General features: G+C 65.4%; 179 protein-coding genes, 1 pseudogene and 1 riboswitch (1 of these 181 running past the window's edge). Of the genes and pseudogenes, 73 read left to right on the top strand and 107 right to left on the bottom strand.

The genetic code is table 11. The annotated features are described in order from the left end of the window. Positions 1 to 281 precede the first annotated feature (281 nt). Genes msrQ through KAK09_RS06020 form a run of 3 tightly spaced genes read right to left on the bottom strand, consistent with a single transcriptional unit; the run spans position 282 to position 3,332 of the window. Entirely contained in the window at positions 282 to 881 is a 600-nt protein-coding gene (msrQ, locus tag KAK09_RS06030) for a protein-methionine-sulfoxide reductase heme-binding subunit MsrQ (protein WP_210878019.1), read from the bottom strand. A gap of 2 nt (positions 882 to 883) precedes the next feature. Continuing rightward, positions 884 to 1,780, bottom strand: a complete 897-nt coding sequence (gene msrP / locus KAK09_RS06025) for a protein-methionine-sulfoxide reductase catalytic subunit MsrP (RefSeq protein ID WP_210878018.1) — start codon at positions 1,778 to 1,780, stop codon at positions 884 to 886. A gap of 55 nt (positions 1,781 to 1,835) precedes the next feature. After that, positions 1,836 to 3,332, bottom strand: a complete 1,497-nt coding sequence (locus KAK09_RS06020) for an FMN-binding glutamate synthase family protein (protein ID WP_210878017.1) — start codon at positions 3,330 to 3,332, stop codon at positions 1,836 to 1,838. A 367-nt stretch (positions 3,333 to 3,699) separates the two neighbouring features. On the opposite strand from KAK09_RS06020, the gene KAK09_RS06015 reads away from it, so the two are divergent. Next, a complete protein-coding gene (locus KAK09_RS06015) occupies positions 3,700 to 4,185 on the top strand; it encodes a fasciclin domain-containing protein (protein ID WP_210878016.1) in 486 nt (161 codons plus the stop codon). Between the two features lie 43 nt (positions 4,186 to 4,228). Here KAK09_RS06015 and KAK09_RS06010 read toward each other — a convergent pair whose 3' ends face one another. Both KAK09_RS06010 and sseA read right to left on the bottom strand, forming a co-directional pair. Next, positions 4,229 to 5,413, bottom strand: a complete 1,185-nt coding sequence (locus KAK09_RS06010; RefSeq protein WP_210878015.1) for an amino acid aminotransferase — start codon at positions 5,411 to 5,413, stop codon at positions 4,229 to 4,231. After that, on the bottom strand, positions 5,413 to 6,267 hold the full coding sequence (gene sseA, locus KAK09_RS06005; protein WP_210878014.1) for a 3-mercaptopyruvate sulfurtransferase: 855 nt from the start codon (positions 6,265 to 6,267) through the stop codon (positions 5,413 to 5,415). The genes KAK09_RS06010 and sseA overlap by 1 nt, the downstream gene beginning before the upstream one ends. 157 nt (positions 6,268 to 6,424) lie before the next feature. Between sseA and KAK09_RS06000 the strand changes: the two genes are divergently transcribed. The 3 genes from KAK09_RS06000 to KAK09_RS05990 all read left to right on the top strand — a co-directional run bounded on the left by KAK09_RS06000 (position 6,425) and on the right by KAK09_RS05990 (position 8,244). Further along, the gene (locus KAK09_RS06000) at positions 6,425 to 6,898 is read left to right on the top strand and encodes a hypothetical protein (protein ID WP_210878013.1); all 474 of its coding nucleotides are present in this window, start codon (positions 6,425 to 6,427) and stop codon (positions 6,896 to 6,898) included. Positions 6,899 to 6,967: 69 nt separating this feature from the next. Continuing rightward, complete coding sequence (locus KAK09_RS05995) at positions 6,968 to 7,546, top strand: nitroreductase family protein (RefSeq protein WP_210878012.1); 579 nt, start codon at positions 6,968 to 6,970, stop codon at positions 7,544 to 7,546. After that, positions 7,543 to 8,244, top strand: a complete 702-nt coding sequence (locus KAK09_RS05990; RefSeq protein ID WP_210878011.1) for an EI24 domain-containing protein — start codon at positions 7,543 to 7,545, stop codon at positions 8,242 to 8,244. The genes KAK09_RS05995 and KAK09_RS05990 overlap by 4 nt, the downstream gene beginning before the upstream one ends. On the opposite strand, the gene KAK09_RS05985 is transcribed toward KAK09_RS05990, so the two are convergent. Continuing rightward, on the bottom strand, positions 8,216 to 8,494 hold the full coding sequence (locus KAK09_RS05985; protein WP_210878010.1) for a DUF1467 family protein: 279 nt from the start codon (positions 8,492 to 8,494) through the stop codon (positions 8,216 to 8,218). The genes KAK09_RS05990 and KAK09_RS05985 overlap by 29 nt on opposite strands. After that, positions 8,494 to 8,898: a methylmalonyl-CoA epimerase gene (mce, locus tag KAK09_RS05980; protein WP_210878009.1), complete on the bottom strand. Its 405-nt coding sequence runs from the start codon at positions 8,896 to 8,898 to the stop codon at positions 8,494 to 8,496. The genes KAK09_RS05985 and mce overlap by 1 nt, the downstream gene beginning before the upstream one ends. Positions 8,899 to 9,045: 147 nt before the next feature. Here mce and KAK09_RS05975 point away from each other — a divergent pair, with 147 nt between their 5' ends. Then, positions 9,046 to 9,747 carry a response regulator gene (locus KAK09_RS05975; protein ID WP_210878008.1) on the top strand — a complete coding sequence of 234 codons (702 nt, stop codon included), beginning with the start codon at positions 9,046 to 9,048 and terminating at the stop codon, positions 9,745 to 9,747. A gap of 4 nt (positions 9,748 to 9,751) precedes the next feature. On the opposite strand, the gene aspS is transcribed toward KAK09_RS05975, so the two are convergent. Then, positions 9,752 to 11,533: an aspartate--tRNA ligase gene (gene aspS, locus KAK09_RS05970; RefSeq protein WP_210878007.1), complete on the bottom strand. Its 1,782-nt coding sequence runs from the start codon at positions 11,531 to 11,533 to the stop codon at positions 9,752 to 9,754. A gap of 241 nt (positions 11,534 to 11,774) precedes the next feature. Here aspS and KAK09_RS05965 point away from each other — a divergent pair, with 241 nt between their 5' ends. Next, on the top strand, positions 11,775 to 13,004 hold the full coding sequence (locus KAK09_RS05965; RefSeq protein WP_210878006.1) for an SAM-dependent methyltransferase: 1,230 nt from the start codon (positions 11,775 to 11,777) through the stop codon (positions 13,002 to 13,004). 69 nt (positions 13,005 to 13,073) lie between these two features. Here KAK09_RS05965 and KAK09_RS05960 read toward each other — a convergent pair whose 3' ends face one another. Continuing rightward, positions 13,074 to 14,195 (bottom strand): aminodeoxychorismate synthase component I, encoded by a 1,122-nt coding sequence (locus tag KAK09_RS05960; RefSeq protein ID WP_210878005.1) that lies wholly within the window; start codon positions 14,193 to 14,195, stop codon positions 13,074 to 13,076. A gap of 187 nt (positions 14,196 to 14,382) precedes the next feature. Between KAK09_RS05960 and carB the strand changes: the two genes are divergently transcribed. After that, positions 14,383 to 17,682, top strand: coding sequence for a carbamoyl-phosphate synthase large subunit (gene carB / locus KAK09_RS05955; RefSeq protein WP_210878004.1), 3,300 nt, complete (start codon positions 14,383 to 14,385; stop codon positions 17,680 to 17,682). Positions 17,683 to 18,033: 351 nt separating this feature from the next. On the opposite strand, the gene KAK09_RS05950 is transcribed toward carB, so the two are convergent. From KAK09_RS05950 to pyk, 15 genes are all read right to left on the bottom strand, one after another. After that, positions 18,034 to 19,725, bottom strand: coding sequence for an ABC transporter ATP-binding protein (locus KAK09_RS05950; RefSeq protein ID WP_210878003.1), 1,692 nt, complete (start codon positions 19,723 to 19,725; stop codon positions 18,034 to 18,036). Positions 19,726 to 19,729: 4 nt separating this feature from the next. Then, entirely contained in the window at positions 19,730 to 20,968 is a 1,239-nt protein-coding gene (locus KAK09_RS05945; protein WP_210878002.1) for an ABC transporter permease, read from the bottom strand. A gap of 13 nt (positions 20,969 to 20,981) precedes the next feature. Continuing rightward, the gene (locus tag KAK09_RS05940) at positions 20,982 to 21,938 is read right to left on the bottom strand and encodes an ABC transporter permease (RefSeq protein WP_210878001.1); all 957 of its coding nucleotides are present in this window, start codon (positions 21,936 to 21,938) and stop codon (positions 20,982 to 20,984) included. A gap of 162 nt (positions 21,939 to 22,100) precedes the next feature. Continuing rightward, the gene (locus KAK09_RS05935) at positions 22,101 to 23,711 is read right to left on the bottom strand and encodes an ABC transporter substrate-binding protein (protein ID WP_210878000.1); all 1,611 of its coding nucleotides are present in this window, start codon (positions 23,709 to 23,711) and stop codon (positions 22,101 to 22,103) included. A gap of 216 nt (positions 23,712 to 23,927) precedes the next feature. Continuing rightward, on the bottom strand, positions 23,928 to 25,235 hold the full coding sequence (locus tag KAK09_RS05930; protein ID WP_210877999.1) for an AAA family ATPase: 1,308 nt from the start codon (positions 25,233 to 25,235) through the stop codon (positions 23,928 to 23,930). A 3-nt stretch (positions 25,236 to 25,238) separates the two neighbouring features. Further along, on the bottom strand, positions 25,239 to 26,612 hold the full coding sequence (locus tag KAK09_RS05925) for a trypsin-like peptidase domain-containing protein (RefSeq protein ID WP_210877998.1): 1,374 nt from the start codon (positions 26,610 to 26,612) through the stop codon (positions 25,239 to 25,241). 136 nt (positions 26,613 to 26,748) lie between these two features. After that, a complete protein-coding gene (gene rplQ, locus KAK09_RS05920; RefSeq protein ID WP_210877997.1) occupies positions 26,749 to 27,168 on the bottom strand; it encodes a 50S ribosomal protein L17 in 420 nt (139 codons plus the stop codon). Between the two features lie 95 nt (positions 27,169 to 27,263). Then, on the bottom strand, positions 27,264 to 28,280 hold the full coding sequence (locus KAK09_RS05915) for a DNA-directed RNA polymerase subunit alpha (RefSeq protein WP_210877996.1): 1,017 nt from the start codon (positions 28,278 to 28,280) through the stop codon (positions 27,264 to 27,266). Between the two features lie 112 nt (positions 28,281 to 28,392). Continuing rightward, positions 28,393 to 28,782 (bottom strand): 30S ribosomal protein S11, encoded by a 390-nt coding sequence (gene rpsK, locus KAK09_RS05910; RefSeq protein ID WP_210877995.1) that lies wholly within the window; start codon positions 28,780 to 28,782, stop codon positions 28,393 to 28,395. Positions 28,783 to 28,797: 15 nt separating this feature from the next. Next, on the bottom strand, positions 28,798 to 29,166 hold the full coding sequence (rpsM, locus tag KAK09_RS05905; protein ID WP_210877994.1) for a 30S ribosomal protein S13: 369 nt from the start codon (positions 29,164 to 29,166) through the stop codon (positions 28,798 to 28,800). A gap of 194 nt (positions 29,167 to 29,360) precedes the next feature. After that, positions 29,361 to 29,939 carry an adenylate kinase gene (locus tag KAK09_RS05900; RefSeq protein ID WP_210877993.1) on the bottom strand — a complete coding sequence of 193 codons (579 nt, stop codon included), beginning with the start codon at positions 29,937 to 29,939 and terminating at the stop codon, positions 29,361 to 29,363. Continuing rightward, positions 29,936 to 31,300: a preprotein translocase subunit SecY gene (gene secY, locus KAK09_RS05895; RefSeq protein WP_210877992.1), complete on the bottom strand. Its 1,365-nt coding sequence runs from the start codon at positions 31,298 to 31,300 to the stop codon at positions 29,936 to 29,938. Before secY ends, KAK09_RS05900 begins: the two co-directional genes overlap by 4 nt. A gap of 110 nt (positions 31,301 to 31,410) precedes the next feature. Then, the gene (gene rplO, locus KAK09_RS05890; RefSeq protein WP_210877991.1) at positions 31,411 to 31,884 is read right to left on the bottom strand and encodes a 50S ribosomal protein L15; all 474 of its coding nucleotides are present in this window, start codon (positions 31,882 to 31,884) and stop codon (positions 31,411 to 31,413) included. Positions 31,885 to 32,035: 151 nt separating this feature from the next. Then, positions 32,036 to 32,260, bottom strand: coding sequence for a hypothetical protein (locus KAK09_RS05885; protein ID WP_210877990.1), 225 nt, complete (start codon positions 32,258 to 32,260; stop codon positions 32,036 to 32,038). A gap of 38 nt (positions 32,261 to 32,298) precedes the next feature. Beyond that, positions 32,299 to 33,744, bottom strand: coding sequence for a pyruvate kinase (gene pyk, locus KAK09_RS05880; protein ID WP_210877989.1), 1,446 nt, complete (start codon positions 33,742 to 33,744; stop codon positions 32,299 to 32,301). Positions 33,745 to 33,869: 125 nt separating this feature from the next. Between pyk and KAK09_RS05875 the strand changes: the two genes are divergently transcribed. The 4 genes from KAK09_RS05875 (at position 33,870) to KAK09_RS05860 (ending at position 37,143) form a co-directional block, all read left to right on the top strand. Further along, positions 33,870 to 34,601, top strand: a complete 732-nt coding sequence (locus KAK09_RS05875; protein WP_210877988.1) for an N-formylglutamate amidohydrolase — start codon at positions 33,870 to 33,872, stop codon at positions 34,599 to 34,601. A gap of 56 nt (positions 34,602 to 34,657) precedes the next feature. Continuing rightward, the gene (locus KAK09_RS05870) at positions 34,658 to 34,972 is read left to right on the top strand and encodes a DUF1244 domain-containing protein (RefSeq protein WP_210877987.1); all 315 of its coding nucleotides are present in this window, start codon (positions 34,658 to 34,660) and stop codon (positions 34,970 to 34,972) included. A gap of 18 nt (positions 34,973 to 34,990) precedes the next feature. Further along, the gene (locus tag KAK09_RS05865; protein WP_210877986.1) at positions 34,991 to 35,671 is read left to right on the top strand and encodes a glutathione S-transferase family protein; all 681 of its coding nucleotides are present in this window, start codon (positions 34,991 to 34,993) and stop codon (positions 35,669 to 35,671) included. 98 nt (positions 35,672 to 35,769) lie between these two features. Beyond that, positions 35,770 to 37,143 carry an L-serine ammonia-lyase gene (locus KAK09_RS05860; RefSeq protein ID WP_210877985.1) on the top strand — a complete coding sequence of 458 codons (1,374 nt, stop codon included), beginning with the start codon at positions 35,770 to 35,772 and terminating at the stop codon, positions 37,141 to 37,143. 6 nt (positions 37,144 to 37,149) lie between these two features. Here the strand turns inward: KAK09_RS05860 and KAK09_RS05855 are convergent, their stop codons facing one another. Together KAK09_RS05855 and KAK09_RS05850 are read right to left on the bottom strand one after the other, a co-directional pair. Then, the gene (locus KAK09_RS05855; RefSeq protein ID WP_210877984.1) at positions 37,150 to 37,530 is read right to left on the bottom strand and encodes a hypothetical protein; all 381 of its coding nucleotides are present in this window, start codon (positions 37,528 to 37,530) and stop codon (positions 37,150 to 37,152) included. A gap of 78 nt (positions 37,531 to 37,608) precedes the next feature. Beyond that, on the bottom strand, positions 37,609 to 38,868 hold the full coding sequence (locus KAK09_RS05850) for a DUF4147 domain-containing protein (protein ID WP_210877983.1): 1,260 nt from the start codon (positions 38,866 to 38,868) through the stop codon (positions 37,609 to 37,611). 121 nt (positions 38,869 to 38,989) lie between these two features. Beyond that, positions 38,990 to 39,191: riboswitch (cobalamin riboswitch) on the top strand. A 75-nt stretch (positions 39,192 to 39,266) separates the two neighbouring features. Here KAK09_RS05850 and KAK09_RS05845 point away from each other — a divergent pair. Then, positions 39,267 to 39,533 carry a hypothetical protein gene (locus tag KAK09_RS05845; protein ID WP_210877982.1) on the top strand — a complete coding sequence of 89 codons (267 nt, stop codon included), beginning with the start codon at positions 39,267 to 39,269 and terminating at the stop codon, positions 39,531 to 39,533. Between the two features lie 221 nt (positions 39,534 to 39,754). Here the strand turns inward: KAK09_RS05845 and KAK09_RS05840 are convergent, their stop codons facing one another. Beyond that, complete coding sequence (locus KAK09_RS05840) at positions 39,755 to 39,979, bottom strand: DUF1127 domain-containing protein (RefSeq protein WP_210877981.1); 225 nt, start codon at positions 39,977 to 39,979, stop codon at positions 39,755 to 39,757. 298 nt (positions 39,980 to 40,277) lie between these two features. Here KAK09_RS05840 and KAK09_RS05835 point away from each other — a divergent pair, with 298 nt between their 5' ends. Next, on the top strand, positions 40,278 to 40,778 hold the full coding sequence (locus KAK09_RS05835) for a L,D-transpeptidase family protein (protein WP_210877980.1): 501 nt from the start codon (positions 40,278 to 40,280) through the stop codon (positions 40,776 to 40,778). Here the strand turns inward: KAK09_RS05835 and KAK09_RS05830 are convergent. After that, positions 40,775 to 41,428: a YggS family pyridoxal phosphate-dependent enzyme gene (locus KAK09_RS05830; RefSeq protein WP_210877979.1), complete on the bottom strand. Its 654-nt coding sequence runs from the start codon at positions 41,426 to 41,428 to the stop codon at positions 40,775 to 40,777. The two genes, KAK09_RS05835 and KAK09_RS05830, sit on opposite strands and share 4 nt — an antisense overlap. Positions 41,429 to 41,560: 132 nt before the next feature. Here KAK09_RS05830 and KAK09_RS05825 point away from each other — a divergent pair, with 132 nt between their 5' ends. Further along, positions 41,561 to 42,040, top strand: coding sequence for a DUF3576 domain-containing protein (locus tag KAK09_RS05825; RefSeq protein WP_210877978.1), 480 nt, complete (start codon positions 41,561 to 41,563; stop codon positions 42,038 to 42,040). Between the two features lie 6 nt (positions 42,041 to 42,046). Here KAK09_RS05825 and KAK09_RS05820 read toward each other — a convergent pair whose 3' ends face one another. Further along, complete coding sequence (locus KAK09_RS05820) at positions 42,047 to 43,285, bottom strand: glycosyltransferase (protein WP_210877977.1); 1,239 nt, start codon at positions 43,283 to 43,285, stop codon at positions 42,047 to 42,049. Between the two features lie 146 nt (positions 43,286 to 43,431). Here KAK09_RS05820 and leuS point away from each other — a divergent pair, with 146 nt between their 5' ends. The 3 genes from leuS to holA are packed head-to-tail and all read left to right on the top strand — an operon-like array spanning position 43,432 to position 47,583. Then, positions 43,432 to 46,080 carry a leucine--tRNA ligase gene (gene leuS, locus KAK09_RS05815; protein WP_210877976.1) on the top strand — a complete coding sequence of 883 codons (2,649 nt, stop codon included), beginning with the start codon at positions 43,432 to 43,434 and terminating at the stop codon, positions 46,078 to 46,080. After that, a complete protein-coding gene (gene lptE / locus KAK09_RS05810) occupies positions 46,067 to 46,558 on the top strand; it encodes an LPS assembly lipoprotein LptE (protein WP_210877975.1) in 492 nt (163 codons plus the stop codon). The genes leuS and lptE overlap by 14 nt, the downstream gene beginning before the upstream one ends. After that, complete coding sequence (gene holA / locus KAK09_RS05805; protein WP_210877974.1) at positions 46,555 to 47,583, top strand: DNA polymerase III subunit delta; 1,029 nt, start codon at positions 46,555 to 46,557, stop codon at positions 47,581 to 47,583. Before lptE ends, holA begins: the two co-directional genes overlap by 4 nt. Positions 47,584 to 47,805: 222 nt before the next feature. Here the strand turns inward: holA and rsmD are convergent, their stop codons facing one another. Together rsmD and KAK09_RS05795 are read right to left on the bottom strand one after the other, a co-directional pair. Then, positions 47,806 to 48,363 carry a 16S rRNA (guanine(966)-N(2))-methyltransferase RsmD gene (gene rsmD, locus KAK09_RS05800; RefSeq protein ID WP_210877973.1) on the bottom strand — a complete coding sequence of 186 codons (558 nt, stop codon included), beginning with the start codon at positions 48,361 to 48,363 and terminating at the stop codon, positions 47,806 to 47,808. Beyond that, positions 48,360 to 49,562, bottom strand: a complete 1,203-nt coding sequence (locus KAK09_RS05795) for an NAD(P)/FAD-dependent oxidoreductase (RefSeq protein WP_210877972.1) — start codon at positions 49,560 to 49,562, stop codon at positions 48,360 to 48,362. Before KAK09_RS05795 ends, rsmD begins: the two co-directional genes overlap by 4 nt. 90 nt (positions 49,563 to 49,652) lie before the next feature. On the opposite strand from KAK09_RS05795, the gene KAK09_RS05790 reads away from it, so the two are divergent. Next, positions 49,653 to 50,141 (top strand): peroxiredoxin, encoded by a 489-nt coding sequence (locus KAK09_RS05790; protein ID WP_210877971.1) that lies wholly within the window; start codon positions 49,653 to 49,655, stop codon positions 50,139 to 50,141. Positions 50,142 to 50,254: 113 nt separating this feature from the next. On the opposite strand, the gene KAK09_RS05785 is transcribed toward KAK09_RS05790, so the two are convergent. From KAK09_RS05785 to KAK09_RS05770, 4 genes are read right to left on the bottom strand one after another with little or no spacing between them, the layout of a single operon-like run. After that, positions 50,255 to 50,551, bottom strand: a complete 297-nt coding sequence (locus tag KAK09_RS05785; protein ID WP_210877970.1) for a 4a-hydroxytetrahydrobiopterin dehydratase — start codon at positions 50,549 to 50,551, stop codon at positions 50,255 to 50,257. Then, positions 50,548 to 51,735, bottom strand: a complete 1,188-nt coding sequence (locus KAK09_RS05780) for a GNAT family N-acetyltransferase (protein WP_210877969.1) — start codon at positions 51,733 to 51,735, stop codon at positions 50,548 to 50,550. The genes KAK09_RS05785 and KAK09_RS05780 overlap by 4 nt, the downstream gene beginning before the upstream one ends. Before the next feature lie 35 nt (positions 51,736 to 51,770). Then, positions 51,771 to 52,538: a glycerophosphodiester phosphodiesterase family protein gene (locus KAK09_RS05775; RefSeq protein ID WP_210877968.1), complete on the bottom strand. Its 768-nt coding sequence runs from the start codon at positions 52,536 to 52,538 to the stop codon at positions 51,771 to 51,773. After that, entirely contained in the window at positions 52,535 to 52,996 is a 462-nt protein-coding gene (locus KAK09_RS05770; RefSeq protein ID WP_210877967.1) for a RidA family protein, read from the bottom strand. The genes KAK09_RS05775 and KAK09_RS05770 overlap by 4 nt, the downstream gene beginning before the upstream one ends. Before the next feature lie 325 nt (positions 52,997 to 53,321). Here KAK09_RS05770 and KAK09_RS05765 point away from each other — a divergent pair, with 325 nt between their 5' ends. Together KAK09_RS05765 and KAK09_RS05760 are read left to right on the top strand one after the other, a co-directional pair. After that, positions 53,322 to 54,128 carry an MlaA family lipoprotein gene (locus tag KAK09_RS05765; RefSeq protein WP_210877966.1) on the top strand — a complete coding sequence of 269 codons (807 nt, stop codon included), beginning with the start codon at positions 53,322 to 53,324 and terminating at the stop codon, positions 54,126 to 54,128. Further along, entirely contained in the window at positions 54,118 to 54,723 is a 606-nt protein-coding gene (locus tag KAK09_RS05760; RefSeq protein ID WP_210877965.1) for an MlaC/ttg2D family ABC transporter substrate-binding protein, read from the top strand. Before KAK09_RS05765 ends, KAK09_RS05760 begins: the two co-directional genes overlap by 11 nt. A 44-nt stretch (positions 54,724 to 54,767) precedes the next feature. Here KAK09_RS05760 and KAK09_RS05755 read toward each other — a convergent pair whose 3' ends face one another. Then, positions 54,768 to 56,903 (bottom strand): transglycosylase domain-containing protein, encoded by a 2,136-nt coding sequence (locus KAK09_RS05755; RefSeq protein WP_210877964.1) that lies wholly within the window; start codon positions 56,901 to 56,903, stop codon positions 54,768 to 54,770. 251 nt (positions 56,904 to 57,154) lie between these two features. Between KAK09_RS05755 and KAK09_RS05750 the strand changes: the two genes are divergently transcribed. The 4 genes from KAK09_RS05750 to KAK09_RS05735 all read left to right on the top strand — a co-directional run bounded on the left by KAK09_RS05750 (position 57,155) and on the right by KAK09_RS05735 (position 61,969). Further along, a complete protein-coding gene (locus KAK09_RS05750; protein ID WP_210877963.1) occupies positions 57,155 to 57,493 on the top strand; it encodes a P-II family nitrogen regulator in 339 nt (112 codons plus the stop codon). Between the two features lie 25 nt (positions 57,494 to 57,518). Continuing rightward, complete coding sequence (locus tag KAK09_RS05745) at positions 57,519 to 58,853, top strand: ammonium transporter (RefSeq protein ID WP_210877962.1); 1,335 nt, start codon at positions 57,519 to 57,521, stop codon at positions 58,851 to 58,853. Between the two features lie 111 nt (positions 58,854 to 58,964). Beyond that, positions 58,965 to 60,797, top strand: a complete 1,833-nt coding sequence (mutL, locus tag KAK09_RS05740; RefSeq protein ID WP_210877961.1) for a DNA mismatch repair endonuclease MutL — start codon at positions 58,965 to 58,967, stop codon at positions 60,795 to 60,797. Next, on the top strand, positions 60,794 to 61,969 hold the full coding sequence (locus KAK09_RS05735; RefSeq protein WP_210877960.1) for a DNA recombination protein RmuC: 1,176 nt from the start codon (positions 60,794 to 60,796) through the stop codon (positions 61,967 to 61,969). Before mutL ends, KAK09_RS05735 begins: the two co-directional genes overlap by 4 nt. Before the next feature lie 488 nt (positions 61,970 to 62,457). Here KAK09_RS05735 and KAK09_RS05730 read toward each other — a convergent pair whose 3' ends face one another. From KAK09_RS05730 to KAK09_RS05705, 6 genes are all read right to left on the bottom strand, one after another. Further along, positions 62,458 to 63,252, bottom strand: coding sequence for a DUF1217 domain-containing protein (locus tag KAK09_RS05730; protein ID WP_210877959.1), 795 nt, complete (start codon positions 63,250 to 63,252; stop codon positions 62,458 to 62,460). Further along, positions 63,249 to 63,656, bottom strand: a complete 408-nt coding sequence (gene flbT / locus KAK09_RS05725) for a flagellar biosynthesis repressor FlbT (protein WP_210877958.1) — start codon at positions 63,654 to 63,656, stop codon at positions 63,249 to 63,251. Before flbT ends, KAK09_RS05730 begins: the two co-directional genes overlap by 4 nt. Beyond that, positions 63,653 to 64,030, bottom strand: a complete 378-nt coding sequence (gene flaF / locus KAK09_RS05720; RefSeq protein ID WP_210877957.1) for a flagellar biosynthesis regulator FlaF — start codon at positions 64,028 to 64,030, stop codon at positions 63,653 to 63,655. Before flaF ends, flbT begins: the two co-directional genes overlap by 4 nt. Positions 64,031 to 64,108: 78 nt before the next feature. Beyond that, positions 64,109 to 64,969, bottom strand: a complete 861-nt coding sequence (locus KAK09_RS05715) for a flagellin N-terminal helical domain-containing protein (RefSeq protein WP_210877956.1) — start codon at positions 64,967 to 64,969, stop codon at positions 64,109 to 64,111. A gap of 209 nt (positions 64,970 to 65,178) precedes the next feature. After that, positions 65,179 to 65,538 (bottom strand): flagellar protein FlgN, encoded by a 360-nt coding sequence (locus KAK09_RS05710; protein ID WP_210877955.1) that lies wholly within the window; start codon positions 65,536 to 65,538, stop codon positions 65,179 to 65,181. Next, the gene (locus KAK09_RS05705) at positions 65,528 to 65,812 is read right to left on the bottom strand and encodes a rod-binding protein (protein ID WP_336244426.1); all 285 of its coding nucleotides are present in this window, start codon (positions 65,810 to 65,812) and stop codon (positions 65,528 to 65,530) included. The genes KAK09_RS05710 and KAK09_RS05705 overlap by 11 nt, the downstream gene beginning before the upstream one ends. Before the next feature lie 112 nt (positions 65,813 to 65,924). Here KAK09_RS05705 and KAK09_RS05700 point away from each other — a divergent pair, with 112 nt between their 5' ends. Together KAK09_RS05700 and KAK09_RS05695 are read left to right on the top strand one after the other, a co-directional pair. Continuing rightward, entirely contained in the window at positions 65,925 to 67,196 is a 1,272-nt protein-coding gene (locus KAK09_RS05700) for a flagellar hook-length control protein FliK (RefSeq protein WP_210877953.1), read from the top strand. Positions 67,197 to 67,310: 114 nt separating this feature from the next. Further along, the gene (locus tag KAK09_RS05695) at positions 67,311 to 67,988 is read left to right on the top strand and encodes a flagellar hook capping FlgD N-terminal domain-containing protein (protein ID WP_210877952.1); all 678 of its coding nucleotides are present in this window, start codon (positions 67,311 to 67,313) and stop codon (positions 67,986 to 67,988) included. A 15-nt stretch (positions 67,989 to 68,003) separates the two neighbouring features. Here the strand turns inward: KAK09_RS05695 and ubiB are convergent, their stop codons facing one another. Further along, entirely contained in the window at positions 68,004 to 69,536 is a 1,533-nt protein-coding gene (gene ubiB, locus KAK09_RS05690) for a 2-polyprenylphenol 6-hydroxylase (protein WP_210877951.1), read from the bottom strand. Then, entirely contained in the window at positions 69,533 to 70,276 is a 744-nt protein-coding gene (gene ubiE / locus KAK09_RS05685; RefSeq protein WP_210877950.1) for a bifunctional demethylmenaquinone methyltransferase/2-methoxy-6-polyprenyl-1,4-benzoquinol methylase UbiE, read from the bottom strand. Before ubiE ends, ubiB begins: the two co-directional genes overlap by 4 nt. Positions 70,277 to 70,372: 96 nt before the next feature. On the opposite strand from ubiE, the gene mutM reads away from it, so the two are divergent. Both mutM and KAK09_RS05675 read left to right on the top strand, forming a co-directional pair. Next, complete coding sequence (gene mutM / locus KAK09_RS05680; RefSeq protein ID WP_210878032.1) at positions 70,373 to 71,224, top strand: bifunctional DNA-formamidopyrimidine glycosylase/DNA-(apurinic or apyrimidinic site) lyase; 852 nt, start codon at positions 70,373 to 70,375, stop codon at positions 71,222 to 71,224. A 63-nt stretch (positions 71,225 to 71,287) separates the two neighbouring features. After that, positions 71,288 to 72,064, top strand: coding sequence for an enoyl-CoA hydratase (locus tag KAK09_RS05675; protein ID WP_210877949.1), 777 nt, complete (start codon positions 71,288 to 71,290; stop codon positions 72,062 to 72,064). 21 nt (positions 72,065 to 72,085) lie between these two features. Here KAK09_RS05675 and KAK09_RS05670 read toward each other — a convergent pair whose 3' ends face one another. Beyond that, positions 72,086 to 73,372, bottom strand: a complete 1,287-nt coding sequence (locus KAK09_RS05670; protein WP_210877948.1) for a DUF2793 domain-containing protein — start codon at positions 73,370 to 73,372, stop codon at positions 72,086 to 72,088. A 98-nt stretch (positions 73,373 to 73,470) separates the two neighbouring features. Next, positions 73,471 to 74,256, bottom strand: coding sequence for an alpha/beta hydrolase (locus KAK09_RS05665; protein WP_210877947.1), 786 nt, complete (start codon positions 74,254 to 74,256; stop codon positions 73,471 to 73,473). Between the two features lie 86 nt (positions 74,257 to 74,342). Here KAK09_RS05665 and KAK09_RS05660 point away from each other — a divergent pair, with 86 nt between their 5' ends. Then, positions 74,343 to 75,815 (top strand): NAD-dependent succinate-semialdehyde dehydrogenase, encoded by a 1,473-nt coding sequence (locus KAK09_RS05660; RefSeq protein WP_210877946.1) that lies wholly within the window; start codon positions 74,343 to 74,345, stop codon positions 75,813 to 75,815. A gap of 111 nt (positions 75,816 to 75,926) precedes the next feature. On the opposite strand, the gene KAK09_RS05655 is transcribed toward KAK09_RS05660, so the two are convergent. Further along, positions 75,927 to 76,505, bottom strand: a complete 579-nt coding sequence (locus KAK09_RS05655) for a DUF1285 domain-containing protein (protein ID WP_210877945.1) — start codon at positions 76,503 to 76,505, stop codon at positions 75,927 to 75,929. 69 nt (positions 76,506 to 76,574) lie between these two features. Here KAK09_RS05655 and KAK09_RS05650 point away from each other — a divergent pair, with 69 nt between their 5' ends. Genes KAK09_RS05650 through KAK09_RS05635 form a run of 4 tightly spaced genes read left to right on the top strand, consistent with a single transcriptional unit; the run spans position 76,575 to position 83,260 of the window. Continuing rightward, entirely contained in the window at positions 76,575 to 77,582 is a 1,008-nt protein-coding gene (locus tag KAK09_RS05650; RefSeq protein WP_210877944.1) for an AAA family ATPase, read from the top strand. A gap of 1 nt (position 77,583) precedes the next feature. Next, positions 77,584 to 78,465 carry a DUF58 domain-containing protein gene (locus KAK09_RS05645; protein WP_210877943.1) on the top strand — a complete coding sequence of 294 codons (882 nt, stop codon included), beginning with the start codon at positions 77,584 to 77,586 and terminating at the stop codon, positions 78,463 to 78,465. Beyond that, positions 78,462 to 81,212, top strand: coding sequence for a DUF4159 domain-containing protein (locus KAK09_RS05640; protein WP_210877942.1), 2,751 nt, complete (start codon positions 78,462 to 78,464; stop codon positions 81,210 to 81,212). The genes KAK09_RS05645 and KAK09_RS05640 overlap by 4 nt, the downstream gene beginning before the upstream one ends. Further along, positions 81,209 to 83,260 (top strand): hypothetical protein, encoded by a 2,052-nt coding sequence (locus KAK09_RS05635; RefSeq protein WP_210877941.1) that lies wholly within the window; start codon positions 81,209 to 81,211, stop codon positions 83,258 to 83,260. The genes KAK09_RS05640 and KAK09_RS05635 overlap by 4 nt, the downstream gene beginning before the upstream one ends. Before the next feature lie 153 nt (positions 83,261 to 83,413). On the opposite strand, the gene groL is transcribed toward KAK09_RS05635, so the two are convergent. Together groL and groES are read right to left on the bottom strand one after the other, a co-directional pair. Continuing rightward, complete coding sequence (groL, locus tag KAK09_RS05630) at positions 83,414 to 85,054, bottom strand: chaperonin GroEL (protein WP_210877940.1); 1,641 nt, start codon at positions 85,052 to 85,054, stop codon at positions 83,414 to 83,416. Between the two features lie 57 nt (positions 85,055 to 85,111). Further along, complete coding sequence (gene groES / locus KAK09_RS05625; protein WP_210877939.1) at positions 85,112 to 85,423, bottom strand: co-chaperone GroES; 312 nt, start codon at positions 85,421 to 85,423, stop codon at positions 85,112 to 85,114. Positions 85,424 to 85,793: 370 nt separating this feature from the next. On the opposite strand from groES, the gene KAK09_RS05620 reads away from it, so the two are divergent. Continuing rightward, positions 85,794 to 86,714 (top strand): manganese-dependent inorganic pyrophosphatase, encoded by a 921-nt coding sequence (locus KAK09_RS05620; RefSeq protein ID WP_210877938.1) that lies wholly within the window; start codon positions 85,794 to 85,796, stop codon positions 86,712 to 86,714. Between the two features lie 81 nt (positions 86,715 to 86,795). On the opposite strand, the gene ccrA is transcribed toward KAK09_RS05620, so the two are convergent. Together ccrA and KAK09_RS05610 are read right to left on the bottom strand one after the other, a co-directional pair. Next, a complete protein-coding gene (ccrA, locus tag KAK09_RS05615; RefSeq protein ID WP_210877937.1) occupies positions 86,796 to 88,085 on the bottom strand; it encodes a crotonyl-CoA carboxylase/reductase in 1,290 nt (429 codons plus the stop codon). A 135-nt stretch (positions 88,086 to 88,220) separates the two neighbouring features. Beyond that, a complete protein-coding gene (locus KAK09_RS05610; protein WP_210877936.1) occupies positions 88,221 to 89,597 on the bottom strand; it encodes a 1-acyl-sn-glycerol-3-phosphate acyltransferase in 1,377 nt (458 codons plus the stop codon). 190 nt (positions 89,598 to 89,787) lie between these two features. On the opposite strand from KAK09_RS05610, the gene KAK09_RS05605 reads away from it, so the two are divergent. From KAK09_RS05605 to KAK09_RS05570, 8 genes are all read left to right on the top strand, one after another. Beyond that, complete coding sequence (locus KAK09_RS05605; protein WP_210877935.1) at positions 89,788 to 91,092, top strand: helix-turn-helix domain-containing protein; 1,305 nt, start codon at positions 89,788 to 89,790, stop codon at positions 91,090 to 91,092. Between the two features lie 71 nt (positions 91,093 to 91,163). Next, complete coding sequence (locus KAK09_RS05600; protein ID WP_210877934.1) at positions 91,164 to 91,532, top strand: response regulator transcription factor; 369 nt, start codon at positions 91,164 to 91,166, stop codon at positions 91,530 to 91,532. Further along, positions 91,529 to 91,816, top strand: coding sequence for a hypothetical protein (locus tag KAK09_RS05595; RefSeq protein WP_210877933.1), 288 nt, complete (start codon positions 91,529 to 91,531; stop codon positions 91,814 to 91,816). Before KAK09_RS05600 ends, KAK09_RS05595 begins: the two co-directional genes overlap by 4 nt. Then, positions 91,813 to 94,500: an ATP-binding protein gene (locus KAK09_RS05590; protein ID WP_210877932.1), complete on the top strand. Its 2,688-nt coding sequence runs from the start codon at positions 91,813 to 91,815 to the stop codon at positions 94,498 to 94,500. The genes KAK09_RS05595 and KAK09_RS05590 overlap by 4 nt, the downstream gene beginning before the upstream one ends. Before the next feature lie 76 nt (positions 94,501 to 94,576). Further along, positions 94,577 to 95,536, top strand: a complete 960-nt coding sequence (locus KAK09_RS05585; RefSeq protein WP_210877931.1) for a FliM/FliN family flagellar motor switch protein — start codon at positions 94,577 to 94,579, stop codon at positions 95,534 to 95,536. Positions 95,537 to 95,595: 59 nt separating this feature from the next. After that, positions 95,596 to 95,922 (top strand): TraR/DksA family transcriptional regulator, encoded by a 327-nt coding sequence (locus tag KAK09_RS05580; protein WP_210877930.1) that lies wholly within the window; start codon positions 95,596 to 95,598, stop codon positions 95,920 to 95,922. A 90-nt stretch (positions 95,923 to 96,012) separates the two neighbouring features. After that, positions 96,013 to 96,222 (top strand): hypothetical protein, encoded by a 210-nt coding sequence (locus tag KAK09_RS05575; protein ID WP_210877929.1) that lies wholly within the window; start codon positions 96,013 to 96,015, stop codon positions 96,220 to 96,222. A 78-nt stretch (positions 96,223 to 96,300) separates the two neighbouring features. After that, positions 96,301 to 98,154, top strand: coding sequence for an enoyl-CoA hydratase-related protein (locus KAK09_RS05570; protein ID WP_210877928.1), 1,854 nt, complete (start codon positions 96,301 to 96,303; stop codon positions 98,152 to 98,154). On the opposite strand, the gene KAK09_RS05565 is transcribed toward KAK09_RS05570, so the two are convergent. Beyond that, a complete protein-coding gene (locus KAK09_RS05565; RefSeq protein WP_210877927.1) occupies positions 98,141 to 98,356 on the bottom strand; it encodes a hypothetical protein in 216 nt (71 codons plus the stop codon). The genes KAK09_RS05570 and KAK09_RS05565 overlap by 14 nt on opposite strands. Positions 98,357 to 98,483: 127 nt before the next feature. Here KAK09_RS05565 and KAK09_RS05560 point away from each other — a divergent pair, with 127 nt between their 5' ends. From KAK09_RS05560 to KAK09_RS18670, 3 genes and pseudogenes are all read left to right on the top strand, one after another. Beyond that, positions 98,484 to 98,744, top strand: a complete 261-nt coding sequence (locus tag KAK09_RS05560; RefSeq protein ID WP_210877926.1) for a DUF2312 domain-containing protein — start codon at positions 98,484 to 98,486, stop codon at positions 98,742 to 98,744. 136 nt (positions 98,745 to 98,880) lie between these two features. Further along, positions 98,881 to 100,848, top strand: a complete 1,968-nt coding sequence (locus KAK09_RS05555; protein ID WP_210877925.1) for a methylmalonyl-CoA mutase family protein — start codon at positions 98,881 to 98,883, stop codon at positions 100,846 to 100,848. Between the two features lie 40 nt (positions 100,849 to 100,888). Next, positions 100,889 to 101,041 (top strand): annotated as a pseudogene (locus KAK09_RS18670) (N-acetyltransferase); the annotation flags it as partial. 74 nt (positions 101,042 to 101,115) lie between these two features. On the opposite strand, the gene KAK09_RS05550 reads toward KAK09_RS18670, so the two are convergent. The 9 genes from KAK09_RS05550 to KAK09_RS05510 form a co-directional block, all read right to left on the bottom strand. Then, positions 101,116 to 101,625 (bottom strand): CarD family transcriptional regulator, encoded by a 510-nt coding sequence (locus KAK09_RS05550; protein WP_210877924.1) that lies wholly within the window; start codon positions 101,623 to 101,625, stop codon positions 101,116 to 101,118. Positions 101,626 to 101,916: 291 nt separating this feature from the next. Further along, positions 101,917 to 102,255 carry a ferredoxin FdxA gene (gene fdxA / locus KAK09_RS05545; RefSeq protein WP_210877923.1) on the bottom strand — a complete coding sequence of 113 codons (339 nt, stop codon included), beginning with the start codon at positions 102,253 to 102,255 and terminating at the stop codon, positions 101,917 to 101,919. 54 nt (positions 102,256 to 102,309) lie between these two features. Beyond that, complete coding sequence (locus KAK09_RS05540; RefSeq protein ID WP_210877922.1) at positions 102,310 to 102,705, bottom strand: RNA-binding S4 domain-containing protein; 396 nt, start codon at positions 102,703 to 102,705, stop codon at positions 102,310 to 102,312. Between the two features lie 159 nt (positions 102,706 to 102,864). Next, positions 102,865 to 104,898, bottom strand: a complete 2,034-nt coding sequence (locus KAK09_RS05535; protein WP_210877921.1) for an ASKHA domain-containing protein — start codon at positions 104,896 to 104,898, stop codon at positions 102,865 to 102,867. 99 nt (positions 104,899 to 104,997) lie between these two features. Beyond that, a complete protein-coding gene (locus KAK09_RS05530; protein ID WP_210877920.1) occupies positions 104,998 to 105,693 on the bottom strand; it encodes a hypothetical protein in 696 nt (231 codons plus the stop codon). A 42-nt stretch (positions 105,694 to 105,735) separates the two neighbouring features. Next, positions 105,736 to 106,896 carry a CaiB/BaiF CoA transferase family protein gene (locus KAK09_RS05525; RefSeq protein ID WP_210877919.1) on the bottom strand — a complete coding sequence of 387 codons (1,161 nt, stop codon included), beginning with the start codon at positions 106,894 to 106,896 and terminating at the stop codon, positions 105,736 to 105,738. Positions 106,897 to 106,986: 90 nt separating this feature from the next. Further along, positions 106,987 to 108,252 (bottom strand): ABC transporter permease, encoded by a 1,266-nt coding sequence (locus tag KAK09_RS05520; RefSeq protein WP_210877918.1) that lies wholly within the window; start codon positions 108,250 to 108,252, stop codon positions 106,987 to 106,989. Beyond that, positions 108,249 to 109,058, bottom strand: coding sequence for a taurine ABC transporter ATP-binding protein (locus tag KAK09_RS05515; protein WP_210877917.1), 810 nt, complete (start codon positions 109,056 to 109,058; stop codon positions 108,249 to 108,251). The genes KAK09_RS05520 and KAK09_RS05515 overlap by 4 nt, the downstream gene beginning before the upstream one ends. Before the next feature lie 86 nt (positions 109,059 to 109,144). Beyond that, on the bottom strand, positions 109,145 to 110,137 hold the full coding sequence (locus tag KAK09_RS05510) for a taurine ABC transporter substrate-binding protein (protein ID WP_210877916.1): 993 nt from the start codon (positions 110,135 to 110,137) through the stop codon (positions 109,145 to 109,147). A 433-nt stretch (positions 110,138 to 110,570) separates the two neighbouring features. Here KAK09_RS05510 and KAK09_RS05505 point away from each other — a divergent pair, with 433 nt between their 5' ends. Continuing rightward, the gene (locus KAK09_RS05505) at positions 110,571 to 111,968 is read left to right on the top strand and encodes an aminotransferase family protein (protein ID WP_210877915.1); all 1,398 of its coding nucleotides are present in this window, start codon (positions 110,571 to 110,573) and stop codon (positions 111,966 to 111,968) included. A 45-nt stretch (positions 111,969 to 112,013) separates the two neighbouring features. Here the strand turns inward: KAK09_RS05505 and KAK09_RS05500 are convergent, their stop codons facing one another. The 5 genes from KAK09_RS05500 to KAK09_RS05480 all read right to left on the bottom strand — a co-directional run bounded on the left by KAK09_RS05500 (position 112,014) and on the right by KAK09_RS05480 (position 117,480). Beyond that, complete coding sequence (locus KAK09_RS05500; protein ID WP_418895515.1) at positions 112,014 to 113,192, bottom strand: type III PLP-dependent enzyme; 1,179 nt, start codon at positions 113,190 to 113,192, stop codon at positions 112,014 to 112,016. 190 nt (positions 113,193 to 113,382) lie between these two features. Beyond that, entirely contained in the window at positions 113,383 to 114,516 is a 1,134-nt protein-coding gene (locus KAK09_RS05495) for an NAD(P)/FAD-dependent oxidoreductase (protein WP_210877913.1), read from the bottom strand. Positions 114,517 to 114,633: 117 nt separating this feature from the next. Further along, positions 114,634 to 115,401 (bottom strand): DUF1013 domain-containing protein, encoded by a 768-nt coding sequence (locus KAK09_RS05490; RefSeq protein WP_210877912.1) that lies wholly within the window; start codon positions 115,399 to 115,401, stop codon positions 114,634 to 114,636. Positions 115,402 to 115,793: 392 nt separating this feature from the next. Continuing rightward, positions 115,794 to 116,777 (bottom strand): NAD(P)H-quinone oxidoreductase, encoded by a 984-nt coding sequence (locus tag KAK09_RS05485; protein WP_210877911.1) that lies wholly within the window; start codon positions 116,775 to 116,777, stop codon positions 115,794 to 115,796. A 13-nt stretch (positions 116,778 to 116,790) separates the two neighbouring features. Continuing rightward, positions 116,791 to 117,480 (bottom strand): COQ9 family protein, encoded by a 690-nt coding sequence (locus tag KAK09_RS05480; protein WP_418895514.1) that lies wholly within the window; start codon positions 117,478 to 117,480, stop codon positions 116,791 to 116,793. A gap of 105 nt (positions 117,481 to 117,585) precedes the next feature. Here KAK09_RS05480 and rpsU point away from each other — a divergent pair, with 105 nt between their 5' ends. Beyond that, positions 117,586 to 117,792, top strand: a complete 207-nt coding sequence (rpsU, locus tag KAK09_RS05475) for a 30S ribosomal protein S21 (RefSeq protein ID WP_005614280.1) — start codon at positions 117,586 to 117,588, stop codon at positions 117,790 to 117,792. Positions 117,793 to 117,927: 135 nt separating this feature from the next. On the opposite strand, the gene KAK09_RS05470 is transcribed toward rpsU, so the two are convergent. The 5 genes from KAK09_RS05470 to KAK09_RS05450 all read right to left on the bottom strand — a co-directional run bounded on the left by KAK09_RS05470 (position 117,928) and on the right by KAK09_RS05450 (position 121,766). Next, positions 117,928 to 118,107, bottom strand: coding sequence for a hypothetical protein (locus tag KAK09_RS05470; RefSeq protein WP_247651081.1), 180 nt, complete (start codon positions 118,105 to 118,107; stop codon positions 117,928 to 117,930). A 93-nt stretch (positions 118,108 to 118,200) separates the two neighbouring features. After that, positions 118,201 to 118,917: a gamma-glutamyl-gamma-aminobutyrate hydrolase family protein gene (locus KAK09_RS05465; protein WP_210877908.1), complete on the bottom strand. Its 717-nt coding sequence runs from the start codon at positions 118,915 to 118,917 to the stop codon at positions 118,201 to 118,203. After that, complete coding sequence (locus KAK09_RS05460) at positions 118,914 to 119,867, bottom strand: amidoligase family protein (RefSeq protein ID WP_210877907.1); 954 nt, start codon at positions 119,865 to 119,867, stop codon at positions 118,914 to 118,916. Before KAK09_RS05460 ends, KAK09_RS05465 begins: the two co-directional genes overlap by 4 nt. Positions 119,868 to 119,869: 2 nt before the next feature. Then, positions 119,870 to 121,048, bottom strand: a complete 1,179-nt coding sequence (gene rlmN, locus KAK09_RS05455) for a dual-specificity RNA methyltransferase RlmN (RefSeq protein WP_210877906.1) — start codon at positions 121,046 to 121,048, stop codon at positions 119,870 to 119,872. 151 nt (positions 121,049 to 121,199) lie between these two features. Further along, the gene (locus KAK09_RS05450) at positions 121,200 to 121,766 is read right to left on the bottom strand and encodes a DNA-3-methyladenine glycosylase I (RefSeq protein ID WP_210878031.1); all 567 of its coding nucleotides are present in this window, start codon (positions 121,764 to 121,766) and stop codon (positions 121,200 to 121,202) included. A 95-nt stretch (positions 121,767 to 121,861) separates the two neighbouring features. Between KAK09_RS05450 and KAK09_RS05445 the strand changes: the two genes are divergently transcribed. From KAK09_RS05445 to phbB, 3 genes are all read left to right on the top strand, one after another. Beyond that, the gene (locus KAK09_RS05445) at positions 121,862 to 122,698 is read left to right on the top strand and encodes an EAL domain-containing protein (RefSeq protein WP_210877905.1); all 837 of its coding nucleotides are present in this window, start codon (positions 121,862 to 121,864) and stop codon (positions 122,696 to 122,698) included. Between the two features lie 118 nt (positions 122,699 to 122,816). Then, positions 122,817 to 123,992 (top strand): acetyl-CoA C-acetyltransferase, encoded by a 1,176-nt coding sequence (locus KAK09_RS05440; protein WP_210877904.1) that lies wholly within the window; start codon positions 122,817 to 122,819, stop codon positions 123,990 to 123,992. Between the two features lie 160 nt (positions 123,993 to 124,152). After that, positions 124,153 to 124,875: an acetoacetyl-CoA reductase gene (phbB, locus tag KAK09_RS05435; protein WP_210877903.1), complete on the top strand. Its 723-nt coding sequence runs from the start codon at positions 124,153 to 124,155 to the stop codon at positions 124,873 to 124,875. A 57-nt stretch (positions 124,876 to 124,932) separates the two neighbouring features. On the opposite strand, the gene KAK09_RS05430 is transcribed toward phbB, so the two are convergent. The 3 genes from KAK09_RS05430 to KAK09_RS05420 form a co-directional block, all read right to left on the bottom strand. Further along, a complete protein-coding gene (locus KAK09_RS05430) occupies positions 124,933 to 125,103 on the bottom strand; it encodes a YdcH family protein (protein ID WP_210877902.1) in 171 nt (56 codons plus the stop codon). A gap of 124 nt (positions 125,104 to 125,227) precedes the next feature. Then, complete coding sequence (locus tag KAK09_RS05425) at positions 125,228 to 125,938, bottom strand: tRNA1(Val) (adenine(37)-N6)-methyltransferase (RefSeq protein WP_210878029.1); 711 nt, start codon at positions 125,936 to 125,938, stop codon at positions 125,228 to 125,230. A gap of 52 nt (positions 125,939 to 125,990) precedes the next feature. Continuing rightward, the gene (locus KAK09_RS05420; RefSeq protein ID WP_210877901.1) at positions 125,991 to 126,206 is read right to left on the bottom strand and encodes a putative signal transducing protein; all 216 of its coding nucleotides are present in this window, start codon (positions 126,204 to 126,206) and stop codon (positions 125,991 to 125,993) included. Positions 126,207 to 126,261: 55 nt separating this feature from the next. Here KAK09_RS05420 and KAK09_RS05415 point away from each other — a divergent pair, with 55 nt between their 5' ends. Then, positions 126,262 to 127,263 (top strand): polyprenyl synthetase family protein, encoded by a 1,002-nt coding sequence (locus KAK09_RS05415; protein WP_210877900.1) that lies wholly within the window; start codon positions 126,262 to 126,264, stop codon positions 127,261 to 127,263. On the opposite strand, the gene KAK09_RS05410 is transcribed toward KAK09_RS05415, so the two are convergent. The 3 genes from KAK09_RS05410 to KAK09_RS05400 form a co-directional block, all read right to left on the bottom strand. Continuing rightward, positions 127,256 to 128,074, bottom strand: a complete 819-nt coding sequence (locus KAK09_RS05410) for a 4-(cytidine 5'-diphospho)-2-C-methyl-D-erythritol kinase (RefSeq protein WP_210878030.1) — start codon at positions 128,072 to 128,074, stop codon at positions 127,256 to 127,258. The two genes, KAK09_RS05415 and KAK09_RS05410, sit on opposite strands and share 8 nt — an antisense overlap. After that, complete coding sequence (locus KAK09_RS05405; RefSeq protein WP_336244425.1) at positions 128,064 to 129,779, bottom strand: tetratricopeptide repeat protein; 1,716 nt, start codon at positions 129,777 to 129,779, stop codon at positions 128,064 to 128,066. Before KAK09_RS05405 ends, KAK09_RS05410 begins: the two co-directional genes overlap by 11 nt. A gap of 108 nt (positions 129,780 to 129,887) precedes the next feature. Further along, positions 129,888 to 131,537, bottom strand: coding sequence for an electron transfer flavoprotein-ubiquinone oxidoreductase (locus KAK09_RS05400; protein ID WP_210877899.1), 1,650 nt, complete (start codon positions 131,535 to 131,537; stop codon positions 129,888 to 129,890). Between the two features lie 263 nt (positions 131,538 to 131,800). Here KAK09_RS05400 and greA point away from each other — a divergent pair, with 263 nt between their 5' ends. After that, entirely contained in the window at positions 131,801 to 132,271 is a 471-nt protein-coding gene (gene greA, locus KAK09_RS05395) for a transcription elongation factor GreA (RefSeq protein ID WP_210877898.1), read from the top strand. A gap of 15 nt (positions 132,272 to 132,286) precedes the next feature. Continuing rightward, positions 132,287 to 133,279 carry a hypothetical protein gene (locus KAK09_RS05390; RefSeq protein ID WP_210877897.1) on the top strand — a complete coding sequence of 331 codons (993 nt, stop codon included), beginning with the start codon at positions 132,287 to 132,289 and terminating at the stop codon, positions 133,277 to 133,279. A gap of 6 nt (positions 133,280 to 133,285) precedes the next feature. On the opposite strand, the gene KAK09_RS05385 is transcribed toward KAK09_RS05390, so the two are convergent. From KAK09_RS05385 to KAK09_RS05375, 3 genes are read right to left on the bottom strand one after another with little or no spacing between them, the layout of a single operon-like run. Then, positions 133,286 to 133,906 (bottom strand): class I SAM-dependent methyltransferase, encoded by a 621-nt coding sequence (locus KAK09_RS05385; protein ID WP_210877896.1) that lies wholly within the window; start codon positions 133,904 to 133,906, stop codon positions 133,286 to 133,288. Positions 133,907 to 133,915: 9 nt separating this feature from the next. After that, complete coding sequence (locus KAK09_RS05380; protein WP_247651080.1) at positions 133,916 to 134,662, bottom strand: CDP-alcohol phosphatidyltransferase family protein; 747 nt, start codon at positions 134,660 to 134,662, stop codon at positions 133,916 to 133,918. Continuing rightward, a complete protein-coding gene (locus KAK09_RS05375; protein ID WP_210877895.1) occupies positions 134,659 to 135,321 on the bottom strand; it encodes a phosphatidylserine decarboxylase in 663 nt (220 codons plus the stop codon). Before KAK09_RS05375 ends, KAK09_RS05380 begins: the two co-directional genes overlap by 4 nt. A 128-nt stretch (positions 135,322 to 135,449) precedes the next feature. On the opposite strand from KAK09_RS05375, the gene KAK09_RS05370 reads away from it, so the two are divergent. Continuing rightward, positions 135,450 to 136,385 (top strand): aldo/keto reductase, encoded by a 936-nt coding sequence (locus KAK09_RS05370; RefSeq protein WP_210877894.1) that lies wholly within the window; start codon positions 135,450 to 135,452, stop codon positions 136,383 to 136,385. Then, positions 136,385 to 137,038: a DUF938 domain-containing protein gene (locus tag KAK09_RS05365; RefSeq protein WP_210877893.1), complete on the top strand. Its 654-nt coding sequence runs from the start codon at positions 136,385 to 136,387 to the stop codon at positions 137,036 to 137,038. Before KAK09_RS05370 ends, KAK09_RS05365 begins: the two co-directional genes overlap by 1 nt. A 62-nt stretch (positions 137,039 to 137,100) precedes the next feature. Here KAK09_RS05365 and KAK09_RS05360 read toward each other — a convergent pair whose 3' ends face one another. Beyond that, positions 137,101 to 139,608: a GcvT family protein gene (locus KAK09_RS05360; protein WP_210877892.1), complete on the bottom strand. Its 2,508-nt coding sequence runs from the start codon at positions 139,606 to 139,608 to the stop codon at positions 137,101 to 137,103. 190 nt (positions 139,609 to 139,798) lie between these two features. Here KAK09_RS05360 and panB point away from each other — a divergent pair, with 190 nt between their 5' ends. From panB to KAK09_RS05340, 4 genes are read left to right on the top strand one after another with little or no spacing between them, the layout of a single operon-like run. Continuing rightward, positions 139,799 to 140,623 (top strand): 3-methyl-2-oxobutanoate hydroxymethyltransferase, encoded by an 825-nt coding sequence (panB, locus tag KAK09_RS05355; RefSeq protein WP_210877891.1) that lies wholly within the window; start codon positions 139,799 to 139,801, stop codon positions 140,621 to 140,623. Next, on the top strand, positions 140,620 to 141,465 hold the full coding sequence (gene panC / locus KAK09_RS05350) for a pantoate--beta-alanine ligase (RefSeq protein ID WP_210877890.1): 846 nt from the start codon (positions 140,620 to 140,622) through the stop codon (positions 141,463 to 141,465). Before panB ends, panC begins: the two co-directional genes overlap by 4 nt. A 51-nt stretch (positions 141,466 to 141,516) precedes the next feature. After that, positions 141,517 to 142,140 carry a 2OG-Fe(II) oxygenase family protein gene (locus KAK09_RS05345; protein WP_210877889.1) on the top strand — a complete coding sequence of 208 codons (624 nt, stop codon included), beginning with the start codon at positions 141,517 to 141,519 and terminating at the stop codon, positions 142,138 to 142,140. 16 nt (positions 142,141 to 142,156) lie between these two features. Further along, the gene (locus KAK09_RS05340; RefSeq protein ID WP_210877888.1) at positions 142,157 to 143,026 is read left to right on the top strand and encodes a DMT family transporter; all 870 of its coding nucleotides are present in this window, start codon (positions 142,157 to 142,159) and stop codon (positions 143,024 to 143,026) included. A gap of 67 nt (positions 143,027 to 143,093) precedes the next feature. On the opposite strand, the gene aroC is transcribed toward KAK09_RS05340, so the two are convergent. After that, the gene (gene aroC, locus KAK09_RS05335) at positions 143,094 to 144,197 is read right to left on the bottom strand and encodes a chorismate synthase (RefSeq protein WP_210877887.1); all 1,104 of its coding nucleotides are present in this window, start codon (positions 144,195 to 144,197) and stop codon (positions 143,094 to 143,096) included. Positions 144,198 to 144,448: 251 nt separating this feature from the next. Here aroC and KAK09_RS05330 point away from each other — a divergent pair, with 251 nt between their 5' ends. Beyond that, complete coding sequence (locus KAK09_RS05330; protein ID WP_210877886.1) at positions 144,449 to 146,086, top strand: ABC transporter substrate-binding protein; 1,638 nt, start codon at positions 144,449 to 144,451, stop codon at positions 146,084 to 146,086. A 59-nt stretch (positions 146,087 to 146,145) separates the two neighbouring features. On the opposite strand, the gene KAK09_RS05325 is transcribed toward KAK09_RS05330, so the two are convergent. Together KAK09_RS05325 and KAK09_RS05320 are read right to left on the bottom strand one after the other, a co-directional pair. After that, complete coding sequence (locus KAK09_RS05325; protein ID WP_210877885.1) at positions 146,146 to 146,685, bottom strand: NADPH-dependent FMN reductase; 540 nt, start codon at positions 146,683 to 146,685, stop codon at positions 146,146 to 146,148. Between the two features lie 189 nt (positions 146,686 to 146,874). Then, positions 146,875 to 147,780, bottom strand: coding sequence for a LysR family transcriptional regulator (locus KAK09_RS05320; RefSeq protein WP_210877884.1), 906 nt, complete (start codon positions 147,778 to 147,780; stop codon positions 146,875 to 146,877). A gap of 105 nt (positions 147,781 to 147,885) precedes the next feature. On the opposite strand from KAK09_RS05320, the gene KAK09_RS05315 reads away from it, so the two are divergent. Beyond that, positions 147,886 to 148,134 (top strand): DUF4399 domain-containing protein, encoded by a 249-nt coding sequence (locus KAK09_RS05315; protein ID WP_247651079.1) that lies wholly within the window; start codon positions 147,886 to 147,888, stop codon positions 148,132 to 148,134. Positions 148,135 to 148,157: 23 nt separating this feature from the next. On the opposite strand, the gene KAK09_RS05310 is transcribed toward KAK09_RS05315, so the two are convergent. The 3 genes from KAK09_RS05310 to KAK09_RS05300 form a co-directional block, all read right to left on the bottom strand. Then, positions 148,158 to 150,185: an NADPH-dependent 2,4-dienoyl-CoA reductase gene (locus KAK09_RS05310; protein ID WP_210877883.1), complete on the bottom strand. Its 2,028-nt coding sequence runs from the start codon at positions 150,183 to 150,185 to the stop codon at positions 148,158 to 148,160. Between the two features lie 76 nt (positions 150,186 to 150,261). Then, entirely contained in the window at positions 150,262 to 150,981 is a 720-nt protein-coding gene (locus tag KAK09_RS05305; protein WP_210877882.1) for an SDR family oxidoreductase, read from the bottom strand. Further along, the gene (locus KAK09_RS05300) at positions 150,978 to 152,501 is read right to left on the bottom strand and encodes an AAA family ATPase (protein WP_210877881.1); all 1,524 of its coding nucleotides are present in this window, start codon (positions 152,499 to 152,501) and stop codon (positions 150,978 to 150,980) included. The genes KAK09_RS05305 and KAK09_RS05300 overlap by 4 nt, the downstream gene beginning before the upstream one ends. A 145-nt stretch (positions 152,502 to 152,646) precedes the next feature. On the opposite strand from KAK09_RS05300, the gene KAK09_RS05295 reads away from it, so the two are divergent. Continuing rightward, positions 152,647 to 153,456 (top strand): division plane positioning ATPase MipZ, encoded by an 810-nt coding sequence (locus KAK09_RS05295; RefSeq protein ID WP_210877880.1) that lies wholly within the window; start codon positions 152,647 to 152,649, stop codon positions 153,454 to 153,456. On the opposite strand, the gene KAK09_RS05290 is transcribed toward KAK09_RS05295, so the two are convergent. Genes KAK09_RS05290 through KAK09_RS05280 form a run of 3 tightly spaced genes read right to left on the bottom strand, consistent with a single transcriptional unit; the run spans position 153,425 to position 155,414 of the window. After that, entirely contained in the window at positions 153,425 to 154,090 is a 666-nt protein-coding gene (locus KAK09_RS05290) for a 5-formyltetrahydrofolate cyclo-ligase (protein ID WP_210877879.1), read from the bottom strand. The two genes, KAK09_RS05295 and KAK09_RS05290, sit on opposite strands and share 32 nt — an antisense overlap. A gap of 11 nt (positions 154,091 to 154,101) precedes the next feature. Next, complete coding sequence (locus KAK09_RS05285; protein WP_210877878.1) at positions 154,102 to 155,001, bottom strand: EamA family transporter; 900 nt, start codon at positions 154,999 to 155,001, stop codon at positions 154,102 to 154,104. Continuing rightward, on the bottom strand, positions 154,998 to 155,414 hold the full coding sequence (locus KAK09_RS05280; RefSeq protein WP_210877877.1) for a VOC family protein: 417 nt from the start codon (positions 155,412 to 155,414) through the stop codon (positions 154,998 to 155,000). Before KAK09_RS05280 ends, KAK09_RS05285 begins: the two co-directional genes overlap by 4 nt. A gap of 114 nt (positions 155,415 to 155,528) precedes the next feature. Between KAK09_RS05280 and KAK09_RS05275 the strand changes: the two genes are divergently transcribed. Beyond that, complete coding sequence (locus tag KAK09_RS05275; protein ID WP_210877876.1) at positions 155,529 to 156,299, top strand: aldolase/citrate lyase family protein; 771 nt, start codon at positions 155,529 to 155,531, stop codon at positions 156,297 to 156,299. Beyond that, positions 156,292 to 157,218, top strand: coding sequence for a glucokinase (locus tag KAK09_RS05270; protein WP_210877875.1), 927 nt, complete (start codon positions 156,292 to 156,294; stop codon positions 157,216 to 157,218). The genes KAK09_RS05275 and KAK09_RS05270 overlap by 8 nt, the downstream gene beginning before the upstream one ends. A gap of 51 nt (positions 157,219 to 157,269) precedes the next feature. Here KAK09_RS05270 and katG read toward each other — a convergent pair whose 3' ends face one another. From katG to rpe, 4 genes are all read right to left on the bottom strand, one after another. Then, the gene (gene katG / locus KAK09_RS05265) at positions 157,270 to 159,435 is read right to left on the bottom strand and encodes a catalase/peroxidase HPI (RefSeq protein ID WP_210877874.1); all 2,166 of its coding nucleotides are present in this window, start codon (positions 159,433 to 159,435) and stop codon (positions 157,270 to 157,272) included. A gap of 165 nt (positions 159,436 to 159,600) precedes the next feature. After that, the gene (locus KAK09_RS05260; protein ID WP_210877873.1) at positions 159,601 to 160,563 is read right to left on the bottom strand and encodes an NAD(P)H-dependent flavin oxidoreductase; all 963 of its coding nucleotides are present in this window, start codon (positions 160,561 to 160,563) and stop codon (positions 159,601 to 159,603) included. 27 nt (positions 160,564 to 160,590) lie between these two features. Continuing rightward, positions 160,591 to 161,247 (bottom strand): phosphoglycolate phosphatase, encoded by a 657-nt coding sequence (gph, locus tag KAK09_RS05255; RefSeq protein ID WP_210877872.1) that lies wholly within the window; start codon positions 161,245 to 161,247, stop codon positions 160,591 to 160,593. Continuing rightward, a complete protein-coding gene (gene rpe, locus KAK09_RS05250; protein ID WP_210877871.1) occupies positions 161,244 to 161,945 on the bottom strand; it encodes a ribulose-phosphate 3-epimerase in 702 nt (233 codons plus the stop codon). The genes gph and rpe overlap by 4 nt, the downstream gene beginning before the upstream one ends. Positions 161,946 to 162,159: 214 nt before the next feature. Between rpe and KAK09_RS05245 the strand changes: the two genes are divergently transcribed. The 5 genes from KAK09_RS05245 (at position 162,160) to KAK09_RS05225 (ending at position 166,701) form a co-directional block, all read left to right on the top strand. Further along, the gene (locus KAK09_RS05245) at positions 162,160 to 163,803 is read left to right on the top strand and encodes a long-chain fatty acid--CoA ligase (RefSeq protein WP_210878026.1); all 1,644 of its coding nucleotides are present in this window, start codon (positions 162,160 to 162,162) and stop codon (positions 163,801 to 163,803) included. Then, on the top strand, positions 163,800 to 164,822 hold the full coding sequence (locus KAK09_RS05240) for a phosphotransferase family protein (RefSeq protein WP_210877870.1): 1,023 nt from the start codon (positions 163,800 to 163,802) through the stop codon (positions 164,820 to 164,822). The genes KAK09_RS05245 and KAK09_RS05240 overlap by 4 nt, the downstream gene beginning before the upstream one ends. Beyond that, on the top strand, positions 164,819 to 165,232 hold the full coding sequence (locus KAK09_RS05235; protein ID WP_210877869.1) for a PaaI family thioesterase: 414 nt from the start codon (positions 164,819 to 164,821) through the stop codon (positions 165,230 to 165,232). Before KAK09_RS05240 ends, KAK09_RS05235 begins: the two co-directional genes overlap by 4 nt. A gap of 88 nt (positions 165,233 to 165,320) precedes the next feature. Continuing rightward, positions 165,321 to 166,091, top strand: coding sequence for an FkbM family methyltransferase (locus tag KAK09_RS05230; protein WP_210877868.1), 771 nt, complete (start codon positions 165,321 to 165,323; stop codon positions 166,089 to 166,091). 13 nt (positions 166,092 to 166,104) lie between these two features. Next, positions 166,105 to 166,701: a hypothetical protein gene (locus KAK09_RS05225; RefSeq protein WP_210877867.1), complete on the top strand. Its 597-nt coding sequence runs from the start codon at positions 166,105 to 166,107 to the stop codon at positions 166,699 to 166,701. A 3-nt stretch (positions 166,702 to 166,704) separates the two neighbouring features. On the opposite strand, the gene KAK09_RS05220 is transcribed toward KAK09_RS05225, so the two are convergent. The 4 genes from KAK09_RS05220 to KAK09_RS05205 are packed head-to-tail and all read right to left on the bottom strand — an operon-like array spanning position 166,705 to position 171,422. Next, a complete protein-coding gene (locus KAK09_RS05220) occupies positions 166,705 to 167,673 on the bottom strand; it encodes a glycosyltransferase family 2 protein (RefSeq protein WP_247651078.1) in 969 nt (322 codons plus the stop codon). Between the two features lie 15 nt (positions 167,674 to 167,688). Continuing rightward, complete coding sequence (locus KAK09_RS05215; protein WP_210877866.1) at positions 167,689 to 168,492, bottom strand: hypothetical protein; 804 nt, start codon at positions 168,490 to 168,492, stop codon at positions 167,689 to 167,691. A gap of 39 nt (positions 168,493 to 168,531) precedes the next feature. Further along, entirely contained in the window at positions 168,532 to 169,578 is a 1,047-nt protein-coding gene (locus tag KAK09_RS05210; protein ID WP_247651077.1) for a glycosyltransferase family 2 protein, read from the bottom strand. Then, positions 169,575 to 171,422: a hypothetical protein gene (locus KAK09_RS05205; RefSeq protein WP_210877865.1), complete on the bottom strand. Its 1,848-nt coding sequence runs from the start codon at positions 171,420 to 171,422 to the stop codon at positions 169,575 to 169,577. Before KAK09_RS05205 ends, KAK09_RS05210 begins: the two co-directional genes overlap by 4 nt. Before the next feature lie 97 nt (positions 171,423 to 171,519). On the opposite strand from KAK09_RS05205, the gene KAK09_RS05200 reads away from it, so the two are divergent. Then, positions 171,520 to 173,523: a tetratricopeptide repeat protein gene (locus KAK09_RS05200; RefSeq protein ID WP_210877864.1), complete on the top strand. Its 2,004-nt coding sequence runs from the start codon at positions 171,520 to 171,522 to the stop codon at positions 173,521 to 173,523. 21 nt (positions 173,524 to 173,544) lie between these two features. Here KAK09_RS05200 and KAK09_RS05195 read toward each other — a convergent pair whose 3' ends face one another. Continuing rightward, positions 173,545 to 174,141 (bottom strand): LysE family translocator, encoded by a 597-nt coding sequence (locus tag KAK09_RS05195; RefSeq protein WP_210877863.1) that lies wholly within the window; start codon positions 174,139 to 174,141, stop codon positions 173,545 to 173,547. 81 nt (positions 174,142 to 174,222) lie between these two features. Here KAK09_RS05195 and KAK09_RS05190 point away from each other — a divergent pair, with 81 nt between their 5' ends. After that, positions 174,223 to 174,666, top strand: coding sequence for an Lrp/AsnC family transcriptional regulator (locus KAK09_RS05190; protein ID WP_210877862.1), 444 nt, complete (start codon positions 174,223 to 174,225; stop codon positions 174,664 to 174,666). A gap of 11 nt (positions 174,667 to 174,677) precedes the next feature. On the opposite strand, the gene KAK09_RS05185 is transcribed toward KAK09_RS05190, so the two are convergent. The 7 genes from KAK09_RS05185 to KAK09_RS05155 form a co-directional block, all read right to left on the bottom strand. After that, the gene (locus KAK09_RS05185) at positions 174,678 to 174,887 is read right to left on the bottom strand and encodes a hypothetical protein (protein WP_210877861.1); all 210 of its coding nucleotides are present in this window, start codon (positions 174,885 to 174,887) and stop codon (positions 174,678 to 174,680) included. A 160-nt stretch (positions 174,888 to 175,047) separates the two neighbouring features. After that, entirely contained in the window at positions 175,048 to 177,060 is a 2,013-nt protein-coding gene (locus KAK09_RS05180) for a M3 family metallopeptidase (protein WP_210877860.1), read from the bottom strand. Next, positions 177,038 to 178,105, bottom strand: a complete 1,068-nt coding sequence (locus KAK09_RS05175; protein WP_210877859.1) for a HesA/MoeB/ThiF family protein — start codon at positions 178,103 to 178,105, stop codon at positions 177,038 to 177,040. Before KAK09_RS05175 ends, KAK09_RS05180 begins: the two co-directional genes overlap by 23 nt. After that, a complete protein-coding gene (gene dut / locus KAK09_RS05170; RefSeq protein WP_210877858.1) occupies positions 178,105 to 178,560 on the bottom strand; it encodes a dUTP diphosphatase in 456 nt (151 codons plus the stop codon). Before dut ends, KAK09_RS05175 begins: the two co-directional genes overlap by 1 nt. Before the next feature lie 36 nt (positions 178,561 to 178,596). Further along, positions 178,597 to 179,790, bottom strand: coding sequence for a bifunctional phosphopantothenoylcysteine decarboxylase/phosphopantothenate--cysteine ligase CoaBC (gene coaBC / locus KAK09_RS05165; RefSeq protein WP_210877857.1), 1,194 nt, complete (start codon positions 179,788 to 179,790; stop codon positions 178,597 to 178,599). 63 nt (positions 179,791 to 179,853) lie between these two features. Further along, positions 179,854 to 180,618, bottom strand: coding sequence for a ChaN family lipoprotein (locus tag KAK09_RS05160; RefSeq protein ID WP_210877856.1), 765 nt, complete (start codon positions 180,616 to 180,618; stop codon positions 179,854 to 179,856). Beyond that, positions 180,615 to 181,448, bottom strand: coding sequence for an RNA polymerase factor sigma-32 (locus KAK09_RS05155; RefSeq protein ID WP_247651086.1), 834 nt, complete (start codon positions 181,446 to 181,448; stop codon positions 180,615 to 180,617). Before KAK09_RS05155 ends, KAK09_RS05160 begins: the two co-directional genes overlap by 4 nt. Positions 181,449 to 181,590: 142 nt before the next feature. On the opposite strand from KAK09_RS05155, the gene cobU reads away from it, so the two are divergent. Both cobU and KAK09_RS05145 read left to right on the top strand, forming a co-directional pair. Continuing rightward, a complete protein-coding gene (cobU, locus tag KAK09_RS05150) occupies positions 181,591 to 182,112 on the top strand; it encodes a bifunctional adenosylcobinamide kinase/adenosylcobinamide-phosphate guanylyltransferase (protein ID WP_210877854.1) in 522 nt (173 codons plus the stop codon). Further along, on the top strand, positions 182,109 to 182,681 hold the full coding sequence (locus tag KAK09_RS05145; RefSeq protein WP_210877853.1) for a histidine phosphatase family protein: 573 nt from the start codon (positions 182,109 to 182,111) through the stop codon (positions 182,679 to 182,681). The genes cobU and KAK09_RS05145 overlap by 4 nt, the downstream gene beginning before the upstream one ends. A 15-nt stretch (positions 182,682 to 182,696) precedes the next feature. On the opposite strand, the gene KAK09_RS05140 is transcribed toward KAK09_RS05145, so the two are convergent. Beyond that, on the bottom strand, positions 182,697 to 183,371 hold the 3' portion of the coding sequence (locus tag KAK09_RS05140; protein ID WP_210877852.1) for a hypothetical protein. 312 nt of this gene lie beyond the right edge of the window; 675 of the gene's 987 nt are visible here — the last part of the coding sequence; its start codon lies beyond the right edge, outside the window; the stop codon is at positions 182,697 to 182,699.

Raw genomic sequence — 183,371 nt, 5'->3', positions numbered from 1 at the left:
CACAATCCCCAGACCCAACCAACCGCGCCTCAGCGCCGCCGGTGAAGGCGTATTTACGGGCGACCCCCAAAAGTCGCAAGAGCTTTTTTTCGCTTTCGTCACTTTTTCTGCATGTAAGCGGATTTTCACCGGAGATTAAGGGCTTAGGACAAGAATTTGGCGCCACGACTGCAGCCTGCGCAAGTTTGTTTCGCAGCATCCACGGCCAATCTGGCCACATCTTGTGTTATCCACAGACTTGTCCCCAAGAGGGCCTCCCAAATGTCCGGAATCGCCCCGACTCAGGCGTCGCGCCGTCGCCCCGCGGGCCGCAATCGCAGCGCCATCAGCCCCAGAATCACCGCAAGATAGGCCAGCGGCTCGATCTGAACGCCCTTCGACAGCCAGATGAAATGAACCGCCCCCAGAATCGCCACCACATAGGTCAGCCGGTGCAGTACCCGCCAGCACGCGCCCAGCCGCCGAACCGCCCGATCATTCGAGCTAAGTGCCAGCGGAATCATCAGCAGAAACGCCGTTATCCCGACGGTCACATAGGGCCGCTTGACGATATCGGCCCAGATACGGCCCGGATCGCGCACATCCAGGAACAGCCACACCGCCAGATGCAGACAGACATAGCAAAACGCCAGAAGGCCGATGGCGCGGCGAAAGCGGATCAGGTTCACACCCAGATACCGGCGCAACGGCGTCAGGCACAGCCCGATGATCAGCAACTGCAGCGCGATCTCGCCCAGCTCGCGCTCCAGCGCCTTGATCGGCTCTGGTCCCAGCCCGCCGGTCGCGCCCTGCCAGAAAAGCCACGGCGCCGCCCAGCCACAGCCCAGCCAGATAACCCAGACCGGCACACGCCGCGCCAGTGCGTTGATCCGGTCGCGCATCCTCAGAAAAACGTCTTGAGGTCCATGCCCGCGTATAGCCCCGCCACCTCCTCGGCATAGCCGTTGAACATCAGCGTGGGCTCGCGCCGCGAAAACAGCCCGCCCCCGATGCGCCGTTCGGTGGCCTGCGACCAGCGCGGGTGATCCACCTCCGGGTTCACATTGCTGTAGAAGCCGTATTCACGCGGGTTGGACTTGTTCCAGCTTGTCGGCGGCTGCTTGTCGGTCACCGTGATCCGCACAACCGACTTGATCGACTTGAACCCGTATTTCCAGGGCACCACCAGCCTGAGCGGTGCACCGTTCTGGTTGGGCAGGTCGCGGCCATAGATCCCCGTGGCCATGATTGTGAGCGGATGCAGCGCCTCATCCAGCAGCAGCCCCTCCACATAGGGCCAGTCAAGCACCGGAAAGCGCACGCCGGGCATCTCTTCGGGGCGCAGCACCGTCTCGAACGCCACATGGGTCGCCCCCGCCTGCACACCGGCCAGGGTCAGCAGGTCTGCCAGTTCGAACCCGTTCCAGGGCACCACCATCGACCAGGCTTCGACACAGCGGAACCGATAGATCCGCTCCTCGATGGTCATCTGCGCCATGATGTCGGCAAAATCATAGTCGCCGGGCCGGTCCACCAGCCCGTCGATCCGAACGGACCACGGAGATGTCGTCAGCATCCGCGCGTTGCGCGCCGGATCGCCCTTGTCGGTGCCAAACTCGTAATAGTTATTGTAGCGGGTGATGTCCTCCCAGCTGTTCGGCTCCGGCGTCTCCGCGCGCGCGCCGCGCGCGCCCAAAAGACCCGAGGCCGCCAGTCCGCCCAACACCGCACGGCGGTTGATCCAGAGCGCCTCGGGCGTGACATCCGCCGCCCTCAGCCGGTTCGTCCAACGATGGGCCATGACATCCTCCCGTTTGACCAGCAGATAGGCCGTCTCTTGCCCCAGGCCAGTCCCCTCAGGTCACGATCTCGGGCGGCTGATAGCTGGGCCTTATCTTGTTGAACGGAATCGAGGTGCCATCCGCCTGCACCAGCCGCACATGCCGCCGCCGCATCAGACGCGGCTCGGTCACGCCGACGGAATGGGCGATCATCTCCACCTCCTTGATGATGGATTGTGCATAATTGGCAACCTTCATGTACTTGTCCTCGACCACCAGCCCGCGTTGCAGCGAGGGATCGTGGGTCGTGATCCCGGTCGGACAGGTGTTGCGATTGCACTTGAGCGCCTGAATACAGCCGAGCGCGAACATGAATCCGCGCGCGGAGGCGACGAAATCCGCCCCCGCGCAGATCGCCCAGGCCACATCGCCGGGATTGATCAGCTTGCCGCTTGCCACCATGCGGATACGCTCCTTGAGGCCGTGGCGATCACGCAGATCGACCATACGCGGCAGCGCATCGCGAAGGGGCATCCCCACCAGATCCATCAGCGGCATGGGCGCGGCCCCCGTGCCACCCTCGCCGCCGTCGATGGCGATGAAATCGGGCGCACAATCAGGCCCGCGCGCGACGATGCGCTCAAAGAACGGCTCCCACGCCTCGGAAGAGCCGATCACGGTCTTGAAGCCCACGGGCCGCCCCGTCACCTGACGGATATGGCAGATCATGTCGATGAGGTCGTCGAAACCGTCCACCTCGGCGTGCCGGTTGGGCGAGATGCTGTCCTGCCCCTCGGCAATACCGCGGATGCGCGCCACCTCGGCATCCACCTTGGCACCGGGCAGGATGCCGCCCTTGCCGGGCTTGGCGCCCTGCGCCAACTTTATCTCGAACATCTTGACGCAGGGATGGTCCGAGACCTCGCGCAACTTCTCGTCCGAGAGCCGCCCCTCGGCATCACGCACCCCGTATTTCGCCGTGCCGATCTGATAGACGATATCGCAATTGCCGATAAGGTGATATGGGCTGAGTCCCCCCTCGCCGGTATTGAGCCAGACCCCCGCCTTGGCCGCCCCCCGGCTGAGCGCCTCTACGGCCGGACGCGAAATCGCGCCGTAGCTCATGCCGGAAATGTTGAAGATCGATTTCGCCTTGTAGGGGATCGCCGCCCCCGGCCCGATCTCCATCGGCGCGGTCACGGCGAACTGATCGTCGAGCGGTGGAAACACGGCCGGCACGAAGATCGGCGTTCCGGGCACACCCAGATTGCGGGTCGAGCCAAAGGCAATGGTATTGCCTTTGCCCTTGGTCGCGTGCTTCACCCAGTCGCGCTGCGCCCGGTTGAACGGCATCTCCTCACGGTCCATGGCAAAGAAATACTGCCGGAAGAACTCTCCCAATTTGGTGAACAGCCCCCGGAAACGCCCAATCACCGGGTAATTGCGCCGGATCGCGTCGCCCGTCTGCGTCCGGTCGATGATGTAGAATAACAGCACGGTCAGCGCCGCCGCCCCGAGAAGAAACACGAACACAAGCGCCAGAACCTCGAGGATCTGCGTGACATAACCCATAAGCACTCTCCGAATGATCGTTCGATCCCGGCCCCTCGCGCGGGATCTCTCGGGGCGACCCTGCCCCTTTCAGCGCAACCGGGCAAGACACGAATCTGCAGGATTTGGCGCCATCCGGTCAATTCGCCCGCCAGTTGCCAAAGCATGGTGAAACCCGCCTGAAACGCCTGTGAAACAGGGGCGGAATGCCGCCATATCACAAAATCGTGACTGGATATTTCAGAATGTCACGGCTTAGCGAGCACCCCCGTTCCGTCAAGCGGCGTCGGCGGGAATCCCCGCTGAACCGCCTTGCCCCGTCCGGCGTAACCGCTTCAGCGATACCACGAACGGTATCGTCCAAACGGTTAACCGAAGGAGACATTCCATGCTTCGCAGAACTTGCCTCGCACTTGCCGCCGCCACCCTGATGACCGGCCCCGCGCTTGCCGACGGGCACGGCTACAAGAAGGACATCGTCGATATTGCCGCGGGCAATGACAGCTTCTCGACCCTCGTCGCCGCGGTGACGGCGGCGGGCCTTGTCGATACGCTCAAGGGAGATGGCCCCTTCACAGTTTTCGCCCCCACCAACGAGGCATTCGCCGCCCTGCCCGAGGGCACGGTTGAAAACCTCCTCAAGCCCGAGAACAAGGACCAGTTGACCGCCGTGCTCACCTATCATGTGGTGCCGGGCATGGTCATGTCGGGCGATCTGTCGGACGGGATGACCGCCGGGACCGTTCAGGGTGGTGACGTGACCATCGGCACGACCGGGGGTGTCACCGTTAACGGCGCCAATGTGGTTCAGGCCGACATCGAGGCCAGCAACGGCGTAATCCACGTCATCGACGCGGTGATCCTGCCGCAATAAGCCAAACGAAGAGGGGCGGCTCCAACGAGCCGCCCCTTTGCCATCACACCCCGGTCTCGATCATGGCTTTTGCCAGCACCGGCACGGTCGCGGCATTCAGCCCGGCAATGTTGATCCGGCTGTCCCCGATCATGTAGATCGCGTGGTCCTCGCGCATCCGCGCCACCTGTTCGGGCGTCGCCCCCAGCCGCGAGAACATGCCGCGATGCTGCGCGATGAATCCGAAGCGGTCCGAGCCAGAAAGCCGCTGCAATTCGCTTGCCAGTTGCTCGCGCAGCCTGAGCATCCCCAGCCGCACCTCCTCAAGCTCGGCCTTCCAGTCCGCGCGCAAGGCGTCATCCCCCAGCACCATGCTCACCAGCCGCGTGCCATGGTCGGGCGGAAAGGAATAGTTCTGACGGTTGAGATAGGCCAGATTGCCCTGCGTGACCTTGTGAAGGCCCCGATCCTGCACCACGGCCATCAGGATGCCCGCGCGCTCTCGGTAGATGCCGAAATTCTTGGAACAGCTCGCGGCGATCAACACCTCGGGGCAATTCGCGGCCACATATCGCACCGCCGCCGCGTCCTCGTCCAATCCGTCGCCAAAGCCCTGATAGGCGATGTCGATCATCGGCAGCGCGCCCTTGGCATTGAGCAACTCCACCACCGCGCGCCATTCGGTCAGGTTGAGATTGGCCCCCGTCGGGTTGTGACAGCAGCCATGCAGCAGCACCACATCACCCGCGCGCAAGCCCTCAAGATCGGCCATCATCCCCGCGAAATCGACACCCACGGTCTCGGGGTCGAAATAGCGATACATCACCACCTCGATGCCCATATGCGCAAGAATGCTCAGGTGGTTGGGCCATGTCGGATCAGAGACAAAGACGCGCGCGCCCGGATTGACCATCTTGATAAGGTCAAACGCCTGCCGCACAGCACCCGTGCCGCCCGGCGTCGCAATCGCCGCGACCTGATCGCGCGTGACCGCCTTGCCCAGAACCAGCCCGATCATGGCATCGGCAAAGGCCGGATCGCCGGCAAGCGCGGTATAGGCCTTGGTGGTCTCGACCTCCCAGAGCTGTTTCTCGGCGGCCTTGACCGCGCGCATCACCGGTGTCACGCCCTCGGGGGTCTTGTAGACGCCCACGCCAAGGTCGATCTTCTGCGCGCGCGGATCCTCGCGATAGGCTTGCCCCAATGCCAAAATCTTGTCGGCGGGTTTTTCCTTCAATTGCTCGAACATCATGCCTCTCCAGTGGCGACGGGCAGGGTGGGAAAGGCCCCCCATTCCGCCCATGATCCGTCATAAAGCGCGTGGTCGGTCTTGCCGATCCGCTCCAGCGCCAGGTTGATGACCGACGCCGTCAACCCCGAGCCGCAGGTGGTAATCGCGGGCTTGCTCAGGTCCACCCCCGCCGCCGCAAAGGCCGCGCGCAGCCCGTCCGCATCCTTCATCGTCTTGTCAGGGTTGAGCAGGGTCATGAAGGGCACGTTCTTCGCCCCCGGAACATGGCCCGAGCGCAGGCCGGGCCGCGGTTCGGGCTCCTCGCCACGAAAGCGGGCGGGCGCGCGCGCGTCGATGATCTCGTGATCGCCCAGCTTGGCAGCCGCCGAGACCTGTGTGACGTCGCGCACCAGGTGGTTCTGCCGCCGCACCGTCATGTGCCGGTCGCGCACGATCGGGGGCATGTCCTCGATCTCGCGCCCCTCGGCCTGCCATTTCGGAAAGCCCCCGTCGAGCACGGCCACGTTCTCCTGCCCCATCAGCCGGAAAAGCCACCACACGCGCGCCGCCGAGAAAAGGCCATGCGTGTCATAGACCACCACCTGATGCCCGTCGCCCACACCCATGGCGCGCAGGCGCGACATGAATTTCTCGACCGGCGGCACCATGTGCGGCAGGGTCGAGCGCGCGTCGCTGATATCTTCGATATCGAAGAATCGCGCGCCGGGAATATGCGCCGCCTCGTATTCGGCCCGCGCATCGCGGCCCGAGCCGGGCAGAAAGGTCGTGCCATCGAGAACCCGCAGATCGGGATCCTTCAGGTGGGCGGCAAGCCACTCGGTCGAAACAAGCGTCTTGGGATCGTCGGACATCGGAACCCCCCGGAAAATGAACCTCTGTCTGCCTACAATCGGCGCGTCAAAAGGGCAAGGCCGTCCGCCCCTGTCACATCCCTCGCCGGGCTGTGATTTGCCGCAGGGTGAGGGCGCGGATAGGCATTGTTCGGGCAAGGAAAGAAAGGGCAGGCCGATGGACGGGCGCATTCTTCTTACTCCGCAGGACCGGCTCGACGGTCTGGCGCTCTTGATCCTGCGGCTGGGGCTGGCGTGGTTCATCTTCCTCTGGGCCGCACACAAGATCATCACGCCAAAACAATACCAAAGCCTCGCGCGGCATATCGACGGGGTCGATGTGAGCCTCGGCCAGGTCTACGCCATGGGCGGCGTGCAGATCGCGTTCTGTGTGCTCGCGGCGCTCGGGGTGCTGCGTTGTTTCAGCTATGGCAGCTTGCTTTTGATGCATTTTTTCACCATCACCCGCCGGTGGGAAGGATTTTTGGATCCCTTCGCACTCAATGATCGCGGCTTTCCGGTGAACCGCAATCAGGTCATCGACCTCGCGGTTCTGGGGGCCTTCATCGCGCTTGTGCTGCTCATCCGGCGCGACCATTTCAGCGTCGGCGGCTGGCTTGCCCGTCACGACCGTCCGCGCTGGTGGATGTAATCCATACCGGGGCTTGACCCCGAGCGCGCGGTTGCCGACATGGGAGACGCAACAGATGCGAGAGACCCGATGCCTGATCCCAACCCCGCCGCGCTGACATTTCTGCAAACACGCCGCTCGCGCCCGGCCAAGACGCTCGGGCTGCCGGTGCCAGACCGTACGGCGCTCATGCCGCTTCTCATATCCGCGCTGCGCGTGCCCGACCACGGCAAGCTGGAGCCGTGGCGGCTGATCGTGCTGGAGCGCGCCGCGCTCTTGCGGCTGGCAGCGCTGGTGCCCGAGACGGGTGCGCGGCTGGGGCGCGTCTCCGAGGATATCGCCAAGCAGCAGGCGCAATTCGCCGACGCGCATCTTGCCGTGGCGGTGATCGCCGCGCCGAAGCCGTCCGAGAAAATCCCCTTGATAGAACAGACTTATTCGGCCGCTTGCGTGGCCTATGGCCTGCTGAGCGCGGCGCTGGCGGCAGGCTGGGGGGCGAACTGGCTGACGGGCTGGGCAAGCCATGACCGGGGCTTTGCCGAGGCGGCGCTGGGACTGGCACCGAGCGAATCCATCGCCGGCTTCATCCATGTCGGCACCGAGACCGCCGCCCCCCCCGAACGCCCCCGACCCAACCCCGAGGCCGTGATCACCTGGATGGCGGGATGATCCTTTCGGCCTTTCTCAGGACGCTCGGCCAGATCGGCGATCGGCGCTTTCGCAAGGTGCTGTTTCTGGGGGTCGCACTGACACTCGCGCTGCTGGTGGCGGTTTACGCGTTGGTGCTCTGGCTGATCCAGACAATGGTTGGCGACACGACCGTGCTGCCGATCCTCGGCGAAGTGACCTGGGTCGGCGATCTGCTCAGCTTCGGCTCCCTCGCCCTGATGATCGCGCTCTCGGTCTTCCTGCTGGTGCCGGTCGCCTCGGCGATCACCTCGCTTTTCCTCGACGAAGTGGCGCAGGCGGTGGAGGATCGCCACTACCCCGGCCTGCCCCCCGCCCCCGCCGTGCCCTTTGGCGAGGCGCTCAGGGACACGGTGAATTTCCTTGGTGTCATTATCGGCGCGAACCTACTGGCGCTGATTCTCTACGCGATCTTCACGCCGTTTGCGCTCTTCATCTTCTGGGGTTTGAACGGCTATCTGCTGGGGATGGAGTATTTTCAGCTCGCCGCCATGCGCCGCGAGGGGCGCGAGGGGGCGCGGCTTCTGCGCCGCAAACACCGCCTGACCATCTGGGCGGCGGGGGTGCTCATGGCCATACCGCTCTCGGTGCCGATGGTGAATCTGGTTGTCCCGGTGCTGGGGGCCGCGACCTTCACCCATATCTACCACGCTATCCGGCGGCGGGCCCCATCCGGTTGAACATGTCCAGATCGCGAATCGTGACCATCCCCGAGAACATGACCCACGCCACAATGGCCCAGAGAACGGCAGCGATGCCGGTGGTGATCCAGGCCTTTTTCCTGAGATGATGATGCTCCGGCGCGCCTGCCTGCGTGCCGGGCACAATCTGCCCGAGATCGCCCTGCGTCTGGATACGGATCGGCAGCACGACAAAGAAGGTCATGAACCAGATCACCACATAGAGCACGATGGCCGAGGTGATGCCCATCAGACCTGCTCCAGCTCCACCAGGCAGCCGTTGAAATCCTTGGGGTGCAGGAACAGCACCGGCTTGCCATGGGCCCCGATCTTCGGCTCGCCCGCGCCAAGAACCCGCGCGCCGCTGGCCTTGAGATGGTCACGCGCGGCAAGGATATCCTCGACCTCATAGCAGACATGGTGAATGCCGCCCGAGGGGTTCTTGTCCAGAAACCCCTTGATCGGGCTGTCCTCGCCCAGGGGATAGAGCAGTTCGATCTTGGTATTGGGCAACTCGATGAAAACCACGGTCACGCCATGATCGGGCTCGTCCTGTGGCGCGCCGACCCGCGCGCCCAGCGCATCGCGATACTGCGCGCTCGCGGCCTCCAGGTCGGGCACGGCGATGGCGACATGGTTGAGACGTCCGATCATGGGGCGGTCCTTTCCTGCGGTTTCGGGCACGTTATGGGGGCTATGCGGGACCGAGGCAAGCGACAGGGGGACGCATCCAGCCATTAACCGGGCGTTCATCATGGCGCGGCAATCTGGGCGCATTCCAAGTGAAGAAGGAGCCCCGCGATGACCGAGCCTGAAACGCTTGTCCACCCGCGCGCAGCCTCGCCCTCCCGTCCCCTCCTCGGGCTGACGGTGCTTCTGGTGGAGGACAGCCGCTTTGCCTCCGAGATGCTGCGCCTGATGTGCCTGCGCAGCGGCGCGCGCCTGCGCCGCGCAGACAGCCTGCGCGCGGCGCGGCGGCATTTGCAGGTCTACCGCCCCTCGGTGATGATCGTCGATCCGGGGCTGCCGGATGGCTCGGGCCTCGATCTGATCGAGGCCCTGAACGCCGCGTACCCGCGCATCGGGGTGATCCTCGCAATGAGCGGCGATGCGGGACTTGAGGGTGCGGCGCGCCGCGCGGGCGCGGACGGGTTCCTGAGCAAGCCGCTGGCTGGGCTTGCGGATTTCCAGCAGGCGATGCTGCGCCACCTGCCGCCTGACCGCTGCCCGGTGGGCCTATACGCGCTGCCAGAGGCGCAGATTTCGCCCGATCCGCTCGCCTATCGCGACGATCTGGAGCATATCCGCAATCTTCTGGCGACCAGCCACGACGCGGCGGTGATGGCCTATGCGGCGCAATTCCTCTCCGGCGTGGCACGGACGGCACTTGATCCCGTGCTGGCGCGCGCCGCCAACGCTCTGGCCGGCCAAGGGGCCGAGGCGGGGCTGGCGCATGTCATGGGCCTGATAGAGGCGCGGCTGGCCGAACCGGTGGCGATCTGAGCGCTCACTCGCGGGGCAGCACCCGCAGCCCAAGCTCCATGAGTTGCTCGGACGTGGGATCGGAAGGCGCGTTCATCATCAGATCCTCGGCGCGCTGGTTCATCGGGAACATGATGACCTCGCGGATATTGGACGTGCCCGCGAGCAACATCACGATCCGGTCGATCCCCGCCGCACAGCCACCATGGGGCGGCGCGCCATACTGGAAGGCGCCGACCATGCCGCCAAAGCGCTTGCGCACCTCTTCCTCGCCATAGCCCGCCAATTCAAACGCCTTGAACATGATCTCGGGGCGATGGTTGCGGATCGCGCCCGAGACCAGTTCATAGCCGTTGCAGGCAAGGTCATACTGATAGCCCAGCACGCCCAGAGGGTCGCCGTCGAGCGCCGCGCGCCCGCCCTGTGGCATGGAAAACGGATTGTGCGAGAAATCCACGCGGCCGCTCTCCTCATCGGCCTCATACATCGGGAAATCGACGATCCAGGCAAAGGCAAAGCGGTTCTCATCCGTCAGGCCCAACTCCTCGCCAATCACCGTGCGCGCCTTGGCCGCCACCCGCTCGAACGCGCTTGGCTTGCCACCCAAGAAGAAGGCCGCATCGCCCACGCCAAGGCCAAGCTGCTGGCGGATCGCCTCGGTCCGCTCGGGGCCGATATTCTTGGCGAGGGGGCCTGCGGCTTCCAACGCGCCATCGGCCTCCCGCCAGAAGATATACCCCATCCCCGGCAGCCCCTCTTTCTGGGCAAAGGCGTTCATGCGGTCGCAGAACTTGCGGCTGCCACCCGTGGGCGCGGGAATGGCGCGCACCTCGGTGCCGTCCTGTTCCAGCAGCTTGGCGAAGATCGCAAACCCGCTGCCCCGGAAATGCTCGGACACGTCCTGCATTTCAATCGGATTGCGCAGGTCGGGCTTGTCGGTGCCGTATTTCAACAGCGCCTCGGCATAGGGGATCTGCGGCCAGGTTTCGGGCGCATCAACCACCTTGCCGCCGCCGAATTCCTCGAACACCCCCGCGATCACCGGGGCCACGGTGTCGAACACGTCCTGCTGCTCGACAAAGCTCATTTCCATGTCGAGCTGATAGAAATCGGTGGGCGAGCGGTCGGCGCGCGGGTCTTCGTCGCGGAAACAGGGGGCGATCTGGAAATACTTGTCGAAGCCCGAGACCATGATCAACTGCTTGAATTGCTGGGGGGCCTGCGGCAGGGCGTAGAACTTGCCCGGATGGAGGCGCGAGGGCACGAGAAAATCGCGCGCGCCCTCGGGGCTGCTGGCGGTGATGATCGGCGTCTGGAACTCCCGAAACCCCTTGTCCCACATGCGCTTGCGAACCGAGGCCACCACATCCGAGCGCAGCACCATGTTGCGCTGCATCACCTCACGGCGCAGGTCGAGGTAACGGTAACGCAGGCGCGTTTCCTCGGGGTATTCCTGATCGCCAAACACCTGAAGCGGCAACTCGGCCGCCGCACCAAGCACCTCCACGCCGCGGATATAGACCTCAATCTCGCCGGTGGGGATCTTGGGGTTCACAAGGCTGGCGTCGCGCGCCTTCACCGTGCCGTCGATGCGCACGCAATATTCGGCGCGCAGGGCCTCGGCGGCGGCAAAAGCCGGGCTGTCAGGGTCGCACAGCACCTGTGTCACGCCATAGTGATCGCGCAGGTCGATGAACAGCACCCCGCCGTGATCGCGGATACGGTGGACCCAGCCGGCAAGGCGGACGGTCTCTCCGACATGGGTTTTTCTCAGATCGGCGCAGGAATGGCTGCGATATGCGTGCATTTTGGCTCTCCGGGGCCGGGAACGGCGCGGTTCGGGTTTGTCTCGGGTTCGGGCCGATACACATGGGCCGGGCGGCAAAGTCAAGGCCGGTCGGGGCGGCGCGGGCCCGACAGCATTTACAGAAAAGACAATTTCGTTAAGATGTCGGGCAGCAAACAACGCGCCCGGCAAGATCGGACGCGAGGGACAGAGTCAGAACGCCGATGAGAAGCGCCAGAGGGCGCAGGATTGGAGGTGTGCGATGTGGACCAGTGCGCTTGACAGGCTGTTGCGCCATTTTTTCCGCCAGGGGCGGCTTCAAGTGACATTTCCTGACGGGACGCGGCGCAGCTACGGCCCCGGACAGGGCCCGGAAATCTCCGTGACGATAACCGACCCGAGCCTGCCGCGCCGGATCGTGCTGTCGCCCGACATGGGCGTGGGCGAAGGATACATGGACGGCACATTCACCATCGAGGGCGACGATCTTTACGGCTTTCTCAGCCTTGCCATGGCCAATATCGCGGCGCAGGGTCAACCCGCCTTTCGCCGTCCGCTCGAGGCGCTGCGCTGGCTCAAACGGCGGTGGGATCAGTTCAACCCCGTGCCGCGCGCACGAGCGAATGTCGCCCATCACTATGACCTTTCGGGCGAGCTCTACGATCTCTTCCTCGACGAGGACCGGCAATATTCCTGCGCTTATTTCGCGCGCCCCGACATGACGCTGGAAAAGGCACAGGCGGCCAAGAAGCAGCATATCGCGCGCAAGCTGCTGATCGAGCCGGGGATGCGCGTGCTTGATATCGGCTGCGGCTGGGGCGGCATGGGGCTGATGCTTGCGCGGGATTTCGGTGCCGATGTCACGGGCGTCACGCTCTCGCGCGAACAGCACGCCATGGCCAACATGCGCGCGGAAAAGGCGGGGCTGTCGGACAGGGCACGGTTCGAGTTGATGGACTACCGCGACGTGCTGGGGAAGTTCGACCGGATCGTGTCTGTGGGCATGTTCGAACATGTGGGGGTGCCGCATTACGACCAGTATTTCGCCACGGTGCGACGGCTGCTGGGCAATGAGGGCATCGCGCTCATCCACACGATCGGACGCGCCGGGCCGCCGGGCGCGACAAGCCCGTGGATCCTCAAATACATCTTCCCCGGCGGCTATTGCCCGGCCATGTCCGAGACGGTGGCGGCGGTGGAACGGCATGACCTCGTGACCACCGATGTCGAGGTCTGGCGGCTGCATTACGCCGAAACGCTGCGCGAGTGGCGCCGCCGGTTCGAGGCCAGCATCGACAAGGCCCGCGCGCTTTATGATGACCGTTTCTGCCGGATGTGGCGTTATTACCTGGTCGCGAGCGAGTTGACCTTCCGGCTCAACAATCAGGTGGTGTTCCAGTTCCAGTTGACACCGAAACAGGACGCGGTGCCGCTCACGCGCGACTATCTCTACCGCGAGGATGCGGGCGGTCTGCACCGGGCCGCCGAATAGACAATAGGCGTGTCGCGCCCCGTCCGGCCCCCCCCTGCGAGAGCGGCCCGCGAGTGGCAGAAAGGCCGGTCACGCAGTTGTCCGGGTGAGCCGCGCAAACCGCGCCTTCCACAGCGCCTCCTCGTATTCGCCCTCGGCCGTGCTGTCATGAACCACGCCGCCGCCCACATCGAGCCGCGCCTGCCGCCCCTCCAGCATCAGAGTGCGGATGGCCACGCTGAACTCGGCCCGCCCGTCCGGAGCGGCCCAGCCGATTGTGCCGCAATAGATCTCGCGGGCACGGCGCTCGGTCCCGGCCAGTATCTCCATCGCCCGGATCTTCGGCGCGCCGGTGATCGAGCCACAGGGGAAAAGCGCCGCAAGGATCGCGGCCAGTCCCGCGCCGGGCATGAGCCGCGCGGTGATGCGCGAGGTCATCTGATGCACCGTCTCGTAGCTCTCGACGGTAAAAAGCTCGGGCACGCGCACCGATCCCGGCACGCTCACCCGGCTGATATCGTTGCGCAAAAGGTCCACGATCATCAGGTTCTCGGCCCGGTTCTTTTCGTCTGATTGCAGGAAAAAGCGCCGCCGCGCATCCTCGGCGGTGTCATCGCTTCTTGGTTGCGTGCCCTTCATCGGGCGCGTCTCGATCCCGTCCTCGGCATCGGTGCGAAAGAATAGCTCGGGAGAGCGCGACAGGATCGCAGGCAGGCCGGGGGCCGTCACAAGCGCGCCATGGCGCACCGGCTGCACCGCGGCGAGAGCGGCATGGAGCGCCTCGGGCGTGCCCGACGCCTGCAGCGACAACGGAAAGGTCAGGTTCGCCTGATAGATGTCGCCCGCGCCGATCAGCGCATGAACCCGCGCGAAGGCGTGCGCATAGCGTGCGGCGTTCCATTCCGGCACGACCGGGCCAAGTGTGGCGGGACCGGCGGCCAGTGCCGCCGCCACGCGCGGTCCCTCGTAGACCCCGAATTGCAAAAGCGGCAGGCGGCGGTGCGTGGGCATAAGCGGCAACAGGCGCGGCTCGAGCGCGAACCCCATCTCGTAGCTGGCAAAGCCCGCAACCCAGGCGCCATCAGCCCGCGCCGCATCGAGTGCGGCCAGCGCGGGTGCAACCTCTGCCGCCTCATGAGCCACGATCAGCCGCGCCGCGCCCTGAAACAGCGCCGCCACCCCCTCCGGCCCGTGATCGAAACGAATCTGCACTCTGTCTCCCATGGCGTGACCGAGGCACATGTAGAGCCCTCACGACGCCTCCGCACCCCGAAAAACGCCGCATCGTCGCGGATTTGCGATCACCCTTGCGCCCCGCCGGGTGACCGCTATAACCCGCGAGAATTTGGGCGCGCGGCCCCTCTGGTCGGCGCCGGCTGCCAGACGTCAGGGGACCGACATGCCGAAAAGAACCGATATCTCATCCATCATGATCATCGGCGCGGGGCCCATCATCATCGGACAGGCCTGCGAGTTCGACTATTCCGGCGCTCAGGCATGCAAGGCATTGCGCGAGGAGGGCTATCGCGTCATCCTCGTCAATTCGAACCCCGCAACGATCATGACCGATCCCGGTCTGGCAGATGCCACCTATATCGAGCCGATCACCCCCGAAGTGGTCGCGCGCATCATCGAAAAGGAACGCCCCGACGCCCTCTTGCCCACGATGGGCGGGCAAACCGGGCTGAACACCGCCCTTGCCGTGGCCGATATGGGCGTGCTGGAGAAATTCGGCGTGGAACTGATCGGTGCCAACCGGCAAGCCATTGAAATGGCCGAAGACCGCAAGCTCTTTCGCGAGGCGATGGACCGGCTGGGGATCGAGAATCCCAAGGCCACCATCGCCAACAACATGGATGAATGTATGGCGGCGATTGATTATGTCGGCCTGCCCGCGATCATCCGCCCGGCCTTTACCCTTGGCGGCACCGGCGGCGGCGTGGCCTATAACCGCGACGATTACATCCATTTCTGCAAGACCGGCCTTGATGCCTCGCCCGTCAGCCAGATCCTGATCGACGAGAGCCTGCTTGGCTGGAAGGAATTCGAGATGGAGGTGGTCCGCGACCGCGCGGACAACGCGATCATCGTCTGTGCCATCGAAAACGTAGACCCGATGGGCGTGCATACCGGCGATTCGATCACCGTGGCCCCGGCGCTGACGCTGACCGACAAGGAATACCAGATCATGCGCAATGGCTCGATTGCCGTTCTGCGCGAGATCGGGGTCGAGACCGGCGGATCGAACGTGCAATGGGCGGTGAACCCGGCTGACGGGCGCATGGTGGTGATCGAGATGAACCCGCGCGTATCACGCTCCTCGGCGCTGGCAAGCAAAGCCACCGGCTTTCCCATAGCCAAGATCGCGGCAAAGCTGGCCGTGGGCTATACGCTCGACGAGTTGGACAATGACATCACCAAGGTCACGCCCGCCAGCTTCGAGCCGACGATTGATTATGTCGTGACCAAGATCCCGCGCTTTGCCTTCGAGAAATTCCCCGGCGCCAAGCCGCATCTGACCACCGCGATGAAATCGGTGGGCGAGGCGATGGCGATTGGCCGCACCATCCACGAGAGCCTGCAAAAGGCTCTGGCGTCGATGGAAACCGGCCTCACCGGCTTTGACGAGATCGCGATTGATGGCGCGCCCGAGAAGGCCGCGATTACCCGCGCGCTCTCGGTCGCTACGCCCGACCGGCTGCGCACCATCGCGCAGGCGATGCGCCACGGCCTCTCGGATGACGAGATCAACGCCGCCACGGCGTATGATCCGTGGTTCCTCGCCCGTATCCGCGAGATCGTCGAGACCGAGGAACAGATCCGCCGCGACGGCCTGCCGATGACCGAACACGGCTTGCGGCAACTCAAGATGATGGGCTTTACCGATGCCCGGCTCGCCGCGCTCACGGGCCGCGACGAAGGTCAGGTACGCCGCGCGCGCACCAATCTGGGCGTTCGCGCCGTGTTCAAGCGCATCGACACCTGCGCCGCCGAGTTCGAGGCGCAGACGCCTTACATGTATTCCACCTACGAGGCCCCGATGATGGGCGAGGTGGAATGCGAGGCGCGGCCCTCGGGCGCGAAAAAGGTGGTCATCCTCGGCGGCGGGCCGAACCGGATCGGTCAGGGGATCGAGTTCGATTACTGCTGCTGTCACGCCTGTTTCGCGCTGTCGGAGGCAGGCTATGAAACGATCATGATCAACTGCAACCCCGAGACGGTTTCGACCGACTATGACACGTCGGACCGCCTCTATTTCGAGCCGCTGACCTTTGAGCATGTGATGGAAATCCTGACCAAGGAACAGGAGAACGGCACGCTGCACGGCGTCATCGTGCAATTCGGCGGGCAGACGCCGCTCAAACTCGCCCGCGCGCTCGAAGCCGAAGGCATCCCCATCCTCGGCACCACGCCCGACGCCATTGACCTGGCAGAAGATCGCGAGCGGTTTCAGGCGCTGGTCACTCGCCTGGGGCTGAAACAGCCGCATAACGGCATCGCCAGCACCGATGCGCAGGCACTGGCCATTGCCGAGGATATCGGCTTTCCGCTGGTTATCCGCCCGTCTTACGTCCTGGGCGGGCGCGCCATGGAAATCGTGCGCGACATGGCCCATCTGGAACGCTACATCGCCGAGGCGGTGGTGGTCTCAGGCGACAGCCCGGTGTTGCTTGACAGCTACCTCTCGGGCGCCATCGAATGCGACGTAGACGCGCTTTGCGACGGCAGCCGCGTGCATGTGGCCGGCATCATGCAGCACATCGAGGAAGCGGGCGTGCATTCGGGCGATTCAGCCTGTTCGCTGCCGCCCTATTCGCTTTCGCGCGAAATCATCGACGAGATCACCCGCCAGACCGAGGCGCTGGCGCGCGCGCTCAATGTCGTCGGCCTGATGAACGTGCAATTTGCGGTCAAGGGCGACGATATCTACCTCATAGAGGTCAACCCGCGCGCCAGCCGCACCGTGCCCTTCGTGGCCAAGGCGACCGATTCGGCCATTGCCTCCATCGCCGCGCGGCTGATGGCGGGCGAGAGCCTGGACGCCTTTCCGCATCGCGGCCCCTATCCGCGCGACACGCGGCCCGGCACCTTGCCCATGGCCGACCAGATGACGCTGGCGGATCCGGACATGCCTTGGTTCTCGGTCAAGGAGGCGGTGCTGCCTTTCGCGCGCTTCCCCGGCGTCGATACGATTCTCGGGCCGGAAATGCGCTCTACCGGCGAGGTGATGGGCTGGGACGTGTCCTTCCCCCGCGCCTTCCTCAAGGCGCAGATGGGCGCGGGAGTGACCCTGCCCGAAGGCGGCACGGTCTTTGTCTCGGTGCGCGACAGCGACAAGACGGCGCAACTGATCGACACGGCGGAAATCCTGACGGGTCTCGGTTTTGCGATCGTCGCCACGCGCGGCACGGGGGCCTTCCTCAAGGACGCGGGGATCGCCTGCGAGGTTGTCAACAAGGTCTATGAAGGCCGCCCCAACATCGTTGACATGCTCAAGGACGGCGAAATCGTCCTGGTGATGAACACCACCGAGGGCGCGCAGGCGGTCGAGGACAGCCGCGACATCCGTTCGGTCGCTCTTTATGATCGCATCCCCTATTTCACCACGCTCGCAGGCTCCCATGCGGCGGCGCAGGCGATCCGCGCGCGCCGCGAAGGCGTGCTTGAAGTGATGCCGTTGCAGGGCGCACCGGCATAATCACCCCCTCCCCGCCATCCCCGCGACAGGACCGAGGATGGCGGGCGCGCGACGTCGCTTTCGGTCGCTGAAATTCCGTTTTTGTACGCCATGCACGCCGCGCCGCAGCACCATGCCGAAAACGCATGAATAAAGGCGTTTTCGGCCATTGCGCGGCCAAATAAATCGATTATGTGGCGGGAAGGATCGGCTTGACCCATCAGGCAAGGAGGCACGACATGACCCGCGACGAACTGAACCGCGAACTGCGCATGCATTCGGCATCCTGGCAGGCCGTGGTGATCGTCTATGCGGCGATCATCGCCACCTTCGTGCTTTCCGCGATGGCAATCCTCTGAGGGCGCCCGCGGGTTACACGCCCGCCCCCGTCACCTTGGGATCATCATGGGCGATCCGCGCCGAGGCGGCATCGCCCACATTGTCCACACCGCGTTCTTCCAGAAGGGTGGTGAGCCAGTTTGGATCCATCTCCGGCACCGAACTCAGCAGAAGGTCTGTATAAGGATGGTGGGGCGGCGTGAACATCTCGTTCTTTGGCCCCTGTTCGACCACCCTGCCATGCTGCATCACCACCACCTCATCGGCGATGGAGCGCACCGTCGCCAGATCGTGCGTGATGAACATATAGGCGAGGTTCAAGTCCTTCTGCAGCCGGTCGAGCAGCCGCAGGATGCCCTCGGCCACAAGCTGATCGAGCGCCGATGTCACCTCGTCGCAGATGATGAAGCTGGGTTCGGCGGCAAGCGCGCGGGCAATGCCGATCCGCTGTTTCTGCCCGCCCGATAGCTCGGTCGGATAGCGGTTGTAATATTGCGACGGCTCAAGCTCGATCATGTCGAGGAGCGCGTCCACCCGGTTCTTGAGCGCCACGCCTTTCAAGCCCCCATAGAACTGTGCCGGTCGGCCGATCAGCTCTGATATCCGCAGCTTGGGATTGAGCGCGGTATCAGCCATCTGATAGATCATCTGGCACTGGCGCAACTGGTCCTTGGTGCGGTCCTTGTAGCTTGGCGGGAAGGGTTCCCCCTTGAACCGAACCTCGCCCTTCATCGGCGGCAAGAGGCCGGTGATCACCCGCGCCGTCGTGGATTTGCCCGAACCGGATTCGCCCACCACGGCCACGGTCATGCCTTCGTGGATATCGAAACTCACATCGTCGAGTATCTTTTCACCGCGCGTATAGGCGGCATCGACATGCCGGACCGAGATGAGCGGCACCGCGCCCTCGGGCCGCGCTTTCTGCGGTCGTTGAAAGCTGCGGACGGCCCAGAGCGACTTGGTGTAATCCTCCTGCGGATTGTCGAGCATCTCCTTGGTGGGGGCCTCCTCCACCTCCTCGCCCTTGAGCAGCACCTTGATCGTATCGGCCATCTGCGCCACCACGGCAAGGTCATGGGTGATGTAGATCGCGGCGGTGTTGAACTGATCGACAATGTCGCGAATCGCGGCCAGAACCTCGATCTGCGTGGTCACGTCGAGCGCGGTCGTCGGCTCGTCGAAGATGATGAGATCAGGACGACACGACATCGCCATAGCCGTCATCGCCCGCTGCAACTGCCCGCCCGAAACCTGGTGCGGATAGCGAAAGCCGATTTCCTCGGGGTTGGGCAGGCGCAGCCGCCGGTAAAGCTCGACCGCGTCCTCCTGTGCTTCAAGCCGCTTCTTCAACCGGTATTGCAGCGGCGCCTCGGTATGCTGGTCGATGATCTTGTGCGCCGGATTGAACGAGGCCGCCGCCGACTGCGCCACATAGGCGATGCGCGAACCGCGCAGCGCGCGCCTGTCGGCCTCCGACGCGGTGGTCAGTTCCATGCCGTCGAACTCGATCGAGCCGCTGGAAATGCGCGTGCCGTCGCGGGCATAGCCCATGGCCGCCGCGCCGATGGTCGATTTGCCCGCACCCGATTCGCCAATGAGGCCCATCACCTCGCCCCGATGCAACGTGAGGTCCACCCCCTTGATGATCGGCACCCAGGTCTCGTCGGAATAGCCCTCGATCCTGAGATCGCGGATTTTCAGCAGAACGTCTTTCTTCTTTGTCATGGGTTCACACCTTCAGGCCGGAGGAGCGGTAGAGCATCCAGTCCACCACGAAGTTGACCGCCACCGTCAAAAGCGCGATGGCCGCCGCCGGGATGAGCGGGGTCAGTTCACCGAACGAAATCAGCGTCGCGTTCTCGCGCACCATCGACCCCCAATCCGCCGTGGGCGGCTGAATTCCGAGGCCGAGGAACGACAGGCCCGCGATAAGCAGGAAGACAAAGCAGAATTCCAGCCCGAATTCGGCCACCAGCGGCGCGGCCGAGTTGGGCAGGATCTCGCGGCGGATGAGATACCAACGCCGCTCACCGCGCAGCTTGGCCGCCTCGATATAATCCATCACCACCACGTTGCCCGCAACCGCACGCGTCAGCCGGAACACGCGCGGGCTGTAGATCACCGCGACCACGAGGATGAGGATGATCTCGGACGGGTTGAAGATCACAAGGAACCCCCCGGCAAAGGCGATCGCCGCCCCGGCCATGATCGCAAGCCCGATCACCCAGGACAGGACATTGCCCTCGGCGACCGCCGTGACGAAAAGAAGCCCCACCAGCACCGCGAACCCGCTCAGCAGCCAGAAACTTGTGGTGTCATTGGCCAACTCCCCGCCAAAGATCGACAGCATCAGCAGCGCGAAGATCAAGGACGGGATCGACATGATCACATCCGACATGCGCCCGAGGAACTGATCGAAGATCCCTCCCGTCGTCGCCGCCAGAAGCCCCGCCATCGCACCCAGCACGAAGGCCAGCACCGTCCCCGCCAGCGCCAGCGCCACGGTGTTGCGTGCGCCATAGATCATCCGGCTGAACATGTCGCGGCCAAGCTGGTCGGCGCCCAGCAGCATGGTCTCATCCGCCGGCGCGAAGGCCGAGGAAATCACCTGCGCCTCGCCAAAGGGCGCGATCCAGGGCGCAAAGATGCCCGCGATCGCATAGGTGAAGATCACGAACATCCCAAAGGCCGCTGTCAGCGGCGCTGTGCGCAATTCCTTGGCCATGTTGTGCGAGGCAATCGCGATCAGGAACTCGCGGAAGGCATAGGCGACCATCGCCGCCAGCGCCAGAAGCCCTGCCGAGATGGCCACGAAGCGCAGCGCTGCAACCCCGCCCACGATCCCCAGCACGAAGGAAACAAGTGTTAGCGAGAAGATCAGCAAAAACGCCGACCGCTTGTTGAACCAGGCGGCCAGGCAGGACGCGCCCAGAAGCAGCGTGTAGTAGAGGATAACGAAAACGCTCATGTCCCTGCCCCCCTTATTTCGGATGCCGCAGACGCGGATTGGTGAGGATCGCCCCCACATCCGCCGCGAGGTTGAGCAGGATGAACGTCGCCGCGAAGATCAGGCAAGCGGCCTGAACCACCGGGAAATCGCGTTTGCTGACCGCATCCACCAGCGCCTGTCCGATGCCCGGATAGACGAACACCACCTCTACCAGCACCACGCCGGTGATGAGATAGGCCAGATTGAGCGCGACCACGTTGATGATCGGCGCCCAGGCATTGGGCAGCGCGTGCTTGACGATCACCTTCCAGGGCGGCGTGCCCTTCAGCCGTGCCATCTCGATATAGGGAGAGGCCAGAAGGTTGATGATCGTCGCGCGCGTCATCCGCATCATATGCGCCGTGACCACCAGCACCAGCGTCAGCGCCGGCAGGAAGGTCCGGTAAAGCAGTTCACCGAAATCCATGCCCTCGCGCAGGCTGGCGATCGCCGGGAACATGCCGGTCTTGACCGCCAGATAGAGAATCAGGATGTAGCCGAGGAAGAATTCCGGGCTGGAGATCGAGGTGAGCGTGACCACATTCGCCACCCGATCGAAGATCGAGTTGCGCGCCAGCGCCACCAGAACCCCGAGGATGATCGAGACCGGCACCGCGATGGCCGCGGCGTAGGCGGCAAGGAAAAGCGTATTGGCAAAGCGGGTGCCGATAGTCTGGGACACGCTCGCGCCGGTGACGATGGAATTGCCGAAATCGAGCATCACCGCGCCCTTGAGCCATGTCAGGTAGCGCACGATGGCCGGTTGATCGAGGCCCATCTCCCTGCGCAACGCGGCAAGGTTCTCGGGCGTCGCCCCCTGCCCCAGCACCGCCTGCGCGATGTCACCGGGCAAAAGCTCGACCATGAAGAAGATGATCACGGAAATGATCAGAAGAATGACCAGTCCCAGACCGAGCCGCTTGGCCACAAGCCCAAGGATGTCCCCCATCTTTCCCTCCTGTTGTTTCTTGTGTTCCCGCGCCGCTGCACAGACTCCCTGCCCTCAGCGTAACGGCTTTTTTCGTGGGCGGTGCCGTTTTTTCCCGGCTTTCCCGCCAAAGTGAGCACCGGCCCCCGCAGCGGGGGCCGGGCCCGTCTCAATGGGCCGCGATCAGGCCGAGAACCACCAGCGGCTCGCGGCGCGAGCGCCGTCGCATTCCCAGCTTGCGGCGATATTTTCGGCGCGCTCGACGCCTTTGCCGCGCGCATAGACCCAGTTGTTGAAGAACGGCAGCAAGGTGCCCCCGTCATCGCGCATGAGCAGGCACATCTCGCGATACATCTCGCCGCGCAGATTGTCGTCAAGCTCCGCCTTGGCCTGAAGCAGCAGCTCGTTGAAGCGCGGGTTCTGCCAGCGGCTTTCGTTCCAGGCGGCATCGTCCTTGTAGGCCAACGTGAACATCACGTCCGGTGTTGGACGTGCGCCCCAGGATACGGCCGAGAACGGCTTTTTCAGCCAGACATCGGAATAGTAGCCATCATTCGGCTCGCGCACGACGTTGATGTTGATGCCCGCCGCCTTGGCCTGCTCGGCATAAAGCACGCACATGTCCACCGCGCCGGCATAAATGGTCTCGGCCACCGACATGTTGACCGAAAGCCCGTTGTGACCGGCCTCCTTCAGCAGCGATTTTGCCTGATCCGGGTCATAGTCGCGCTGCGGGATGTCGTCGGGCCAGTAGGGCTGCACCGGCGAAAGGTGGAAATCGTTGCCCTTGGTGGCCGCACCGAACGCGATCTTCTCGATGATCTCGTCACGGTCCATCGCCAGCTTGAGCGCGGTGCGCACGCGCACATCGTCGAACGGCGCCGTATCGCAGAACATCGGCATGGTGATCGCGCCGCCCGAAGGGACGTTTTCCACGTTGATGTCCGGGTTGCGCTGCAACAGCGCCATGGTCTTGAGCTCAATGAGCGAGACCGCATCCACATCGCCCGTGACAAGCGCGGTCTGCCGCGCGTTGGGGTCGTTGAGCACGATCATGTTGACGTGGTCGAACCACGCCCCCTCGCCATGCCAGCCGTCGTGGCGGCTCAGTTCCCACTGGATGCCAAAGCTGCCCGTTTCGATCTTGTAAGGCCCCGTGCCATCACCCGAGCGCCAGTCGATCGTGCCATCGCCATTGGAGGGGCAGATCGCGAAGTGATAGTCGGTCATCAGCCAGGGCAGATCGGCATTGCCGCGGGAGAGCGTTATAATGACGGTGTAATCGCCATCAGCGCGAATATCCGTCACATCGCTCAGAAGCGCCTTGGCCGCCGAGGTGCTGTCGTCGCCGCGGTGATAGTTGAGGCTGTCCACCACATCCTGCGCGGTGCATTTCTTGCCGCTATGGAACGTGGCGTTCTCGTTGAGCGAAAAGGTCCACTCGGCGGCGTCGGGGCTGGCCTCCCAGCCGGTTGCCAGATCGGGGCCAAGCGTGTTTTCCGGCGTGATCATCGTCAGATAGCTGCGATGAGTGTGCGCCAGATAGATCATCTGCCGGGTCACATAGGTGCCCGGATCATGGGAGTCAGAGGTGTTGCCGTCATGCACACCCCAGCGGAACGTTCCTCCGCGGGTGGGGTTGGCGGCGGCGGATTTGCTCCACAGCCCGGTGGCGGTCGAGGCGGTCACCCCCGCCACGGCGGCGTAATGCATGAACGAGCGCCGCGAGATGCTGCCCGTCCGGGCCGCCATCGCCAGCTTGTCCATCAGCATCTGGTCGGTTTTCCTGGTCATGAGTTTTCCCTGTTTTGTGGTTTATCCGTCGTTGCAAGGCGCGCAAGCGCGGCCTTGGATTTCAGCTTCCTGGTCAGGCGTCCTGTCTGGATGCTCAAAAACGACATGCCTTTATCAAAACACGAAATTTCCCGCGTTGCCACCCTTGATCACAAGGTTTTTTACGCCAAACGCCACGTTCAAAAGCGACATGGAGCCGAAATCCCGGCGATCCGCTCAACCCTTGCGGCTGCGTAACTTCGCGAAATATTCCAGCCGTTTCTTCAATTCTCGCTCGAACCCGCGCTCGGGCGGAGCATAGAGAACGGGCCGCTTCATGCCCTCGGGAAAATAATTCTGCCCCGAAAACCCGTCTTCCTCATCGTGGTCGTAGGCATAGCCCGCACCATAGCCCTGTTCCTTCATGAGCTTTGTGGGGGCGTTCAGGATATGCTTGGGCGGCGGCTCGCTTCCCGTGCGTTTCGCCTCGCGCAGCGCCGCCTTGAAACCCGCATAGCCCGCGTTCGACTTGGGCGCGAGCGCGAGATAGATCACCGCCTGCCCAAGCGCCAACTCCCCCTCGGGGCTGCCCAACCGCTCGTAGGCTTCCCAGGCGTGCAGGCACACCGACTGCGCCTGCGGATCGGCAAGTCCGATATCCTCGATCGCCATACGCGTGATCCGGCGGGCAAGGTAACGCGGATCCTCGCCCCCCGTCAGCATCCGCGCCAGCCAGTAGAGCGCCGCATCCGGGTCCGAGCCACGCACCGATTTGTGCAGCGCTGAAATGAGGTTGTAATGCGCGTCGCCCGATTTGTCATACTGCGCTGCCCGCTTCATCAGCCGCGCCGAGAGCGCGCCCGTATCAAGCCGCCCCTCGACGCGCCAGGCCGCCACCTGCTCGATCAGGTTCAGAAGCGCGCGCCCGTCGCCATCGGCCATCTCCAGCAGCGCCTCGCGCGCAGGGCCATCGAGCGGCAGCGCACGGCCCAATTCACGCTCGGCCCGCTGCGCCAGCCGTTCCAGATCCGCAAGCGAGAGCCGCTCCAGAACCAGCACCTGCGCCCGGCTCAGAAGCGCCGCGTTCAACTCGAATGACGGGTTTTCCGTCGTCGCCCCCACCAGAAGGATCGTGCCATCCTCCATATGCGGCAGGAACCCGTCCTGCTGTGCCTTGTTGAAGCGGTGGATTTCATCGACGAACAAAAGCGTTCCCTGCCCGTTGTCGCGCCGGTGCCGCGCCTCCTCGAACACGCGGCGCAACTCGGGCACGCCAGTGAAAATCGCGCTGATCTGCACGAAATGCAGGTCAGTCTCCGCCGCCAGAAGCCGCGCGATGGTGGTCTTGCCCACGCCCGGCGGCCCCCAGAGAACAAGCGAGCCAAGACTGCCCGAGGCCAGCATCACACCAAGCGGCGCCTCCGGCCCCAGCACCTGCTCCTGCCCGATCACCTCTGACAGCACGCGCGGGCGCAATCGGTCGGCAAGCGGGCGCGGGGGGCTGGCGCGCGGCGCGGGGGCGTCGCTGTCGAAAAGATCCGCCACCGCCTAACGCCTGAGCCGCAGCGTCACCCGCTGCCCGCGGCGCTGGACGTCAAGGACAAGACCGCGCCCGGCCTCCTCCAACGCCTGCGCCGCCTCGGCGCTGTTGCGCGTCTCAATCCCATTGACAGCGCGCAGGATATCCCCCGCCCGCAGTCCCGCCCGCGCGCCATAGGGCCCCGGATCCTCGACGATGGCCCCTTCGGCCCCAAGAGGCAGACGAAAGGTCTCGATCAGCACCGGGTTGATGGTCGCAAGCATCACCTCCGGCAGCGCCGCGCTCACCCCCGTGACAATGCGGTTGCGGGGCGGCTCATCCGGCGCGGCGATGAGGACCGCGGTGATCTCCTCAGCCGCGCCATCACGCAGTCGGGTGATCGTGGCCTCGGCCCCAACCCCCGCCAGCGACAGACGATAGACCATCTCGGCGGGGCTGTTCACGGGTTGGCCGTCTACCGCCGCGACCACGTCGCCGGGTTGCAGCACGCCCAGAAAACCGCTTTGCGGATGGACTTGCGAAATCACGATGCCGTCGGGCCGGTCAAGCCCCAGCCCCTCGGCCACATCGGGCGTGACCGGCTGGCCGCCCAACCCCGCCCAGGGCCGCTCGAACTCCGCCTTGCCGTCGCGTGCCTGCGCCACGAATTGCGCCACCAGCCCCGAGGGAATGGCAAAGCCGATCCCGTTCGAGCCACCCGTGCGCGACAGAATGGCGGTGTTGATCCCGATCAGACGCCCGTTCACATCGACCAGCGCGCCGCCGGAATTACCGGGATTGATCGGCGCATCGGTCTGGATGAAATAGCCAGGTGCATTGCTCATGGCCGCCCCCGACCGTGCCAGCCCCGACACGATGCCGCTGCTGACGGTCTGGCCGACGCCGAACGGATTGCCGATGGCCAGCACCAGTTCGCCCACCTCGACCGTGTCGCTGTCACGCAACTCCAGCGCGGGCAGCTCCGGTGCGCCCTCCACCTGAAGGATCGCCAGGTCCGCCTCCTCATCGCCCAGAAGCACGCGCGCGGCATATTCACGCCGGTCGTTGAGCACCACGCGGATATCGGTCGCCTCGCCCACGACGTGATAGTTCGACACAACGATGCCGTCTGCGGACAGGATCACGCCCGACCCAAGCGAGTTCTGAATCCGTGGGCGCACGGTGCCGAAATCCTGAAAGAACCGTTCGAAGAACGGATCTCCGCGGAAAGGGCTGGCGCGGGTGGCAACGACGCGGCTGGCGTAGATGTTGACCACCGCCGGGGCGGTGGCCTTGACCACCGGGGCGAAACCAAGAGCGATTTCCGCCTGCGAGCCGGGTACACGCGTCTCGGACAGGGCCGGGCTGGCGAGAATCAGAAGGGCGCAGAGGATGCGTAACAACGGGGGCCTCACTTTGCGATTACCCCGCCAGATATGCGCGGGCCGGTGCGCCATTGCAAGAACGCACCGGCCCCACAAGGCAAAACCCCCGCCGTTTCGGGCGGGGGCTTGAAAGCAACGGTATCGTGTTCCGTCTTCAGTCCTCGGCGGTCTCTTCGGCCTCAAGGCGCGCGCGGTCCTCGGCGCCCTTGGCGCTCGGGTCGCGGTCAACGAACTCGATGATCGCCATGGGTGCCATGTCGCCATAGCGGAACCCCGCCTTGAGCACGCGCACATAGCCGCCCTGACGTTCGGCATAACGGGGCCCGAGAACCTCGAAGAGCTTGGCCACATGCTTGTCCTGCTTGAGCTGCGCCGCCGCCTGACGGCGGGCGTGCAGGTCGCCGCGCTTGCCGAGGGTGACGAGCTTTTCCACCACGCGGCGCAATTCCTTGGCCTTGGGCAGGGTGGTCTTGATCTGCTCATGTTCAATGAGCGAGCCGGCCATGTTCGCCCACATCGCCTTGCGGTGCTCGTGGGTGCGGTTAAGGCGGCGGTATCCTCTGGCGTGACGCATTTTCTATCTCCTTAGCGTTTTGCTTTGTCCGGGGGGCTGATGCGTGTCAGCCCCCTCTCCTTGGGGCGGAAGTGCCCGGGGTGGTAGAGGACGCCCTAAAAGGCGTCCTCGAATTTCTTGGCGAGATCCTCGATATCGTCGGGCGGCCAGTCCTCGACATCCATGCCGAGATGCAGGCCCATGCCCGAGAGCACTTCCTTGATCTCGTTAAGCGACTTGCGGCCGAAGTTCGGCGTGCGCAGCATCTCTGCCTCGGTTTTCTGGATGAGATCGCCGATATAGACGATATTGTCGTTCTTGAGGCAGTTGGCGGACCGGACCGACAGTTCCAACTCGTCCACCTTTTTGAGAAGAAGCGGGTTGAACTCAAGCCCATCCTCGTCATCCTGACGGAGCGAGGATTCCGGTTCGTCGAAGTTCACGAAGATGCCAAGCTGATCCTGAAGGATACGCGCGGCATAGGCCACCGCGTCCTCGGGCGTGAGCGAGCCGTCGGTCTCGACCTTCATGGTCAGCTTGTCGTAATCAAGCACCTGCCCCTCGCGGGTGGGCTGCACGTCATAGCTCACGCGCGTGACCGGCGAATAGATCGCGTCGATCGGGATGAGCCCGATGGGGGCGTCCTCGGGCTTGTTCTTGTCGGCCGCGACATAGCCCTTTCCGGTGCTGACCGTCAGTTCCACATAAAGATCCGCGCCCTCGTCGAGGTGACAGATGATGTGGTCGCGGTTCAGGATCTCGATGCCTGCGCTGTCCGAGATATCGCCCGCGGTAACGGCGCCCGGCCCCTTGGCATTGATCGAGAGACGCTTTGGCCCTTCGACCTCCATGCGGATCGCTACACCCTTGAGGTTGAGCACGATGTCGGTGACATCCTCGCGAACGCCCGCCACCGAGGAGAACTCGTGCAGCACGTTGTCGATCTGCACTGCGGTGATGGCCGCGCCCTGAAGCGACGACAGCAGGACACGCCGCAGCGCGTTGCCAAGCGTCAAGCCAAAGCCGCGTTCAAGCGGCTCGGCCACGACCACCGCCTGACGCAGCGGATCGTTGCCCGGCTTGATCACGAGCTGCGCCGGCTTGATCAGGTCTGACCAGTTCTTGTGGATCATGCGTCCCTCCATTCCAGTCGCCGCCCCATGTCCGAAAGCCGGCGACGCCCGAGGATTTCAAATGACGTAAAGGACCGCGCGATCTGCGCGGCCCTGTTGGCAATCGCTCGGGTCAGACCCGGCGGCGTTTCGGCGGACGGCAGCCGTTATGGGCAATCGGCGTCACATCGCGGATCGAGGTGATGTTGAACCCGACAGCAGCCAGCGCGCGCAGCGCCGATTCGCGGCCCGATCCGGGGCCCTGAACCTCGACCTCGAGGGTCTTCATTCCGTGCTCCTGCGCCTTGCGGCCCGCGTCTTCGGCAGCCAGCTGCGCGGCGTAAGGCGTCGACTTGCGCGAGCCCTTGAAGCCCATCGTGCCGGCAGAGGACCACGCAATCGCGTTGCCCTGAACGTCCGAGATCAGGATCTTGGTGTTGTTGAAGGAAGAGTTCACATGCGCCACCCCGGTGGCGATGTTCTTGGAAACCTTCTTTTTCGTGCGGCGGGTATCGCGTGCCATGTTTCCAGCCCTCCCTTATTTCTTCTTGCCGGCGATGGGTTTCGCCGGGCCCTTGCGGGTGCGGGCGTTCGTATGCGTGCGCTGACCGCGAACCGGCAGGTTGCGGCGGTGACGCAGACCACGGTAGCAGCCGAGATCCATCAGGCGCTTGATGTTCATCTGCGTCTCGCGGCGCAGGTCGCCCTCGACGCTGTAATTGGCGTCGATATGCTCGCGCAGCGCCAGTGCTTCGGCATCCGAAAGCTCGTTGACGCGCCGGGAGGGGTCGATATTCACCGCCTCGCAGATGGCCTTGGCCGAAGTGTGGCCAATTCCGGTGATGTAGGTGAGGGCGATCGGGACCCGTTTGCTGGTCGGGATGTTAACGCCGGCGATACGTGCCAAGTGTCTTTTCCTTTTCGTTGCGGTTCCGTGATTCCAGAACCTTTTTTCACAACGTAAGCCCGAGGCTTGCGCTTCGGGCCGCGGCTGATCTCAGGTGATCGACTCGATGAGGGGGGCGACCCCGCAGGGAATCAACAACAGATTAGATGGTGCGTGTTAGGGATATTCAGCAGGAGCGTCAAGCCCCTCGCCTCTCATTTGTCAAGCACTGCAGCGATCGCCGCCTTCACCTCGTCGATCGCGCCCAGCCCGTCGAGCGAGGCCAACTGCCCCTTGGCATGGTAATAGCCGATGAGCGGCGCGGTCTTCTTGTAATATTCTATCAGGCGGTGGCGCACGGCCTCCTCGTTGTCATCGGCCCGGACGGGCTGACCGGCGGCGGCGGCCTCCTCGGCGCGCCCCACGATGCGCCGGATCAGCGTTTCATCGTCGACCTGCAACTCGATCACCGCATCCAGCGTCTCGCCCAGTTCTTCCAGAAGATCGGCCAGGGCATCGGCCTGGGCAAGCGTGCGCGGGAAACCGTCGAAGATGAATCCGCCCGCCTTGTCGCCCTGCAACCTTTCACGGATGAGACCGATCACGATCTCGTCGCTAACAAGATCACCGCGCGCCATCACATCGGCAACGACGCGCCCCATCTCAGAGCCGCTGTCCTTTGCCGCACGCAGCATGTCGCCGGTGGAAAGCTGGATCATGCCGCGCGTCTCGACCAGAGTCTGCGCCTGCGTGCCTTTGCCCGCGCCGGGCGGGCCAAGAAGAATGAGGTTCATCGCCGCGTCGGTCCCTTGCGCTTGCCACGTTTGCGACCCTTGCCGCTCAACTGCGATCGTTCGATCAGCCCCTCGTATTGATGGGCAAGAAGGTGGCTTTGCACCTGCTGGATCGTATCCATCGTCACCGAGACCACGATCAGGACAGACGTGCCACCAAAGTAGAACGGGATGGCGAACTGGTTGCGCAGCACCTCGGGCAGAAGACAGACCGCCGTGAGATAGACAGAGCCAAGAACCAGGATCCGGTTGAGCACATATTCCAGGAATTCCTCGGTGCGCTTGCCGGGGCGGATGCCGGGGACAAAGCCGTTCTGGTTCTTCAGGTTTTCGGCCACCTCATCGGGTTTGAACGAGACGTTGAACGTGTAGAAATAGGTGAAAAACACGATCATGACCGAAAAGAACAGCAGGTAAAGCGGCTGTCCGGGTCCGAAATAGGCCATGATGGTGGACATGACCGGATTGGTGGAATTACCCGAGAATGTGCCGATGGTCGCAGGCAGAAGCAGCAGCGAGGAGGCAAAGATCGCCGGGATCACGCCCGCCGGATTGACCTTGACCGGCAGGTGCGACGAGCCGCCGTCATAGACCTTCATCCCCACTTGCCGACGCGGATACTGGATGTGGATCTTGCGCAGGCTGCGCTCCATGAACACCACGAAGGCGATAACGGCCACCACCATCACCATCACCCCGATGATCACCGCCGGGCTGATCGCGCCCGACCGCCCCGAGGCGAAGAACTGCGCCAGTGCCGCGGGAACCTCTGCGATGATGCCGACAAAGATGATGAGCGAGATGCCGTTGCCGACGCCGCGCGCGGTGATCTGCTCACCCAGCCACATCAGGAACATGGTGCCGCCCACGAGTGTGATCATGCACGACGCGATGAAGAACAGACCCGGATTGGTCACCATGTCGCCCGATTGCAGGCTCACGGCGAGACCATAGCTTTGCAGCGTGGCAAGGCCCACGGTGCCATAGCGGGTATACTGGTTGATCTTCTTGCGGCCCTGCTCGCCCTCTTTCTTCAACTGCTGAAGCGAGGGCACCATGGCCGACAGAAGCTGCACGATGATCGAGGCCGAGATATAGGGCATGATCCCGAGGGCAAAAATGCCCATCCGGCCAAGCGCGCCGCCTGTGAACATGCTGAGCATGCCACCGATGGTGGCCTGTGCGCCCTCCATGAACTCGCGCAGCGCCGCACCGTCGATCCCCGGCACGGGAATGAACGTGCCAAGGCGGTAGACGATCAGCAGCCCGAGCGTGAACAGGATGCGTTTGCGGAGATCGGTCGCCTTGCCAAGCGCGGACCAGCTTGTATTGGCCGCCATTTGCTCTGCTGCAGATACCATGCGAGGGTCTCTTTCATGTGCGAACGCCGCCAAAGCCGGTTTCCAGCTCGGGCGGCGTCATCGGAAAACCTGAGGCCTATGTAAGCGGGCGCTGGACCGCTCACAACCTCTTATTCGGCGGCCGGAGCCGTCGTGACCGAAAGCGAACCGCCGGCCTTGGCCACCGCGTCGATGGCGGATCTGGACGCGCCGGTCACAGCGATGTCGAGCTTGCCCGTGATCTCGCCCTTGGCGAGAACGCGGATTCCGTCAAGCTTGCGCCGCACGAGGCCCGAGGCCACGAGCACGTCCTCGGTGATGGGCTGGCCCGCGTCAATCTTGCCCGCATCGACAAATTTCTGGATCAGGCCGAGGTTGACCACCGCATAGGCCTTGCGGTTGGGCTTGGTAAATCCGCGCTTGGGCAGACGCTGATAAAGCGGCATCTGGCCGCCCTCATAGCCCTTGATGGCCACGCCCGAACGGGATTTCTGGCCCTTGATACCACGGCCACCGGTCTTGCCGACGCCCGAACCGGGGCCACGGCCGATACGCTTTCTGGATTTCGTCGCGCCGGGATTGTCGCGAAGTTCATGAAGTTTCATTGTCGCTTCTCCTTGCCGGATACGGCCCCCAGCGACGGGAGTGGCCGACCACGGCGTGATTGTGGATGACTCGGGCCCTTCAGGCCACCGCTGGCGTATAGACGCCACGCGCCCGTGAATCAACCCGTGAATCAAGACGCCCGGACAGCCCTCAAGGCAGGAAACGGGCGACCGCCTCGACGATGAGGGCGGGCACTTCGATTGGCGCGTAGCCGCCGGGCTTGACCGAGATCGCCCAGATCACAAGCCCCGCCGCCGTCACCAGCACCAGCGCACCGACGCGCGGCGGCCGTCCCTCGGACATGGCCGACACCAGCGACGGCACCGACAGGACCCCCAGCACCGCTCCGATGGCCATGGCCAGATCCGGGTCCATCCTCCTCCTCAAGGCAGCCGCGACAGTGTGTCTGTATCTCAGCCCGGATCGGTGGCGTAAATCAAGCTTTCCTTGCAGGGGGCAACGCGCAGGATGTTGGTGGTGCCGGGGACGTTGAAGGGCACGCCCGCAGTCACCACGATCTGATCGTCCTCGGTCGCATAGCCCTGTGCGCGAGCGGCGCGGGCGGCATTGATCACGGCCATCTTGAAGCGGGTGAGTTCCGGCGTCATCACGCAATTCACCCCCCATGTCAGCGCCAGCCGCCGCGCCGTGGCGCGCAGGCTCGTCAGTCCGATAATCGGCACCTGCGGACGTTCGCGCGCCGTCAGGAGGGCGGTGGTGCCCGATTCGGTATAACAGCAGATGGCCTTGATATCCGTGGTCTCGGCGATCTCGCGCGCGGCCACGACGATGCCGTCGGCAACGCTCTGGCGGTTGACCTTGCGGCTGGCCTCGATCACCTCGCGATAGGTGGGGTCGCTTTCCACCTCACGCGCCACGTTGTCCATGGTCCGCACCGCTTCGACCGGGTATTGGCCTGCCGCCGATTCAGCCGACAGCATGATCGCGTCCGAGCCCTCGTAGATCGCCGTGGCCACGTCCGAAACCTCGGCGCGGGTGGGCATCGGGCTTTCGATCATTGATTCGAGCATCTGCGTCGCCACGATCACGGGCTTGGCCGCCGCGCGGCACTTGCGCACCAGCCGCTTCTGGATGGGCGGCACGTTCTGGACAGGCAGTTCCACGCCCAGATCGCCGCGCGCCACCATGATCCCGTCAGAGACCGCAAGAATGTCGTCAAAGCACTTCACCGCCGCCGGTTTCTCGATCTTCGACATGATCGCGGCGCGCCCCCGCACCAGCACGCGGGCCTCGTTCACATCCTCGGGGCGCTGCACGAAACTGAGGGCGAGCCAGTCCACGCCCAGTTCACAGACGAATTCGAGATCGGCGCGGTCCTTCTCTGAAAGCGCCGCCAGCGGCAGCACCACATCGGGCACGTTGACACCCTTGCGGTTGGAAATCGTGCCGCCCACCGTCACCTCGCACTCGGCGAAATCGGGGCCGCAGTCCTTGACCTTGAGGCGGATCTTGCCGTCATTCACCAGAAGCTGCACCCCCGGTTCAAGAGCGGCGAATATCTCGGGATGGGGCAGGCAGACACGGGTGGAATCGCCGTCGGTCTCGTCGAGATCAAGCCGGAAGTCCGCGCCCTCGATCAGTTCTTCCTCGCCGTGCGCAAAGGTGCCCACCCGCAACTTGGGCCCCTGAAGATCAGCGAGAATGGCGATGGGGCTGTCAAGCTCCTCCTCGATCCGGCGTATGATGGCATGGCGCGCGGCGATCTCGTCGTGGCTGCCATGGCTCATGTTGAGGCGAAACACATCCGCCCCCGCCTCGTGCAGCGCGCGGATGGTGTCGTAATCCGACGAGGCCGGGCCAAGCGTGGCCACGATCTTGACTTTGCGGTGACGTCTCATCTGCTCTCCTTCGTGGTCGTCATGGCCTTGTTATCGCTAACACGGTTTCATTTCGGCTTATGACCCAATTCCCTTTTCCCGGCAACTGTCCTAGACGAGTCCGGCAAAAGAAGCCAACCCGGATCATGTATCACCCTTATGACATCACGGGCGCCGCGCGCCCCTCCCGCTGGCTTGTGACCTGCGATCACGCCGCCAATACCGTGCCCGATTTCGTCAATGGCGGCACGCTCGGCATCGCGCCTGAGGACATGGCGCGCCATATTGCCTATGATGTGGGCGCGGCGGGGCTGGCGCAGGCACTGGCACGGGCGCTCGATGCGCCGCTCATAGCCACGAACTTCTCCCGCCTCGTGATCGACCCGAACCGGGGCGAAGATGACCCGACGCTGGTGATGAAGCTCTATGACGGCACGGTGATCCCCGCCAACCGCCATGTGACCGACGACGATTTCGCGCGCCGCCTCAACCGGCTCTACCGCCCCTATCACAACGCGCTGGCCGATCTCGCGGCGCGGCGCACCGATACCGCGATTCTCTCGATCCACAGCTTTACCCCGCAACTGCGCGGCCGCCCCCCGCGCCCGTGGCATATCGGCCTGCTCCATGCCGCCGACAAGCGGCTGGCGCGCCCGCTGCTGGCGCGGCTCCGCTCCGAGCCAGATCTCTGCGTGGGCGACAACGAGCCTTATGGCGGCCACCTGCCCGGCGACAGCATCGCCCGGCATGCCATCGCGCTTGAGCGGCCCAATATCCTGATCGAACTGCGCAACGACCTGATCACCACGCCGTCGCAACAACAGGCCTGGGCCGCGCGCCTCACGCCGATGTTGCGCGACGTTCTCACCCATGTCTGACCCCTTGCACCCCGCACCATGCGCCTGCATCTATGGGGAAACCGGAGGAGAGAGCCATGGACGACCAGACCCGTATCGAACTTGAGGCCGCCGCCTTTCGCACACTGCGCCATCACCTGATGGAAAAGCGCACCGATGTGCAGAACATAGACCTGATGAACCTCGCGGGGTTCTGCCGCAACTGCCTGAGCCGCTGGTATCAGGAGGCCGCTCACGAGCGGGGCCTCGAGATGAGCAAGGACGAGGCGCGAGAAGCCTATTACGGCATGCCCTATGCCGAGTGGAAGTCACGCTATCAGACCGACGCCGACGCCGAGAAACAGGCCGCGTTCGAGGCCGCCTTTGCCGCCAATGTCGGGGAAAAGACCTGATCGGGCGCGCCGCGCACCATGACCTACCGGCTGCATTACGCCCCTGACAACGCCTCGCTGGTGATCCGGCTTGCGCTGGAAGCGATCGGCGAACCCTATGAGACGGCGCTGGTGGACCGCGCCGCGCGGGCGCAAAAATCCCTCGCCTATCTGTCGCTCAACCCGGCGGGCCTCATTCCCGCGCTCGAAACCCCCGATGGGGTGCTCTTCGAGACCGGCGCCATTCTCCTGTGGCTCGCCGACCGCCACAGGCAAGGCGCCCCCGCGCCCAAGGCCGCCGACCGGGGCGATTTTCTCAAGTGGCTGTTCTACCTGTCCAATACCGCGCATCCCACGCTGCGCATGAGCTTTTACCCCGAGCAGTATCTGGCCGGGGGCGGCGATTCGTTGCGCAGGTCGGCGCAGGCGCGCTTTGGCGAATGCCTCGACATTCTGGAAACCCGCGCCGCGCTCTGGTTCAGGGCCGATCGCCCCTCGCTGCTCGACCCCTATCTTGCCTGCCTGATGCGCTGGCGCGCGCTCTATCCCGCCCGCGCCGGGGTCACGTTCGCACCACACCGCTGGCCACGCCTGTTCGCCATGCTCGGGCGGCTCGAGAACAGCCCCGCCACCCGCGCCGCCATCACAGCCGAGGGGCTGGGCGCGCACCCGTTCACAGCGCCTGACTATCCCGATCCACCCGAGGGCTGCGCGCTCTGATCATGCACATGTCAACGCGCAGCCCTTGAAGCGTCGCTTTCGGACAAGTAGCTCTGACAGGGTGCGGCGATAAGCGGCGCACGCAACGGGGGCGCGCCATGTTTCTTTCGGTTTTCGAGATGTTCAAGGTGGGGATCGGCCCATCGTCGTCGCACACGATGGGGCCTATGGTCGCCGCCGCGCGCTTTCTTGACCGGATGCGCGCCGAGCCGTTTCACTACGCCGGCTTGCGCGGCTCGCTCCATGGCTCGCTCGCCTTCACCGGGGTGGGCCATGCCAGCGACCGCGCCACGATCCTCGGCCTCGCGGGTTTTGTGCCCGAAACCTATGACCACAACCGCGCCGAGGCCACGCTGGAGACGATCCGCGAAAGCCACACGATCACGCCGCCGGGCCTGCCCACGCTCACATTCAGCCCGAAAGAGGATCTGATCTTCGATTTCGGCCCCAACCTGCCCGGCCATGCCAATGGCATGATCCTCATGGCCACCGACGCGCAGGGCGACGTGATCCTGCAAGAGACCTATTATTCCATCGGTGGCGGCTTCGTGATGACCGAGGCAGAACTGGTCGCCGGCAAGGCGAGCGACGCGGGGCCACCGGTGCCCTATCCGTTCCAATCCGCCAACGAGATGCTCGACATGGCCGAACGCTCCGGGAAAACGATCGCCGAGATGAAGCGCGCCAACGAGATTTCGCGGCGAGGGCATGACGGCTTGCGCACCGGCGTGGCGCGTATCTGGCAGGTGATGAACGACTGTATAGAGCGCGGGCTTTCCACCGATGGCACGCTGCCTGGCGGGCTTGGCGTCAAGCGCCGCGCCAAGGGCATCCGCGACGCACTTCTCGCCGAGCGCGGCACCAACCTCAGTGCGCCGCACAAGATCAACGACTGGATGAGCGCCTATGCCATGGCCGTGAACGAAGAGAACGCGGCCGGCGGACAGGTCGTCACCGCCCCCACCAATGGCGCGGCGGGCGTGGTGCCAGCGGTCATCCGCTACTGGCTCGACCATGTGCCCGGCGCGCATGCGGGTCGGGTCGAGGAGTTCCTGCTGACCGCCGCCGCCATCGGCGGGCTGGTCAAGTTCAACGCCTCGATCTCCGGGGCCGAGGCGGGCTGTCAGGCAGAGGTGGGCAGTGCCTCGGCCATGGCCGCCGCCGGGCTCTGTGCCGTGATGGGCGGCACGGCCCAGCAGATCGAGAACGCCGCCGAAATCGCGCTCGAGCATCACCTCGGCATGACCTGCGACCCGGTGCGCGGCCTCGTTCAGGTGCCCTGCATCGAGCGCAACGGGCTGGGCGCGATCAAGGCCGTGTCCGCCGCCTCGCTCGCGCTTCGTGGCGACGGCACCCATTTCGTGCCGCTTGATGCCTGCATCGAGACCATGCGCCAGACCGGTGCCGACATGAGCGCGAAATACAAGGAAACTTCGCTTGGCGGCCTTGCCGTCAACGTGCCGAATTGCTGATCGGCATCACTTGATCTGTCGTCCCGACTGCACCCGAAACGGCTCCATCCGGTCGCCATTGACCCAGGCCAGACTGCCCGCATCGGTGCGTACAAGCGCGTAGGGCGTCCAGCCCGTGCTACGCCACCAGCTCTCATAGTCGTTGGTCTGCGGATTGGTGCGCCAGCGCCCCTCGTCGGGCTTGCCGCCATCAGGAACATAAACCGTCGTCCCATCGGTGGCGAAATACTGGCGATAGGCCGTGCCGGACCAGGTGCCGACAATGGTGTTGCCGGAGAGAAGCGCCTCGATCTCGCTGGCACTCAGCCTGACATTGGCCGCCCCCGCAGGCAGCGACGCCAGCAGCAGCAGGGCAGCGAGAAGGCCGAAAAATGACCGTCGGTGCATGGGCAAACTCCGTAGATAACGATTTATTATCGCAAACTTCGGGGGGTGATGCGACTCGATTCCCGTCGCGACGCGGCGTCAGGCGGGCGCAACAAGGATGGCGCGGAAATCATTGACATTGGTCAGCGTGGGGCCGGTCACCACCTGCCCGCCAATCGCGCCAAAGAATCCGTGCGCGTCATTGCGCGCCAGCGCCGCCGCAGGATCGACGCCCGCAGCCCGCGCCTCTGCCAGAGTCTCGGGCCCGATCAGTGCCCCCGCCACCTCTGCCGCGCCATCAACCCCGTCGGTATCGCAGGCAATCGCATGAATGCCCGACGCCCCCCCAAGCGCCAGCGCCAGCGCCAGCGCATATTCCGCATTCGGCCCGCCCACGCCGTCGCCGCGCCGCGTCACCGTCAACTCGCCCCCCGACACAAGCAGCACCGGTGCATCCCCGCGCACCAGCCCCCGCTGCGCCGCCAGCGCGCGCGCGGCATGATCGCGCGCCACCTCTCGCGCCTCGCCCTCCAGATCGTCACCCAGAACCTCCACCCGCAGCCCCTCGGCCCGCGCCATCTCCGCCGCCGCCGCCAGCGATTGCGACGGGGCCGCGTAAATCACGTTCTCGACCCGCCCCAGACGCGGATCCTCTGGCGCAACCACTTCCGTCGGCCCGTTCAGAACGGCCTCGGCCGAAGGCGGCAGGGCGATGCCATACCGTGCCACGATCGCGCGCGCGTCCTCGGGCGTGCTCGCCTCGCCCACCGTGGGGCCAGAGCCGATCATCCCCGGATCATCCCCCGGCACATCCGAAATCAGCAGCGCCAGCATCCGCGCGGGCCAGGCGGCGGCGGCCATCTGCCCGCCCTTGACCCGGCTCAGATGTTTGCGCAGCACGTTCATCTGCCCAATGGGGGCGCCCGACGCCAAGAGCGCCGCGTTCACCGCCTGCTTTTCCCCCAGCGTCATTGCCCCCGCAGGCTGCACCAACAGCGCCGAGGCCCCCCCCGAGATCAGCGCCAGCACCATGTCGCCCGCGCCAAGCCCCTCGACCAGCCGCAGCATCCGCGCGGTGGCCGCCATTCCCGCCGCATCGGGCACCGGATGCGCCGCCTCGACAATCTCGATGCCCGCACAAGGACGACCGTAGCCATAGCGCGTGATCACCAGCCCCTCGCAGGGGCCCCAGACCGCCTCCACTGCCTCAGCCATGCGCGCGCTCGCCTTGCCCGCGCCGATCACCACCACCCGGCCCTCGGGGCGCGGCGGCAGATGCGCGGCGAGGCTCTGCATCGGGTCGGCCACCGCCACGGCACGCGCGAAAAGCGCGCGCAAAAGGGTCTCGGGATCGGTCACGAACGGGCTCCTTCAACGGGTCGCGCCACGCTACCCCGCACACGGCCCGACCAAAAGAGGGCACGCGCCGCTTTCCGCGCCGCGCTGCCGCATTTGCGCTTGCCGGAATCCGGTGGGCTGCTACGCTCGGGCTTGTCAGGGTGCCGCCCCTCGGGGCGGAGAATTGGGAAGCCGGTGAAACACCGGCGCTGCCCCCGCAACGGTAAGGGAGGGCGATCCGGCACGATGCCACTGGGACCAAGGGTCTCGGGAAGGCGCCGGAACGCACGGGCCAGCAGGCCCACCCCCCAAGCCCGGAAACCAGCCTTGGCATTGTCGCAATCGCGGGGGGCGATGCGGGCGCGCGCGCCCTGCCCCCTCGCCCCATCCGGTCCGGGGTGCGACCGGGGAGAACCACCATGATCCTGACCCGAATCATCGGCGCGCTCGAGGAAAGCCCGGCCATGGGCGCACAGGCGCAAGCCCTCGCCCGGCTGGGATTTCTGGAATGGGTATTTGCCGCCCCCGGCCCCGTCACCACCGACACGGCGCGCGAGGCGCTCGCCAGCCAGGCGGCCCAGGGCGCGCAAAGCGCGGCCGCCCGCGCCTTTGTCGATTTCCTGAACGCCGCCGCCCTGCCCTGCCCCACACCGATGCGGCGCGGGCGTGCACGCTGGCTCAACTGACGGGAAACCCCCGAAAACAGAAAAGCGGCGACCCCAGGGAGGAGGAGGGGGGTCGCCGCTTCCTGACACGTCCGGCCCAGGGAGGAGGAGAGGGCCATTCGCGATCTCTCGGGATCATGCGATCCCGGTCTTTCGGTCACGGACTCCAGGGAGGAGGAGAGGAAGCCCGAGACCGTTACGGCCGCACCAGGGAGGAGGAGAGGCGCGACCGATTCCTTCGCTTACGACCTGTGGCCGTAAACCGTTTCGTATGCGACTCGCCGGATCTCGCTGCGATGCAGGCCAAGATCGGCCAGATCGTGCGTGCTGAGATCTGACAACTCGCGGATCGTGCGACGATAGGCGCGGTGATCCGCGAGACGCTGCATTGCGGCATTGACGGCCCGGCGCAGCTCTTCGCCGACCGAGGCGGCGGCGCTGTCGCGCGTGACGATCGACTGTGCCATTTTCGTATCCTTGCGATTCTGTTCGTTCCGGGCAGCAAGTTCTGTCTGCCGTCCTTCGTTGAACCAAAGATAGTCGGTTTCTGCATCTGCACAATACCCGACACAAACAATTCTGCCATGCAGAAATTGCATAGGCGGAAATTGACTTAAGGTTAACCTTTTGAACGCTTTTCAGGCACATCATGCTGCCGAATCCGGCAGAGTGCAATATTTGTGCGCTCGCAGCGATAGCGCAATCAAAAACATGTTCGCCCCCGAAATCTCTGGACCGACACATGAGAGATGCTACGACAGGCTCATGACACCGAACGATCTGGTTCTCACCCCGCTTGGATTGCGCTTTCAGGGACGGCGTTACCCCTGCACCATCGGGCACGGCGGCATCAGCACGCGCAAGCATGAGGGCGACGGCGCGACGCCTTCGGGACATCATCGTATCGTGGGGATGCTCTATCGCCCCGACCGCATGACGCGCCCCGCCGATTGGGCGCGGCCCATCCGCCCCGGCGATCTGTGGTCCGACGATCCCACCCATGAGGCGTATAACCTCATGGTCCGCGCCCCCTACCCGCACAGCCACGAGGCGCTTCGCCGCGCCGATCCGCTCTATGATCTGGTGATCGTCACCGACTGGAACTGGCCCTACCCGGTGCGCGGGCGCGGCTCGTGCATCTTCATCCACCAGTGGCGGCGGCCCGGCTATCCCACCGCAGGCTGCGTCGCCCTCGACCCCCGCCACCTGCGCACCATCGCCGCCCGCCTCACCTTCGGCGCGCGGCTGATCGTGCGGGGTCGTTAATCGTAATCGCGCGCGCCGAAGATCGCCGACCCCACCCGCACATGCGTCGCCCCCTGCGCGATGGCGCGCTCGAAATCGTCGCTCATGCCCATGGACAGGCCGCTCAGCCCGTTGCGCGCCGCCAGTTTCGCCAGAAGCGCGAAATGCAGGCTCGGTTCCTCGTCCACCGGCGGGATGCACATGAGGCCCACGACCGGCAGATCGAGCGCACGACATTCGGCCACCAAGGCATCGGTCTCGCCCGGTGCGACCCCGGCCTTTTGCGCCTCCTCGCCGGTGTTCACCTGAATGAACAGCTCAGGACAGCGCCCCAATTCCTGCGCCAGCCGCGCCAGCACCTGCGCAAGCTTTGGCCGATCAACCGAATGAATGGCGTCGAACATCTCTACCGCCTGCCGCGCCTTGTTGGTCTGCAACGGCCCGATGAGATGCAGCGATACCCCCTCGAACCGCGCCTGAAACGGCGGCCAGCGCCCCGCCGCCTCCTGCACCCGGTTCTCGCCAAAAACGCGGTGCCCTTGCTGCAGGACCGCCTCGACGCGCGCCTCGGGCTGCACCTTCGAGACGGCGATCAGTGTCACACTGCCCGGCGCACGCCCGGCGGCCACCTCTGCCTGCCTGATCCGCGCGGTGATGTCGTTCAGCCCCACCTTGTGCCTCCCTCGCCCTGATCCTGTCGCCTGACTGCCACGCGCAGCGGGGCGCGTGCAAGGCCCCGCGCATCGGGCTTGCCCCTCAAGCACGGCTTGGATAGTAGGGTGGAAACAATACCGGACGGTGCCATGACCCATTCGCGTCTCAAAATGCTCGGCCTGACCATGGCTTGCCTCGCGGTTCTCGCAGGGTGCAGCGGGTTCAAGAACACCCGGCTCGACCCCGAAGCCATGCGGGTCAAGGGTGGACGCGAAGCGCGCGCCAATCCCGCTGACGGGTCGCTACTCGACGCGTTCCGGGGCGGGCGCGAAACCGTCAAGGTCAACCGGTTTCTGTGGACCGCCTCTCTTGAAGTGCTCAATTTCCTGCCGATCGAGGCCGCCGATCCGTTTACCGGCGTGATCTCCACGGGCTTCGGCGTGCCGCCGGGCGGCGGCCAGGCCTATCGCGCGACCGTGCTCATCAGCGATCCGGCGCTTGACGCGCGTTCGCTCAAGGTCGCGCTCCAGACGCAGCGCGGCCCGGTCGATGCCGCCACCACCCGCGCCGTCGAAGACGCCATCCTCAACCGCGCGCGCCAGTTGCGCATTCAGGCGGGCCGGTTCTGATCCGCCCTACCGCGCGGCGATATCCGTGACCCATTTGACCTGACGCGGCAGGCAGATGCCGCGCAGGTCATAGCGTTGCTGAATAAGCCGCCGCGCGGCCTGACCGAGCGCGCGGCGTGCCTCCGCGGCCTCAAGCAGCGCGCAGACCTCCGCCACCAGAGCCTCGGCATCGAAGAAATCCACCAGTCGCCCGGTCTTGTCCTGCGTGATCACCTCTCGCACGGGCGCGGTATCGCTGGCGACAATCGCCGCCTCGCAGGCCATCGCCTCCAACAGCGACCAACTCAGCACGAAAGGGTAGCTGAGATAGACATGCACGCGGCTTACCTGCAAAAGCCGCAGGAACCGATCATAGGGGATGCGGCCCAGAAAATGCACCCTTTCCCAGTCGGGCGTGGCGATGCGCCCGCGCACCTCGTCGATAAAGATCTGCTTCCAGGTCTGCCCCTTGGGCGGGCGCGCGCCATAGCTCACCTCGTCGCCGCCCACGATCAGCACGCGCGCGTGGGGCCGCTCGCGCAGGAGGCGCGGCAGCGCGCGCATGAAGATGTGATAGCCCCGGTAGGGCTCGAGGTTGCGATTGACGAAGGTGATGACCTCATCGGCGCGGGTGAGGGTGCCCGCCCCCTCCACCTCCAGCCGCACATCCGGCGCGGGGCAGGCGCTCAGCGTGTCGATGCCGTCATGGCTTACGGTGATGCGGTCGCGGAACGGTTCGGGGAAGGTATCGGCCTGAAACCGCGTCGGGCTGATCCCGGCATGGGCCTCGGCAAAATGCAGATGGTTGTTGATATTGCGCATGCGGATGCGCAGCGGTTCGACCTCGGGCTCGTGGCTCGGGAATTCGCGGTCGAACCCCAGATGCGGCCAGTCGGCAAGGTGGTAAAGCTCGCAATAAAGCCCAAGCCGCGCCTCAGGCCAGACATCGCGCAGAAACAGCGATTCGCCCCAGCCGGGATGGGCAAGGATGAGATCGGGCGCATAACCGCGCTCCTTCAGCGCCATTGCCGCGCGCCAGCACGCCTCGCCGCGCGTGAGCTTGCTGTCAAGGTCCACCAGCCACGGATGCAGCGCCTGCGCGTCCCGCCTGGGCAGGGCATAGGGGACCACCCGCACGCCCTGCCATGTGCTCGCCTCCTTCACCCGCAGCGTAAGCGCCACGCAATGATGCCCCTGCCGCACCAGCAACGGGGCCAGATGCTTGTATTGCCCCGGAAAATTCTGGTGGATAAAGAGGATTTTCATGCACTCGCCCGCCTGCGCCCCTCGCGGTTATAAATCCGCACCCCCGGCCCGCAAAGCCCCGGATTCTGCGCCCGCCCTCTGGACCCAGCCGGGTGAAGCGCCTATCACCCCTGCCAACACCACGAAAAGCAAGAAAGGCACGGCCAATGTCGCGCTATTCCCCCGCCGAGATCGAAGCGAAATGGCAGGCTGCCTGGGACGCAGCCGGCATTTTCCGCGCCGCCCGCGATGACGCGAAGCCCAAGTATTACGTGCTGGAAATGTTCCCCTACCCCTCGGGGCGCATCCATATGGGCCATGTGCGCAACTACACGATGGGCGATGTGGTCGCGCGCCACAGGATCGCCACAGGCCATAACGTGCTGCACCCGATGGGCTGGGACGCCTTCGGGATGCCCGCCGAAAACGCCGCCATGGCAAGCGGAGGCCACCCCAAGGACTGGACCTACGACAATATCGCCACCATGCGCGCGCAGATGAAGCCGCTCGGCCTCTCGATCGACTGGAGCCGCGAGTTTGCCACCTGCGACCCCGAATATTACGGCCAGCAACAGGCGCTGTTCCTCGATTTTCTCGAGAAGGGGCTGGTTTACCGCAAGAACGCGGTGGTGAACTGGGATCCGGTGGACATGACCGTGCTCGCCAACGAGCAGGTGATCGACGGCAAGGGCTGGCGCTCGGGCGCAGAGGTCGAGCGGCGCGAACTGACGCAATGGTTCTTCCGCATCTCGGATTTCGCGGGCGAGTTGCTTGACGCGCTCGACGGCCTCGACAACTGGCCCGCCAAGGTGCGCACTATGCAGGAGAACTGGATCGGCAAATCGCGCGGGCTGCAATTCGCGTTCTCGCTCATCGACGGGCCAGAGGGGTATGACCGGATCGAGGTCTATACCACCCGGCCCGACACCATGCTGGGCGCGTCGTTTCTGGGTATTTCCCCCGATCACCCGCTGGCGAAATCACTGGAGCGCGAGCGCGCGGATGTGGCGGCGTTCTGCGCCGAGGCGCGGCGCGGCGGCACCACCGAAGAAGCCATCGAGAAGGCCGAGAAACTTGGCTTCGACACCGGATTGCGCGTGCGTCACCCGTTTGACAACACCTGTGAATTGCCGGTCTGGATCGCCAATTTCATTCTGATGGATTATGGCACCGGCGCGATCTACGGCGTGCCTGCCCATGACCAGCGCGACCACGATTTCGCGGTCAAGTACGGCCTGCCGATCATCGACACGTTCCAGCCGCGCGACGGCGCGCATGACGTTTCCCAAAGCCCCTTCATCCCGCCCAAGTCAGAGGCGGTGCGCTACACCCGCCCGCTGGCGGGCGACGAGATTCAGACCGGGGCGCAGGCCATCGACGCCGCCATCGCGCTGTGCGAAGAGAATGGCGTGGGCCAGGGCGTGACCAGGTTCCGCCTGCGCGACTGGGGCCTGTCGCGGCAACGCTACTGGGGCTGCCCGATTCCGGTGGTGCATTGCGATGCCTGTGGCGTGGTGCCGGAGAAAAAGGAAAACCTGCCGGTCCGCCTGCCCGACGATGTGAGCTTTGACGCCCCCGGCAACCCGCTTGACCGCCACCCGACATGGGCCGCGTGCCCCTGCCCGCGCTGCGGCGCGCCCGCCCGGCGCGAGACCGACACGATGGACACCTTCGTCGATTCAAGCTGGTATTACGCCCGCTTCACCGCGCCCGATGCCCCGACGCCCACCGACATGGCCGAGGCCAACTACTGGATGAACGTGGACCAGTATATCGGCGGCATCGAGCACGCGATCCTGCACCTGCTCTATTCCCGCTTCTTCGCCCGGGCGATGCAGATTTGCGGCCACCTGCCCGCCCGCGCGATCGAGCCGTTCGATGCACTGTTTACGCAAGGGATGGTGACGCATGAGATCTACCAGACCCGCGATGCGGCGGGCCGCCCGGTCTATCATCTGCCGGAAGAAGTAGTGGAATTTGTTGGAAAAGACGGCAAGAAAAGGGCTAGCTTGAAAAGCGAACTAGGCTCTGGTGATGACGTGCTGCTTGCTCAGCGGCTGGCTCAGGCGCATATGGAGGGCAAACTCGCGGAGCACGACCTGATCGAAGTGATCCCCTCCGCCAAGATGTCAAAATCCAAGAAGAACGTCGTCGATCCCTCCACCATCATAAGCCAATACGGCGCCGATACCGCGCGCTGGTTCGTCCTGTCGGACAGCCCGCCCGAGCGCGACGTGGAATGGACCGCCTCTGGCGCCGAGGCCGCGCATCGCCACCTTTCGCGCGTCTGGCGTCTGGCGTCAGAAGTGGGCAGCGCCCCCGAGACGGCCACGCCAGAGGCCGATGAGGCATTGTTGCGCGAGATGCACAAGACCATCGACGAGGTGTCCAGAGGCGTCGAATCCTTCGGCTTCAACGCCGCCATCGCGCGGCTCTATGCCTTTACCAACACGCTGATGAAATCGCAGGCGGGCCATGCGGCGAAACGCGAGGCCGTCCGCACCCTGGCGCAGCTCATGTCGCCCATGACCCCGCACCTGTCGGAGGATATCTGGGCCATGCTGGGCGGCGAGGGCCTTGTAGCCACGGCGCCCTGGCCCCAGGCCGATCCGGCACTGCTGATCGACGACACGGTGACGCTGCCCATCCAGATCAACGGCAAGCGGCGCGCGGAAATCACCGTGCCACGCGAGATGGGCAAATCCGAGGTTGAAAAGACGGCACTTGCCCATGATGCTGTGCAAAGGGCGCTTGAAGGGGCCGCGCCGAAAAAGATCATCGTTGTCCCCGGACGGATCGTGAATGTCGTCATCTGACCGCCGCCTGTTCCTGCTCTCGGGCCTCGCCGCGTTGGCGGGGTGCGGCTTTTCGCCGGTCTATGCGCCGGGCGGTGGCGGTGCGGCGCTGACGGGGCGCATCGAGATCGCGGACCCCGACACGCGCGCGGGCTTTCTGCTGACGCAAGAGCTTGAGGGTCGCCTCGGTCGTGCTGCGGGCGCGCGTTACCTGCTCACCCCCGCGATCTCGCTGCGCAAGCAGGGCGTATCCATCGACCGCAGCAACATCACGCTGCGTGTCAACCTTCTGGGGCGTGTCGATTACACCCTGCGCGACCGGCAGACCGACGAGATCGTGACCAGGGGAACGGTCGATAATTTCTCCGGCTATTCCACCTTCGACACACCCGTGGCCACCCAGGCCGCCGAGCGCGATGCCGAGGCGCGGCTGATGTCCATGCTGGCCGATCAGCTTCTGACCCGGCTCGCCGCTTCGGTGCGCGATCTGCCGCAATGAAGCTCTCGGCCCGCGATGCCCCGCGCTATTTCGCCCGGCCCGATCCGGGGCGCGCGGGCCTTCTGATCTACGGTTCGGACGCGATGCGCGTGGCGCTCAGGCGGCAGGAGGTCATCGCCGCCCTGCTTGGCCCCGGCGCGGAGGAGGAAATGCGCCTGACGCGCCTGCCTGCCGCCGATCTGCGCCGCGATCCGGCGCTTCTTCTCGATGCGGTCAAGGCGCAGGGCTTTTTCCCCGGCCCGCGCGTGGCCTTTGCCGAGGACGCGACCGAGGCTTTGGCCGAGCCGATCCTTGCCGCCTTGGCCGACTGGCAGACGGGCGACGCGCAGATCGTCGTAACCGCCGGTCAACTCAAGGCCACGTCCAGATTGCGCAAGGCGTTCGAGAGCCATCCAAACGCCTATGCCATCGGCATCTATGACGAACCGCCCTCGCGCGAGGAAATCGAGGCGGTGCTGGCCCGCGCCGGACTGCACGACATTCCGGGGCCTGTCATGGGCGATATCGTGGTGCTGTCGCGGGCGCTCGATCCGGGCGATTTCCGCCAGACAATCGAGAAACTCGCACTCTACAAGACGGGTGATCCCGCGCCGCTTTCGGCCGACGACATCACGGCCTGCGCACCCGCCTCGACCGAGGCCGATCTTGACGAGGTGCTTGCCATCGTGGCCGAGGGGCGCTCGGGCGGAATCGCGCCGGTGCTGCGGCGGCTGAAGGCGCAGGGCGTGCAGCCGGTGGGCCTGTGCATCGGGGCCGCGCGCCATTTTCGCGCGCTTTATACCGCCGCCGCCGATCCCGGCGGCGCGTCCCAGGGCATCAATCGCCTGCGCCCACCGGTCTTTGGCCCCCGCCGCGACCAGATGCTGCGCCAGGCCCAGGGCTGGGGCGCGGCGCGGCTTGAACAGGCGCTGACGATCCTGACCGAGACCGACCTTCATCTGCGCTCCGCCGCGCAACGCGCCCCCGAGATGGCGCTGGTAGAACGCGCGCTGATCCGTCTCGCGATGCTCGCGCGGTCGCGCTAGCGTTCGCCCCCTGACGCAATATACCTGGTGCAAAGCGGCTGCAAAGTGTCCGTTGATGACCCGCATGGACATTCCCAATTGAGGGATGAGCCGCGCGGGTGGCAGGAGGCCAGCGTCAGCGCAAGGCCATTCAACGCCCCTGGCATTCCAGATTCCGCCAACATGGCGCGCCTGCTCAATACCGGGTAACTTATGTCAGGTGGCGAACACTAGCGCCGCCCGCTACCCCGCCTCCAGGAACCGGATCACCGTCGCGCCATAGCGCCGTTCCTCGATCAGCCGCAGCCCCTCTTGGGGCGTGATGACGGCGCTTTCCTCCCAGACGATCAGCGCGCCCGGCGCGATCCAGCCGCCCGCCAGCGCCGCCGTCAGCGCGGCCTCGCCCAGCCCCTTGCCATAGGGCGGATCGAGAAACACCAGATCGTGCGGCGCCTGCGCATTGGTCCCCGGCCGGCGCGCATCCGCCGCGATCACCCGCGCGCGATCCTCGGCGCGGCAAAGCGCGATATTCTGCCGCAAAAGCGCCAGCGCCTTGCGCCCGTTTTCGACGAAGGTGGCGGCCTGCGCACCGCGCGACAGCGCCTCCAACCCGAGCGCGCCGGTACCCGCGAACAGATCAAGCACCCGCGCGCCCGTCACCGGGTCGCCATAACCACCCGCCAGCACATTGAAAAGCGCCTCGCGCACCCGGTCCGAGGTCGGGCGCAGATGCGCCGCCGCATCGCCCTTACCGACACTGGCCAGAGCCCGCCCGCGATATGCGCCGCCGATAATTCTCACGCGAGCAGCACCCTGAGATCCACGCCCGGATCGGCCACAAGGGACGGATCGGCGCTCTGCCCCGCCTCGATCAGCCGCTTGCCCACCATATAGGCGCGCGGATCGTTCATCGCATCGACCGCCCGCAGCATCGTCCCCTCGTAATACCAGACCGAAAACGCGCCCTCCGCCGCGCGCGTCACCACCCGGTCAAAGCCCGCATTCAGCCCTGCGATCTGCAATTTCACATCGTATTGATCCGACCAGAACCACGGGCGCGGCACATACGGCACGGCGCGCCCCATGATATTGCCCGCCACGCAGTCGGCCATGTCGATGGCATTGGGCACGCTTTCCAGCCGCAGCCGCCCGCCCTTATAGGGGAAAGAGGCGCAATCCCCCGCCGCCCAGATCACCGGGTCCGAGGTGCGGCCAAGCTCGTCAACCGCGATGCCATTCTCAATGACCAGCCCCGCCGCCTCGGCCAGCCCCGTCGCGGGCGCGATCCCGATGCCGACGATCACCATATCCACACCGATTTCGCTGCCATCCGAAAGCCGCGCGCCCCGCACCCGGCCTTCGCCCGACAGCCGCTCCAGCCCGACGCCCTCACGGATATCCACGCCATGCCGCCCATGCAGCGCGCGGAAATAATCAGAGGTCTCGCGCGCGGCCACCCGCTTCAGGATACGGTCGGCCATCTCGATCAGCACCACATCCATACCGCGCGCCGCCGCCACCGCCGCCGCCTCCAGCCCGATATAGCCGCCGCCCACGATCAGCACCTTTGCCCCGGCGACAAACCCCGGCGCCATCGCATCCACATCCGCCAGCGTGCGCACCACATGCACGCCCGCCAGATCGCCGCCAATCGCGGGCGGCAGGCGGCGCGGCACAGACCCGGTGGCCAGCACAAGATGTGCATAGCCAAGCCGCTCCGCGCCGATCACCACCTCCCTTGCGCCCCGGTCGATGCCGGTCACGCGCGCGCCCGTGCGCAGATCAATCCCCGCCTCGGCATAATAGCTCTCGGGCCGCAGATAGAGCCGCTCCAGCGCCATGTCGCCCAGCAGGTATTTCTTCGACAGCGGCGGGCGTTGGTAGGGCGGCACCGGCTCCTCGCCGATCAGCGTGATCGCGCCGTCATGGCCTTCGCCCCGCAGCTTCGCCACCAGCGTGGCCCCCGCCTGCCCGGCCCCGATCACCACCACTCCCGCCATCGCGCGCCCTCTCGTTTTGCCGTGGCCCCTTGCCTAACACCGGCCTATGGTTACATCCAACCGCAAACCGACAGGAGAAAGGAAACGACCATGACCATTTCCACTGGCGACAAACTGCCCGAGGCGACGCTTTTGCGTCTCGGCGCGAACGGCCCCGAAGAGGTCAGCGTGACGAGCCTCACCAAGGGCCGCAAGGTGGTGATCTTCGCCGTGCCCGGCGCCTATACGCCCACCTGCTCCTCGGCCCATGTGCCAAGCTTCATCCGCACCAAGGCTGAATACGACAAGAAGGGCGTGGACGAGATCATCTGCATCTCCGTCAACGACCCATTCGTGATGAAGGCATGGGGCGAGGCGACCGGCGCCACGCAGGCCGGAATCACCATGCTCGCCGACCCGCAAAGCGCCTTTACCAAGGCGGTCGGCATGACTTTCGACGCGCCGCCCGCAGGCCTTATGGCGCGCTCGAAACGCTATGCCATAGCGGTCGAGGATGGCACCGTCTCCGTGCTCCATGTCGAGGCAAGCCCCGGCACCTGCGAGGCGACAGCGGGCGAATCGCTGCTGGCAGAGATCTGAACGGCAAGAGCGGGTGCGAGGGGCCAGCCCCTCGCGCTCCCCGGAGTATTTTCCGAACGATGAAAGCGCGCCCGCCTCGCTTCATCGTTCTTCGAATAGTGACACCCGTCAGTTCAGCCCGCGAGCCCGTCAAGCTTGCGCGCGAGTTTCACGTCAAGCGCGCTCAGCCCCCCCACGTCATGGGTGGAGAGCGTCACCTCTACCCTCTTGTAGACGTTGAACCACTCGGGATGGTGGTTCCACTTCTCTGCCCAGAGCGCCGCGCGCGTCATGAAGCCCACGGCCTCGACGAAATCGGCGAACTGATAGGTCTTGGCGATGGCGTCGCGCCCCTCGACCATGGCCCAGCCGTTCTCCAGAAGCGGCGCGAGCGTGGTCTTGCGGGCCGTGTCGCTGAGTTTCTCGGTCATTCGTGATCCTCCATGACGGTGCGGCGAAACGGGCCATAGCCGGTCAATATGTCAATTTCCTCATCCACCGCGGCGCGCTCGGCCTCCAGATACTCGGCCACCGCCCTGGCAAAGCCCGGATCGCGCAGCCAGTGCAGCGAATGGACGGGCCGGGGCAGATAGCCGCGCGCCAGCTTGTGCTCGCCCTGCGCGCCAGCCTCGACCCTTTGCAGTCCCGATTCAATGGCAAACTCGATGGCGCGGTAATAGCACAACTCGAAGTGAAGACAGGGGTGATCCTCGACGCAGCCCCAGTAGCGGCCATAAAGCGCCGAAGCGCCAATGAAATTCATCGCGCCCGCCACCGGCCTGCCCCCGCGCAAAGCGAGGATCAGCAGGACATCGCCGCGCAACCGCTCATGTGCGAGATCGAAGAAGGCCCGACGCAAATAGGGCGTGCCCCATTTGCGTGCGCCGGTGTCCTGGTAAAAGCCCCAGACCGCCTCCCAGTGCTCGGGGCGGATCTGGTCGCCGGTCAGGTGCACGATCTCGCCGCCAAAGGCCTGCGCACGGGCGCGCTCCTTGCGGATCGTCTTGCGCTTGCGCGATGACAGATCATCAAGAAAGTCGTCAAACCCGCCATAGCCGCGATTTTCCCAGTGATATTGCTGGGTGCGCCGCGCGAGATAACCCGCCGCCTCGCCCGCCGCGACCTCCGCTCCGGTGCAGAAGGTCATATGGACCGACGAAATCGCGTGCCGCGTCGCCACCTCGCGCGCACCCTGCAAGAGCGCCGCCCGCCCCGCCGCCTCATGGCCCGGACGCGCCAGCAGGCGCCGCCCCGTCACCGGCGTGAAGGGCACCGCCCCTTGCAGCTTGGGGTAATAGCGCCCGCCCGCACGCTCATAGGCATGGGCCCAGGAATGGTCGAAGATATATTCGCCCTGGCTGTGGGATTTGGCATAGAGCGGGGCCACGGCGATCACCGCGCCCCCCGCCTCGGCGCGCAGATATTGCGGCTGCCAGCCGGTGCCGCGCCCGACAGAACCGCTCTGTTCCAGCGCCGACAGGAACCGGTAGGTGGTGAACGGGTCTTCGGGGCGCGCGCCACCTGCCGCCTCGGGGCAGGCGCAGGCGTCCCAATCGCCCTCGCCGATCTCGGCGATGCGGTCATGGAGCGTGATGGTGATCGCGGTGTCGGTCATGCCGACTGTCCTATCTGGCGGGCGGGCACGGCCGATCAAGCGGGGAGGGCGGCCAGATAACCCTCAAACGTGATGTTGTCCACGACCTGCCGCGCGCGGGCCTCCACCTCCGGGCTGCGCACCGTCCAGCACAGGATCGCGGCCCCCTTGGCGCGCAATCGGGTCAGGTGCGGATTGTCGAGGTCGTCCACGTCATGGCTCACGAACGCGGCGCCCGCTCGGTCATAATCGGGGATATCGCGGAGCCGCGCGCGGGTCTCCTCGCGCAAGAGCGGCCAGTCCTCGGGCGTGTAGGCGCAGGTCACGATGCCGCGCGGCCGCTCGGGGGCGAGGTCGGCCATCGCGACCACCATCTCGGGGTTGAAGGACATCAGCGCCACCGGCCCCGCATAGCCCCGGAGCGCCTCGGCGGTGGCCGCCTCCAGCGCGCCATCGGTCGCGCCCATCCGGCCATGCTGGTCCTTCAACTCGATCAGCAGGGGCACCCGGCCCGCGACCAGCGCCAGCACCTCGGACAGATCGGGAATACCCTCGTCGCCGCCCTTGAGCGGGATTTGCGCGAGCTGTGCCGCATCGCGCTGGCGCACCGGCCCCGTCTCGGACGTGAGCCGCCCGAGATCGTAGTCGTGAAACACCATGGCGCGCCCGTCACGGCTCGATTGCAGGTCAATCTCGATGCCATAGCCCGCCGCCATCGCCGCCCGGATCGCGGCGCGCGAGTTCTCGGGCCGCCTCGCCGTCACATCGTGGAGCGCGCGATGCGCAATCGGCAGGCGCAGAAACGCCTCGGGCAGCGCGCTCATTTGATCTGGAATATCCCGTCGATCTCGACCGCCACGCCAAACGGCAGCGACGCGGCAGAGACGGCGGCGCGGGCGTGCTTGCCTGCCTCGCCCAGCGCCTCACCAAGGAAATCCGACGCGCCGTTGATCACCGCCGGCTGCTGCGTGAATTCGGGGGTGGAATTGACAAAGCCCGTCAGCCGCACCACCCGCGCCAACCGGTCAAGATCGCCGCCACAGGCGGCCTTGACCTGCGCCAGAAGCGCGATCGCGCAGACCCGCGCCGCTGCCGCACCCTGGGCCACATCCATATCCGCGCCCAGCTTGCCGGTCATCAGGGTGTCGCCCTCCTTGGCGATCTGCCCCGAGACATAAAGCATGTCACCCACCTGCACATAGGGCACATAATTGGCCGCGGGCGCGGGCGCGTCGGGCAGGGTCACGCCCAACTCGGCAAGACGTTTCTCGAACTGGCTCATGTCACTCTTCTCCTCTTGTCGCGAGTTGATCCGACGCTAGCGGTGCCGGCGCCCAATGAAAAGCCCCTGCCGTGCCGGAGATGGCAGACCGGACAGCCCCAAGGCGCATGACCGCGCATCCGCCACGCGGATAAGGTTACGTCTCGCTTTTATCCCTGTCTTGCGTCAGTCTGACGAAATCCGTGTCAACGCGATCCGTGGTCTGGCGCACCCATGGCTTGCCTGTCGCCAATCTGCCACAAGAACGTGAACGATACGGTCTTGATAGTGGGTTTAACCCGATATTCGTTTAAGTAGAACCAAAGATGAGATTCAGCCTGTGGATATGACCTTGCATTCAACGACTTTTGCTTCGATCCGTCGCTATCTGGGTGCCGCGCCGCTGATTGCGGCGCTTTTCCTGTCGGCCTGTGCCAAGCCTGACGAGGCAAGCCGAGACATCTTCGATCCGTTCGAGGCCGAGAACCGGCGGATGCACGACTTCAACCGCGGCTTCGACCGCTCGCTTTTGCGGCCCGTGGCACACGCCTATGCCGCCGCCGTGCCCGACGACATCGAGACGGTGATCATCCGCTTTGCCGAGAACCTGTCGCTGCCTGCCGATGTGGTGAATAACGTGCTGCAACTCAACATGCGCGCGGCCATTCAGGATACGGCGCGCTTTGTCGTCAACACCACCGTGGGGCTTGGCGGCTTCTTCGATCCGGCAAGCGAAATGGGCATGGCCGCCGCCTCCAACACCGATTTCGGCCAGACGCTGCATGTCTGGGGGGCAAAAGAGGGGGCCTTTATCGAACTGCCCCTGCTTGGCCCATCGACCACGCGCGACACTTACGGGTTGTTCTTCGATCTCTTCACCAACCCGCTCAGCTATGTGATCGACTCTCCCGAGAACCTCGCCGGGACGGCGGCGGGCGTCGCCTCGGGCCTGTCACGGCGGGATCGGTTCTCGGAAACGATCGACCAAATTCTTTATGAAAGCGCAGACAGTTACGCGCTATCGCGCTCGATCTTCCTGCAAAATCGCCGCTTCAAACTTGGCGGAACGGGGAGCGATACCTATACTGATCCCTATGACACCATGTCCTCCGGGGCATCGGTAACCCCGTTGGAGGATCCGTATGACGAGTGACATTTGCCGCCGAAGCTTCATGGCCTCCGGGCTGGTCGTGCTCGGCCTTGCCGGGCTGACGCGGCCCGCATTTGCCCTGACCGAAGCGCGCGCGCGGGCGCTGGTCGATCAGGTCGTGTCCGATATCAACGAGGTGATCGCCTCGGGCCGTCCGATCGCGCGCATGGTCTCGGATTTCGAACGGATCTTCACCCGTTACGGCGATGTGCCGATCATCGCCCGCTCTACCCTCGGGGCCGATGCCAACCGCGCCTCGCAGGCGCAGATGCGCGCCTTCACCGAGGCGTTCCGTGGCTATGTCGCGCGCAAATACGGCAAGCGTTTCACCGAGTTCGTCGGCGGGCGCATCGAGGTGAAGGGCGTGCGCGAGGTCAAGTCCTGGCACGAGGTCAAATCCATGGCCTATCTGCGCGGCCAATCGCCGTTCGAGGTCAGCTTTCTGGTGTCGGACCGCTCGGGCAAGGATCTGTTTTTCGACATGATCATCGAGGGGATCAGCCTGCGGCTGAGCGAACGCACCGAGATTGGCGCCATGCTTGACCGGCGCAACGGCAATATCGACGCGCTGATCGAGGATCTCAAGCGCGCCGGCTAAGCGCCCGGGCAGGCCCGCGAACACCACCCTGACGAGTGCCGTTTTCAGTTTCCGAAGATGCTGCGCAAGAGTTTCTCGATCGGATTGCCGCTGGCCACCGGCGCGCGGCGCTGCGTCTGCGGCACGGGCATGGGTGCGGGTTCCGGACGCGGCGCCGGGCGCAGCATCGGCAGCGGTCGCGGCTCCAGCCCCTCATGGACGCGCACCATGGTTTCGCGCCAGATCGCGGCCGGAAGGCCACCCCCCGTCACCCCCTTGAGAGGCGTGTTGTCGTCATAGCCCATCCATACGCCCGCCACATAATCGGCGGTAAAGCCCAGAAACCACGCATCGCGCGCCGCCTGTGTGGTGCCGGTCTTGCCTGCCGCCTCGCGCCCCGGCAGGCGTGCGCGCGTGCCCGTTCCGCTCTCGATCACCTTGGACATCATGTAGATCAGTTCGCGCGCCGCCTCCTCGCGGATCACCCGCTCGCCGATGCCGCCCTGCCGGTTCATGAGCGGCGCATCCTCGCCCATCAGCCGCAATTCGCTAAGGCCATAGGGCGTCACCGACGAGCCGCCATTGAGGATGCCCGCATAGGCGCCGGTCATCTCGATCAGCGTGCTTTCCGAGGCCCCGAGCGCCAGAGCCGGACCATCGGCCAGATCGCTCTCGATGCCGAAATCGGCAGCGACCTTGCGCACCAGATCGCGCCCGACGCTCTCCGAGACCTTCACCGCCGGAATGTTGATCGATTCGGCCAGCGCCCGTGTCAGGCTCACCCGGCCCTTGTGATCGCGGGTGTAATTTTCCGGGCACCAGCGGCCAGAACCGGGGATATTCAGGCAAAAGGGCTCATCCACCACCACGGAATCGTGGCTGTAGCCCAGTTCCAGCGCCGTCGCGAAGACGAAAGGCTTGAAGGCCGATCCGGTCTGCCGTTTGGCCTGCGTGGCGCGGTTGAAGGCCCCCACCACCCTTGTCGCGCGCCCGCCCACCATGGCGCGCACGGCACCATCGGCACTCATCACAACGATGGCGGCCTGCGCCTTTGATTCCTCGCTGACCCTTTCGTCAAAGACCGTGCGCAGCGCCTCTTCTGCCGCGCGCTGGATCCGCTGGTCAAGAGTGGTGCGGATGATGACATCCTCGGTCGTGTCACGCGTCAGAAATTCCGGCCCCGAAGCCATGACCCAATCGGCGAAATAGCCGCCCGCGCGCCGCTCTGCCGCCTCTGACAGGACCGCTGGATTGGCCAGCGCCACCGCGGCGTCGGTATCGCTCAGATAGCCCTGCCGCCGCATCAGCCCGACAACGATCCGCGCGCGGTTCTGCGATCGCTCCAGATTCGCGGTCGGCGCAAGCGTGGAGGGCGCGGTCAGAAGCCCCGCGATCATCGCCCCCTCCGCGGGCGTCAGATTCGCCGCGGACTTGCCGAAATAGCGTTGCGCCGCAGCCTCGGCCCCATAGGCCCCGCCGCCCAGATAGGCGCGGTTGAGATAGATCGTGAGAATCTGATCCTTGGAATATTTCGCTTCCATCGCCAGCGCATAAAGCGCCTCGCGGCCCTTGCGGATAAGTGAGCTCTGCCGGCAATAGGCCACATAGGCCGCCTCGCTGTCCCATTTCGCCGGGTCATAGACCTGCCCGAAACACAAGAGCTTGGCGGTCTGCTGCGTGATGGTCGAGCCGCCATTGCCCGACAGCGGCCCGCGCCCCTCGCGCAGGTTGATGCGGATGGCGCTTGTGATGCCGATCGGGTCGATGCCGGGATGCCGATAAAAGCGGCGGTCCTCGGTGGCGATCACCGCGTTTCTCAGATGCCGACTGACGGTATCCGCCGTCACCACGCCGCCGAACTGATCGCCGCGCCAGGCGAAAACCTCACCGTCGCGGTCAAGGATCGTGACCGAGCCGCGCGCCCGCCCGTCGATAAGCGTCTGATACTCGGGCAGTCCCGCATAGATATAGGCCACCGACAGCCCGATAACGAGCGCCAGCACCGCCGTCACCCGCCAGCCGATCCCCCAGACGATCCGCCAGACAAACCGCAGGATCGCCCCGAAGAACCGCACCAGCGGATTGCGCGAGCGCGCCGCGCGGCGCGGCTTGCGACCCCTGGCCTTGCGCGGCGCGGGCTTTGCCGCGTTTGTGCGTTTCGGCGCCACCAGTGGCGGTTTGCGTCGTCCTGAATTGCCCATTGCCCTGCCCGGCTTGCCATTTCGTGGCAGTCTACCGCGCCACGCCCCGAATGTAGAGACCCGCCGTCGCGGCGCAATGTCCCCATCATGAATGAATATTAAGCAAATAAATATTAATGCCTATAAATTAATCAATAACGACGTGCCAAACCGGGAAATGGCACGCACCACCCTTCCCCAATCGCCCCAAAGCGATTGTCCTGCATCGGCAAAGCGCACGTCTCACGTGCAGCCAAGGGAAAGGGGAAGACGTGAAACTCATCATCGCAACGATCAAACCATTCAAGCTCGAGGAGGTCCGCGAGGCGCTCACCGGCATCGGTGTGCGCGGCATGATGGTCACCGAGATCAAGGGCTTCGGCGCGCAGTCGGGCCATACCGAGATCTATCGCGGGGCCGAATACGCCGTGAACTTCGTGCCCAAGGTCAAGCTGGAAGTGGCCGTGACCAACCCGCTTGCCGATCAGGTGGTCGAGACCATCGCCGGGGCCGCGCGCACCGGCAAGATCGGCGACGGCAAGATCTTCGTGCTCGATCTCGAACAGGCCCTGCGCGTGCGCACGGGCGAAAGCAACGACGACGCGCTCTGAGATGCGCGAGCGAAAGGACAAGGACATGACCCTGAAAAAGACAATCGGCATCGCCGCAACGCTCGCACTCCTGCCTTCCCTGGGGCTGGCGCAGGAGACAACGGAGGTTGCAGAGGCCGCGCCCGACATCAACCCCTACATCTTCACCACGCTGCTGTTCCTGATCGGCGGTTTCATGGTGTTCTGGATGGCGGCCGGCTTCGCCATGCTGGAGGCGGGGCTGGTGCGCTCCAAGAACGTCACCATGCAGCTTACCAAGAATATCGGCCTCTTTTCCATCGCCGCGATCATGTATTGGCTCATCGGCTTCAACCTGATGTATCCCGGCGATGGCTGGTGGGTCGAGGGCATCATGGGACCGTGGTTCGCCCCAACGGTGCTCGAGGCGGTCGGGCTTGACGCCGCCGATGCCGATCTCGGCTATGCCTCGGTGGGCTCGGACTTCTTCTTTCAGTTGATGTTCTGCGCCACCACCGCCTCGATCGTCTCGGGCACGCTGGCCGAACGAATCAAGCTCTGGCCGTTCCTCATCTTCGTCGCGGTGCTTACCGGCGTGATCTACCCGATCGAGGCATCCTGGCAGTGGGGCGAGGGCTTCTTGTCCGACGCAGGATTCAACGATTTCGCAGGCTCGACCCTCGTTCATGCCGCGGGCGGTTTCGCGGCGCTGGCGGGCGCGCTCATCCTCGGGCCGCGCATCGGCAAGTATTCCAAGGATGGCCGCGTTGTCCCGATCCCCGGCTCGAACCTGGCGCTGGCCACGCTCGGCACCTTCATCCTGTGGCTGGGCTGGTTCGGCTTCAACGGCGGATCGCAACTGGCCATGGGCACCGTGGGCGATGTCACTGACGTAAGCCGCATCTTCGCCAACACCAACATGGCCGCCGCAGCCGGGGCCGTCACCGCACTCATCCTCACGCAAGTGATGTTCAAGAAGCCGGACCTCACCATGGTGCTCAACGGCGCGCTGGCCGGTCTCGTCTCGATCACGGCCGAACCGCTTGCGCCCACGCTCTTCGGCGCGCTGTGGATCGGGGCCATCGGCGGGGTGATCGTGGTTGTTGCGGTGCCGATGCTGGATCGAATGAAGATCGACGATGTGGTGGGCGCGATCCCGGTGCACCTGATTGCGGGCATCTGGGGCACGCTGGCGGTGCCGTTCTACAATGCCGACGCGAGTTTCGGCGCACAGATCCTTGGCATCGCGGCGATTGGCGGCTTTGTCTTCGTGGCCTCGGCGGTGGTGTGGTTCATCCTCAAGATGACCATGGGCATCCGCGTGGGCGAGGAAGACGAAATCAACGGCCTGGACATGTCCGAACTGGGCATGGAGGCCTATCCCGACTTCTCCAAGGGCTGATTCCCTCCTCCCGATCACCCCTTCGAGAGCTTGCCCCGGGCGTCCGCGCCCGGGGTTTTTCTTGGCGGGGACGCTTTCAGAATCGCGCGGCTTCATGCTAAGTCTTGTGACATGAACACGCCCGCCCCCAAGATAAGCGCCGATCTGCCCCGCATCCGGCAGCTTGACGAGGCCGCGATCAACCGCATCGCGGCGGGCGAGGTGGTCGAGCGTCCGGCCTCTGCCGTCAAGGAACTGATGGAAAACGCGCTCGACGCGGGCGCGCGACAGATCGAGATCACCGTCGCCGATGGCGGCAAGACGCTGATCCGGGTGAGCGATGATGGCTGCGGCATCGCACCCGAGGACTTGGCCCTCGCGCTCGCGCGTCACGCCACCTCGAAGATCGACGGCTCGGACCTTCTGAACATCCGCTCCTTCGGCTTTCGGGGCGAGGCGTTGCCCTCGCTCGGCGCGGTCGGACGGCTCACCATCGCCGCGCGCGTGCCGGGGCAGGACGGGGCCGAAATCACGGTGAGCGGCGGGCAGATGGGGGCGGTCAGACCGGCGGCGCGTGGGCCCGGCACAACAGTCACCCTGCGCGACCTCTTCTACGCCACGCCAGCGCGGCTCAAGTTCCTGCGCTCGGACCGCGCCGAGACGCAGGCCATCGCCGATACCGTCAAGCGCCTCGCCATGGCAGCACCCCGCGTGGCGGTGACGCTGCGCGATGTCTCGGGCGGGGGCGAGGGGCGCGTCACCTTCCGCGCCGAGGCCGAGACAGGCGATCTGTTTGATGCGCTCTCGGACCGCCTCGCGCGGATCATGGGGCGCGAGTTCACCGACAATGCGCTGCGGATCGACGCCACGCGCGAGGGGGTGCGCCTGTCGGGGCTTGCGGCGCTGCCCACCTATTCGCGCGGCGCGGCGGTGGCGCAATATCTCTTCGTCAACGGGCGGCCCGTGCGCGACCGGATGCTGACGGGCGCGCTGCGCGCCGCCTATCAGGACGTGCTCGCGCGCGACCGTCACCCGGCGGCGGCGCTTTTCATCGACTGCGATCCGCATCTTGTCGATGTGAACGTGCACCCGGCCAAATCCGAGGTGCGGTTCCGCGATCCGGGGCTGGCGCGCGGCCTCGTCGTCTCGGCCCTGCGCCACGCGCTGGCCGAGGCCGGGCACCGCGCCTCCTCGACTGTCGCCGGCGCCACGCTCGGGGCGTTCCGGGCCCCCGGTCCGGCGCAGCCCTACCAGATGGATCGCCCCTCGGCGCAGGCGCGCAGCCTCTCCTATCAGGCACAATCCCCCGGTTTCGCCGAGATGGCCGGAGCGTGGAGCGGACGCGTCGAAGAGGCCCCGCACGGGGCCGGGGAGCCCCCCGCCACCGCCCTGCCGCTGGGGGCCGCGCGCGCACAACTGCATCAGAATTACATCATCGCCCAGACCGAAACGGGCATGGTCATCGTCGATCAGCACGCCGCGCATGAACGCCTCGTCTATGAACGGCTCAAGGCGGAGGCTGCCACGGGCATCACGGCGCAGGCCCTGCTCATCCCCGAAATCGTGGACCTGCCCGAGACCGATTGCGCGGCCCTGATGGACCACGCCGCCGATCTGGCCACACTTGGCCTCGTGATCGAGCCGTTCGGCGCGGGCAGCCTTGCCGTGCGCGAGACGCCCGCGCTGCTTGGCCCGATCAACGCAACGGCGCTTTTGCGCGACATCCTCGATGAGGTGCGCGACGCAGGCGACAGCGGCACGCTGCGCGCGCGGATCGATGCGGTGCTCTCGCGCATGGCCTGTCACGGCTCGGTCCGCTCGGGCCGCCGCATGTCGGCCGAGGAGATGAACGCACTCCTGCGCGAGATGGAGCGCACACCCAATTCCGGCCAGTGCAACCACGGGCGGCCCACCTATGTGGAACTGCGCCTGTCGGATATCGAACGATTGTTCGGCCGCACATGATCCAGATCGGTCCCTATTCTCTCGACACCGCCGATCCGGCTGCACTTGCGGGGCTGATCGGGGCGGGCGTGCTCTTGCTGATCCTCGTCCTGCTCATCGCCGCCTTGCGCGCCGCCACGCGCTCGGCGCGTCTGGCCGAGCCGCTGGCGCAGCAGATGATGCAGCTTGGCGCGCGCGTGCAGGGGCTCTCGGACGGGCAGCACCAGCTTGCCGGCGGGCTCAACCATGTCTCCGAGGCACAGGCCGCGAGCCAGGCCCATATGCTGCAACTGATGGAAAAACGCCTCGCCGAGGTCGGCAGCCAGATGACCGAGAGCCTGCAAGGCTCTGCCCGCCGCACGGCACAGAGCCTTGGCGAATTGCAGCAGCGCCTGCAGACCATCGACAAGGCACAGGACAATATCACCAAACTTTCGGGCGATGTGCTCTCGTTGCAGGACATTCTCTCGAACAAGCAGACGCGCGGGGCCTTTGGCGAGATCCAGTTGACCGATATCGTCACCAAGGCGCTGCCCTCGGACAGCTACACGTTGCAGGCCACGCTGTCCAATGGCCGCCGCGCGGATTGCCTCATCCACCTGCCCAATCCACCGGGGCCGATCTGCATCGACAGCAAGTTCCCGCTGGAGGCCTACGAGGCCCTGCGCCGCGCCGCCACCGAGCCTGACCTTGCCGCCGCCGCCCGTTTCCTGCGCGCCTCCGTGCGCAAGCATATCAAGGACATCTCCGAGAAATACATCCTCGATGGCGAGACCGCCGATGGCGCGCTCATGTTCCTGCCCTCCGAGGCGGTCTATGCCGAGTTGCACGCCAATTTCCCCGAGGTGGTGCGCGAGGGCTTTGCCGCGCGCGTCTGGATCGTCTCGCCCACCACCTGCATGGCAACGCTCAATACCATGCGCGCAATCCTCAAGGATGCCAGGATGCGCGAACAGGCGGGCGCGATCCGGCGCGAACTGGGCCTCTTGTTCGCCGATGTGGACCGGCTTGGCGCGCGGGTCGAGAACCTCGACCGCCATTTCCATCAGGCGGCCAAGGACATCTCGGATATCAGGATTTCCGCCGACAAGGCCGGCCGCCGCGCGCGGCGTCTGGACAATTTCGACTTCGAGGAACTCGCCCCGGAACCAGAGCCGCCGCTGCCCCGGTTGCCGGATCAACCAAAGCCCTGAACGCCCGTGCCCTGCGCGCCCACGCGCGGGTCGCCATGCCTGGTCCGGCCGGAAAAATTCCCCCGGCATTTCGATTTTTTTCGGAGTCACATCGATCGCCGAAGTGCTGCGCCTGCTTGACGGGCCGATCGCATCCCTGCCGTGTCTGTCGCGCCGCGGCCTCTTGGCGCCACCGCATGTCAGCGGCGCGGCGAGGGGCCCCTTGGCGCGTCTGCAAGCGCGCGGCGCTCTCTGGGAAATCTCTGCCCTCCCCGATAGCCGCGAGCAGGGCGCCGCTCTGGCGCGCGCGCCTGGTGACCATGACCGTGTCGCAGAGCAGAAAGCCTGACGCACGTCTTCGCCACACCGCCACGGCAGGTCTCTGGTGACACCGACCGCGCCGCTTGCATCCATATGCCCGGTCCGGGGCGGCCCGTCCCTCCTGTCGGGGCTGATCCAGGGCCCCTTCGTTCCCGGCCGGGTATCGGTGATCGCACCGCTGCGCATGCCTAACGTCCGTTCTGCAACAAGCTCAGGGCGATCGCCTGAGACGACTGGAAACCGACGCTCGACAACTGCTCGCGCAGCAGAAACTGGCGCGAGAGTGCCTCCCGGATGTCGATCTGGGCAAAATCCTTCGGGCTGGCCGCTCCGAATTGTCGGCCGGAACGGGATTTGAACTCCTCAAGTTGGCGGTCGATATCGAGCTGACCAAAGCCCCGAGGCAGACCCAGGGCCACTTCGAATACCCGCCGCAGCGGCGGGGTTCCGAGAATCCGGAACCAGAGCGCATTGTCGGATCCCTCATCCAGGGCCAGCTCTGCAAGCTCGCGTTCGGCATTGAGGGCAAGCCGGAGGGATTCGTCCTGCAACCCCACCGCGGTCTCGAACTCCCGGCGCCTGAACTTGTCGAGGATGGAAGCGGCAAAACCTTCCTCGCCGGTTCGGGGAGGTGCCGAGCCGGAGAAACCGAAGGCATCAGAGAACCGGCGATACCGGTCATCCGCCAACCGGTTGGCAAGGGCGTCCGGGGCCTCGGTGCCTTGCTTGAGAATGGCGCCGATGAAGGCGCGGCTGTCGATGTCGTCCTGAAGCCCGAACGCCCCGAGTGCCACGCGAAGAAGCCGCCGGTCCGATACAAGATCCTCAACGGTCTGGACGGCGGCTATGTTCTGCTCGAAATACTCGGTATCGCGCCTCAGGGTCGGGGATTGGTTGAATAGCTCCGTCTGCCGCGCCAGGGTCCGGTTCAGGAGGGTCAGACCGACGAGGCCACCAACAGGAATGATCGGGGAAAAGGTCATGTCGGATCACCATGGGCCAGCAGCCGCGCCTCTCTGGGCAGGAGCGCGCGGAGAGCCTTGAGGCAGGCATAATGCTCGTCCGCGAGCAACGCGTCGCTGGCCCGCACAAGCAGCGCGCGGCTGTCCGGATCGCGCAGAACCTGACTTAGTTCCTCGATCCGGCGCAGCATCTGGTGGCGCATGTCCTCGGGGGAAACATCGCCTGAAAGAACAAGCTGCGCCGCAAAGCAGGCGCGCCTCACGGGCGTGGTGGCATCGTCCGGATGGATCGCATCCCTCAGCCGCAGAATGCGCGCGTCCGGCGTCATCACCGACAAGCGCGAGCGCCGATCGCCGTTCTCGATCACGGCCCCGTTCACGAGCACACGTTCTTTCGGTCCAAGCTTGAGAACGAGTCCGCTCATTGTTCTCTCCCTGGTCCGGCAAGTCCGCGCATCAGCGCCATGTTGATATCCACGAGCGGTTCAACCGAGGCCCCCTCAAGCAGGATCCTCCGGCTGTGCACGCGCGTGAACCTCGCGAGTTCCAGAATCTGTGCGCGCAGGGTCAGGGGCAGAGGATTGTGCGGATCGGCGACATCGACCGCGAACAGAATCCACAATTCCTGATTGGCGTGCACCGCAGCCGCAAGCCGTCCGATGGCATCCGGCCTGTCGACCGGCGCGTTCCTGAGACCGCGTGTGACGCGGGCAAGCGCGTCATATTCCAGGGCGCGCGGGGTTCGCACGGTCTGGACCTGTGACCGGAACGCGGCCTGGGCCATGAGAATTGCGTTCACCTCGGTTCCTTCCAATGATGCGCCGGGGGGCCTGTGGCGTGCGTCAGGGGACATCCCGAAGGATGCCCCCTGGGTGGTTTACCGGAACAGCGCCAGGATCGATTGCGGGGCCTGGTTGGCAATCGAGAGCGACTGAGTGGCAAGCTGTTGCTGAACCTGCAAGGCCTGCAGACGTGCCGACGCCTCCTCCAGATTGGCGTCTACCAGGGCGCCAATGCCGGACTTGAGTGCGTCGGTGAGCTTGCCCACGAATTCGCCCTGATCCGAAATGCGCTTGGCCGACGCCCCGAGCGAGGCCGCACCCTCGAGCGCGGTTTGCAGGTAGCCCTCGATCTCGACCAGCGCGGTCGCGGCAGTGGCCACATTGGTGATCGATGTCCGCATGGCAACGTCAAGAGCCCCCTCGAAATCCACACCGGCCACGTCGATTGTCGAGACGGTGGGCGGGTTGGCATTCGTCGAGTCGTTCTGGCCTGCCCGGTCGAGCGAGGAAAGAACGGTCAGTTGCGTGCCGCCGTTGCCGTCTACATCGGTGGCCAGCAGGTTCACGCCGTTGAACTGCGACGCCGCGATGATCTGAACGATCTGTTCCTGCTTTTGCAGCATATCGGCTTCGATCTTGGCAAAATCGGCGGTCTCGCTGTTGGCCGCGACCGCCAGCTCCTTCATTTCCTTGAGAACCGAGACGATCTGCTCGGCCCCGGCCGATGCGACCGCCACCGTCGCCTCGCCGACCGCCAACGAGTTGGAGATCGCCTTGAAGCCCGCGACGTCGGATTCCATGACCTTGGAAATCGCGAAAATGGCAGAGTTGTCCTTGGCGGTCGCCACTTCCTTGCCGGTCGAGATCACGTTCTGCGCTTTGGCGAGACCCTTGTTGACGCTTTGCAGGGTTTGCAGCGCGACCATGGCGCTGTTGTTGGTCAGAATACTGGACATGTTCGTTCCTTCTACGATACGGCGCGGTCGCGCCCGTTTTCCGGTTCGCCCGTTCGGGCAGCGTTGAATGTCGTTCTGACGTCTGCGACCGGATCGCTATCGGACCGGCTGCGCCACCCGTCGCCGGATGCAGGGCAAGACTTGCCCGCGATCCCCTAAAAGAGTGCTAATGCCGGACCGGAAATTCGCGTGCATTCTAGACAAATCCTTCAGGCCCGACGCTCGAGGCGATGCAGGACAGCGCCGGGGATGGTCGCCTTGCGACCCTGAGGGTCATAGGTTGCCATCTCCTTCCGCAATTGCCGATAGGCGGCAAGGCGGGCGCTGGCCCGGCGAATTCCGTGCAAGGCCGCATCCAGAAGATCCTGATTTCGAATAACCTTTTCACGCAGATCGGCAAACAGGGCGGGTTCTATTGCGCCCGTCGCGCGGAGTTGCGCGACAAGCACCTCCTTCTCGCCGGCAAGGGTCGCAAGCGATGCCAGGTCACCGCGCAAAAGGCAGTTCAACTCGCGCTCCAGCAACGTCGAGACGGCGCGAATCACGCGGTCCCTTTCATCATTCGCCATGACCACGCTCCTGCAAGGAAGCAGCAATCAGGGCAGCCAGCCCAAGGCCCCCCTTGCGCACGATCTCCTGTGCCAGCGCCTCACGCTGGAACGAGGCGAACTGCGCCTCGCCGGTGCTGCCGCTGAAACTGTTGGTCTGCTCGCCAAGACCGGCGGATCTGAGCATCTCGGCCAGAAAGCTGGCCTCCAACCCCTCGGCGGCGCGACGCAGCTCGGAGTGCGCCGGCCTGGGCGTCACATCTGTGGCGATTGGGAAAATGATCGACTCTGTCACGGGAATACCTCGAATTGTCTGCATTTCACCCCATCAAACCGCAAAGCCGTAAAGAACTGGTAACCGGGTTCCGGCAAGGTTCGATGGTTCGAGTCGCAACCGGAAAACCCGCATGTTGACAGTCACGGAAAATCAGCCTGCGCTGCTCGTCAGCTTTCAGAGGAGCGGCGTGCCCTCGGCCCGGAACGGTGCGATCTTTTCGGCCTTCATGGCCGATGAGGTGTCCGCCAAACCTGAGACGGCGCAAGAGGGCGGGGCCGGGCCGCAAGGGCCGCTGCCCCGGGACAACAGGGACGAACCAGCATCAGACCCTGCCATGGGGGCCGGTCTGCCCGCGCATAGGGAGGAGCCGGATAACGACCTGCTGGCCGGGGCGGTCATGGGGCCGCGTCAGGGTCAGGAGCCGCGACCCGGTCCGCAGCCGGTCACCGTTTCCGGGCATGAACGGGCAGCGGATGCGCCCGGACCACAGGCACGCGACCTGACCGAACCACCGGCCGCCGCAACCACCCCGCCACGGGGCGCACAATTGACTGACGCGCGGGTAACGTCCCTTTCGCCGACATGGACCAACGCCGATCCGGACACGCGCGCGCCTCTTGGGCGCCTTCCCCTGCCCGGCATTGCCACGGTGCGGGAGGGTCCGCAAAACGCGCCCGCATCGCCACGCGCCGCATCGCCCGCACCCCCGGGCACCACCTTGCTCCATGGCGCAGGGACCACGATCGAACGGGCGCTCGGGCTGGCCCGCCATGCCGACAGCCGCGAGGCTCCTGGCCGGGGCGGCTCGCCAACGGCACCGCTGGCGACACAACCCGGCCTGGCCTGGATATCCGGACACCGGACCAATGCCGACATGGCGGGCGATGCCCGGATCGACACCGTGGCACCGGCCGACATCACCCCGGACGCCCGGACAGATCCGGCAGCCCCCGGTCCGGCCCCGGTCGCGCTTCAGTCGGCGGCGCTGACCCAGGCCGCACAGATGCCACAACATGCCATGGCGCAGGTTGCCGCCGCGCTGATCCGGACCATGGCAGACGGGCGCAAATCCACCGAACTGCGGCTTGACCCCGAAGAACTGGGGCAGGTCCGCATGCGCCTGAGCGTCATTGACGGTGCCCTGACCGTCACCCTCCTCGCCGACCGGGGCGAAACCTTGGAACTCATGCGCCGCAACATCGACCTGCTATCCCGGGACCTGCACCAAAGTGGCTATGACAACGCCCGGTTCGTGTTCCCGCAGGGCGACACCGAAAGGAATGACCGGCACCAGGCAGAGTCCAGCCGCGCCCCTGCCCCCCTCGTCAACGCCACCGATCTTCCCGACATGCCCGGATCCGTCCTGGTCACGCTGGATGACCGGCTGGATATCCGCCTGTGACAGCCATGACGGCGCATCACCGCATCCTGACCGAACCGGCACGGGGGCTGCCGCATCAGACGCTGCCGGCCCGCCGACCGGACAAATCCCGAACAGCCCCCGAAAGGAGCACGCATGGAACCGCTGACCGCAATTCCCCCTTCGACGGCCATCCCCACCGCCAGCGCCGCGCCGCCCGGCCCCTCGACCGCCAGCGCGCTCAGTTCCGATTTCGAGACCTTCCTGCGCATGCTCACCACGCAGATGCGCAATCAGGACCCGCTCAATCCGATCGATTCGGCTGATTTCGCGGTGCAACTGGCCACCTTCTCTTCGGTCGAGCAACAGGTGCTGACCAATGATCTGCTGGCCGGTCTTGCTGCGCAGATGGCAACGCTTGGCATGGGGCAACTCGCCGGCTGGATCGGATTGGAGGCCGAAGTGGCCGCGCCTGTGCGCTTTGCAGGCGCACCTGTGTCGCTGAGCGCAACGGTCGCGCAAGGGGCCGATGCCGCCGAACTGATCGTGACCAATGACCTCGGCGGGATCGTGCAGCGCATGGCCATCGCGCCCCGAAGCGGCCCTGTGATCTGGGACGGCCGCGATCCGTCCGGGCTTCCGCTGCCGGACGGCACCTACCGGATCACGGCGCACTCACTCGCGCGGGGCGATACGATCGCACGCCACGAGGCTCATCTTCATGCCCGGATCGACGAGGCGCGCCTCGACCGGGGCGAGGTGCGCCTCGTCCTCGAAACAGGCCAGGGCGTCGGCGCGGGCGAGGTGCTCGGCCTGCGGCCATCCACGCCCTGATCCGGTCGGGCGTTGCTAAACAAGCGTCAGCGCCATGATGGCCACGGCGCCACCCACGACCGCGCCGGCACCGGACCAGATCAGACGCGCGGGCCAGCGGCGGGCGGCAACGGCGACCGGCGGATGCGCCTGCCGGATCAGCGCCGCCTCGAGCAGACCGGGCAAGCGAGAGCCGTATCGCGACAGAACCAGCGCCGTCCGCCCCAGATCGCGCAGCGCCGCCCGCGGCCCCATGGACTGACGGATGTAATCCTCGACCACAGGCCGGGCGACCTGCCAGATGTTGATCTGCGGATCGAGCGAGCGCGCGACCCCTTCCACCACCACCATCGTGCGCTGCAAAAGGATCAGCTCGGTGCGCGTTTCCATCCCGAATTTCTCTGTAACTTCAAATAGATAACTCAGGAGACTGCCCATCGAGATGCGGCTCGCGTCCATGCCGAAGATCGGCTCGCCGACCGCGCGCAGCGCGCGGGCAAAGGCGTCCACATCCCGGTCGGCCGGCACATATCCGGCCTCGAAATGCACCTCCGCCACGCGCCGGTAATCGCGCTTGATAAAGCCATAAAGGATCTCGGCATAGACGCGCCGGGTATATTCGTCGATATGGCCCATAATCCCGAAATCATAGGCAATGATGTCGCCATTGGCAGCCACCTTGAGGTTGCCCTGATGCATGTCGGCATGGAAATAGCCGTCGCGCAGCGCGTGGCTGAGAAAGAGTTGCAGCACCCGCGCCCCAAGCGCGACCCGGTCATGCCCCGCCGCGTCGAGTGCGGCATTGTCCCCAAGCGGCAGCCCGTCGGCCCAGCCCATCGTCATCACCCGGCGCGAGGACAGGTGCCAATGCACCTTTGGCAACTGGAACCCCTCGTCGCTCTTCGTATTGACCGCGAATTCCGAGGCCGAGGATGCCTCGAGCCGCAGATCGAGTTCGCCCATCACCACGCCCTCGAAATGTGCGATCACATCCGTGGGCCGCAGCCGCCGCGCGGCAGGCGCAAGCAGTTCGACCATGCGCGCGGCGAAATAGAAGGCGTCGATGTCGCGGCGAAAGGCGCGCTCGATACCGGGACGCAGCACCTTGACCGCCACCGCCTCGCCGCTTTCGCGCAGCCGTGCCTTGTGCACCTGCGCGATCGAGGCCGCCGCCACCGGCGGGCTGAAGTCGTCGAATATCTCGCCCACCGGGCGGCCAAGCTCCGCGGCCACGGATCGCTGCGCCTCATCGGTGGCAAAGGGCGGCAGCTTGTCCTGCAGGACGCGCAACTGGTCCGCCAGCCCCTCGCCCACCAGATCGGGCCGCGTCGACAGGATCTGGCCGAACTTGATATAGGCCGGCCCAAGCGCCGACAGCGCGCGCACCGCCGGCGGCATGGCCGGATCGCCCCGGTCGCCCAGCCATTGAAACGGCCAGGCAAGCGCCCGCATCGTCGCGCGCACCAACGGCGGCGCCTCGAACGCCTCCATGATGAGGGCCATGGCGCCCGTGCGCTCCAGCGTTGCGCCAGTGCGGATGAGCCGCAAGAGGTTATGCGGCCCCCTCAAATCTTCCACCCCGAATGCAGGCAGGCGATGCCCATGGAAAGATTGCGATATTTCGCGTTCCCGAACCCTGCCGCGCGCACCATGCCCAGAAATGTCTCCTGATCGGGAAAGCGGCGGATCGATTCGACCAGATACTGATAACTGTCACGATCCCGCGCGATCGCCTGCCCCAGCCGCGGGATGATGTTGAAGGAATAGAGGTCATAGACCTTCTGCATCAGGTCATTGGGAATCTGGCTGAATTCCAGCACCATCAGCCGCCCGCCGGGGCGCAGCACCCGAAACGCCTCGTTCAGCGCCTCTTGCGGGCGGGTCACGTTGCGGATGCCGAAACTGATCGTGTAGACGTCGAAACTGTTATCCTCGAAGGGCAGCGCCATCGCATCGCCCACCACCCAGTCGAGACTGTCCGCCAGCGCCTCGGCCTCGGCGCGCTTGCGCCCCTCCACCAGCATCGGCTCGGTCAGGTCAAGCACCGTGGCATGGCCGCTTCCGGCGCGCCGCAGGAACCGGAAGGCGATATCCCCCGTCCCCCCCGCCACATCCAGAAGCCGCTGGCCCGCGCGCGGCGCGAGCCAGTCCATCATCGCGTCCTTCCAGATGCGGTGGATGCCGAAACTCATCGCGTCGTTCATCACATCGTATTTCGACGCGACCGATCCGAAGACCCCGCGCACGCGCGCCGCCTTCTCCGATTCGGGCACGTCCTGAAATCCGAAATGGGTGGTTTTCTCGTTCATGCCGCGCTCCGGGGCTTGCTCATCACTGGTCCCGCCCTTCTTATAGGTTGCTCAACGGGGGTTACAATGCGCCGCTTGCGCGCGCCGGGGGCCATCATGCCGGAATTGCCAGAGGTTGAAACCGTCCGCCGCGGCCTTGCGCCGGTGATGGAGGGGCAGGTGATCGCGCACGCGGCGATCAACCGCCCCGATCTGCGCTGGCCCTTTCCGCAGGACATGGCGGCGCGACTCACCGGCGCGCGGGTGCTGGCGCTGCGGCGGCGCTCGAAATATCTGCTGGCCGATCTCGACCGGGCCGAGACGCTGCTCATCCATCTCGGCATGTCGGGGCGGATGCTGGTTTCCGGCGCCCCTGTCGGGCGGTTCGTCCATGACCACCCCGCGCCCGAGAAACACGATCATGTGGTGTTCGACATGGCCAGCGGCGCGCGCATCACCTTCAACGATCCCCGCCGCTTTGGCGCGATGGACCTGATGGCCACCGCAACGGCCGAGACACATCCGCTGCTGGCGAAACTCGGGCCGGAACCGCTTGGCAACGGCTTTCACGAGGCCCACCTTGCCACCGCCCTCGACGGCAGGCGCACCCCCATCAAGGCCGCGCTGCTCGATCAGCGGATCGTGGCGGGCCTGGGCAATATCTATGTCTGCGAGGCGCTTTTTCGGGCGGGCATATCGCCGCGCCGCGGGGCAGGGACGCTTGGCCCGACCCGCATCGCGCGCCTGACCTCGGCCATCCGCGACGTCTTGGCCGACGCCATTGCCGCGGGCGGCTCTTCCTTGCGCGATTACCGGCAGGCCGATGGCGAACTGGGCTATTTCCAGCACGCCTTTGACGTCTATGGACGCGAGGGCGCACCCTGCCGAAAACCCGGCTGCGGGGGACAGATCGCCCGCCTCGTGCAATCCGCGCGGTCGAGCTTCTACTGCCCGCGCTGTCAAAGATAGGTTGAACGACAGCCCCGACATGGTAATGACTCGGGTCGAGCGAAACCAAGGAAAGCTGAATCCATGGCCTATGAGACGATCATCGTCGAAATAGAAGACCACGTCGCCCTCATCAAACTCAATCGCCCCGACGCGCTCAACGCGCTCAACGATCAGCTGATGTCGGAACTGGCCGAGGCGCTCTCGGAGGCACAGACCAACGACAAGGTGCGCTGCATCGTGCTGACCGGCTCGGAGAAGGCCTTTGCCGCCGGGGCCGACATCAAGATGATGAGCGACAAGAGCTTTGTCGATGTCTTCACCGAAGACCTCTTCACCGCCGACAGCGACGCCATCATGCGCATCCGCAAGCCGATCATCGCCGCCGTCTCGGGCTATGCGCTTGGCGGCGGGTGCGAACTGGCGATGATGTGCGATTTCATCATCTGCTCGGACACCGCGAAATTCGGCCAACCCGAGATCAACCTCGGGGTCATTGCCGGGCTTGGCGGCACGCAGCGCCTGACCCGGCTGGTGGGCAAGTCCAAGGCGATGGACATGAACCTCACGGGCCGTTTCATGGATGCCGAGGAGGCCGAGCGCGCAGGACTGGTCAGCCGCGTGGTCCCCGTGAAAAAGCTCATGGAAGAAACGATGTCGGCGGCTCACAGGATCGCAGAGAAGTCGATGATTTCGGTCATGGCGGCGAAAGAGGCCGTGAACCGCTCTTACGAGACCACGCTGCGTGAGGGGCTTCTGTTCGAGCGGCGCGTGTTCCACTCGCTTTTTGCCACCGAGGACCAGAAAGAGGGCATGGCCGCCTTCGCCGAAAAGCGTCAGGCGCAGTTCCGCGACAAGTAAGGGCGTGCGCGGGCCTCAGGCTCAGGCCCAGCGCCCCACCGCCGTCACCATCACCTCGGGCGCGCTGCCTTGTGCCTGCGCCGCCATGGCGCGGAGCGCACCAGAGGAGGCATTGCCTGCCCGCGCCGTGATCCAGACGCCCTCCGCCGTTGTGGCGCTTGCCGTAAGTGTCGGGCGCGTGCCGGGGGCAAAGGCGGCGGGATAGGTCCAGACCGTTTCCGACGCCCCCGCAAAAATCGCGCCTTGCGCCACATCGGGAGCATCCAGCACAAGCACATGCTGGCAAATCTGCGTGCCGTCGGGGGTGCGCACCGCCTCGCCCTGCGCCCCGCTCACCCGGCTCACATTGTGCCCGCCATGAAGCGCCTGCCACCCGCCCCATGCGCCGCCCGTCCACAGCCGGAACGCCAGCACCGTGCCCTCCGCCCCGAAAAACACCTGTGCCAGCGCGCCTGCCCCCTGCCGCAGCACAAGGCACCCGCCCTCCGTTGCCCCGGCGGGGCGCGCTCCCAAAGTTGCCGCACCCACCGCAAAGCTGCCCGAGGGCTGCGCGGGATCGTCAAGATCGGCCAGAGCGGGGCTTGCCTGCCCGCCATCCTGCCCCCAACCAAACGCCCCCGTGCGCAAGAGCCGCCCCGGCGTGGCATCCGCCGCAGCCGCCTGCACCGCTGCGCCGGTGGCCAGCCCGCTTGCCGCATCAAGGCGCAGCGCCGTGCTCCAGGTGCCGCCATCGACACTCACCTTGATCGCGAAATCGTCGTTTCCACTCGTGCCCATCTCGGCCCGCCCGCCAAAGCCGGTCTGAAACAGCAGGCTTGCCGTCTCGCCCGCCGCCGCCTTGTTGATCTTGAGCTGATGGCCCCCGCCTTCGTGGTTGAACAACGTCGCAGGCGACGAAACCGCCAGCCGGTTCACCGCGTCGTGGCTGGCGTTGATCCCCACCCCGTCGAGATTGTCGAGCACCGGCGGCGCGATCGCCACCCAATCGCCGCCCGCACGCCGGAACAGCCGCCCGTCGCTCTTGTCGAGGGCAAGCCATCCCTCGCCCGGCGCCATGAACTGCCAGGCCTCGTTCATGAACCCGGCCAGCATTCCCGCCTGTCCGGCCCAGCCCCCCGTGGGCGCAGACCCCAGCGCCCAGATCTGCCCCTCCTCGGGCAGGGCCGGGGGCGTGGCCGCGCCGATCCCCTCCACGGCCAGTTGCACGGCCATGTCGAGACGGCTCAGCGCCTCGTTATGGGTAACATGCTTCTGTGCCTGCGAGGGCAGGATGAAGGGCAGCGCAAGGCGCGGGGACTGATCTTGCATCGGGGCACTCCGGGTTCAGGACATCACAGGGACGTGCCCAAACTCCGGGCGAGGTCTTGCCAAATCCTGAACGCTCCGTGCGCACCGCCCCGTGCGTCTCAGCCCAGAAGCCGCGCCACCATCGCGCTTGCCGGATCGGCCAACGGCTCGATCACGTTGAAATGGTGCTCGCCTTGCGCGATCTCCAGCGGCGCGCTCCAGGCCTCGGCCAGCCACCGCGCCTGATCCAGGAACACGGGGCGTTCATCCCCGCCCACCCAGACCGTGACCGGCACGGCCATGGGCTGCATCAGCACCGGGCTTTCCGCCTCGGCGCCCGCCATATCAAGGCAGAAATCGGCGTTCATCGAGGTTTGCAACAAGGGCCGCAGGTCCGACACCGGCGAGATCGGCATGACATGGCGCAGCCGCGCCGCCATCGTCGAGGGCAGCACCCCCGCCACCGCCATGCGCGCCACCAGATGCCCGCCCGCCGAATGCCCCGCCAGTGCCACCGGCCCGGCCACGCGCCCCGCCGCCACGCTCACGGCCTTCGCGATCTGCCGCGTGATGTCGGCGATCCGCACCTCGGGACAAAGGTCATAGGACGGCATGGCCACCGCCCAGCCCCGCGCCAGCGGGCCCGCCGCCAGATGCGACCAGAACGACCGGTCGAACCGCAGCCAGTAGCCGCCATGCACAAAGACACACAGCCCCTGCGCCTCTCCCGCCGGATGGAAAAGGTCAAACGCCTGCCGCGCGCCGTCGCCATAAGACAGGCCAAGCTCCGCCCGCGCGCCGATCCGCGCGCGAAATGCCGCGGCCGCCACTGTCCAGCGCGCCGGATACTGCGCACCGCCCGGAATATGCGGCACGTTGGCATAGGCATCGTCCAGTTCCGCCATCTCAATCCCCTCCTCTGGCCCTAGACATTCCTTACGCAAGCTGGTCTCACTGCGCGAGACAAAATGACATGACGGAGGGAGACGCCATGACCACGACCGATCTCAAATCCATGCTGAAAGATCCCGGCCTTCTGGCCGAGCGCGCCTATGTGGGCGGGCAATGGGTGGATGGCGACAACGGCACGTTTCAGGTGATGAACCCCGCGCGCGGCGATGTCATCGCCCATGTGGCCGATCTCAGCCGCGCGCAGGTCGCCCGCGCCATCGCCGTCGCCGAAACAGCACAGAAGGATTGGGCGCAATGGACCGGCAAGGAACGTGCCGCCGTGCTGCGCAAATGGTTCGACCTGATGATGGAGAATCAGCACGATCTGGGCGTGATCCTCACCGCCGAACAGGGCAAGCCGCTGGCCGAGGCCAAGGGCGAGATCGCCTATGGCGCCTCTTTCGTCGAGTTTTTCGCCGAGGAGGCCAAGCGCATCTATGGCGAGACCATCCCCGGCCACCAGCGCGACAAGCGCATCACCGTGATCAAGCAGCCCATCGGCGTCGCCGCCTCGATCACGCCGTGGAACTTCCCCAACGCCATGATCACGCGCAAGGCCGCGCCCGCGCTTGCCGCCGGTTGCGCCTTCATCGGGCGGCCTGCCGCCGAGACGCCGCTTTCGGCCACCGTTCTGGGCGTTCTGGCAGAGCGCGCAGGAATCCCGGCAGGCGTGTTCAACATCGTGCCCTCCTCGCGCTCCTCCGAGGTGGGCAAGGAATTTTGTGAAAATCCCGGCGTGCGCAAGCTGACCTTCACCGGCTCGACCGAAGTGGGCCGCATCCTTTTGCGTCAGGCCGCCGATCAGGTGATGAAATGCTCGATGGAGCTTGGCGGCAACGCACCCTTCATCGTCTTTGACGACGCCGATCTCGATGCCGCCGTCGAGGGCGCGATCCTGTGCAAGTTCCGCAACAACGGCCAGACCTGCGTCTGCGCCAACCGCATCTATGTGCAATCGGGCGTCTATGACGCCTTCGCCGCCAAGCTCAAGGTGGCGGTGGAAAAGCTGCGCATGGGCGACGGGTTCGACGAGGGCACGACGCTTGGCCCGCTGATCAATGCCGATGCCATCGTGAAGGTGCAGGAACACGTCGCCGACGCCACCGCCAAGGGCGCGAGCGTGCTCATGGGCGGCGGCACGCCCGAGCAGGGGCCAGGCCATTTCCTGCCGCCCACCATCCTCACCGATGTGACGCAGGATATGCTTGTCGCCACCGACGAGACCTTCGGCCCCCTCGCGCCGCTGTTCCGCTTCGAGACCGTCGATGACGTGATCGCCATGGCCAATGACACGATCTTCGGCCTTGCCTCCTATTTCTACGCAAGCGACCTGAGCCGCGTCACACGGGTGGCCGAGGCGCTCGAATACGGGATCGTCGGCGTCAACACCGGCATCATCTCGACCGAGGTCGCGCCCTTCGGCGGCGTCAAGCAATCCGGTCTTGGCCGCGAGGGCAGCCATCACGGCATCGACGAGTTTCTCGAGATGAAATACATCTGCATGAGCGTGTGATCCGAACCGGCAGCAACGCAACGCCATGTCACCCTCGGGCCTGTCCCGAGGGTCTCATGCCGCCACAAGATCCCCGCCTGCGCGGGGATGACGGCGCGCCAGCCGAGCGGCTCAGGGCAATTCCGCCTCCGGGATGATCGGGAAAAACTCACCCCCCGACCAGAGACCGAACCACCCCTCGTGCCGCGCGCCGATCTCCACCAGCCGGTAAAAGCTCTTTCGGTCGATGAGCGCCTCGAGATTCGCCCGCACCATGACATAGGGCGCAGGCTCGCCGGTTTGCGCGTCACGCTCCACCCTAATCGGATGCTCGGCCCCCGCGCGCACATGATCGCCCACATTCGTCTCGAATCGCAGCACCTGCGCGCGCCCCGCGCCCTCCGCCTCGACATCCACCGCAACGAACGGCGCGTCATCCACGGTGATCCCGACCTTCTCGACCGGCGTCACGAGAAAATATTTCTCGCCGTCCTTGCGCAGGATGGCGGAAAACAGCCGCACCAGTTCCGGCCGCCCGATCGGCGTGCCAAGGTAGAACCACGTCCCGTCCCGCGCGATCCGCATGTCGAGATCGCCGCAGAACGGCGGATTCCACAGGTGCACCGGCGGCAGGCCGCGCCCCTTGGCGGCGGCGCGCGCAGAGGCGGCAATGCCCTCGGGTGACGGTGATGTGACGGGTCTTGCACTCATTGCTTTTGCCATTTCCGTTTAAGGCGATACATTCTGCGGATAGGATATAGGTCTGACAGGAGTTTTGCCATGACCGAGGATACCGAACTTCTGGCCGATCTCGAGGCGCTGGAGGAGAAACTGGCCCGCGCGCGGGCCTCGATCACGCGGCGTTTCATCGGGCAGGAGCGGGTTGTCGATCTCTCGCTCTCGGCGCTTCTGTGCGGCGGGCATGGCCTTTTGATCGGCCTGCCCGGCCTTGGCAAGACCCGACTGGTCGAGACGCTCGGCACGGTCATGGGGCTGGCCACCAACCGGGTGCAGTTCACCCCCGATCTCATGCCCGCCGACATTCTCGGCTCCGAGGTGCTGGAAACCGCCGCCGATGGCAGCCGCGCGTTCAAGTTCATCGAAGGCCCGATCTTCTGCCAGCTTCTGATGGCCGACGAGATCAACCGCGCCAGCCCGCGCACGCAATCGGCGCTGTTGCAGGCGATGCAGGAACGCCGCGTGACCGTCGCGGGCGAGACGCGCCCGCTTGCGCCGCCCTTCCATGTCCTTGCCACCCAGAACCCGATCGAGCAGGAGGGCACCTATCCCCTCCCCGAGGCACAGCTTGACCGGTTCCTTGTGCAGATCGACGTGCCCTACCCTGACCGCGACACCGAACGCGCGATCCTGCTCGCCACGACCGGGGCGCAAGAGGACGAGGCGCATGAGGTTCTGACGCCGGAGGAGTTGATCGCCGCGCAAGCAATGCTGCGGCGGATGCCCGTCGGCGAAAAGATCATGGAAATGATCCTCGATCTTGTGCGCGCTGGCCGCCCCGAGGACGCAAGCGCCTCCGATCCGGTGCGCGAGAGCGTCGCCTGGGGGCCGGGGCCGCGCGCGGCGCAGGCGCTCATGCTCACGGTTCGGGCGCGCGCCATGTTGCAGGGCCGTCTTGCGCCCGACGCAAGCGACGTGGCCGCCATGGCGCAGCCCGTTCTCGGCCATCGCATGGCGCTCAATTTCGCGGCCCGCGCGCGCGGCGAGAGCCTGCCCGCGCTCATCGCTCGGCTGGTCGAAGACACGACGCAGATGCAGGCCGCCGCCTGACATGGCCACCGCCACCCCCACCCTGCGCCCCCGCGCCGAGGCCGAAGCCGCCCGCCTGCCGCCGCTTCTGGCGCGCGCCGAACGGCTGGCGCGCACCGTGCTTCTGGGCGAACACGGACGCAGGCGGTCGGGCGCGGGCGACGATTTCTGGCAATACCGCCCGGTGCAGGCGGGCGACAGCCGCACCATGATCGACTGGCGGCGCTCCGCGCGCTCGGACGCGCAATTCGTGCGCCAGCGCGAATGGCAGGTGGCGCAAAGCGTGATGCTCTGGGTCGATCCCGCCGCCTCAATGCGCTTTGCCTCCGATGCCGCCTTGCCGGAAAAGGCCGACCGCGCGCGGCTTCTGGCGCTTGCCGTGGCGCTGCTGCTGGATCGCGGCGGAGAGCGGGTGGGCCTCACCGGCGGCGCTCTGCCGCCCCGGCGCGGCGCGGCGCAGATCGCGCGGCTGACCGAGGCGCTCATGGCCGAAAGCGCCGAGGAATACGCCAGCCCCGACATGAGCGGGCTGGTGCCCCATGGCCGCGCGCTGCTCATCTCCGATTTCATGGGCGATCCGGCCCCGGTGCGCGCGGCGCTCACGGCGGCGGCGGACCGCGGCGTGCGTGGCGTTCTGCTTCAGGTTCTCGACCCGGCGGAAGAGGCGTTCCCTTATCGCGGGCGCACCATATTCGAGAGCATGGGCGGCGCGCTGCGACACGAGACGCTCAAGGCCGCAGACCTGCGCCCGCGCTATCTTGAACGGCTGGCCGCGCGCAAGGACGAACTGGCCCGCCTCGCGTCGGTGACCGGCTGGACCCACTCCTGCCACCACACAGACGCCAGCGCGCAATCCGCCCTCCTGTGGCTTTATAGCGCCATTTCCGAGGGGGGCCGCGCATGAGCCTTGGTGCCATCGGTTTCGCCACTCCCTGGCTGCTCTGGGCGCTTTTGGCCCTGCCGGTGTTGTGGATCATCCTGCGCGCCGTGCCGCCCGCCCCGGTGCGGCGGCGCTTTCCGGGCGTGGCGCTGCTTCTGGGCCTGCGCGACGACGACAGCGTCAGCGACCGCACGCCCTGGTGGCTCCTGCTTTTGCGGATGCTCGCCATTGCCGCCGCCATCATCGGGCTGGCCGGGCCGGTGCTCAATCCCCGCGATGCGGGCGAGGCGGCGGCGCGCGGCCCGCTTCTCATCGTGGTCGAGGACAGTTGGGCCGCCGCCCGCGACTGGCAGGCACAGCGCGGCGTGATCGACGCGCTTCTGGCCGAGGCCGCGCGCGACGGGCGCACCGCCGCGCTGCTGCGGCTGAGCGCGCCCGAAGCCCCGGTATTTCAGGCCGCGCAAGTGATCCGCACCCGCCTGCCCGGCCTCATCCCAGAGCCATGGACCGCGCACCCCGAGACCTATGCCGAGGCACCCGCGTTGCTCCCCGAAGGCGGGTTCGAAACGCGCTGGTTCTCCGACGGTCTCGCCCGCGAGACGCGCGCGCCCCTGCTGACCGCGCTCGAGACGCGCGGCCCCGTCACCGTGCACGAAAGCGCGCGCCCCCTCATGGCCCTCACCCCGCCCGCGCTGCGCGACGGGGTGGTGGAACTGACCGCACTCCGCGCCCGGGCCGGCCCCACCCGCGAGATCACCGTCACCGCCCATGGCCGCGACCCTGCAGGCGTGGAGCGGGTGCTTGCCTCGTTGCCCATGACCTACGCCGAGGGCGCGCCCGAGGCCACCGGCGCGCTGTCTCTGCCGCCCGAGTTGCGCGCGCGCATCACCCGGTTCGAGATCGCGGGCGCGCGCCATGCGGGTGCCGTCAGCCTCACCGATGACGGGCTGAAGCGGCGAGAGGTGGCGCTCATCGCGGGCCGCGAAGACCGCGAGGGGCTGGAGCTTCTGTCGCCGCTCCATTACCTGCGTCAGGCCCTCGTGCCGACCGCCGACCTGCTCGACGGCGCGCTGCTCGACATCCTGCCGGCCAATCCCGACGCCATCGTGCTGGCCGATGTGGCCACGCTCTCGCAGGCCGAGGAAACCGCCCTGCTCGACTGGGTCGAGGGCGGCGGGATGCTGTTGCGCTTCGCCGGTCCGCGCCTTGCCGCAAGCGATGTGTCGCGCCGCGACGAGCACGCGCTCATGCCGGTGCGCCTGCGCGCGGGCGGGCGCACCGTGGGCGGCGCGATGAGTTGGGGAGAACCCAAATCCCTCGCCCCTTTCCCCGAGGGCAGCCCGTTTCAGGGCCTCGCCATTCCCGCCGATGTGGCCGTGAACGCACAGGTCATGGCACAGCCCGATCCCACCCTCGCCGAGCGTGTCATCGCGCAACTGACCGACGGCACGCCGCTGGTCACGCGTAAACGCATCGGTTCGGGTCAGGTCGTGCTCTTTCACGTCACCGCCAATGCCGAATGGTCCTCGCTGCCGCTTTCGGGCCTATTCGTGCAGATGCTGGAACGGCTGGCGATTTCCTCTGTGAATGCGCCGCCCGATACCGCCGAACTGGCGGGCACCACATGGCAGCCGGTGCATGTGCTCGACGGCTTTGGCCGCATGACCGAGGCAGGCACCCGCGCGGGTGTGCCGGGCGAGCGTCTGCTGGACGCGGCCCTTGGCCCTGACCTCTTGCCGGGGCTTTACGACGGGCCGGAACGGCGCGTGGCGCGCAACGTGATCGCCCCCGACAGCGCGCTTGCCCCCGCCACATGGCCCGCGCGCATTCCTGTCGAGGGGCTGGAACGGGCGCCCGAAACCCCGCTCGGTGGCTGGCTTCTGGCCACGGCGCTGTTGCTCATGACGGCCGATATCCTCGCCGCGCTCGCACTTTCGGGTCGGCTCTGGCGCGCAGGCGTAACCGCGCTTGTCGCGTTCGCCCTTGCCTTGCCCCACGACTCCCGCGCGCAGAACGACACCCGCGCCCTGGAGGCAACAGCCGAGGTTGTCCTTGCCCATGTGCTGACCGGCGACCGCGCGGTGGACGATACCGCCCGCGCGGGGCTTCGCGGCCTCGGGCGCGTGCTGCGCTTCCGCACCTCGGTCGAACCCGCAGAGCCGATCGGCGTCGATCTCGAACGCGACGAACTGGCCTTTTTCCCCATGCTCTACTGGCCCGTGACCGCCAATCAACCGCTTCCCTCGGCCCAGAGCTATGCCCGCCTCAACGCCTATCTGCGCTCCGGCGGCATGATCCTTTTCGACACGCGCGACGCCGATATCGCAGGCTTCGGCGCGGCCTCTCCCAATGGTGCACGGCTGCAACGGCTGGCAGCACCGCTTGACATTCCACCCCTGGAACCCGTGCCCGAGGATCATGTGCTGACCCGCACCTTCTACCTGCTCGGCGATTTTCCGGGCCGTCATATGGGCCGCGCCGTCTGGGTCGAGGCAGCCCCCCCCGATGCCGAACAGATCGAGGGGATGCCGTTTCGCAACCTCAATGACGGGGTGACGCCGGTGGTGATCGGCGGCAATGACTGGGCCGCCGCCTGGGCCATCAACGACCGCGGCGATCCGATGTTTCCGGTGGGGCGCGGCTATGCCGGAGAGCGGCAGCGCGAACTGGCCTTCCGCTTCGGCGTCAATCTGGTGATGCATGTGCTGACCGGCAACTATAAATCCGATCAGGTCCATGTGCCCGCGCTTCTGGAAAGGCTGGGCCAATGACCGGCACCGTGGTGTTCGATCCCCTCCTTCCCGTCTGGCTCATTGCCGCGCTCGGCGCGGGCGCACTCGCCGGTCTGGCGCTTGCCGTCTGGCGCGGGCTGGCGGGCTGGGCGCTGCGGGCACTGGCCGCCGTGGTGCTGATCGGCGCACTGTCCGGCCCCGCCTTCCGTCAGGAGGAACGCACACCGCTTTCGGATATCGTGCTGCTGGTCGAGGACCGCAGCGCAAGCCAGACCCTCGCCACGCGCACCGAGGACACCGATACCGCAGCCGAGGCGCTCGCCGCGCGCCTTGCCGCGCGCGAGAATACCGAGGTCCGGCGCGTCACCGTGGGCGACGCGCCCGAGAATGGCGGTTCGCGCGTCATGAGCGCGCTCGCCGAGGCCATGGCCGAATTGCCGCGCGGGCGCATCGCGGGCGCCATCCTGCTTTCGGACGGACAGATCCATGACATCGAGGCCACGCCCGACCTGCCCGCGCCGCTGCACCTGCTGCATACGGGCCGCGCGGGCGACTGGGATCGGCGGTTGCGCATCGACAACGCCCCCGCCTTCGCCATTCTGGGCGAGGAGGTGCGCCTGACCCTCACCATCACCGATGACGGGGCCGCACCCGAGGGCGTCATCTCGGTGCCGCTCGACATCGCCGTGGACGGGGCCGAACCCAGGCGCTTCGAGGTGCCGCTCGGGCACCCGATGACGCTGCCCCTCACGCTGCCGCGCGGCGGGCGCAACGTGCTGCAATTCTCCACCCCCACCGCCGAGGGCGAGCTGACCGACCGCAACAACACCGCGCTGGTGCAGATCAACGGCGTGCGCGACCGGCTGCGCGTGCTGCTTGTCTCGGGCCAGCCCCACGCAGGCACGCGCACATGGCGCAACCTGCTGAAATCCGACAGTTCCGTTGACCTTGTGCATTTCACGATCCTGCGCCCCCCCGAGAAACAGGATGGCGTGCCGGTGCGGGAACTGTCGCTCATCGCCTTTCCGACGCGCGAATTGTTCCTCGACAAGGTGGACGAGTTCGACCTGATCATCTTCGACCGCTACCGCCGCCGGGGCATCCTGCCGACGATCTACCTTGAGAACGTGCGCCAGTATGTCGAGGGGGGGGGCGCGGTGCTTCTGGCCGCCGGTCCCGATTTCGCCGGGGCGGAAAGCATCTATCGCGGCCCGTTCGAGGCGATGGTTCCAGCCCGCCCCACCGCGCGCGTGCTCGAAGAGGGCTATCGCCCGCGCGTTACCGATCTGGGGCGACGGCATCCGGTCACGGCGGGGCTGGAGGAGGCATTCGGCGGCGAGTGGGGCCGCTGGCTGCGCCAGATCGAGGTCGAGCCGACCGGCACCGGCGATGTGGTCATGTCGGGCGCGGGCGACCGCCCGCTTCTGCTGCTCGACCGTGTGGGCAAGGGCCGCGTGGCTCTGCTCACGTCGGATCACGCCTGGCTCTGGGGGCGCGGCTATGAGGGCGGCGGCCCGCAGCTCGAATTGCTGCGCCGCCTCGCCCACTGGATGATGAAGGAACCCGAGCTTGAGGAAGAGGCGCTCTGGGCCGAGGCCACGGGTCAGGAAATGCGCATCATCCGCCGCTCGCTCTCGGGCGAGGTGCCCAATGTGACGATCACCACACCCTCGGGCGAGGTCGGGACGCGACCCTTGGAGGAGGTCTCGCCAGGCCGATTCGAGACCCTTTATCAAGGCGCCGAGATCGGCCTCTACCGGCTCGAGAACGGCGATCAGGAAACGGTGATCGGCCTTGGTCCCGCTGCCCCGGTCGAGTTCGAGCGCACGCTGGCAACCGATACGATCCTCGCCCCGGTGATCGCCGCCACCAATGGCGGCACGCTGGCGCTCGAAGGCGGGCTGCCCGCCATCCGCGACGTGCGCGAGGGTCGCCCCGCCGCCGGGCGCGGCTGGATCGGCCTCACCCCGCGCGGCGCCTTTGAGACCGCAAGCGTGCGCCAGATGGCGCTTTTGCCGCCGTGGCTCGTGCTGCTGCTGGCCGCGGGGTTCATCATCGGCGGCTGGCTGCGCGAGGGACGGCGCTAGCGCGGGGCATTGGGCTGTAAATGCTCCGCGGTCTTGTCTCTGAACAGGGGCGGCGCACCCTGGACAAGTCAGCGGGCACGCGATCACCGTCACGACAAGAAAAAGGGCCGCGCACGCGCGGCCCTTTCCGGTTTCCCTGACGGGTGGGGTGGCTTACATCATGCCGCCCATGCCGCCCATGTCGGGCATCCCGCCACCGCCAGCGTTCTCTTTCTGCGGCTTGTCGGCAATCATCGCCTCGGTGGTGATCAGCAGACCGGCGATCGAGGACGCATCCTCAAGCGCGGTGCGCACGACCTTCGCCGGGTCGATCACGCCGAACTTGAACATGTCGCCATATTCCTCGGTCTGGGCGTTATAGCCGAACTTCGGATCATCGCTCTCGCGCACCTTGCCCGCGACGACCGAGCCATCCACACCGGCGTTCTCGGCGATCTGGCGCAGCGGCGACTCAAGCGCGAGGCGCACGATCTCGATGCCGCGGTTCTGGTCCGAATTGATCCCGGTCAGACCGGCAAGCGCCTTGGCCCCCTGCACGAGCGCCACGCCGCCACCCACGACGATGCCTTCCTGCACGGCGGCGCGGGTCGCGTTGAGCGCGTCATCGACGCGATCCTTGCGCTCCTTCACCTCGGTTTCGGTCATGCCGCCCACGCGGATGACGGCGACGCCACCGGCCAGCTTGGCAACACGCTCCTGAAGCTTCTCGCGGTCATAGTCCGAGGTAGTGTCCTCGATCTGCTGACGGATCTGCGTCACGCGGGCCTCGATCTCGGCCTTGTCGCCCGCCCCATCGACGATGGTGGTCTCGTCCTTGGTGATCGACACCTTCTTGGCGCGGCCGAGCATGTCGATGGTGACATTCTCAAGCTTCATGCCAAGATCTTCCGAAATCACCTGGCCGCCGGTCAGGATGGCGATGTCCTGAAGCATGGCCTTGCGACGGTCGCCAAAGCCGGGCGCCTTGACGGCGGCGATCTTGAGGCCGCCACGCAGCTTGTTCACGACGAGCGTGGCGAGCGCCTCGCCTTCCACGTCCTCGGCGATGATCAGAAGCGGCTTTTGCGACTGGATCACGGATTCGAGCAGCGGCACCATCGGCTGAAGCGACGAGAGTTTCTTCTCGTGCAGCAGGATCAGCACGTCATCGAGGTCGGCAATCATCTTGTCGGCATTTGTGACGAAATAGGGCGACAGGTAGCCGCGGTCGAACTGCATCCCCTCGACCACCTCAACCTCGGTCGCCAGGCCCTTGTTCTCCTCGACGGTGATCACACCCTCGTTGCCGACCTTCTGCATCGCATCGGCGATGAAGCGGCCGATTTCGACCTCGCCATTGGCCGAGATGGTGCCGACCTGCGCCACTTCGTCGGAGTTCTCGACGGTGCGGGCGGCGCCCTTGATGTGCTCGACGACCTTGGCGGTGGCCAGATCGATGCCACGCTTGAGGTCCATCGGGTTCATGCCGGCGGTGACGGCCTTGAGGCCCTCTTTCACGATCGCCTGCGCCAGAACGGTCGCGGTGGTGGTGCCGTCGCCGGCCTCGTCATTGGTGCGGCTGGCGACTTCTTTCACCATCTGCGCGCCCATGTTCTCGAACTTGTCTTCCAGTTCGATTTCCTTGGCGACGCTCACACCGTCCTTGGTGATGCGCGGCGATCCAAAGCTCTTGTCGAGCACCACGTTGCGGCCCTTGGGGCCGAGCGTCACCTTGACGGCATCGGCCAGAATGTTGACGCCGCGCAGCATACGCGAGCGAGCATCGTTGTCGAAACGGACGTCTTTAGCAGCCATGTTCTGACTCTCCTGATATCTTGTCTAGTCTTGCGATTGGGGAAACGGTCGGACGGCTCAGGCCGCCTTGGCCGCCGCCTCGTCCTCGATGATCCCGAGGATATCGCTTTCCTTCATGATCAGCAGCTCTTCGCCATCGACCGTCACCTCGGTGCCCGACCACTTGCCGAACAGGATGGTGTCACCGGCCTTGACGGCCATGGGAATGAGCTCGCCATTGTCCTTGCGCGCGCCCTCGCCGCAGGCGACAACCTGGCCCTGGCTGGGCTTTTCCTTGGCGGTGTCGGGGATGATCAGGCCGCCCTTGGTCTTTTCTTCGCTCTCAACGCGACGGACGAGCACGCGGTCATGCAGCGGTTTGAATGCCATCTTCGAGGCTCCTTGGCTCAAAGTTTCTGTTTTCATGGCCCCTTCGGGACCATTAGCACTCCCTCCCGGCGAGTGCTAACGTTCGGCAAATAAGGAGACCAAAGACCTCTGTCAACACCCCATTTCCGGAAAAATCGAACCACCTCTCCCGCGCCCCCGTCATCCTCTGGCTTGACCAGAGGATCTCTTGCCACCAGAGACCCTCGGATCAAGTCCGAGGGTGACGGATTTCATATGGCGAAGCACGGGTAAAGCAGGCGAAGGGCCTTGACCACGCGACGCCCGATTGCCGCAGTGCAGCATTGGCAGGTGACAATCCCCCGCGCGCGCCCTATAAGGCGCGCAAACCCCTACCAGCCAGGAAAGACCCATGACCACCCTTGTTTTCGGCCATAAATCCCCCGACACCGATTCCACCGGCTCGCCCATTCTCTGGGCCTGGTATCTCAACGAGATCAAGGGCCAGAGCGCCGAGGCCGTGCTTCTGGGGGAACCCAACACCGAGGCCGCCTTCCTTCTGCGCAAATGGGATCTGCCCAAGCCCCGCATCATTGCGGATGTCGAGGACGGTCAGGTCTGTGTCGTCGTCGATACCAACAACCCGGCGGAACTGCCCGCCAATATCAACGGCGCGGATGTGTGCGCGATCATCGACCATCACAAGCTGGTCGGCGGGCTGGAAACCAAAGGCCCCATCGACATCACCATCCGCCCGCTGGCCTGCACCGCGACCCTCATGCTTGACCTGATGGGCGACGATGCGGCGAAAATGCCCGGCTGGGCCAAGGCCACGGCGCTGACCTGCATCCTGTCGGACACGCTCGAATTCCGCTCGCCCACCACGACCGCCCATGACCGCGCCGTGGCCGAGAAACTCGCCGCCGATCTGGGCATCTCGATCCCCGATTACGCCGCCGAGATGTTCGCCGCCAAATCCGACGTGTCGGCCTTTTCCGACGCCGAATTGCTGCGCATGGACTCCAAGGAATACGAGGTCGGCGGCAAGAAATTCCGCGTGAGCGTTCTGGAAACCACGTCGCCCGCCATCGTGCTCGACCGCAAGGCCAGCCTGATGCAGAGCATGGCGCAGGTCGCCGCCGAGGACGGTGTCGATCAGGTGCTGCTGTTCGTGGTGGACATCCTCAACGAGGAGGCGACGCTTCTGGTCCCCAACGATCTGGTCAAGACCGTCGCGGAAAAGAGCTTTGGCGCAACCGTGTCGGGCGATGCCGTGGTCCTGCCGGGCATCATGAGCCGCAAGAAGCAGATCATTCCCAATCTGGCGCTCTGACGATCCGCCGCCGCGATACCGACATGAAAAAAGGCCCGCGGGGACACCGTCCGCGGGCCTTGCCTTGTCCGGCGGGGATGCTCAGCCCCGCCCGGCTTCGATCACATCCTCGACCGTGCGCAGCCCGGTGCGCGGCGCCTGCACCAGCACCGCCATATTTCCCGGCTTGTGCTCGTTGCGCAGCATCTTGGTATGCGCCTGCGGGATATCTTCCCAGGAAAAAACCTCGGACATGCAGGGATCAAGCCGCCGCTCGACCATCAGCTTGTTGGCCGCCGCCGCCTGCTTGAGATGCGCGAAATGGCTGCCCTGCAACCGCTTCTGATGCATCCACATATAGCGCACGTCAAAGGTGCAGTTGAACCCGGAGGTGCCCGCACAGATCACCACCATGCCGCCCTTCTTGCACACCAGCGACGACACCGGAAATGTCGCCTCGCCGGGATGCTCGAACACCATATCGACATTCACACCCTTGCCGGTGATGTCCCAGATCGCCTTGCCGAACTTGCGCGCCTCTTTCAGCCACTCGTTATACTCGGGCGTGTTCACCTTGGGCAGTTGACCCCAACAGTTGAAGTCCTTGCGGTTGATCACGCCCTTGGCGCCCTGATCCATCACGAATTGCCGCTTGCTCTCGTCCGAGATGACACCAATCGCATTGGCCCCCGCCGTATTCGCCAACTGGATCGCATAAGAGCCAAGACCGCCCGACGCGCCCCAGACCAGCACATTCTGACCGGGCTTGAGATCATGCGGCGCATGGCCGAACAGCATGCGATAGGCGGTGGCCAGCGTCAGCGTATAGCAGGCACTTTCCTCCCAGGTCAGATGCCTGGGCCGCGGCATGAGCTGCTGCGCCTGCACGCGGGTGAACTGCGCGAATGACCCGTCGCCGGTCTCATAGCCCCAGATCCGCTGCGTGGGCGAGAACATGGGATCGCCGCCGTTGCACTCCTCGTCGTCGCCATCATCCTGATTGCAATGGATCACAACCTCGTCGCCCACCTTCCAGCGTTTGACCTTGTCGCCCACCTTCCACACGATCCCCGCCGCATCCGACCCGGCGATGTGATAGTCCTGCCCATGCACGTCAAACGGGCTGATCGGCTGGCCCAGACCCGCCCAGACCCCATTATAGTTGACCCCGGCCGCCATCACGAGAACCAGAACCTCATGGCTGTCGATGTCCCAGGTATCGACCACCTCTTTCTGAAACGACACTTCCGGCTCGCCGTGGCGCTCGCGCCGGATCGCCCAGGCATACATCTGCCTGGGCACATGGCCGAGCGGGGGCATTTCGCCGATTTCATAAAGATCTTTTTCGGGCGCGTCATATGGCGCGATGCCGGTATTGGTGTCCAAGGCCATGCTCCGTCTCCTGTTCGCATTGCCGCAATGCAGAATCGCGGCGCTCTGATCATGGGAATACTGGTGGATGAGTAATAATGCAACAGGTATGCCGGGTATTTTTGTAATTTTATGACCCCGCAACCGCAGAATAAATCAGCGATTCTTTGCTGCGGCCGCAAAAAGGTGGGCGATGGACCTGGCGTAATAGGCCACCATGGCCTCCTGCCCCACGACGATGCGCATTTGCCGGTCGTGCTCCTCCACAAGGCCACGCTTGCGCAAGACCTGTAGCCCGAACCGCGCCGCATAGCCCAGATCGTCGCGTGGCAGGTGGATATGGGCGTGGGGCAGCACCGCGATCATCGCGCCAACGCGTGCCTCCAGCGTCTCGCGGTCAAGCGCACCACCCGCCTCCGTCAACGCCCGCGCCACCAGCGGCACCGGCAGCACCGGCACCACCGCCCCGATCCGCGCCATAAGCGCGCGCGCCAGCCCGCGGACCTCGCTCATCGGTTCGCTGCGCTGAAACTCCCGCAGCGAGAGTGGCGCGCCAAAACTCACCGCCGCATAGCCATGGCGATGATAGCGTCCCCGCAGCAGCAGCCAGACCTGCCCCAGCACGAACCCCGCGATCACCGATATCCGCGCCGGAAAGCGCCGCCCGCCCGATTCCCCCGCCGCGACCAGAAGCCGGTCCTCGAACACCCTGTCATAATTCAGCGCGACCGGCACAAAGACCACATCACGCCCGTCGGGGCTGCGCTCCTCGACAATATACTTGAGCAGCCCCAGCTTGAGCGGCTGCAAGCCGCCATCGAGGCTCAGCCCCCCCTCGGGAAACATCGCCTGCGTCACACCACCGTCGGTCGCCATGCCGACATACCGCGCCAGCACCCGCCGATAAAGCTCCCCGCGAGAGCGGCGGCGGATGAAATAGGCCCCCATCGCCCGGATCATCCGGCTGAGCGGCCAGACCCGCGCCCATTCGCCCACCGCATAAGACAGCGCCGAGCGTTCGGCGGCCAGCCAGGTCACCAGCACATAATCCATGTTGGAGCGGTGATTCATGACGAACACAATCGTCGCCTCGGGATCGATCCTGCGAAACGCCGTCTCGTCGAAATGCCCCAGCCGGACCCGGTAGAGCGATTGGCTCAACACCTTCGCCACACGAATGGCAAAACCGAAATAGAGGTTCGCGCTGAAACTCGGGACAATCTCGCGCGCATAGCGGCGGGCACGCTCGAAAGCCACGTTCTCGGGTATGCCCTCGGCGCGGGCGTGCTCGGTCACCGCGCGCAGCACCGACGGATCATAGATCAGCCGCTGGATCATGTCATAGCGACGCGCCAGCTTGAACGGCTGGATCGGGCGTTCGAGCCGCTCGTTGAGCCGTGCCACCGCCCGCTCCAGCCTGCGGCGAAAGAACCACCGCACCGAGGGGAACAGGAAATGCGAGGCAAAGGTGACGCCCGCAAACCCCACCAGCACGACCAGCGCCCAGAGGGGCATTTCGACAACACGTCCCATGGCGCGCAGTCAAGCAGGGAACCTGCGCGTGGTAAATGCCGATTCGCACCGCCAGAAGGGCGGCAGCCCCCCCCGGCCATGAACCGTCACCGTCGGCGGAGCGACATGATGTAAAAGAATAGACAAGTGGCGCGGCCATGCTGTAAAAAAATTGGCACCCTCACGCGCACCCTGACAAGCGAGACTCCTGATGCCCGAACGGCTCATGATCGGCACCCGGATCCGCGAACGGCGCGTGCTCAGCGGCATACGCCAGAGCGATCTCGCGCGGCAAGCGGGGATCTCGCCTTCCTATCTCAACCTGATCGAGCACAATCGCCGCCGGATCGGCGGCAAGACCCTGCTGAAGCTGGCCGAGGCGCTGGAGGTCGAGCCGTCGCGCCTGATCGAGGGGGCAGAGGCGGCGGTGGTGAGCGCGCTGCGCGAGGCCGCGGGCGAATCAAACGAGGCCGAGCGCGACCGGATCGAGGAGTTCGCCGGGCGCTTTCCCGGCTGGGCAGGGCTTGTGGTCGATCTGCACCGGCGCACCGAAACGCTGGAGCGCACCATAGACACCCTGACCGACCGGCTGGCGCATGATCCATTCCTGGCGGATTCGCTGCACGAGGTGATCTCGGCGGTCACGGCGATCCGTGCCACCTCGTCGATCCTGATCGAGACCGAGGCGCTCGAACCCGAATGGCAGGCACGATTTCACCGCAACATGAACGAAGATGCCGCGCGCCTGACCGAGGGCGCACAGGCGCTGGTGCGCTATCTCGAGGCAGCCCCCGATCGCGATGCAGACCTCACCTCGCCGCAAGACGAGATGCACGCGGTGCTGGCAGCACGCGGCTATCACTTTTCCGAGCTTGAGGTCGAGGGCGCGCAGCCCGAGGATATCGCGCGGCTGGTCGCGGCGAAGGCGCAGAATGGCCTTTCGGCCCCGGCTCAGGCGCTGCTCGAAACCGTTCTTTCCCGTTATCTCGACGATGCACGCACCCTGCCCCTTCGCAGGTTTCAGGCTCAGATCGACCGGCTCGGGCCGGAACCCGACCGGCTGGCCGAGGCGACCGGCGCGGGATTGGCGCGCATCTTCCGCCGCCTCGCCGCGCTGCCCGAAGACATGGTGGGCCCGGTCGGGCTGGTGATCTGCGATGCCTCTGGCACGCTGATTTTCCGAAAGCCGATCAACGGTTTTGCCATTCCACGGCTGACCGGGGCCTGCGCGCTCTGGCCGCTCTATCAGGCCATGGCGCAGCCGATGGCGCCGCTGCGCACGCGGGTGCGGCAGGCCGGGCGCGGGGCCGAGACGGTGCAGGCGCTTGCGGTCGCGGCGCCCTCGGGACCGGGCGATTTTGACCGCCCCGCGCCGATGCAGGCACATATGCTCTTGCGCCCCGATCCGGGCGAGGCGGCGGGGGCGGTGCGGGCGCTCGGGGTCAGCTGCCGGATCTGCCCGCTTGGGAATTGCGAAGCGCGACGAGAGCCGTCCATCCTGTCAGAGGGATTTTGACAGGACGGGCGGGATCGGAGAATAGTGAACGCAGGCGCGCGGCGCGCCTGCCAAAGAGGGGAGGCCGGTGTATGGGCAAGAAGGTTCTGTTGATCGAGGACGAGCCCAATATCATCGAGGCGATCAGCTTCATCCTGTCTCGCGACGGCTGGGAGGTCAAAACCCATGCCAACGGCCATGACGCCATGGAGGCCGTCCGCCGCCGCGCGCCCGACCTGATCATTCTCGACGTGATGCTGCCGGGCAAGAGCGGCTATGACATCCTCGGCGAAATCCGCGAGGATGCGGATTTCGCCGAAACACCCGTGCTGATGCTGACCGCGCGCGGTCAGACCCGTGACCGCGAGATGGCCGAGCGCGCCGGCGCCAACCGCTACATGACCAAGCCCTTTTCCAACGCGGATGTGCTTGCCGCCGTGCGCGCGCTTGTCGAGGCATGAGTCCCGAACGCACCCCGCTTTTTCTCGCCCGGCGCAGCTATCGCCGCCGCCGCCTGGCGGATGCCGCACGGGTGCTGCCGCTCATCGGCGGGGTGCTGATCTGTCTGCCCCTGCTGTGGAAAGGCTCCCCTGTGTCGGGCGGCACCGTGCAGGCCCTGATCTACATCTTCGGGCTCTGGATGGTGCTGATCCTCGCCTCCGCAATCGTCTCGCGCCACCTGCGCCTTGACGAGAGCGATCGCGAGGACTGGATCGCCAGGGACGACGGAGCAGCCGAAGAATGACGGTTCTCAACCTGCTGATCCTTGTATGCCTTCTCTATGTGGTGCTGCTGTTCGCCGTGGCCTTCGCAGCGGATCGCGCGGCGCGACTCGGACGGGGAAGCTGGCTCCGCTCCTCGGTCGTCTACACGCTGTCACTGTCGATCTACTGCACCGCCTGGACGTTTTACGGCGCGGTTGGTTTCGCCGCGCGCTCGGGTCTCGAATTCGTCACGATCTACCTTGGACCCACCCTCGTCATGGTCGGCTGGTGGTGGACGCTGAGGCGGCTGGTGCGGGTCGGGCGCAGCCAGCGCATCACCTCCATCGCCGACCTCATATCCTCGCGCTACGGCAAGTCGAACCTGCTCGCTGTGCTGGTGACGGTTCTCGCGGTCGTGGCCACCACACCCTATATCGCGCTGCAACTGCAATCGGTCACGCTCTCCTTTGCCGCCTTCGCCGCGACCGACCCCGAGGCGACGACGCTTCCCGACATGCAGTCCACCGCGCTCTGGGTCGCGGTCGGGCTGGCCCTCTTCACCATTCTGTTCGGCACGCGCAATCTCGATGCCAACGAGCGCCACCACGGCGTGGTCATGGCCATCGCGCTCGAGGCGGTGGTCAAGCTCTTTGCCCTGCTGGCGGTCGGTGTGTTTGTCGTCTGGGGGCTGTCGGGCGGGATCGGGCCGACGCTCGACCGGATCGAGACCTCCCCCATTGCCCGCTTCGATGTCTCCGGCAGCCGATGGGTCGGCCTCACGCTCCTGTCGGCCATGGCCTTTCTGACGCTGCCGCGCATGTTTCAGGTTCTCGTGGTCGAAAACGAGGCGGACGAACACCTGCGCACCGCCGCCTGGGCCTTTCCCACCTATCTGATGCTGATGAGCCTTTTCGTGGTGCCGATCGCGGTGGTGGGGCTCGACATGATGCCGAACGGGGCCAACCCGGACCTTTTCGTGCTGACCTTGCCGCTGATGGAGGGGCGCGACGGGCTGGCGATCCTGTCGTTCCTCGGCGGGTTTTCCAGCGCCACCTCGATGGTGATCGTGGCCGCCATCGCGCTCTCGACGATGGTCTCAAACCATGTGGTGATGCCGCTCTGGCTGCATTATTCGGGCATGGCGGCGGTGGTCTCGGGCGATGTGCGCACCGTGGCGCTGATGGCGCGGCGGCTCAGCATCGCGGGGGTTCTGTTCCTCGGCTATGTTTATTTCCGGCTGTCGGGCGGCGGCACGGCGCTGGCGGCGATCGGTCTCATCGCCTTTGTCGGCGTGGCGCAATTCCTGCCCGCGCTGATGGGCGGGCTGTTCTGGCGCGGCGCGACACGCACGGGCGCGCTTGCGGGGCTGGTGCTGGGCGCGGCGGTCTGGCTCTATTGCCTGTTCCTGCCCAGCTTCGGCCCTTCGGCGATCCTGCCGCAAACGGTGTTCGATCACGGGCTTTGGGGGCAAAGCTGGCTGCGCCCGCGCGCTCTTTTCGGGGCCGAGGGCATGGACCCGGTGATTCACGCGCTGATGTGGTCGATGCTGCTCAATATCTCGGCTTTCATCCTCGGGTCGCTCCTGAGTTTTCCGCGCCCTCTCGAACGGCTTCAAGGGGCGCAATTCGTCAATTCCCTGGATAATCCGGGCACGCCGGGCGGCTGGTCCGGCGGCATGGCGCAGAGCGAGGATCTGCTGATCATGGCGCAGCGCATCATGGGTGCGCGCGAGGCGCAGACCCTGTTTTCCGCCGCGGCACAAAGGCAGGGGGTGGCAGGCTACCTGCCCGAGCCAAGCCCGGATTTCCTCCAGGAACTGGAACGCGCGCTGGCGGGATCGGTGGGTGCGGCCACGGCGCACGCGATGGTCGGTCAGATCGTGGGTGGCGCGGCGGTCTCGGTCGAAGATCTCATGGCGGTGGCCGACGAAACCGCGCAGATCATGGAGTATTCCAGCCAGCTCGAGGCCAAAAGCCAGGAACTTGCCCGCACCGCGCGCCAACTGCGGCAGGCCAACGAGACGCTGACGCAGATCTCGGTGCAGAAGGACGGCTTTCTCAGCCAGATCAGCCACGAACTGCGCACGCCCATGACCTCGATCCGGGCATTTTCCGAGATCCTGCGCGACACGCAGGATCTGACACCGGAGGAGCAGAACAAGTATGCCGCGATCATCCATGACGAAACGGTGCGCCTGACACGGCTGCTCGACGATCTGCTCGACCTCAGCGTGCTCGAGAACGGTCAGGTAGAACTCAACATCCAGACCGGCACGCTCAAGGCGCTGCTCGACCGCTCGGTGCGCGCGGCGGGCGGGGATGGCAACGGCTTTCGCATCCGGCGCACACGCGCCTCCGAACAGGTGGAACTTACCACCGACCTCGACCGACTCGCGCAGGTATTCATCAACCTCATCAGCAATGCCCGCAAGTATTGCGACGCAAAACCGGCGGTCCTCACCATTCGCGCCACCATCTCGGATGGACAGCTTGTTGTGGATTTCGTGGACAATGGCAGCGGCATCCCCACCGACAAACACGCGGTGATCTTCGAAAAGTTCTCGCGCATCGGCCAGACCAAGGCCAGCGGTGCCGGGCTTGGCCTCGCGATCTGCCGCGAGATCATGGAACGTCTTGGCGGCGACATCTCCTATCTGCCGGGACAGGAGGGGGCGGCATTCCGGGTGACACTGCCGCTGGCCCCGGGACGGATGGCCGCCGCGTGAGATACGCGTAAACGAATTGGTAATGCGTCGCGCCTAGTGTTCAGGACAGCAGCACAGAATGTGGACGGCCCCGAACATGACAGCGCATGACAAGGCATCGGTTCTCCGGCGCAAGACCCGCGCCGCGCGTGAAGGCAGCGACCCGCGCGTGATGTCTCCGGTCAAGGCGCTGCGCCTGTCGCTTGCGCGCGCCGCCGACACGCTGTTCGGACTTGCGCTGATCGTGGCCACCGTCGAACAGCGCCGGATCGAGACCGGCGAACTCGACGACGCTCTCGGGTCTGAGGGATTGTTCATGCTGCTCGACGGGGCGCGTGGGGCGCGCGGCGCGCTGCGGCTCGACATCGCGCTGATGACCGGTCTGATCGAGGTGCAGACCATCGGCCAGGTTCTGCCCGGGGCGCTGCGGGAACGGCCCGCCACCCGCACCGATGCCGCGATGGTGGCGCCGCTTGTCGATGCCCTGCTCGCCGGATTCGACACCGAGATGGCAGCGGGTCACGCCCATCACGCGCCCCGCGGCTTTCGCTTCGGCGACCGGGTCGAGGATGCGCGCGCGCTTGGCCTGCTTTTGCCCGCCTCCGAATTCGACTTCTTCCGCCTGACCATCGACCTCGGCCCAGGCAAGCGCACGGGGCGTCTTGACCTGCTTCTGCCGCCTGCGCCGGCCCCGATCCCGCCCCGATCCGGAGCGGTCATGCCGCAGCGGCGCGCGGACACCACGCGCGACATCGCTTCGGTGGCACTCTCGGCACCGGTTGTGCTCGATGCGGTCATCGCCCGGATCAGCCTGCCCCTGCGCGAGGCCATGACGCTTCGGCCGGGGGATCATCTCGGCCTGCCGCGCGACTGCCTGGCCAGGTCCGAGCTTGTGGCCGCGGGCGGGCTTGTCGCGGCCGAGGGCAGGCTTGGACAGCGCGAGGGCTGGCGCGCGCTCCGGCTTGCGGGCCATGTCGCAGAGGCAGACGAGGGCTCTGCCGGCCCGGAGCCGCCCTCGCCGGAAAAGACCCGGCCGCTATTCGAGACCAGCGATTGACATGGGTCAAGGTGCGCAAAAGGCAGCCATGGCACTCTTTCTGTCAAAGGAGGACGACGATGCACGACACCGCAACCTACCACGCTACCCTGATGCGTCGGCTGCAACAGCTCGATTCGCGCCTGCATGCCATCGAGGCAGAACTCGACAGTCCCCGCCCGAGCGATTGGGAAGAGGCGGCCGTCGAACGTGAAGGCGATGAGGTGCTGGAGCGTCTGGGTCAGGCAGGCGAGGCCGAGATTGCGCGCATCCGTGCCGCCCTCGACCGGATTCGCAAGGGGCGCTACGGAATCTGCACCCAATGCGAAGAGCAGATTTCGGTGGAGCGGCTTGAAGTCCTGCCCGAAACCCCGCTCTGTCGGCGGTGTGCTGCCCAAAATTCGTGACATCGTTCACAGTTTTGTCGCGCACACGCGATAGTCATTCCGATCAAGGCCACAAGACGGTATGGTTAATCACAGCCTGGGAGGACTGCCATGACCAATCTGAACACGGAACTGGACCGACTTCAGACCCTCATCGGGGCGGCCGCGCCGGACAAACGCTACAAGCTGGAACCGCAGCTGCGCCATGTCATCTTCAGCTTGCGCAACGAGGGCCACGCCGTGCCCCCCCGGATCAAGTCGCTGCACGACACCCTGCTCAGCGAGGCGATCGAGGCCGAATTCGACAACATGCCGGTCTGAAGACCAGACATCGCCGCGCTTGCACGCTGGCTGATAAGCCGTAGTAATTGACCCATGATCGGTTCAGGGGTTGAAACGGTGAGCGCCAACATCAAGAGCGAAGCGCGCGACGGGGTCGTCATTCTGCGGCTTGACCGAACGGCGGCCAGGGCGTTCGCCCCTGTCTTGCGCGCCGACCTCATGCGCGCGCTGGGACACATCGCGTCGCGGGATGACTGCCGGGCCATCGTGATTGCGGGCGCAAGAGACGGGTTCTGCTCCGGGATCGAGCTCGCCGAATACGATGCCGCACCGGTCGCTCCGTCACCGTCGGATCTCTGCCGCGCGGTGGCGGACTGCCCCAAACCGGTGGTTGCGGCCCTGCATGGCAATGTGCTCGGCGCGGGGCTGGCGCTGGCCCTCGCCGCCCATGCCCGCGTCGCCCATGAGGCCACCCGCCTCGGGCTGCCCGAGATCAGCTTCGGGATGATGCCCGGCGCCGGGGTGACGCAGCGGCTGCCGCGCCTTGTCGGCGCGCAAACCGCACTCGAACTCATGCTCTCGGGCCGCCCGCTGCGCGCGACCGAGGCGCGGCTACGCCCGCTTTTCCATGCCCTCGTGGCGCAGGATACCGAGGGCGCGGCGGTGGCGCTTGCCGCCCGTCTCGCCTCCGGCGCGGCGCAGCCCGCACCCTTGCTCGGGTTCTCGGACCCGGCAGGCTATCAGAAATCCATTGCCGCCATGCGCAAACAGATCGGCACGGCCGACAGCGCCGCCGCTGATATCCTGCGCGCGGTCGAGGCGGCGCAGCTTCTGCCACTGCCGCAAGGGCTCGATCTCGAAGACGTGCTGTTCGAGGAGCGCACGCAAAGCCGGAGCGCGCGGGCGCTGCGCCATATCCACCTGGCCGAGGCGCGGGCGCGCGTGCTGCCCGAAATGCATCAGCCAGGCCCCCGCGATCTTCGCCTGATCGCGCTGACCGGCCCGCTGCCCGGCGATCTGGCGGCGCGGCTGGACGCGGCAGGCTGCGCCTTGCGCCGCGTCCCCGACGAGGGACCGGGCGACGGCTGGGCCGATCTCTGGATCGAGGCGGGCACGCCCTATTCCGACGGCCCCGCGCGGTTGCGGCTCGACACGGGCGCGGGGTTCGGGCCGAACGGGCTATGGCTGCGCTATACGCAAGCGACCCGCTTTGCCGAAATCGGTGTGGCACCGGGCGTTCCGGCGGCCGATGTGGCCGGGCTTGCGCGGCTTCTGTCGGCGGCCGGGCTGGGCTATGTGCGCGCGGCGCTGCCCGCGGCGGGGCCTGGCCTGGGCCATGTGCTGCACGGCGCGCTGGACCTTGCCGCACTTGAACTGCTGCGCGCGGGCCTGAACGCGGCCGCGATTGACGCCGGGGCACAGGCCCTCGGTTTTGCCAACGGCCCCTGCCTTGCCATGGATCACGAGGGCCTCGCCGCTGCGCAAACGCGCCTCGCGGCGCTTGCTCCGCATCTCGGCCTACCCGCCCCTGCCGCTGACAGCCCGCTGGCCGAACGGCTCACACGCGGGGCGGTGGGGCGCGCGGCGGGGCGTGGCTTTTACGATCATCCGCCCGAGGGCCCGCGCATGCCACGCGCGACCGCCACGGCCCCCCTGCCCGGCGGCGTCCCCCCCGAGCGCGCCCTTCACGCCGCGCTCGTCAACGCCGCCGAGCGGCTGATGGCGGCGGGCGCAGTGCTGCGTCCGGGCGATCTCGACGTGGTGGCCGTGCGTGCGCGCGGACAGGCGCGCGCTGCTGGCGGGCCGCTTTTTCAGGCGGATGAGCGCGGGCTGATGGCGGTGCTCAAGGATATGAAGGCACTCGCACCGATTTCCTCGCCGCTGTGGTCGCCGCACCCTGTCTTGCTGTCCAGGATCAAGGAGGGGCTTGGCTATTTCGGGCGACGGGCGGCTGGAATCAGCCCAGCATGACCCCCACCACCACCATCATCAGCCCGATCACCGAAAGGAACAACGCCCCCATGTTGAGCGGCACGACAGCCCGCACCGCCGCGCGCAACTCTTCATCCGAGAGCCCGGCGCGGCGCGCCCGCCAGACCTTGAGGATGCACCACACCAGACCCGCGAGACCGCCGAGCGACACGAGCGCCCCTGCCCAGACCAGCATTTCCATGATGCCTCTCCTTTCTGACCTGCCGGTCGCCTAGGCCAAAGCGGCGTCCCGCGCAAGGCCCGCTTGGCGCTTGCGCGCGCGACGCGGCGGCGATAGGTCTGCGCCCTGACCCGAGCGGAGGCATCCAATGAACGACATGACATCCGACACCAGCTATCACGTCACCGCCGACGAATTGCGCCAGTTCATCGAACGGTTCGAACGTCTCGAAGCCGAGAAGAAGGATATCGCCGACCAGCAGAAAGAGGTGATGGCCGAGGCCAAGGCGCGCGGTTATGACACCAGGGTGATGCGCAAGGTAATCGCGCTGCGCAAGCGCGACAAGGACGACATCGCCGAGGAAGAGGCCGTGCTGGAGATGTACAAGCAGGCACTCGGGATGATCTGACCGGCCGCATATGGCCTCGTCATTGCGCTGCGGCACCCGCCATCGCCGCAACGCAGCGAATTGACAGCGCAACCTTCTTGCCTATACCCTCCGGCAAAACGTAACAAAATTGCGCTCACTGATTCACGAGGCCCCCATGTCGCAGCCGCAGAAAGACAGGCCCTGGTTGATCCGCACCTATGCGGGCCATTCCACCGCCGCGAAATCAAACGCGCTCTACCGCGCCAACCTCGCCAAGGGGCAAACCGGCCTGTCGGTGGCCTTCGACCTGCCGACGCAGACCGGTTATGACAGCGACCATATCCTCAGCAAAGGCGAGGTGGGCAAGGTCGGCGTGCCCGTGTGCCATCTGGGCGACATGCGCACGCTTTTCGCGGATATCCCCCTCGACCAGATGAACACCTCGATGACGATCAACGCCACCGCCCCCTGGCTCTTGGCGCTCTATATCGCCGTGGCCGAGGAACAGGGCGCCGATGTGACCGCCCTGCAAGGCACGGTGCAAAACGACCTCATCAAGGAATATCTCAGCCGCGGCACCTATATCTGCCCGCCGGCGCCCTCGCTCAAGATGATCGGCGACGTGGCGGAATACTGCTACACCCACGTTCCCAAATGGAACCCGATGAACGTCTGTTCCTATCACCTGCAAGAGGCGGGCGCGACACCGGAACAAGAGCTTGCCTTTGCGCTCGCCACCGCCATTGCCGTGCTCGACGAATTGCGCCCCCGCGTGCCCGCTGCCGATTTCCCGGCGCTGGCGTCGCGGATTTCCTTCTTCGTCAACGCGGGCATCCGCTTCGTCACCGAAATGTGCAAGATGCGCGCCTTTGTCGATCTCTGGGATGAAATCCTCGAACAGCGTTACGGCATCGCAGACGCCAAATACCGCCGCTTCCGCTACGGCGTGCAGGTCAATTCCCTTGGCCTGACGGAACAGCAACCGGAAAACAACGTCTACCGCATCCTGATTGAAATGCTGGCCGTCACCCTCTCGAAACGCGCCCGCGCCCGCGCGGTGCAACTGCCCGCCTGGAACGAGGCGTTGGGCCTGCCGCGCCCCTGGGATCAGCAATGGTCGATGCGCATGCAACAGATCCTCGCCTATGAAACCGACCTTCTGGAATTCGATGACCTCTTTGATGGCAATCCGGCGGTGGATGCCAAGGTCGAGGCGCTCAAGGATGGCGCGCGGCACGAACTGGCCAATCTCGATTCCATGGGTGGCGCGGTATCGGCCATCGCCTACATGAAATCCCGACTTGTCGATTCGAACGCCGACCGCCTTGGCCGGATCGAGCGCAACGAGACCATCGTCGTCGGCGTCAACCGCTGGCAGGAAGGAGAGCCGTCGCCGCTGCAAACCGAGGATGGCGGCATCATGACCGTCGATCCGGCGGTCGAGGCCGAACAGATCGCCCGCCTCAATGACTGGCGCGGCGCCCGCGACGAGGCCGCTGTCAAATCCACCCTTGCCGCCCTGCGCGCCGCCGCCGCCGAGGGGCGCAACGTGATGGAACCCTCCATCGCCTGCGCGCGCGCGGGCGTCACCACCGGCGAATGGGCCGCCCAGATGCGCGCGGTCCATGGCGAATATCGCGGGCCGACCGGCGTATCCGCCAGCCCCTCGAACCGGACTGAAGGTCTGGATCACATCCGCGACGCCGTGAATGCGGTCTCGGACCGCCTTGGCCGCCGCCTGAAATTCCTCGTGGGCAAGCCGGGGCTGGATGGCCATTCCAACGGCGCCGAGCAGATCGCCTGCCGCGCCCGCGATTGCGGCATGGACATCCGCTACGAAGGCATCCGCCTGACGCCCGAGCAGATCGTCGCCGCCGCCCTGGAGGATGAGGCGCATGTGGTCGGCCTCTCGATCCTCTCGGGCAGCCACATGCCGCTGGTCGAGGATCTGATGGAACGCATGCGCGCCGCTGGCCTGGGCGATGTGCCGGTGATCGTCGGCGGCATCATCCCCGAGGAAGACGCGCGCCGGATGCGCGAGATGGGCGTGGCGCGGGTCTATACGCCCAAGGATTTCGAGTTGAACACCATCATGATGGACATCGTCGCGCTGGCAGACCCCAAGGCGGTGGCGGCTGAATAAGCCTCTCCATCCGTCCGTTCGTCGCCCCGGACCGCACCGCCTGGGGTGCGCGCTGATCAAGGCGGTCTATGCCCGCGCCGATGCCGATGGCTGCCCCTCGGTCTACTGGCTGACGCAGGAATTCAACCACACCGCGCGGCACCTCTATGACCGGGTGGCGACCCTCACGCCGTCCGTGAAATACGCACGGTAGAGCGCCTGTATCTCACGGAGAAAAACCAAAGGCCGCGCTCTTGCAGAGCACGGCCCTTTCACATTGCAACCGGATCAGGCAGCGCGGGAAACAAGCACCTCGTCCACCTGCTTGGCGGCCTGCACCTCGTCGGCCCCCGAGGCAACAGCCACCTCACGGGTCAACCGCTCAAGCGCGGCCTCGTAAAGCTGACGCTCGGAATAGCTCTGTTCGCGCTGATCGTCGCTGCGGTGCAGATCGCGCACGACCTCCGCGATCGCGATCAGATCGCCCGAGTTGATCTTCTGCTCATACTCCTGCGCGCGGCGCGACCACATCGCCCGCTTGACCCGCGCCTTGCCCTTGAGCGTGCTCATCGCCTTGGAAATCACGTCCGGGCTCGACAGACCGCGCATCCCGATTTCCACCGCCTTGTTGGTGGGCACGCGCAACGTCATCTTGTCCTTCTCGAAGGAGATCACGAACATCTCAAGCGTGAGGCCCGCGACCTCCTGCTCTTCGATCGAGATGATCTGGCCCACGCCATGCGCAGGGTAGACAACGTAATCGTCGGGACGAAACTCGGACTTCTTGGATTTCGACATTCGGTTCTTTCCTCGCATCACACCATCGGACACGGACACGGAAAAATCCACATGCCTCAATCCACCTGGATCAGGGTATATGGGGTTTCCTCATGATTTTTCCACCCCACAGCGTCGAAGGGTGGTCTGGTCCGGCGTATCTCTGACTCAGTGAACAAAGTGTAACACAAAAATGACCCCCGCGAAAGGGGATCACTCACAGCGACATGATTCTCGTTTTCACACCAGTGACTTGCTCGCCTCACAGCAGGCCCGGAGCGGCACAGGCGGGCGAATCGGGCCGTGCCTGGCTCAGCCGCCCTCGCCAGGGGCCTCGGAAAAGTATTTCTCCAGCTTCCCGGTCTCGCCGTCTCGGTCCTCGGCCTCGGGCAGCGGATCCTTCTTGGTCACGATCACCGGCCAGTGTTCGGAATACTTTCGGTTGAACTCCACCCAGGGTTCCATGTCCGGTTCGGTATCGGGACGGATCGCGTCGGCGGGGCATTCCGGCTCGCACACGCCGCAATCGATGCACTCGTCAGGGTGGATCACCAGCATGTTCTCGCCCTCGTAGAAACAATCCACCGGGCAGACCTCGACACAATCGGTGTATTTGCAGGCGATGCAATTGTCGGTGACGACATAGGTCATGGCGATCTCTCAGGTTTCATCCGGGCTGCGCACCAACTAATCCAGAGCGCCGGATCATTCAAGCGCACCCGGATCACGGGGGAAGAGTTTGCGCCGGTCGCGCTTTGTGGGCCGCCCTTTTCCCTCGAACCGTGGCGCGGGCGGAACGCTCTCCTTCGTCTCGGGCGCACTCGGATCCTGATTCACATCGTCATAGAGCGCCTGCGCCTCGGCGGCAGGACCGCGCCGCACGCCCAGGGTCACGATTCGCACCACCCTTACCTGCGTGCCTTGCGTGAATGTCAGGACATCGCCGGGACCGACCGCCTGCGCGGGCTTTGCAACCCGCGCACCGTTCACCCGCACATGCCCCGCCGCCACCTGCCCCGCCGCCAGTGTGCGCGTCCTGAAAAACCGCGCCTGCCAGAGCCATTTGTCGATACGAAGCCTGATCGGGCTGTTTTCGGTCAAGAGAACCTCGTTACTGCGGTCAGATCACCACCAGGCATCCGCGCCCTGAGCCTGATCTTCAACTCACTCATCAACTCGGCCTCGCCAGGCAGGTTATCCGCCCCGCCGCAAGAACCGCGTCCACAAACCGCGTACCCACGGCACATCCCGGACGCAGCCTCAACCCCGCCGCCGACGCCGCCCGCCCGTCTCGCCCCCGGTGTTAAAGCTCACATTCGGCAGGCTGACGATCTTGTTGAGTTCGGGGAACGGGTCTATTTTGTGGGGAATGGCGTTGGCGGCCACAAAATGTTCCTGGAATTTCGGCTCGATCGCGGTCTCGACCTTGGTGATCTCGCCCACCACCCGCTCGATCTCCCGCCGCGCCCCCACATTACAAAGCGCAATCCGCGCCCCCGTCCCCGCCGCATTCCCCGCCGAAGTCACCTTTTCCAGAGGCACATCGGGGATCATGCCCAGCACCATGGCGTGCAGCGGAGAGATATGCGCGCCAAACGCCCCGGCCAGCACCACGCGGTCAACCCGGTCCACGCCGCGCGCATCCATCAGCAGCCTTGCACCCGCGTAAAGTGCTGATTTTGCTAGCTGAATCGCGCGGATATCGCCCTGGGTCACGGTGATGCGCGGACCGCCCCCGGCGCCGCCGTCGTGGATCAGATAGGCATGGGTGCGCCCCTCGGCAATCATGCGCGCGGTGCCCGTGGCCTCTGCCGAACCGATCAGCCCGCTCTCGTCCAGCAGCCCCGCCAGCCGCAACTCCGCCACCGCCTCGATGATGCCTGAACCACAGATGCCGGTGATGCCGCCTGGGCCAACGTCATCCGCGAACCCCTCCTCGTCCGACCACTTGTCGCACCCGATCACACGAAAGCGCGGTTCTTTCGTCACCGGATCAATACGGATCGCCTCGATCGCACCAGGCGCAGCACGCTGTCCGCTGGAAATCTGCGCCCCCTCAAACGCCGGCCCCGTGGGCGAGGAACAGGCCAGCACACGGGTCTTGTCGCCCAACAGGATCTCGGCATTGGTGCCCACATCAACGATAAGCGCCAGATCGTCGGATTTCCCCGGCTCTTCCGAGAGTACGACAGCAGCGCAATCAGCGCCCACATGGCCCGCGATGCAAGGCAGGATATAGACTTGCGCGCGCGGGTTGATCGCGGAAAGGTCAAGCTCCTTCGCGCCCAGTGTCAGGCTCCGAGAGGTGGCGAGCGCAAACGGCGCCTGTCCCAACTCCACCGGGTCGATGCCCAGCAGGAGGTGGTGCATCACCGGATTGCAGACAAAGACCGTCTCGACGATGAGGACGGGATCAATTCCCGCCTCGGCGGCGATCTCTCCCGCCAACGTGTTGATCGCTTCGCGCACGGCTGTGGTCATCTCGCGGTCGCCGCCGGGGTTCATCATCGCATAGCTTACCCGGCTCATCAGGTCTTCGCCAAAGCGGATCTGCGGATTCATGATCCCCGCCGACGCCCTGACCTCGCCGGTCTCCAGATCGGTCAGATGGGCCGCGATAGTGGTGGAGCCGAGGTCTATGGCAAGGCCATAAAGCCCCCCCTCATGCAGCCCCGGCCATATATCGAGCACCTGCGCCGCATCCTCCTCATGGCCGCGATGAAGTGCCACAGTCACCTGGAATTTTGCTTTTCGCAGAACAGGTTGCAACTTTGATAGCAAGGAGAGATCAGCGCGCGCACCCGCCACACCCCATTCGCGCTTCAAAGCCCGCGCAAGGCGCTCGAAATCGCCTGAAGGCTCGTGCATGTCTGGCTCGTCCACCTCGACGAAGTAAAGCCGCGTCGCCGGGTCCATGGCGATGACGCGGGCCGAGGCGGCCTTGCGCACGACCTGCTTGTGAACCTGGGATTCGGGCGGCACGTCGATCACCACATCGCCCATGATCCGCGCCTGACAGCCCAGACGGCGACCCGGCTTCAGCCCGCGTTTCTCGTCATAACGCGCCTCGACCGCGTTCCACTCCGACAGCGCATCGGCCGCAACCGTCACGCCATGCTTGGAAAACTCGCCGTAACCCGGCGTGATCTGGCATTTCGAGCAGATCCCACGCCCGCCACAGACCGAATCCAGATCGACGCCAAGCTGGCGTGCGGCGGTCAGAACCGGGGTGCCGACGGGAAAGCGGCCGCGCTTTCCAGAAGGGGTAAAAACGACAAGGGGATCAGTGGTCATCGGGGCATTGTCCTTGCTGCGCTCAGGCGGAACATAAGCCATAGGCGCGCGCCCGACAGCCCGCAAGCGTCAGAAATCCGTCCATGCGCGGCATGGGGATTAACCCCAAGGCAGTTGCAACCCGAAAAGCCAGATGGCAAGCGGCACCGGCGCGGTGGCAAGCGCGATAGTCAGCACGGTGAGCGGCATGCGAAACATTCCCGAAAGCCCGGCGAAAAGTGCAATGCCGCCTCCGCCACCAATCACCGAGTTGCCGGGAATGTTGATGAGAACGGCAAGGTTCAGATAGCGGTATTGCACCATCCAGCCGCAATATTTCCGGGGTAGAAGCGAGTGCACATAGGCGACGCGCTCCTTGCCCGGCAGCGTCTCGAACCACGCCACCAGCCCTGCTGCGCGCGCCAGACGCATATCCAGCAGAACGCGGCGCAACCACGCCAACGGCACCGTGCAGCCCACCACATAGGCCAGCGTCAACCCGCAGGTGGTAGCCAGCCACACAAGCGGTGCGATATCCGCCCCGCCCGCCGCCAGAAGCGAGAGCCCGATCTCGACCCCCGGCACGAAGGGGATGGCGATCAGCATCGCGTAGATCAGTAGAACCGCCAGCACCAGTCCCGGCATGGCCCAGTCATATTCGTTGCGGATCACCCAACCCTCGGCCCAGACAAAGAGGGTATGGAGCGCGACCGCCAGCACCGCGACAATCGCAAGCCGCACCAACGTGCGCGCCAGCCCCACCCGTAGGGGCGGCGGCGCGGGCAGGGTCGGGCGGGTTGTGCGGCTGTCCTCCATGGCCCGAGTCTAGGCCCCACGCATCGCCGGGCACAATGCGCCTCACGCGTCGTTCACGCCCTTTTGCAGCCAGTCGATAATCGCTTCGCGGTCACCGTCTAGCACGGGCGCGGGTGGACGGCTTGCCGGGTCGTCCATCCCGCTCATCTTGATTGGGTTGCCTGCCGCGACAAAGGCGGGTTGCCCGTCCGGCCCGAGCACATCCACCACCATGTTGCGCGCAAGGATCTGGCGGTCATGCAGCACCTCGGCGAGGTTCTGGATTGGCCCCGTGGGCACGCCTGCGGCCTCAAGTCGCTCGATCCAGTAGGATTTGGGGCGATCAAGGGTGATCGCCTCGATCAGACGCTTGAGCGTGCGCGCGTTCTCGCAACGCGCCGCATTGGTGGCAAAACGCGGGTCGCGGGCGATCGGCAGCCCGAGCAGATCGCAGAGCCGCACAAAAAGCGCATCGTTTCCGGCGGCGATGACGAAAAGCCCGTCAGCGGCGTGAAATGTTTCAAAAGGCGTGATCGAGGGATGCCGTGCACCCGATGGCGAGGGCGGCTTGCCAGTCGCCGTGGTGATCGCGATGGCATGTTCGAGAATCGCCAACTGGCTGTCGAGCATGGCCACATCGACCTTGCGCCCCTGCCCCGTCTTCTTGCGGTCGATAAGCGCCGCAAGCACGCCTTGCACCAGATACATTCCCGCCACGATATCACCGATCGAGGCGCCGACGCGCACCGGCTCGCGGTCTTTCTCGCCGGTGATCGACATGACCCCGCCACGCGCCTGCACCACCATGTCATAGGCCGGACGCTCGGCATCCGGGCCGGTATGGCCAAAGCCGCTGACCGCGCCATAGATCAGGCGCGGATGGCTGGCATGGAGCGCCTCCCAGCCATAGCCCAGTTTCTCCATCACACCGGGGCGATAATTCTCCAGTACGATATCGGCGCGGGCAAGAAGCGCGTCGAAAATGGCTCGGTCGCCTTCGGCCTTGAGATCCAGCGCGATGGATTGCTTGCCATGATTGATCGCGGCGAAATAGGCGCTTTGCCCGTCCTTGAACGGCGGAAAGGCGCGGGTGTCGTCGCCGGTGCCGGGGCGCTCCACCTTGATAATCCGCGCCCCGAGATCGCGCAGCGTCAGCGAGGCAAAGGGCCCGGCAAGGACATGGGTAAGGTCAAGAACGGTCACGCCGTCAAGCGGTGCGGTCATTTCGGTCTCCTTCGATCCTGTCGGAGCGTATCCTTAGCCGCTGCGCATGACAGGTCTCTGACAGGGATCAAAGAGGCACAAGACACGCCATCACACCCGCCCCTTCCACGGAACCAGCCATTTCTCGGCCTTGCGCATCAGGATGTCGATGCCATAACCGATCACGCCGATGAGGATGATCCCCATCAGCACGATATCGGTAAGCTGAAAGCGGCTCGCCACCATGATCATCATGCCCGCGCCCTTTTCGGCGGCGACCAGTTCGGCGGCCACAACCGTGCCCCAGCAGACCCCCATGGCGACCCGCGCGCCGGTGAAGATCTCGGGCAGGCTGTTGGGCACGATCACATGGCGCAGGATCTGCCATTTCGATGCGCCAAGCGAATAGGCCGCGTGGACCTTGGAAATCGCCACACCAGACACCCCCGCCCGCGCCGAAATAGCCATGATCCAGAGCGCGGCGAGGAAAAGCAGGATGATCTTGCCCGATTCCCCGATCCCCGCCCAGATGATCACCAACGGAATCAATGCCAGCGGCGGCACCGGGCGCATGAACTCAACGATCGGATCGAACCAGCCCCGGAACCAGTCCGACAGCCCCATGGCATAGCCGAGGGGAATCCCCACCAGCGCGCCCAGGGCAAAACCCATGATGACACGGTAGAGCGACCAGTAGAGATGTTCCCAGAGGGTGAAGTTCTGATAGCCGGTCTGCGCGAGTTCACCGACGCGCTTGACCACCGCTTCGGGCGGGGGCAGCCATATCGGCTCCATCTGCATCCCCTTCGCGGGGGCAAAATTGAGCGAGCCGCGCGGCGTCAGCGTCACCGTCCCATCAGCCACGCGCACCATCTCGCCGGGGGCGATAGCGCGCCCGTCGATGGCCACGACGCGCGCGCCGTCCTCACGGGTGATCTCGTCGTTCTGGTCCATGCGCAGAAGCTGCGAGCGCCACGCGCCAACGATGAGCGCATCATCCTTGGCAAAACCGTCACCGGGGGCGACCTCGGGCGCGCTCACCTCCTCGCCCAGGCGAAAGACACGCGCAAAGACAGTGGCATCGTCGCGCCGCCCGTCGGGGGCCTCCAGCGTGTAGGTAAAGCTGGTATCGCCCACGAAGGGGCCGGGCGCATGGACAGGCACCCATTTCGAGCCGGTGAAGGCACCCCAGAGCAGGAAAATCGTCAGCACCGACAGTACGCTTGCCCAACGATCCGGGCGCACCGCGCTTTCATCCCCGAAAGTCACCGTCTTGAGAGAAGTGAAATCGCGCACCTGCCGGTATTTGCGCAGTCCGAACCGGACCACGAAGAAGGCTACGACGAAAATGGCGACATAGAGAATGAGAACAATCATGCCTCGACCTCCTCGGCGCGGCCCATGATTTCCTCCTCCATGTCCCAGATCATCGACAGAATCTCCTCGCGCTTCTCGCCGAATTCGGGGTTTTTCTTGACTGCGCGCAGGTCCTGTCCGACGCCGTCATCGGCAAAGGGCAGGCGGTATTCGCGGTGAATGCGGCCCGGACGCGGGGCCATGACGAGCAGGCGCTCGCCGAGCAAAAGCGCCTCCTCCACCGAATGGGTGATGAGAATGATGGTCTTGCCGGTCTCTTTCCAGAGCTTGAGCACCAGTCCCTGCATCTTTTCGCGGGTCAGCGCGTCGAGCGCGCCAAGCGGTTCATCCATAAGGATCACGTCAGGGTCATTGGCAAGGCAGCGGGCCAATGCCACGCGCTGCTGCATCCCGCCCGACAACTCATAGACCGATTTATCCTTGAAGTCGCGCAGCCCCACCACGTCGAGCAGGTGATCGACGGTTTCGCGCCAGTCGCTCTCGCGCTTGCCGGCCATGCGGGGGCCGAAACTTACATTGTCGCGCACACTCATCCATTCAAAGAGCGCGCCCTGCTGGAACACCATGCCGCGCTCGGCATCGGGTCCGGTCACGCGGTGCCCGTTGAGGGTGATCTGCCCCTCTGTCGGCGCAAGAAACCCAGCAATGATATTAAGCAGTGTCGTCTTGCCGCAGCCCGAGGGGCCGAGCACGCTCAGCAATTCTCCGGACTGCAATTCGAGCGAGACGTCCTGCAAAGCCTGCACATGATCGCCATTCGGCAAATCGAACCGCATGGAAATGTTTTCAATGGTGAGTGTCGACATGCCGCCCCCTTGGCTTTGGTGGTTCGCGGTCGCGCCGGGGCCTGCCCGGTCACGCCGGGCAGGCCCTTGCACCCCTTGTCGGGGGATTACATCCCCTGGCTGGCCGCGAGCGGGCCGGTGTTGACCTGATTTTCATAGGTGGCAAGCGCCGAGTCGATGCTTCCCGCTGCGACGAACACCTCGGCCACGCCTTTCATGAAAGTCTGCGCCCCGCCGCCAAGCCATTTTTCCGAAAGCTGTTCTTCGACCGACGGAAAGACAAAGGTCGACATGTCTCGGGCGACGCTTTCCAGGTCCATCCCGGCATCCCTGGCGATCACCGGCAGCATCTCGTCGCGCTTCGAGCCCTCGTTCCACATCGCGTTGGCGTCGGCTGTCACCTTCAGGAACCTGGCCACCAGATCCGGGTTCTCGGCAACAAAGGATGCAGGGCTGGATGTGACATCGAACACCAGAATACCCAGTTCTTCCTTTTCTGCCCCGGTCAGCAGCACATTACCATGCTCCTTCATCCTGTTCAGGCCGCCACCATAGCCACAGGCGAGATCAACCACGCCTTGCGCGATGGCCACTGCCCCTTCGGGCGGCGCCATGTTCACGATATCCATGGTGGTGATATCGACGCCGAAATGGTTCATCTGGTTCAGAAACCCGTAATGCGCGGCGGTGCCGAGAGGCACGGCCACCTTCTTGCCTTCAAGATCCTTGGCGCTGGTCTTGTCTATTTCCAGATCCGCCCGCGCGACACAGTTGTCATTGTCGGAATAGGAAACCGCGACGTCGATCACCTGCAGATCCTGCCCGGCGCTGGTGGCGACCACGAAGGGCGGCACGCCCTGGCTTACCGCGATCTGCACATCGCCGCTCGCCATGGCCGCACTCATCGCGGTGCCGGTGTCAAACGCGCGCCAGTTGACCTTGACGCCCATTTCCTCGTCATAGGTGCCCATTTCCTTGGCATACTGGAACGGCATCGGCCATTCGAGGAAATAGGCCACGGTGATTTCCTGTGCGCTGCTCGCGCCCGCCATAAGCGCAGCCCCGGCCGCGGCAGAGAGGAATTTCGCCCTGAGTGTCATGTTGTCTTTCTCCCGTTGGTCATGTGGTGCGGGATTTTCCCGCTTATCGTGCCGTGCGCGTGCGGCGGCTTGGGCAGATCTAGTTCGGCATCATCCGCTCTTGTCACGGCACCGTGCCGCAAAGTGAACCCGATCGCCGCAAGCCGATCAACACCTTGATCCCCAGTCTGCGGCCATTTCAGCATTTTGGAAAAGAGGTTTTCGATTAGACGCAAGGACAGTGATCCGGTTTCGCACGCGACCAATTGCCTAGAATTTTCAACCTCCTGCGCCGCAACCCTGGCGGCCAAAGGCGTATCTGGGCTTATCGAATGGCCGCTTTTGGCCCTATCGCACTGCCCGGATTTGCGGCGAAGTCAGGATCAGGATAATCCCCCTTATCCCCGGCCACAGCGCATACGCGCGTGCCGGGCCATTCGCGATGGAGCGCCCCATGGACGGAAAACTTCTCGACAATGACATTGCCCGCGTAGTCGAGGCCGACCGCGCCCATGTCTGGCATCACCTCATCCAGCACGCCCCCTGGACGGGTGCCGATCCCAAGGCCGATCCGCGCATCATCATCGAGGGGCGCGGGATGCGTGTCTGGGACCAGAAGGGAAAGGAGCACCTCGACGGTGTGTCCGGCGGGGTCTGGACGGTGAACGTGGGCTATGGCCGCGAGCGGATCGCCAACGCGGTGCGCGACCAGCTGATCCGCCTGCCCTATTTCGCGGGCTCCGCCGGCTCGATCCCCGGCGCGATGTTCTCGGAGCGCCTGATCGAGAAAATGCCGGGCATGAGCCGGGTCTATTTCTGCAATTCCGGCTCCGAGGCCAACGAAAAGGCGTTCAAGATGGTCCGCCAGATCGCGCACAAGCGGTATGGCGGCAGAAAGCACAAGATCCTCTACCGCGACCGCGATTATCACGGCACGACGCTGGCCTGTCTCTCGGCGGGGGGACAGGACGAGCGCAATGCGCAATACGGCCCCTTCGCGCCGGGCTTCGTGCGGGTGCCGCATTGTCTCGAATACCGCGCACAATGGGATCTGGAGGGCGAGGCCTATGGCGTCGCCGCCGCCAACGCGATTGAAGAAGTCATTCTTGCCGAAGGCCCCGACACGGTGGGCGCGCTCTGCCTTGAACCCGTGACCGCAGGCGGTGGCGTGATCGTGCCGCCCGAGGGGTATTGGCCCCGCGTGCAGGAGATTTGCCGAAAATACGACATCCTGCTGCATATCGACGAGGTTGTGTGCGGCATCGGGCGCACCGGCACCTGGTTCGGCTATCAGCATTACGGGGTGGAGCCGGATTTCGTCACCATGGCCAAAGGGGTGGCGAGCGGTTACGCCGCCATCGCCTGCTGTGTGACCAACGAGCGTGTCTTCGAGATGTTCCGCGACGACGCCAGTGACCCGCTGAACTATTTCCGCGATATCTCGACCTTCGGCGGCTGCACGGCAGGGCCGGCCGCTGCGCTGGAAAACATGGCGATCATCGAGGAGGAGGGGCTGCTGGAGAATACGGCCGCCATGGGCGATTACATGCTTGATCAGTTGCGCGCCCTTCAGGACAAGCACATCGCCATTGGCAATGTGCGCGGCAAGGGGCTGTTCCTGGGTGCGGAACTGGTTGCGGACCGCACCACCAGGGAACCGGCCCCGGAAAAGATGGTGCAGGCCGTTGTCGCGGATTGCATGGCGCAGGGCGTCATCATCGGGGCCACCAACCGCTCGATCCCCGGCTTCAACAACACGCTGTGCTATTCGCCCGCGCTCATTGCCACCAAGGACGACATCGACACACTCGTGTCGGCGACGGATGCGGCGCTTGGTCGGGTGTTCGGCTAAACGAATACCGCCCCGGCGCAGCATGCTCCGGGGCGGTTCTTGCTGTCAGATCACCACCACATCGAGCGGCGGAAAACCGTTGAAGCCCACCGAGGAATAGCTCGACGTATAGGCCCCGCAATTTCGGATCATCACCCGATCGCCGGCCCGCAGCCCGAGCGGCAGCGCCACGGGCCGCTTTTCATAAAGCACATCGGCGCTGTCGCAGGACGGACCGGCAAGGATGCAAGGCCCGGTCGCCTCGTGATCCCGGTCGCTCAGGAACTGATAGCGGATCGCCTCGCCCTCGGTCTCGGCCAGCCCGGAAAACCGCCCGATATCGAGATAGACCCAGCGGCAGAGATCATCCTCAGCCTTGCGGCTGACCAGCAGAACCTCGGCGGCGATCATCCCCGCCTCGGCCACCATGCCGCGCCCCGGCTCGGCCATGACGCGCAGAGCGCCAGGAAAGCGCGGCTCGACCATCGCCATGACCTGGGCGGCATAGCTCTCGGGGGCATCGATCGCCTCACCATAGCAGGCCGGAAAGCCGCCGCCGATATTGATGAGCGAGAGCGCGTGCCCGGCGGCGCGCGCCTCGGCCCAGACACCCGATACGCGGTCGAGCGTCTCGCGCCACATCTCCGCGCGGCGGGTCTGTGACCCAACGTGGAACGACAGGCCCACGGGCGCAAGGCCAAGTGCGGCGGCATGATCCATCAGCGCCAACGCGCGCTCGGGCGCACAACCGAACTTGCGGCTCAAGGGCCAGTCCGCCCCGGTCGCCCCCACCAGAAGGCGGATATAGACTTCTGCCCCTGGCGCGTGATCGGCGATCTTCTCAAGCTCCATTTCGCTGTCGGCGGCAAAGAGCGTGATTCCGGCGCGATGTGCGAAGGCGATGTCAGAGGCACGCTTGACGGTGTTGCCAAAGGAAACCGTCTCGGGCGCAGCCCCAAGGCCGAGGCAAAGCTCGATCTCCCCGCGCGAGGCGGCGTCGAAATGGCTGCCCTCGGCGATCAGCACCTCGATCACTTCGCGCGCCGGGTTCGCCTTGACCGCATAGTGGATATCCGCGCGGCCCAGGCCGGATTTCAGCGCGCGATACTGACGCGCCACGGTCTCACGATGGATGACCAGCGTCGGACGATCGAAATCGCGGGCACGGATATAATCTACAAGAGGGGAAGGCGCGAAAACGGCGTCACCGCCCGCGAGCGGGTTTACGTAAGCGTTCATGGTCATCTCCGATCAAGACCCGGGCTTTCACCCGACCAGTTCCAACAGGAGACGTTACCGTCGCTACGTAAACACGGGTGGATGTCCCACCGGCCAGAGGCGCGTGCGTTGGCGTCTATGGGCGCGCAGATAGGGCCATGCGACGACTCGCGCAAGAAATTTCTACAGGCTGAATGAAGATTTTTGACGGTTGCGCTCAGATCGCCCGCGCCCAGTTCGGCAGGCCCTGTCCGAGGATCACCTGCGCCCCGAACCGGCCCAACTCATCCGAGCACTTCGCGCCGCGCCCGCACCCTGCCGTGGCCACGCCGATGCGCGACGAGACCATGGCGATGCGCGCCCGGTCTTCAGGCGTGAAGGTGGTGACGCAGGCGGCGCGGCTCACGCTTCGGATCGCCAGCCCCGGCATCCTCGCGCGCAACCCGGCCTCCAGAAAAGCCGCCACTTCGGCGCTGCCGCCCGAGCGAAACCAGTCGCTTATCTCCTCGCCGGATGAGAGCGGCACATCCACCGGATCACCCCCCATCTTGAGATAAAACCGCCCGTCCGGATAGCGGATCGGCGGCAAGAGATACGGCCCGTCGCCATGCGCGTGCAGGTAGATGAGCGGCGGCAGGGCGGCAAACCGCAATGCCTCGGCCTCGCTCACCTCGAAAAACGCCACCGTGCGCGCCATAACGGTAAGCGGCAGCGCCTCGGGCAGGAGCGTGTTGGTGTACCCCCCCGCCGCAACCAGCACCCGCGCGGCGCGCATCTCGCCGCCCTCATGCCGGATTACCACGCCAGAGCCGCTCTCCTCAAGCGCCAGCACCCGCGCCGCGATTACAACCGCGCCCGCCCGTTCCGCCGCGCGGGTCTGCGCGGACACCAGACGGCGAGGGCTGATATGGCCGGCATTGTGCGGCTCGTGCCAGCCCATCGTGCCGGAGGGAAAGCGGAAATCGGGAAAGCGCGCAACAAGGCCCACATCGTCGAGCCGATCGCAGACCGTGCCGTCGCGCGCCGCAACAGCGCCGATCCGCGCCATTACATCGCTGCCCTCAGGCCCGGCCATGACCACACCACGCTCGGTATAAAAGCCGATACCGCTTTCGGCCTCGATATCGGCATAGCGTGCGATCGAGGTGCGGCTTGCGCGGCTCCAGAACGGATCTGGGTCAAGACTGCGGGTGATGCGCCCCTCGTCGTAATGGCTGGCAAAGACCCCCTGGTGCGCCACTATCGCCACCGGCTCGTCGGGGCCGATCAACACCACCTCATGCCCCGCGCGGGCCAGATGTCGCGCCGCCGCCGAACCGATCAGCCCCCGCCCGATCACCGCAATGGTCATGGCCACCCTCCGCGCCCGTTCCGACACATCAGCCCCGGTCACGGCCCTGCGGTCAAGACAACAAAAGGCCCGGGCGCTTCAGCGCTCCGGGCCCATCTCTCTGGATCTATACACCGCTCAGCGGCGGAATTCGTCCTCGTCCTCGTCATCGGTATCGGTATCGGTATCGGTTTCGGGAAGATTGAAAAAGCTGTCGGCGTCGTATTGCTTTGCCGGCGCCTCGCGCTCACCACCGCCAAGGGTAAAGGTCTCCAGCCCCTCTATCGCGGTGGGGATGCGCGGCTCCGACTCCGCGCTCAGGCTCTGCTCGGTGCTCAGCAGCTTGCGCCGCTCGTCATCGCTCAGCGCCGCGCCCTCGGCGGCCTTCTTGGCGCCGGCCTTTTGCACGGCGGCATCAAGTTCGGACTGCTTGCACAGGCCAAGCGCCACCGGGTCGATGGGCTGCATGTTGGAGATGTTCCAGTGCGTGCGCTCTCGGATCGAGGTGATCGTGGGCTTGGTGGTGCCCACCAGCTTGGCGATCTGGCTGTCGGCCAGTTCGGGGTGGAACTTCACGAGCCACAAGATCGCGTTCGGGCGGTCTTGCCGTTTCGACAGCGGCGTGTAGCGCGGGCCGCGGCGCTTTTCCTCGCCCACGGCGGAGGGGTTGAACTTGAGGTGCAGCTTGTGCGCCGGATCGGCCTCGGCTTTGGCGATCTCGGCCTCGGTCAACTGGTTGTTGGCGATGGGATCGAACCCCTTGACGCCCGCGGCCACGTCGCCATCGGCGATGCCCTGCACCTCCAACTCGTGCATCCCGCAGAAATCGGCGATCTGCTTGAAACTGATCGTCGTGTTGTCCACCAGCCAGACGGCGGTGGCCTTGGCCATGATCGGCTTGGACATGATGCCAATTCTCCTTCGCTCAAATCTTCCCCATGACCCGGAAAGGGCGGTTCCGGCGGTCCAGAACAAGTTTCCATTGTCGGGGAAATCTGCTGTCATATACGCAAGGCGCAATGAAAAGAAAAGCCCCGAGATGCGCCCTGATCGTCGATCCCTGCGCGCAGCGGACAGCGGGCCTGATAGCTGTCAGCCTGGCCATTCCGATCATGCTGTGCCAGTTGACCGCGATCTGATGCCCGCAGTAATGCCGGAGCCACGCGGGACGTGCGGCAAGTTGCGCACACCCCCGGGGCCTGTCACCTGACCAGACGCCCTACACATATGACGCGCGCCGAACCCTGCGTCATCGTTCCGGACATATTCGGAAACCCGGCCGTGCCGCCGGGCGCAGGTTACTGAATCCTGAGAACGATCTTGCCGATATGCGCACTTGTTTCCATCCGCGCATGGGCCGCAGCCGCCTCGGCCAGCGGGAATTCGGAATCGATCACCGGTGCGATCCGCCCCGCCTCCAGAAGCGGCCAGACCTCCGCGCGCAGGTCTTCGGCGATGCGCGCCTTGGCCAGATCGCCTTGCGGGCGCAGCGTGCTGCCGGTGATAGTCAGCCGCCGCATCATCACCTGCGCAAAATTCAGCTCTACTTTCGGCCCTTGCAGGAATGCGATCTGAACCAGCCGCCCGTCATCGGCGAGCGCGCGCACGTTGCGCGGCAGGTAATCGCCGCCCACCATGTCGAGGATCAGATCCGCCCCACCCTCGGCGCGAAGCACCTCGACGAAATCCGACTCGCGATAATTGATCGCGCGTTCTGCCCCCAGATCCTCGCAGACCGCACACTTCTCCGCCGACCCGGCGGTGGCGAAGACCCGCGCGCCAAAGGCATGGGCAAGCTGGATCGCGGTGGTGCCGATGCCCGATGAGCCGCCATGCACAAGAAACCGCTCGCCCCCCTTCAGGCCACCGCGCTGAAACACGTTGGACCAGACCGTGAAGAAGGTCTCGGGCAGGCAGGCGGCCTCCTTGAGATCCATGCCCGCCGGCACAGGCAGGCAATGCGCGGCGGGCGTCGCCACATACTCGGCATAGCCGCCGCCGGGCAGCAATGCGCAGACCACATCGCCCAACCGCCAGCCGCTGACGCCGGCACCAAGCGCCACAATCTCGCCCGCGCCCTCCAGCCCCGGCAGGTCCGAGGCGCCTTTCGGCGGCGCATAACTGCCCGCGCGTTGTAGCGCGTCGGGCCGGTTCACCCCCGCATATGCCAGCCGAATTACCACCTCGCCCGCCCGCGCCACGGGTCGGGGTCGGGTGGTGAGCATAAGCACCTCCGGCCCGCCCGGTTCGATGATCTCGACCGCGTGCATCGTTTCGCTCATTGTCTGACCTTCCTCAGTTCGTCCTGTTCCAACGTCCCGGCATCCCCGTATGCGACGCCCGCTGCGGCGCGCGCACGCGCCCCAGAACCGAGAGTGGCCCAGCCATCAGACCCGCCACAAGCCGGTTTCCGCGCGCCTGCGCCTTCACCTTTTCGATCCGCATCACATCCTCGATTCGCCGGTCCAGAAATTCCCATGTCGCCTGCTGCCCTTCGCTCTCGTCGCCCAGCCAGTAGAGCACTGTCGCGCCGTAAACCCCCGAGAGCGTGGCGCGTTTCGTATACCAGTTGATATCCTGCGAGGTGTCACCCAGCACCGTCCAGATCCGGTCGGCGGTGGACCAGAGCGCGCGCGCGCCGTCGGCGGCGTGTTGCGGCAGGGCGAAAAGCGTCATGCCGCGCCGCACCAGTTCGCGATCCTCGACTGCCTCCAGCCGGGCGCGCACGGCAAACGCCACCCGGTCCCGAAACCGCATCGCGCCCAGATCGGCCTCGGCCAGCCGCGCCAGCATCGCGGCATCTCCCTCCTCGTGATAGGCCAGCGCCAGATCGACGGCACCGCGCGGAAACACCGCCGTGACCAGCGCGGCCGCAACGCGCGCCTCCTCGGCAGCCAACCGCAGCGTGGCCTCGCTCCACCCATCGAAGGGCACATGGGGTTTGGCGGCCTGCAACAGGCGGGATTTCAGATCGGTCTCGGACATGGGCATTTCCTCCGCCCGCGCACCCTAGACAAAACGGGGGCGCTTTGCTATACGGCCACTTCCTGCAAATCTTGCAACTTCAACTTAGGAAGGTGGTGACACCATATGCAGGTTAGTGTTCGCGACAACAATGTCGATCAGGCGCTCCGCGCCCTGAAGAAGAAATTGCAGCGCGAAGGCGTTTTCCGTGAAATGAAGCTCAAGCAACATTTCGAGAAACCGTCCGAGAAAAAAGCGCGCGAGAAGGCCGAAGCGATTCGCCGTGCCCGGAAACTGGCGCGCAAGAAAGCGCAGCGCGAAGGTCTGCTCTGAGGCGCTTGCAGCAACAGATTCGGACACGCAAGTGACGACCCCCGGGCAGATGCTTCGGGGGTTTGTCGTTCTGGGAGGCTCGATCAGGGGGCGCTGGCCCCGCCGGAGTATTCTCGGCAAGATGACGCCGGGGATTCAGGTCAGCCGGCACAAAGCCCCGCCCCGCAGGATCGAGGTAACGAACAGCCCCTCGGCATCGTCGCGGATGGCATAGCCGTAGCCCCGCACCCGGTGACGCCATTCACGATCCGAGATGGCCTTTTTGCGCTCGCTCAGAACGAGGGTGCGGATATCGTCGGTGCTGTCCAGAATCATCGTTTCCATCCTTGTTACAGTCACTTGATGATCATCGGATAGATGGCGGCTGTGGCGACAATCGCGCCGGATTGTGGCAGGCACGCGGAATTGTCAGGGCGCGGCGGCATCGACGCCGGGCAGTTGCGCGGCCTTGGCGCGGCAGGCGCTTGCGGCAGCAACAAGAGCGCGGAAAATCCCCATCTGGCGGCGGGCGTAAAACAGGTGTTCGGGGTGCCATTGCACGCCGAGCGCGAAGGGCTCTTCCACCCGCTCGACCGCCTGCACCATGCCGCCCTGATCGCGCGCGGCCACGCACAGCCCCGCGCCCAGCCGGTCCACAGCCTGGGAATGCAGCGCGTTAACCTTCATCGGCGCGATACCCGCCAGCCGCGCAAGCCGTGTGCCCTGTTCCAGATGCACCACCTTGCGCGGCAAAATCGTGCGCTTGTGGTCGCTCGCCTCATAGGTCGCATAGGCGTCTTGATGGAGCGTGCCGCCCAGCGCCACGTTGAGCATCTGACTGCCGCGGCAGATGCCCAGAACGGGCCGGCCCTGCGCAAACGCATCCAGCACGACGCCGCGTTCCAGCGCGTCGCGCGCGGGATCGAGCCGCGCCGAAGTGACGATCCGACCGCCATAAAGATCGGGCGAGATATCGTCGCCGCCGCCGATGATGACGCCATCGACCGCGCCCATGTCGGCCGTGCGCCCCGCCTGCCAGCGCCGCGCCCGCCCGCCCGCGAGCCAGACATTGAGCGCGATCAGCGGAAACATGCGCCAGCCCGACCGCGCCGAGACGGTGACGCCAATCTCCGGGCGGATGCTCATGCCCGGCCTATCCCTGCCGTTTGCAGGATCCGGCCCGCGCGCGCGGCCCAGCTTTGCCGCGAGAGGGTCAGCAACCCATGATCGTCTTCCCAGGCATCCGAGAGGCGGCGCAGGAGGGCGCTGTCGCCTGCCACCTGCTCGACCAGCACCCAGCGCTGCCATTCGGCGGCCAGCGACCAATCGCCCTCGTCGATGCGGCAATCGGGCAGGCGAAAATGGAAGGTGGGGCGCGCCGAGGTCTTGTCCTTGATGGCCCGCGCGATGCGATCCGGGTCGAAATGGGCGAAAAGCGGCAGCATGTCGAGGCCGCGATTGCGGCTCGGCGTATGCGCCAGATAGAGGTCGGTCACATGCGCGCGCGTCGCCCCCGGCCCCGCCTTGATCAGCGCGCGCACGAACTCGGTCGGGTAAGGATCGGTGAAGGGCAGAAGGCGGCGCGCCTCGTCGATGGGATGGGCGCTGCGCAGCCAGTCCTCGATCAGCGCATAGGCCAGAAGCGGGCGCACCGTGTCGGCATCGGCTTCGCTCGCCACCTCGACGTTGAAATGCACCCCAAAGCCAAAGAGAAAGCCCGCGCCGCTCCCGAGCGCCCCCGCCGCGCGCAACGCCTCGCGCAGCGCGTCCAGCTGCACCAGCCCGCCCATGTCGAGCGGCCCCGTCACGATCTCCACCGGCACGACCTCGCGCCCCAGATCGAGTGCCAGATCGCGCAGTTTCGTGCGCGTGGCGCTGCGCAGGAAGACGTCGAGATAAACCGCGATATCGCCGATCACGCTTTGCCTGACCGCCCAGACATGGCTGTCCTGCTGCACCGCATCGCCGCCCAGCACCTCGGCACAGAGCCGCGCCACCTCAGCCTCGGGCAGCCCGCCAAGTTCGATCTCCACCCCCAGGCGGCGCGCCTTGCCGTCGGCGTTCAGAGGTTGCGGCAGTGCTTTGAGACCGGGCACGCTCAACGCCCCGTCTCGGCCTCGATCTGTGCGCGGCTCTTGCGGGCGCGTTCGGTCGCCGATTTCAACTGTCCACAGGCGGCCATGATATCCTCGCCGCGCGGCGTGCGGATGGGGCTGGCGTATCCCGCCTTGTAGATGATGTCGGCAAACCGCTCGATCCGCACCCAGTCGGAGCGTTCATAGGGGCTGCCGGGCCATTCGTTGAACGGGATCAGGTTGATCTTGGCCGGGATACCCGCGATCAGCCGCACCAGCCGCCGCGCATCCTCGTCGCTGTCATTCACGTCCTTGAGCATCACGTACTCAAACGTGATCCGCTCGGAATTCGACAGGCGCGGATAGTCGCGCAGCGCCCCCAGCAGTGTTTCGATGTTCCAGCGCTTGTTGATCGGCACCAGCCGGTCGCGCACCGCATCGGTGGTGGCGTGAAACGACACCGCCAAAAGACAGCCGATCTCCTCCGCCGCCCGCGCGATCTCGGGCACGACACCCGAGGTCGAGAGCGTGATGCGGCGGCGCGAGAGGGAAATCCCCTCGCCATCCATGGCGATCTTCATCGCGTCACGCACGTTGTCGAAATTGTAGAGCGGCTCACCCATGCCCATCAGCACGATATTGCTGATCAGGCGCGGACGTTCGCCCGCCCCCTCGCCGGGCTTCGGCCATTCATCCAGATCGTCACGCGCGAGCATCACCTGCCCGATGATCTCTCCTGCCGTCAGGTTGCGCACGAGCTTCTGCGTGCCCGTGTGGCAGAACGAACAGGTCAGCGTGCAGCCCACCTGAGAGGAAATGCACAGCGTGCCGCGATCGGTTTCGGGGATATACACCACCTCGACCTCATGGCCGCCCGCGATCCGCACGAGGAATTTGCGCGTGCCATCCGCACTGACCTGCTTGTTCACCACCTCGGGAATGTCGATGGTGAACCGCTCTGCCAGATCGGCGCGATAGCCCTTGGCGAGATTGGTCATCGCGTTGAAATCGCGCACGCCCCATTGATAGAGCCACTGCCAGATCTGGCCCGTGCGCATCTTGGCCTGTTTCTCGGGCGTGCCCGCCGCAATCAGCGCCGCGCTCAGCCCCTCGCGCGTGAGCCCCACAAGGTTCACCTTTCCCTCCGGCAGCTTGCGGGGGATGGTCAGCACGTCCTGGGTGATCGGGGCTGTGGGGGTCATGGGCGCGGTCCTGTCGGTCATATCCCGCCTCATATAGTTCATGCCGCGCGAATGCGAAACAGGCGGCGGGGAAAGGGGGCCAGCGCCCACACACCCCCTCTGACCCGCACCGCCGGAATACCAACAAAACACCGATGGGGTACAGGACCCCTTATCCCATCCTTGCCACCCGCTCGTGGCAGGGGCAGGTCACGAGGTGGTCGTTGACCATGCCCACTGCCTGCATGAAGGCATAGGTGATCGTGGGGCCGCAGAATTTGAACCCCCTTTTCTTCAAATCCTTCGAAAGTTTGCGGGAAATTTCGGTATCGGCGGGCACCTGTGCCAGGGTCTCGAATCGGGTCTGAACCGGCCTGCCGTCCACGTAATTCCACAGGTAGGTCGCAAAGCCCTGTTCGGCCTCGATGGCCTGCCAGACACGGGCATTCGTGATCGTTGCCTCGATCTTTCCACGATGACGGATGATGCCCGCATCCCCCAAGAGCCGCGCCACATCCACCGCGCCCCATTCCGCGATCACATGCGGGTCAAATCCCTGAAAAGACGCACGAAAATTTTCCCGCTTCTTGAGGATCGTCAGCCAGCTCAGCCCCGCCTGAAACCCGTCGAGCACCAGCTTTTCCCACAGCACCCGACTGTCGCGCTCGGGCACGCCCCATTCCTCGTCGTGATAGGCCAGATAGAGCGGATCGGACCCCGCCCAGCCACAGCGTTCCATCATCCGCTCCCATCAATCGTTCAAATGCGCGCTTTAAGCTATCCTTAAGGCAAAGCGCACATCGTTCAAGCGCATCAGCGGGATCGGAGGGCGGCATGGCGCGCAAGGACAAATGGGCGGATATTCCGACAGGTCAGGACAGCCCGCTCAACTATGCCATCTCCGCGCGCGACCGCTCGGTGATCGACATGGTAGAGGCCGCAGTACGTCACAAGCAGGTGATGCTCGCGTTTCAGCCGATCGTGACCGCCGGGCAGCCGGACAAGCCCGCCTTTTACGAGGGACTGATTCGCGTTGTCGATGCCACCGGGCGCGTGATCCCGGCGCGCGAATTTATCAACCAGATCGAAACGCGTGAGACCGGGCGCATCATCGACTGCATCGCGCTGGAAAAGGGGCTGGCAACTCTGGCAGAGTTTCCCGACCTGAGGCTTTCGATCAACATGTCGGCGCGCTCAATCGGCTATACACCCTGGATGCGCACACTGAAAAAGGGGCTTGGGGCCGATCCTACGATTGGCGAACGGCTGATTCTCGAAATAACGGAAAGCTCTGCGATGATTGTCCCCGAGCTTGTGGTGGGCTTCATGAGGGATCTGCAAAGCGAGAGAATCGGCTTTGCCCTTGACGATTTCGGCGCTGGTTACACTTCTTTTCGGTTTCTCAAGGATTTTCTCTTCGACATTATCAAGATCGACGGGCAGTTCATCCAGGGAATCGCAACCAATGCGGACAATCAGGTTCTGGCCGCCGCGCTGCTGAGCATCGGGAGGCAGTTCGACATGGTTACAGTGGCCGAAACCGTCGAACGGGCCGAGGATGCGGCCTATCTCACCGCGCTCGGGATCGACTGTCTGCAAGGCTATTACTTCGGGGCCCCGACCGTGCGCCCACCCTGGCTCGATACCGGGCTGGCGCGCGCCACCGCCTGACGCGCGCCTCAGGCGTTGCCGCGACGCAGCGCTTGCGATATGACGCTTGGGAAGGCCGCTCGCACCCCGCGACGGGAGGTGGGGCAGACGGCCATGCAACCCGTGGTGGAGGACCCCAATGACCAATGTAGTAATCGCATCCGCAGCCCGCACCGCTGTCGGCTCTTTTGGCGGGGCCTTTGCCAACACGCCAGCGCATGACCTTGGCGCTGCCGCGCTTCGGGCCGTGGTCGAACGCGCGGGCATCGACCCGGCGGAGGTTTCGGAGACCATCCTGGGTCAGGTGCTGACCGCCGCGCAGGGGCAAAACCCGGCGCGTCAGGCCCATATCAACGCTGGTCTGCCGATCGAATCCGCCGCCTGGGGCATCAACCAGGTCTGCGGGTCTGGCCTGCGCGCCGTGGCGCTCGGGGCGCAGCACATCCAGCTTGGCGATGCCGCCATCGTCTGCGCGGGCGGGCAGGAAAACATGACGCTCAGCCCCCATGCCGCCCACCTGCGCGCGGGTCACAAGATGGGTGACATGAAATATATCGACACCATGATCCGCGATGGTCTCTGGGACGCGTTCAACGGCTATCACATGGGCCAGACCGCCGAGAATGTCGCCAATCAGTGGCAGATCACCCGCGACCAGCAGGACGAATTCGCCGTCGCCTCGCAGAACAAGGCCGAGGCGGCGCAGAAGGCCGGTCGCTTTGACGAGGAGGTGATCGCCTTTACCGTCAAGAACCGCAAGGGCGACATCATCGTCGACAAGGACGAGTATATCCGCCACGGCGCGACCATGGAGGCGATGCAGAAGCTGCGCCCGGCCTTCGCCACCGACGGCTCCGTGACCGCAGCCAACGCGAGCGGTCTCAACGATGGCGCGGCGGCAACCTTGTTGATGTCCGCCGATGAGGCAGAGCGCCGCGGCATCGAGCCGCTCGCGCGCATCGCTTCCTATGCCACCGCCGGGCTTGATCCGTCGATCATGGGCGTGGGACCGATCCATGCCAGCCGCAAGGCATTGCAAAAAGCGGGCTGGAGCGTCGAAGACCTCGATCTTGTCGAGGCCAATGAGGCCTTCGCCGCGCAGGCCTGCGCCGTCAACAAGGAAATGGGATGGGATCCGGCGATCGTGAACGTGAACGGCGGCGCTATCGCCATCGGCCACCCCATCGGCGCGTCGGGCTGTCGCGTGCTCAACACGCTGCTTTTCGAGATGAAGCGCCGCGATGCCAAGAAGGGGATTGCAACGCTTTGCATCGGCGGCGGCATGGGCGTTGCCCTCTGCGTCGAACGCCCCTGAGATACGGTGTGCCCGCGGACAGGATTACAAAGGGCGCCACGCACGGGCGCCCTTTTTTACGCCCCGCTCACATAGCGAAAAATTTATCACGCAATAATATTGCGCCTGATGCATCAAACAGATAACCAAGTTACAACAAACAGCCAGATTGGAGGAAACCATGGCCAGAATTGCACTTGTCACCGGTGGATCGCGCGGGATCGGCGCTGCCATTTCCAGGGCGCTCAAGGCCGACGGCTATACCGTCGCCGCCACCTATGCCGGCAATGACGAGGCCGCCGCCAGGTTCACCGAGGAAACCGGCATCAAGACCTACAAGTGGAACGTCGCCGATTACGACGATTCCAAGGCCGGGATCGAAAAGGTCGAGGCCGATCTTGGCCCGATCGACATCGTTGTGGCCAATGCCGGCATCACCCGCGACGCGCCGTTCCACAAGATGAGCCCGCAGCAGTGGCAGGACGTGATCGACACCAACCTCACCGGCGTATTCAACACCGTGCACCCGGTCTGGCCAGGGATGCGCGAGCGTGGCTTCGGCCGGATCGTGGTGATCTCTTCGGTCAACGGGCAGAAGGGGCAGTTCGGTCAAGTCAACTATGCCGCCACCAAGGCCGGTGACCTTGGCATCGTGCGCAGCCTTGCGCAGGAGGGCGCGGCCAAGGGCATCACCGCCAACGCTGTATGCCCGGGTTATATCGCCACCGAAATGGTCATGGCAGTGCCCGAGGCTGTGCGCGAAAAGATCATCGCCATGATCCCGGCGGGTCGCCTCGGTGAGCCAGAGGAGATTGCACGATGCGTGGCCTTCCTTGTTTCCGACGACGCAAGCTTCATCAACGGCTCGACCATTTCCGCCAACGGCGCGCAGTTCTTCTCCTGATCACGGCACAACAGCAACGGGCCGGGGATCATCCCCCGGCCCGACCCGTCTGGTCTGTCAGGCGTTGACCGACAGGCGCTCGATCTCTTCCTTGATCTTCAATTTCTGTTTCTTGAGTTCGGCGACTTCAAGCGAGCTTGCCCCCGGCGCGCGTTGCGCTGCTTCCACCTGTTCCGAGAGCGCGTGATGTTTCCTCTTCAGTTCCTCGATATGCGAACTCAAGCTCATGGGCATCCTCCTTTGGTGGAATGTGTCTTGTCCAATCGACATGGGAATTGCAGCACAGTTTTACAATTCTGTCACGCCACAGTCGCATGACTTGCGAAAATTTCTCGGGCGGATTTTCGCCAAATCAGCGGCAAAAGGGAAGTGCCGCCGCCTCACGCAGCACAGAGGCCGTTGATTGCGTGTAGTTTTCCCTGTCACCCTCGTGTCGCACGCCCTCGTGCAGGAGCCAACCGTCGCACAGCCGCAGCGCCGCGCGCCCACCCTTGCGCCCCCGGATCAACACCAGCCGCGCCGCCCGCCCGCGCCGGGGAATCAACGGCAACACCTCTAGCGACCCGATCCGCGCGGCCATCGCGCCCAGCAACTCCGCCAGCCGCTCCGCCCGGTGGATGACGCAGACATGCCCGCCGGGCACCACGCGCCGCGCCGCTGCCTCGATCCAGTCTCCAAGCGGCACCCCCTCGCCCATGGCACCCTCACGCCCCGCATCGCGCGCGGGCGTGCTGGTGGCGCGGTCGAAGAACGGCGGGTTGAAGATCACATGCTCGAATTGCCGCGTGCGCAGCGCCTCCGGCATGTTTGCCAGATCGCCGGTCACCACCTCCATCGCCAGTCCGTTGCGCGCGGCATTCTCGCGCGCAAGCGCGGCATAACCCGGCTGCACCTCCAGCCCCACAAGCCGCACCCCTGGCACACGGGCCGCCACGCAAAGCGACGCCACCCCTGAACCACAGCCCAGATCGAGCACCGTCTCGCCCGCCCTTGCGGGCACGCTCGCCGCCAGAAGCACCGGATCGACCCCGGCGCGATAGCCCGCCACCGGCTGCGCGATCATCAGACGTCCGCCGAGAAAGGCATCGAGGCTCAATTCTTCGGGCGCGAAAGGCTCAGTCCTCAAGCGAGAACCCGTTGTCGGTCAGCACCTCGCGTGCGTCGTCGTAATCGGCATCGGCCACCATCAGGCGGCGTGGGAAAATACCGATGGATCCCTCCAGAACGCTCATGTTTACGTCCATTTCAAAGCAGGCTATATCCTCGCCCTGAAGCAGCGCCTTCGCAAAGGCCATGCTGGCCATATCGGTGGTTCGGTAAAGCTGTTTCATGCCACAGAGATAAAAGCACCGCGCCCGGTTTGTCGAGCGGGCCAATGGGGGAACGATGGGCTTGGACGAGGCCGCCACCAAACCGCATGAGGCGCTTGCCGCCCACCTTGCCGCCAAACTCGACGCGGTCAATACCCTCATCCGCGCGCGCATGGCCTCGCGCCACGCGCCGCGCATTCCCGAGGTGACGGCGCATCTGGTCGAGGCGGGTGGCAAGCGGCTGCGCCCGATGCTGACGCTCGCCGCCGCCGACCTGTGCGGCTATCAGGGTGAGCACGATGTGCGCCTCGCCGCGACGGTAGAATTCATTCATACCGCCACGCTCCTGCATGACGACGTGGTGGACGAAAGCGCAAGCCGTCGTGGCCGCCCCACGGCCAACCTTCTGTGGGACAACAAATCGAGCGTGCTTGTGGGCGATTACCTCTTTGCGCGTTCATTTCAGTTGATGGTGGAAACCGGCTCGCTGCGCGTGCTCGACATCCTGGCCGACGCCGCCGCCACGATTGCCGAGGGCGAGGTGCTGCAACTGAGCGCAGCACGCGATCTTGCAACCACCGAGGCGACCTATCTCCAGATCGTTCGAGGCAAGACGGCGGCGCTGTTTTCCGCCGCAACGCAAGTGGGCGGCGTGATCTCGGCAGCGCCCGAGGAACAGGTGGCGGCGCTCTTTACCTATGGGGACGCGCTCGGCATCGCATTCCAGATCGTCGATGATCTGCTTGATTATCAAGGCGACAGCAAGGCCACCGGCAAGAATGTCGGTGACGATTTCCGCGAGCGCAAGCTGACCCTGCCGCTGATCAAGGCGCTTGCCCGCGCCGACGAGGACGAACGCGCCTTCTGGAAGCGCACCATCGAAAAGGGCGATCAGCACGATGGCGATCTTGAACACGCGGTGGACATCCTGACCGCGCGCTGCGCGCTCGACGAGACCCGGGACGACGCGCTTGGCTGGATTACACAGGCGCGCGCCGCACTCGCTGTCTTGCCCGATCACCCGGTGCGCGACATGCTCGACGCGCTCGCCGATTACGTCGTGGCGCGCATCAGCTGAGCTGCGTGGCCGCAACCCACCATCCGCAGTTTTCCGCCGCGATCCGTGCTGCCGCCGCCTGTGCCGCGCCAGCATCGGGATAAAGCCCGAAACAGGTCGCCCCCGATCCCGACATTCGCGCCAGCGCGCAGCCTTCGCTTGCCCGCAGCCGCGCGAGAACCGCGACGATTTCAGGGCAGAGCGCCGCTGCGGGGGTCTCAAGATCATTGCGCTGCGTGCCAAGCCAGCGGATACAGGCAGCGGCGTCAGGCCAGGGCGGCAGCGTCTCGGGCATGGCCGGATTGTCGCGTCGCGCGAGCCGGGCAAAGACCTGCGGGGTCGCCACCGGCACACCGGGATTGACCAGCACCGCGTCAAGCACGGGCAGGCCGCCTACCGGCGCCACCTGTTCGCCGATTCCGCGCATCCGCGCCGCCCGCGCCAGAAGGCAGACCGGCACATCCGCCCCAAGCATCGGCACTTCGGGCAGCGCCTTGCCGGTCAGCCGGACGAGCGCCCGCAGACAGGCTGCCGCGTCGCTCGATCCACCGCCAATACCGGCGGCGGCGGGCAGATGTTTCTCCAATGTGATCGACGCCGTCACCCCCATCAGCGCGGCGGCGCGCAGCACAAGGTTCTCCGGACCCTCCGGCACCCCCGCCGCACGCGGCCCGGTCACGCGCAACGACGCGACATCGGCAAGCCTCACGTCAAGCCGGTCGCCGGTATCGGCAAAACCCACCAGCGAATCGAGCAGATGATATCCATCAGTCCCGCGGCCCGTCACATGAAGCGTCAGGTTGACCTTGGCGGGCGCGACCTCACTTGTCAGAGGCTGCGGCATTCACGGCACTCAGTGGCTCTGCCCCTTCATCGGCCAGCACCCGGTCAAGCCCGACTTCGAGCTTGCGGCGGATGCGATCCGGCTCCAGATCGGCCGAGGGTGTGGTCTTGTGCAGCGACAGCGCGCGCTTCCACTGGAACCGCGCTTCGGTCTTGCGATCCACCGCCCAAAGCACATCGCCCAGATGGTCATTGACCACCGGGTCGGTCGGCATCAACTCGGCGGCGCGCTCCATGTGGACAATCGCCTCGTCATAGCGGCCAAGCCGGTAAAGCACCCAGCCCAGACTATCGACGATATAGCCGCTCTGAGGCTGTGCAGCGACTGCGCGCTCGATCATGTCAAGCGCCTCCTCAAGATGCACCCGCTTTTCCACCATCGTGTATCCGAGGTAATTGAGCACCTGCGGGTGATCCGGGTTCAGCTCCAGCGCGCGGCGGAAATCGGCCTCGGCCTCGGGCCAGTTGTCCAGCCGTTCATGGGCGATGGCCCGAACGTAATAGACGAACCATTGCGGGTTGTCGCGCGCCTCCAGCAGGGCCAGCGCCCGGTCATAGGCGGCAACGGCCTTGGTCCACTGCTCCTGTTCGCGGTGCAGATCGCCCGCCGAAACATGCACATTGGCCATGCCGGGATGAGTCTGCGCCAACTGGTTCAGCACCTCGGTCGCGGCCTCGAGCCTGCCTGCACGACGCAGCGCGTCGGCACGCCCCAACTCGGCGGTGAGAAAGGACGGATGATCGCGCGGCACACGGCCATAGGCGTCGATCGCCAGAGAGTATTGCTCCATGCTTTCCAGCACCTGCGCGACAGTTATGGTGGCCTCTACATGGGCGGGATGGATGGCTTCGGCGGCGCGGGCATAGACCAGCACAAATTCATCGCCGGCTTCCTGCATCAGGGCGCGCGCCAGCGAAAAAAATACCTCGGCAACGCCTTCGCGCGCGTCCTCCACAAGCCCGAAGGGCACCGCCTCGCCAGCTTCGAGCGCCGCGCGCAACGCCGCAATTTCCGGGTCGGGATCATGACCAAACGTGTCATCCATGATCTCTATCGCGCGCGCCTGTTCGCCCAACTGGCTGAGAACCTGCGCCCAGGCGATGATCCCCGAGCGCGTGCGCTGCAGCGGTCCTTCGGCATCGCCCGTAAACACCCGGTCGGCAGCTTCGAAATCACCCACGGTCGCCAGCGCCAGCGCCTTGTGATAAAGCGCGAAATTGCGCAGGCCACGCTCCTCGGAGATCGCGTCCATACGCGCCAGCGCCGAGGTCATGTCGCCACGGCCGAGATCAGCCCATGCGGCGATCATTCCGTCCGCAAGCGGTCCGGCGCCGCGCTCCTGCTCGACACGCGATAGCACCGCGAGCCAATCCTCGCGCCGGACCTCATCGGCCAGAAGGGCGATCTGCCCCACCTGACTGCGCAGCCCGTCCGCCTCGACCTTGCGTGCCACGGCCACCGCCTGATCGAGACGACCAAGCGCCATATAGGCGAAACTCGCATTCTCCAGAATCGCCGGGTTGTTGGGATCGCGCGTCAGCGCCTGCGCGTAATACTGCGCTGCGGCGACGAAATCGCCCTGTGCACGCGCGTTTTGCGCCGCCAGATAGGCACCCGAGGGCTCTTGCGCCACAAGAGGCAGGGTCTGCATGAGTAGGGCGGCCAGAACGGCCTGCATTCTGCGAATGGTCACTTTTGGCTCGCCTTTTCCTGCGCGTGAATACGTCGAAGGTAATGTGCTGCCCTGCACAAGGCAATGCGGCGTGGCGGTGAGACCGCGCCGCAGGCGATCACGTGCCCGTCACATGTTCGGGTAATTCGGCCCGTCGCCACCCTGCGGCGTGACCCAGGTGATGTTCTGGCTTGGGTCCTTGATGTCGCAGGTCTTGCAATGCACGCAGTTCTGGAAGTTGATCACGAACCTCGGTTCGCGGCCCTCTTCGCGCACCACCTCATAGACCCCCGCCGGACAGTAGCGTTGTGCCGGTTCGTCATATTTCGGCAGGTTCACGGATACCGGCACGTCGGGATCGGTCAGGCGCAGATGCGCGGGCTGGCTCTCCTCGTGGTTGGTCATCGAGAAGCTGACATTGGTCAGGCGGTCAAAGCTCAGCTTGCCATCGGGTTTGGGATAGTCAATCGGCTTGTGGTCCTTGGCCAGCCCGGTCGCCGCAGCGTCGGTCTTGCCATGACCCAACGTGCCGAAAAGGCTGAAGCCCGCAGTATTCGTCCACATGTCGAAGCCGCCCAGCACGAGGCTTGGCAACATCCCCCATTTCGACCACATCGGTTTGACGTTGCGCACCTTCTTGAGGTCGCGGCCTATCGCCCCCTCACGCACTTCGGTCTCGTAGGCGGTCAACTCGTCGCTCGCGCGCCCGGCCATGATCGCCGCGTGCGCCGCCTCCGCCGCCGCCTTGCCCGAGAGCATGGCATTGTGATTGCCCTTGATGCGCGGCACGTTGACCATGCCAACCGAACAGCCCAGAAGCGCCACGCCGGGCGCGACCATCCTGGGCATGGACTGATACCCGCCCTCGGAAATCGCCCGCGCACCATAGGCCACGCGCTTGGCCCCTTTGAGCAACTCCGCGACCATCGGGTGATGCTTGAACCGCTGAAATTCCATGTAAGGGTAAAGGTGCGGGTTCTCGTAGTTGAGATGGACCACAAAACCCACATAAACCTGATTGTTCTCTAGGTGATAGATGAACGATCCGCCGCCCGCGTTGTTGCCCAGGGGCCAGCCCATCGTATGGGTAACGCTGCCCTGACGGTGCTTCTCGGGGTCGATCTCCCAGATCTCCTTCATGCCGATCCCGAACTTCTGCGGCTCCTTGCCATTTTGCAGGTCGAAGCGCGCAATCACCTCTTTGGCAAGGCTGCCGCGCACACCCTCCGACAGGAAAACATACTTGCCGTGCAGCTCCATTCCCGGCTCGTAATTCGGCCCCGGCGTGCCATCGGCTTCGCGCCCGAACTCGCCGGCGACCACGCCCCTGACCTCGCCATTCTCGCCGTAGACGATCTCGGAACAGGCCATGCCGGGGAAGATTTCCACGCCCATGGCCTCGGCCTGCTCAGCCATCCAGCGACACACATTGCCCATCGAGACGATGTAATTCCCATGGTTGTGCATCAGGGGCGGCATGGGAAAGTTGGGAATGCGGATCGCGCCTGCCTCGCCCAGCATGTAGAACCGATCTTCGGTCACGGGCGTGTTGAGTGGCGCGCCCTTCTCTTTCCAGTCGGGGATGAGCGCATCGAGGCCCGAGGGATCGAGCACCGCGCCCGACAGGATATGCGCCCCCACCTCGGAGCCCTTTTCAAGCACAACCACGTTGAGATCGGCGTCAAGTTGCTTGAGCCGAATCGCCGCGGAAAGGCCCGCTGGCCCCGCACCCACGATCACCACGTCATATTCCATCGCTTCGCGCGTTACATCCTGCATGGGTCATCCTCCTCTGGCGCGTCGCGTCCGCCGCGCAACATTCTTTCGGTTCTGCCTATCGCGCCCGCGTCCAGAGTCAATCGGAACACGACGTTATGCCGCCCCGAAACCGGCAATTTGTCACGTAAACGCGCAGAAAACGACGCAGCGCGCATCGGCTCTTGCAATCGGGCGCGCGCATCGTGCAATCTCTGGCGAACGTGGAAACGACACTGACGGGGCCCGGCGATGCGCGGCCCCGCTTCTGACAATGGACGAGTGGAATGGAAAAGATCCCGATGACCGCAGGCGGTCACGCCGCGCTGGAAAAAGAGCTCAAGCAGCTCAAGTCAGTCGAGCGTCCGGCCATCATCCGCGCCATCGCCGAGGCGCGAGAGCATGGTGATCTTTCGGAAAATGCCGAATATCACTCGGCCAAGGAGAAACAGTCCTTCATCGAGGGGCGGATCAAGGAAATCGAGAGCATCCTGAGCCTTGCCGAAGTCATCGACCCGACCAAGCTTTCGGGCCCGATCAAGTTCGGTGCGACGGTGACGCTGGTCGATGAGGACACCGACGAAGAGCACACATGGCAGATCGTCGGCGAACATGAGGCCAATATCGAGGCGGGGCTTCTCAACATGAAATCGCCCATTGCCCGGGCATTGATCGGCAAGGAAGCAGGTGACAGCGTCGAAGTGCGCACACCGGGTGGCGAGCGGTCCTACGAGGTGCTAAAGATCGCCTATATCTGACAGGCGTCCCAGCCCATGGCCCGACATCCAGACCCCAAGATTGCCACGCGCCCGCAGCTGACTTCTGTTGAACTGGCGGCAGCAGTGCTATCGGTGTTCTGGCTTGCGGGCGCGGCGCTCTGGTTTCTGGTCCTCGCCCCGACCGAGTCCGGCGCGGGTGTGGTCCTGCATTTCATCACCGTGCTCATCGCTGTGTTCATGCCGGTTGCGATGCTCTGGCTGGGGGCCACCGCCGCCCGCGCCAGCCGCACCATGCGCGAGGAAAGCGCACGCCTGCGTGCCGCCATCGACGGGATCCGCGATGCCTATATCGCACAGAATCAGTCCCTTGGTGCGGCGGTGGACAAGAGCGTGGCGCAAAAGCTCGACGAAATCGTCGCCGCACAGCGCAAGACCGAGACGGCGCTTGCAACCTTTTCCTCGGTGCGCGCGCACCAACCCGAACCGCGCCCTGTTCGCCCCACGCCGCCCCCGCCCGTGGCCCCCGGCGATCAGGTGGCGCTGCCGCTTGGCACCCCGGTGGAGGAGGTTACGCCGCCGCTGGAACGCCCCGATTTCATCCGGGCGCTCAACTTTCCCGAAAGCCCCGAGGACAAGGCCGGGTTCACCGCGCTGCGCCGCGCGCTCAAGGACCGCCCGACCGCGCAACTCATCCGCGCCGCGCAGGACGTGCTCACGCTGATGTCGCAAGATGGCATCTACATGGACGATCTGCGCCCCGACATGGCGCGGCCCGAAATCTGGCGCCGCTTCGCCGCCGGCGAGCGCGGGCGCGCCATCGCCGCGCTTGGCGGCATCCGCGATCGCTCCTCGCTGGCGCTGACAGCGGCACGGATGAAACAGGACACGATCTTTCGCGACGCGGCACACCATTTCCTGCGGCTCTTTGACCGGATGTTCACACAGTTCGCCGAGACGGCGTCGGACACGGAAATCTCGGAGTTGTCCGACACCCGCACCGCCCGCGCCTTCATGCTGCTCGGGCGGGTCGCAGGCACCTTCGACTGATCGCGCTCAGCCCGCGCGCTTCTCCAGCACCAGAAAGGTCATCATGCCCATCGGCGGCAGGCCACGCTGATCCACGACGTCAAGCGCGTCCTCGCGCAGCACGGTGCCGATCTCGAAATCCGAATGCCAGCCAAGCACCCGTTCGAGAGGGGCCGCTACGCGCGCCAATCCGGCCCAGACGCCGCGCTCGTGCTTGAAATGGTTGGTGATCACCACCTGCCCGCCGGGTCGCAACACGCGGGCGATTTCGGCCATGACGCGCTCGGGTTCGGGCACGACCGAAAGTACATGCATGGCCGCCACCGTATCGAAACTCGCATCGGGGAAATCGAGCTTGCGCGCATCCATCCGCCGCAGTCCGGCGACCTGCCTCAACCCCAGCCGGGCGACCCGCGCACGCGCCTTGCGCAGCATCGCGGGGCTGTAATCCACGCCGGTCACGCGCAGCCCTGGATCATAGGCTTCGAGCGAGAGGCCCGTGCCCACACCCACCTCGAGCACATCGCCCCCGCGCACGTTGATGTGATCCACCGCCGCGCGCCGCCCTGCATGGGTGATCTTGCCGAAAGTGGCGTCGTAGACCGGCGCCCAACGGGCATAGGAATTTCGAACGGCGTCAAGCTCCATGATTTCTTCCTACCTGTTTTGGGGATGCCATACCAGTGCCGCCCAGATCATCATTGCGATATACGCAAGACACAGCACGATCAGTGCACCCCAGGTAAAAATAACCAGCGCTGCAGCGACGCAGGCAAAGCCCAGCAGGAAGAACTTGACGTTCTCGCGCGATATTCGCGTCTTCTTGAACGACCAGACCGGCACCGGCAAAATCATCAGAAGGCCCATGGCAGCCATGTAAAGACCGATTAGTGCCGCGGGCGGCTTGGTCATGCCCGGTAGTGCGAAAGTCACGAACATGGGCAGCATTGCCAGCAGGGCCCCCGCAGGCGAGGGCAGTCCCTCGAAATAGGCCCCCGAGCCGCCCTTGGCCCCCTCTTCGCGCGACGAGACGTTGAAGCGCGCCAGCCGCATCACGCAGCAGACCGCAAAGAACAGCACCGCAATCCAGCCCGCGTGCCGCGCGTCCTGCAAGCCCCAGTAATAGATTACCAAGGGGGCCGCGACGCCGAAATTAAGGAAATCGGCCAGCGAATCGAGCTCTGCCCCCATGGCCGAAGTGCTGCGCAACAACCGCGCCAGCCGCCCGTCCAGCCCATCAAGCACCGCCGCGATCAAGAGAAGCTGCACCGCGCGCACATAGTCGCCCTGCACACCCATGCGAATTGCCGTGATCCCGGCGCAGATCGCCGCCACCGTCAGCATGTTGGGCAACAACTGCGCGAGCGTCACTTCCTTGCGCGGGCTGCGAGGCGTCCCCGTCATGCGTGAAGCTCCGCCATCACGGTTTCGCCGGCCACCATGGTCTGCCCGACCCGCACCAGCGGGATCACGCCTTCGGGCAGGTAGACATCGAGCCGAGATCCGAAACGGATGAGGCCAAACCGCCCGCCGCGCGACACGCTCTCGCCCTCATGCACGAAACAGACGATTCGCCGCGCCACGAGCCCCGCGATCTGCACCACCGGCAGCACGCGGCCATCGGCCATTTCGATCACGATTCCGTTGCGCTCGTTATCCTCGCTCGCCTTGTCGAGCGAGGCATTGAGGAACTTGCCGGGACGATAGGCGATCTTCGTTACGATCCCGGCCACCGGCGCGCGGTTCACATGGCAGTTGAACACCGACATGAACACGCTCACCCGCGTCAGGGGCACATCGGGCAGGCCCAGTTCGGCGGGCGGCACCACCGGCTCGATCAGCGACACGATGCCGTCGGCGGGGCTGACGATCAGGCCAGGACGGGCGGGTGTCACGCGCTCGGGGTCGCGAAAGAAATAATAACACCAGACCGTGAGACCGAGACCCACAATGCCTAGCGGCTCCCACAGCAGGAACAGCAACAGCGCGATTGCGGCAAAGATCGCAACAAACTTGCGTCCCTCGGGGTGCATGGGCTTGATGAATGTCTCGTGCATCTTCATGGGCGTCGGTCCTGTGCGGTGAGTGGCTTACCGCCTAAGCCGCCTGCCCGCACAATGCAAGGCGACAGAGTGACAGTCCGTCACAACCCCCGTTCCCTTCCGCGCCGACCCGTGGCACCCTCGCGCTCATGGATCAGCACATCACCTCCCCCGACGGAACCCCGGTCAGCCGCTTTGCCTTTGGCACGATGCAATTCGGCGGCAAGGCCGACGAGGCCCAAGCCCAGGCCATGTTCGAGGCCTGCCTCGCGGCCGGCATCACCCATTTCGACACGGCCTATCTTTATACCGGTGGCGCGTCCGAGACGATTCTCGGTCGCCTCGCTGCCCCGATGCGAGAGCGTCTCGTCATCGCCACCAAGGTGGGCCATGAGGGCGGGGCAAGCCGCGCCACCATGATGGCGCAGTTCGACGCCTCGCGCCGCCGCCTCGGCATGGACCGGGTGGAGATCCTCTATCTCCACCGCTTCGACCCGGAGACGCCGCTTGAAGAGACGATGGAGACCTTCGCGGAACTGCGCGAGCGCGACCAGATCGGCCATGTGGGCCTGTCTAATTTCGCCGCGTGGCAGGTGATGAAGGCCGCTTGTATCGCCCAAAGGCTGGGCTATTCCATCTCGATCCTGCAACCGATGTTCAACCTCGTGAAACGTCAGGCCGAGGTCGAGATCCTGCCCATGGCACAGGCCGAGGGGATGGTCGCGGCCTGTTATTCGCCGCTCGCGGGCGGGCTTCTGACCGGAAAGTATGTGCGCGGCGAGGGTGGGCGGATCACAGAGAACCGCACCTATGCCGCACGCTACGCGGGCGATCATCTGCACCGCGCCGCTGCCGATCTCGACGCCATTGCCAGGGAGGTTGGCGCCGATCCCGCCACGCTTGCCGTGGCTTGGGTGGCGCGGCATCCGCTCGGGCCGGTGCCGATCATCTCCGCCTCCGCGCCCGCGCAGCTTGACCCCTCGCTCGCCGCGCTCGATTTCCACATGGATCAGGCGCTTTTCGACCGGCTCTCTGCGCTCATTCCCGCGCCGCCACCCGCCACAGACCGCAGCGAGGAGATTTGATGCCCCGCCGCCTCAACCTGCCCGACACCGCCTCGATCGCCGAAGGGGCCGCAGGTGGCAAGCTGTTCGCGCCTTCGGCCGCGCGCAATGCCGATGCGATCACCGAGGCGCTTTGCGCCATCGTCCCCGTGACTGGCCAAGCGCTTGAACTTGCCAGCGGCACCGGGCAGCATGTGGTGGCCTTCGCCCGCGCCATGCCCGGCCTTGTCTGGCAACCCTCCGAAATCGACCCGGCCCGCCTTGCCAGCATCGACGCCTATTGTGCCGATGCGGCCCTTCCAAACCTGCATCCGGCCCTCGCGCTTGACGCCACCGCCCCCGGCTGGGGCGCGGCGCATCGCGGTCAGGCGCTTGTGGTGGTGGTCAATCTTCTCCACCTCATCAGCGCGCCCGAGGCACAGACTCTCATCAACGAAACCGCCGGAGCGCTTGCCCCTGGGGGCCATTTCACGCTCTACGGCCCCTTCCTGCGCGAGGGTCGCGCCACCTCCGAAGGCGATGCGCGCTTTCACGCAAGCCTTGTCGCGCAAGATCCCGAAATCGGCTACAAGGACGTGGCCCAGGTCACCGGCTGGCTTGACGCTGCCGGACTGACGCCACAGGCGCCCCGCGCAATGCCCGCCAACAATCTCTTGCTGGTGGCAGGGCGGTGACGCGCAGGCATCTGAAATCAAGCAACGAATAAGGGGGCGCCCGACGGCCCCCTCTCACGACCTCACCCGTCCTTGCGGATTGTCTCGTTTTTCGGGTCATAGGGGCTGTCGCAGGTCACGGTGGCGTCCCAGAGTTCATTGAACATCCGCACCTTGAGCCGCGTCCCCTGCACCGCCAGATCGGGCCGGACATAGCCCATGCCAATCGACTTGCCGAAGGCCACCGAATAGCCGCCCGAGGTGAGACGCCCGATGCGCTCCCCCTCCGGGGTATAGAGCGCCTCGCGCCCCCAGGGGTCGGCATCCTGCGGCCCGTCGATCAGCAGCGTGCAGCATTTGGAGCGCACACCGGTCTCGATCATCCGGGCCTTGCCACGGAACTCCTTGTCCAGATCAACGAAGCGGGGCAGATCAGCCTCCAGCGGCGTCGCGTCCCGGCCCAATTCATTACCGAAGGCGCGATAGCTCTTTTCCTGCCGCAGCCAGTTTTGCGCGCGCGCGCCCACCAGCGTCATCCCGTGCTTTTCACCGGCTTTTTCGAGCAGGTCAAAAAGGTAAGTCTGCATCTCGATCGGGTGATGCAGTTCCCAGCCCAATTCGCCGGTATAGGCCACGCGGATGGCGTTGACCGGGCACATGCCCAGCTCGATCCGCTTTGCCGAGAGCCACGGAAACCGCTTGTTGCTGAGCGCCGTTGCCGGGTCGGCGTCCTTGATCACCTCACCCAGAACATCGCGCGATTTTGGCCCGGCGATGGCAAAGACACCCCATTGCGTGGTCACGTCCTGAATCTCGATATAGCCGAACTCGGGCGCCATATCCTCGGCGGCCTTGCGCAGGTAATCGGCATCGTATTCCGTCCAGGCCCCGGCGGAGACGAGGTAATATTCGTGCTCTTTCAATCGCACGATGGTGTATTCCGTGCGCGTCGTGCCGTGATCGGTCAGCGCATAGGTCAGGTTGATCCGGCCCACTTTCGGCAACTTGTTGCAGGTGAACCAGTCGAGGAAGGCCGTCGCCCCCGGCCCCTTGACCACATGTTTGGTGAAGGCGGTGGCGTCGATCAGGCCCACGCCCTCGCGCACGGCCCTTGCCTCGTCCACGGCATACTGCCACCAGCCGCCGCGACGGAAGCTGCGGGCGTCGTGGTCAAAGGTTTCGGGCGCATCGAGAGGCCCGTAATAGTTGGGCCGCTCCCAGCCATTGACGAACCCGAACTGCGCGCCACGCGCCTTTTGCCGCTCATAGGCGGGGGCGGTGCGCAGCGGGCGGCAGGCCGGGCGTTCTTCGTCCGGGTGGTGCAGGATATAGACGTGGTCGTAGCATTCCTCGTTCTTGCGCGCGGCGAATTCGGTGGTCATCCAGCTTGAGGAATAGCGCTTGGGATCAAGGCTCGCCATGTCGATCTCGGCCTCGCCATTGACCATCAGTTGCGCGAGGTAATAACCGGTGCCCCCCGCCGCCGTGATGCCGAAGGAAAAACCCTCGGCCAGCCACATGTTGCGCAAGCCCGGCGCGGGGCCGACCAGCGGGTTGCCATCGGGCGTATAGCAGATCGGGCCGTTGAAATCATCCTTGAGGCCCGACTCCTCGCAAGACGGGATGCGGTGGATCATCGCCATGTATTGTTCTTCGATCCGCTCCAGTGCCAGCGGGAAGAGGTCTGCGCGGAAACTGTCCGGCACGCCATATTCAAAGCAGGCTGGCGCGTTCTTCTCATAGACCCCCAGAATCCAGCCGCCGCGTTCCTCGCGCACATAGCTCTGCGCATCGGCGTCACGGATCACGGGATGCTCGCGCCCGCCCTTCGCGCGGTAATCCACAAGTGCGGGATCCTGATCCATCACGACGAACTGATGTTCGACCGGGATCGCGGGGATCCTGATGCCCAGTTTGCGCGCGGTGGTCTGCGCGTGGTTGCCGCTTGCGGTCACCACATGCTCGGCGGTGATCACGATCTGCTCGTCCGAGGGCACGAGGTTGCCGCCTTTTTCCACCATCTTGGTGCAGGTGACTTCCCAGGCCTCGCCGTTCCAGTGGAACGCATCCGCCTGCCACTTGCGCTCGATCATCACGCCGCGCTGACGCGCGCCCTTGGCCATGGCCTGCGTCACATCGGCGGGGTTAATATAACCGTCGGTGTTGTGATAGAGCGCGCCCTTGAGGTCAGAGGTATTGATCAGCGGCCAGCGCGCCTTGATCTCGTCGGGGGTCAGCCACTCGTAGGGCACGCCACAGGTCTCGGCGGTCGAGGCATAGAGCATGTATTCGTCCATGCGCGCGTCAGTCTGGGCCATGCGCAGGTTGCCCACCACGGCGAACCCGGCGTTGAGGCCGGTCTCGGCCTCCAGCGTCTTGTAGAAATCGACCGAATACTTGTGGATATGGGTGGTGGCAAAGGACATGTTGAACAGCGGCAAGAGCCCCGCCGCGTGCCATGTGGAGCCGGAAGTCAATTCGTCGCGCTCCAGCAGCATCACATCCGACCAGCCCGCGCGGGCCAGATGATAAGCTATAGAGGTGCCGACGGCCCCGCCGCCGACGACAAGGGCCTTGACCTGGGTTTTCATGATAGCCGACTCCGTTCAGGCATTTCCCCGGATGTTTACCAGTCCTGCCAGACGGCGCGAAGCCCATCCGACCCAACACGGCCCGAAAGCGACGCAGCGGCCGGATTTGGCGGTGAAAACATGGGGTGTGGATATTCCCCGCGCGGCTTGATAGCGTGCGCCGCGACGCAGAAAGCCCCGAGGGACCGCCATGAGCGCCACCGCCCGCAAATCCGCCCCCCTACCCGATGACATCCGGGCTATGAAGGGCCGCGCGCCCATCGTCTCGCTTACCGCCTATACCACGCCAATGGCGCGAATGATGGATGCGCAATGCGACTTTGTCCTCGTGGGCGACAGCGTCGGTATGGTGCTGCATGGCCTGCCCTCAACGCTTGGCGTCACCATGGAGATGATGATCCTGCACGGGCAGGCGGTGGCGCGCGGCCTCAGCCGCGCCATGATGGTCATCGACATGCCCTTTGGCAGCTACGAGGAAAGCCCGACGCTGGCCTTTCGCAACGCCGCGCGACTCCTGCGCGAGACGGGCGCGGGCGCGGTCAAGCTCGAAGGCGGGCGGCACATGGCCGAAACGATTGCCTTTCTCGTGGCGCGCGGCGTGCCGGTGATGGCGCATATCGGCCTCACGCCGCAATCGGTCAACACGCTCGGCGGCTACAAGGTGCAGGGGCGGGGGACCGCCGCCGAGGCGCTTCTGGCCGATGCGCGCGCGGTGAGCGACGCGGGCGCGTTCTCGGTGGTGCTGGAAAAGGTGCCTTCGGCGCTGGCCGACCGGATCACCGCCAAGATTCCCATCCCCACGATCGGCATCGGCGCTGGCGCGGGCTGTGACGGGCAGATCCTCGTGGTCGATGACATGCTTGGCCTTTTCACCGCCTTCAAGCCGAAATTCGTCAAGCGCTATGCCACGCTCGGCGCGGATGGCGAGGCGGCGATCGCAAGCTATGCCGCCGAGGTGCGCGCGGGAACCTTTCCCGCGCCCGAGCACGGTTTCGCCGAGGAGGCGCCGAATTGAGCGCGCCGATCCTGCGCCGCCTTGCCGACCTGCGCGCCGCCACCCGGCCCTGGATACGGGCTGGAGAGCGTATCGGCGTGGTGCCCACCATGGGGGCGCTGCATGACGGGCATCTCTCGCTTGTCGCGGCGGCCCGCGCCACCTGCGACCGGGTGATCGTGACGATCTTCGTCAACCCGAAACAGTTCAACAACCCGCAGGATCTCGCCAGCTATCCCCGCACAGAGGAAGAGGACGCGCGCAAACTCGCGCGCTTTGACGTCGATGCTCTCTGGGTGCCGGATGGCGCGCAGATGTATCCGCCCGCCTTCGCCACCACGGTCTCGGTCAGCGGTTTGACCGACGTGATGGAAGGGGCCTGGCGGCCCGGCCATTTCGAAGGGGTGGCCACCGTGGTGACCAAGCTCTTTACGCAGACCTCGGCCACTGACGCCTTTTTCGGCGAGAAGGACTATCAACAGTTCCTGGTGGTGCGCCGCATGGCCACCGATCTCGACCTGGGCGTGACGGTGCATGGCTGCCCCACGATCCGCGACATCGACGGTCTGGCGCTTTCCTCGCGCAACCTGCTCTTGTCGGACCGCGCGCGCACCATGGCCCCTCGCCTGCACGAGGAGATGGAGGTGATCGCCCTTGGCCTGCGCGCAGGCAAGCCCTTTGCACCCCTGCGCGAGGCAGCGCTGACGAGGCTAGACAAAGCCGGGTTCACCGGGGCCGATTACCTCGATCTGCGCGCGCAGGACGATCTCGCCGCGCTCGACGTGCCCGACCGCCCTGCCCGGCTCTTCGCCGCCGCGTGGCTGGCAGGCGTTCGGCTCATCGACAATATCGCGGTGGAATGAGGCGCATCGCGCCCTCTCGCCTTCCCCGTTCGGCTGGGCTACACCGACCCCATGCCCAGGATCGACTCGCTCTTCGTGACCCGCCTCTATCGTGCCCGCCTGAGCGAGCACGGCCCCGCAATCGACGCGCAAGAGCTTGAGGCGTCGTGCTATTCCATCGCCGAAGATGACGAGGCCGGGCAGGCCTGGTGCGAGACCGAAGGCTATCCCGGCTACACCTCCTACGCCTCGCTCACCGACCTGCCCTGGCGGTTTCCGATCTTCGCCGATCTGGTCAAGGTCCTCGACGCGCATGTGGCGGCCTTTGCGCGGGATCTCGAATTCGATCTCGGCGAACAGGCGCTCCGGCTTGAGGATATCTGGATCAACATCCTGCCCGAGGGCGGGATGCATTCAAGCCATATCCATCCCCATTCGGTGATTTCCGGAACCACCTATGTGGCCATGCCCGAAGGCGCCTCGGCGCTCAAGCTTGAAGATCCGCGTTCGGCCCGGATGATGGCCGCCCCGCCCCGGCGCAAGGATGCGCGGCAGGACATGCGCGGCTTTGTCTATGTGACACCGCAAGTGGGCGACGTGCTTTTGTGGGAATCGTGGCTGCGCCACGAGGTGCCCATGAACATGTCCGATGAGGACCGCATCAGCGTGAGCTTCAATTACGCCTGGGGCGATTGAGGGGCAGGAGACAGCCATGGATCTGCGTGCGCTCGGCATGGGGCTGGCCTTCGCCCTGATGTGGTCCTCGGCCTTCACCTCGGCGCGGATCATCGTCGCCGCCGCCCCGCCGCTGACCGCGCTTGGCCTGCGCTTTCTGATCTCGGGACTGCTGGGGATCGCGATTGCGCTCATGCTCGGGCAAAGCTGGCGACTGACGCGCGCGCAATGGCGCGCCACGATCATTTTCGGCATCTGCCAGAACGCGCTCTATCTGGGGTTGAATTTCGTGGCGATGCAGACAATCGAGGCCTCGCTTGCCGCCATCATCGCCTCGACCATGCCGCTGCTTGTGGGGTTCTTCGCATGGGCCTTCATGGGCGAGCGGCTGGGACCGGTGGGGATATTCGGGCTGGTCGCCGGGCTGGCGGGCGTGACGGTCATCATGGGGGCACGGTTTCAGGGCGGGATGGACCTCTACGGGGTGGTGCTTTGCGTGATCGCGGTCTTTGCACTGGCCTTTGCCACGCTCGCGGTGCGCGGCGCGGCCTCGGGCGGGAATTTCCTGATGGTGGTGGGCTTGCAGATGATCGTGGGCGCGGCCATCGTCGGGCCACTGGGGCTGCTGACCGAACCGCTGGTCATCGACTGGAGCTGGACGCTTGTGCTGGCGTTTCTCTACACCACGCTCATTCCGGGACTGGCCGCGACGCTGGTCTGGTTCCTGCTGGTCGAGCGCATTGGTGCCACGCGCGGCGCAACCTTCCATTTCCTCAACCCGTTCTTCGGTGTGGCCATCGCGGCGGCGCTTCTGGGCGAGGCGCTGCGCCTCTGGGACCTTATCGGCGTGCTGGTGATCATGGCCGGGATTCTGGCGGTGCAACTGTCCCGGCAAAAGCGCGTGTGATCGAGGGTGGATCGGGGGCCAGCCCCCGAACCCCCGGGATATTTACAGCCAGAAGAAACCGGAAGGGTCAGCCGATCCGCCCGCGCGGCCCGTCACCCACCTGCCCGCGATGCAAGAGCAGGTGATCGAGCAGCACGCAGGCCATCATCGCCTCGGCCACCGGCACGGCGCGGATGCCGACACAAGGGTCGTGACGCCCCTTGGTGACGACCTCGATGGGCTGGCCCTCCACCGTCACCGAGCGGCGTGGCGTCAGGATCGAGGAGGTGGGCTTGACCGCGAAGCGCACGGTGATCTCCTGCCCGGTCGAGATACCGCCGAGGATACCGCCCGCGTGGTTCGAACCGAATTCCAGCCCGTTCTCGCCCATGAAGATCTCGTCGGCATTCTCCGAGCCGCGCAGGCGCGCGGCGGCCATGCCCTCGCCGATCTCGACACCCTTGACGGCATTGATCGACATCATCGCGGCGGCGAGATCGGTGTCGAGCTTGCCATAGACTGGCGCGCCGAGGCCCGCTGGCACGCCACGCGCCACCACCTCGATCACCGCACCGACCGAATCGTGATCCTTGCGCAGCTTTTGCAGATAGTTTTCCCATTCGGGCGCGGCCCCGGCATCGGGTAGCCAGAAATCGTTGCCGTCGATGGCGTCCCAGTCAAACCGGGCGCGGTCCAGTTCCATCTCGCCCATGGCGACCATATAGCCCTTGATGACAAGCCCCGGCACCAGCGTGCCAAGGGCGGCGCGCGCCACGCCCCCCGCCGCCACCCGTGCCGCCGTCTCTCGCGCCGAGGAGCGCCCCCCGCCACGCGGATCGCGCAGACCATATTTCAGATGATAGGTCAGATCGGCATGGCCGGGGCGAAAGGTGCGGGCGATCACGCCATAATCGCGCGAACGCTGGTCGGTGTTCTCGATCATAAGCTGAATCGGCGTGCCGGTGGTCTGACCCTCGTAGGTGCCCGAGAGGATACGCACCGCATCCGCCTCCTGCCGCTGGGTCATGTTCCTGTTCTGCCCTGGACGCCGCTTGTCGAGCCAGTGCTGAAGCATCCCCTCGTCAATCGTCACGCCGGGCGGGCAGCCATCGACGGTGGCGCCAAGCGCGGGCCCATGGCTCTCGCCCCAGGTGGTGACGCGGAAGAGGTGACCGAATGTGTTGAGGCTCATGGGCGGGCTCCTTTGGGGATCGTCTAGCCCCGCCCCGCGCCCGTCTCAAGCCAAATTGGCGGCGATCTGTCGCAAACAGGCTATCCCGCGGGGGGAATCAGGTTAGGCTTTGCCATGCGGCATGGTCGGATAACGACAGCGACCCACTGCCGGGAAAAATCGGGGGCACCGGGCTTTCCTTGGTAACACTCGGATCAAAGCCGCCCATGAACGACAATGGCACCACGCCAGGATCAGACAGGGAGATTGACATGATCAAGACACAGGACACCGTTCGCCCGGTCGTCGCAAAACTCGCCGAGGACACGCGCGCGGGCAAGATGGACCGGCGCGAGTTCATGGCGCTTGCCTCGACCTTTGGCGCCTCTTCGGCGGCGGCCTATGGCCTTTTGGGAATGGCCGCGCCGACGCCTGCGCAAGCACAGGAAGGCAAGCGCGGCGGGGTGCTGCGCGTGGCCTCGCAAGTGATGGATATCACCGATCCGCGCAAATACGACTGGACCGAGAAAGGCAATGTCGCCCGCCAGTTCTGCGAACCGCTGGTTCGCTGGGCATCGGATTTCAGCTTTCAGCCCATGCTGCTGGAAGGCTGGGAGGTCAGCGACAACGCCATGACCTATACGCTGAAGGTGCGTCGCAATGCGGTGTGGAACAACGGCGATGCTTTCACCGCCGATGACGTGATCCACAACCTCGAGCGTTGGTGCGACAAATCTGCCGAAGGCAACTCCATGGCCGCGCGCATGGGCACGCTGATCGACCCTGACACCGGCAAGGCGCTGGCCGGCGCGATCGAGCGCGTGGACGATTTCACCGTGCGCCTCAACCTGCCGCGTCCCGATATCACCTTGATTGCCGGCATGTCGGATTATCCCGCGCTGGTTGTTCACCGCAGCTTTGGCGAGGACAGCGATCTGGCCAGGGCTCCTATCGGCACCGGGCCGTTCGAGCTTGTCGATATCCAGATCGGCAATTCGGCCGAGGTCAAACGCCGCGAGGATGGCAAATGGTGGGGCGGCGATGTCTATCTCGACGGCATCCGCTTCATCGACTTCGGCAATGACAACTCGGCCATCGTCGCGGCCTTCGACGGCGACGAGGTGGATATCAACGACGAATCCACCGCCGATTTCATCGAGGCCTATGACGCGCTTGGCCTCATCAAGCAGTCCAAACCCACCGCCAACACCATCGTTGCCCGGATGCGCATGGACACGCCGCCCTATGACAGCAAGGAATTGCGCAACGCCATTCAGCTTGCCTGTGACAACGCGGTGCTGCTGGCCATCTCGATCAACAACGAGGGGATCCCGGCAGAGAACCACCATGTTGCGCCCTTCCATCCCGAATATGCCGAATTGCCCAGGATCAAGGCCGATCCGGCCAAGGCCATCGAAATGGCCCGCGCGGCGGGGCATGGCGATACCGAGATCGAGATCATCTCGATCGACGGCGACTGGCGCACCACCACCACCGACGCCATCGGCGCGCAGTTGCGGCAGGCGGGCTTCAACGTCAAGCGCACGGTGATGCCGGGCAACACCTTCTGGAACGACTGGACGAAATATCCCTTCTCCACCACCAACTGGGGACCGCGGCCGCTTGGTGTGCAGGTGCTGGCGCTGGCCTATCGCTCGGGCGAGGCGTGGAACGAGAGCGGGCATGAAAACCCCGAGTTCGACGCGCTTCTGGCCAAGGCTCTGGGCGTATTCGATGCCGACAAGCGGCGGGAACATTCCGCAAAACTCCAGTCCATGTTGCAAGATAGCGGCGTGATCATTCAGCCGTTCTGGCGCAACCAGGCTCTGCACCATACCGACCGGGTCAAGAACGTGAACGCGCACCAGTTCCGCGAGATGCATTACGAACAGGTCTGGCTCGACGCCTGAGCCGCGCCGCATTGCTGACAAGGATCGGGCCACCCTTGCCGGGGTGGCCCGTCTTCATGTCACGCCAGTTCGGCGCGCAGCCTTGCCATCCGCTCGATCAACAGCCTTTGCGACGTCTCGTCCTTGAGTCGCCCACCCTCGTCAAAGGCGTTCATCGCCCCGGCGATCAGCACCGCCGTGCCAGGCACAAGGCGCGCCTGCAACTGCGTCAGGCACGAGAGCGTCATGAATTGCGCCGTCTCGCCCCCGGTGCGCCCCGCCGAGGCCGAAACGACCACCGTCGGCTTGTCCCTGAACGCGCTCCCCGGTACGCGGCTTACCCAGTCGAGCGCGTTCTTGAGCACCCCGGTGATCCCCTTGTTGTATTCCGGCGCCCCGATCACGATGGCATCGGCCCCCTTGATCTGCGCCGCAAGCGTCTGGACCATCTGCGGCACGCCCTCGGCCTCTTCCAGATCGCCGTCATAAAGCGGCAGCGACAGATCGGCCTCGACCACCTCGGCCTCGCCAAAGGCACGCGCGGCCTCCGACAACAGCATCCGATTGTAAGAGCCCTTGCGCAACGAGCCCGAGATCAACAGCAGCACCGGTTTGGTCATCATCTTTTCCCTTGGTTGCAACGCGCTTGCGCGCCTTATCAAAGGCTAACTGTTGCAGCACAGTCGGTTTGACAAGCGCATCCCGTGCACACGCCCTGTGCGCCCAAGAAACCCAAGGGAAAAGACCCGCCAGAGCGGCGGGCCATGAAAGCTGCGCCGATAACCGGCACGGAGGAAAATGGGCGGCGGCTACCAGTCCGTCGGCCCTTTCTCGGCGAATCTCTGGACGAGGAAATCGATGAAGGCGCGCACCTTGGGCTGGGTGAAGCGCCCTGGCGGATAGACCGCGTAGATGCCGAGCGTTTCAAACGGCAGATCGGGCATGGCATCCTCGATCAGCCCGTCAGCCATCGGTTTCGCATAGAGAAACGACGGCAGATAGGCGATACCAAGCCCCGAGATCGCGGCATTGAGCAGCGATTGGCCATCATTGACGCTGAGCCCCCCGGCCGTGCGCACCTGCCGTTTTTCCCCCGAAGGCGCGGTCAACCTCCAGACCGCGTTGCCGCCTTGGCTGGAATAGTGCAACAGCTTGTGCTCGTTGAGATCGTCGATTCTCTCGGGGCGTCCATATCTGGCGAAATACGCGGGGCTTGCGATCATCCGCTTGGTCGTCTCGGACAGTTTGCGCGCGCGCAGCGTGCTGTCTTCCAGATCGCCGATACGCACGGCCATGTCGAAGCCCTCGGAAATCAGTTCCACATAGCGGTTGTTGAGAACCATGTTGACGGTGATTTCGGGGAACTCCTCAAGGAAGTGGCCGAGGATCGGGCTGAGATGATTGACGCCGAAATCGGTGGCGACCGAAATGCGCAAAAGGCCCGAAGGGTCGGACTGCATGGAACTGACCAGCGCATCCGCCTCGCCTGCGTCGTTGAGTACCCGCAGGGCGCGGTCGTAATAGGCAAGGCCGATCTCGGTCGGGCTGACGCGCCTTGTGGTGCGGTTGAGCAGCCGCGCCCCAAGCCTTGCCTCGAGTGACGACACATGCTTGGACACTGCGGATTTGGAAATGCCCATCTTTCGGGCCGCGTCGGTAAAGCCGCCCTGATCCACCACCGTGGCGAAGGCTTCCATTTCCGTCAGGCGATCCATGCTGAACCCTCTTCTTGCTACTGAAGACCGGTTCTGGCGGAAAAATCGGGCGCAACTGCGGCAGGTGCCTGACAATATCGCGGTCATGTCAGAATCGTTCATGGCATGGAAACGCCGCGGACACGCGAAGGTGACTGGGACCGGGCCTGTCACCTGCTGGTCAACCGCCCGCCCTTTGACAAGGGCGGCGCGGAGGAATTGAGCCATGGCCAGCCCGCCGACGATCACCGCAGGCATTTCGGCTGCGGCCAGACAGAGGCGACGGTAGAGTTGCCGCCGGGCCGGCATAGGCTGCAACTCGTTCTCGGCGATCACAACCACGTCCCGAAGGTGCCCCGGTCATGTCCAAGGTGATCACCGCCACCCCGGATCAAGACTCAGAGCGCGGCGGCCAGCCGCGTGCCCTGATCAATGGCGCGCTTGGCATCGAGTTCGGCAGCGACATCCGCGCCACCGATCACGTGACAGGTCGCGCCCCTCTCGGCCAGCGCATCCGCAAGGCTGCGCTCGCTCACCTGGCCCGCGCAGAGCACGATCGTATCCGCCGCAATCAAAGTGGGCCGCTCGCGCTCCTCGCCAAAGCTCACATGCAGGCCCTCGGCGTCGATGCGCTCGTAATTCACGCCGCCCACCATCTCGACGCCTTTCATCCGCAGCGCGGCGCGGTGGATCCAGCCCGTCGTCTTGCCCAGTCGCTTGCCAAGCGCCTCAGCCTTGCGCTGCAACAGCGTGACCGCGCGCGCGGGCGGCGCGGGGTTCGGCCCCTGGGGCGCAACCCCGCCGCGCGCCACCTCGGGATCGTCCACACCCCATTCCGTGCGCCAGAGCGCGATATCTTCGGCCGGGCTGTGCCCGTCATGGACCAGATACTCGGCCACATCGAACCCGATCCCGCCCGCGCCCACCACGGCCACCCGGTGGCCCGCCACCGCGCGCCCGCGCAGCACGTCAATATAGCTCAGCACGTTGGACCCGTCCTGCCCCGGTATCCCCGGATCACGCGGCAAAACGCCGGTGGCCACAATCACCTCGTCATAGCCGCCCAGATCATCGGCGCTCGCCTCGTGCCCCAGCCGCAGCGTCACGCCGCTCTCGGTCAGCATCGTGGCGAACCAGTCCACCAGCCCGTGAAACTCTTCCTTGCCCGGCACCTGCTTGGCCATGTTGAGTTGGCCGCCGATCTCACCCGCCCTGTCATAAAGCGTCACCGCATGCCCCCGCCCCGCCGCCGTGATCGCCGCCGAGAGACCGGCGGGACCGGCGCCGATAACGGCGATGCGTTTCGGCGCATCGGTGGGCGTGATGACAAGATCGGTCTCATGGCAGGCGCGCGGATTGACAAGGCAGGAGGTGAGCTTGCCCGAAAAGGTATGATCGAGGCACGCCTGATTGCAGGCGATGCAGGGCACGATGGTTTTGGCCCGCCCTTGGGCGGCCTTGTTCACGAACTCCGCATCGGCAAGGAAGGGCCGCGCCATCGACACCATGTCAGCGCAGCCATCGGCCAGCACCGCCTCGCCCACCTCGGGCGTATTGATGCGGTTCGAGGTGATGATGGGAATCCCCACCTTGCCCATCAGCTTTTTCGTCACCCAGGCAAAGCCCGCGCGCGGAACGGAAGTGGCGATCGTCGGGATGCGCGCCTCGTGCCAGCCGATCCCGGTGTTGAGGATCGACGCCCCCGCCGCCTCTATCGCGCGGGCAAGCTGCACCACCTCGGCGTGCGTGCTGCCCTCGGGGATAAGGTCGATCATGCTAAGCCGGTAAATCAGGATGAAATCCAGGCCCACAGCCTCACGCACCCGGGCCACCACCTCAACCGGAAGCCGCATCCGGTTCTCGTAGGAGCCGCCCCAGCGATCCGTGCGCTTGTTGGTATGCGTCACAAGGAACTGGTTGAGGAAATACCCCTCGGACCCCATCACCTCGACCCCGTCATAGCCTGCCTCGCGCGCGCGCACCGCCGCCTTGACGATATCGGCGATCTGTTGCTCGATCCCCGCCTCGTCCAACTCTTGTGGCGTGAAGGGCGATATCGGCGATTTGATGGGGGAGGGGGCGACACAGTCCTTGCCGTAAGCATAGCGCCCGGCATGGAGGATCTGCATGGCAATCCGCCCGCCTGCCTCATGCACCCGGTCTGTCACCACCCGGTGATTGGCAATGTCCTCAGACGTGAACAGCCCCGCCGCGCCGGGAAACACGCCCCCCTCGCGGTTGGGCGCCATGCCCCCCGTGACCATGAGGCCCACGCCCCCCCGCGCACGCGCGGCATAGAACTCCGCCACCCGGTTCCAGTCGCGCGTCTCCTCCAGCCCGGTATGCATCGACCCCATCAGCACGCGGTTCGGCAAGGTCACATGCCCCAGATCGAGGGGCGCCAGAAGGTGCGGATAATCGGTCATGGCTCTCTCCCTTGGTTGGCCGGAGAGTGACCCAGCGCGCCGCGCTTGTCACCGGGGAACGCTGCGTTAACAGCCCTCACCCCCGCCCGATAAAGGGCATCTTCGTCGCCATCAGCGTCATGAACTGCACATTCGCCTCGAGCGGCAGTTCGGCCATCGAGAGCACGGCGCGCCCGACATGGTCCACGTCCATCGTGGGGGGCGGGTTGGCGGGATTGGCGGCAATGATGCCTTCCAGAAGTTCGGTGCGCGCGTTGCCGATGTCGATCTGCCCGCAAGCAATGTCATAAGGGCGGCCATCGAGGCTGAGCGTCCTGGTCAGCCCGGTGATCGCATGTTTCGTCGTCGTATAGGCGACCGAGCCCTCGCGCGGCGCATGGGCCGAAATCGAGCCGTTGTTGATGATCCGCCCGCCCTTGGGCGCCTGCCGGCGCATCTGACCGAACGCCGCCTGCGCGCACAGGAACATGCCATGCAGGTTCACCTCCACCACCTGCCGCCACTCGTCATAGCCAAGCTCGTCGATTGTCGCCGCGCGCCCGAAACTGCCCGCGTTGTTGAACAGCACGTCAAGCCGCCCCGCCTGGGCCACGAAACCGCCGAAACAGCGCGCCACATCTTCGGGCGAGGTCACATCGCCTTGCAGGATCACGGCCCCCGCATGGCCCTGCGCCACCGCCTGCAGCGCGTCCATGCGCCGCGCCATCAGCCCCACGCGCCAGCCCGCATCGAGAAAGGCACGCACGCAGGCTGACCCGATCCCGGCACTCGCGCCGGTGATGAGAATGTTCTTCATTCCTCTACCTCCAGTCTCAACGGCGCGCTCCGCGCCTGCAAATCCGCCACCGTGAGCGGCGCGGTGGGCTTTGACAGCCGGTTGCGCACCACCCAGTAGAGCCGCTCCTCGGCCCGCGTGATCGCCACATAGGCCAGCCGCTTCCACAAGGGTTGCCCCGCCTCCGACCGCCCCATCCGCGCGGCCGCATAGATATCGGGCGCAAAGACCTGCACATCGGGCCATTGGCTGCCCTGCGCCTTGTGGATCGTCACCGCCGCCCCGTGCAGGAAAACCGCCCCCATATTGGCGGCGAAGGGGATGAACGGTTCTTCCTCGTCGGGCTTCTCGATCTTGACGATCGAGGCGGCGGAAATCTGCGGGTCTTCCGCCCCGATGACGTGCAGCCGCGAGAAACCCGCCCGCTTGCCGGGGCCGAGATAGACCACCTGCGCGCCCTTGATAAGGCCGCGCGCCTCCAGATCGAGGCGCTTCTTGCGGTGCTTGAGGGGCAATTCGATACCGTCGCAAACCAACGGCTCACCGGGCAGCAATGCCGCTTCGGGGGCCTCATGCACGGCGCGAAACGCGTTGATGAGGCGGATGCGCGTGGCGTTGCGCCAGACAAGCACCGGCGAGCGCGCCATCAGGTCCACCTCCACCCGTTCGGCCATGCGCACGCGCTCGTCGCGGCGCGCGGCCTCCTCGACCATCCGCTCGAAACCGTGGAAATCGAGCGACGGATCGGCCAGCGCATGCGCCAGATCGAGGATCGGATTGCCCGCCTCCTGCCGGTGGATGCGGCTGAGCGTCAGGCGCGCGGGTGCGGGCAGGCTCTCGAACACCATGCCGCCGGTGGATTTGACAGGCGGCAATTGCGCCGGGTCGCCAAAAAGGATCAGGGTCGGAAAAATCTCCTGCAAATCCTCGAATTGCTGCGCGTCAAGCATGCTTGCCTCATCGACAAGCCCGATATCGAGCGGCTCTTCCCGCCGCTTCCAGCCGGTGATAAAATCCGAGCCGCGCAAACCCGCCGCCGCCAGCGCGCCGGGGATGGATTTCTGCGCCTGATAAAACGCCAGCGCCCGGTCGAGCGCCAGATCGGTCAGCCCCTCGATCACCGGCTTTTCGCCCTGCCCGGCCAGCCATTCGGCGATCTTCTCGTATTCGGGGTGATAGACGGGCGTGTAAAGGATGCGGTGAATCGTGGTCGCGGGCACGCCGCGCATCCGCAAGACGCTCGCCGCCTTGTTGGTGGGCGCGAGAATGGCCAGCGTGCGCCGCTCGCGCCGCCGCCGCCCCTCCCAGTCGCCCGAAATCGTCTCGACCCCGGCAGCCGCCAGCGCACGGGTAAGTTCTGCCAGAAGCAGCGTCTTGCCCGACCCGGCCTTGCCCAGCACGGCCATCACCGCGCGCCGCCCCTCGTCGGGGGGCATCAGCGTGCCGCCTTCGATATCCACGCCCACACCGCGCAGCGCCTCTGCGATGCGGTCATGGGCCTCGGCCTGATCGGGGGAATATGTCAGCGCGGTCTCGGTCACGGGCGCGACCCTAGCGTTGCCGCAGGGCGGATACCAGCGAAAGCGCAGACCGCATCAAACCCGCTTGACCACCTGCCGCCCGCTTCCCTATTGCAGCGCGAGACGATAGGTTCGGCGACAATCCGCCGCTCAGGGAAGGCAACACATGGCGCATATCATCGTGGTCGGCAACGAAAAGGGCGGCGCCGGGAAATCCACTGTGTCGATGCATCTGGTAACCGCGCTGGCGCGGCTTGGGCACCGGACAAGCGCGCTGGATCTCGACCTGCGCCAGCGCAGCTTTGGCCGCTATGCCGACAACCGCGCGCGCTTCATGACCAAGGAGGGGCTTGATCTGCCGAGCGCACGGCTTGTCGGCCTGCCCGAACTCTCGACGGATCAGCTCAAGCCGGGCGAGAACATCTATGACCGCCGCCTCGCCATGGCCGTGGCGAGCGCCGAGCCCGAGAGCGATTTCATCGTCATAGACTGTCCCGGCTCACACACGCGGCTGAGCCAGGTGGCCCACAGCCTAGCAGACACGCTGGTGACGCCGCTCAACGACAGCTTCATCGATTTTGATCTTCTAGCCCATACGGATGCGGATGGACTCAGGGTGCTCGGCCCCTCGGTCTATTCCGAGATGGTCTGGAACGCGCGTCAATTGCGTGCGCAGGCGGGGCTTCGGGCGATCGACTGGGTGGTGCTACGCAATCGGGTCGGCGCGCAGCAGATGGTCAACAAGGAAAAGATGGGCCGCGCACTTGATGCGCTGGCCAAGCGGATCGGCTTTCGCGTGGCCCCCGGCTTCAACGAGCGGGTGATCTTTCGCGAGTTGTTCCCGCGCGGCCTGACGCTGCTCGATCTCAAGGATATCGGCGTCAAGCAGCTCAACATCTCGAACATCGCCGCGCGGCAGGAATTGCGCGATCTGATAAAGGCGCTCAACCTGCCTGGGGTGACGGCGAATTTCTGATGTCAGCACCCAGGACGACCACATCCATCGGAATGTCCCAAGGCTGCGGAAAAATCGTCGGCATGGCCGAGAAGCTGTGCCCGACGCCGATTGTGCGCGGACGCGGGGTGAGCGCGGCCAACGTTCTGTCGTAATAGCCACCGCCATTGCCCAGCCGGTAGCCCGCCGCATCCACCCCCAGAAGCGGCACGATCACAAGATCGGGCGGCACGGGGTCGGGATGCGCGGGCACCGGGATGTTCCAGATGCCGCGCGCCATGGCGGCCCCCGGCTGCCAGCGATGGAACGCGACCGGCGCGCCCTTGGCGATCACCACCGGCAGGGCGACCTGCGCGCCGCGCGCGGCCAAATCGCCCAGAAGCGGGCGCAGGTTCATCTCGCCCCGGATCGGCCAGTATCCGGCGATGGTGCGGCCATCGGGCGGACCGATTTCCTCGGAGAGCATGGCCATGACGCGGGCTGCCTGCGTGCTTTGCTCCGCCTGCGAAAGCGCCCGGCGGGCGGCGTAAAGGCGCGCCCGCTCGGCCTTGCGAAAGCGCGACACGTCGCGCCAGGTGGCGGCATCGACCACATGCCCGCCGACAAGATGATGGGCGAAACAGGGATCGTCGCCGGGAGTGTCGTGTTCGGTCATGCTCGCGCCTTTCAGACCGGGGGGCCGGTGCGGGGATGGGGGCGGATACGCATCCGGCGGCTCATCCTGAGCGCCCAGAGGTTCGAGGCAAGCAGCACCGAGATCACTACCGCCCCACCGATGAGCGCCCACGCTCCGGGGTCCTCTCCGATGACAGCCCAGACCAGAAGCGGTGCCAGCACCGATTCGAGCAGGATCAGCAGCGCCACCTCGGGCGCGGTGATATAGCGTGGCCCCAGCGTCATGAGCGAGGTCGCCACGCTGATGAACGCACCATGCGCCAGCAGCAGCGGCCAGTTCGCGGCCCAGATCGCCCCCGGCGCGGCGAGCGGCCACAAGAAGAGCGACGCGCCCAGCATCGCCACCGGGATCGTCGGCACGAGCGAGACCGATCTGAGCCGCCGCGCCGTGGTGATCGCGCCCGCGAAGGCGGCCGAGACCGCAAGCGCCACCAGATCGCCGCTCCAATGCGCGCCGTGGATCTCGCCCGTGCCGCGCAGGATGAGCGCAAGCCCGGCAAACACGCCGATCATGGTCAGGATCATCCGCGCGCTGATCGCCTCGCCGAGGAAAACGCGACTGAGGATTGCGGCAAAGACCGGCATGGAAGCAAGGATGAAGACCACATTGGCCACGCTTGTCCAGCTTACCGCCAGCACGAAGCCCGGTGCGGCGACGCCCAGAAGCACGGTATAAAGCCAGCCTCTCGCGCCGGTGGCCGCAACCGCGTGAAAACCGCGCGTGCCCTGCGTGGCGAGCACGCCCATGAGGATCACGCTGCCCGCCGTAATCCCCCGCCAGAAGGCGATGGAGGCCGGATCGCCCTCAATGAGCCGAACGAAAAGCGAATCGGGCACCACGAAGAGCACGCCGGTCGCGGTGATCAGCAGGCCCTTGAGATGCTCGCTCACGGCGCGCTGTCCTCTTTCTGGTGCACCTCGATGACATTGCCGTCAGGGTCGTAAAAGAAGATCTGGTGCCAGCCCGCCACCGCGCGGTTGCCCCAGTCCGAATAGGGCACACCCGCAGCATCGAGATGGGCCATGAAGGCGGCTATATCGTCGGTGCGATAGGCGATATGGCCGCGCGCCACCGGGTTGACGATCTGACCGGTGCGAAAGCCTGCGAGCATGTCCTTGCATGTGAGATGGGTCTGGATGCGCCCGTCGCTGACAAAGGCCACGTCGCCGGAATAGCCCTTTTCCTTTTCCAGCACGGGAATGTCCGATTGGGGCACGCCGAGCCCAAGTACCGTGCGATAGAAGGTGTCCATCTCCTCGACCTTGTCGGTGGCGAGGTTGATATGGTGCAGCGTGAGTTTCATGGCGCGGTCCTCCTTGCGCCGGAGCGAACCATGCAGGCGCACGATTGTCCATGACCCCTCGTCAAGCGGGTGCTGGACGGTCTAGGCTGCACCTCGACAGCACAGGAGAGAGCCATGCCCGCCCCCATCAACCCGTTCAAGGCCGCGCTTGCGCGTGGTGACATGCTCTATGGGTGCTGGGCCGGTTTTGCCGATGCCTATGCGACCGAGGTGCTGGCCGAGGCCGGGTTCGACTGGCTGGTGATCGACGGCGAGCACGCGCCCAATGATCTGCGCTCGATCTCGGCGCAGCTTGGCGTTTTGCGCGGGGCTACCTCGCACCCGGTTGTGCGCCTGCCGATGGGTGAGGTCTGGGCGATCAAGCAGGCGCTTGACGTGGGCGCGCAGACGCTGCTCATCCCGATGGTGGAAAGCGCGGCACAGGCCGAGGGTCTGGTGCGCGCGATGCGCTATCCGCCCGAGGGGGTGCGCGGCTCTGGCGCCGCGTTGGCGCGGGCCTCGCGGTTTTCCGGCATTCCCGATTACATCGCCACGGCCAATGCGCAGATGTGCCTTTTGGTGCAGATCGAGACGGTGGCGGGGCTTGGCGCGCTTGATGAGATCCTTGACGTCGAGGGGGTGGACGGAGTGTTCATCGGCCCCTCGGATCTGGCCGCCGATATGGGTCACCGGGGCGACAGCGCGGTGGCCGAGGTGCAAGCGGCGATCCGCGACGCGCTGTCGCGCATCGCTGCCTCGGACAAGGCGGCGGGCATCCTCGCTCTCGATCCCGAAACAGCGGCGCGCTACCGTGGCTGGGGCGCGCAGTTCCTTGCCGTCGGCATCGACGTGGTGCTGCTGGCGCAGGCCGCACGGGCGCTTGCCGCACGCTGGCGCGATGGCTGAGTGGCTCTTGGCCGATGTCGGCGCAAGCCATACGCGGCTGGCCCTTGCAACGCCCGAGGGCCTCTGCTCGGGCACGGCGGCGCGGGTGGAGAATGCGGCGTATGACGGGTTCGGGGCGGTCGTGGCGGCGTATCTGGACGGGCGCAAGGCGGCGGCGGTCTGCGCCGGGGTTGCCGGGCCGGTGCGCGGCGGTGCGGCGCGGCTGACCAATCTCGACTGGGTGATCGACCGGGCGGAGGTGGCGCACACAAGCGGGGCCGCGCGCGTCCATCTGATGAACGATTTACAGGCGCAGGCCCATGCGCTCGACGATCTTGCCGTGTCCGCCTGCGTGCCGATCCTGCCCGGTGAGGCCGATCGGGGTGGCCCACGCATGGTGATGGGGCTTGGCACCGGCTCCAATATCGCGGTGGCGCACCGGGTGGCGGGGCGTCTTTTCGTGCCGCCCGCCGAGGCGGGGCATTCCTCCTTGCCGCATATGAGTGAGGCGCTGAACCGGATGATCGCTTCGGTGGCGCAGGAGGCCGCGCACAAGCCTTATGAGGCGCTGCTTTCTGGGCCGGGCCTTGCGCGGCTGCACCGGCTTCGCATGGGTGTGGAAACGAGCGCGCCCGCGATTGTCGCCGCTTTCGAGGCGGGCGATGCGGAGGCGCACGCCACGCTTGCGCTGTTCACCCGGCTGCTTGGCGTGGTGATGGGCAATCTTGCACTCACGCATATGGCCACGGGCGGCACCTATCTCATCGGCAGCGTGGCGCGCGCGCTGGCACCCCATCTGGCGGGGCTGGGACTTGCGGAGAGTTTCACCGCCAAGGGGCCTTATGCGGAGATCATGGGCTTGATCCCGGTGACGCTCATCACCGACGATACCGCCGCCCTTCTGGGCTGCTGGCGGGCGTTGCGGCAGGGCGACACATGAAAACAGCGCCGGGATTTGCCCCGGCGCTGCCTGTTTCTTCTTCGGCGAGGATCATGCCAGATCGTAGCGGTCCGCGTTCATCACCTTGGTCCAAGCGGCGACGAAATCGCGCACGAATTTCTCGCCCGCGTCATCCTGGGCATAGACCTCGGCATAGGCCCGCAGGATCGAATTCGAGCCGAACACCAGATCGACGCGGGTGGCGGTGTGCTTCACCGCGCCCGACTTGCGATCCACGATATTGTAGGTGTTGCGGCCCGTCGGGTCCCACTTGTAGCCCATGTCGGTGAGCGTAGTGAAGAAATCCGTCGTGAGCGCGCCCGCCTGATCGGTAAAGACGCCATGCGCCGTGCCGCCATGGTTGGTGCCCATCACGCGCATGCCCCCCAGAAGGCAGGTCATTTCCGGCCCGGTCAGGCCCATGAGCTGCGCGCGATCCAGCAGCATTTCCTCGGACTGCACCACGTAGTCTGTCTTGAGCCAATTGCGGAAGCCATCGGCGAGCGGCTCCAGCACCTCGAAGGACGCCGCGTCGGTCATCTCGTCACCGGCATCGCCGCGACCGGGGGCAAAGGGCACCTCGATATCAAAGCCCGCGGCCCTGGCCGCCTGCTCGACGCCGAGATTGCCCGCCAGCACGATCACATCGGCCACGCTCGCGCCGGTCTCGGCTGCGATGGGTTCAAGAGCCGCGAGAACACGCGCCAGACGGGCGGGCTCGTTACCCTCCCAATCCTTCTGCGGAGCGAGGCGGATGCGCGCACCGTTGGCCCCGCCGCGATAATCCGATTGCCGGAAGGTGCGCGCCGAATCCCAGGCGGTGGCAACCATGTCGGCCACCGAGAGACCCGCTGCCGCGATCCTGGCCTTGACGGCGGCCACATCGTAATCGGTCTTGCCCGCCGGGATCGGATCTTGCCAGACCAGATCCTCTTGCGGGGCGTCCGGCCCGATATAGCGCGTGCGAGGCCCGAGATCTCGGTGCGTCAGCTTGAACCATGCACGGGCGAAGCAATCGTCGAACCAGGCCGGATCGGCCATGAACTTTTCGCAGATGGCGCGATAGGTCGGGTCCATCTTCATCGCCATGTCGGCATCGGTCATCATCGGCATGACCCGTTTGGAGGCGTCGGTCGGATCGACCGGCATGTCTTCTTCCTTGATGTCGATGGGCCGCCACTGCCACGCCCCGGCGGGGGATTTGGTCAGTTCCCACTCATAGCCGAAGAGCAGCTTGAAATAGCCCATGTCCCATTTCGTCGGCTCGGTCGTCCACGCGCCCTCAAGCCCCGAAGTGACGGCATTGGTGGCCTTGCCACCCAGATGCGGGTTGAGCCAGCCAAAGCCCTGCGCCTCGATATCCGCGCCTTCCGGTTCTGCCCCGAGCGCCTCGGCATCGCCGTTGCCATGGGCCTTGCCGACAGTGTGCCCGCCACAGGTCAGCGCGGCGGTCTCCTCGTCATCCATCGCCATGCGGGCGAAGGTCTCGCGCACCTGTTCGGCGGTTTTCAGCGGATCGGGCTGACCGTTGACGCCCTGCGGATTGACGTAGATGAGGCCCATCTGCACGGCGGCAAGCGGGTTTTCCATGGTCGAGGGCTTGCCCACATCGTCATAACGACTATCCGAGGGGGCGAGCCATTCCTTTTCCGCGCCCCAATAGGTGTCTTTCTCGGGGTGCCAGATGTCCTCGCGCCCGAAGGAGAATCCATAGGTCTTGAGACCCATATCCTCATAGGCGATGGTGCCCGACAGAAGGATCAGGTCGGCCCAGCTCAGCTTGTTGCCGTATTTCTTCTTGACCGGCCAGAGCAGGCGGCGCGCCTTGTCAAGGTTGCCGTTGTCGGGCCAGGAATTGAGCGGCGCGAAGCGGATATTGCCGGTGCCGCCGCCGCCACGCCCGTCAGCAAGGCGATAGGTGCCCGCCGCGTGCCATGCGAGACGGATCATCAACCCGCCGTAATGGCCGTAATCGGCCGGCCACCAGTCCTGGCTCTCGGTCATCAGCGCCTTGACGTCGGCCTTGACCGCCTCGAAATCAAGGGCCTTGACCTCTTCGCGATAATCGAACGTCTCACCCAGAGGGTTGGTCTTGCGGTCGTGCTGATGCAGGATATCGAGGTTGAGGGTCTTGGGCCACCAGTCGGTGACGCTCTTGCCGCTTTCGGTCAGCCCGCCATGCATGACGGGGCATTTGCCCATGTCGTTGCCGTCCATCTTATCCTCCGATTGTGGTTGCGTGTTGTTCGGCGGTGGCGATGCGGGTGACCCCGACGCCCCTCTGCCGCTCAGATATGCGCTGTTCCTAACAGAACAACGAAATTAGGTAAAATTCTCTTTTGCGATTAAAATGATAGTTTTAAGTTATGATTTAAGTGTCGCTCAGACCCAGCCTGGCGCGCGCCGCAAAGCTGCCTCGGCCTCGATCACGATCCGGTGCATGAGGTCGGCCACCGGCGGGCGGTCATGAATGAGGCCCGTCGCCTCTCCTACAAAGGTATTCGCCCGCGCCGGATCGCCCCCAGCCCAGCCCTCGGCCCAATCCGCGCGCGCGGCGGGGTCAGCGCGCAGCGCGTCCGGGTCATCGTGCCAACGCTCCGTCACCGGGTTTTTCAAAACCCGCGCCGTATACCGCTCGGGCCACCTGAGACCGCGCGCGGCGTCCATCACGGTGGAGCGGATCGTCTCATCCCCCGTAGCGGCAATCGCCGCACCGGTCATGGCCGCGCTCACCTGCGCCTCAGCCGAGGCCCAGAGCCGCGAGCCCATGAGCACGCCGTCCGCCCCCAGCATCAGCGCCGCCGCCAACCCGCGCCCGTCCGCAATGCCGCCCGCCGCCAGCAAGAGCACCTCGGGCGCGTGCCTCGCCAGCCAGTCTGCCACCTCGGGCACCAGCGTGATCGTCCCGCGCCGCTCGCCATGGCCGCCGGCCTCGGAGCCTTGCGCCACGATCATCCGCGCGCCGGCATCCGCTGCGCGCTGCGCGTCCCCGAGCGTCGTGACCTGCACGATCAGCGGCACGCTCGCGGCATGGATGCGCGGCGCATAGGGCGCAGGATCGCCAAAGGAGAGAAAGAGCGCGGCAGGCGCATGGTCGAGCACAGCGTCGAGCACGGAGGGGTTATCCGCCAGCTTCCACGCGATGAAACCGCAGCCCACCCGCGCATTGCCCGCCGCCGCGAACTCTGCCTCCAACCAGTCGGCATTGCCATAACCGCCGCCGATGAGGCCGAGGCCCCCGGCATGGCTCACCGCTGCGGCAAGCCGCCCGCCCGCGGCAAACGCCATCGGGGCCGAAACGATCGGGTGGGCAATGCTGAAGGACTCGGTCAGGCGGGTTTTCATGGCGCGATCATGCGCCGCGCGAGCGGCTCAGGGCAAGAGGTCGGCAACGATTCCAGGCAGCGCGTCGAAATGGTCAAAGGCGCGGGTGTGCGGCAGCGCCTCCACGGGCGCTTTGCGATAGCCTTGCGTGTAAAGCGCGAAGGGCAGGCGCGCGCGCGCCGCCGTTTCGGCATCCACCTCGCTGTCGCCCACGAAAAGCACGTCACGCGCACCAAGCGCGCGGGCGGCGGCGTGGAGCGGCGCGGGATCAGGTTTGCGCAGGTCAAGGCTGTCGCCGCCGATCACCACGGCGAAATGCGCGTCCAGCCCCAGATGGGCAAGCACGGCGCGGGCGGGCGCGAGCGGCTTGTTGGTGCAGATGGCAAGGCGATGGCCCATGCGCGAAAGGTCCGCCAACGCCGCCGCCACGCCGGGATAGACCTGGGTCAGGGTCACGGCGGTTTCATACCCCGCGACAAATTCCGCCACCAGTTGCGCGTGAAGGCCCGCATCGCCGTCGCGGTCGCGCGCCTTCAGGCAGCAACCGATGAAATGGGGCACGCCTTTGCCGACGAAATCGCGTGTCTCGGGCGGTGTGAAGGGGGCCATCCCGTGCCGCTCCATCAGCCGGTTGGCGGCGGCGTGAATGTCGGGCGCGCTGTCGATCAGCGTGCCATCGAGGTCGAAAATGACGGCGCGGGTCATGCCATGGTGCCGGTCACCGCCTCTGCCGCTGCGCGGATTGCCCGGATATTCGCGCCATAGGGGGCGGGATTGTCCACGCTGCCGCCCTTGAACACCGCCGAGCCAGCGACCAGCACATCGGCCCCGGCGGCGGCCATCAGCGGCGCCGTCTCGGGCGTGATGCCGCCGTCGATCTCGATATGAATGGGCCGGTCGCCGATCATGGCGCGCAGCCGCTTCACCTTGTCGATCTGGCTGTGGATGAACTTTTGCCCGCCGAAACCGGGATTGACGGTCATCACGCAAACGAGGTCGATCATGTCGAGCAGGTTCTCCACCCCGTCGATTCCCGTGCCTGGGTTGAGCGCGAGCCCCGCCTTGCAGCCCGCGCCGCGAATGGCCTGAAGCGTGCGGTGGATATGCGGCCCCGCCTCCAGATGCGCGGTGAGGATGTCAGCACCCGCCTTCGCGAAAGCATCGATATAGGGATCGACCGGCGCGATCATCAGATGCACGTCCATGACCGTCCTGATATGCGGGCGGATGGCGGCGCAGAGCGGCGGGCCAAAGGTCAGGTTGGGCACGAAATGCCCGTCCATCACGTCCACATGGACCCAATCGGCGCCCTCGGCCTCGATGGCTCGGATCTCGGCCCCGAAACTGGCGAAATCAGCGGACAGGATGGAGGGGGCGATCTTGATGGAACGGTCAAGGCTCATGGCTGGCTCCTACGGGCAGGGATGTGGGCGACATGCGCGCTCGGGCGGGCGAGGTCAAGTCCGTCTGCCTGTTCCCGCCGTCACCCTCCGGCCTGACCGGGGGTCTTTGCGGGTCTGGAGATCCTCGGGTCAGGCCCGAAGATGACGGAGCGCCCGATTGATCCCCGCCAATTTCCATGCAACCTTTCCCGCCACGGTAGAGGGAGGAACACGGATGCAGGGCGCGATGATGCACAGGCCGCTCAGGATCATCGACATTCTGCGCCACGCCGCTGAGGCGCATGGCGATGAGGGGATCGTCTCGGCGCGCGTAGAGGGCGATCTTCACCGGCAGAGCTATGCGCAGACGCTGGCGCGTGCGGCGGGGCTGGCCCATGCGCTGACCGCGCTTGGCATGAGAACCGGCGACCGGGTGGCAACGCTGGCGTGGAACGGGCATCGGCATGTGGAGATGTATTATGCCATCTCGGGCATGGGGGCGGTCTGTCACACGATCAATCCGCGGCTGTCGCGCGAGCAACTGCTTTATATCATCCATCACGCGGGCGACCGGCTCCTGTTTCTCGACCTGACCTTTATACCACTGATCGAATCTCTTCTTTCAAACCTGCCCGAGGGCTTGCGCTTCGTGATCCTCACCGACCGCGCGCATATGCCCGAGACCACGCTTGACGCGCTCTGCTACGAGGAGTTGCTGTCGGCGCAACCCGGTGATTTCCCTTGGCCTGACCTGCCCGAAGATACCGCGTCGGGCCTGTGCTACACCTCCGGCACCACCGGCAACCCGAAAGGCGCGCTCTATTCGCATCGCTCGACCGTGCTGCACGCGCTTCAGGTGCCCATCTGCCAGACCAGCAGTTTTCGGGCGGGCCGACGCATCCTGCCGGTTGTGCCGCTCTTTCACGTCAACGCCTGGGGCCTGCCCTACACCGCTCCGCTCGCCGGCATGACGCTGGTGATGCCGGGGCCGCATCTCGACGGGGCAAGCCTGTTTCGCCTGATGGATGGCGAAGACGTCTATTCCGCCTGGGGTGTGCCGACGGTCTGGGCGGGGCTTCTGGCAGAGATCGAGGCGCAGGGGCGTATCCCGCAGGGCTTTGGCGATCTGCTGGTGGGCGGCTCTGCCGCGCCGCGCGTAATGATCGACGCCTACGAGGCGCGCGGCGTCAACGTGGCGCAGGCCTGGGGCATGACCGAGATGAGCCCCATCGGCACCCATGGCGTGCTGCCGCCGCGCTATGAGGGTGCGCGCGCGGAGGACCTTATCGCCGCCAAGTGCTGCGCCGGGCGACGGCTCTTCGGGGTGGAGTTCAAGATCGTGGACGACACAGGCCGTCGCCTGCCCCATGACGGCCAAGCGGTCGGCGAATTGTATGTGCGCGGCAATACGGTGATCTCCGGCTATTTCGAGAACCCCGAGGCCACCCACGCCGCCATCGACGCCGAGGGCTGGTTCGGCACAGGCGACGTGGCCTCGGTCGATGCGGAGGGGCGGCTGGTGATCCGCGACCGGGCCAAGGACCTTGTGAAATCCGGGGGCGAATGGATCAGCTCGATCGATCTGGAAAACGCCGCGCTGTCACATCCCGCGATTGCCGCCTGCGCCGTGGTGGCGATGCCGCATCCGAAATGGGACGAACGGCCCGTTCTGGTGGCGGTTGCGGCGGACACGGCGCGACCCGCGCTTGAAGAGGTTCAGGCGCATATGGCCCCCCATTTCGCGCGCTGGCAATTGCCCGATGATCTGATCTGGGTAGAGGAACTGCCACTGACCGCGACGGGCAAGATTTCCAAGCTCACCCTACGAGAGCGTATGGCAGATTATGTCCTGCCGGAGTTGCGCGGGGGTGCGGCATGAGCGGGCTTGACCTGCCCGCGCTGGAGGCGTGGCTGGGACAGAATCTGCGAGGGGTGAGCGGCCCGGTCGAGGCCGAGAAATTCAGCGGCGGACAATCGAATCCGACCTATCGGCTGACAACCCCCTCCGGCAGGTTCGTTCTGCGCCGCAAGCCGCCCGGCGTGCTGCTCAAATCCGCACATGCAGTCGAGCGCGAATTCCGCGTGCAGCGCGCGCTTCAGAAAAGCGCCGTGCCGGTGGCGAAGGTCCATGCGCTTTGCGAGGATGAGGGCGTGATCGGCTCGGCCTTCTATATCATGGAGGAGATCAATGGCCGCATCTTCGACGCGCCGTCGCTGCCCGGTCTTGCCCCTAAGGAGCGGGGCGCCATCATCGACGCGATGAACCGGGTTCTGGTGGCTATCCACGATGTCGATCTTGCGGCGACGGGTCTTGACGATTACGGCCCCTCCGGCAACTACTACCGCCGTCAGGCAGACCGTTGGGCGGCGCAGTATCGTGCCACGGCAACGGAGGATCTGCCCGAGATGGAGGCGCTGATCCGCTGGCTTGATGCGCATATGCCCGAGGAGGATGGGCAGCGCTGTCTAGTCCATGGCGATTACCGGCTCGACAACCTGATTTTTGATCCCGACGCACCGGAGGTGCGCGCTGTTCTTGACTGGGAATTGTCCACCACCGGCCATCCCTATGCCGATCTGGCGGCTGTGCTCATGCAATGGTCGATGCCTGCGACCGCCGAGGGGCGCGGTCTTGCCGGGGTGGACCGGGCGGCGCTCGGTCTCTTGTCGGACGAGGATTTCGTCGCATGCTATTGCGAGCGGCGCGGGATCGCGCCCATCGGGGATTTCCGATTCTATCTGGCCTTCGCCTATTTCCGCATGGCGGCGATCCTGCAAGGGGTGAAAAACCGCGCGCTGAGTGGCAACGCGGCAGACCCGGCGCGCGGGTTGCGCCTCGGAGAGTATGTTCCGGAGTTCGCGCGCGCGGGACTTGACGTGGCAGAGGGCAAGGCATGACCGAGTTGGAACGGCTGCTCGATGGCGAACCGCCCTCGGAACTGCAGAAACACCTTGGCTATCGGCTGGTGGCCTGGGCGCCCGATTTCGCGCGGGTAGAGTTGCCGATGGCGGCCTATCTCACCAACCGGCAGGGCCTGCCCCATGGCGGGATCCACGCAACGCTTCTCGATACGGCCATGGGCTTTGCGGGCTGCTACACGGGCGATCCTGAACGTCGTCAGATGGCGCTGACGCTGTCGCTGACCGTCAATTACCTCGGGCAGGCGCGGGGCACGCGGCTGATTGCAGAGGCGCGGCGCACCGGCGGTGGCAAGAGCACGTTCTTTGCCGAAGCCACGGTGCGCGACGACACCGGTGCGGTGCTGGCCACCGGCACCGGCGTTTTCCGCTATCGACGTGGGGGCTGAGGGCAAAAAATCCTGCCCTTGCAAGGTCAGGCTATGCTAGAGCGGGGCGAGTGGCCACAATCAAAGGCCCCACAATCAGAGCAGCACCATGACCGTGACCGTGACCCCGCACCGCACCGTGATCGACCCAAAGGCAGTGGCCATGATCGACGCCTTCATGACGCCGCATGAGACCGACACGGCGCTCATCCGGCTGGGCGATTTCGGTGACGGCGGCTATCTCGTGCCTGACGATCTGCGCGGAATCGCGGCGTGCTATTCGCCCGGGGTCTCGGAACAGGCGAGTTTCGAGATGGACTTGGCCAAGCGCGGCATTGCGTCCTTCATGGCCGATGCCTCGGTCGCACATCCGCCGCTCGATGTGCCGGGCGCGCAGTTCGTGCCTAAATTTCTGGGCGACAAGGATGAGGGGCAATACATGACGCTTGCCTCCTGGGTGACCGAGACCGACCCGGACCCCTCCGCCGATCTGCTGTTGCAGATGGATATCGAGGGGGCGGAATATGCCACGCTTGCCGCCGCGCCGATTGCGCTCTTGCGCCGGTTCCGCATGATCGTGATCGAATGGCACCACCTGCCCTCGATCCTGACCAAGCCGCGGTTCCTTGCCCCCGCACTTGCCGTGGTGGAAAAACTGCGCGAGGACTTCGTGACGGTGCATCTCCACCCCAACAACGTCTCGGGCCATGTCGAGATCGAGGGGCAGGCGATCCCGCGTGTGGTCGAGGCGACGCTTTTGCGACGCGACCGGGCGGCGGGGCTGCGCCCTGCGCGCGCGCTTCCGCACCCGCTTGACCGGCGGCACAATCCCAAACGCCCGGCGCTTGCCCTGCCCGAGCGGTGGCTTGGAAAACAGTGAGTCAGGAACAGTTATGGACCAGGTTGTTATCGAAAGACCGGAGCTGACATTCTCGCCCGAAGTGGCCGATCTGGTGCGCGAGACATATGAGAGGGCGCGTGTCATCCTCGAATATGGCAGCGGCGGCTCGACGGTGCTGGCCTCGGAAATGGCGGGCAAGACTGTGTTCGCGGTCGAGAGCGACAAGCGATGGACACAGAACCTGCAAGCCTGGCTCGATCAGGCCGGCTCCGCCTCAGGCGTGCATCTGCATTACACTTCGATCGGCAAGACCGGCAAATGGGGCCGCCCGTTGGATCATGCAGGCTATCGCAATTATCACCGCTATCCGCTCGAGGTCTGGGATCGCCCCGATTTCGTGGCCCCCGACACGGTGCTGATCGACGGCCGCTTTCGCGAGGCGTGTTTCTACGCCGTCATGCTTCGCTGCACGAAAAAGACGGTGGTGCTGTTTGACGATTACACCGATCGGCCCCGCTATCACGCGGTGGAACGTTTTGCCCAGCCGGTCGCGACACGCGGACGCATGGCGAAATTCGTTCTGGGCAAGCGCGCCCTGCCCCGCGAGGATCTGACCCAGATCATCGGCGCCTTCACCAACGCCTTCTGACGCTCAGGCCGCCTGCGGCAAAAGCGCCTGCATCAGCGCGCCGAAATCGGGGCGCGCACGCAGTTCGGCGATCATCTCGCGGTGACGCGTGCAGCACGCCTCGTGCAGGCGGCGCACCTCGGAGTCCGAGAGCAGATCCTCATAGATCGCGGCCTTGGCCGGGCGGATGGCGTCGATGCTGCGATCCTCGATCCGGTTGTGGTTCATCTTCTGCCAGTAGTCGAGGCCAAGCGCCTCGCCGCCGTGATGCGCCCGCCCGCGCGCCTTTTTCACAAGGTAGGACTCGCAGGACTTGAGCGCATAGTGATTGAGTTGCACCAGATCATAGCCGAGCGAATCCGGCCCTGCGCGCCACGCGCCCGACATATACCGCTCTGGCATCGGCTGGCCGGATCCGTTGACCCAGTGAAGATCGGCAAAAGTGCCGACCGTGGGCCGCTTGGGCCGGTGCACGCCGATATGGTCCCACAATCCGCGATGGAACATGGTCTTGAGGCCCCAGGCCTGTGGCGGGCGGGGAGTCTTGTCGGCGGCAGCGCGGGGGAACTGATCGGTAAGGAACCCGTCCTCGTAATCCACCACACCCCCGTTGCCGAATAGCCGCCAGGTCATCGAGATCGTGCGCGCGCCCGGCACGGCGGCGGTCAGGGCGCGCAAGGTATGATCGCCGGTCCTGACGTTAATATATTCGTCGGCGTCGATGGGGATGACCCAATCCTCCGGTCCGGCGAGATCCATCTTGAGAAACCGGCGGTAGGCGCGGCGCTGCGGGGCGGGCCTGCGAGAACTGTTGTCCACATGGCGCAGCTTGCCCATGGCATCGAGCCGGTCAAGCAGCGCGTCCGAGCCATCGGTGCAGTCGTTCGAAAACACCGCGATCACATCCGCCCCGATGGCAAGGTTATGCGCAACCCATTCAAGGATGAACGGGCCTTCGTTCTTCATCGGTGTGACAATGACAAAGCGTTCCATAAATCTCTCCCCGCCTCAGGCGGCCACCCCGTGGCGTTCGGCCAGTTCCGCGAGGATCGAGCCCTCGGGCGGCACCCCGTCATGCTTGAGCCTGAGCCGCGCACGGCAGCGCCGCCCGTAGAAATGGATCGACACGGTATCCTCTTTCACCTGTCGCCAGGTCTTGCGCGCGTTCAGGAAATAGAGGCGCCGCTGCTCGAATGGCACCGGATAGAGCACATGCGGCGGCAGGGCGTGGCGAAACTCGTCATGTTCCCTGAGGAAATACGACAGCGCGCGCGGCCCCCAGACCCCCCAGGGCATTTCCGAGATATGCATCGGATCGCCCGCCGCCGCACGCCGCTCGATCTCGGCCTGATGGACAGGGCGCATCCAGCGCGGCACCGCGTATTCGTCCGCGCAGAAGGCAATGAGCGAAGCGAGCGTGGGTGACGCGGCGGGCAGCGCGAGCACACCGCTCGCCACCACATTGTCATTCTCGCGCCCAAAGAAATAGCCGTTCCTCGGCTCGAACGGGCGCAGACAATACGCATCCGTATCGGCCCAGACGATGCCGTCATGCCGCGCCAGAAGGTGATAGCGGAACTTGTCCGAATAGGGCGCGGGGCTGCCGCTGCGCCCATGCACCAGCATGGTTTTGGGATCGGGCAGGATGTCGGAGGCCGACGCGGCCTCCACCCCCTCGGGCAGGCCCTCGACCCCGCCATAGGAGAACATCACCACCGGATGCCCTGCGTCGACGAAGGACCGAACACACAGCCGTTCGATGAACCCAAGCGGCGGGCCATCCCAGAACATCGCGATGGTGGCAAGGGTCATGCTCTCAAGTCCTCGTTAATCTGACCGATATGGCCCCGGTCAGTAATCTTTTTGCGCGATCGCCGCGGTGGTCTCGATCGCATTGGCCCGGAGCCAGTCGCGGAACTCTTCCCAGCCGGGGCGGGCGCGCAACTCGGTGATCTTGGCGCGGTGCCAGTCGACCGCGCGCGCGTGCAGCATCCCCAGCACCGGATCGGCACGGAGCGCCTCGTATATGGGCCGCGCGCGGGTGGCGTGGGGCAGGATCGAGCGGTCCTCGACCCGGTTCACGTTCATGTCGGACCAGTAATGCTCGGTCTGTTCGCGGGCGATGTGGTTGGTCCGACCCCGGTCGCGCTTGACCAGAAAACTGTCGATGGAGCGCACCGAATAGTGATGGAGCCGCGCGAAGCGATGGCTGAACCCCGGCCAGCCGCGCCATGTCACCTGTTCCACGGGCATCAGGTTGCCACCGCAATCCGACCAGCGCACCTCGGCCTCGCGCCCTTCGGGCGTGCCCTTGGGCCGGTGCGGGTTGAATTTGCGAAACAGCCCGTTGTTACGGAACATCGTCTTGAACCCGGTGGCACGCCCGTTGGCGGGATCGTCCTCGGCATCGGCAAGAAAGAACTGCTCGGTCACGGGCCGGTCCTCATAGCCCTCGACCGCGCCGCAGCCGAACAGCTTCCACACGAAGGACACCGCGTCGCAATCGCCCATGGCGGCGATCATCTGCGGCAAGGTCTCGACCCCTTCGCGCAGGTTGATGAACTCGTCCACATCAAGACACATGAGCCATTCGGCGTCTCTTATCCACGGATGCGCGGTGGCGCGGCGCAGCGCCTTGTGCTGCGGCGGCGATCCGTCAGAGACATCGTTGGGCCGGTGGCTGGCATAGCCCAGTTCGGTCAACCGGTCGGCGATGAGGTCGGTGCCGTCGTCGCAATTGTTGGTGAAGATGACAAAGCCGGTGACCCCGATGGCAAGGTTGTAGGCCACCCATTCAAGCATGAACGGCCCCTCGTTTTTCATCGTCGTCATGATGACATGACTGCCGCCCAGAGCAGGCACGGGCAGGGTGGCGGCAAACTGCCGTGCTGCGGTCATTCGGCGGCCTCGCGTCTGAGCCTGCGAAAGGCGGGGCTGACAATCCGCGCGAGCCTGTCGTGCCCGCGCACCTGAAGGTTGGTCTGAAGCGCACGGCGATACCACGGCAGCATCCGCCGGTCGCGGTAAAGCCGGTAGAAGATTTCGGGCGTCAATGTGCCGTCAAGCGCGCGCTGCATCACCGGCTTCAACAGGTTCGCGCGGCGCAGGAACACCGGCGAGAAATGCCCCGAACACCATGTCTTGAGACGGATCACGTTATCCCCGTGGAGCCGGTCCACATGGCGGCGGTCGGGGGTGAAGAACGGATCGTAAAGCACGAACGCCTTGTCCACCTCGTCGATTTCAAAGGCGCAATCGGAATGGGGCAGCGACCAGTCGCGCGCGCGGCCCATGCCAAAGCGTTCTTCCCACGGCACCAGCGTGGCGTCGAGCGTGGTTTGGGGATTGAAGCTGATGACCGTAGCGCCGGGGGCAAGCGAGGCGAAGGCCAGCGCCGCGAACCCACCCATGGAGGTGCCTGTGAAAAAAACCTTGTCGAAACCGGCGAACAAACCGTCCGCCGCCAGCTTTCGCAGATGGGCGATCAGTTGCGGGCAGCGATACCAGTCCTTGCGCCGTGCCATCACCGCCAGGTGCGAACAGCCATTGTCGCGCAGGAACTTATAGGCCCAGGGCTCGCGTCCGGGCGAGAGATCGTTCACGTTGGAGAGGTTGTCGAACGTCACGACAAGCCGCGCGGGATCGCGGAAAATGCCCAACACCGCGTGATTTTCGAGTCGCGTGTAAAAGCCCTGCCGCGCGCCGCCGGTATGGATCTCGGCAAACCATCCGGGCAAGGCAGCTTCGCGGGCGGTGGCGTCTTCCTCCAGCCCGCCGCTTGCCGCTGTCCCCTCCTCCTCAGCGGTCTCGACATCCAGAGGGACGGCTTGTGGCACGAGCCGCGCCAGCGTCTCTCGCTCCTCGATGCAAAGCGCCGCCTGCGCTTCGGCCACGCCGGGCAGAGCCATCAACGCGGCGATCTCATCGGCCAGCCGCCCGGCCCTGTCACCGATCTCCTGCGGTTCACCGGTGAGCGCCGCGAGATCGGCCCACCGACCAGCGATGTGCTCGGGCGCGGGGCGCTGTTTCTCAGGCAGGGCGTGCAGCCGCAAGAGGAAGGTTTCGGCAGCCGGTGCGGCGATGCGCATCACCGAGGCGCGCGCCATGCCGCGCACGCGCGCCTCCAGGGCCCAGGCGACCCGGCTGTGGGGCTCGGGCAGTTGCGCCCCACAGCCATCGACCCATTTCACGGTCCTGCTGTCTGCGACCGGGCCAATCGGCACCTCGGGCGTGCGCGCGCGATAAAGCCCCAGCCGCACCACGCTGCGGAGTTCCGGCGCAGCAGGCAAGGCCACCGGGCGCGGCCGGTGCAGCACGGGCCCCGGTTCATGCGCCTCGTGGCCTCCGGTCCCGGCCTCGCACAACGGCACCGAGAGCACATCCGCGCCCCCCGCCCCGCGCATCAGGCCCTGAATGCTCTGCGCCGTGCTGTGGATGCGGAAATACTCATCCGGGCCGAGGAAAAGCCCGTAACCGCCGCTCTCGCCCGCCTCGAGCGCGCCCGCGCGCAGCGCCGCATTCTGCGCCTCTTCCTTCATGTCGGGATCGACGCCCACTGGCATCAGACGCAGCACCCCGGCCACCTCAAGCGCCGCAAGCAACGGATCCGCCGCCTCGCGCCGGTCGATGAACACGGCGCAGTCCGTCACGCCAAGCACACGATGCCAGGCCAGCCATTCCAGAAATGTCGAGGTGGGCCGCACCACAAAGGTGCTCAGCAAGAGCCTGGAACCTGCTGTCATTTACCTCTTTACCCTTCGCCACTGCCCGGCAGCAGGAGCGCTTGCGACTGTTTCCGTTGAGTGTATAGACTTTTCTACAACGGGAAAAGGTATCTTTATGACGAATGCGCGCGATTCGAGCCGCGGTTTCTTCATCGGGCTGAGGAAGGATCAGCTAGGCGCGCGGCTTCTGATGATGCTCAACAGCATTCGCCTGGCCGAGGATTACGGCAGCGATTTCCGCATCAACTGGTTCCCGCGCGGGGCCATGGCACCCAAGCTGGATACGCCCTCGGACCTTTTTGACGAGGGGTTCATCGCGCGGCATTTCATCGAGAATGCCGATTTCGAGGCTCTCGACGGTCGGACCAAACCGCTCTGGTCCTTTCTCAAGGACAAGACCCCAGAATGCCTTGAGGCGCATCTCGCGGGGGGCGGCCATGTGCTGCTCGACGAAGGGTTCGAGATCGTGGAGTTCCCGTGGGAGGATGCCGCCGATCTGCGCGGGCGGTTTCGCGGCTTCATCAGCAGGATTGGTTTCAATCCCGTTATCGCGCGTCATGTGAAGGAGATCGAGGCAGCCATGGCGGGGCAAGGGCGCACCATCGCCTATCACATCCGGCGCGGCGACATCCTCAACGAAGAACCTTGGAAGCACAAGGAATGGCCCGCAAAGATCGAGCCGGACGAGCTTTATTCCGCCTATCTGGAAAAGAACGCAGGTTCCGGCGCGCTGGTGTTCTCAGATCAACCCGAAAGCATCGCACGCTTCACGGCGGCACACAGCCAGGTGCGCGCGATCGACGACCTGGTGGACCTCAGCGACTGCAAGCCGGTGCAGCGCGACTTTCTCGAACTTTTCACCATGTCGCGCGCGACCGAGATTGTCGCCCCACCGATCAGCGCCTTCAGCCGCGCCGCCGCGCGCCTCAGCGGACAGGAGCGCAAGTGCTTTCACGAGGTGATGACGCTTGCCGAACGCGACGCCGCCTATGACCGCGTGCTCGCGCGCTTCAGGCAAGGGGTGGCGCAGTTCATCACCCCGAGCGAGGCGGCGCATGTCTATATCAAGCTTGCCCGTCGCCTTCAGGAGACCGACCGCGAAGAGGCCGCGTGGGAGATCGGCGAGGCGATCCTTGCCGCTGGGGCCGACAACGCCTTTCTGCCGCTCATGCACGCGATCAACGGCATGTATCTGAACAAATGGGACAGCGCCCTGACCCATGTGAAGGCGGCGCTGAACCACCCCCATCAATGGCAGGAGAACTACATCACCGCTCTCGCCGTCGAGGCGCATATCCGCGGCGCTCTTGGCCAGCGGCACCGGGCACGGCGCGCCTTCCTGCGTGCCTTCTGGCAAAAACCGATGTTGCCTGACATCACCGTGATCGGAACCTTCATGATCAAGCGCGGGCGACTGCGCCCCGGTGCCACCCTGCCCTTCGACCTCGACACGATCCTGATGCTGCCGATCCCCTATCAACAGACCAATATACTCGTGCAGCAGGCACGCATCCTGCGGCGACGCGCCACGGACCTTTCCACCATCGCGATCGAATGGCCGTGGTTCTCAATCGAGGGCAAGGTGGCGCGGCTTCTGGGGTCGCGCCCCGATTTGACGGCGATGCAGGCGCGCATCGAGACCGATCCACGCTTTGCCCCCGGCACGCTGCCCGACAGTTTCTGTGCACTTCTGGAGGCACGGATGGGACGGCTCGATGTGGCGCTCGCACGCAACGGCGCGGCGTTGGAGGTCAACCCGAAAGAGCCGCTCATGCACAAACGGCAGGCTGAAATCCTGTGCCTGCAAGGCGATCATGACGGCGCTCTCAGGCAGATGGAGACCTGCCGCGCCCATGCCCCCGATCACGCCTTCTGGCATTATCTTACCGGCCATATCCACCGCGAGGCGGGCGATCTGCCCGCTGCGCGCGCCGCGATGGAACGCGCGGCGGCGATGGATGACAGCACCGCCGAGTTGCACGCCCTCCTGGCCGATCTATGCCGCTCGATGGGCGACGAGACGGCGGCCATCGCCGCTCTCGACCGCGCCGCCGACATCGCGCCGAACCAGCAACGCTATCGCAACCGCCGGGGGCGACTCATGCGCGACAGCGCCTGAGCAAGCACGCTCAGATCGCCGTCATGCGGGCCAAAGCACCGGAACAAGCGTGGCCACGAGAAGCGCCGCCATCACCCAGTTGAAAAGGCGCAGGCGTGCGGGGCTGCGCAGGGCACGGCGCATCTGCTGGCCCAGCATGGTCCAGCTTGTGGTGCTGATCATGCCGCAGGCCACATAAACGCCCGCCACCAGCAGCACCGCCGCAAAATCGCGCCCCGCCGCGTAAAGCGTCACCGCCGAGAGCGCCATGCTCCATGCCTTTGGGTTGACCCATTGAAACGCGGTCGCTTGCAGGAAGGTAAGCGGGCGGCCTTCGGTTCTCGCGTCCGCAGGCGGGGCGGCATTGGCGATCTTCCACGCCAGCCACAGCAGGTAGGCGACCGAGACGACCTTGAGCACCAGATAGGCAGGCGGCCAGAGATCGAATAGCTGCATCACCCCCAGCCCCACGCAGACAAGCATCATCGGAAAGCCCAGACCCACGCCGAGCATATGCGGGACAGTGCGCACAAAGCCGAAATTCGTGCCCGATGCCATCAGCATCAGGTTGTTCGGCCCCGGCGTGATCACCGTGACAAAGGCGAAGGCGACAAGCGCGGAGAGAAGATCGAATGTCATGGCGCAACACTATGTTGACTTTAGCGCATTTGAATTTCGTTTTATTGTGTTTGTGAAAAAATTTTGCGATATATAGCGGCTATGGACGCAATAAATGATCGAATATTGCACGAATTGAGCCGCAATGGCCGGATCAGCAACCTTGATCTGGCCGAGCGCGTGGGGCTGTCGCCCTCCGCCTGTCTGCGGCGGGTGCAGGAGCTCGAGCGGCGTGGGGTGATCGCGGGCTATCGCGCGGTGCTCGACCGGGGCGCGCTTGGCGTGGGGTTCGTCGCCTATGTCACGGTTGGCCTCAACGCCCATACCAAGGCCGCGCAGGAGGCGTTCGAGCGCGCCATGGCCCGCGCGCCGGAGGTGGTGGAATGTCACAACATCACCGGCGCGGTGGAGTATCTGTTGCGCGTCGAAGTCGCCGACCTGCCCGCCTACAAGCGGTTTCACACCGATGTCCTGGGCACGCTGCCACAGGTCAACGCGATCACCTCCTATGTGGTGATGGGGTCGCCCAAGGATGCGCGAGCCTGATCGGGTGCGGGTCAGATAAACCAGTCAATCTCGGCCACGGCGCGCGCGCGGACAGTGGCCTCGTCGGGGAAAACCCAGGCGCTGTAACGGGAAACGGGAAACCAGCGGCCATCCTCGACATCGCGGCGATAGTGCTCGAACCCCCAGGTGCCGTCGGCACGCCGAAAGATATCCACGCAGAACCGGTCATCCGCGCTGTTCACCGATTTCATGACCTTCACGACAGTCTTCCTTCAAAAGAAAACGGGGGCCGTTGGTTCGACCCCTCGTTCTCACCTGCCGCCGTAACCCGAGCGGGTCGCCCCGTATCCTGTCGCCCAAGATATAGTCGAAGTTTCGCGAATCAGTCAACAGAGAGTGATTCGCATGGGCCGAAAACGCTCAGGCAGCCAGACCGCGCCCCTTGAGCAGCGCCTCGACCCCCGGCATCCGTCCGCGAAACGCCTCGTAGAGCGTTGCCGCCTCCTCGGTGCCGCCGCGCGACAGGATATGACGCTCAAGCGCCAGCGCCCGGTCCGCGTCAAAGGCCCCGCCCACCTCCTCAAAGCTGGCAAAGGCGTCGGCATCCATCACCTCGGACCACATGTAGCTGTAATAGCCCGAGGAATAGCCGTCACCCGAGAACACATGGGCGAAATGCGGGGTGGCGTGGCGCATGGTGATTGCGGGCGGCATCCCGATCTCGCGCAGCACATCGGCCTGACGCGCCATCACGTCCGCCGGGGCCGCGCCCTCGTGAAAGGCCAGATCGACAAGCGCCGAGGCCACATATTCCACCGTCTGAAAGCCCATGTCGAAATTGGCCGCCCCCAGCACCTTGTCCAGAAGGTCCTGCGGCATCGGCGCGCCGGTCTCCACATGGCGGGCGTGACGGCCAAGCACCTCTGGCACCTCCAGCCAGTGCTCGTAAAGCTGGCTGGGCAGTTCCACGAAATCACGGGCAACATTGGTGCCCGAAAGCGATTCATAGGTCACATCCGACAGCATCTGATGCAGAGCATGGCCAAACTCGTGAAACAGCGTGCGCGCGTCGTCATAGCTCAGCAGCGCCGGATCGCCCTTGGCGAAATTGCATACGTTGATCACCACCGGGGCCTGCGGCGCGGGGCGTTTCGCCTGTCCGCGCATGGCCGAACACCACGCGCCCGAGCGTTTGGAACTGCGCGCGAAATAATCGCCGATGAAAACCGCGACGTGATGGCCCTTGCGCCTGACCTCCCATGCCCGGCAATCGGGGTGGTAGAGCGACACATCAAGGGGGATGAATTCCAACCCGAAAAGGCGCTGCGCGCAATCGAAAGCCGCGCCGATCATCGCATCAAGCGAGAGATAGGGCTTGACCGCCGCCTCGTCGAAATCATGCTCGGCCTGCCGCCGCTTCTCGGCGTAATAGCGCCAGTCCCACGGCTCGGGATCGCCGTTGATCCCGTCGGCGCGCATCATTGCGGTCAGCGTCTCGGCGTCGCGCCCAACCTGCGCGCGAGCAGGCGCCCAAACCGCCATGAGCAGATCGCGCACTGCCTCTGGCGTCCTGGCCATCTCGGTTTCCAGCTTGTAGGCGGCAAAGCTGTCATAGCCCAGAAGCTGCGCGCGTTCGGCGCGCAGCGCAAGGATCTCGGCGGCGATGGCGCGGTTGTCGGTTGCGCCCCCCATGGCCCCACGCGCGCTCCACGCCTCAAACGCCCGGCGGCGCAGGTCGCGGCGCGTCGAGAATTGCAGGAACGGCACGATGAGCGAGCGCGAGAGGGTGATGAGCGGCCCCTGCGTGTCCTTTTCGCGCGCTGCCGCGTGGGCCGCATTGATCACGAAATCCGGCAACCCCTCCAGATCGGTCTCGGATAGCGGCATTTGCCAGCCCGCCTCATCCGCCAGCAGGTTCTGCGTGAAGGCGGTGCCAAGCTCGGCCAGCCGTGCCATGATCGCGCGCATCCGTTCCTCGTCGGCCCCTGTCAGCGCGGCACCCGCGCGACGAAAGGCACGATGCGTGAGCATCAAAAGCCGCGCCTCCTCCGCCGTCAGAGCCAGCGTGTCGCGCACCTGCCAAACCGCTTCGACCCGCGCAAACAACAGCTTGTTGCCGTAAAGCTCCGAGGAATAGGCGGCCAGTTTCGGCCCGAAATCGCGCTGCAATTCCTGCCGCTTTGGGTTGCTGTCGGCCCCCGCCACGGTAAAGAACACCGACAGAACCTTGTCGAGCGCCTTGCCCGATGCCTCCAGCGTTTGAATCGTGTTGGCGAATGTGGGCGCGTCGGGATCGTCGGCAATCGCCTCTATCTCCGCGCGCGCCTCTTTCATAGCCGCCTCGAAGGCGGGGGCGAAATCCTCGTCCCGAACCTGATCGAACGGGGCAAGGCCAAAGGGCGTGTCCCACTCAGCCAGCAGCGGATTGCTCATCTCTGTCTCCTTTCGCGCCGCAGACCGGGCAATCGGCGCGGGCGCTCAGCGTGATCTTGCGGCTTTCGCCGTAAAGCGCGTCGTAAATCAGCATCTCGCCGCGCAAGGCATGGCCCGCGCCCGTAATCAGCTTGATGGCCTCGGAAGCCATCATCGCCCCCACCACTCCGGGCAGCGGCCCAAGCACCCCCGCCTCGGCACAGGACGGTGCTAGGCCGGGGGCGGGGGCCTGCGGGAAAACGCATTGGTAACAAGGCGTGCCGCGCGCCGGGTCAAACACGCTCAACTGCCCCTCCCATTGCGACAGCGCGCCGGAAACAAGCGGCTTGCCAAGGGCGGCGGCGGTGGCGTTGACCAGATAGCGCGTGTCGAAATTGTCGGTGCCGTCAAGGACGAGGTCATACTCTGCAAACAGGTCGGCGGCGATCTCGGGCGTAAGGCGGCGGGCATAGGGGCGCACGGTCACATTCGGGTTCTGCGCCTGCATCGCCTGAAGCGCGGATTGCACCTTTGGCAAACCGATATCAGCATCTCTGTGGATAACCTGCCGTTGCAGGTTGGAGTTATCCACGCCATCATCGTCGATCACACCGATGGTACCGACCCCCGCCGCCGCCAGATACAAGAGCACCGGAGAGCCGAGCCCGCCCGCGCCGATGACCAGAACGCGCGCCTGTTTGAGCGCCTTCTGTCCCGGTCCGCCGATCTCTCGCAGCACGATATGACGAGCGTAGCGGCCAAGCTCGGCCTCGGTGAAAAGTGGTTTGTTCGCAGGCTCGGCCAGTGTCGCGCCCGCGCGCCTGCGCAAGGCGTTGAGACCCGCGCGATAAACCAGAACCAGCGCCACCGCGCCACCGATCAGAAGCCAGAGCGCGGCACTCTCGCCGGTGGCCATGCGGATCGCGTGACCACCGGGCAGCAGCAGATGCGCCAGCACAACCGCGCCCCAAAGTCCTGCAATCATCCCCCAGCGAAGCCGCTGCGGCGTGCCCATCACCGCGCCGATGCCCCAGAGCACGGCGGCCATGACCACAACCAGCAGCATCAGCCAAGCCCCGTGGAGCCGAACCCGCCCGCGCCACGCACGGTCTCGTCCAGCGCCGCGACCGGGACAAACCGCGCCTGCACCACCGGGGCCACCACCATCTGCGCGATGCGCGCGCCATGGGTGATCTCGAACGGCTCGTGACCCGCGTTCATCACGATCACGCCCAGAGGCCCGCGATAATCGCTGTCGATGGTGCCGGGGCTGTTGGGCAGGGTGATGCCATGCCGGAGCGCCAGCCCCGAGCGCGGGCGCAATTGCACCTCATAGCCCACAGGCACGGCAATGCGTAGCCCCGTGGGCACAAGAACCCGCGCGCCGGGTGCAAGCACCACCGCGCCCCGGTCGGGAAAATTGGCGCGCAGATCGGCCCCCGCCGCGCCCGGCGTCGCATAGGCGGGCAGGCCAAGTGCGCGGTCCGCGCCTTCCTCCCATGCCACCTCGATGCTCAGCATCGCTCTCCTTTCATCGTTCTGCAAATACTCGAATTCTCAGGCCAAGGCCCGCGCGATCCGCTCGGCCAGACGCGCCGCCACCTGCGCCTTGCCCATGCGCGGCCAGCTTTCCGCGCCGTCACCGGTGACAAGCGTCACGGCATTCTCCGCCCCGCCCATGATGCCGGTGGCGTGGCTCACATCGTTCGCCACGATCCAGTCGCAGCCCTTGCGCGCACGCTTGGCGGTGGCGTTGTCGAGTACGTCACAGGTTTCCGCGGCGAAACCCACCACGAGGAGCGGTCGGTGCTCGGGCATCCGGCTCACGGTCGCCAGAATGTCTGGGTTCTCGGCGAACTCAAAGCGCGGCAGACCGTCTTTGGTCTTCTTCAGTTTCTGGTCGCTTGCGCCCGCCACGCGCCAGTCGGCCACGGCGGCGGCGAAAACGGCGGCATCCACGGGCAGGGCGGCCAGTGCCGCGTCGAGCATGTCTTGCGCGGTCTCGACGCGGATCACCTCCACGCCCTCGGGCGGAGGGACCGAGGCGGGGCCGGTGACAAACACCACATCGGCCCCGAGCGCCGCCAGCGCGCGCGCAATCGCTGTGCCCTGCGTCCCGGAAGAGCGGTTGGCGATATAGCGCACGGGGTCTATGGGCTCGTGCGTCGGCCCGGAGGTGACAAGAATGCGCCGCCCTGCAAGAGGACCGTCCGCGAGCCGCGCGGCGATGGCGGCGAGGATCTCGGGCACCTCGGCCATGCGGCCGGGACCATGCTCGCCGCAAGCCATGTCGCCCTCGTTCGGGCCGACAAATCCGATGCCGTCGGCGCGCAGCGTGGCAAGGTTGCGCTGCGTCGCCGCGTGCTGCCACATGCGAACGTTCATGGCAGGTGCGAGCAAGACGGGCGTATCGGTGGCCAGAAGCAGCGTCGAGGCGAGATCGCCGGCATGACCATGCGCCATCTTGGCCATCAGATCGGCGGTGGCGGGGGCCACGACGATGAGATCGGCGGAGCGCGACAGCTCTATATGGCCCATCTCGGCCTCGTCGGTCAGATCGAACAGGTCGGAAAACACCTTGCGCCCTGACAGAGCCGAGACCGAAAGCGGCGTCACGAATTCCGCGCCCGCGCGCGTAAGCACGGGCGTGACCGTATGGCCGCGCTCGCGCAGGCGGCGGATGAGGTCAAGCGCCTTGTAGGCCGCGATGCCGCCGCCGATGATCAGAAGGATGCGTGACGCGCCGGGCATTGGCCTCTCCAACAGATGCGCGCAAAGCCTAGGGCGCGCGCCGGGCCGGTGCAAGGGCCGCGCTCAACGGAAGGCGGCACAGGGGTCGGGGCGTTCCGCCGCAGGAGCCGAAAGCACCTCGTCAAAACCGCCTTGAAGCGGCGCGCCATCCTCGGTCTGGCCCAGAACGAAAACGTCAAGGTCAGGGGCGACATGGGCAAGATAGGCAGGCACGCCCCAGTCGCGGCGCGCGTGGCCGTTGCCGGTGATCACGGCGACCGGGCCACCGGTCTCTGCCATCGCCGCAACCGTCGCGCGCGCCAAGGCTGCGTCGCGCAGGCGCTGCACCGCGACCATGCCGGGCAGCATCCCCTTGGGCAGCGCGTCGCAATGCGCGGCCAGTTGCAGCGCCTCGCGGGCGGCTTGTTTCTCGGGGGGCAGCGGATCGGTCAGGCCATAGGCGGCGGCCCCTTCGCCGAAAGTCTCGGCGGGGCCATCTTCGAGCACCGCCCGCACCGCCTCGCGCGGGATCTGAGCGCCGTAAATGGCAGCCTCGGGCGCGGCGGCGAAGATCGGGTGATACATGGCGAAATCGGGCCAGCCGCTTTCCGCCCAGCCAAGCGCCTTTTCCATGGCGTCGGCGTCGGCAATAAGGTCCGGCGTGACAAGTGCCGCCTGCTCCGGCATCAGCATCTCGAAGACCAGCGCGCGGGGCTGGAGCGCGGACACACGGGCCGCCTGTTCGGCGTGATGCGCCGGGTTGTCGTGCACCTCGCCCAATATCACAACATCATGCGCCAGCGCCGGAAGGGCGGTCAGACAAAGGGCAAGGGCAAGGCGCAGGCTCATGCGAGCAGGTTCTGCACCTCGCCCGCGTGTTTTTCAAGATAGCGGCGCATTTTCTGAAAGGCCGCGGCCTCGATCTGGCGCACGCGCTCCTTGGACAGGTTCAACTCGTCCCCAAGGCTTTCGAGGGTGCGCGGGGTCTCGATGAGCTTGCGCTCGCGCACGATGAAGCGTTCACGCTCGGTCAGGTGGGTGAGCGCCGCGCCGAGCCAGTCTCGCAGCGCGCGGTGGTCGTGATCGCGCTCGACGATTTCGTCGCCCCGAGCGCCCTCGTCCTCGATCGTGTCGATCCATTCGCGCCCGTCATCCTCGGTGGATTGCGTGGCATTGAGCGAAAAGTCCCCGCCCGAAAGCCGTCCCTCCATCATCTCCACGTCGCGCAGCGGCACGCCAACCTCATGCGCGATCATCTCGCGCAACTGATGCCCGTCAAGCGTCTCGCCATTGGCCATGGCCTCGCGCTCGATTTTCGCCTGAACGCGGCGCAAGTTGAAGAAAAGCGATTTCTGCGATGAGGTCGATCCGGTGCGCACCATCGACCAGTTGCGCATGACGTAATCCTGGATCGACGCCTTGATCCACCAGACCGCATAGGTGGAGAACCGCACACCGCGGTCGGGGTCGAACTTGTCGGCAGCCTTCATAAGGCCAAGCCCCGCCTCCTGTATGAGGTCATTCATCGGCGCGCCGTAGCGGCGGAATTTCGACGCCATGGAGATGGCGAGGCGCATATAGGCCGTGATCAGCCGGTGCAGCGCCTCTTCATCACGGTGGTCGCGCCAGGCATAGGCCAGCGCCAGTTCGGTCTCTGCGTCCAGCATTTCCGCCTTCATGGCGGTGCGGGACATGGAACTTGTCTGCTGTGCATCGAGCGGCATGATTTCCCCCTGTCTGCGGAAGCGCCCTTTCTGAGCTTTTCACAGAGTGCTACGCAGGTGGGATCACACCGGATCACAATAAGGGAGTCTCCGGCTCATGTTACCGCGCCTCACACTGGTTCTGGGCGGTGCCGCCTCGGGGAAATCCGCCTTTGCCGAAGCGCTTGTCCTTCGCTCGGGTGCCGCGCCGGTCTATCTTGCAACGGCGGAAGCACATGATGCAGAGATGCGAGCCAAGCTGGCGCGCCATCGGACACGGCGGGGGACGGCATGGCGCACCGTCGAGGCCCCGCGTGATCTGGCCCCGGCGCTCGGGGGAATGACGGGCGAAGAGGTGGTGCTGTTGGATTGCGCGACGATGTGGCTTTCCAATCATCTGCTGGCCGAAAGCGATCTGGCGCAGGCTGAGTCGGCGCTCTTCGCCGCGCTCGACGCCTGCCACGCGCCGGTGGTGGTGGTTTCCAACGAGGTGGGCCTGTCGGTCGTGCCGGAAAACGCGCTCGCGCGGCGGTTTCGCGACGCACAAGGCGGATTGAACCAGCGGCTGGCGGCAAGGGCGGGACTGGTGATCATGGTCGCCGCCGGGCTGCCCTTGGTGCTCAAGGGCACGCTGCCATGAGCCGGTTCTTCTGGGTCCGCCATGGCCCGACCCATGCCCGCGCCATGGTCGGCTGGAGTGACATTCCCGCCGATCTGAGCGACGGCGCGCGGCTTTCGCGGCTTTCGGCGCATCTGCCGGAGGGGGCGCTTGTGGTCTCGTCCGACCTGATCCGCGCGCGCGCCACGGCGGTGGCCATCGCTGGTGCGCGCCCGCGCCTGCCCGACGATCCAGACCTGCGCGAGATCCATTTCGGCGACTGGGAAATGCAGGGGTTCGACAGCGTGTCCGACCCCGAGCATCTGCGCACCTTCTGGGAGCAGCCCGGTGCCCTGCGCGCGCCTGGCGGCGAAAGCTGGGATGACCTCTCGGCCCGCGTGGGGCGTGCGGTGGCGCGGCTCCGGGCGATGCATCCGGGGCGCGACATCGTGGCGGTGGCGCATATGGGCACGATCCTCACGCAGGTTCAGGCGGCGCGGGGCGTCAGCGCCTATGAGGCCCTTGGACAGACCATCGACAACCTGTCGGTGACGGAACTGCACTGGCAGGCGGGGGGCTGGCGCACCGAAGTGATCAACCTCATCCCGTAACGGCCAGACTGCCCCCTATCCCGCGCGCGCAATCCGCAGGATCGTGCGCACGGCGTGGTGAAAATCCTCCAATTCGCCGGGATAGCCGCGCACGCGCTCGGCGCTTGTGGCAGCAGCGGGAAAGAGCCGCTCACGCCCCGGAAAAAATTCGGCCCGCATCGCGGTGTTGCGCGCCTCCAGCGTGTCATTGATGTGCGCGCGTTCCTCTGGCGTCAGCACATCGCCGCTGGCATAGAGCCGCGCGTCGCCGCTCGCTTGCAATGCGCGGCCAAGGCGGCGGCGGGCCTTCTTGTCATAGCCCGCGCGCTCGTCAAAAAGACCAAGCGCCTCGCTGGCCACCCGCGAAAGCGAGCGATTGGCGGCGACCTTCGGCAGCGGCACAGTTTCCGGGTTCACGCCGAGAACCGACAGGAAATCGGGGATCACGTTGCCATCCGCCATCTCGTCGCGCAGGTAAAGCCGGGGCACGATCTCGGCCCCCGGCAGCTGCGCCCGGACCTGATCGAAGGCGGTGCCGAAATCGAGATAGTCCGGGTCGCTCTCGATCCGCGCCAACCGCTCGGCCACGAACCGTTCCGCCCCGCCCGTAGGCAGGCTGTTCTTGGCGCGCTGCTTGTAATCGGCCTCGATGAAATCGTCGAAGCGGCGCAGATAGACGAAGACCCGAAGCGGCGCGCCGATCCGCGACAG

The sequence above is a fragment of the Roseovarius autotrophicus genome, assembly GCF_018069895.1.
In the GTDB taxonomy this organism is placed as follows: Bacteria; Pseudomonadota; Alphaproteobacteria; order Rhodobacterales; family Rhodobacteraceae; genus Roseovarius; species Roseovarius autotrophicus.
The sequence above is the reverse complement of the archived record's forward strand: the minus strand, read 5'-3'. Positions and strand labels throughout refer to the sequence as shown.

Bases quoted from the DNA above. Each gene is read 5' to 3' on its own strand.
- msrQ (WP_210878019.1), bottom strand. From the start codon at position 881: ATGCGCGACCGGATCAACGCACTGGCGCGGCGTGTGCCGGTCTGGGTT.
- msrP (WP_210878018.1), bottom strand. From the start codon at position 1,780: ATGGCCCATCGTTGGACGAACCGGCTGAGGGCGGCGGATGTCACGCCC.
- KAK09_RS06020 (WP_210878017.1), bottom strand. From the start codon at position 3,332: ATGGGTTATGTCACGCAGATCCTCGAGGTTCTGGCGCTTGTGTTCGTG.
- KAK09_RS06015 (WP_210878016.1), top strand. From the start codon at position 3,700: ATGCTTCGCAGAACTTGCCTCGCACTTGCCGCCGCCACCCTGATGACC.
- KAK09_RS06010 (WP_210878015.1), bottom strand. From the start codon at position 5,413: ATGTTCGAGCAATTGAAGGAAAAACCCGCCGACAAGATTTTGGCATTG.
- sseA (WP_210878014.1), bottom strand. From the start codon at position 6,267: ATGTCCGACGATCCCAAGACGCTTGTTTCGACCGAGTGGCTTGCCGCC.
- KAK09_RS06000 (WP_210878013.1), top strand. From the start codon at position 6,425: ATGGACGGGCGCATTCTTCTTACTCCGCAGGACCGGCTCGACGGTCTG.
- KAK09_RS05995 (WP_210878012.1), top strand. From the start codon at position 6,968: ATGCCTGATCCCAACCCCGCCGCGCTGACATTTCTGCAAACACGCCGC.
- KAK09_RS05990 (WP_210878011.1), top strand. From the start codon at position 7,543: ATGATCCTTTCGGCCTTTCTCAGGACGCTCGGCCAGATCGGCGATCGG.
- KAK09_RS05985 (WP_210878010.1), bottom strand. From the start codon at position 8,494: ATGGGCATCACCTCGGCCATCGTGCTCTATGTGGTGATCTGGTTCATG.
- mce (WP_210878009.1), bottom strand. From the start codon at position 8,898: ATGATCGGACGTCTCAACCATGTCGCCATCGCCGTGCCCGACCTGGAG.
- KAK09_RS05975 (WP_210878008.1), top strand. From the start codon at position 9,046: ATGACCGAGCCTGAAACGCTTGTCCACCCGCGCGCAGCCTCGCCCTCC.
- aspS (WP_210878007.1), bottom strand. From the start codon at position 11,533: ATGCACGCATATCGCAGCCATTCCTGCGCCGATCTGAGAAAAACCCAT.
- KAK09_RS05965 (WP_210878006.1), top strand. From the start codon at position 11,775: ATGTGGACCAGTGCGCTTGACAGGCTGTTGCGCCATTTTTTCCGCCAG.
- carB (WP_210878004.1), top strand. From the start codon at position 14,383: ATGCCGAAAAGAACCGATATCTCATCCATCATGATCATCGGCGCGGGG.
- KAK09_RS05950 (WP_210878003.1), bottom strand. From the start codon at position 19,725: ATGACAAAGAAGAAAGACGTTCTGCTGAAAATCCGCGATCTCAGGATC.
- KAK09_RS05945 (WP_210878002.1), bottom strand. From the start codon at position 20,968: ATGAGCGTTTTCGTTATCCTCTACTACACGCTGCTTCTGGGCGCGTCC.
- KAK09_RS05940 (WP_210878001.1), bottom strand. From the start codon at position 21,938: ATGGGGGACATCCTTGGGCTTGTGGCCAAGCGGCTCGGTCTGGGACTG.
- KAK09_RS05935 (WP_210878000.1), bottom strand. From the start codon at position 23,711: ATGACCAGGAAAACCGACCAGATGCTGATGGACAAGCTGGCGATGGCG.
- rplQ (WP_210877997.1), bottom strand. From the start codon at position 27,168: ATGCGTCACGCCAGAGGATACCGCCGCCTTAACCGCACCCACGAGCAC.
- KAK09_RS05915 (WP_210877996.1), bottom strand. From the start codon at position 28,280: ATGATCCACAAGAACTGGTCAGACCTGATCAAGCCGGCGCAGCTCGTG.
- rpsK (WP_210877995.1), bottom strand. From the start codon at position 28,782: ATGGCACGCGATACCCGCCGCACGAAAAAGAAGGTTTCCAAGAACATC.
- KAK09_RS05900 (WP_210877993.1), bottom strand. From the start codon at position 29,939: ATGAACCTCATTCTTCTTGGCCCGCCCGGCGCGGGCAAAGGCACGCAG.
- secY (WP_210877992.1), bottom strand. From the start codon at position 31,300: ATGGTATCTGCAGCAGAGCAAATGGCGGCCAATACAAGCTGGTCCGCG.
- rplO (WP_210877991.1), bottom strand. From the start codon at position 31,884: ATGAAACTTCATGAACTTCGCGACAATCCCGGCGCGACGAAATCCAGA.
- KAK09_RS05885 (WP_210877990.1), bottom strand. From the start codon at position 32,260: ATGGACCCGGATCTGGCCATGGCCATCGGAGCGGTGCTGGGGGTCCTG.
- pyk (WP_210877989.1), bottom strand. From the start codon at position 33,744: ATGAGACGTCACCGCAAAGTCAAGATCGTGGCCACGCTTGGCCCGGCC.
- KAK09_RS05875 (WP_210877988.1), top strand. From the start codon at position 33,870: ATGTATCACCCTTATGACATCACGGGCGCCGCGCGCCCCTCCCGCTGG.
- KAK09_RS05870 (WP_210877987.1), top strand. From the start codon at position 34,658: ATGGACGACCAGACCCGTATCGAACTTGAGGCCGCCGCCTTTCGCACA.
- KAK09_RS05865 (WP_210877986.1), top strand. From the start codon at position 34,991: ATGACCTACCGGCTGCATTACGCCCCTGACAACGCCTCGCTGGTGATC.
- KAK09_RS05860 (WP_210877985.1), top strand. From the start codon at position 35,770: ATGTTTCTTTCGGTTTTCGAGATGTTCAAGGTGGGGATCGGCCCATCG.
- KAK09_RS05855 (WP_210877984.1), bottom strand. From the start codon at position 37,530: ATGCACCGACGGTCATTTTTCGGCCTTCTCGCTGCCCTGCTGCTGCTG.
- KAK09_RS05845 (WP_210877982.1), top strand. From the start codon at position 39,267: ATGATCCTGACCCGAATCATCGGCGCGCTCGAGGAAAGCCCGGCCATG.
- KAK09_RS05840 (WP_210877981.1), bottom strand. From the start codon at position 39,979: ATGGCACAGTCGATCGTCACGCGCGACAGCGCCGCCGCCTCGGTCGGC.
- KAK09_RS05835 (WP_210877980.1), top strand. From the start codon at position 40,278: ATGACACCGAACGATCTGGTTCTCACCCCGCTTGGATTGCGCTTTCAG.
- KAK09_RS05825 (WP_210877978.1), top strand. From the start codon at position 41,561: ATGACCCATTCGCGTCTCAAAATGCTCGGCCTGACCATGGCTTGCCTC.
- KAK09_RS05820 (WP_210877977.1), bottom strand. From the start codon at position 43,285: ATGAAAATCCTCTTTATCCACCAGAATTTTCCGGGGCAATACAAGCAT.
- leuS (WP_210877976.1), top strand. From the start codon at position 43,432: ATGTCGCGCTATTCCCCCGCCGAGATCGAAGCGAAATGGCAGGCTGCC.
- lptE (WP_210877975.1), top strand. From the start codon at position 46,067: ATGTCGTCATCTGACCGCCGCCTGTTCCTGCTCTCGGGCCTCGCCGCG.
- holA (WP_210877974.1), top strand. From the start codon at position 46,555: ATGAAGCTCTCGGCCCGCGATGCCCCGCGCTATTTCGCCCGGCCCGAT.
- KAK09_RS05795 (WP_210877972.1), bottom strand. From the start codon at position 49,562: ATGGCGGGAGTGGTGGTGATCGGGGCCGGGCAGGCGGGGGCCACGCTG.
- KAK09_RS05790 (WP_210877971.1), top strand. From the start codon at position 49,653: ATGACCATTTCCACTGGCGACAAACTGCCCGAGGCGACGCTTTTGCGT.
- KAK09_RS05785 (WP_210877970.1), bottom strand. From the start codon at position 50,551: ATGACCGAGAAACTCAGCGACACGGCCCGCAAGACCACGCTCGCGCCG.
- KAK09_RS05780 (WP_210877969.1), bottom strand. From the start codon at position 51,735: ATGACCGACACCGCGATCACCATCACGCTCCATGACCGCATCGCCGAG.
- KAK09_RS05775 (WP_210877968.1), bottom strand. From the start codon at position 52,538: ATGAGCGCGCTGCCCGAGGCGTTTCTGCGCCTGCCGATTGCGCATCGC.
- KAK09_RS05770 (WP_210877967.1), bottom strand. From the start codon at position 52,996: ATGAGCCAGTTCGAGAAACGTCTTGCCGAGTTGGGCGTGACCCTGCCC.
- KAK09_RS05765 (WP_210877966.1), top strand. From the start codon at position 53,322: ATGACCTTGCATTCAACGACTTTTGCTTCGATCCGTCGCTATCTGGGT.
- KAK09_RS05760 (WP_210877965.1), top strand. From the start codon at position 54,118: ATGACGAGTGACATTTGCCGCCGAAGCTTCATGGCCTCCGGGCTGGTC.
- KAK09_RS05755 (WP_210877964.1), bottom strand. From the start codon at position 56,903: ATGGGCAATTCAGGACGACGCAAACCGCCACTGGTGGCGCCGAAACGC.
- KAK09_RS05745 (WP_210877962.1), top strand. From the start codon at position 57,519: ATGACCCTGAAAAAGACAATCGGCATCGCCGCAACGCTCGCACTCCTG.
- mutL (WP_210877961.1), top strand. From the start codon at position 58,965: ATGAACACGCCCGCCCCCAAGATAAGCGCCGATCTGCCCCGCATCCGG.
- KAK09_RS05735 (WP_210877960.1), top strand. From the start codon at position 60,794: ATGATCCAGATCGGTCCCTATTCTCTCGACACCGCCGATCCGGCTGCA.
- KAK09_RS05730 (WP_210877959.1), bottom strand. From the start codon at position 63,252: ATGACCTTTTCCCCGATCATTCCTGTTGGTGGCCTCGTCGGTCTGACC.
- flbT (WP_210877958.1), bottom strand. From the start codon at position 63,656: ATGAGCGGACTCGTTCTCAAGCTTGGACCGAAAGAACGTGTGCTCGTG.
- KAK09_RS05715 (WP_210877956.1), bottom strand. From the start codon at position 64,969: ATGTCCAGTATTCTGACCAACAACAGCGCCATGGTCGCGCTGCAAACC.
- KAK09_RS05710 (WP_210877955.1), bottom strand. From the start codon at position 65,538: ATGGCGAATGATGAAAGGGACCGCGTGATTCGCGCCGTCTCGACGTTG.
- KAK09_RS05700 (WP_210877953.1), top strand. From the start codon at position 65,925: ATGTTGACAGTCACGGAAAATCAGCCTGCGCTGCTCGTCAGCTTTCAG.
- KAK09_RS05695 (WP_210877952.1), top strand. From the start codon at position 67,311: ATGGAACCGCTGACCGCAATTCCCCCTTCGACGGCCATCCCCACCGCC.
- ubiE (WP_210877950.1), bottom strand. From the start codon at position 70,276: ATGAACGAGAAAACCACCCATTTCGGATTTCAGGACGTGCCCGAATCG.
- mutM (WP_210878032.1), top strand. From the start codon at position 70,373: ATGCCGGAATTGCCAGAGGTTGAAACCGTCCGCCGCGGCCTTGCGCCG.
- KAK09_RS05675 (WP_210877949.1), top strand. From the start codon at position 71,288: ATGGCCTATGAGACGATCATCGTCGAAATAGAAGACCACGTCGCCCTC.
- KAK09_RS05670 (WP_210877948.1), bottom strand. From the start codon at position 73,372: ATGCAAGATCAGTCCCCGCGCCTTGCGCTGCCCTTCATCCTGCCCTCG.
- KAK09_RS05665 (WP_210877947.1), bottom strand. From the start codon at position 74,256: ATGGCGGAACTGGACGATGCCTATGCCAACGTGCCGCATATTCCGGGC.
- KAK09_RS05660 (WP_210877946.1), top strand. From the start codon at position 74,343: ATGACCACGACCGATCTCAAATCCATGCTGAAAGATCCCGGCCTTCTG.
- KAK09_RS05655 (WP_210877945.1), bottom strand. From the start codon at position 76,505: ATGAGTGCAAGACCCGTCACATCACCGTCACCCGAGGGCATTGCCGCC.
- KAK09_RS05650 (WP_210877944.1), top strand. From the start codon at position 76,575: ATGACCGAGGATACCGAACTTCTGGCCGATCTCGAGGCGCTGGAGGAG.
- KAK09_RS05645 (WP_210877943.1), top strand. From the start codon at position 77,584: ATGGCCACCGCCACCCCCACCCTGCGCCCCCGCGCCGAGGCCGAAGCC.
- KAK09_RS05640 (WP_210877942.1), top strand. From the start codon at position 78,462: ATGAGCCTTGGTGCCATCGGTTTCGCCACTCCCTGGCTGCTCTGGGCG.
- KAK09_RS05635 (WP_210877941.1), top strand. From the start codon at position 81,209: ATGACCGGCACCGTGGTGTTCGATCCCCTCCTTCCCGTCTGGCTCATT.
- groL (WP_210877940.1), bottom strand. From the start codon at position 85,054: ATGGCTGCTAAAGACGTCCGTTTCGACAACGATGCTCGCTCGCGTATG.
- groES (WP_210877939.1), bottom strand. From the start codon at position 85,423: ATGGCATTCAAACCGCTGCATGACCGCGTGCTCGTCCGTCGCGTTGAG.
- KAK09_RS05620 (WP_210877938.1), top strand. From the start codon at position 85,794: ATGACCACCCTTGTTTTCGGCCATAAATCCCCCGACACCGATTCCACC.
- ccrA (WP_210877937.1), bottom strand. From the start codon at position 88,085: ATGGCCTTGGACACCAATACCGGCATCGCGCCATATGACGCGCCCGAA.
- KAK09_RS05610 (WP_210877936.1), bottom strand. From the start codon at position 89,597: ATGGGACGTGTTGTCGAAATGCCCCTCTGGGCGCTGGTCGTGCTGGTG.
- KAK09_RS05605 (WP_210877935.1), top strand. From the start codon at position 89,788: ATGCCCGAACGGCTCATGATCGGCACCCGGATCCGCGAACGGCGCGTG.
- KAK09_RS05600 (WP_210877934.1), top strand. From the start codon at position 91,164: ATGGGCAAGAAGGTTCTGTTGATCGAGGACGAGCCCAATATCATCGAG.
- KAK09_RS05595 (WP_210877933.1), top strand. From the start codon at position 91,529: ATGAGTCCCGAACGCACCCCGCTTTTTCTCGCCCGGCGCAGCTATCGC.
- KAK09_RS05590 (WP_210877932.1), top strand. From the start codon at position 91,813: ATGACGGTTCTCAACCTGCTGATCCTTGTATGCCTTCTCTATGTGGTG.
- KAK09_RS05585 (WP_210877931.1), top strand. From the start codon at position 94,577: ATGACAGCGCATGACAAGGCATCGGTTCTCCGGCGCAAGACCCGCGCC.
- KAK09_RS05580 (WP_210877930.1), top strand. From the start codon at position 95,596: ATGCACGACACCGCAACCTACCACGCTACCCTGATGCGTCGGCTGCAA.
- KAK09_RS05575 (WP_210877929.1), top strand. From the start codon at position 96,013: ATGACCAATCTGAACACGGAACTGGACCGACTTCAGACCCTCATCGGG.
- KAK09_RS05565 (WP_210877927.1), bottom strand. From the start codon at position 98,356: ATGGAAATGCTGGTCTGGGCAGGGGCGCTCGTGTCGCTCGGCGGTCTC.
- KAK09_RS05560 (WP_210877926.1), top strand. From the start codon at position 98,484: ATGAACGACATGACATCCGACACCAGCTATCACGTCACCGCCGACGAA.
- KAK09_RS05555 (WP_210877925.1), top strand. From the start codon at position 98,881: ATGTCGCAGCCGCAGAAAGACAGGCCCTGGTTGATCCGCACCTATGCG.
- KAK09_RS05550 (WP_210877924.1), bottom strand. From the start codon at position 101,625: ATGTCGAAATCCAAGAAGTCCGAGTTTCGTCCCGACGATTACGTTGTC.
- fdxA (WP_210877923.1), bottom strand. From the start codon at position 102,255: ATGACCTATGTCGTCACCGACAATTGCATCGCCTGCAAATACACCGAT.
- KAK09_RS05535 (WP_210877921.1), bottom strand. From the start codon at position 104,898: ATGACCACTGATCCCCTTGTCGTTTTTACCCCTTCTGGAAAGCGCGGC.
- KAK09_RS05530 (WP_210877920.1), bottom strand. From the start codon at position 105,693: ATGGAGGACAGCCGCACAACCCGCCCGACCCTGCCCGCGCCGCCGCCC.
- KAK09_RS05525 (WP_210877919.1), bottom strand. From the start codon at position 106,896: ATGACCGCACCGCTTGACGGCGTGACCGTTCTTGACCTTACCCATGTC.
- KAK09_RS05520 (WP_210877918.1), bottom strand. From the start codon at position 108,252: ATGATTGTTCTCATTCTCTATGTCGCCATTTTCGTCGTAGCCTTCTTC.
- KAK09_RS05515 (WP_210877917.1), bottom strand. From the start codon at position 109,058: ATGTCGACACTCACCATTGAAAACATTTCCATGCGGTTCGATTTGCCG.
- KAK09_RS05510 (WP_210877916.1), bottom strand. From the start codon at position 110,137: ATGACACTCAGGGCGAAATTCCTCTCTGCCGCGGCCGGGGCTGCGCTT.
- KAK09_RS05505 (WP_210877915.1), top strand. From the start codon at position 110,571: ATGGACGGAAAACTTCTCGACAATGACATTGCCCGCGTAGTCGAGGCC.
- KAK09_RS05500 (WP_418895515.1), bottom strand. From the start codon at position 113,192: ATGACCATGAACGCTTACGTAAACCCGCTCGCGGGCGGTGACGCCGTT.
- KAK09_RS05495 (WP_210877913.1), bottom strand. From the start codon at position 114,516: ATGACCATTGCGGTGATCGGGCGGGGGCTGATCGGTTCGGCGGCGGCG.
- KAK09_RS05490 (WP_210877912.1), bottom strand. From the start codon at position 115,401: ATGTCCAAGCCGATCATGGCCAAGGCCACCGCCGTCTGGCTGGTGGAC.
- KAK09_RS05485 (WP_210877911.1), bottom strand. From the start codon at position 116,777: ATGAGCGAAACGATGCACGCGGTCGAGATCATCGAACCGGGCGGGCCG.
- KAK09_RS05480 (WP_418895514.1), bottom strand. From the start codon at position 117,480: ATGTCCGAGACCGATCTGAAATCCCGCCTGTTGCAGGCCGCCAAACCC.
- rpsU (WP_005614280.1), top strand. From the start codon at position 117,586: ATGCAGGTTAGTGTTCGCGACAACAATGTCGATCAGGCGCTCCGCGCC.
- KAK09_RS05470 (WP_247651081.1), bottom strand. From the start codon at position 118,107: ATGATTCTGGACAGCACCGACGATATCCGCACCCTCGTTCTGAGCGAG.
- KAK09_RS05465 (WP_210877908.1), bottom strand. From the start codon at position 118,917: ATGAGCATCCGCCCGGAGATTGGCGTCACCGTCTCGGCGCGGTCGGGC.
- rlmN (WP_210877906.1), bottom strand. From the start codon at position 121,048: ATGACCCCCACAGCCCCGATCACCCAGGACGTGCTGACCATCCCCCGC.
- KAK09_RS05450 (WP_210878031.1), bottom strand. From the start codon at position 121,766: ATGGAACGCTGTGGCTGGGCGGGGTCCGATCCGCTCTATCTGGCCTAT.
- KAK09_RS05445 (WP_210877905.1), top strand. From the start codon at position 121,862: ATGGCGCGCAAGGACAAATGGGCGGATATTCCGACAGGTCAGGACAGC.
- KAK09_RS05440 (WP_210877904.1), top strand. From the start codon at position 122,817: ATGACCAATGTAGTAATCGCATCCGCAGCCCGCACCGCTGTCGGCTCT.
- phbB (WP_210877903.1), top strand. From the start codon at position 124,153: ATGGCCAGAATTGCACTTGTCACCGGTGGATCGCGCGGGATCGGCGCT.
- KAK09_RS05430 (WP_210877902.1), bottom strand. From the start codon at position 125,103: ATGAGCTTGAGTTCGCATATCGAGGAACTGAAGAGGAAACATCACGCG.
- KAK09_RS05425 (WP_210878029.1), bottom strand. From the start codon at position 125,938: ATGATCGCGCAGCCGGTGGCGGGCTATCGCGCCGGGGTCGATCCGGTG.
- KAK09_RS05420 (WP_210877901.1), bottom strand. From the start codon at position 126,206: ATGAAACAGCTTTACCGAACCACCGATATGGCCAGCATGGCCTTTGCG.
- KAK09_RS05415 (WP_210877900.1), top strand. From the start codon at position 126,262: ATGGGCTTGGACGAGGCCGCCACCAAACCGCATGAGGCGCTTGCCGCC.
- KAK09_RS05400 (WP_210877899.1), bottom strand. From the start codon at position 131,537: ATGCAGGATGTAACGCGCGAAGCGATGGAATATGACGTGGTGATCGTG.
- greA (WP_210877898.1), top strand. From the start codon at position 131,801: ATGGAAAAGATCCCGATGACCGCAGGCGGTCACGCCGCGCTGGAAAAA.
- KAK09_RS05390 (WP_210877897.1), top strand. From the start codon at position 132,287: ATGGCCCGACATCCAGACCCCAAGATTGCCACGCGCCCGCAGCTGACT.
- KAK09_RS05385 (WP_210877896.1), bottom strand. From the start codon at position 133,906: ATGGAGCTTGACGCCGTTCGAAATTCCTATGCCCGTTGGGCGCCGGTC.
- KAK09_RS05380 (WP_247651080.1), bottom strand. From the start codon at position 134,662: ATGACGGGGACGCCTCGCAGCCCGCGCAAGGAAGTGACGCTCGCGCAG.
- KAK09_RS05375 (WP_210877895.1), bottom strand. From the start codon at position 135,321: ATGAAGATGCACGAGACATTCATCAAGCCCATGCACCCCGAGGGACGC.
- KAK09_RS05370 (WP_210877894.1), top strand. From the start codon at position 135,450: ATGGATCAGCACATCACCTCCCCCGACGGAACCCCGGTCAGCCGCTTT.
- KAK09_RS05365 (WP_210877893.1), top strand. From the start codon at position 136,385: ATGCCCCGCCGCCTCAACCTGCCCGACACCGCCTCGATCGCCGAAGGG.
- KAK09_RS05360 (WP_210877892.1), bottom strand. From the start codon at position 139,608: ATGAAAACCCAGGTCAAGGCCCTTGTCGTCGGCGGCGGGGCCGTCGGC.
- panB (WP_210877891.1), top strand. From the start codon at position 139,799: ATGAGCGCCACCGCCCGCAAATCCGCCCCCCTACCCGATGACATCCGG.
- KAK09_RS05345 (WP_210877889.1), top strand. From the start codon at position 141,517: ATGCCCAGGATCGACTCGCTCTTCGTGACCCGCCTCTATCGTGCCCGC.
- KAK09_RS05340 (WP_210877888.1), top strand. From the start codon at position 142,157: ATGGATCTGCGTGCGCTCGGCATGGGGCTGGCCTTCGCCCTGATGTGG.
- aroC (WP_210877887.1), bottom strand. From the start codon at position 144,197: ATGAGCCTCAACACATTCGGTCACCTCTTCCGCGTCACCACCTGGGGC.
- KAK09_RS05330 (WP_210877886.1), top strand. From the start codon at position 144,449: ATGATCAAGACACAGGACACCGTTCGCCCGGTCGTCGCAAAACTCGCC.
- KAK09_RS05325 (WP_210877885.1), bottom strand. From the start codon at position 146,685: ATGACCAAACCGGTGCTGCTGTTGATCTCGGGCTCGTTGCGCAAGGGC.
- KAK09_RS05320 (WP_210877884.1), bottom strand. From the start codon at position 147,780: ATGGATCGCCTGACGGAAATGGAAGCCTTCGCCACGGTGGTGGATCAG.
- KAK09_RS05315 (WP_247651079.1), top strand. From the start codon at position 147,886: ATGGAAACGCCGCGGACACGCGAAGGTGACTGGGACCGGGCCTGTCAC.
- KAK09_RS05310 (WP_210877883.1), bottom strand. From the start codon at position 150,185: ATGACCGATTATCCGCACCTTCTGGCGCCCCTCGATCTGGGGCATGTG.
- KAK09_RS05305 (WP_210877882.1), bottom strand. From the start codon at position 150,981: ATGAAGAACATTCTCATCACCGGCGCGAGTGCCGGGATCGGGTCAGCC.
- KAK09_RS05295 (WP_210877880.1), top strand. From the start codon at position 152,647: ATGGCGCATATCATCGTGGTCGGCAACGAAAAGGGCGGCGCCGGGAAA.
- KAK09_RS05290 (WP_210877879.1), bottom strand. From the start codon at position 154,090: ATGACCGAACACGACACTCCCGGCGACGATCCCTGTTTCGCCCATCAT.
- KAK09_RS05280 (WP_210877877.1), bottom strand. From the start codon at position 155,414: ATGAAACTCACGCTGCACCATATCAACCTCGCCACCGACAAGGTCGAG.
- KAK09_RS05275 (WP_210877876.1), top strand. From the start codon at position 155,529: ATGCCCGCCCCCATCAACCCGTTCAAGGCCGCGCTTGCGCGTGGTGAC.
- KAK09_RS05270 (WP_210877875.1), top strand. From the start codon at position 156,292: ATGGCTGAGTGGCTCTTGGCCGATGTCGGCGCAAGCCATACGCGGCTG.
- katG (WP_210877874.1), bottom strand. From the start codon at position 159,435: ATGGACGGCAACGACATGGGCAAATGCCCCGTCATGCATGGCGGGCTG.
- KAK09_RS05260 (WP_210877873.1), bottom strand. From the start codon at position 160,563: ATGAAAACCCGCCTGACCGAGTCCTTCAGCATTGCCCACCCGATCGTT.
- gph (WP_210877872.1), bottom strand. From the start codon at position 161,247: ATGACCCGCGCCGTCATTTTCGACCTCGATGGCACGCTGATCGACAGC.
- rpe (WP_210877871.1), bottom strand. From the start codon at position 161,945: ATGAGCCTTGACCGTTCCATCAAGATCGCCCCCTCCATCCTGTCCGCT.
- KAK09_RS05245 (WP_210878026.1), top strand. From the start codon at position 162,160: ATGCAGGGCGCGATGATGCACAGGCCGCTCAGGATCATCGACATTCTG.
- KAK09_RS05240 (WP_210877870.1), top strand. From the start codon at position 163,800: ATGAGCGGGCTTGACCTGCCCGCGCTGGAGGCGTGGCTGGGACAGAAT.
- KAK09_RS05235 (WP_210877869.1), top strand. From the start codon at position 164,819: ATGACCGAGTTGGAACGGCTGCTCGATGGCGAACCGCCCTCGGAACTG.
- KAK09_RS05230 (WP_210877868.1), top strand. From the start codon at position 165,321: ATGACCGTGACCGTGACCCCGCACCGCACCGTGATCGACCCAAAGGCA.
- KAK09_RS05225 (WP_210877867.1), top strand. From the start codon at position 166,105: ATGGACCAGGTTGTTATCGAAAGACCGGAGCTGACATTCTCGCCCGAA.
- KAK09_RS05220 (WP_247651078.1), bottom strand. From the start codon at position 167,673: ATGGAACGCTTTGTCATTGTCACACCGATGAAGAACGAAGGCCCGTTC.
- KAK09_RS05215 (WP_210877866.1), bottom strand. From the start codon at position 168,492: ATGACCCTTGCCACCATCGCGATGTTCTGGGATGGCCCGCCGCTTGGG.
- KAK09_RS05210 (WP_247651077.1), bottom strand. From the start codon at position 169,578: ATGACCGCAGCACGGCAGTTTGCCGCCACCCTGCCCGTGCCTGCTCTG.
- KAK09_RS05205 (WP_210877865.1), bottom strand. From the start codon at position 171,422: ATGACAGCAGGTTCCAGGCTCTTGCTGAGCACCTTTGTGGTGCGGCCC.
- KAK09_RS05200 (WP_210877864.1), top strand. From the start codon at position 171,520: ATGACGAATGCGCGCGATTCGAGCCGCGGTTTCTTCATCGGGCTGAGG.
- KAK09_RS05195 (WP_210877863.1), bottom strand. From the start codon at position 174,141: ATGACATTCGATCTTCTCTCCGCGCTTGTCGCCTTCGCCTTTGTCACG.
- KAK09_RS05190 (WP_210877862.1), top strand. From the start codon at position 174,223: ATGGACGCAATAAATGATCGAATATTGCACGAATTGAGCCGCAATGGC.
- KAK09_RS05180 (WP_210877860.1), bottom strand. From the start codon at position 177,060: ATGAGCAATCCGCTGCTGGCTGAGTGGGACACGCCCTTTGGCCTTGCC.
- KAK09_RS05175 (WP_210877859.1), bottom strand. From the start codon at position 178,105: ATGCTGCTGGTTGTGGTCATGGCCGCCGTGCTCTGGGGCATCGGCGCG.
- dut (WP_210877858.1), bottom strand. From the start codon at position 178,560: ATGCTGAGCATCGAGGTGGCATGGGAGGAAGGCGCGGACCGCGCACTT.
- coaBC (WP_210877857.1), bottom strand. From the start codon at position 179,790: ATGCCCGGCGCGTCACGCATCCTTCTGATCATCGGCGGCGGCATCGCG.
- KAK09_RS05160 (WP_210877856.1), bottom strand. From the start codon at position 180,618: ATGAGCCTGCGCCTTGCCCTTGCCCTTTGTCTGACCGCCCTTCCGGCG.
- KAK09_RS05155 (WP_247651086.1), bottom strand. From the start codon at position 181,448: ATGAAGGCGGAAATGCTGGACGCAGAGACCGAACTGGCGCTGGCCTAT.
- cobU (WP_210877854.1), top strand. From the start codon at position 181,591: ATGTTACCGCGCCTCACACTGGTTCTGGGCGGTGCCGCCTCGGGGAAA.
- KAK09_RS05145 (WP_210877853.1), top strand. From the start codon at position 182,109: ATGAGCCGGTTCTTCTGGGTCCGCCATGGCCCGACCCATGCCCGCGCC.